Here is a 230686-nt window from a genome sequence, read left to right as displayed (position 1 = left end):
TCATCGCAACCTAAATTATTTTCTACTGAAAGAGTAATAGAATAATCACCTGTTGTTGAATAATTATGTGTGAGCGAAGTGAAAGTTGCAGAAGTAGAAATAGTTCCATCACCAAAATCAATTGTGTAAGAAATGATTGGAGAGAGGGTTGTATCCCAAGCATTGTTTGTGATTTCAATTGGTTCCCCAAAACAAATTGTAGAATCAGTAATAGTGAAATCAGCGATTGGAGTTATTCCAACATTTATATCATCCGAAACAATTACATCGAAAGCACAACCATTTGCATTTAGTAAAGAAACGGTTGGAGAGAATATTCCGGCATCAACATAAGTATAAGTTATATCATCTGAAACTGTATCAATATTTCCATCACCGAAAGAAATTATTATTTCATCGGCGGCAATTGCATCAAAATCAAAAGTGATGTTGAGAGGTAAACAACCTTCAAGTGGATCGAGAGCAAGAGTTGCAAAAGGCATTTCACCAACAGTAATATTTTTAGAAATAATATCACCACAACCATAATTATTTTCTACTCCATTGTAATTATAAAATCTCCAGTCGAAGAATAATTATGTGTAAGAGAAGTGAAAGTTGCAGAAGTAGAAACGGAACCATCGCCAAAATCAATTGTGTAAGAAATGATTGGTGAGAGGGTTGTATCCCAAGCATTATTTGTTATTTCAATTGGTTCTCCAAAACAAATTGTAGAATCAGTGATTGTGAAATCGGCGATTGGAGTTATTCCGACATTAATTGCGTCAGAAACATTTACATCGAATGCGCAACCATTTGCATTTAATAAAGAAACAGTTGGAGAGAATGTTCCGGCGTCAACATAAGTATAAGTTACATCACCGGTAACAGTATCCATATTTCCATCACCGAAAGAAATAATAATTTCATCAGCGGCAATTGCATCAAAATCGAAAGTAATATCGAGAGGCAAACAACCTTCAAGTGGATCGAGAGCAAGAGTTGCAAAAGGCATTTCACCAACAGTAATATTTTTAGAAATAATATCACCACAACCATAATTATTTTCTACTTCCATTGTAATTATAAAATCTCCAGTCGAAGAATAATTATGTGTAAGAGAAGTGAAAGTTGCAGAAGTAGAAACAGTGCCATCACCAAAATCAATTGTGTAAGAAGTGATAGGAGATAATGTTGTGTCCCATGCGTTGTTTGTTATTTCAATATCATCACCAAAACAAATTGTAGAATCAGTAATAGTGAAATCTGCGATTGGAGTTATTCCAACATTAATTGCGTCAGAAACATTTACATCGAATGCGCAACCATTTGCATTTAATAAAGAAACAGTTGGAGAGAATGTTCCGGCGTCAACATAAGTATAAGTTACATCACCAGAAACAGTATCCATATTTCCATCACCGAAAGAAATAATAATTTCATCAGCGGCAATTGCATCAAAATCGAAAGTAATATCGAGAGGCAAACAACCTTCAAGTGGATCGAGAGCAAGAGTTGCAAAAGGCATTTCACCAACAGTAATATTTTTAGAAATTATATCACCACAACCAAGATTATTTTCTACTGCCATTGTAATTATAAAATCTCCAGTTGAAGAATAATTATGTGTAAGAGAAGTGAAAGTTGCAGAAGTAGAAACGGAACCATCGCCAAAATCAATTGTGTAAGAAATGATTGGTGAGAGGGTTGTATCCCAAGCATTATTTGTTATTTCAATTGGTTCTCCAAAACAAATTGTAGAATCGGTGATTGTGAAATCAGCGATTGGAGTTATTCCTGCTTCGACCACATCAAATGCAATTGAATCAAAACAACCCGCATTATTTGAAATTAAAAGATAAGGTTCAAAACTTCCTGCGGTGGAATAAATATGCGAAGTGTCGCCGGTAATTGTATCCATCAATCCATCACCGTAATACAATAGCATTTCATCTGCTGTTACAATATCTAAATCAAAATCTACATCGAAAGGAATACATCCTGTAATTGGTAAAAGACTAAATGTTGCAAGCGGAATATCAAACACTTCTACAGCATGAATTATAGTATCACGACAACCTGCAGAGTTTTGTGCAATCACGGTTATGTTATAAGTGCCCGGACTTGCATAAGTATACTCAAGCGTATCAAAATCTGCAATTACATCCACAGTGCCATCGCCATATTTTATAGCATAAGATGTTATTGGAGAAACGATAGTATCAAAAGAAGTATTGATAATTGAAACCGGTGTGGAGATACAAATTGTGGTATCTGAAATTATAAAACCTGCTGTTGGTATTAATTCAACATCAATAGTTTCATAGGTTAAAACAGTGGTACAACCATTTGCATTATTCAGATAAAATATTGGTGTAAAATCGCCGGGATTTAAATATGTATAAACAATACTTGAAGTAATAGTATCAGAATTTCCATCACCAAAATCTATGATTGCTTCATCCGCTATTAAATCATCAACATCAAAATTTACTTCAAGCGGAACACAACCTTCTAAAGGAGAAATATTCAATGCACCTACAGGTAATTGATCTGCATAAGTATTAAAAATTAAAGTGTCTGAACAACCCGCAGAATTCTCAACAATAAAAGTGGAGACATAAGAACCATCGGTAGTAAATGCATGATATACAGTATCCATTACGTCAGAAGAATATGGAGTGGAACCATCACCAAAATCTAAAGTGTAATTTGTAATAAGACTGAAAGAAGTATCACTACTATTATTTATAAAAATTAATTGTTCACCTGAGCAAGCAATTGTATCGGGAATAATTAATCCGGCAGTAGGAGGAAAATACACATGAACCGCATCAGCAAATTCTATTTCAACAGCACATGCACTTCCGTTAATTAAAGTAAGCGTAGGATGAAAAATTCCAAAGGTTGTGTAAGTGTGAGAAATATCACCCGCAATAGTATCTATGATTCCATCACCATAATCAAGTATTGCAACATCAGCAATTAAATCAGTAATTGTAAAGTTTACATCCAATGGATAGCAACCACTAATGGGTGAAATATCAGCACCGGCTTCCGGTTCAGAGAACACATTTATTTCATATTGAATAGTATCACTACAAGCCACATCACTCATCGTAAATACATTCAATACATAAGTGCCTGAAGTGGAGTATGTATAAGTTAAAGAATCAAAACTCGCTAACGGAATTACAGGAGAGCCATCACCATAATCCACTAAATAACCTTCAATCGGATTTAATGGAGAACCAATACTTGCATTGTAAATAGTTAGAATTTCACCAAGACATAAACCGGTATCAGAAACAGTGATATCAATATCATGAGTTTGATAAATTGTAATTGAAGAATCACATGCAATTTGGAAAGAACATCCGGAGGCATCAATCAAAATTAAAGTAGGGCAATACACACCTTCTTCGGCGTAATTGTATGTTGCATCACCAGTAACTAGAATTGTATCACCATCACCAAAATCTACATACGTTAAGTCTGCGGTTAAATCACTAAAATCAAAAGTGATTTCTGCCGGAGTACAATCCATCATAGGTGTATATTCCATTGTGCCTGTAGGTCCGGGAATGTATAATGCGTTTTCAATTGTTAATGTATCAATACAACCTGTTGCGCCAGTAACATAAATGGAAACATCATAGTCACCCGGTAAAGTATAAGTGAGAATAATGGTATCAAGTGTATAAGTATAAATTCCGGTTTCTCTTTCTACATCCCACCAGAAATCAATATAATCACCTGTTGAAGTATTGGCGAGTTGTATTGGAATTGGCGGACATGCAGAAGCTGTTAAATAAGTAACATCAAAGCCAGCATAAATACTGTCGAGTACTACATTTATATTTTGCACTTGGACATCGCTACAACCAAACGCATCACTAACAGTTAAGCTCACTGTATAAGCGCCAGCAATAGCATAAGGATGCAATGCAGAAAAGTCTGTTGAAGTAAATCCATCACCAAAATCCCAAGTAACATCAGTGATATCCCCAGTAGAAGTATTTGAAAAGTATAAGGGCTCAGTTGAATTACATGCAAGTTCATCAGCAATAAAACTTGCAATCACATCACTCACCACATCTATTTCTTCGGTATAAGAAAATTCGCAACCACCATTGTCGGTAATTGTAAGAGTTACACTATGAGTACCTGTAGCAAATGTGCAAGGCGGTGGACTAATTCCAAAATAAGTTGGGCAAGTTCCACCGCTGAAATTCCATTCGTAACTTTCTATAGAAATATCACCACCAGCATCATCAATTAATGTAGAGGCATCACTTACATAAACAGTAAACGGACTACAACCAACAATCGAATCAATATTAAATAATGCAACTGCACCACTAATAATTATAGTATCCATTGAAGAATACACACAACCATTCACATCATTAATTGTCATTTCAATTGGATAGGCATCTTCTTCCGGAAAAGTATAATTGAAAAAACTTGTATCAGTAATTACATCAGTAAAACCGGAAATAGAAGAAGGACCAATATTCCAAGTATAAGTTAATTCAGAAGGGAAGTCGGGAGCAACATTTGAAGCAATACTATATTCAAAACTTCCACAACCACCGACAGTATTTATATCGAAAGAAAAATCATTATCAGGTACAAGAGAGCTAAAGGTTTGGACTAATTCACAGCCTTCATATTCAATTGGGTCAAGAGTTGTGATTTCACCACTGTATGTTCCTGGCCTGGGATAGGTATAACTCACCGCAACTTGATTGCAAAACACATCACCCGAACCGAAGTCCCAGCAAAAATCTCCGGTTACCACACTGGTGTCAACCACATAATAAAATTCGAGAGGGTTGTCGCAATTCCATGTTGTAGTGACGATAGTTATAACAGGCAGAATTGTAATTGTATCCACCCAAGTAGATATACAACCACGGTCTTCAGCAATTAAAGTAATAATATATGTAGCTGTATCCGCTGCCGGATACACATGTGAAGTATCTAATGTACCGGGTATAAAAAACTTGTAGTGCCATCTCCCCAATCAATAGTTGTTTCATCTGCACCAAAAGATAAATTATCAATTTCTACCGGATTACATGTAGGGTCATCATCATTGATAATTTCAAAATATGCAACCTCATTTCCTAAAGTAATATAGAGATTACTTGTTTTCGGACAACCATCAACCGTATATAAAGTCATAGTTACATTATAGGTTCCTGCAACCATAAACCAATGATTGTGGGAGCCTAAAGAATAAGTGGTATCTATTGTTCCATCGCCGTAATTCCAAACATAATAGGATAACGGAACATAGGTGGAAGAACTAGTATTCGTAAATGTTACTTTTAAAGGCGCACATCCTTCAATAGGTGTTGCAGAAAATGCATTAGTCGGTTTCTTGATTTTTATAAAACCGATAAAGGTGTAAAAAACAGAACATCCATTTGCATCTGTAATGGTGAGCGAAACTGTATAATTTATATAATCATTATAGGTAAATGTAGCAGCAGAATCTGTAGAAGTCATGCCACCGGATTCCCATAAAAAAGTATAAGGGCCAGTACCCGTAAGGCCAAGCGGAGTAAGTGTAGTGACAAATGGAATTTCGCAACCTGTTGAATCGCTCGCTGCTATTCCTGTTATGGCAGGTCTCGGAACTACTTGAATGGTATCTTGATGATATGCAGTACATCCACCGGGATAAGTTACGGTAAGTCTGATTATGCGCATACCCGCAGCAACAAATTCAGCAACCGGATTTTCTTCTGTGCTTGTTGCCAGCGCTGTTGGATAATTAAATTGCCAGTAATAAGAAACTGCACCGGGATCTGAAAGATTAATAAAGCTTGCAGTAGATGCCAGACAAACTGTATCGTCAGACATGCTGAAATCTACTTCCGGACAAGAAATTTCTATATAGTCATCATAGGAATTTGTAAGTGAACAACCATTAGCATCTGTAACTGTGTAGGTGATATCATATGTGCCGCAATCAGAATAATTTACTACAGAAGAAGGAAGAATAGAGCTAGTGCCGTTGCCATAATCCCAACTGTAAGTGTAAGGAGCTGTGCCTTCAGAAGTAATAGCTAAAATTGTTGGAGCTATTGCAAGGCCACACGAAAAAATAGAACCTGTGCTGGAAATAGCACTTTCAACAGGTGCAAGTGTAGTTACAGGTACGGTAACATTATCACTACATCCATTTGCATCCGTAACAAATAGAATTACATTGAATGTATTTTCCGAAGTAAAAGTCTTTATCGGATTGGACAATGCACTAAAAGTGGCATCATCAAAATCCCACAATTTCGATGTAATAGGAGCACTGCCAGCCACAGAGGTATTCGTGAAATTTACCACCATTTGATTACATAAATCAGGGATAGTGTAAGTGAAGTTTGCATCCGGCGGAGTTACCACAGTGATATATGCAGTTTTTGTTTCTACATCACTTCCTGTTCCGGCAACACTTGTTGTTAGTGTTACACTGTAAGTTCCCGGAGTATAATAATAAACTGTTGGGTTTGCTTCAGTTAAGGAAGAAGCGAAGCCACTGGGGAAACTCCACAGATAAGTAGGACTGGAACCTGCGGGATATGTACTGAGATTGGTAAATATCACCGGAACTCCGGGCAGACCACTAAGTCATCCGCCACAAAGTCCGCTGTAACCTGCGCCTGTATTGTGCCTATTGATGCTGACAATAGAAAAAATAGGCCTGTCCATAGATTCTTAAACTTGTTCATCGTACTCCAGTATTCGATATTTGGGACAACGAAAATGAGCTATAAATACAGCTAATTTGTAATCTTGATTCTTTTATCTGTGACTGTAAAAATTATTACGTAGAATTAGTAAGCTAGAGTGATATGCTGATATAGATTATTTATTATAATATTTTACTTAGAGTAATCTGAATAATTGTATTGTTTATCTACTTTTTAATCGTTCCTTTAAAATTAGGATTTGTAGCAATTCTTGTTCTGATATTTAATTGAGTGCCGTGACTTCATAAATGGAAATTTTATTTTATTTTAATTCTGAATCTAATGTCCTTGCAAATTTTCCTTTTGGTAAGTTTGCTTTAATCTTTTCAATATGTTAGTTAAAACCTTTGGAAGCACTGTTCAGGGTGTGAATGCAGTTACGGTTACCATCGAAGTAAATACCGGTGGTGGTGGTGAGTTGAAAGGATATATTGTGGGATTGCCTGATAATGCAGTTAAAGAAAGCTGGCAAAGAATTCAAACTGCTATTCGTCACAATGGTTTTTATATGCCTCGCACTAACGTGGTAATTAATCTTGCACCTGCCGATATCAGAAAGGAAGGTACCTCATTCGATTTGCCTATGGCTATCGGAATTTTAGGTGCAACAGGCCAGATAAATGAAGAGTCGCTGGAAAAAGTAATGTTTCTCGGCGAGCTTTCTTTGGATGGAACCATACTTCCGGCGAAAGGTGCTTTGCCAATTGCTATTCAGGCTAGAGAAGAAGGATTTACAAAATTAATATTACCGGAATCTAATGCCCGGGAAGCCGCCATTGTAAATAATATAGAAGTGTATGGCGCCACTCAATTAAAAGATGTGGTTGGATTTTTAGGTACTGGAACAGGATTGGAACAAGTGATTGTAAATACTCGGGAAGAGTTTGCTTACAGTATCGGTAATTCTGATTTAGATTTCTCTGATGTGAAAGGTCAGGAAAATATTAAACGAGCTTTGGAGATTGCTGCTTCCGGAGGGCATAATGCAATTTTAATAGGACCACCGGGTGCCGGTAAAACAATGCTGGCAAAAAGGCTTCCCACCATTTTGCCACCACTCACTTTACATGAAGCTCTTGAGACCACAAAAATTCATTCAGTTGCTGGTAAGTTGCCGGGTAATTCTTCCTTATTATATATCCGGCCTTTTCGTTCGCCGCATCATACGGTGAGTGATGTCGCTTTAGTAGGTGGAGGTAATAATCCGCAGCCTGGTGAAATTTCTTTAGCACATAATGGAGTATTGTTTTTAGATGAACTTCCCGAGTTTAAAAGAAACGTGTTAGAGGTATTGCGGCAACCAATGGAGGATAGGAAAGTTACTATCAGTCGTGCGAGATTTTCGGTAGAATATCCCGCCAGTTTTATGCTTGTTGCTAGTATGAATCCTTGCCCTTGCGGATATTATAATCATCCAGAAAAAGATTGTGTTTGTGCACCGGGTGTAGTTCAAAAATATTTGAACCGCATATCAGGACCTTTATTAGACAGAATAGATTTACATGTGGAAGTAACACCTGTTCCGGTTCGGGAATTATCTTCTGTGATTTTATCTGAGCCAAGTGCAAATATTCGTGAACGTGTGATTAAAGCAAGAGAAATTCAAGAATTGCGATTTAAAGATTTTCCCGATGTGCATTGCAATGCGCAGATGAGTACTAAAATGGCAAAGGAAGTTTGTATCATAAATAATGTTGGACAAAACTTGCTTACAAAAGCAATGGATAAACTTGGACTTTCTGCAAGAGCCTATGATAGAATTTTAAAGGTGTCAAGAACAATTGCTGACCTTGCAGGCAGTGATGAAATTTTACCTGAACATATCGCCGAAGCAATTCAATACAGAAGTTTGGATAGAGATAGCTGGGCGAATTAATTATAGAATAATTTATCAATGAAAAGAAAAAGTGTTGTAAAGCAATTTTTATTCAAACACTTAAAGTTTGAAACCTATTTATTAATTCTCAGCAAATTATATTTTATTTCTTACCGACTCGGAATATTAAAATTCTCCAAGGCTTACACTTATCACTATGCATTAAAACAATTTATTAAATCAGGTGATACCGTAATTGATATTGGTGCCAATTTAGGATACTACTCCGTATTGTTTTCAAGATGGGTAAAATCATCAGGGAAAGTTTTTGCTGTTGAACCTGTGATTCCTGTTTTTAATACTTTGAAAAAAAATACTTCAGGACTTGGAAATATTACTCTACTAAATTTTGCTTTAGGCGATGAAAATAAATCTATTAGAATGGCAAATGAAAGCAAAGAGAAGTATGGATATATTACAACAGGAACACACTTCGTTTATTCTGATTCACACACACAAGCAACAAACATTGATTCCTTAGTATTTTTTAATGCAGAAATGAGAAAGGGGAGTGAGGTGTTTAATGAATTAGAAAATATTGATTTTATTAAATGTGATGTAGAAGGTTTTGAATTGGTGATATTGGATGATATTAAATTACTTATTCAAAAATTTAAACCGTCGATGCTCATCGAAACTTCTGAGGAATCCCGACAAAACGTTTTGGAATTTATGCATGCATTAGGGTATCAATCTTATGTAATTTTAAAAAACAAATTGGTTAATTACTCTGAAGGTAATTTACCCACTCCCGATATTTTATTTCTGCCTATCGGCAATAAAAAATAATTTCGCTTGTTTATGCTAAAAAGAAACAATTTATAAGCCTACACATTTACCCGCTTAATCATCGAATTAAAATAGAAACACATGCGGGTAAAATCTATTCTGTTGTTGGCAGTTTTCTTAATCTTTACTGAAGTACTTTTTGCTGCTACTCTCTCACGCACCTACAAATGGAATTATAAAGGGAAATTATATACCACTACTTTACAATTTGAAAGTGGCACATACGATTACTACAAACACCGGAAAAGAGACTACTACGATTTTACTGTTTACACGCATGAAAATGCATCTTATCCCATAATAAATAAAGTGGCAGTTGCACTAAAAGGAATTGCACAAAAAAATAATTTCAGCGAGTGGCAAACGGTAGAATTTATTTCTGCTTTTGTGCAGCATTTGCGATACGTGGGTGATGGAAAATATGAATATCCCCGATACCCTGCAGAAACGTTGGTGGAGATGGCAGGGGATTGTGAAGACACTTCTATTTTGCTCGCAAGTTTATTGATGAGTCTTGGTTATAAAAGTATTTTAATTTCACCTAAAGGACACATGGGTGTCGGCATTGCAGTGAAGGGAAAATACCCGGGCGTTTCTGTTACTATGGATGGACAGAATTATTATTATATAGAAACAACAGAACCCGGTTGGTATATCGGTGAATATCCGGAAGGATTAACAGCCGAAGCAAATTTATTGGATCCCGGTGCTTCGCTTTATTCAAAGTTATTAGCATACAGTGGAAGTAATTATACATCACCATCAAATAAGCCTGCACAATCTGTTGCAGTAAAAAATGAAACTACAAGCACGGAAAATAAATCCGCTTATCAGTTTAAAGACAATTATATGTTGTCAACAGAAGTTGTAATTGTGGATGGCAAACAAGAAATGATTGTTACCAAAGTGGAACATTGAATTTATGAGAATTAGGAATTAGGAATTAAGAATTAGGAATTGAGAATTAGGAATTGAGAATTTGGATTATGCAGTATTACAAATGAATCCTTTATCCGATTCAATATTTTTAATCCACAACATTCTCGAAGTGGTGAACACAAAATTTTCAACATTCAATTTCAACCCCGAAGGGGTGGCATTATTGTAACTAAAACACAAACAAAAAATCCAAACCCCGAAGGGGTGACATTATTTTGGAGACATTATTATTATTCAATCCAATCAAATAAATATTTTTCGTTGTATTCAATTTGAAATTTTTTTAAGAGACCTATATATTCCTCTTTAAAACTTCTTTTTTTATGATGTGCCTCCTGATTTAAAATATAATTATATACCCGGCTGACATGGGAGTGAGAATAGGAGAAATCACCATAACCTTCCTGCCAGGAAAAATCGCTCTTTAACCAATTATTATCATTTATAAAATTGGTTGAATTGTTTTTAATATCTCTCACTAAATCTGAAATAGGCATAGATGGTTTTAATCCAACAAATACATGAATATGATCGGACATACCATTTACGATAATGGATTTTTGTTCTTTACCTGTTATTATTCCGGAAATGTATTTATTCAATTCCTCTTTCCATGTATTTGAGATGAGGTTCTTCCTGCCTTTTACTGCAAAGACAATCTGAATATGTAATTGTGTGTAGGTACCTGCCATAACATAAAATTATTTTTATCAAAATTAATTATTCCATAAAAAATTATGTCACCCTAGAATTATGTCACCACTTCGGGGCTCGGTGGGTGGGGTTGGGATTTTTGTTCTTTAATAATGACACCCCTTCGGGGTTGGGTTGGGTGGTTGGGGGTTGAATTTGTTTATTCTATAAAAATTTCACCCCTTCGGGGTTGGGTTTATAACTACCAATATAAAAAATAACCGAACCCCGAAGGGGTGAAATTATTGTCGGGCATTATTCGCAATTTTATTTCACCACAATAATATTTCCTGTATAAACCACGGTTTGTTTTTGTCGGATTTGTAAAATATAATTTCCGTTTTGCAATGCAGAAACATCAATGGTATTTTCTTTTTCTGTAATGCTGTATTCACCATGCAATTTTCCGTTGATATCATACACAAATACTTCTGAATTATTTTGAGGAAGATTATTAAAAACAATTTTTCCCGATGTTGGATTTGGATGTGCTAAAATATTACTTACCAAATTTTCATTTGCAATTGCATCGGGTATATATATTTTTAATGTAGTAAAAGCTGGTGGTGTAACCACAGCCGGATTGTAATCAAAATAGATTTCTGCTGTGTTTGAAAATTGTGTTCCTTCTGCTAATCCTTCCACCAAATCCACTTCAAATTTTAGGTAGCCATGACTCTCCGGTTCGTTAGCGGCAGCATGTACTAAATTGATATTTGGGAAAGTCCATTTAACAACATTGGGATAAATAAAATCAATGTTATAATTATGACTGGAAGACAACATGTGCAACGAAGAATAATCAATTTCATTTGTAAGTGTATCCACCACCACAATTGTAATTGCAGTATCAGAACCCAGATTTTGAAAATCAATTTTATATTCAATATGATTGGTAGAAGGATCTACAAAACCCAATTCAGTTTCACCTGCGGGATTTGCAGTTTTCATATTCGGATCATAAGAAGCTGTAATAACTATTTGTAGTGTATCATAATTATTATCTAAAGTAATTTCATCTGAAATAGATTGCACCATTGCATAAAAAGTAAGTGTATCACCAATTAATGCTGTATCTGCCGGAACGGAAAATTGAATAGGATTTAATTCATAAGAAAGCCCATTCATAACTCCTGTAGAAATAGTAAGTGTATCACCACTTACAGTCATGTTTGGATAAACAATAGATTCAAGCGTTAATATCGGATCAAAAATTAATTGTATATCTATATCATCTGCCGGAAGCACTTCATCATTAAATATATTTATCCAATAGGTATTTGTAAAACCGGGTTTCGCTTGATAACCTTCTGTTTCTATATGCAGATCAGTAGTATCTACATCCGCAAATTTTGCAAAATATAAAGTATCAAAAACTTGAGATATCGAATCAACAACAATTGTATAGGATTCTGTAAGCGGAGATGTTTGATAAAATCCTGTTGGATTGCTTACTTGAATATTATAAGTGCCGGGTTCATAAATCCAACGGGTAAATTCTCCATCTTCATTAGTTCCCGCATAAATATCTTCATCTAATATTTCTGCAAATAAACCGGGCAATACAATATCGGTATCATCATAAGTTGCATTATCATTTGCATCATAAAATACTTTTCCGGTTAAGGTAACACGATCCATATTTCCGAGTGAATCTGTTTTTAATAATACGGCTATCGGAATTGATGTTAGGGTATCTCTCATATCTCCGCAAAAAATAAAACCATTATCCGATGTTTTTTTTACGGGAAATACTTCATAGCGATTTCCATCTTCCACAATTTTTTGTTGTTCAAAATTCCCTTCCTCATCAAAAAACAAAAGATTGATATTGCCATTGGTAAAAATTGTGCTGTCGTAAATTGGTCCATTCACAGTAACTGCAAATCCGCCATCGTCCATAGGTAATAATTTGCCCAGATAATATTCATAAAACTCAGGAAAATCTTTTTCCCAAAGTATATCGCCTGCGCTGTTTCTTTTTTGTAAATAGAAATTTGTCATATCAGGCCATACCGATTCATAATCTGTCTCAGGTTCTTTTAATAAAAACACATTATCACCGCCGGGCAAAGCAATGATATCATTCACACTGCGATCATCCATTAATACATCATATACTAATTCACCGTCAAGATCCACTTTTATTATATGTGTTTTAAAAACATAAATATCCAAATCATACACCCATAGGTAAATGTGTTGTTGCATATTGGCAAAATAGAAATAACCGTCTTCGGTGGGGTCAACAGTATTGAAACCATAGTTATAAATGGAATCGGAAGGAAGTGTATAACTCCATTCCATTAAACCTGCGCTTGAATATTTTTGCATTTGAACTTCATGAGTAGGACTTGGAGTCATTCCATCTTCTACATGAAATACAACGAATCCATTATCGGGAGTGGAACGCAAAGATTTGTAATCATAATAATCACCGTCGGTTGGATCCAACATTATTTCATCCAGCAAAGTACCTGATGGTGAATACACATCTCTATACACAGAATCATAAAATATTTCAATTTTGGATATTGCATAATTTCCATCGGGACGCTGATATGCATTTGCAAACGAGTAATCTTTCGAAAGTGTGTCCATCCAGATTATATCGCCATTTGCATCTGCTTTTGCAACAAACCCAAAATACGCACCGGGATAATTAGTTCTTCCTGCAAAAAAATATCCATCATCATCAGTTTGAATAATGGTAGTAATCCAGGATGCTTCATCGTCCATAGCCGGAAGCACATCATACGTTTTAATCCAGTTTTGCGCTTGTAAATTGTAAGTAAAAAATGACATCATCAACATGGTGATAATTGTGAGAGAAGTAAATAATTTTTTCATAGTATGTATTTAATAATTATAAATGTAAAAAAAATTGGGAAGGGTTTTCATATTGCAAATAAAAAAACAAACCCTATTTATTTTATTGACAGTTATATGATGTAGGCAGTTATATTAATTGCAGATATAAAAGCAGATTTAAATTTGCTATTTCATTTACTATTCCATTCCTTCTTTGCGCTTCACCAAAAAATAATAATCATTATCCAAAGGCAGATATCCATATTCATAACAGAAATAATAGGTAACTCCTTTTTTGGTGGTGTAGGTGGAAGTGAGATAATGAAAATTAAAACCTCTGTCCATTAATTTTTGTCGTGATGCTTTTGCTGTTTCATCCGGTATCAACTCTGCAATAATTCTTCTGTTCTTTCGCAGTATATTATTGATGTTGCGCATCATCGAATTATCGGTTTTTAATCGGTTGTTAAATGCATTGCGACACATATCCGAACAAAATTTTTTATCAATTCTGCCTCGAATCGGTTCATCGCATTCAGGACATTTTTTTAGGGGAGAATCCATATGCAGTAAAGTTTTAGGGAATAAATGTACAACTTATTTATCCGTGTACAAACGGGTTCAAACACTTATATCCGAAAGTAAATGGGTAAATACCGAATAACATTTGGAGGCCGCTACAACTTTGCATAGTCAATTATTTCGAAACTAACGACACGACAAAAAATCAAATGGTTAAACAATTTAAAATTTAAAAACATGAACGCTCTACGTAACAAAGTAACACTAATAGGAAACCTCGGAATGGATCCTGAAATCAAAACATTTGATGGCGAAAAAAAATATGCAAAATTCAGCCTTGCAACAAATGAATTTTATAAAAATGCAAAAGGTGAACAGGTTACTGAAACCCAATGGCACAATCTTATCGCCTGGGGTAAACTTGCAGGCACTGCCGAAAAACTTTTGAAAAAAGGAATGGAAGTAGCCATTGAAGGCAAACTGATTAATCGCAATTACACAGATAAAGAAGGTGTGAAACGCTATATCACCGAAGTACAGATAAACGACCTGTTGCTCCTTGGCAAAAAAGCCTGATACATTTTCCTCCTGTTAATCCAAGGCTCTGCATTTGAAAAGATGCAGGGCTTTTTTTATGTGTGTAATTAACAAAGTACACCTACATTTATTTCTACATTTGCAGGCATCCAAAACGATTGCATTGCTGAAAAAAATAATCAAATCATCTTTTATTTTCACCATCGGCAATATGATGCCACTGCTCACCAGCGTGGTTTTATTATTTCCTTACACCACCTATTTGCAACCGGGTTTATATGGTGAACTCGCTTTATATATCGCATTCACTTTATTGGTACAGTACCTCGCCAATTACGGTTTGGATAATTATGTGGGCATTCATCATTATGAATACAAAAAAGATCAGGAGCAACTGAAGAAATTTATAGGAAGTGTTGTAGGTGCATTAATGGTGATTGGTGCCGGACTTACAATTGTTTTTTTGGTGTCGGGTGCATTTATTTTCGATAGTATTTTTAAAGGTGAATTACCATTTTTCCCTTTTGGTTTTATGGCTGTATTAACCGGTGTTTTCAATTCCTTATTTCGCACTTATATCAATTTTTTATTTTACAGAGATAAACCCAAACGACATTTATATTTCAACATTTTCAATTTTGTTGTAACACTGGTATTATGCATTGGCGGATTATTATTATTTCCGGATTCTATTATTGGTCCGATGTGGGGAAGACTGCTTTCTGGCGCACTTATCTTTTTACTTGCAGGTATATTTTTTATTCGTGAATATGGTTTGCATTTCGATACTTCAATGCTGAAAGGATTACATCGCTTTTGTATTCCTGTTGCAGGTTTTTATGTGCTCACCTGGGTGTTGGCATATATCAATAATTATATACTGAATGATTTAGCAACGCTGACGGATGTAGGTATTTATGATTTTGCTTTGAAGTGTGTGTTGCTGATAGAAATAACACAAACAAGTTTAGCGCAAACATTTAATCCAAAGATTTATGATATGTGGTCTGCAACCGGTATGCGCAAAAGTTCGCTGGAAGAAAACAGATATCATAATGTATTTACAATGCTGAGTGTAGTGATGATTGCACTCAGTATTTTATTGTTACCACTTGTAGTTCAGTTGTTGGTGAAGAATGAAAGTTACTACGCCATATTTCAATATCTGCCGGTGCTGTGCATCAGTTTTGTTTTCCGGCCTTTGTATAATGCATTTTATAACTCTGCTATATTTTATAAAAAAACAATTGCGCTTCCACGAGTATTACTCTTTTCGTCCATTCTGCAAATTGTACTTGCAATTATTCTTATAAAACAATTCGACATCTGGGGAGCAGTGTGGAGCTATGCATTAATAAAACCAATTCAAGTCTTATTATTCTGGATGGAATGCCGAAGTATTTTTCAATTTAAATTCAATCCGTATAAGATGATTGTTTTGCCTTTAGGTTATACATTATTGATTGTGCTTTTATTTTTTCTAAACAATAATGCTTCTTATTATTTTAATGGCGCAATTCAATTGCTGGCAGTAGGCATTGTTACATTAGTGATCTTTAGAAAAGAATTACCGAGAGTGAAAACTTTGTTTTTGGGGAAATAGGGAAATGAATTACTTTTGAATTCTAAACCTATAATTATGAAATTCTTTTTTACTGCAATTTTATTTTTGATTTTACCATTTACTCAACTCCTTTCACAATCCAATTATGTAGGCAGTGGCATCGCATTATCGTTTGATGGATCCACTGGAAATTATGCGGATTTGGATGATGTATATAATGATTTAGCTTTTCCACTAACATTTGAAGCTTGGGTGAATCCTGCAGATTATGAATCACCATATTCAGCGGTATTTGCATCCGATAATAATAGCTCAGGAAGTTACTATGGATTTTATATAAGATTTGATAATGCGGGGAAATTGATATTTGAAATTGGAACAGGTTCAGGTGCAGGAGAAACTTCCAGAAATGGCAGAATGACAACAACTGTAGTGTTAACTAATGAGTGGACCCACATTGCTGTAGTTGCAAATTCAGCATCTGATGTTGGTTTTTACTTCAATGGTGTTGAACAACCAACAACATATTCTGATGGTGACGGTTCTGCGAGCTCATTAATACATAATAGTAATCATGCTGCAATTGGCAGACAAACAACACCATTTGATACGCATAATTTTATTGGAGAAATAGATGAAGTTCGGTTATGGGATATAAGTAGAACAGAATCCGAAATTCAAACCAATATGTGTAAGAAATTAAGCGGAGTTGAATCCGGATTAATTGGTTATTGGATTGTAGATGAATCCTATTCTGATTTGAGTTTAATTGATCAATCAAGTACTGGAAATGATGGAACATTATATGGCGATATGGATAGAATAACATCAGGTGCACCTATAGGAAATGAAAGTATTTATGTTTATACAGATTCCTGGACTGGTTTGAGTCTTACATTAAATTCACTGGGTGGTGATAAGCTTAGCATATTGAAGATTGCGAATAATCCACATGGAGTTCATGTATATCGTGTTGATGATTATCCTTACAATACTGATGGCCTTGATGAAGCTTATACACCCTATTATTATGGGGTATTTAGTGCTGATGATTTAACAGATGTTAAGTATGGTTTGATTTATAAATATTCTTTTAGCAATGGTGTAGTTAATGAGTATAATGAAAGCGATGCATTTTTATACGAACGTTTTGATGGGGCAGAAGAGTCATGGTCCAATTTATTTGCTTTGCAAAATTTTTCGGCAAATAAGTTAGTGAAAAAGACAAATGTGAACAGAAAAGAAATAATTTTTGGAATTGATTATCAGCATGGAACTAAGGGATTGGAAGAGCCAGGTACACTGGATTTTTTGAATGTGTATCCAAACCCAACGAGTGATAACATTTACTTAGAATTAAATGATGAAAATGCATTGCCTTATTCATATATACTCTATGATGTAACAGGGAGAATTGTTTATTCAAAAAATGAAGTTTCTAATTTAAAAGAAGGAATTAATGTTCAAAATTTGGCAGATGGTATTTATCTGTTATCTATTCAACATGAAGATCAGTTTTACAATAAAAAAATAATTGTACAAAAATAAATTTGAATCAATTATTTAATTGATCCGGAAACTATTTGTATTAACTCCTTTGCTCTTCTATCAGAAGGCCAATTCTGTTTTATTCTTTCCATTGAACATTGTGAGAGGTTTTGCTTATTACATATTGAAGCTTCTCTTAAAAGTTGAGTGAACATTGCACTGTTTTTTTTCTTTAAAATGAATCCACAATCACCAATTATTTCAGGAATAGAGGCTGCATCTGAGCCGATTGGAATGCATCCACATAACATAGCTTCACCAAGTGTATTTGGAAATCCTTCAATCATTGAAATCTGTAAATAAAATTCATGTGCACTGTAATAATTTTTTAATTCTTCATTTGGTATCCATGGATGAATAGTGATGTTGGAAGATTTTTCAATAGCATTTAATTTCTCACCTCTACCAATAATGGTAAAAGAAAATTCGGGTAATTGTTTTGCTGCTTCAATAATTAAATCCAATCCTTTTCTGTAAAAAGTAGAACCTTCTGAATTGCTTACAACTGTTAAAAATGAATTGGGATTACGATTAATTCCAGTATAGTAAAATCGTTCGGCATTAAATCCGTAATTCAATTCTGTGAATGGTTGATTGGCAAATGGGCAAAAATATCTGTAGCCTTGTTTTGGAAAATCTTTATCGTCATAAGTGTAATTACTCAACACCATACTTTTATGCACAGGTGCTAAATGTGTTGCCATTTTATATGACCAACTCGTGAAAAGTCCTAAGAGTTTTTTATTAAAATTTCCATAGTGAATACTTGGAAATGAATAGCATTCTGTACCGCATAAAATCATCAAGGTCGGTACACTAAATATTTTTCCGAAGAGTGTAGGAAGAAAGGACACATATCCCGCAAAATCGCAAACAATCACTTTGGTATTTCGAATTTGCCAGACTAAAAAGAAAAATTGTTTGATAAAAGAAATAGGTGTAAATATTTTTGAAGAGGGACCAAATTCAAATGATTTAACATCGAACTGTTTTTCTAAAATCTCTTTATCAATTTGTATGAAAGTGAAAAGCTTGGGATAAAAAAACAATACTTTTTTTTGTTTATTATCCATCATTTACATCCTCCCCATTTCTTTTTCATCAATCAATTTATACAACACCGGTTTAGAAGGTGCGGCATCCAGTTCGAAGGATGCTATTTGCAGATTTAATAAATATAATCCATCGGGAATTTTGTTGGGTACATAAATTAATTCTGTAATAGTGCTGTGTAGTCTGGGTGCTTCGGGATATTGAAAAAATGCACGATGTGCAAGTAATTTACCGCCATCATCTTCACGATCTATGGAAGGAAGATCAGTTAGAAAATGTTGAATATTATTTTCTGCTGCCCATTGAAATAATGCCGGTTCAAAGTAAGTTGGATTTGTTCCTGAATATTGTTTTTGCAATTTATCTTTTTTGTTTGGCAATGTTCTAACTATTAATGCTTCGGGGATAATTTTTATTTTATCTATTACACTTGTTGCCGAAATAATACTATCACCGTTTTTAGCAATTTCAGGATGCACACTAATTAATAATGCAAGAAAATGAAATTGAATTAATGCTTTATTAATAGTGATATTTAAATTTGAAATATGTGCTACACACTCGGTATGTGTTCCATTGCCATGCGGATTTAATTCTACATTTTTATAATTCACCGAACCACCTTGATTAATATCGCCGATAAAATTTCCCATTACAACCGGTGTCGCATTAAATGGTGGCGCATAGTAGCAATTAATCTGATTTTTATCAGTGTGTAACGGCGTAGAAATATCTAATGGATGTTCCATGTCGAAACGATAACCTTTAAACAGAAATTCCATGTGGCAAATATAGCGAAGTGTTGCGGCCTGTTTGCTCTTTGTAATTTGGTAACTTTGCCGTTCACATGTCGAAATCAGTAGCATTTTATACATTAGGTTGTAAACTCAATTACTCTGAATCTTCTGCCATAAACAGACAGATGCAGGAGTCGGGTTTTGATACTGTGCCGTTTCAAAATGGTGCGGATGTGTATGTAATTAATACATGTTCGGTTACCGAGAATGCGGATAATAAATGTCGGAAAATTGTGAAGCAGGCATTAAAGTTTTCACCCAATGCATTTATAGTTGTTATCGGTTGCTATGCGCAATTGAAACCGGAAGAAATAGCAAATATTCCCGGAGTAGATATCGTGTTGGGAGCGGCAGAAAAATTTAATCTGGTAGCACATCTTCAGGATATTACAAAGCGTGAAAAAGGAAAAGCAATTGCAACAGATATTGATGCGGTTACCGCATTCAAATCTGCATATTCTATTGGCGATCGCACCCGCACATTTTTAAAAGTACAGGATGGTTGCGATTACACTTGTGCCTTCTGTACTATTCCACTTGCAAGAGGTAAAAGCAGAAGTGATACCATTGCACACATAATAAATGCTGCAAATGAAATTGCTGTTTCGGGTGTGAAAGAAGTGGTGTTAACAGGAGTAAATATCGGCGACTTCGGAAAGGTTGATGGTGTTGAAAAAAACGATAGAGAAAATTTTTATCAGTTAGTACAAGCTCTTGAAAAAGTGGAGGGCATCGAGCGATTTAGAATATCTTCCATTGAACCTAATCTGTTGCAAAAAGAAATTATTACTTGCGTTGCAAATTCAAAAAAGTTTGTTCCGCATTTTCATATTCCATTGCAATCGGGAAGCGATACAATTTTAAAAAGAATGCGTCGCCGTTACCTCAGCAATTTATATGAAGAGCGGTTAGATACAATTAAATCTCTGATGCCGGATTGCTGTATTGGTGTGGATGTAATAACCGGTTTTCCGGGGGAAACAGATGCGGAGTTTTTAGAAACATATAATTTTTTAAACAAGCTCGATATATCCTATTTACATGTGTTTACTTATTCGGAAAGACCAAATACTGCTGCAATTACTATGGATGGAATTGTGCCCAAAAAAGTAAGAGATGAGCGCACGCAACAATTAATAAATCTGAGTATAAAAAAGCGCAGATATTTTTATGAGCAATTTGTTGGAACCACAAGATCAGTATTGTTTGAAGCCGAATCAAATGGCGATATCATGTTTGGTTTTACAGATAATTATATTCGGGTGAAAACACAATACGATCCGATGTTGGTGAATGAAGTTTGCCAAGCAGAATTATTACAAATAGATTCCGATGGCGATATGTGGTGTAATCCACTTCCCGAAAATTTAAATCACACTACAACAATTCAGAAAAATAAATTATATACTGCATGATTCTTCTCAGAGCGTTTGCCACCATTTCAGAATTAATAAATTATTTATTCGGCACACATTTAAAGTTGCCGATTTTTTCTTTTGGATTTTTTGTAGCAATGGCATTTTTAGTTGCTGCTTATGTATTAACCCGTGAATTGCAACGCAAAGAAAAATTGGGATTATTAAAACCTCAAAAAGTAAAAATTACTGTTGGCGAGCCACCCAAAACAATGGATATTGCGTGGAATGTAATTCTGGGTTTTATATTGGGATATAAATTGGGTGCGGTTGTTTTAGATTACAATACTTTCGTAGATAATCCCCAAGCATTTATGTTTTCCGGTTCGGGAAATATTATCGGTGGAATTATAGGCGCAGGGCTGTTGGGATATTTAAAATATTACGAACAGAAAAAACAACAACTGCCAAAACCCGAACAAAAAATAGTGGATGTATATCCGCATCAGCGAGTTGGCGACATCACTATAATTGCAGCAGTAAGTGGAATACTTGGAGCTAAAATATTTTCAAACTTTGAAGAACCCGGTGGTTGGGAACAATTTATTAAAGACCCGATGGGAAATTTTTTCAGCGGACTTACAATTTATGGAGGATTAATACTTGGTGCAGCTTCTGTAATTTATTATGCAGTACGAAAAAAAATAAATGTATTACATCTTGGTGATGCAATTGCACCCGCAATAATTCTTGCTTATGGTATCGGCAGAATTGGTTGTCAAACTGCCGGCGATGGTGATTGGGGAATTTATAATAGCGCTTATATTTCAAATCCGGATGGTTCAATAAAAGTTGCGGCGGCAGGTGAATTTGATTCTGTATTAGACTCCCACAAAAATTATTTCTTATATGAATTTGAAAACATAGGTCAGGTTCCTTCAAAATCATTTAAAGCTCCCGGATTTTTACCCCGATGGACTGTAGCTCAAAATTATGCGCACAATGTAAATGAGGATGGAATTCCTATCGAAGGTTGTGAAGGTGAATGGTGTGCGATGTTGCCGATTGCCGTTTTTCCAACACCGATGTATGAAACCATAATGGCGGTTGCTATTTTCTTATTGCTGATGTTTTTGCGCAGCCGATGGACAACACCGGGTTTGATATTGGCATTTTATGTTGTGATGACCGGCGTAGAAAGATTTTTTATTGAAAAAATTCGGGTAAATAATGTGATGGAGTTTATGGGTATTAGAGCAACTCAAGCAGAATTTATTTCTGTAGCATTTATTTTTTTCGGATTAGCATTTATGTGGGTTTTATACTATAGAAATAAAAAAGCAACTGTTTAATAGGCTGCTATTTACAGCAGCAGTAATATTTAAGTCATAAAGGCTTTAGCAAAGCATTGCAATACAGTCCTTTCTTCTTAAATTTTTGTAAGTTTGAAATTCAATTAAAAAATATTAAATAGAGAAGTTTCATGTACTTATTTAAGTCTGAGAGTATTTTAAGGGTTATCGCTATAATCATAATTTTTGGTTTTAGCTTAAAACTTCAAGCACAGATTGAAGCAGACGATTCACCCACTGCAGAAGAACTTGCCGCAATATTAGTAGGCGCAGGAGTTACAATTAGTGGAGCCGAGCTTACATGTTTTACCGGAGGTTCCGGCTCTTTTGCATGTATTGATTGCAGTTTAGGAATTGATTCAGGAATTGTTCTCACATCTGGAGGAGCAACAATAATAGAAGGACCAAATAATACTGGAAGTGCTACCGGACCAGGAACAGGACCCGGCGATGATGATCTTGAAGATTTAGTACCAGGATTTACTTCCAATGATGCTTGTGTTTTAGAGTTTGATATGGTTGTAACTTCTGACTCTATAAAATTTGAATATGTGTTTGGCTCAGAAGAATATCTTGAATTTGTGGGTTCCAGTTATAATGATGTATTCGGATTTTTTATAAGTGGCCCCGGTATTACAGGCTTAGAAAATATTGCATTAATTCCCGGAACTACCACAGCCGTTTCTATCAATAATGTTAATTCCACCAGTTATTCTGAATACTATGTAGATAATGGTGATGGTTATACTTCACCGTATGATTCCGATGATTATTATGTTCAATATGATGGTTTAACCACTGTATTAACAGCAGTTGCCGGTGTAATTCCTTGCGAAACATATCATCTGAAACTAGCGATAAGTGATATGGGAGATGGCGCACTTGATTCCGGCGTTTTTATTAAGGCTGGTAGTTTATCAAGCCCCGGAATAGTTGTAGATGTGGAGCCTGAAATTGAAGGTTATCCCTACTTAATTGAAGGATGTGTAAACGGTTCTTTCAATGTAAATCTTTCATTTGCACCAATAGATACTTTCGTTACTTATTTTGTGGTTAGCGGAACTGCAACACCCGGTGTTGACTATACTGCTCTTCCGGATAGTATTGTTTTTTTACCCGGAGAAACTATGGCTTCTTTTCCAATAATAGTTTCTGATGATGGAATTACTGAAGGTGGTGAAACTATAATTGTGGCTCTTGAATTTGGTTGCTCTGCAGATCTTTCAGATTCTATTGTAGTATTTATTTATGATGATATTCCTTTAGAAGCCTCACCTGCTGATACTACTATTTGTAATGGAACAAGTGTAACACTCACAGCCTCTGGCGGTCTGGGATATGAATGGTCACCTCCGGCAACGCTTAGTGATCCGGATAGTGCTTCCACTATTGCAACTCCTGTTGGTTCTACAGTATATACAGTTTATACGCAGGTGGGAACTTGCGAAAAAGAAATTGAAGTGCCGGTAGATGTTTCTCCCGGACCAACAATTACAACCAGTGGAGATGATGAGATTTGTATTGGTGATGAAATAACAATTACTGCCGCAGGTGGTGTTGCTTATGTATGGACACCAACAACTACTTTAAGCAATCCGAATATTGCAAACCCAACTGCAGATCCAATCACTACGACTATTTATACTGTAATTGTTACTGATCCTTTTGGATGTACGAATGATGCTGATCTTACAATCACTGTAAATCCATTGCCAACAGTTTTGGCAGGGCCTGATACTTTGGTTTGTTATGGAGAACCTGTGCAGTTATTTGCAAACGGCGGAGTGAGTTATGTGTGGAATCCTTCAGATAATATTAATAATCCAAATATTGCTAATGCCGTGATTACGGTGTTTGAAACAAGTGAGTTAACAGTTACTGCTACGGATGCAAACGGATGTATTAATACGGCAGAGGTATTAGTTGAATTAGATCCGGTGCCTGTGGCATTTGCAGGTTATGATACAATTATTTATTTGGGTGAGACAGCATTCTTAAATGGAATTGGCGGAGGTGATTTTTCATGGTCGCCGGAAGATCCACTATCAAATCCTAATTCTTTGAATACACTTGCCACACCAAATGAAACTACAGCATTTGTACTTTCTGTACTTTCTGAAGCAGGATGTTTTTCAAGTGATACTGTTATTGTATATGTTACCGATAAACCACTAGTTGTTTTCCCGAATGCATTCTCACCAAATGGTGATGGCTTCAATGATTTTTATTCTGCTTTCAGCAGAGGTGATGTAGCACAATTTGAATTTAGTATTTACAATCGCTGGGGAGAAATACTTTATACTACAAGTGACCCCGACGCTTTGGGAGCAACTCAAGGTCGTGGTTGGGATGGTAAATTAAATGGTGATGAACAGCCTTTGGGCTCTTATGTATATTTAATGACTTTAACAGATTTGGTAGGTAAAGGCTATACATATAGCGGAGCTTTTACTTTAGTGAGATAAGATAACTGTATTTAAAACGGATATTATGAAAGCAATTTTGCAATTACAGATGAAACATATTTCTTTACTGAAAATAATTTTTGTTTTTAGTATTGGGTTTGTTCTTTGCTTTCATAGCTCTATTCTTCAAGCTCAAATTGAAATAGATGATACGCCAACACCTGAAGAGCTTGCTGCCTTATTAGTTGGTGCTGGTGTAACAATCAGTGGAGTTGAATTCACTTGTGTTAGTGATGGCGCAGGTTCGTTTGAATGTGTGGATTGTAGTTTAGGAATGGATGCTGGAATTCTTCTTACTTCAGGTAGTGCTTCAATGGTGGAAGGGCCAAATAATTCAGGAAGCATGACAGGTCCAGGAACAGGTCCCGGAGATTCAGATTTGGAAGACTTAGTTCCGGGATATACTTCCAATGATGCATGTGTTTTAGAATTTGATGTAACAGTAACTTCCGATTCAATAAAATTTGAATATGTGTTTGGCTCTGAAGAATATCTTGAATATGTAGGATCCTCTTTCAATGATGCATTTGGATTCTTTATAAGTGGACCTGGTATTGTGGGTACTCAAAATATTGCATTAATTCCCGGGACAACTATTCCGGTTTCAATAAATAATGTGAACTCTACCAGCTATGAAGAATTTTATGTAGAAAATGGTACTGGTTTTACTTCGCCATACTCTACTGATGATTTTTATATTCAATATGATGGATTTACAACAGTGCTAACTGCCGCAGCGCATGTTACTCCATGTGAAACCTATCATCTTAAACTTGCTGTAAGTGATATGGGTGATGGCGCACTGGATTCCGGGGTGTTTATTCGTGCAGGTAGTTTAAGTAGCACCGGTGTTACTATTGGATATGATTATGATATTGATGGTTATCCTGAATTAATTGAAGGATGTAATCATGGGCAACTTACATTTAGTCTTGCGTCTCCAACACTGGATACTTTAATTGTAAATCTTGAAATTACAGGTACAGCAACAAATGGTGTTGATTATTCTACAATGCCGGAAATAGTAATTTTCTATCCTGGGGATTCAATAATTATTGTTCCTATCGAAGTGTATTTAGATGGAATAACCGAAGGCCTTGAATTTATTTCTATAACTGGTGAATTAGCTTGCGCAATTAGCTCCGGCGATTCTATTCTCATTTATATGAATGACTATTTCCCATTAGATGCTTGGCCGGAAGAAACAACCGTGTGTCCCGGCGTCCCTGTCGAATTATATGCAACAGGTGCAAATGTTACTTTCTGGTCGCCTGCCGAAGCCTTTGATTACTTTGAAGGAGATACAGTAATAGCCACTGTATTTGACACTACTTATATAGTTGCAACAGGTGTATTTTTTGGTTGTGTGGCAACAGATACTGTGGTAATTTATACACCGATACCTGTGGCAAATGCGGGATTAGATCAGATAATTTATTATGGCTCATCCACCACTTTAAATGCCAGCGGCGGAGTAACATATACTTGGGAACCTACTATTGGATTAAGCGATGCTAATATTTCAAATCCAAAAGCGAATCCTGAAGAAACAACTACATATACTGTAACTGTGATAAATGAATTTGGATGTATAGATTCAGATTCAATGACAGTTGTAGTATTATTTGAAGAACTCGTAAATATTCCAAATGCATTTTCACCAAACGGAGATGGAATGAATGAGACCGTAAAGGCTATTCCAATACGGGATATGGATATGATTTCTTTTGAAATTTATGATAGGTGGGGTACTTTAGTATTCACCGGAACAAACTTTTCTGATGCCTGGGATGGTACTTATTTAGGCAAAGAACAGGAAGTTGGTTCTTACATTTATATATTTGTGGGGATTGACGAAAAGAACAATCAATTTAAATTAACAGGAACAATTACTTTACTTAGATAAAAATCGATTACATGGCAAACTTCAACAAATTTTTAGTAGCAATTTTTGTGATGGGGTCGCTTGCAGCATCTGCACAGGACATCCATTTTTCGCAGTTTAATGCTGCACCGTTACAATTGAATCCGGCACTTACCGGAAACTATGCATGCGACTGGCGAGCAGGCGCAAACTATCGCAACCAATGGGGTAGCATACCGGCCAAATACGAAACCTTTTCCGTATTTGCAGATGCCCCTGTTATAAAAGGCATCAGAGGTACTGATAACTTAGCGGTCGGAATTTATATTTATAACGATGTGTCCGGTGATGGAAATCTTTCCAACTTATCGGTTTTAGCTTCCACTGCTTACCATATGCAATTGGGGACTAACCAATATTTATCCGGCGGATTGCAAGTTGGTTTTTCTCAGAAGAAATTAGACTGGGCGAATCTTCAATTTGGTAATCAATTCGATGGTACTTCTTTTAATACAGCCATTCCAAACTTCGAACCTTATCAAGGTGATAACATCAATAATATTGATTTGAATTTTGGTTTAGTTTATAAAGGAAGATTCTCTGAATCGTTTGCAATGGAAGTTGGCGCTGCAGCAAATCACCTGACTTCTCCAACAGAAACTTTTTTAGATGATCAGGGAAATAGTTTAGGAACCAGAATGATTCTTCATGGTAAATTCACTGTGAACTTAGATAAGAATTTAGCATTGATTCCAGGCGTGATGTATCAAGGTCAAAGTGGTGCAACAGAAATGTTGTTTGGTGCTGAGATCGGATACTTTATGCGCAATCCTAATTTCCCTGCCACTATTTATGCAGGAGCTTATTTGAGAAATGGTGATGCACTGATTCCGATGGTAGCAATAGATTATAAAAACTTTAAATTCGGATTTAGTTATGATGTAAATACTTCCGGTTTAGATGTAGCTACAAATGGTAGTGGTGGATTTGAAGTATCACTTGTTTACACCGGTTGTATTCTTCCTGTGTTACCTGAAAATTATATTTTACCTTGCCCAAGATATTAATAGGATAATTTGAAAATAGAGAAATAAAATTTATGAAAAAGATATTAATGATTTGTATTTCAATGGTGATGATGATGCAATTAGTTTCTGCACAATCCAGTGGAGATGATAAGCCAAAGAAATCTAAAATAAAAGTGAATCGTGAAGTAATGCTTGCCGATGAATTATTGAAATCGGGCAGTTACTACAATGCAATAGATATTTATTTGCAGGAATATAATAAGAATGCAGATAATTATGTAGGCTATCAACTTGCAACTACTTATTACAAAGCCAGAGATTACGAAAACTCTGAAACATGGTTTAAGAAAATGTGGGATAAAGCTCCCACAGATTATCCGCAAACACAATATTATTATGCATTGAGTTTGAAGATGAATGGCAAATATGATGCTGCCTCTGCTGAATTCAAAGCATTTAATAAAACAAGAATGCGTGGTCAGGAAGCTGCGTATTACAAACGTCTTGCAAAAAATGAACAAAAAGGTTGTGACCTTGCTCTATTATTACAAGCCGATCCGGTGGATGTAGAAATTACACACTTGAATAAAAATGTAAATAATAACTACACCGATTTCTCACCTAAATATGATCCTACAAATACAAATCTTATTTATGGATCTTTAGTAAGTGAAGAAATAATTGATTTAGGGAGCAGTAAAAAAGTAGAATTAAAATCAAGAATTTTTGAAGCGAAACCACAAGGCGAAGGTTGGGCTAAAGCACAACAATTAGCGGGTGCTATAAATGAAACCACCGCTCATACTGGAAATGGAGCTTACTCACCCGATGGTAAAAGATTTTATTACACAGAATGTAATCCGAATGATTCTTTACAAATGGTTTGTAAAATCTATATGAGTGAATTCCGTAATAATGAATGGACAAAAGGAAAAGAGCTTACTGATATAAATGCATCAGGTACAAAATATACAACCACACATCCAGCAGTTGGATTATATAAAGGCAAAGAGCTGTTATATTTTTCATCCAATCGTGAAGGTGCAGTTGGCGGAATGGATATTTGGTATTCCGAAATAAGAAATAACGGAGCAGACTATACCGTACCTCAAAACTGTGGTAGAAAAATAAATACAGCAGGTGATGAAATCACACCTTTTTATAGTGTGAAGGAAGATAAATTTTATTTCAGTTCTAACGGACAAATAAATGTGGGAGGTCAGGATATTTATAAAGCAGATGGTGGATTAAAGAGCTTTAAAAATGTTGCCAACCTCGGCTTTCCAATCAATTCATCAGTAGATGATTTTTATTATTCATTAGATACAAAAAGAGCTCGTACTGGTTTCTTAGTTTCAAATCGTAAAGGCGGTTATTCTGTGAAGAGCGAAACTTGTTGCGATGATATTTATCAGTTTGAATATATCATTCCACCGTTGTTTACAATTATGGGTCGTGTACTTTCTGCAAAAGATAGTTCTGTTATTGATGGTGCTGCGGTTACCTTACTTGCTAATTCTGCTAAGGTAGATTCAGCTTCCAGTCAAACAACAAAAATGTTTGAATTCTATCGTGGTACTGAATATGCAAAATATCGTGTTACTGCAATTAAAGATGGTTACTATAAAGGTGAAGCTACAACAACTACTGTTGGGATGATAGATGATGATACATTATATGTAGACATTATGATTGAACCAATTCCAATAAAAAAGGAAATTGAAGTAAAAAATATTTATTACGAATTGGATAAGGCAGAATTGCGTCCGGAGTCATTTGCTTCATTAGATTCTTTGTTAACTGTAATGGTAGAAAATCCTGCGATTATTGCAGAGATTGGTTCACATACAGATAGCCGTGGTAGTGATAGTTATAACCTTGACTTATCACAACGCCGTGCGCAATCCGTTGTTGATTATTTAATTAATAAAGGAGTTGAACCAACAAGATTAGTTGCTAAAGGTTATGGTGAAACTAAGTTGAAAAACAAATGTTCGAATGGTGCAAAATGTTCTGAGGAAGAACATGCGATTAACAGACGTACTGAGTTTACAATTATCGGTGAGATTCCAAATACAAACATCACTTATAATCAAGCTGAGATAGATGCAATGAAAGCATTAGAAAGAGAGAAGCAACAACAAGAAGATCAGAACAGACAAAATCAATTGGATCAATTACAACAGCTGGATGATGAGGGTGGATCTGATGATGGCGGTGGTGATACCGGAGATTTGGGAAATGAAGAAAAGAAAACTACTACGACTACAACAACAACAACTACAACTGCGGGAGTAGCTGCTGCTGCTTTGGATAATACAATTTCTAAGAAAGGAAATATGTATGAAGGAAATGCAATGGTGAATGGCGTAGAACAAACTAAATATATTTTGAATCCTAATCCAACACTTAAAGTAGCAATGGTGAGCGATGAATTCTTTTTATTGCTGAAAGCTGCAGGTACTGTTTCAGATGCAGATTTTATAAATGATAAACCTACCACATTAAGTGATGGATCAACCGTGAAGGGAGATGTATTTAAAATGAAAAATCTTCAGTTAGGTGAAGTGATGTTGAAAGATGTAGAAACAAAAATCAACACTACTACACCTCAATCATTAATTGTTGGATTGAAAATAGTGGAAGCAGGTGGTTGCTCCTTCGATGCAAAAAACATGAAATACAAGTGTAAATAATTACAATTAAAATTTAAGAAAGTAGCTACAGGAAACTGTGGCTATTTTTATTTTACAAAGGATTTTTCTTTTAAAGTAGAGTAAGGGATTTAAATTAAACTTCATTTGACTCATCTCGTATCTTCCATTAAGAGGGAAGACATTTTTGCAGTTGTTCTATCAGATGCAGATGTAATAATAAATGCTTTCTTTCTTTTTAAAATAAGATCAAATAAATATCAATGTAGCACTAACTTCAAAAGAAAGAAGATTTATCACTCTCCTTTTTAAGTTTACCTACCGCAGGCAGGGGAGAGTAAGGAGAGGGTCAAAATCATTCAAAGTATATTTTACTTATTTGACTTCATAATTGCAACTCCAAGAAATAGCCATCCAGTAATTAATAATGCTCCACCGATAGGAGTTATCGCTCCCAGCCAACGCATATAATTTCCTGCCCATAGTTCAGAAGTAGAAAGTGCATACAGTGAGCCACTAAAAATTATAACGCCAGTGAAAAAACATAATGCAGCATATCTAAATTGTTTTGCAAAATTTTTAGCTGCAAGTAATCCTGTTATGCATAATGCAAGTGCATGATACATTTGATATCGCACTGCTGTTTCAAAAACATTCAGATGTTCTGCTGCAATACGATCTCCAAGTGAATGTGTTCCGAAGGCGCCTGCAATTACGCCTGTTCCACCAAGAACAACTCCTGCAATTAATATTGATTTTATCTGCTTCATATTATGTACATGCACTTTTTAGTTTGTGAATTAACCCACCTCCGTAAAGGATACCTTTGCAAAGATATTCTAACATGCATAACAAACGTTTGATTTTTTGGATTGTAATTGTGCTGGCTGCTTTAGCTGCCAGTTGGTATTTTTTTATGCGGCCGGGTGGAATTAAATCCGAACCCATTGATGCCATTTCTTCAAATGCTTTGATTGTAATTGATGCAAAGAATTTGGCAGCAATTGAAAACAATTTTTTTTCTGCTCCGCAATGGAATGATTTGCGTTCGATTAAATTATTAAATGATCTGGAAGTAGGAACACAATTATTAAATAATTTTTCTGATACAGATCCTGATTTAAAAAATGCATTGGCAACAGGAAAAATTGTTGCATCTGCAGTAACCGTGAATGCAGGAAATGCAGAATATATTTTTGCTTGTAAAACTTCTGGCTACCGTTTAAAAAAACTTACTTGGACACTTGATGATAACACTGCAGAGGTGCAATCTTACAGCAGTAATAAAGAATTGGTGTATTCCTATAAAATTCCGGGAATAAAAGTTAGTTGTGCAATGGTGGGGAATATATTTTTATTCAGTACATCAGCAGTATTAGTGGAAAGTGCGATATCACAAATAAAGTCATCCACTGGATTAAATACAGATATTGCTTTTAAAAATATTTATAATCAAAGTATAAAAGATACAATTCCGAATGTATTTATAAACTTAGAACAATTGAGTTTTTATGCAGGTAGTTTTTTGAAAAAAGATTATTATAAAGCATCACAACAATTGGCAGGGTTTACTTCGTGGATTTCTTTGGATTTAAAATTTTCAGAATCTGGAATTGGAATAAGTGGCTATGCAAGTTCATCAAAAATAAATGCTGTTTTGTCAGGATATACAAATGCTGAATTTAATTTTGATGATGTCGATAATTTTTTAATTAGAAATACCGCATTTGCTTTTCAGGGAAATTCTGCTTTGGGAATTTTCGAAAATAGGAAGAATACAAGTAGCAATATAAAAAGTGATTGGGGTACTTGGTTAGGTACAAGTTTTACCTATGCGATTTCGCAACCGTATGATGCATCACTCAATAATAAATCCTATATTATTATGCAGGTGATTGATGAAGACCTTGCGTTGAAAAGTCTTTCTATTTTATCAGAAAATTCTTCGAGCAATTATAATCAATATGTTATTTATACAATACCTAAGACTGAAATTATGCACGCTATTTCGGGTTTTGGTAAAGGGCCTGAAACTGTATATGCATCGGTAGTTCAAGGATATATTTTAGTTTCTACATCCATAAATCAATTGATGAATGTGATAGATGCGTATGTGAATCAACAAACATTAAAACAGGATAAGGATTATGAGAATTTGAAATCGCAGGTAGCAAGTAATTGTAATTACAGTGTGTATTTAAATCCTGCCTTAATGAGTGCTTTAGTACAAAATACTTTTGCGAGTGATTCGGCGAATGCATTTCCATTTCAAAAATACAATGGCTTATTGATGCGCTTCTCTGCAACAAAAAATATGCATATCGTAAGTGGCGATATTCTGTATGCATCCAAAGCAAAACAGCAAAGTGGTATCGCATGGAAAACACAAATTGACAACCCGATATTGAATGGACCTTATACTGTATTCAATCATATTTCTGGTAAAGAAAATATCTTTTTACAAGACACGGCTTTGCAAGTGTATCTTATTTCTCCGGATGGAAGTATTGAATGGAAACGCAAATTGAATGCGCCACTTACAGATAAACTATACACGATTGATTTTTATAAAAATGGTAAAAAACAAATTCTGTTTGCGGCGGCTGATGGCATACACATGTTGGATATGTTAGGAAGAGATGTGGAAGGATTTCCGATAAGTGTAACCACAGAAGTTACTTCGCCATTATCTCTAATTGATTACGATGGCAAAGGTGATTACCGTATGTTTATTGGATGCCAAAATGGAAATATTTACGGCTATTATAAGGATGGAAAACCATTGCCGGGATGGAGTCCTTTAAAAAAATCAGGAGTAATTACTAATGAATTTTCGTATGTATTTAGCAATCAAAAAGATTATATTTTGTATTCAAATGCGGAAGGAATAATTAATTTGAAAAATAGAAAGGGTGAGAACAGAATTAAAAGTGTGAAAAACGATTTTGCATTAATCACTGCATTAATTCCGGATGATACAAAAAATACAAATCAACTTATAGCAATAGATAAACAATACAAACTTTTGCAAATAACATTAGATGGAAAAATTACATCAAATAGTATCAGTAATGAAACAAAGGATGCTACTTTATTGGATATAAATAGGGATAATAAAACAGATTTGATTTATTTAACTTCAACAGCATTAGTTGCAGAATCAATTGATAAAAAACCATTATGGAGTTTTCCTATTGATAACACTGATGAATATAAAATTTATACCTACTCCAATAGTAAAAATGCATACATCGGAATTATAAATCCGCAGTTACAAAAATTCTTCTTAATACAATCCGATGGCACATTAACAAATAGTTTTCCTGTTGAAGCATCAGGTGATTTTATTGTAATTGAAAAAGGTAACCTGTTTGTTTCTTCCAATGGAAATTTTGTGGTGGCTTATAATATTCAATAAGCAACACTATTTTTGTTGCAAATAAAAATTTGCATGTCGGCAGAAATAATCAACAATAAGTTTAAAGGACAAACTGCATTTTATAAAGGGAAAGTGCGGGATGTATATACTATTCAGGATACATATTTGGTAATGATAGCCAGCGATAGAATTTCTGCATTTGATGTGGTGTTGCCAAAACCAATTCCTTATAAAGGGCAAGTATTAAATCAGATAGCCGCTTATTTTTTAAATGCGACAAAAAATGAAATACCTAATTGGTTACTCAGCACTCCAGACCCACGAGTTTCAATCGGAATAAAATGTGAACCCTATAAAGTAGAGATGGTGATTAGAGGTTATTTAAGTGGCCATGCATGGCGTGAATATAAAAGTGGGAAGCGGATTATTTGTGGCGTTGCAATGCCGGAAAATATGCAGGAGAATGATGCATTTCCTGAGCTAATAATTACACCTACCACTAAAGCATCAGAAGGGCATGATGAGGATATTTCAAGAGAAGAAATAATTGCAACGCTATTAGTAAGTGAGGAAGAATACAAAGTGTTAGAAGAATACACCAGAAAATTATTTGCAATAGGTTCACACATGGCAAATGAGCGTGGACTTATTTTAGTGGATACAAAATATGAGTTTGGAAAATCCGATGATCGCATTTTATTGATGGATGAAATTCATACACCAGACTCTTCCAGATATTTTTATAAAGAAGGTTATGCTGAACGACAAAAAAATGGAGAACCACAAAAACAATTATCAAAAGAGTTTGTAAGAGAATGGCTGATAGAAAATAATTTTATGGGAAAAGAAGGTCAAACAGTTCCGGAAATGACTGAAAGTATTGTTCAGAATATCAGCGAACGATATATTGAATTATTTGAATTGGTAACAGGAAATACATTTGTGCCTTCTGAAAATACAAATGAAGATGTGGAGGAAAATATTAATGCAGCGATTGAAAAGTTGAAGGGGGGGGCCCCCCCCCCTTTTTTTTTTTTTTTTTTTTTTTTTCCCGCCCCCCCCCCCCCCCCCCCCGGGTTGGGCCCCCCCCCTTTTCTCCCTTTTAATTTTTTGGAAAATTTTTTTTTTTTTAAAGTGGAAAAGGCCCCCCGCCCCCCCGGGGCGCCCCGCACAAAGTCCTATCAATCTCCTAAATCACTGAAATCAAAATTATTTAGAAAAGAAGTATCAAATTTTCCTGCTCTGAATCTTTCATCACGCATTAATTTTTTATGGAAAGGAATTGTTGTTTTAATTCCTTCTACAATAAATTCATCTAAAGCCCGCTGCATTTTTAAAATTACTTCATCACGAGTTCTCGCTTTGCAAATCAATTTCGCAATCATGCTATCATAATACGGCGGAATTGTATAACCGGCATACACGGCAGTATCCACTCGCACACCATGACCTTTAGGAGAATGAAAATTTATAATTTTTCCCGGACAAGGCATAAAACCTTTTGAAGGATCTTCAGCATTTATTCTGCACTCCATTGCATGCAATAATGGATAATAATTTTTACCAGATATTTTTTCACCGGCGGCAATTTTTATTTGCTCTTTAATAAGATCGTAATCCACTACTTCTTCCGTAACCGGATGTTCCACTTGAATACGAGTATTCATTTCCATGAAGTAGAAATTGCGGTGCTTATCCACTAAAAATTCAATAGTACCTACGCCTTCATACTGAATACTTTCTGCTGCTCTCACTGCAATATCTCCCATTTGTTCTCGCATTGCTTCATCCACAAATGGTGAAGGGCTTTCCTCTACTAATTTTTGATGTCTGCGTTGTATAGAACAATCTCTTTCACTGAGATGGCAAGCATTTCCAAATTGATCACCGGCCACTTGTATTTCAATATGTCGGGGTTCTTCCACAAATTTCTCCATGTACAACGCATCATTGCTGAAAGAAGCTTTTGATTCAGCACTTGCAGATGCGTATGCATTTTCTATTTCACTCTCTTTCCAAACAATGCGCATTCCTTTTCCACCACCACCAGCAGTTGCTTTTAATATTACAGGATACCCGATTTTTTTTGCTTGTTTTTTTGCATCACTTACACTGTCCAACAAACCTGCACTTCCGGGAACTACAGGAACACCTGCTTTGCGCATGGTTTCCTTAGCAGTAATCTTATCGCCCATCACTTGAATATGTTCCGGTTGTGGACCAATAAATTTTATACCGTATTGCTTACATATTTCAGCAAATCCCTGATTCTCACTTAAAAACCCATAGCCGGGATGAATGGCATCAGCGTTTGTAATTTCAGCAGCAGCCATAATGTTTGGAATGCTTAAATAACTATCCTTACTGGGAGGTGGTCCGATACACACCGCTTCATCAGCAAATCGCACGGGTAAACTTTCTTTATCGGCAGTTGAATACACAGCAACCGTTTTTACACCCATTTCTTTTGCAGTACGAATAATGCGCAAGGCAATTTCTCCACGGTTTGCTATCAGAATTTTTTTAAACATTTATATGCGTTTAATTATTCGGGTAAAAATGAGAATAATTAATTCCGGGTTCTCGGAAAATTATTTGGTATCAATTAGAAAAAGTGGTTGATCATATTCAACCGGAGTGGCATCATCCACTAATATTTTTACGATAGTGCCGCTATACTCTGATTCGATTTCATTAAACAATTTCATCGCTTCAATAATACAAAGTACGCTTCCCACATTTACATTATCACCCACATTGATAAACACTTCTTTATCCGGACCAGATGAGCGATAGAATGTGCCCACAATCGGTGATTTTATAATAATTAATTTTTCATTTACAGATTCTGTTTGTTCTGCTGAGGATAACTTTGTGGTAGTGTCCTTTGATGATTCAACAACAGGTGATGCAATTTGAACTGGAGCTTGAACTGGAGGTGCCTGCATATAAGTAGGAGATTCCATCAAAACAGGAGAATTACCTACTGTTTTAATTTTTATTTTAAAATTTTCTTCTTCAATACTCAGTTCAGAAATATTATTTTTTCCAACTAATCTAATGAGTTCTTGTATTTGTTTAAAATCCATAATCAGTTATTTTACACGTTCCATATAAGCGAATGTACGGGTATCTATTTTTATTTTATCACCTTCTTCTACAAACAATGGCACTTGAATGTTAGCACCCGTTTCTACAGTAGCGTTTTTATATGCATTTGTTGCAGTATTTCCTTTCACACCCGGCTCTGCAAATGTAATTGCTAAAACGATATGTGCAGGAAGTTCGCAAAGCAAAGGTTTTTCATTTTCAGCATGGAATAAAATATCTACCTCTTGACCTTCTTTTATAAATTGACGTCCATCCACCATTTCATTATTTAAAGTTACCTGCTCAAAAGTTTCGACATTCATGAAGGTCATACCATATTCATCTGAATATAGATATTGGCAAGTACGGCGTTCAACTCTTACAATATCAAGATTCGTCCCTGAAGAAAAAGTATTTTCTAACACTTTACCTGTTGTTAAGCTTTTTAATTTGCTTCTAACAAATGCATTTCCTTTACCCGGCTTTACGTGTAGAAATTCTACTACTTGCCAAATATCATTATTCATTTCGATGCATAAGCCATTTCTAAAATCTGCAGTTGTTCCCATAAAAAATTATTTCTTTGAATTGTATGCCCACTTAATATAAGTGGCGCCCCATGTAAATCCGCCACCAAAAGCGGCAAGAATTATATTATCACCTTTATTTAATTTATTCTCCCATTCCCACAAACATATAGGCAAAGTACCTGCTGTAGTATTGCCATATTTTTCGATATTAATCATTACTTTTTCCTGCGGAATACCCATGCGCTCAGCGGTTGCATCAATAATACGTTTATTTGCCTGATGGGGAACAAGAAAAGCAATATCCTCACTGGTTAAGTTGTTGCGCCGCATTATTTCCTCCGCCACATCAGCCATATTTTTCACGGCAAATTTGAAAACAGTTTTGCCTTCCTGATATACTTTATGTTCGTTGTTGTCAACCGTTTCATAAGTAGCCGGTTTCAATGAACCACCTGCTTTTTGGTGTAGGAAAAATCTTCCAGAGCCATCAGATTTTAAAACTGAATCAACAACTCCGAATTCATCATAATTAGGTTCCAATAACACTGCCCCGGCACCATCACCAAATATTACACATGTAGCACGATCGGAATAATCAATGATAGAGCTCATTTTATCTGCGCCAACAACAACTACTTTTTTGTAGGTTCCGGTCTCAATAAATTTTGAACCCGTAGTCAATGCAAATAAAAATCCGCTACATGCAGCGCTAATATCAAAGCTTAAAATATGATTTGTTCCCAGTTTGTCGCAGGCAATATTCGCAGTAGCAGGAAAGGTCATGTCGGGAGTGGTGGTAGCCACAATCAGCATATCAATATCCTTGACAGTATTGCCAGTTTTTTCAAGCAAACCTTTAACGGCTTCCACCACCATATCCGATGTGGCTAAGCCTTCACCTTTAAGAATGCGTCTTTCTTTAATTCCCGTACGGGTCATGATCCACTCATCCGTAGTATCCACCAGTTTTTCTAATTCCTGGTTGGTGAGCCGGTATTCAGGAACCCAGCCATGCACGCCGGTAATGGCTGCGTTTGGTTTATTCATTGCTTATTAGGCTGCTTAGGATTGGTTGCTTTTATCAATGGCTACTTTGCCACGGTAATTACCACACTCTCCGCAAACACGGTGACGCAATACAGGTGATCCACAATTAGGGCAAGCCATCACATGAGGCATTTCCAACTTATGATGTGTTCTGCGTTCTCTGGTCCTTGTCTTTGAATGGCGACGTTTAGGATTAGGCATAATTCTATTTTTTAGTCTTTTTGAATATGTTTTAAAGCAGCCCAACGAGGATCTGTGTGATCCGCTTCCGCTTTACTGTTTTGTAATAATTTTAATATCTCAGGATCACATCCCGGATTGCCATCTGGTTTATCAGGATGAATCTTTTGCATCGGCAAACTTAAATGAATGAACTCATATAAAAGTTCTGAGACATCTAAAATACTTTCACCTTCAGAAATCCAAACTACATCCTCATTACCAATTGTTATTTCAACCGGTTCTTCTCCCATCTTAATATATTGTGTATGTGTGCCGTGAATAGGAAGAATAAAATCCTGTCCACATAAATCACAAACACTTTTTACAGAGCCTGAAATATCAAAGTTGAGAATGAACAATCTATCTTTTTTATCAAATCTAAGATCCACAAATATCTTCGCTTCACTTATCTGGCTCGCAGGGAAATGAGAAAAAAAAGAATCATCTACCTCATAATTAAAGTGATGCAGTCCATTTTTCAACCCTATAAAAGGTATGCGATATTCCCTCAGATCCTTCACCTCTATTGATAAAAGCCCACAAAGGTAATACAAATGATTAATCTTAAAAAAGTTAGCGCTCTATTATTCTGCTTCTAATAAATTTCTTTTGAGGGGATTACTTCTGTTTTCTTTAAAATTGGAGCGTTGCTGCCAGATATCTATTGCTGTAAATATTGCTGCGAGTAATGAGGAATGATCTGCTAAATCTTTACCTGCTATATCAAAGGCGGTTCCGTGGTCTGGGGATGTTCTTATCACAGGCAATCCCGCAGTAAAGTTTACTCCTTCTTCAAAGGCGAGGGTTTTAAATGGAATAAGACCCTGATCGTGATACATGGCAAGGATTGCATCGAATTTTCGATATGCATTATTGCCAAAGAATCCGTCAGCAGAAAATGGCCCAACCGCAAGTATTCCTTGTTTTTGAATTGCTTCAATTGCTGGAATTATTATCTCTGTTTCTTCCATTCCAATTAATCCATTATCTCCGGAGTGAGGGTTTAACCCTAATACCGCAATTGTAGGTTTATCTATTCCAAAGTCTTGTCGCAATGTATTATTTAATAATTGCAATTTGCTAACGATACGCTCTTTTGTAATAATGGAAGCAACCTCCTTTATTGGCAAATGTTCAGTTACCAGGGCAATACGAATTTCATTTGCGGTAAGTATCATTAAACTTTCGGTGGCATTGCAACGATGTGTTAAATAGCCGGTATGCCCATTAAACTGAAATCCTTCTTGTTGCATATTTTGCTTATGAATGGGAGCAGTTACCAATGCCTGAATCTCGCCAGCTATAAGATCATTTACAGCAGCATCCAAAGAAATATATGCTGCACGTGCTCCGGATTTATTTATTTCACCCGTTTGGATCTGGATATCATCTACAATACAATTGATAATATTTATTGTTTTTGGATTTGCTTCAGCGGCACTATTGCACGAGGAATAATTAAATCCCTCTGCATTCATATTTTTTTTGAAATAGGATATCAATCTATTTGAAGCATATATAACTGGAGTACATAATTTTAATATACGGTGATCTTCCAATGCCCGCACAATTATTTCCGGCCCGATACCATTTATATCACCAATTGAAAAACCTACTTTTATCTTTTCTGCAGACATAATTTATTATTCATTTTAATGTATCAGCAAAAATAAGCACTTTCGTTGCAACACATCCTTTTAACTTGAATCGCTTTAAAACGAAAAAATCACTCGGTCAACATTTTTTAAATGATGATCAAATTGCTTTGCAAATCGTAGAAGCTTTGCAACCTGTTTTGACAGATGGAAAAGTTATTGAAATTGGCCCAGGCTTAGGTGTGCTAACAAAGTTTCTTATAAAAAAATATCCCGATCAATTTTATATTTCTGAAATTGATGACCGTATTTTAAAGCTTGCTTCTACACAATGGCAATTGGAACAAAATAAAATATTAGCAGGAGATTTTTTAAGGCTTGATTTATATACATTGAGATCAAAAAATATTTATTTAATAGGAAATTTCCCTTACAATATTTCATCTCAAATTGTTTTTCATCTTCTCAAATATAAGGATGTTGTTGTATTGGCTGTGGGCATGTTTCAAAGGGAAATGGCAAAGCGCATTACTGCAAAACATGGCAATAAAGATTATGGGGTGATATGTGTTTTAACCCAGGCGTATTATACCACCGAATATCTTTTTGAAGTAACTCCCGATAAATTTTCTCCCCCACCCAAAGTGCATTCTGCTGTTATAAGATTGCAACGAAAAAATCAAACTGAGATGTGGAATGAATCTCTTTTACGAACGATTGTAAAAACAGCATTTAATCAGCGCCGAAAAAAATTGAGTAATGCATTAGCAAGCGTAGAAGGTGCTCTTGAAATATTGAAAAAACATGATTGGGAACATTTACGGGCAGAGCAACTGAGTGTGGAAGATTATATTCAGTTCACTTTAGAATTACAGCATGAGTAAAGTTTTAATTACGGATGATGTGCATCCTATAATGATTGAAGAGTTTCAATCAATAAATTTTGAAGTAGATTATTTTCCAAGCATTACTTATGATCAAACTGAAAAAATAATTGCAGATTATTCAGGTATAATCGTAAATACAAAAATCAGGGTAGATAAAAATCTGATAGATTGCGGACAACAATTAAAATTTATTGGTCGTGTTGGTTCAGGCATGGAGCATATTGATATTACATATGCTAAAGAAAGAAATATAGGAGTATTCAGTTCGCCTGAAGGGAATGCAAATGCAGTGGCTGAACATGCTTTGGGGATGTTGCTTTGTTTATTGAATAATATTAGTAGAGCGGATGCAGAAATAAGAAATGGTATTTGGAAAAGAGAAGAAAACAGAGGTGTAGAAATATCTGGGAAAACTATAGGTATCATAGGTTTTGGCTATACAGGAAGTGCATTTGCAAAAAAACTAAGTGGATTCGAATGTAATATTCTTGCTTTTGATAAATATAAATCTGGTTTTGGGAATACTTATGTAAAGGAAGTGGATTATAATATGATAATTGAGCAATCAGATATTTTAAGTTTTCACTTGCCGCTGAATGTTGAAACTAAATTTATGATGAATAGGGAAATGATTGATTTAGCTGCAAAACCATTTTATCTGATTAATACTTCAAGAGGGGGAGTAATAAAAACTAGTGAAATGATACATGGACTCAACTCAGGAAAGATTTTGGGAGCGGCACTGGATGTGTTTGAAAATGAGAGATATTATGTGTTAAATACTGAAGAAAAAAAAGTATTTGATACGTTATCAAGCATGAGCAACGTGTTGATGACTCCGCATATTGCAGGCTGGACTTTTGAGTCAAAAGTTAAATTAACTAAAATTTTAATGGAGAAAATTCGATTTTTTTTAAAATAATTTTCTGACAAAGTCCTTATTTTATTATGACTGCGGGCTGACTGGAGTTTTTTTTCAAGTTGGTATTTTTGTTTATAAATATTTATATATTTTTACGGCATCTTAACAATTTTTAAAACTTCGGTGTATGAATAAATTCTTATACGTATTTACTCTACTAATATTTGTTGCAACTACGGCCTTTGCTCAAAACGGTGAAATACAAGGAAAGGTACTTGATCCAAAGGGTGAAGGAATTCCATTTGCGAATGTGGCTGTTTTTAAGAATGGCGTATTGGAAACAGGTGCTGTTACTGATTTTGACGGGAATTATTCTATTCCGGGCTTAAGTCCGGGTACTTATGATGTGGAAGCTTCCTATCAAGGTAATAAATATCGAGTAACCAATATCGTGGTTTCTTCAGGTATTGTTTTTCTTAAAGATATAATCCTAAATGAGGGAACAACACTTGATGAAATAGTGATCCAATATGAAGCACCTTTAGTAGATAAAGGAAATACTTCTACAGGAGGCGTTGTAACAAAGGAGGATATACAACAAATTGCTACCAGGAATGTAACTTCTATTGCTGCCACAAAAGAAGGTGTTTATCAAAGTGATGAAGGTGGTGGCTTAAGCATTAAGGGTTCCAGAGGTGATGCAACTGAATATGTTATTGACGGTGTAAGGGTATCAGGCTCTTTAAAATTACCACAGGATGCTATTGAACAATTACAAGTAATTACCGGTGGTGTAGATCCAAAGTACGGAGACGCCACTGGTGGATTTATTGCAATTACAACTAGAGGACCTTCCAAAGTTTATAATGGTAGTGCTGAAGTAGCTACATCTACATTTTTAGACCCTTATAATTATAATCTTGCTTCTGTATTTCTTACTGGTCCTATCATTACCCAAAACAAGGGAAAGGATAATGAAGTAGCCAAGTTCGGATTTTTTATAGCTGCAGAAGGCGAATGGGAAAAAGACTCAGACCCTTCAGCAATTGGCAATTATAAAATCCAAGACGATATAATGAATGATCTTATTGCAAATCCACTTAAGCCGGCAGTTTCTGGAGCAGGATTTAATAAAAGCTCTGAATTCATAACATTTGATGATATGGAGGATGTTGCATATAAGCAGAATGTGAATTCAGGAGGTATCTCACTCTCCACACGTTTTGATTATAAACTAAGTCAAACAACTAATCTTCAGCTCGGATTGACCTGGAGAGGATTTGATGCAAATAATTATGTAAGAAGTTTTGCGCTTTTTAATTCAGAGAATAATCCTATTTCAGACCAAAATACTTATCGTGGATTTTTGAGATTTACCCAACGTTTTCCTGAAAAGAAAGGAGCAGATGGTGAAAAAGAAAGTATAGTTGGAAATGCATTCTATAATATTCAAGTAGACTATACCAAGTATTATGGAACCACACAAGACGAAACTCATGGTATGAATCCATTTAATTATGGATATGTAGGTGAATTTAATACTTTGAGAGCTCCAGTTTACGGATATGGAGCTGATCCAACAACTGGTCTGAACGGTTGGCTCCTTGCAGGTTATGCCGATACACTTGTTGAATATACTCCGGGAACTCTTAACCCAGAATTAAGCACCTATACTACTCAGTATTACAATGAAAGTTTATTTGATCCACGCAGTTTGTTTGATATTCAATTAGGTGGTGGGTTACTAAATGGAGATGCATATGTACAAGGAACCAATGTGTATGGAATGTGGTGGAATGCAGGGGTGCCTTATAGTAATTATTTCAAGCAAAATAATGATCAATATGGTTTAACCTTTAATGCAGCAATAGATTTGAAGAGCAGGAAGAAATCATCTAACGTTTCTAAGCACTCCATTGAATTTGGATTTGAATTCCAACAACAAGTACAACGTTTATATCAAGTTACTCCAATTGGTTTATGGACCTTATCTCGCCAATTAGCAAATCGCCATATTACAAATTTGGATACCGATAATCCTATTTTAGTAATTGACGGACAAGAATATTCCTATCAGGAATATTTGGATTCAGGTTTGGACTTTGGTGAATTTGATACAATTCGTTACGATAGATTATTTGTGGCGGAAGATCAAACCTATTTTGATCAACAATTAAGAGAGAAATTGAATGAACTGGGATATAATGTGAGTGATCAGGATTATCTTAATATTGATAATCTTCCAGTTGATGTGTTTTCTTTAGACTTGTTTAGTGCAGATGAATTATTAAATAATGGTAATGCATTTGTTTTTTACAATGGTTATGATATTCTTGGAAACAGATTAACAACTCAACCTTCTTTTAATGATTTCTGGACTGCCGAAAACGAAGATGGAATTAAGACTAGACCAATTGGTGCTTTCCGTCCGGTTTATACAGCAGGTTATATTCAAGATCGCTTCAATTTTAACGATATCATTTTCCGTGTGGGAGTTCGTGTTGACAGATATGATGCAAACCGCAGTGTGTTAAAAGATAAATATTCATTATATGAAATTTATTCTGTAAATGAAGTGGATCCCGCTTTAAATCCAAATGGTGCGCATCCTGGAAATATTGGAAGTGATTATGCAGTCTATGTAGATGATTATAATAATCCTACTCAAATTTTAGGATATCGGGATGAGGATACTTGGTATAATTCAAGTGGAGAGGAAATTACAGATCCAAGAACTATTGCTTTGAGTTCATCTACTGGTACAATTACTCCTTATCTGGTGGATCCATCTACAGATATAAAGAGTGAGAATTTTGATCCAAGTACCTCTTTTGAAGATTATAAACCTCAAGTTTCAGTTATGCCGAGAATTGCATTCTCTTTCCCTATATCAAAAGAAACGAATAGAGAAGCCTTGTTCTTCGCCCATTATGATATATTAACACAAAGACCACCTACCGGAACCTCTGCTACCGCTTATGATTATTATTACTTTCAGGAAAATGTAAATAATGTATTCGATAATCCGGATTTAAAACCAGAGAAAACTATTGATTATCAAATTGGCTTCCAACAGCAATTAAATGAATCATCCGTTCTGAAAATCTCAGCTTTTTATAGAGAACTCAGAGATATGGTTCAAATTATCAGCGTACCTTATGCCGTACCAGTTCAATATACTACCTATGGTAATATAGATTTTGGAACAGTTAAAGGTATTTCCATTGCATATGATATTGCACGCAGGACGAGAAATTTAAAAATATCTACCAGCTATACCTTACAATTTGCAGATGGAACAGGTTCAAGTGCAACATCACAACTTAATCTTGTGGGTTCCGGTCAACCAAACCTTAGAGCAATAATTCCTTTAAACTATGATTCACGTCATAATATTAAAGTGGTAATGGATTATCGTTTTGATAATCCAATGGGAGGTCAGCCAACTTGGATGAATAATATTGGATTAAACATGACATTCAATGCTCGTTCTGGTGAACCATACACTCGTCAAAGCAATCCAACAGCTACTCAATTTGGTGATGATCGAAATACAAACCTTGATGGAACAGTAAATGGATCTAGATTGCCATGGCATTTTCGTGCAGATATGAAATTAGATAAATCTTGGGGTTTTTCAGTGGGTAAAGAATCAAAAGAACGCATGGTTAACATGAATGTGTATTTATGGATTCAGAATTTGTTTAACACAGAAAATATCTTAGCGGTTTATGGATATACCGGAAATCCATTAGATGATGGATATTTGAGTTCTGCTTATGGTGCTGAAACCATTGAAGGTCAGGTGAATGCTGCGTCATTTACTGATTTATATACAGCAAGAATGCAAAATCCTGATAATTATAGCATTCCTAGAAGAATTAGGATTGGGTTATCATTTGATTTTTAAAAAAATAGTTTAAAGCAATTATATATGTTGAACAAAAAAATAATTTTCACTTCTATTTTACTGGCAACTGTAGTTTTTACATCGCAAGCAAAAGAGAACATAGGTATTTCAGGAAGAAATGCTCAAAACTATGGCAGGCTATCCGCAGCATGTAATGATGCCACCGCTCAAATTGAGTTAGACATTAATAATGTACGGGCTCGTTTATTGGGTGCAGGTGACTTTTGGTGGAATTTAACTGATGGTAAATATGTGGTACCTAAGGTATACCCTCCTGATATTGAAGTGAGTTCCACCTTTGCCGGCGCACTTTGGATTGGTGGTATTGACGCCGGAGGGCAATTGAAAATTGCTGCTCAAACCTATCGGCAGAACGGTAATGATTTTTGGCCTGGGCCTTTGAATAACTTAGGTACTGTAGATGATGTGGTGTGTAATGCCTACGACAGACATTGGAAAGTAAATGCCAGTTTGATTGATAGCTTTATAAATCTTGGAGGTTCTGATGCGACACCTCTTACATTTTCACCTACATTTAGAGTAATTTGGGAATGGCCAGCCCTTGGCAATGCTAATGCCAAAGGTAAATCTGCTACCGATGTTTTGGTGATTAATAAACCACTTGCTCCATTTGTTGATTTAAATTTTAATGGGCAGTATGAACCAAACTTTGGTGAATATCCCGATGTAGATGGAGATCAGGCAATCTTCTGGGTTTATAATGATAAGGGAAATATCCATACAGAATCCGGTGGAGATGCTATTGGTGTTGAAATTCAAGCAACTGCATTTGCATTCAGTACTAATGATGAGATTAACGACATGACCTTTTACAGATATAATGTAATTAATTATGCTACTTCGGCTCTTGATTCAGTGTTCATGGGTTATTGGGTTGATTCTGATTTAGGATATGCTTGGGATGACTGGGTAGGTTGTGATACAGCTCTTTCTTTAGGTCTTACATATAATGGCGATGCCGTTGATGGACCTGACTTAGCAGCATACGGTGCCAACCCTCCTTTATTTGGTACAGACTTTTTTCAGGGACCCATAAAATATACCTATGATGGCGGATCTATTTCGGATAGTGTTCGTTTGGGTATGGCAGGTTTCCTTTATTATAATAATGACTGGTCAACAATAGGAAACCCTGAAGTGGCAGCCCATTATTATGGATATCTTTCAGGAAGCTGGAAAGATGGTTCTCCATTTACCTATGGTGGTAATGGCTACGGTGGCACAGAGTCAAATGCATTTATGTTCCCTAGTGATCCAGGCGATCCTTTAGGATGGAGCGAGTGTACTGAGGGTAATCCACCGGCTGACAGAAGATTTATTATTTCCTCTGGTCCATTTAGATTGGAACCGGGCGCTACAAATGAAATTGTGATTGGTGCACTATGGGTGAGACCTCCAATTTCCGGAGGATGTCAAACTACATTCGATGCAATATCCCTTGCTGATCAAAAAGCTCAAGCATTATTTGATAATGATTTTGAATTAATCAGTGGTCCTGATGCACCGGATATGTCGATAAGAGAATTGGACAAGGAATTAATTCTTTCAATTACCAACGGACAAAATTCAAATAATAAGGGAGAATCTTATGAAGAAACTGATCCAATTATTAAAAGTATAATTGATGAAGATCCTACAATTTCAGACTCTACTTATAATTTTCAGGGGTATAAGATATATCAACTTGTCAATGGTCAAGTTTCTAGTTCAGAATATAATGATCCTGCAAAAGCACGATTGATTTTCCAGTGTGATCTTGAAGATGATGTAGTTAAGCTGGTGAACTTTACATATGATCCTATATTAGGAGCAGATGTCCCCGTATTGCAAGTAGATGGTAATAATGATGGCATCTTTCACACTTTTAGAATAACAGATGATGCATTTGCATCAGGCAATACTAAAATTGTAAATTATAAAAAGTATTATTTTTCAGTAGTGGCTTATGCTTATAACGAATTTAAAGAATATGATCCTGTTGATCCAAATTCTCAGAAGAGACCATATTTGGAAGGAAGAAATAATATAAAATTGTACGTTGGAATTCCACATAAAACCGATCCACAAGCAGGAGGTACAATACTTAATGCACAATATGGTGACGGACCGGACATTACAATGGTAGAAGGTTTAGGTAATGGAGGTAATTTTCTGGAGCTAACAACCACCACCGTAGATGAAATTTTAGCAAATGGCTCTATTGCTATGCCGGTTTACGAAGGTAGACATGCACCAATTGATGTTGCAGTTTATGACCCTGTTAGAGTACCTGCGGCTGATTTTCAGGTAATGTTATATGATTCTTCATTAGCTGCTTCAGGAGCGCCTTCAGGATATGCAATGAATTATGATTCTACCTGGTGGGTAATTACAAATTTAACTTCAGGTGAATCGGTAAAATCTGATTTCCCTATTGGATTTAAAAACGAACAAATTATTCCTGACTGGGGACTTGCTGTAACTATTAAGGGTGTTTATCCACCAGGACCAAACCCAGCAGTTGCAGGAGTTGAATGGGAAGCTAATAATGGTTTAATTGGTTGGAATATCGAATACGAAAATGTAAATATGCCTTGGTTATCAGGTGTTCCAAATGTAAATGGTTCTCCTTTGTTAAATTGGTTAAGATCTGGTGTAGATGAAACAGATATACCAGGAGTAGATGATAATGAAGTTTATGAATCAATTTTCGGTGGTACAATCGGACCTATGGGTCTAACCCGATATAATAATGAATCCACTGGAATATTATACATGCCACTTCGTCAAATTATTGGCTTAACAATCTCCTTACCTCAGCAGAAGTTGAGCAGCTTAAATGGTATTGACATTGTGTTTACAAGTGATAGATCTAAATGGTCTCAATGTATAGTGGTAAATACAGGTGAAGGAACGTTTACAAATTTATATGGAGAAAATAAAATGGATCTCCGTCAGAAACCTTCAATTGATCAATTTGGTAATGAAGTGGCGGGTGAAATTGGTAGGAGTTGGTTCCCTGGATATGCAATAAATGTAGAAACTGGCCAAAGGGTTAATATTTTCTTTGGAGAGGATCCATTTGTGAACGTTGATGGCAACTCAGATGATATGTTATTTAATCCAACTGATAAATATTTTGGAGAAAGTGGATTGGATGTTATATTAGGAGGTAAGCACAATATATATGTTACACGTATTCCTTACGACGGAGGTAAAACCTGGAGGGATTCATTATCCTTTGTAGGAGGAACACCACCTTCAACTACAACTGTGCGTGAAGTCTGGAAAAATGTGGTTTGGATTGGAAGACCAATGGCGGCTCCCGGAGTTTCAATGTTATCTCTTCAAGATGGATTGATTCCAACAGAATCTAAATTGAAAATAAGAGTAACACGCAGATATGTAAATAATGAGGTGAATGGTGAAAACGCTGGGTTCCCTTTATATAATTTCAGTACTAAGAATTTGGCTGCTACTGTTGGGAATACAGCTAAAGCCGAAAGCGCTTTGGATTTAATTAACGTTGTTCCTAATCCATATTATGCTTATTCCAGTTATGAAACCAGTCCTGTTGACTACAGAATAAAAATTACTAATTTACCAAGTAATTGCACCATAAGTATCTTCTCTATGGATGGCACTCTTGTACGGAAATTTTCACGAGCCGTTTCGGGTGAAGTTTCTTCGGGAGGAGTCCTAACGACTAAGTCAGATAATCTGGATACTTCACTTGAATGGGATTTAAAAAATGCAAAAGGTGTGATGGTAGCTAGTGGAGTTTATCTAATTCATATAGATGCCGGAGAACTTGGTGAACGTACTGTTAAATGGTTTGGCGCTATGCGTCCTATTGATCTTGATACCTTCTAAAACTTATATAAATGAGAGGATTTTTAAAAGTAAAAGTTTTTGTTGTGTTACTTGCATTGGCAGGTAAGGTTATAGCCGGTAACCCAGATAGAGCTGGACAATCAGGGGCTTCAGAGATATTGATAAACCCTTGGGCCCAAAGTTCAGGTTGGTATGGCTTAAATGTGGCATCAATTCAAGGATTAGAGTCTATGAATGTGAATGTTGCTGGTCTAACTTTTATCAATAGAACAGATATGACTTTTTCTAGAACAGAATGGTTAGTAGGTTCTGATATTAGCATTAATTCCTTTGGTATTGCACAAAAGGTTGGAGAAGGTGCAATCGGATTATCACTTGTCAATTTTAATCTTGGTGATATCCCGGTTACTACTACAGCCTCACCTGAAGGAACTGGTGCTACGTTTAGACCCAGGTTATCGAATTTTGCGTTATCCTATTCCAGGAAATTTGCAGATTATTTGAGCGGCGGACTTACAATTAGGGGTATTTCTGAAAATATTTCTGATTTAAAGGCATTTGGTGTAGCATTGGATGTTGGTATTCAATATATCACAGGACCTGAAGAACATCCAGAGCAAATGAAAATGGGGGTTACTCTTAAAAATATCGGCAGCCCTATGCGTTATGGTGGCGATGGTATAACTTTTAGAGGTAATGTTCCCGAAGGAACTTATACAGCTACAGTTGGATTCCCTACAGAATATTTTGAATTACCTTCTTCACTCTCTATTGGTTTATCTTATGACTTTTATTTTGGAACAACTAATAGGTTAACTGCTGTTGGTACTTTCATTTCTAATTCATTCAGTAAGGATCAGTTTGGATTAGGATTAGAATATGGATTAAAAGTAAAAAATACCGAAATGTTTTTACTTCGTGCAGGATACAGATATGAAGATGGAATGCTTTCATCAAATGCTGATGAAAGAACAACAGCACATACTGGCTTAGCTGCAGGTGTGACATTCCAAACCGCATTTGCAAACTCTTCTTCTAATATGCTTTCTATAAGCTATTCTTACAGATCTTCTAACCCTTATGATGGTACACATTCATTTGGAATTAGATTAAGTATCTAGTATTTATTTTATTTAATTTTGTTGAAACGTTTCCGCAAGGAGGCGTTTCTTTTTTTTACTAAAAAAGCGAAATACCATGGCTGATATAACATACTTAACTCAAGAAGGATACGACAATTTAGTTGCTGAAATTCAGCAATTAAAGTCCAAAGGCAGAAAAGAGATAACAAAACAAATTAAAGAAGCAAGAGAAAAAGGAGACCTCTCTGAAAATGCCGAATACGACGCTGCAAAAGAAGCTCAAGGATTGATGGAATTAAAGATTGCAAAATTGGATGAACTGCTTGGCAATGCCCGAATTATGGATGAATCAAAAATTGATACTTCTAAAGTTGCCGTGCTTACCAAAGTTAAAGTACTCCATACTAAAATGAATAAAGAAATCCAATATAAGCTTGTAGCTGAAAAAGAAGCTGATTTTAAAGCGAATAAAATCTCTGTAACATCTCCAATTGGAAAGGGATTATTAGGACACGTAATAGGAGATGTTGTTACAATTACAATTCCGGCAGGTGAACTTGAATTAAAAATTCTGGATATAACTATTTAAACATGTCAAGTATTTTCAGTAAAATTATTGCAGGCGAAATTCCGGGATTTAAAATATTGGAAGATGAGAATTTTTATGCCTTCCTTGATATTATGCCATTGGCTTCGGGGCATACACTAGTGGTTCCCAAAATAGAAATGGATTATATATTTGATTTAGATAATCAATTACTCAGTGCAGCATTACCATTTGCTAAAAAGGTAGCCTCAGCCATGGAAAGAGCAATTCCTTGTCAGCGTATTGGTATTGCAGTAATAGGTTTAGAAGTGCCACATGCGCACATTCATCTTATTCCTTTACAAACCATGGATGATATAAATTTCAGTAAACCAAAATTGAAAATGACTCAACAAGAACTCACCAATATTGCAGAAAAAATAAAATCCTTTTTGTAAAAATTAGCCTTGGATTTTATCAGGATTTGATTTAATAAATTCTGTCCAGGAATTTCCTTTTTTGTGTTTTGTAATCTTCGTTGTTTGAATAACCCTATTACTGTAATGGTGGCAAGCAGCGGCAGCTAGTGCATCTGATTCATCCATATATTTTGGAATAGATTCTAATGCAAAAATACTTTTTAGCATTAATGCTACTTGTTCTTTAGATGCATTTCCTTTTCCGGTAATTGCTTGTTTTATGCGTCTTGGACTATATTCAATTATTTCCATGTCAAAATGTGCTGCAACAAGTATTGCTGCACCTTGAGCCCGACCAAGTTTTAGCATGGATTGTACATTCTTACCAAAAAATGGTGATTCAATTGCAAGTACTGTAGGATTGTAAGCTTCAATAATAGAATGTAGTCTATCATAAATAAGACGCAACTTTTGAAAATGATCTTCTGTCTTCTTCAAATCAAGAACTCCGTTTATGAGAATATTCATAGTATTTTTATCACTGTGAATTACACTATAACCTAACAAGTTGGTCCCGGGATCCACGCCCATTATCACTTGTTTTGTATTAATTGTCGTCATTTTAATTCAATCATATTTTGAAATTATTTAAAGGAAAAAATCAAGTTTATTCTATTCTAATAAAGGTAGCCATTCTTGGGCTGTTGATTTTTGCGCTTTATAAACAATTGATAGGAAATAGTGATGTAAAATCTGCACTGCAACTTATGTTGGAAAGTATTAATTCAAACGATTTCTTACTATTATTTTCTGTAACAATTTTAATGCTTTTAAATTGGGGAGTGGAATCTTATAAATGGAAAAATATTATTTCAAAAATTTATAACATACCATTTATACAGGCTTTTAAAGCTGTGTGGACTGGTGTTACCTTAGGATTATTCACACCAAATAGAATAGGGGAATATGGAGGTCGTATATTGTATTTGCCTATGCGCCATCGTATCAGCAGTATTATTGCAACTTTAATTGGCAGCTTCGGACAGATTGTAGTAACATCAACGATAGGTATAATCACGCTAATTATTTTTTTGTTGACACAAACAATTTTTGATACATACATAACCTGGATGCTAATTGGTATTTGTATAGTACTTGACATTGTTTTCTTCGCAGCCTACTTTAATTTGCACATCTTTATTGAGGTCTTTAAACGTAAAAAATTTTTCAGTAGGATATTACCATATATCACTATAATTGGTAGTTATCACAATCAAGATTTATGGAGATATCTCGGCTTATCCGCAATTCGTTACTCAGTCTTTACGGCACAGTATTTGGCTTTCCTCAAATTATTCGGAGTTCATTTAAATGTAGGAGAAGGTGTGTTAGTTATAGGTCTGATATTTTTAGCACAAACAATTATACCGAGCTTTGCTATTGCGGAATTATTTACGAGAGGGAATATTGCGGTATATTTTTGTGGCTTTTATTCAGAAAATACAGTTGGTGTTTTTGCAGCCTCTACCTGTTTATGGTTATTGAATTTGATAATACCGGCAATACTGGGATATACTTTTATAATCAAAAAAAATTTTTTAAAACAAACTGGAAATGAATAGAAAAAAAATACTTGCTTTCATCACAATTGTTGCTTTTGCTACAGTAGGTATTTCTGCATTAGATACATCTATTGTTCAGCAAGATGATTCAAATAATTGTTCTATCGAAACTACTTCATTTCAATCCGGTGAATCATTAACTTACAAAGTGTTTTATAATGCAGGCCCAATGTGGATTGGAGCTGGTGAAGTTTATTTTAAATTACAAGATGCGAATTTGAATAATAAGAAAATGTATCATGCTATAATGGAAGCGGTTTCTTATGGTTCGTTCGATTGGTTTTTTAAAGTGCGGGATAAAATGGAAACTTGGATGCAGCCAGAATCTTTAAAAAGTGAAAAATTTTTGAGAGATATAAATGAAGGAGGTTATTCTTTTTTTAGATCTTATGAATGGAACCGTCAAACAAATACTATTATATCTTTTGAAGACAGGAAAAATGGTAAGACAAATACAAAAACAATTAAAAATGTGGAGCCTTGTGCTGTTGACTTACTGTCTTCTTTTTATTGGGCACGCACTTTAAATTTTGACCTTTATAAACCCGGAGATAAAATTCCGGTAACGATGGCTGTGGATGATACAGTATATAATTTATATATACGATATGAAGGCAAGGAGCAATATAAAACCAAACTAGGAACTTTTAATTGCATGAAAGTAAAACCACTATTAGTAGAAGGAGATATTTTTAAGAAAGGAGAGGGTATGACAATTTGGTTTACCGATGATGCCAATCGTATTCCGGTGCGTATCGAATCTGAATTATCAGTTGGTAGAATAACCTGCGATTTAAAATCGTATGCAGGTACAAAATATCCTTTCACAAGCAAAGTTTCAAAATAGAATTTAGTTATTAAATGTTTCAATTATCAATTGCAGAATTCGAAAAATGGAAAACAGAAAATAGGAAATTTTTTTTAGTGGATGTTCGGGAAGAAGAAGAGCATGAAAAAAAAAATATTGGTGGGGTTTTAATTCCACTTGGTGAAATAGTTTTAGAAAAAAATAAAATCCCAAAAGATATTCCCGTGATATTTTATTGCAGGAAGGGGATTCGAAGTCAACTTGCAATCCAACGGTTAAAGCAAATGGAACAATACACAAATCTCTATAATCTTACAGGTGGAATTGGCGATTAAATATATTGCATCGTTGAGCCAGACTTATCAGAAATTAATTTAATTTTTTTACCCAAAATCATTGCCCTATTTATTTTGGAATGTCCTGCAGGAAAATTAAATACCACCGGATATTTATATTCTTTTACGTGTTCTAAAATAATTTCATTTACCGACAACCCAAAGGATACTTTGTTGTCTTTCATTTGTGTAAAACCACCTACAACTAATCCTTTTAAATGTTGAAGTTTACCCGCAAGTTTTAAACTTATCAGCATTCTGTCCACATGATACAGATATTCATCCACTTCTTCAATAAATAGTATTTTACCTGCTGAGTTAAAGCCAAATCGTGTTCCAAGCAAGCTATAGAGTATAGATAAATTTCCACCAATTATTTCCCCCTCTGCAATTCCATGTATGTTAAATTCTGAGGTATCACAGAAATAATTGGGAAGAATACCACTTAAAATATCAAAGAGTGAATCAATAGAAATTTTATCAGTAGTTGGGAAATTAAAAGGCATGGCACTATGCACCGTTGGCACAGCAAGTTTATCATTTATATGAGAGTGTAGTAGAGTGATATCGCTAAAGCCGCATAACCATTTGGGATGTAATAAAAATTTGCTGAAATCAATTTTATCCAAAATTCTTATTGTTCCATATCCACCACGGGCAAATAGAATCGCTTTAATATCGGGATTATCTAAAAATTTTTGAAATTCCTGAGCACGCATTAAATCATCTCCCGCAAATACTAAATAGTTTGCATCAATCGTATTGCCTATAATTGGTATATAATTATGTTCTTTTATTTTTTTTACAGCAACTTCAATCTCAGAAAAAGAAATTAATCTCGCTGTACTAATTATTGCAACTTTATCTCCTGCTTGTAACGGAGGAATATGCATAAGTGAATCGTTTTTGCTTTTGTAAATTTGCCACTCATTTTATGACACAACCACAAAGATACCTTATCACTTCCGCCCTTCCTTATGCAAATGGTCCTTTACATGTTGGGCATATTGCAGGCGCATATTTACCTGCAGATATTTATGTGAGATATTTGCGCCGAAGAAAGCAAGATGTGGTTTTTGTTTGTGGCAGCGATGAACATGGGGTTGCAATTACTATTCAGGCAAAAAAAGAAGGGATCACTCCAAAAGAAATTATTGATAAATATCATACAATAAATAAAAAAGCATTCGAAGATTTAGGAATCAGTTTCGATATCTATCATCGTACTTCTTCTGAATTGCATCATCAAACATCTTCTGATTTTTTTCTTGAATTATATAACAAAGGTGTATTCGAAGAAAAAGAAAGTGAACAGTATTACGACGAAAAATTTCACCAGTTTTTAGCCGACAGATATATTCAGGGAACCTGTCCGAATTGTGCTAACCCAAATGCGTATGGTGATCAATGCGAGAAATGCGGTACCTCTTTAAATGCAGATGATCTAATTAATCCTGTCTCTACTTTAAGTGGTGAGAAACCATCGAAAAAGAAAACCAAACATTGGTATTTGCCTTTAAATAATTATCAGCAGTGGTTAACAGACTGGATTGTACAGGGTGAAGGCAGAAAAGAAGAATGGAAGCGCAATGTGTTAGGCCAATGTAAATCCTGGCTGGATGATGGATTACATCCTCGTCCTATTACAAGAGATTTGGATTGGGGTGTGAAAGTACCGTTGCCCGGAGCAGATGGAAAAGTATTATATGTTTGGTTAGATGCGCCTATCGGTTATATAAGTGCCACCAAGCAATGGGCAAAAGATCATAATAAAAATTGGGAGCCATACTGGAAAGATGAAACCACTAAGCTGGTACATTTTATCGGTAAGGATAACATCGTTTTTCATTGTTTAATATTTCCGGTAATACTAAAATCACATGGGGGATTTATATTACCTACTAATGTGCCGGCAAATGAATTTATGAATTTGGAAGGTGATAAGATGAGTACTTCCCGAAACTGGTCAGTACAAGTGCATACTTTTTTAAATGATAATCCCGGTAAAGAAGATGTATTGCGATATGTTTTAAGTAGTAATCTTCCGGAAACAAAAGACAGTGAATTTTCATGGAAAGATTATCAAGCCAAGAATAATAATGAATTGGTTGCAATACTTGGCAATTTCATTAACCGAGTGTTAGTACTTACGCATAAATTTTTTGATGGGAAAGTGCCGGAGATTAATAAAGAATTTTTGCAAGAAGAATATATTCAGAATTACTATTCTACAATAAATAGATTAATCGAAAAGAATTATAAACCCGCTATAGAATCCTATAGATTTCGTGATGCAATGGCGGCAATGATGGATGTGGTGCGTACAGGAAATAAATTGCTTACGGATTATGAACCGTGGAAAATATTTAAACAGGATCCTGATACCTGCGCTGGTGTGTTGCGAATATGTCTTGAATCTTTAATTGATATTGCGGTGTTATGCGAGCCATTTCTTCCGTTTACCGCTACAAAAATTTATAACACTTTATCCGTAAACGAAGAGTCACTTTCTTTTCAGTTTAATAATATTCAATTAGTAACCGGAAATAGAGTTAGTGAACCTGTTCATTTTTTTAATAAAATTGATGAGGCAGAAATTATTGCTAAAATTGAGGCATTACAAAAGGGGAAAACAACAAGCATAATTTCTGAAGTGATAAAAGAAGAAACGAATTTAAAACCAACAATAGCGTTTGATGATTTTGCAAAACTTGATTTGCGTACCGGTACAATTATTCATGCTGAGGCAATTCCCAAAGCTGATAAACTTTTAAATCTTACCGTTGATCTCGGTTTTGAGAAGTGTACAATCGCTTCTGGCATTGCCAAACATTTTACGCCGGAATCAATAATAGGAGCCAAAGTAGTTGTTCTGGTAAATCTCGCACCTCGCTCAATGCGGGGAGTGGAAAGTAATGGAATGATATTGATGGCTAAAGATAAAGAAGGCAAGCTTTATTTTGTACAAGCTACCGACCTAGACCAAGATGGCGCTATTGTGAGCTGATAACTGATTTACAATTCTTGATAAACGATTTTTTTAATAGTTGTCTCCTCTAATTTTAGGTTATATAATGTTATCTTCTGTTTCATTTTATAAATAAGTTAATTTGTGCAACTAAGCACTTTTTATGAGCGTCTTGAATGGGATTTGAAAAATAAATTAACAAGTTTTTAGTACTAAATTTTATTTTCCATAATAATATGTCATTCCTTTTATCTTTGCACGAAATTTTACGACTACTATGAAGAAATTCTCTTCGATTTCCCTCTTACTTTTAATCCTTGCATTTTCAAACAACATTTTCGGACAAGCGAATACCGGTTTGATTAATACCGATCCTTATAGCACCCAGGGTGCTAGCGGGTTATCACCATCAGCCATAAATCCATCAATGGTTTCAGAAAGTTCATTAAAAGCGATGGGATTTAATGATTCTGAAATCACAGCCATTCTTGCTGCTATGGGTGAATCGAGTACAGCAACAACCGCTACAACTTTTGATCAGATAGGTGATACCCAAGCACAAAATATTGCAGCTGCTACTGAACAACTATCAGATACCACAACTCCTGCTGTGAATGCAACGCAAGCGACGACTATAGACGAAACACCCAATGTTGCCGCTGTAATATATGGACAAGGGATTTTTAGAAATTCCACTATTTCATTATATGAAAGAGTTCCTAACTCAAAACCGAATAATAATTATATAATGGGCCCCGGCGACCAGATTGCAGTTTCTGTTTGGGGTGGCGTTTCTAGTTATAATGAAAACTTTACAGTTAGCGATGATGGATATATTAATCCGTTTGGAGTAGGTAGAATTTATTTACAAGGTTTAACCTATGCAGCTACTAAACAATTATTAAAACAAAAATTCGGTACTTATATAAATCTTAATGGCGCAAATTTCGATGTGTCACTAACGTATTCAAAAACAATTAAAGTGAATATTGTGGGTGAAGTTGTTTCACCGGGTTCTTATAATATCGCTTCTATTAATACGCCATTTAACGCATTAGTTGCAGCAGGTGGACCCAATGATATTGGGTCTATAAGAAATATTTATGTAAAGAGAAATAATCAGGTTGTAAAAACATTGGATGTATATCAGTTTCTTACTAATCCAGGTTACTCAGATGATACTTACTTGCAGGATAACGATTATATAGTAGTGCCGCCTATCGGTCGTGTTGTAGAAGTTGCCGGTGAAGTAAACAGAGCCTTTAAGTATGAATTAATAGAAGGTGAAAATCTTGAACAATTACTCAAATATGCCGGCGGTTTAAAATCAACAGCCTATACCAATATTGTAACTGTTAGCAGATATATAAACAATGAAAATGTAATAGTAGATATTAATTATGATAGCATTAAAGCTTCAGGAGGTGATTTTGTTTTATTTAATGGCGATAAAATAACATTTGTAAAAATTCCCGAAACAGTAGAAAATGTTGTAACAATTATTGGGGCAGTTAAATTTCCGGGTACTTATGAATTAAGTGAAGGGTTGCGTATATCCAACTTAATTGAAAAGGCACAGGGAGTGAAATATGAAGCATATATGAATAAGGCTTATCTAATCAGAAAGGATGAGCAAATGAATTCTGTTTATATCCCTTTCAATTTGCAGGATGTAATGAATAATCCTTCATCAGCGTTCAATTTTGAATTAACAAAATTTGATCAGGTAGAGATTTTTACAAAAGATAAATTCCGTCAAACATTTACAGTTAAAGTTGAAGGTGCTGTAAAAACTCCGGGCGAATTTCCTTACTATGAATCTATGAAATTAAAAGATCTGCTCTACTATGCAGGTGGTTTAAATGTAGATGCTGCGAACAGTAAAATTGAAATTGCCCGCATTCTTAATTTTAATGAAGCTAAAAATGTAAACGAACCAACACGAGTAGTAATTGAAACTATTGATGTGGACAAATCTCTGGAGATGATAGATGGCTCTGAAAATTTTGAACTCCAACCTTATGATATCGTTTTTGTAAGAACAATTCCGGATTTTGAATTTCAGAAAAATGTAACTCTTGAAGGTGAAGTAGTATATCCCGGCGTTTATACCATGCTTTCCAAAACAGAAACTGTGGCAGAAATTATTGCAAGAGCAGGAGGATTTACCAGCTATGCATATCCGGAAGGCGCTACTATAAAAAGAGGTAATGGGAATTTAACGATGTTATTTCTTGATAAAGCAGTTAAAAGTCCAAATTCGAAATTTAATTATATCCTTAAAGAAAATGATATTATTTCAGTACCACGCTTAGGCGAATTAGTTTCCTTGAGTGGCGCTATAGATTTTCCTTTTGAAGATACTATTAAAACTGAAGTTTACGTACCTTTTGATGGCTCAAAATCTGCAAAATTTTATATCAAAAAATACGGACGTAGTTTTCATGATGATGCACGTCGTAGCCGCACTTATGTAGTACAACCTAATGGTTTGGTAAAACGCACGGTGAATATACTTTGGGTTATTCATTTCTATCCAAAAGTAAAAGTGAAAGGATCGGAAGTAGTGGTACCATATAAGCCGAAGAAGATTGAGAAGGTAGAGGATGTTGAAAAGGAACCATTCGACTGGAATGTGTTTGCTACCACTATGAGTGCATCCGTGTTGACATTTGCAACCATTTTTATTCTGGTTGAAAACACCAACCGATAATCATCAGATCATAAACACAGATATGCAATACGACCGTCCATATAATGATGAAATAAATATTGGTGACCTGTTTAAACGGGTGGGCGAATATAGAAAGTACCTGCTGAAAAAATGGTGGGTAATCCTAATATTTGCTATAGTGTTCGGATATCTTTTACGATTTTATGTTGTGTGGCGACCGGAACATTATATTGCACATTCTGATTTTTCTGTGAAAGGTGTTGAAGGTTCCTCAACATCTTCACTTGCATCACTTGCCAGTTCTTTTGGAATTGGAATATCCACTGGGTCTGAATTTACCAATGATTATTTCCTTGGATTAATTCAATCTCGCAGAGTAATAAAAAATGCATTGTTACTAAAGGATACTGTGCAGTTAAAGGGCGAAGCACCACGAGTGGATTATATGGTGAATTTTTATCTGGAAATGTATCCACGTTGGTCCAGCCGAAAAAAAATTAACGACTTTAAAATTATACATGGAGATATTAATGCATTATCCATTTATGAAGATAGTGTATTAAGTGTAATTTATGACGAAATAATAGATGCGGATCTTACTGTTACTTTTAACGAGGAAATAGGATTAAATCAATTAGAATTTTCTTCCTTGAACAGAGATTTTTCCCGAATTATGGCTAATAATCTTGCAAGTGATGCATCTGAATTTTATATCTATTCACAAATAGATAATGAGATTAGTACCGTTTCCTTGATTCAAGATCGTGCAGATTCTGTACGTTTGATGATGCAGGTGAAAGAAGATGCATTAGCCAGATCTCAGGATCAATCTGCATTTACTGTTAAGGCTGCCGGATTATTAAATCAAGGTCGTTTATTAAGAGATATCGAAATTCTTACTCTTGAATATAGCACCATATATACTCAATTAGAATTGGCAAAATTTGATATGCGAAATAAAACGCCGTTGATATCCGTAGTCGATTCTCCTAATATTGCTACCATTAAAGAAAAAGAACAAAAAATTACTTTCTTAATTATAGGAATTATTCTAGGAACGTTTCTAAGTGTCGTATTCCTTTCTATTAGAAAGTATTATAAAGATACTTTAGCGGAAGCCGAAGAAAAACAATTGTTAATTGCAGATTTTGAAAATAAATCTAAAGTAATTTCTAAACCGGATGGCAATGATTTAATTCCGTGAGATAAAATTAAAGTGAGATTAGGCGGGTATGATATTTAATTCATTTCATTTTTTACTTTTTCTTCCCATTGTCGTAGGGTTATACTTTGCCACACCATTTAAATGGAGATGGTTATTCACTCTGCTTGCCAGCTATTATTTCTATATGTGTTGGAAGCCGGAATATGCTTTCCTAATCGTTGTTTCTACATCTATAGATTATTTTACGGGGCTTAAAATGAGCCAGTGCGCTGATAAGAAACAGCGACGGCCATATATGCTCATAAGTCTTTTATCTAATCTTGGGCTTCTTCTTCTCTTTAAATATTTCAACTTCTTTAATGATTCGGCGAGAGGTATTTTCGATCAACTGAATATCTTTTACAATGTTCCGGAGTTTCGGTTATTCTTACCTGTAGGTATTTCATTTTATACTTTTCAAACTTTAAGTTATTCCATTGATATATATCGGGGGACTGCTAAACCGGAAAAACACTTTGGCTATTTTGCACTCTTCGTTTCCTTCTGGCCACAATTAGTTGCAGGTCCTATTGAACGTAGCAACGATTTGATGCCTCAATTAAAAACCAAATTCGATTTTAGTTATTTCAGGGCGAGAGAGGGTTTAATAAGAATTCTTTGGGGCTTCTTTAAAAAAGTAGTAGTTGCCGACAGGTTATCCATATTTGTTCAAGAAGTATATCAGAACCCAGGTGAACATGGCGGCTTTGCAGTGGTAATTGCCACATGGATGTTTGCTTTTCAAGTGTATTGTGATTTTTCTGGTTATTGTGATATTGCAATTGGCTCAGCAAGAATTATGGGCTATAACCTCACTGACAACTTTAAAACTCCATACTTCTCTAAAACAATACGTGAATTTTGGCAACGATGGCATATCACGTTATCATTCTGGATTCGGGATTATTTGTATTTCCCTCTTGGTGGTAGTCGTGTAAACTATAGAAGATTAATGTTTAATACCATGCTTACTTTCACTATTATGGGTTTATGGCATGGTGCAAATTGGACCTTTGTTATGTTCGGTGTCGTCCATGGTGTGCTATTAAGTTTGCGGCGAACGACAGATAAATTTTTTCCTAATTTTAAATTAGATCTCGGGCCTAATCTGAAATGGCTTACTTCATTTTTAGTAATGTTCTGGGTATTTAATCTGACCTGTATTCCCGATATATTCTTTTGCTCAAGAAATGTTTCTGAAGCATTCGTTATTATCGGTAGTATTTTTAATTCTCCTAATACTACGGCATCGCTAATTCACAATAGTGTAGTAGGAAGTGATAGCGTGGTTCAGTTTGCATTAAGTTGGATATTTATTGCCTTATTGCTGGTTGTTGATTTTAAAATGTATATTAAGGGAGATCAAACTATTGAAGATAGAATAACTTCAAAACCTGTAGTAATTCGTTGGAGCTTTTATTTAGGAATGTTATTGTTAATCGGATGGTTTGCTATGGTGAATAATGCAGCATTCATTTATTTTCAGTTTTAAATGGTATGAAAAAATTATTTTCACATATCGCATTGTTAATTCTACTCTACTTTGTAGTTAGTCAGATTGCTGTTTATACATTGCCTTTTTCCTGGGGAAATACAAGACTGAACACAAAATATAAAGCTTATCAGGAAGAAGAATCCGAATACAACACCTTATTCATTGGTGCCAGTACTACCTATAGACATGTTGATCCAAAAGAATTTGATGATTATGTAAATAGTATAAATCCATCTTTGAATATTCGTTCTTTTAATTTTGGAATTCCTGCGAACCGCACACCACAATCTATTTATACACTCGATAATTTATTGAAGGATAAAAAAGATCATATTAAATACGTTGTGTTGGATTTAAGTGAGCTTACTAAAATGGGTGTCGACAACTTGCATAAAAAAGAAATGCTTTATTGGTACACATGGAGTAATATCGGAATGATAATGAAAGCGAGTTGGGAATCGGAAAATAAAATTGTAAATAAAGTTGGTGTACCTGTATTACATGCATTTTCATTTGGAGAAAAATCTTTAATGGTTGGAATGGGCGCTGCATTTCTTGAACAGCATCTGGGTTATAATTTAGAAACACTTGCATTAGGTCCGGATAAAAATGGTTTCTATAGCCTCGACCAGGAATTACAGGATTATCCGGAAGGCGACCTCTCTATTCGCTATGATGTATTGCGTACTGAGGATACAATTAATTTCCGTACTCAATTATGCCAGATGTTATATGATAAATATGGCGATGCAACTCAAAATCCAAATAAAACAATGGCGAAGGAATTAAATAAAGTGATCAAGGATTGTGAAAGCAAAAACATCCAAATCATTTTTATGCTGTCGCAACGATTGGGCGACCGGTACGAATATCTTTTACCGTTATACAATCAACTACCTGAAAGAAATAAAATTTCATTTGCCAATCCAAGCGAATATCCACAATTTAATGATCGCAATAATCTGTTTGATTTAACGCACTTAAATGCGCCTGGGGCAGAAATATTTACCAAATTATTAGCTGATAAATTTCTTCAGAAAATAGGAGTTCAAGAGAATTCTTCACCGAATTAAAATTCTTATTAGCAATAATGTTTAACAAGATCAAAAAAAAAATTAATAGGAAATTTAAAGACAAGGACTTTTCTGAAATTTTTAAAAAAGGTGCATCCGGGTTTTTTATAAGTATTGTAGGTCGCAATTTTGGTTTCGCTCAACAACTTGTTATTACAAATTTCTATGGTGCTGCAGCATTTGGTGTATTTCGTGTTTGCTTTTCTTTATTAAGTCTTATTGGAATTTTCGGCAGGTTTGGTGTGGACATGGCAATTTCTCGCTTTGTTGCTCAATATAGAAAACAAGGTCGTTACGATTTAGTGAATGAAATTTTTCAGATTGGAATTAAGATGGTTATCCCACTCGCTCTTCTACTGTCTGTTGGCTTGTTTTTTACTGCCCCACTAATTTCTGAACATGTTTATCACAAGCCCTATACACTCTATATTCAAGTTTTTGCAATTGGTATTTTCTTTTTCATATTGAGTGGTATTATTGAGGAAGGTATAAGAGGATTAAAAAAAATAACCGCATACTCCTGGATTAATAATGTTTCTACTCAGGCCTTTTCAATTGCTATTTTATTAATTGGATTATTGTTTACTTCTTCAGATATCATTGTAAATATTTCTTATGTAATCGGTCTAATTCTAACATTTATATTAGGCGCATATTATTGGTTTAAATATATTCCTTATGAGAAAATAAAAGTCAAAACAATTAGCCGGAAAGAACTTTTAGCTGTTTCATTACCGATGCTATCTGCTAAATATTTAACTACATTATATACTTGGTTGGGCACATTAATTTTAGCGGCCTATGTTGCCGATGATAGTGTGGGAATATTTAATGGCGCTGCCCGCATGTCTGCATTTGCAACTATGCCTTTAATTGCAATTAATAATATTTCCGGACCAAAATTCGCCGAGGCATTTGGTGAAAATGATCAGAAAGCAATTAATAAAACTGTACGACTTTCTACCAGACTTATCTTCTGGACTTGTATGCCGATTATGGCTGCATTCTTTTTATTTCCAAAATTGATAATGGGTGTGTATGGTTCTGAATTTATTTCACAAGAAGCAATATTCACTTTTGCAGTTATTAATTTAGGTCAGGTAGTTAATTTCATGACAGGCCCTGTAACGCAGTTGTTAAATATGACCGGGCGACAGTTAGTTACACAGCGATATGCAATTCTAACTACCATTACAAGTATTGTATTAAGTGTGTTGTTAATTCCGAGTATGGGTATGTTAGGTGCAGCTATTGCCACAGCAATTGCCCGAACAGTTTTAAATCTTGGATGCTCTTTGCATATATATTTTACAATGGGCATTAATACAATTTATAATCCGCTGAGCGATGTTGTTTTATTGTTTAATAAAGCATTTGGTAATAATAATAAATCAGATAAATAATTAATATAGATGGAGAACCGTTGGCCAAATTTTTTGATAGTGGGTGCTGCACGAAGTGGTACAACTGCACTGCATGAACATTTGGCAACGCATCCTGAAATTTTTATGCCTCTACAAAAAGAACCGAGCTTCTTTTCTTTTTATGGTAAACATCCGGACTTTAAAGATTCGAGAAATAAATACATCCAATCACCGGAGGAATATTTAAATCTTTTTGCAGGGCAGAATGAAAAAATATTGGGAGAATCTTCTACTCCTTATTTATATTTTTTTGATGACAGCATTCGTAATATTCAAACCCTAGTACCTGATTCAAAAAAAATAAAAATATTAATCATACTGCGCAATCCTGCTGACCGTGCATTTTCTCAGTATATGCATAATCGTCGTGATTTGCGTGAGCCACTTTCTTTTGAAAAAGCAATAGCTGCTGAAAAACAACGCATGCAAGAAAACTGGCATTTTGATTTTTATTATGCAGACAAAGGATTTTATTATAAGCAGGTAAATGCATACTTAAACAATTTTGATCATGTGAAGATTATGTTCTTCGATGATTTGGAACAACAGCCGAATAGGTTTATTAAGCAAGTGTTGGAGTTTCTGGAAATAGAAAGTGAAAGTTTGCAAAAAGAAATTCAACAACGCAATCAAAGCGGTGAAATGAAAGTGAAATGGTTCAAACGCTTATTATCAAATCGCAGTAATCCGGTATTGAATGGAATCAGAAAGATGATGTCGAAAGATGCGAAGAAGAAATTGAGAATGCAGGCAAAAAATTTATTGCTTAAACATAATTTGAAGAAAGTGGATATGGAAGCAGAAACACGGAAGCAATTGGTGGAATTATACAGGCAGGATATTATGCTATTGGAAAAATTAATTCAAACAGATTTATCACAATGGTTGAATTAAAAAAGAATATTCCAGTTCAAAACTTCTTTTGTATCGGTGCTCAAAAAGCCGGTACTACTACCTTGGCTGAAATTCTGAATCAACATAGTCAGATATTTCTGCCAGCAGTAAAAGAAACAAAATTTTTTTTGTTTGAAGATGATTTTAATAAAGGTATAGACTTTTATAATGCTACTTATTTTAGTAATTATAAAGGCGAAAAAATTTTCCGGTGAATTTGATCCGGATTATATAATGGAAGGCAAAGTGGCTGAACGATTATTTAATACGTATGGTGCCAATCTTAAATTTCTTGTAATATTTCGTCATCCGGTGGATCGGGCATATTCACATTACCTGATGACAAAACGTAAAGGTCTGGAAGATTTAAGTTTTGAAGATGCTTTGAAAAAAGAAGTCGGTCGTAAATCAAATTTTAAAGAACAAAAAGTTTTTGCCTATAAAACGAGAAGTTTATATGCTGAACACTTGCGTAATTATTTTAAATTTTTCCCAAGAGAAAATTTTTTGTTTCTTGTATTTGAGGAGGATATTAAAAAGCAATTGCCGGAAACAATTCGGCGTATTGAAGATTTTTTACAAATAGAACATCAGGAATTGCCAACGGATGTTCACAGCAATCAAGCATTTGAAGCGAAAAATGAAATGGTTCGTGATCTTGTGAGAAGGCCTAACTTTGTGAAGCAGATTTTTAAAACTTTGATACCAGGAAAAAGCACAAGAAAAAAATTGCGTGATTTTTTTATAAAGCAAAATGCAAAAACGGTGAAGTCACCAAAACTGGATTTAGAAATTCGCCATAAATTATTTACAGAATATTTTAGTAATGATATTTTGGCGACAGAAGATTTAATACAAAAGAAATTAAATTATTAATAATGGGAATCACCACACCGGAACCAGGAATTTATAAAGAACCGAATTCGGTATGGGGAAAACTATGGATTCTTATATTCATAATTTTATTTACAACACGCTTACTTACCAAGACAACACTAACGGATTATTACACTTATGCCGAAGTGTTTTGGTATTTTTTTATCACAATCTTTTCATTCATTTATTTATTTTATGTAATCCTGATACGCAAGACTTTGGATGAAATGAATTATCTGTATGTGATGATGCTAACTTTGCCGGTGTTATCGGCAGTGGCAGCAAATATTGCTGAAGGGCAAAGTATTCCCGGTGGATTAATTGCGCAAAGACATTGGTTTGGTTTGGGAGGTATTTTTTTAATTATCTTTTTATTGCGGACTCATTTTTTTACCATCAAGGATTTGTTTCGTGCCATGGAATGGTTAGGCTGGTTATGCCTGTTCTTTTATTTGTATTGCTATGTTTTTCTTGACGCAGAAAAATATGCAGAATATTCTTTCGTGGGTTATAGTGATTTAAAAGGAGGATATCGTTTTCGTTTTGGTGTTGATTTTATCTCCTTTCTTGCTTTGTACTACATGATAAAATTTATAGTGGAAAAAAAGCAGATGTACGTTTGGTTGGCAATTATTCAACTTGCTTATTTATTTTTCTTGCATCAAGGAAGAATTGTAATGCTTTCTGTTGTTGCCGGTATATTTCTATATTATTTAATTGAAGTGAACTGGAAACGTACATTGATTTATTCATTTGTAGGAGGCACTCTATTTCTTGTCTTCATGACTATTCTAACCTTTGCGTTTCCTGAATTTGCCGGCAGATATTTAGAACAATATACAAACGTCGTTTTGGTCTTTTTAGGTGAGGATACTGGTGAAGGTTCTGTTGAAGCAAGGGTGGAGGAAACTGCAATTGTACTTATATATCTGGCCTCATACCCTATAGGATGGGTAATTGGCGTGGGAAAATATGGTGCCGATTATAATGATCCGGATAAACCAATTACCACAATAGCACCGGGTGATATTGGAATACTTGGTTCGATAATAACCTATGGAATTTTAGGTACTTTAATTATGTATATTCAATTTTTTATTGCCTTCCGCTCTATGAAATTTGTAAAGACCTATAGAAAAAATGTGTATTATATTACGGCGGTATATTTTTTATTTTATTGTTTTGCCACTTCCTTAGCCAAAGGAAATTTATTCACCCAACCCGGCTCAACCGCTATTTTTATTCTAGTAATTTATGCATTTAAATTGTGGGAAGTTCAAGAAAGTAAAAAGGAGATTGTTACAAAGAAAATTGCTGCCACTTAAAATTAAAAAAATTAATTATTAGCTATGTTTTTAAAAGAGTCAAATAGATTATTAGTTATCGGTTCATTAAATGCAAACCCTGCCGACAGAGTTTTGAATCGTGATACAATACGAAGTGTTCAGCTTATTAATAATAAGGAAGAAATTATTCCTGTTCCTTTTTTTAATACATGGGGCGAGTTGGGCATGAGCTCTATGGCACCACATCCGCATGATCCATTTATATTATTTTTTGCATCGAGTGTTGCAGTATTTAAATTTGATTTGAAGCATGCAACTTATGTGGATCTGCAAATTCCTAATCTTACAGATATACACGAAATAAGTTTCATCGGTAATGGTCTTTGGATTTCCAATACCAAGCACGATGAAATTGTGTGCTATGATATTACTACAAATAAAGTTTTATCACGTATAAATCTAAGTGATTTTAAATCTACAGCACCGGAAGAAGGTGAAGATGCAGATGATGTAGAAGTGGTTGACAAATTTCATTGCAATCTGATTTTTCCAGGCTATGATAATGATACCTATATATTAGTGCATCATACTTCAGGAAGACAATTAATGAAGCGTATTGCACAAAAATTTATTAAGAGTCAAGGCAATGGTGGCGTTGTAAATATTTCGAATCGCAAACGATATCCATTGAATTTAAAAGCACCGCATAGTGTGCGACAAGTAAATGGAAATTATTGGGTTTTTGACAGTGGGCATTTTGAGCTAAAAGTGTTTGATAAAGATTGGAAATTTTTAAAGAGCATAGACACAAAAGGATTTGGCAGAGGTGGTGATTTGGATAATGAACTGGGTTATTATTATGCCGGAGTTTCTGAAACTAGAAAGCGCTATTTAGGTTTATTCCCCGGTGGTGAGGCAGTACCTAATATGGTTCAAATAGTTTCAATAAAGGATTATAAAATAATTAAGTCAATTAAAATTCCGTATGTGGAGCAATTGAATAATGTATATTGTATATCGAAGGATGTTGCCGATGCGCTGCTTGCTCTGAAATAACTCATGAGTATAAATAACACACTCCCAAATTTTATAGTTGTTGGCGCAAATAAAGGCGGCACTACTTCGCTGTATCATTATTTGAAACAACATCCGGAAGTTTATCTCAGCCCAATAAAAGAACCGCATTATTTCTCAAAAGATATTGATACGAGTTTATTTTTAAAATCGTTTGCAAATAATAAATTGCAAGATATAGAAGGGTATGTTAATGGTGAAATGGATGTGGAATATCATGCAGCATTTGTGAGAAGTTGGGAGCAATATCAATTGTTATTTAAAAACATTCAAGCGCAAAAAGCAATTGGTGAATTAAGCACTTCGTATTTGTATTCTACAGTTGCGGCACAAGAAATAAAGCAAGCATTGGGCGATATAAAAATCATTATCGCTTTGCGCAATCCTATACAAAGAGCCTTCTCGCATTACCGCATGAATTTATATACAGGCAACAGTAATATTTTCAATTTTATGCAGGCAATACAAGAAGATGAAAAGCATATCCCTAAAGTGTGGGGTAATGCAAATCTGTATTTAGAATTGGGATTATATTATGAGCAAGTGAAACGTTATCTCGAAATATTTTCACCCGAAAATGTAAAGATTATTTTCACAGAAGATATGCGTCGCAATAGCAAACAATTGATTAGTGAACTATATGCATTCATTGGTGTCGATCCGAATTTTATTGCCGATACTTCTGTGCAATACAATGAAGTATATACACCGAAATATAAAAATCTTACTTGGTTATTGAATACACTTGGGATTCGTCCATTATTAAAACGTATTTCGGGATCCGGAATTAAAAAATTTGCAGTAAAATATTTATACAGAGATAAATCGGATAAGGGAGAAATTACTCCGGAAGAAAAAGCATTTCTTATTAATTATTATAAAGTGGATATACAAAAATTATCTGCTTTATTGAATAAAGACCTAAGCAATTGGATGCAATAAATACACATGCACCTTCGGTATGTATTATCCTGGTAAATTATAATACCTGGGAAGATACTATTGAATGTATGGAGAGCATTTTAAAAAGCAACTACAGTAATTTTCAAATTGTAGTTGTAGAAAATTACTCAACAAATAATTCATGGGAGCAACTAATTAAATGGTGTAGAGGTGAAGCATTTCCAAAAGTAGAAGCCTCAAATCCATTATTTAAATATTCAAATCCACCTGCTATAAAACCAGTGATGTATTTAAGAGCAAATGTGGAAGAATCTGATCATTTGCGATTAATTAATACCGGTGGAATCAAACCAATTCTATTTATTAAAAGTGATGAAAATCTTGGTTTTGCCGGTGGTAATAATGTGGGTTTGCGTTATGCAATTTTTAATAGCTTCGACTATATGTGGTTGTTGAATAATGATACCGTAATTGAAAGTGATACATTGAAACAACTTGTAGATTATGGGGAATTGCATGCAAAGAAAAAGATTGGCATTATTGGGTCTAAATTATTATTGTATCACAAGCCGGATACCTTGCAGGGAATGGGAGCAGTGTTTAATAAATACTCGGGTAAATCAAAAATAATTGGAGCGCAACAAAAAGATATTGGGCAGTTTGATAATGCTGATGTACAATGCAATTATGTAATTGGTGCTGCTATGTTTGTACCTCGAAGTTTTGTGTTGGATGTAGGTGTTATGAGCGAAGATTATTTTTTATATAATGAAGAAAATGATTGGGCTTCTCGTGCAAAACGCAAGGGTTGGTCCGTAGGTGTTGCGGCAAAAAGTAAAGTGTATCACAAGCAGGGAGCAAGCACTGGCAATAGTCCGAAAAAAAGTAAATGGCAGATTAAAGCCTTGCATTATAAATATCGTGGGAAGATAAAATTGTATAAAAAATATTATCGCCCGCAACTGCCATTTCTGTATTTACATCTCCTCAGCAGAAGTGCAACTTATTTAGCAAAAGGAAATTTTAGTGAGGCCGCCGTTATTTATAAAGCCATTTTCAATACAAAGTTTTAATTATGATTATCAGTGATAAATTCAAGTATGTTTTTATAGAACTTCCACAAACTGCAAGCAGTGCAATTGCAAAAGAGTTAATTGCAAACTATGATGGGAGAGAACTTTTATTTAAACATGCCTTATACAGTACCGATTTTTTAAAGCAAGCAACTCCTGAACAAAAAACATATAAAGCAATTAGTGGCTTGCGCAATCCAATGGATATTTGTGTAAGCAATTATTTTAAATTTAAAACAGATCACGAGAATCGCTATTCCAATCCACGCTATTTGAAACATGGCTTTTTAAGAAAATATATTATGCGTTGGTGGAATATAAGGCAATATAAATCTATTGTAAAAGGTGGTGAATCTTTCGAGAACTTTTTTATGCGGGCGTATTCAATCCCTTATGCATCATGGAGTATAATGGAACATAAAAATTTTGATTATATCATCCGCTTCGAAAATTTGCAACATGATTTTTCTGAGATGCTAAAATTGGTTGGTGCTGAAAAAGTAAGAGACATTCCACAAGCAAATAAAACTGCTGAAAAAACAAAAACGTTTTGGGAATACTATGAAACCGATAAAGCTAAGCGCAGAGCTAAATTTATTTTCGGTCCTTATATGCAACATTGGGGTTATGATTTTCCTGCTTCATGGGATAAATTTAAAATTCCGGCACAAGCATTTTGGTTATACAATTTTTTTAATGTGCTGCGCAAATTTTTCTGGAAATATCTGCGGTGAGTAATTTAAAACTTCCAACATTTCTGGTGGTAGGTGCGGTAAAGGCCGGTACCACTTCCTTGCATGAATATTTAAATCAGCATCCTGAAATTTTTATGTCGCCTGTGAAGGAAACAAATTTCTTCAGCGACGCAGATATGTTGTTTGATAAATTCAATGTGGATTATAAACAGGATATAGATCATAATCTCGATAAATATCTGGATGGTCCGATGGATAAAAAAATTCATATTGCACATGTCCGTACCTGGCAGCAATATCAAAAATTATTCAGAGATGTAAAAGAGCAAAAAGCAATTGGTGAGATAAGTAATTCTTATTTGTATTGCCCCAATACGGCAAATGCCATTCATGCGCAATTGCCAGAAGCAAAAATTGTAATGATATTGCGCAATCCGATTGATCGTTTGTTTTCTCAATATCTGATGAATCTTAAACTCGGAAAAATTATTACCAAAGATTTGTTGCTTGAAATTCAGAATGATCAAGATAAAAAAGATAAGGGCTGGGGTGTAAGTCATTTGTATTTGGAAGTAGGAAAATATTATCCGCAGGTAAAAAATTATTTTGATATTTTTTCAAAGAATCAAGTGCATGTAATTCTGTATGATGATTATAAAAAAGATCCTGCTGTGGTAATGAAAAAGTTATTTGCATTCATTGGTGTGGATGCAGATTTTTCTTTGGATATGAGTATGAAATATAATGAAGCAGGTTTACCTCGTTTTGGAAAATTAAATTATTGGTTGACACAAACAGGAATTTACGGATTATCAAAAAAATTATTTCCCGACTCATTAAAATCACGTATTAAATCTTTGATCTATACAAAAGATAATATCCCTTTAATTTCCCCAGAGGAAAAAAGTTGGTTGATTAATTACTATAAAGAGGATGTGGAGCAATTAGAAAAATTATTGGGAGTATCGCTTCAGCATTGGTTGCAATAGTCAAATTCTACAGACTATTAAAAATTTTAGGTATTAATTATTAACTTCGCACCTCAATTCCCGATCGTCGTTTTATACGATTATTCCGGGATATTTTTTAACAATATTAATTATTGAAACATGTCAGTTAGATTAAGATTACAGCGACACGGTCGCACAAAAGCGCCTTTCTATCATATCGTAGCAGCGCACAACACTTCACCCAGAGACGGTAGATTTATTGAGAGATTAGGTTCTTATAATCCTACTAAAGTTCCTGCACAAATTACATTGGACGTAGATAAAGCACTAATGTGGTTATTACAAGGTGCAGAACCTTCCACTACTGTAAATGCAATTCTGAAATACAAAGGGGTGCTTTACAAAAAACATTTATTACGTGGATTGAAAAAAGGTGCATTAACGCAAGAGCAGGTGGATGAAAAATTTATGGATTGGGAACGTGGCCATCATGGTGCTGTTAGTGATCATGTGAAAATGATTGAAGACAGAGCAGCAAAAGCGAAATCAGATGAGAAGGATCGCATTGATGCTAAGCGTAGAGATAAAGAAGAAGCAGATGCAAAAGTTATAGCCGATGCCAAGGCTGCGGAAGATGCAGCAGCAGCAGAAGCTAAAGCAGCGGAGGAAGCTGCAACAGCAGAAGTGGAAACACCTGCTACAGAAGCTTCAAATGAAGAGCCTGCAAGTGATGTTCAAGAAGAAAAATCAGCGGAAGAAAATACTGCTGAAGAGCCTGTAAAAGAATAAGTGTTGATTTCCGGTTCGTTAATCGAGGTCGGTTATTCTTTGCGCACCCATGGGGTAAAAGGTTTTTTGCGTATTCAATTCAATGAAAATATTAGAGTGCTTTCGAAATCGGAAGCACTCTTTTTTTTATTTTCTGAAAATCATATTCCCTATTTTATTGAGGAGATAGATTATTTTGAAAATGGTGATACATTAATAAAACTGGAAGACATCAATACTAAAGAAGATGCCGCTGTTCTCACCAAAAAACCAGTGTTTGGAAATTTAGAATATGTATTGCCTGAAGAAGAAGAAGAATTGGATTCTGAATTTGTAGGATTTTTAATTGTAGATAGTAATCTGGGTGAACTTGGAGTTATTTTAAATGTAACTTCAATGGGGGATTATGATTTGGTAACTCTTAATTTTAATGAAAAGGAATTGTTACTTGCATTGCATCCCAACCTGATTTTAAAAACGGACTTAAAAAAAGCAAATTCTTTTCATTCAGGCGCCGGAAGGTATCTTGGATATTTAAATTCTATTGTAATGCGAATCGATATTATTACCGTTCTACCTGAATTATTACAGAGCCCACTGAATCATAGTATTATGAAACGGGCAAAAGAGAAAGGTTTATTAGAAGTAAATCTTATTAATCTCAGAGATTATAGCACATTTAATCATAAGCAAGTAGATGATTATCAGTTTGGTGGTGGCGCAGGAATGGTGATGATGATAGAGCCGATTTTTAATTGTGTGAATGCGCTTCAATTGGAAAGAAAATATGATGACGTCATTTATTTATCTCCCGACGGTGAATTATTGGATCAACCGTTGGCAAATAATCTTTCTTTAAAAAATAATTTGCTGCTGCTTTGTGGTCATTATAAAGGTGTGGATGAGAGAGTGCGGGAACATTTAATAACAAGAGAAATATCCATTGGCAATTATGTACTTAGTGGTGGTGAATTGGCAGCCGCAGTGTTGGTGGATTCTATCGGGAGATTATTGCCCGGAGTATTAAATGATGAAACATCTGCTCTCAGCGATTCTTTTCAGGATAATTTATTATCACCACCGGTTTATACCCGACCTGCTGAATTTAATGGTTGGAAAGTGCCGGATATATTGCTGAGCGGCCATACAGCAAACATTGAAAATTGGCGATATGAGCAGGCAATGGAACGAACAAAACAACGCAGACCAGGATTATTAGAAGAATAATTATAGTTGCTTGTAATTAGAAACTGCAATTTGTACCTTTGCCTTCCACTTTTAAAAGCTATAATATGGAACTGCTTAAAAATCTTGAAACAGAATTAATACCATCGAGAGATATGCCCCAATTTAAAGGAGGCGATAATGTAACTGTACACTATAAAATTGTGGAAGGTGATAAGAGCCGTATCCAGTTATTTCGTGGTGATGTGCTACAGAAAAAAGGAAGAGGTCGTACTCAAACATTTACTGTTCGGAAAATTTCTAACGGAATTGGTGTAGAAAGAATTTTCCCTTTATTCTCACCTAATATTGAGAAGATAGAATTGAACAAGGTAGGTAAAGTGCGTCGTAGCAGAATTTTCTATCTGAGAGGATTGAAAGGTAAGAGCGCACGTATTAAAGAAAACAGAACAATTACTACAGCAGCGGAATAAATTATTCGAAATAAACGGAAACCCTACCTTTCATGGTGGGGTTTTTTTATTTGATAAAACTTGAATGAAGATTATTTATTAATCAAGACTTGAATCAATACAAAGCATCAATATTTTTCAAGCCAATAGTTTTTTTACAAGTATATCCTTCGGCATATTGAAATCCGCAAGGTCTTCCAAATTCCATAGCTCTGGAATTAATATTTTCCATAAAAGCTTTTGAAGCAATATATGTTTTAGGTTCATCGGATGCAGGATTATACACCTGACTCTTATGTGCTAAAATTGCATCCATTCTTTTTTCCCAAACATCAGTTACATCTACTACAAAAGCAGGAGTTATAAATCTATCTTGAATATAATGTAAAACTAAGTTTGGTCGCCAGGGTTTCTGCTTTATATTTTCAAGTGTAGTTTCAATTTTAAATAATCCGGATAAGAAACATGCATCTTCCACTAATTGATTACTGCGACCGTGATCAGGATGACGATCCCATAGTGCATTGCAAATAACTACATCGGGTTGATACTTTCTTATCATTTCAATTACACGCAATTTCGATTTACGGTTATTTTCAAAAAAAGCATCTTCCAGGTTTAAATTTTCACGCACTGATGCACCCAGAATTTTTGCTGCATCTTTTGCTTCCTGCAATCTGATTTCAACTGTTCCTCGTGTTCCCATTTCACCTTGTGTAATATCAATGATGCCGGTAGTTTTTCCATTCTTATTTTCATTTAATAATAAACCACCACAACCTAATTCTACATCATCGGGATGCACGCCAAAAGCAAGTATATTAATTTTCATTTCATAAAGTTAATGCGCAAATGTAGGTTTTGCATTTGCCGGTGATGTGTGCAATGCTTTTTTAATTGCCTTAATAATTCTCTTGTTATCCGGTTGGGTATAAGTAAAAAAATAATCAATCACATTACCATTGCGATCAATTAAAAATTTGTAGTAATTCCATAACGGATGCACTGCAATCTTTCCATTTTGTTTTTTATCACCAAAAAATTTAAAGAGTGGATGTGCATCTTTACCACGCACATTTATTTTATCAAATAGTTGAAAACTTACACCATAATTTTTTGTACAAAATTCACCAATTGCTTTCCCCTCTAATGGTTCTTGATTTGCAAATTGATTACTGGGAAAACCCAATATTTCAAATCCCTGTTCTTTATATTGCTGATACACATTTTCTAATGTTTGCAATTGACCAACATGTCCGCAATGTGTTGCAGTATTCACTATCAATAATACTCTTCCTGCATATTCCGAAAGTGCTATTTCTTTTCCTTCCAATGATGTTGCTGTGAATTTGTAAATAGTGTTTTTCGGTAAATTTTCCATATAAGTATTGAATGAAAAGAATAACAGAACACAAGGTGCATTGTTTATTCAATTCCCAATTCTGATAGATATCTTTCTGCATCCAATGCAGCCATACATCCTGAACCTGCAGCAGTAACTGCTTGTCTGTAAGTTTTATCTTGTACATCGCCTGCGGCAAACACACCTGCAATATTTGTTTTTGTACTTCCTGGTTTTGTAATAAGATATTCCTGTTGATCCATATCCAAAATGCCTTTGAAGATTGCAGTGTTTGGTTGATGACCAATAGCAACAAAAAATCCGGTGATTGCAATTTCTTTTTCTTCGTTGGTGATATTATTTTTTATGCGCATACCTTCTACAGTTGTATCACCTAAAACTTCTAATACTTCAGTGTTCCAATGAATTTCGATATTGGCGGTTTCTTCCACACGCTCCTGCATAATTTTAGAAGCTCTGAAATGATCCTTGCGTACAAGCATGTGAACTTTGGTGCAAAGTTTTGCAAGATATAATGCTTCCTCACATGCAGTATCGCCACCACCAACTAAAGCAACAATTTGATTGCGAAAAAAGAAACCATCGCAAACAGCACATGCAGAAACACCATTGCCATTTAATCTTTTTTCAGATTCTAATCCTAACCATTTTGCTGTAGCACCGGTTGCAATTATTACACTATGTGCCTGAATTTCTTCGCCGTTATCTAACCACATTTTTTTTACCGAGCCACTGAAATCTACTTTATTCACTATTCCAAAATGAATATCAGTTCCAAATCTTTCTGCTTGTTTTTTAAAATCCTCCATCATTTCAGGTCCTAATATTCCTGATGGATATCCCGGGTAATTTTCTACATCAGTGGTTTGCATTAACTGACCGCCGGGTTCTAAGCCTGTGTACATCACCGGTTTTAAATTTGCTCTTGCGGCATAAATTGCGGCGGTATATCCGGCAGGTCCGGAACCGATTATTACACATGATTTAATCTCGCTCATTTCTTTTTTTAATGTAGTTGAATAGTTTGCAAAGATAGGGAAGGTTCTTTTTAAAGTGTTGTAGAGTTAACTGATGGATTAAATCACGAAATAAAAAAATAGTTACGATTTATTTTTTTTCATCCGCATTTATTCATAACCAAAATGCTTCAGCATGCGATCATCATTTTTCCAATCGCCTTTTATTTTTACATGCAGTTCTAAGAATACTTTTTTCTGTATAAACTCTTCTATTGCTTTACGTGATTCTGTTCCTAATTTTTTAATTGCACTACCGCCTTTGCCAATTATTATTATTTTTTGCGTTTCACGAATTACATATATTTCGGCAGAGATAACAGTGATATCCGGTTTCTCTTTAAATGCGGTAACTATTACTTCTACGGAGTATGGAATTTCTTTTTCATATTGCTCCAATATCTTTTCACGAATAATTTCCGCAACAAAAAATCTTTCTGAAAGATCTGTCAATGCATCGGTATCATAATAAGCGGGATGTTCCGGAATGTTTTCAAGAATACATGTTTGCAATGATTCCAGATTTTTATTTTTCAATGCAGAAATACCTAACACTTTTGCATTTGGAAATGTGTGTTGCCACATTTTTATTTTTTCTTCAATAACTTTTTCTTCTATCTTATCTATTTTATTCAATGCGATAATAAATGGGATAGTGATATTTTTAAACGACAATAAAAATGTATTCTCAGTTTCTATTTCTTCATCGGGTGTAGTAAGATAAATCAGCACATCTGCATCTTCCAATGCGGTATAAATTTGTGCGTTCATCCGTTCATGTAATTTGTATTGGGGATCATGCACAATGCCCGGCGTATCGGAATAAATAATTTGCATTTCTTCTGTATTCACAATGCCGATTATTCTTCTTCTTGTTGTTTGTGCTTTAGCAGTAATTATGGATAGCCTTTCGCCAACAAGAAAATTCATCAATGTGGATTTTCCTGCATTTGGTTTTCCAATGATATTTACGAATCCGGATTTAAAGGCCATTGCCAAAAATACATAAGGCTTTGTTATGGGGTTAAAATTTCATATCTTTGCTGTCGCTAAAAAACCGCGGGGTGGAGCAGTTGGTAGCTCGTCGGGCTCATAACCCGAAGGTCGCAGGTTCGAGTCCTGCCTCCGCTACATTTAAAGGGCTGAAGTTTTTTCAGCCCTTTTTTATTATAACAACATGAGTTTTACAATCGCAATTATCGGAAGGCCTAACGTTGGCAAATCCACTTTATTTAACAGATTGGTGGGTGAGAGACAAGCAATCGTGGACGACATAAGTGGCGTTACACGAGATCGTCAATATGGAAGTTCCGAATGGAATGGAAAACAATTTGATGTGATTGACACCGGTGGTTTTGTGGAGCACTCGGAAGATGTGTTTGAAAAAGCAATTCGCAATCAGGTGAATATGGCCATTGAAGAAGCTTCACTATTAATTTTTATGGTGGACGTTACTACAGGCATGACGGATTTGGATGAAGACATGTTGAATAAATTGCGCAGGGTACAGAAGCGGGTTTATCTTGCAGTGAATAAAGTAGATAATGCTACCCGGCTTTTATTAGCACAAGAGTTTTACAGTACAGGTTTCGAACATATTTATTTTGTTTCTTCAATAACAGGAAGTGGAACGGGTGAATTGTTGGACGCAATTGCTAAAGAGATTCCGGATAATGTTTCGGATATAGACGGTGAATTAGCAGAGTTGCCAAAGTTTGCAATTGTTGGTCAACCGAACGTAGGTAAATCGACTTTGATAAATGCATTAACAGGTGAGGAGCGGAATATTGTAACAGATATTGCAGGCACTACTCGTGATGCAATTCATACTCGCTATCGCATGTTCAACAAAGATTTTTTATTGATTGATACTGCAGGTATTCGCAAGAAAAGTGCAGTAAAGGAAAACATAGAATTCTATACAGTTATTCGTGCGATAAAAGCAATTGATGAAGCAGATGTTTGTCTGCTGATATTAGATGCAAGTTTGGGGATAGAAGGTCAGGATCTTACCATTTTTAGTACAATAGTGAGAAAGCGCAAAGGAGTAGTTGTGCTTGTAAATAAATGGGATATAGTGGAGAAGGATACCAATAGCATGAAATATTTTGAAGAACATATTAAATACAGATTAGCACCATTTAAAGATGTGCCGATTATATTTATCTCGGCCTTGGATAAAACCAGGATTTACAAAGCAATGGAAACTGCATTGCAGGTGTTTGAAAACAAAAAAATAAAAATCAGTACTTCCCAATTGAATGATAAATTATTGCCATTGATAGAAGCGTATCCGCCACCTGCCATTAGAGGAAAACATATCAAAGTAAAATACATCACACAATTGCCGGCACGTACACCTTCTTTTGCTTTCTTCACAAATAATCCGAAAGATATACGGGAGCCATATCGAAATTTCTTAGAAAATAAACTGAGGGAACATTTCAACTTATCCGGAGTGCCTGTTAATATATTTTTCCGACAGAAATAAGTATTGGTTATTTATTATCTAATTTTGCCTATTATAAATCTAAAATAAAAGCCAATGAGAAAATTATCAATGTTTGCTGTAGCAATTGCACTAACTGCATTTGTTGCTTGCAGCGAGAAAACAGACAAAACAGATAACATGGATGGAGAAGACATGACTGAACAAGTTCAGGAAGGTGCTTCAGAAACCATGACAGCAGCAGAAGAAACAACTACTGATGCTGCAGAAACTGTTACTGAAACAGCCACTGAAACTACAGAAGCTGCTCATTAATTTATCTGAATTATTTTTTTTAAACCCTGCCTCCTCGGCGGGGTTTTCTGTTTTTATTACGCATTAATAAATCGGCAATTGGGATTTCCGCTTTATCGGAATCCATGGTTTTATCCTTTGTAGATTTTAGATAATACATAAAAGCTATTAAGCAAATCAACAGAAAACTGAAAAGCAGCAAGGACATTAAAACAGGATTTAATAAGTAGGGAAGTAATTTTATCATTTCGAATTGATGGTAGTTGATTTCAGGAATTAAAATTAATACAAACGGAATTTAATTTGGTTTCCCGGTCGCCGACCGATTACTTATAGGTAGGTTTCTGTTGGTAAAGAAACCAACCGATAGGATAATGTCTTATTGCTCGCAGAGTTCCCTTCGTTTAACTATGCGGCGATATGAATATGAATTGCGTTAAGAATATCTTTATGAATCGAGAGGTTCGAGTAAGGTTCTATGAGAGGTTTATAGATGTGATTCCCCTCTACCTACTCGACTTTTGAATTCTTCAATATCTAATAATCTCGATGAATGAAAAACAGTAAGAATATCAACCCGATCTTTTTCGACAACAAGATAAATCAGTCTATAATTTCCAATAATAACTTCTCTTATTTCAACCACATTTATCTCTGAAACTATTTTACCAAGCAAAGGATAATTCCGAATATTTTTGGCTGAATCTCTAATTTTCCCTATTGTGATTTTTGCAAAACGACGAGAATCTTTAGCAATAAAATCAAAAATGTTTATTAAATCAAGAACAGATTGATCGGTCCAATTTAAGCGAGCCATTTAGGAAGTTTATCTTCTAATTCTTCATCAGGAGTAATTTTTCCTTGGGTACTTTGCTCCAAACCTCTTTCTATTTTTTCAAGTAATAAAATTCGTTCAAAAAGTTCTTCTATTTGAAAATTATCAGGCAATTGTTTTATTGTTTCTATTACTTTATCCTTGTTTAGCATGGTAGGAATATTTTGATTTTAAAAATACTAAATTTTTTTGAGGTACGGAGCTCCTTACTTTTCTGGTAACGGTTGTCACTACCAGAAAGGCGAAAACTTGAAGTGAATATCTGGAAATAGCTCCTAAAAATTTTTCTTATTTATATTTTAATCGGTCGGTGAGCCACCAACCGATAGGGGAATAAAATAGTAATGGTGTATATGGCTCGCAGAGTTCCCTTCGGGTAACTCTGCGGCGACGGAAAGTGATGAATGAGGATATTAATATTGTTGCTGCCTGTCATAAACGAAATATTTTATTTGTTGGTAACAATTTTATCAAGGTTTAAGTCAGAAATAATATCAACCATTGACTTAGCAAGATTTTTGATTATCTCATCTCTTACTTCGCCTTCGACCAATTCAAAATCTTTGAATAATTCCTTTGCTTTTGTTAGTAGTTCTGTTTTCGTTTTTATATTTAATATTTTGGGAGGAATGATCCCGACCCAAGCAGTTGGTTTTTTATAGCTAATCACAACGTCTTCAGATTTAAAAATATGAATCTCTTCTATTTCCATAAGAGTTACTGGATCAATTTTTTTTGTAGTAAAAGTTACGCTTTCTCCTTCCAATTTAAAACGTTCGAAATCAGCCATAAGTTGTCCAGTAGTTTCACCTCTTTTTTGAACAAGCTCTTTATAATTACTTTTTGATTTTGATTCAAAGACAGCCAAAACATATAGTTTACCTTTTCTTATTACTACAAGGGCACCATCAGTCAGCTGTCCCAATGCTCCGGCAGTTTTTAGTTTTGGAGCCATTCCTCTTATATCTTTTATGAGTAGTATTTCTGACGGATCAAACTTCATTTTGATAGCTCTTTCTACTGTTTCGGCTAAAATTCTTTTATAAGCAGCCGAATAAAAGAATAATTCTTCAGTAATAAAGCCTTTTATTGTATCTATATTCTTAGCATAAACAATAGCATGTTTTATCAAACGATCAATCGAAGTAATAAACGTATTATTTATAAGGGTAATTTCGGCTGGCAGTATTCCTTTTATTTTTTTAATATTAAATAACTCAAGTACTTTTTCTCCAAGCGATTTTTTAATATAAGGCAAATCAACTTTACAAGGTGATTTACATCCAAACAACAACCGCACCAATTCATCGCTCATTCCTTTGATAAAGTTCAATGCCCAATCAGGCAAAGTTTTTAGCAATGCGATTTGATTATCAGCCAGGTCTCTTAGTGTAACAGAGCTAAGATCCATTACATCTTTTGCATAAGCTTTAAAATCTTTTATACCTTCCGTGATCTTGTATAATCGTTCAGTAGCTTTTCCTAATACTGTTGCAGACTTTAAAGTTTTACTTTCCGCTTTTATCAATTCCTCTACTTCAAGAAAAGCATTTTTAAAGGCTGTTGATCCCATTGCTTTTAACCCTTTCCACGCCTGCCTGATAATCATCGTTCCGCCAAAAATCAATAGACCAAACTTAAAAGTGTTCCATGTTTTTCGCTCATCATCTGTATAGTTTACTTTATCCGAATTGATTCTGGCATCAAAATCCATTATTTTTTGGGCAATTCCCTCTGAAACAGCAAACCAGAATAAATTAGTGATTAGTTTTCGTGTTAAAGAGATGGTTATTCCCGATGCCAGTTGAATTGTTCCTGTTGCGGCACTAGCTTTTAAAGGAGAGTACAAAGTAAAAATTGCAGTAACAGTTGTAATGACCAAATCAAGACCCTGCATTCCTTGTGCAGTTCTGACACTATCTTTTACTTCTTTTGCGACTTCGTCCAGAACGGCACCAAGGCACCATATTGACTGTACCGACCAGTTCCTAGATGTAAAAGTATCTCTCACAAATTGAGTTGCAGTACTTGCATCAGGGTCGAGTAAGCCAATCTGGACTTTTACCGGATCAAAAGTGTCACAACTAAGCAGAGGGTATTTTAAAGGATAATCACTTCTTGGATAACTTATTTCCATAGAGCCGTCACTTCTTTTCTTAACAGCAAATTCCTGGGTATCGATTCTTTGAATATTATCCGGAGGCTTAAATGATCCCATTCTAAGCGGTAGTTTATCATTTACAAAAGCAATTGCCCTGCTTTCATTTATCTGGCGATTAGTCAAAACAAAAGCTTCCCCTTTATCAAATTTTACGATAAGAAAAAAAGTGTCTTCAGATTTTTTGTAAAGAGTAAGCAGTTTTACAGAGTTTGTAGTCTGTGGACCTAACGGCCAGGTAAGCATATCAATTAACACTTCAGGGTTGTCAATATCCGCAGGTTCTTTTAATCTTCTTTTACTCTCACTCTGTATTTGGGCAAAAAGCTGCATTGCAGCCTGTGATTTAGCTTCCTGTTCAATAACAATATCAGAAATATATTTTTTTGCCGCTGTGAATTCTTTTGCTCCAAATACAGGTAGATAGTAGAACAGACCCAATGCAGTATTTTTAAATGACTGTATCCTTGTTTTTTTCTTTGCACCCAGAACTGCTCTTGTTTTAGGAAAAACTATTTTCAAAACTGGTTCTATTTTATCAACATAATCAGGGTTTTTTAATAGGAACCTTAACGAAAGTTCTTTGTAGTTTTTTTTCGGATTGATTCCATCAAGATCAATGGGATGAAAATATGGCCGCTCTACCTCATAAAATATTCCATACGTTTTAATAGGCTTATTGGCATACAATATTCTTAAGACCTGAACTTTCTCATTAAAACTGAGATTCTTTTGCATGTTCACAGCATCGTCTTCGTGCTTTGCGAACACTGCAAAAATACCATTGATGCTTTTTGAAATAGCAATAGCTGTATTCAATTCATCGCTTTCGTCACTTTCTTTAAGACTGGTTTCATCTAAAAATCCCCATTCATTATTGGGGTCTGTAATTGCAATCCGGTGATTTTGGATCAAAAATGCAGCTATCGCTTCTATATCAGAATCGAAATACCACTTAACTAATGCTTCTGGTTTGTAAAGCGATGCAAACACATATTTTTCTAGATCAATCAATAATTTTTCATCATCAGTTTTAGTCACTTTTATTCTTTTATCCAGTTCTTTTATACAGGATAATATCTTATATCTAGCTTGGGCTTTTTTCAGAGTTTCAATAATGTAATCATGTTTGTTATGATATAATTGCCAAATCACAAAGAGACAGGCCATTGAACTAATTCCAAAAATACCATCTTCCTCGATTTTTTGGGTTTCAAGAAAAAGATTTTCTGAAACTCCACTTTCATTGAAATATCGTTGTGTAAGCATTACCCTGTTTGCATAAGAATTTGGTAACACAACTGGATCCAGTGGTTCAAATGGATTGAATTTATCAAGGCGAAGCATATTCCACCATTCCTTATTTTTCTTGTATATTTTGTCACTTTCTTTTCGGAGCGTTGAGTGTAACTTCTCATCCTGGGGCGGTGGCGGTGGAACAAATAGTGGAACAGGTGTTACTCCTGTCGAAGAATAACCAAAATGAGGTGTTGAAGTAAGCCTTGAACTTGCTGAAGTTCCCCGCAATATAAACAAATCCAATGGTGACGCCGGCCCCGTCATATCATCACCGGTTTGCTGTGAGTACAAAGAATCTTCCTTTTTTACACAGCGGCTTTCTTCTGTTACCCCATTATTGCCGCGGTTGTAATCAGGGTTACTATCTTCCATGTGATCCCGTTTTAATTTTATTCTGTGGTAACGTTCATGCCTGTAGTTAATCCGTTAATAACAACACTCTTATCAATCTTAGGGTCTTCCAGTTTTTTATCTAAAATGCGTTGCGCCATACGTAGGTTCTCCAAAGCTGCCATTTGTACTTCCTGCTGTACTTTGTACACATCCCATTCACGGTGTTTTAGTTTAAAGTCTTCTAGCAAGCTATTAGCTGATACCAGCATTTCTATATAAAGCGAGCTGGTAGGCACAATAATTTCATCGCCATTACGCAGTGGGTCGGCTAAAAGCATTTCAAGCCATTCTTTTAAGGTATCTTTTAAAGCGTTAAATTCATCTTCGGTTAATTCTTGCCTAAGGGCACACACATAACGTGAATAATCTTCGAGGCTAATATTGCTTAACTGGTCGGGATCCATTGCGCCAAAGGTTGCATCAACATAAGGCATAGCCATAATCTCTGTTAAAGCATTGTGCTTCTTCATTGGGAAGGCAATGTAGTTTCCTTTAAAACCAATGATAGAATCTAAGTCTGCTACTTCCACTAGTGTTTTAGAATTAGCCGATTGTTTTATTACAGGTTTTATCCAAGCTTTATGTAGCGTTTCGCCATCCGCTCTAAATTGTTGAAAAAGGTCTTTTTCCGGTTTTTGCAGTATTTCACAATCCATTGATTCCATTTCGAACTGAGGTATTTCTACATTAAGCAGTCGCATATAACGTTGATCTGGCGGCTCCATAGCCCAAATGGACTGCATGTAGTGAATGATATTGTTTTTAATGTGCAACAGTAAACGTTCTACCATTGTTTTTTTGTCGAGATGGTCACGTAAGGCTTTATTATAATCGGCCGTCATGCTTTGCAATGCGTTTATTTCACTTTGCAAATTGAGTCCGGTTTTTTGCGCTTTATCTGCCGCATAGGCTTGAGCATCACGGGCTGCCATTTCTCTTGCTTTCGCAGCTTCCGGATTTTCTGCTGCATCTCCTGAAAAAGTTTCTTTAAAGTTATCCCACCAGCTATCGGTCTCTTCGTTTTCCTGTGCCCTTATTCTTGTTGCAATGGCTCTTTCTAAGGATCGATAGCGGCCATCAGCATCATGGTTTAATGAGGCTAATTCTCTTTTTAGTGTTTCAACCAACTGGCGCTGTGTACGCAGGTTTCTCCGATATTCTCTAATCGAAAAATCATCCCCTACATTTTTTTGCGCTATATATTGCAATGCAGGCCGGAAACTGTCATCTAATAAAACCCGGTTTAAAATCCAGTCGTTTGCAATTATCCATGCTTCTGTTATCTCGTCAGGTGCCGGCACATCCTGTGCAACTAAAACAACCGGCATTACACGGTATAATTGTTCCGAAACTTTAAACCGTTTTTGTAATTCATAAAAAAGATAAGTTACTGCCAATTCATCATTAGGATTTAAAATAGTTCCCGATTCTGTGTATTCAGAGCCGTAGGATTCTTCGGTATTAATCTCCACACTTCTTTCTTCTTTAAAATCCTGTGTAGCTTTCAAAACTGATTCTCTAAAGTCTTTTTTGTTTTGAGATGATTCTTTTGCAGCTTCAAGGCCTAATGAAGAAGTGACTTTAACACTACCATAACTGCCTTCTGCTCCTAATTTAAAGTCTGATTTGTTATTTGCCTTAGCAACAATTTCCTCCTCAGCTCTTGAAGTAGTATTTTGTTCCTGCGTAAGTGAAGTGTTATTTTTTTTAGCTTCTTTTTCAGTTCTTTTTCTGTTGAAAGTGGTTTTTAGAGAATATTTTTTTTCTTCTTTTGGGGCTAAGGGAATAGATTTTATCAAATTGCCTACTTGATATGCAACAGGTTCCCATTTTTGCCTGTAGGTATTCAATAAGCCAAAGTTGATAGCCTTTGCACTGTCGTCAGCGCCAAAAATATTAAATGCGTAGTTTGATTTTAGCGATTTATCCAGGTCAGTTAAAATTTTATGAAATGCCCTACTGCTGCTATTACGCATGTAGTCAATTAGCAAATCGCCTTGTGCTTTTAGTTCTTGGATATATTGCTGGGCTACTTGGGTTGATACTCTTTTGTATCCATCAGCAGTAGTAGTGGACAAAATATTACTCCAGCCGAAGTTACCGATGTGAGTTTCTTCTGGGAGAAATATTAATCCTGCATTTGCTTTGTTAATCGCTATGCATATATTTTTTAATTTATTCTGAGCCTCTAATTCCATTGCATTCCACTCTTCATAAGTAATATCAAAATTACTTATAACCTCCTGTGGAGGATTACTAAACGCTTTTTTCATAAAGTTAAAAGCACTCAGTACTGCTGTTACAGATTTAATACCATCAGGTAAATCATTTCCACGTTTGGTCGCAATTTCTTTTAGCTCTGCTGCCAGTTGTGCAGGAGTATCATCTATTATTTGTTGCCAGATGTGACCGAATGCTATGTTCAACACATGAAAATCGAAAAATGAAGCCTGTTCAGCAGGGCCTTTTTTAAGGTTGAAATTATTTACATTTTCATTTATAGCATTTTGGTCTGCCTTGCCTTTTGAATCGGTTAATTCTTTTAAGGAACGAACATCACTTATTGTCTTTTTTACGTATCCTGCAATTTCTGCTGTGGTTAACGGGGTGTTGCTAATTACATTTGCATTATCGCCATAAGCATCAAAGCGCAGCAAGGTATTATCGAGCAATTTGGTTTCAAAACGAATTATATTTTCTGTTGAAATATATTTAAAAACTATAAAAACATTTAATTCCCCTCCGTGATTGCCTATTATATATGTTTTAGCAGCTTCTGGCAGGCTAGAGAAGGGAATTTGTTCTTTAGTATCTAATGGATTATTTTCATTACCAATATCTAACTTTTTTGCTGCACAAACGGTGTCATCACTTTTTATGAGAGACTTTTTTATAATAGGATTAGTGCTGGTTAAAATTAAATTGTTAGAACCCGCTGCGTTCATTTTGTGCAATAAGCTTTTTAAAGGTTCTGTGGTTTGTATATCATTAAACAACTTATTTGTTTCACTCGATGTTTCCAATCCCAAAGCTATAATGTTAGCAGGGTTCAATACGAAACTTACCTCAATTCCCTTGTTTTCATTAATATGATTTTGGATAGCATTGTTTTTTTTGATCATTTGGTTGCCCATATGTCCATTCAATTTATCTGCAACTCTTTCTTCTTCTTCCACAAAGGTTACAAAGCTGCCATCATTAGGCACAGGCTTAGGTGCAAAAATCTGCCTGAACACTTTTTTTGATTTAACTAGCTTGGCTTTTTTTTGTGTCACTTTTTCTTTCTCATGTACCAGTAATTCAGCATTAAACGCATTATTAAATGATTCAAGAGCTTTAAAATTCTCAATTACATTTGTCGGGTCTGGTTTTGAATTGGTTTTGGGTATTTCAATGTTTTTCTCGATAAATGTTTTGTCAGTTAACTGAATAAAGTAATTTTCATTTCTTCCTGCATTTTGTCGTATCTCAGACGAATAATATAATATCGTATTCGCAAAAGACCGACCCGCTTCTTCAGGCGCTAATACCATTAAAAATAAATCAGGACGTTTTTCGGTTTCGGTTAACACCTGAAACTCCTTGTTTTCATAGTTAAGCTCAAATGTGCCATCTGCGGTGGTAAGTACTGAACCTAACCTGTCACCCAAAAAGCCTAAAGTATTCTTGGGCATTTCACCTTCTTTTATTATGGCTTTAGCCTTTGGAAAATCGACAGAAAGGCTGTTAATAAATTCTTCGGGCTTAGCACCCGGGTCTAAATCATAAATAATTACTAGCAGATTTGGTATACCTGCTCCTGTGTCTTTTAGACTGATTTTGCCGGAGATGTGGTTTGGAAATTCTTGTTTTGTTGTATTTGTGGTTGCCATAAATTTGTATTTACATTTGTAATGTTAATTAAATATTTTTCATTTGAAATACCACATGGGATATTTGCTTTTTGAATGAAGGTTGTGTTATGAGGTGGTGAATTTGCAAAGCGGAAAAATATCCGATGTAATGTTTCGCATCATTAACTAAATGTTCCTCTATCAAATGCCAGTCGGGTATTAACGTTTCTGCATTTTGCTTCATAAGGTATGATGTAATAAATTCCGTCTTTCATTCTCATCAGTAATCCACGCTTTGTCCATGTCGCTGAGTAGTTCCCGAAGTGTACTTTCCTTAGAATCAGAGAATGATTTGAAAGCTTCGTTAAAGTTAAAGCAACGCTTATTGTGTCCGTTAAAATAGGATAGAAGTTGGTTTGATTGGGTTGATATGTATTTAATTTTCATAGTAGCAATGTCAGGATAACTCTGACTATAATGATACGAAAGATAAATTAATGTTATATCATTGAGATTGATGAATTATATTTTATAGTTAAATTGTCAGGAACAACCTGATATTTCAAAAAGAAAACTTGCATAAGGAGTGGAAATGGCGGGAAGGAACTATTTTTTGGTTATGCCGGGATTATTTATTGGCGGCAAAGTCTATTTCGGAAGACTGTGCGGATACCCTAAAAAGGAGAGGGAAGATTGTGGATAGTTTTTTTTACAAGTCGAATGCCTTGTGATGTATGGATTAGGCATATTATGTTAATAATTTGTTGTGAAATTTAATTGATTTTTATTTTAGTTTTGGTTTCTTCTTTGAAAGAAAAAGAAAACTGAGATAGGATTTGCACCTATTACTCCTGCATATCAGGCAGGCGTTTTAACTTAATAATACTACTCAGCTTATCTTGTTTAGAACAATTTATTGAGCCCCGGTCTGTCGGGGTTTTTCAATTCTCTAAGATACCATAATGATTGTCAATAAGCTACGGATCTTTTTTACACAACACTGTTCATAATGAGAAATATTCATAGTAGGCTTTATTTTGATTTGTATACATATAAATTATTAGTATTTGTAATAATAAACACCACCTTATTTTTTGTGGAAATAAACTTTATAAGTGGGGAAAACAAGGTGGGTTTAATTATGGTATATTGGTATTTTTTGTATATTAGATTGCTTTAATGAATTGCCATCTTGTTCTTGATATACAAAGTAATGAGTTATATCTGAAGTAGTTGATTCGTAACTCGGATTGATTAAAAGTTTCCTAACAACAATAGATTCTGTTTTAATTTCCAAACAAAAATTTATTTTACTTTTTATTTGAAGCTATAACCCTGCTAATACGAAATATTTTTCTAGCTCCGATAGTAACGGAAAGCCCGCAGTCCCGAAGGGCGAGGACTTGCAGTGGATAGCGGGAAATAGCTCCTAATTATTTTTCTTATTTACTCCCCTCAGTAGTTAAAAACTTTAATGCTTCCTGAAAGTCCATATCAATTTCGTTCATGATGGGGAAGAAGCCATCGTTGCCCCATTTTTGCCGGGCGAGAAATGCTTTTATGGCGATGTCAATTTTATTGCGAACGGGTAATGCTTTTTCTTCGGTTACTCGAAATGTGGAATCACGACTGTCGGCGAAGGCAATAAATAGTTTAAACATTTCATCGTCCACCTGAAAGTTCTGATTAAATTCAGTTACATTTTTATAAGCAGAAAATTTTGCGGTGTGGTCGCTGTAATAGGAATATGCAAACTGATTTATAAAACCACGATTGTATAAACGATTAAAATAAACGGCTTCGGCAGAGGTATCCACCGGCACTTGAATGTCGGGATGTATGCCCCAGTCCATATCGGGATTATTTTTTAAACTATCGGGCAGTTCGCCGCCATTCATTAATATACTTACATACTGATCGTAATATGCATCTACACCACCGGCATAGGAACGCTGAATGCTTTTGCCGTTGGGTGTATAATATCTGGCAATGGTTAAGCGAATGGCAGAATTATCGGGGAGGGTATATACTTCCTGCACCAGGCCCTTGCCGAAAGAACGATGACCGATAATAGTTGCTCTTTTATTATCCTGTAATGCGCCGGAAAGAATTTCGCTGGCGGAGGCTGAACCTTCGTTAATTAATACGGCAAGATCGCCGGTTTCAAAGGCGCCGATTTTACTGGAAAAATAATCGCTGCGACCAACAGAACGACCGTCGGTATATACAATAAGTTTTTTGCCTGGCAATAATTGATCGGCTAAATCAACTGCACCTGTAAGATATCCGCCGGGATTTCCACGCAAGTCCATAATTAATTTTTTCATTCCGGCCTTCTTTAATTTTTCGATGCCTTCGGCAAATTCATAAGGTGTTTCTTTTCCAAATTTATTGATGCGGATATAACCGATTTCCGGAGTTACCATATAGGAAACGTCCACACTATTCACAGGAATTTTATCACGGGTAATTTCAAATGCGAGTAAATCGGGTTCGCCTTTGCGATAAATTTTTACGTTTACTTGTGTGCCTTTTTTTCCACGTAACATACGCACAACACTTTCATTGGTAATACCATTTCCTGCAACTATGGAATCGTTGATGGCAACAATTTTATCGCCGGATAATATTCCTAATTTTTCACTGGGTCCGCCGGCTAATGCAGCCACTACATAAATAGTATCGTTAATGATATTAAACTCGATTCCGATGCCATCGAAATTTCCTTGAAGGTCTTCATTAAAAGATTGTAATTCTTTTGCAGGAATATAATTGGAATGTGGATCCAACATTTTAAACAATGAATCAATTGTTTCCTGTTTATTTAAAAAATTATTGATAAGAACATGCACTAATGAATCGGCATTTATAGAATCTACATAGCGCTTATCAATAAACTGCAGAATGCTGTCGATCTTGGTGTATGTATTTCTACTTTCAATTTGAGTAGGCTTGCCGGAAGAAGCCGGCGCAATGCGTGTTCCCAGAAATACACCAAATGCAAGCACTAATGCAAAGGCGAGGGATATAAATACTTACTGTTTTGTTCGCTCAACGGATAAATAATTTATGTGCAAAGTAACGATATGCAATTGAGAAAATGTATTGCAGTATTGAATACCTATTACATGGTATTTGATGCGTAAACGACATAGATACATGCTGTAAATGGTTGATTTTATTGCCGGTGGCCTAAGTTTGCACAATCATAATTTTGAAAAATGAAAAGCAATGAATGAATTTATTATTACACTGCGTGAATGTTTGGAAGCTTCACTTATAGTTGGGATTATTTATACGGTGTTAGATAAAAAAAATTTAACGGAGCAGAAAAAGATGTTATGGCTTAGCGTTTTTCTTTCTTTAATTGCGTCCGCCATTTTGGGTGTTGGTCTGCATAGAGCAATGCAAAGTGTTGGCGATACAGGCCTGCAAGCATTATTAGAGGGTGTGTTTATGTACATCACTGCCGCACTTTTATTTTATGTGATATTCTGGATGAGTAAAAACCTGATGAGCAAAAAGCAAATTTCTGATCAGGCAAATGCTGCAATGGAAACGGGAAAATGGGGTGTATTCTTTTTGGTGTTTTTTGCAATTCTGAGAGAAGGATTTGAAACTGCTTTATTTCTTGTTGCGAGTACAAGTATTGATCAGGAATTTTCATATAGCGGATTTTTTGGCGGTATTATTCTCGCCGTATTAATAGGTTATATTATTGTAATACAAGGAAAGAAATTAGATCTCCGCAAATTTTTTAGTATTACTTCATTACTGCTCGTATTTTTTGCAGCAGGAATGATTGCTTATGGCACACATGAAATGCATGAGTATGTTGAAGCAAGAGAAGCCATACAAAATCCGGGCGCTGAAGAAAAAGAAAATAAGGTGTATGATATTTTCAAATCGAAAACTGCAGAAGATAATCCAAACACTTTTTGGTATAAGCAGGATGGAGAAAAGTATATTCATCTACTGCATGATAAAGGACGTGTTGGTGTATTTTTTAAAGGACTGTTTGGATATAATTCCGATCCGATTTGGATAGAAGTAATTCTTTGGTTTTTGAGTTTATGTGCAGGGATATTTTTCTGGTATAGGATGTATAAAGTGAAACCGGTGGTGGCAGTTCGGTAAAATATTTTGTAGAACGTTTTATTTGAGGTCTGCTTATTTATGTTTTGACCCACCTCTTATCCTCCCTCAAACAGGGAGGACGTTTGTGCAGTGATTCTATCAAATGATTGGTTTAATGAAAAACAAATGTTCTACTTTAGATAAGAAGAAATAAATATCAATTTGATATAAAAACTTCAAAAGAAAGATGAATTATCGCTCTCCCTGCCTTCGGTAGGTAATCTTTTTAAGGGAGAGTAAGGAGAGGGTCAAGTATTCAGTGAAGTAAAATATTTCCAGCAGTATTGCAAACGGCTACCATACCATGAAAACATTTCGCCATCTACTATAATGATTTTTGTATTGGGAACAATTGCTTGAATTTCTTCTAAATGTTTTTCTTTAAATGGATAGGGCTCTGATGAAAGCATGATTATTTCCGGTTGCAATGTTTGTATTTCTTCAACAGTTAATTTCGGATAGCGATTTAAATCACCAACTGCATTTTTATATCCTGCTTGTTGCAACATATCATGAATAAAAGTATCGTTGCCAACTGACATAAAAGGATCTTTCCAAATCAGGTATAATGCACTTTTATTTTTTAAATTTATTTCTGATGTAAACAGTAGTTTTTCTTTTTCTATATTTTCAATAATGGATTTTGCTTTTCTTTTTGTATTGGTTATTTCTCCAATTGCAGTTATCATTTGCAATGCATCTTCAAAATTATTTACATCACTAATCCAAACAGGAATTTTTTTTGCAAGTGTTTCTATTTGCTCTTTTACATTTTCTTCCTTGTTGGCAATAATTAAATCGGGTTGCAGATTTTCAATTACTGACATCCGCAGATTTTTTGTTCCGCCAACAATTGTTTTTTTTTTGTTAGTCCGATGGGATGAACACAAAATTTTGTGATACCAACAAGATTTTCCTTTAATCCTAAATCACAAAGTAATTCAGTTTGCGATGGAACTAATGAAATGATTCTCTCCGGAAAATTTTCTATAACAATTGTTCTTCCCAGTTGATCAGTGAACTGCATCTTATCCTTTGCTCAATGCATTTAAAATATCGTGGCGGGTGATGATATATGTTTTATCCAATTTAAAATCTTTCACCAACACTGCTTCATTATCTGCATTTATCATTTTTGATAATGACTCCAAGGGTGTTGAAATATCAACAAATGGAAAAGCAGAACGCATTGCACTGCGCAAATCAGCTTTGCATATATCCGGATTTTGTACTACTTGTTCAAACAAATGTTTTTCATTTACTGAGCCTACAATTCTTCCATTGTCCGAAACCGGAATTTGCGAGTAATCAAATTGTTGCATCAATACAATTGCTTCCTGTACTGTTTGATTTACCGATAAAGTTTTTAATTCAGAATTCAACACAGTAGAAGCAAGTTCTTTTGCAGTTAATCCATGGCGATCGAAATAACCCATTTTCAGCATCCAATCGTTGTTAAACATTTTACCGAGATAACGAGTACCATGATCTACAAACACCACAACTACGATATCACCTTTTTTAAATCTGTCTGCCATTTGTATTATGCCTTGCAATGCAGCCCCGGAAGAATTCCCAGCAAAAATTCCTTCTTCTTTTGTGATGCGTTGCGTCATAACCGCTGCATCTTTATCAGTAACTTTTTCGAAATAATCAATTAAACTAAAATCTACATTCGCAGGTAAAAAATCTTCACCAATACCTTCAGTTACGTAAGGATAAATTTCATTTTTATCCAACACACCTGTCTCTTTCATTTTTTTATAAATACTACCGTACGTATCAATTCCTAAAACTTGTATTGCAGAATTTTTTTCTTTCAAAAATTTTCCAACACCGCATATTGTTCCACCGGTTCCGACACCCGCAACAAAATGTGTAATTTTTCTATCAGTCTGTTTCCAGATTTCAGGAGCTGTTGATTCATAATGTGCTTTTGAGTTTGATAAATTATCATATTGATTTGGCTTCCATGAGTTGGGCACTTCATTAATTAATCTGGAAGAAACAGAATAATAAGAACGTGAATCTTCTGGATCCACATCCGTGGGACACACAATAACTTCAGCACCAAATGCCCGCAATGCATCTGCTTTTTCTTTGCTCTGTTTATCTGTTGTTGTGAAAATACATTTGTATCCTTTAATGATTGCAGCAATTGCCAAACCCATTCCTGTATTGCCGCTTGTGCCTTCTATAATTGTTCCGCCCGGTTTTAATGCGCCTGATTTTTCTGCATCCTCAATCATGCGTAAAGCCATGCGATCTTTAATGCTATTGCCCGGATTAAATGTTTCCACCTTCGCTAAAACAGTTGCAGGAATATCTTTTACAATGCGATTTAATTTTACTAATGGTGTATCACCAATCGTTTCTAATATGTTATTCTTCCACATGATGCAAAGTTAGGAAAATGAGGGAGGAGGGAAGTGGAGTAATGTAGAATTGTTGAAATGAGTAATCGTGTAACTGTGTAATTGAAAAGGTTAGCGGTGGTAATTTGATATTTAAATATACTAATTGATTTTATTATTAGTATTTTATTTTTTATTTGGAAAAAGTAACACCACTAAAAGCTAAAGAAAATGTTATCGTATTAAATTTCAATGTTTGCAATTCAGGATTCCGATTTATATTGGTTAGACCATAAGAATATTTTAATTCGGGAGAAAGAATAAAATGTTTTGTCTTATTTTGAAATCCTATTCCAAAGTCAATAGCGATGTCGGAATTATTTCCATATTGAGTGCTTATAGGAGGCGATTTTGATAATGGTAATTTAATGTTTGGTCCTGCAAAAACATAAGGTTCAATATTTCCACTTCCTATTTTATAATCAAAATGCGTCATGATGTTTAAGCTTATTGGAAAAATTTCATAACTATAAATTGAATTATCCAGATTTATAAAATCAACACTACTATTGTAAAATGCCAATTCTAATTTCGGTGAAAATATGAAATCCGGAGATATAGAATAATCCATTAATACACCAAAATTAAATCCACCGCCATTGCTAATGGATGCATCCGTTGGAAGTAGTTCTATTGATTTTAAATCAGAATAATTTGCACCCAGATTAAAACCAAATTTGAATCTACTCTCACACATTCCTTCATAAGTTTGAGAGAAGGTGAGGATAGAACATAAAAGAAATAAAGTTAAAAGGGCTATATTTTTCATTTGTGTAGATTGATTTGTAAATAAAAAAGTATTGGTTATATCATTCAACAATTATTTTTTTCCAAAACGGAAATGCAAAAATTATATTTTGGATTTAGCCTGTCATTGAATCAATTAATTCAAAAATAAAAAAGCCCCGTTTTACAACGAGGCTTTAAATGCGTTTCGCAAAAAATATTATTTCACTTTATTCACTATCTCATCAAAGGCAGCCGGACTGTTCATTGCTAAATCAGCCAATGCTTTTCTGTTCAAGTCAATATTATTTTCTTTCAACTTATGAATGAATGTGCTGTAACTTAATCCATGTGGACGCACTGCTGCATTGATACGGGCAATCCATATCTGACGGTAAATTGCTTTCTTGTCCTTACGGCCAACGTAGGCATATTGCAGTCCTTTTTCAATAGCATTTTTTGCTACCGTCCACACATTTTTTCTCCTGCCCCAATATCCTTTGGCAAGTTTCATCATTTTTTTGCGCTTCGCTCTTGAAGCTACATGGTTTACTGATCTAGGCATTTTATTTTAATTTACGCTAATCCTAAAATTCTTTTAATTCTTGGTTCATCCGCCTCGTGTACTAAATGAGTTCCTCCAAGACGGTTTTTACGCTTTTTACTTTTTTTCGTGAGAATATGGCTCATATAAGCTCCCCCTCTCTTTATTTTACCAGTGCCTGTAAGCTTAAAACGCTTCTTTGCACTACGGTTTGGTTTCATCTTCGGCATAACAGATACTTTTATTTTCTCTTAAAATGGGATGCAAAGATATAGAAAATCTCCTGAGAAAAGCGGTGATGATTTATTTTTTCTTTGTCTTGGGGTTAAATGTAATGTGCATGCGCTTTCCTTCTAATTTCGGCATCGCTTCCGGCACACCAGATTCTTCAAGTCTTTGCGCAAATCTCAATAACAATAATTGACCTCTTTCTGCAAACACAATTGCTCTCCCTCTGAATTGTACCCAGGCTTTTACTTTGGATCCTTCCAGCAAAAACTTCTCAGCATGCTTGGCCTTAAATTCAAAGTCATGCTCATCGGTATTGGGTCCGAAGCGAATTTCTTTTAATTCCTGCTTCTTTGCCTTTGCTTTTATTTCTTTGTCTTTTTTCTTTTTCTCGTAAAGGAATTTTTGATATTCCACAATACGACATACAGGGGGATCAGCATTAGGTGAAATTTCAACTAAGTCCAGTTCTGCATCTTGAGCTAACTTGAGTGCTTCTTGAATGGAGTAAACTCCTGGTTCGATGTTTTCGCCTACCACCCTTACTTGTTGGTGACGGATTTCCTGGTTGATTTTATTAGGGTACTGTTCAGTTTTGGGTCTGAAAAACCTTGGTTCTCTTCTTTGCAAGTGTTTATTGTTTTATGAAAAAATTGTTTCTACTTCTTTATTAATCATCTGCACAAATTCATCTATTGTCATACTTCCTTTATCTCCTTCACCATGTTTTCTAATGGATACTGTTTCGGAATTCATTTCATTTTCACCGATAATCAGCATGTAAGGTACTTTCTTTACTTCAGCATCTCTGATTTTTCTTCCAATCTTCTCGCCTCTCTGGTCAAATAGGGTGCGAATTTCGTGATTTTTAAATACATCTAATATTTTTTGGCAATAGACATTGTATTTATCACTGATTGGCAACACTGCAACCTGAGCCGGAGCAAGCCAAACAGGAAAGTTTCCTGCGTAATGTTCTATTAAGAATCCGATAAAGCGCTCATGAGTTCCCAATGGTGCCCGATGAATAATGATTGGCGTTTCTTCTTCATTGTTGGAATTCATGAATTTTAAATTGAAACGTAAGGGTTGTGCAAAATCCACCTGATTTGTTGCAAGTGTAAATTCACGGCCAATAGCGCTCCAAATCTGCACATCTATTTTTGGTCCATAGAAAGCAGCTTCATCTGACACTTCTATATAAGGTATTCCGGAACGGATTAAAACCTGACGTACCATATCCTCTGTTTTCAACCACAATGCAGATTCGTCCACATATTTCTGACCGAGTTTTGCAGGGTCGTGAGTGCTGAAACGCATTACATATTTATCAATACCAAAAATGTCGAAATATTTTAAATACATATCATTTACAGCTTTGAACTCTTGTTCAAACTGTTCTTCGGCACAATAGATATGTGCATCATTCATCTGCAAACTACGCACACGCATCAAACCAAATAATTCGCCACTCTGCTCGTAACGATAGCAGGTTCCATATTCTGCTAATCGCAATGGTAAGTCTCTATAGCTGCGAGGCAATGCATCAAAGATTTTATGATGATGAGGACAATTCATTGCTTTTAAATAATATTTCTGTCCGTCAATATCCATGGGGGAAACATGCTTTCCGCATAATAAGGAAGATGTCCACTTTTTAAATACATACTTTCTTTAGCAATATGCGGAGACTTTACTCGTGAGTATCCAGCTTTAAATTCTGTGCGCTTTGCTAATCTTTCCAACTGTTCAATCATCACTCCGCCGTTAGGTAACCACAATGGCATACCTGGCCCCACATCATCATCGAAAGTAAAAATCTCTAACTCCTTTCCAATTTTTCTATGATCACGTTTCTTCGCTTCTTCCAGCATTGTGATATAGGCATCCAATTCCGATTGTTTTGGGAAAGTGATACCATACAAGCGAGTAAGCATTTTATTTTTTTCACTTCCTCTCCAATATGCACCTGCGATATTTGTGAGTTTCACTGCTTTAATAAAACTCGTATTTGGAATATGAGGCCCACGACATAGATCAACAAAATTCCCTTGCGAATAAAAAAGTGATTTTGCCATCTTCCAATTCACTTATTAATTCAAGTTTATATTGATCGTCTTTTTCAGTGAAATATTCCAGTGCTTCTTTTTTGCTCACTGCTTTGCGTACATACGAATTACCTTGTTTTGCAAGTTCCTGCATTTTCTTTTCTATCAATGGTAAATCTTCCGGGGTTAATTGTTTGTCCCCAAGATCTACATCATAATAAAATCCATTATCAATTGGTGGACCTATACCGAATTTCACTCCGGGGTATAATGCTTCTAAAGCCTCAGCAAGAAGATGTGCTGATGAATGCCAAAACGATGATTTACCTTTTGCATCATCCCATGTCAAAAACTTTACTGTTGCATCATTTTGCAAAGGACGAGTAGCATCCCATATTTCACCATTAATATCTGCACTCAATACTTTGCGTGCTAAACCTTCGCTAATGGATTTAGCGATATCTAAAGCAGTAACACCAGCTTCATATTGTTTTACTGCGCCGTCGGGAAATGTTATATTAATCATTGTTTAATCTGCATTTAATGCTTTCAGTCGCTCAGTAGCTTCTGTTAATTCAGGGTCTAAATTTACGGCCTGTTTATAATTGGAAATAGCTTCATCCATTTTTTCAATTGTTCCGCACATAATCCTTTGCCGTAATATGCAATTGCTCTTGCGGGAGATTGTTTTATTGTAAGGTCAAAATAGCGATAAGCTTTTTCTATAGAATCTATACCGAAATATATTGTGGCGAGATTATATAATGCATCGGCATCCTGCGGGTCATCAACAATTATATTGCGATAGTAAGAGATAGCATTTTCTAAATCACCGGCATCTTGAAAATATTTTGCAATACCATATTCAGCTTCTTTGCTTGTATCATTTACAGAAATTGCATTGTTATAATATTTAATTGCTATCGGATCTTTTTTAGCGGAATATAACATTCCCAATTGCATATAAGCATCATAATAATCGGGATCCACTTCGGTACATGTTTGAAAACTAGAAATTGCTTTTGCTGTATCACCGGTTTCTTTAAAAATTAAACCTTTATAGAAATAAGCATCAGCATTTTGAATATCCAATTTCAATACTTTATTGTAGGTGTCAATTGCCAAATTATATCTTGGTTTGGGCAACAGAAAATATTCTAATGCCAATGCATTTAATACATCAATGTTCTCCGGACTGTGTGCAATAAACCGTTCTAATATTAAAATGGAACCCTCGGGATTACTCATCTCAAATAAACAATCAGATAAACCAAGTGCAAAGGGTGCATTCAGACTATCCATGTGATACGCTTTTTCATAATCCTGTAATGCAAATTTCAAATTACCATAATTAAAATAGGCATTTGCACGATTAAAAACTAAACCTGCATTGTTAGGGTCTTTTTTTATTTGTTCCGTTAATGTTTCAATTTCCGGTGTGAGTTTTTCAATCATCACCAGCGAATCCGTTGAGGAATTTTTGGTTTTAAAAAACACAGAATCCTGCATCAGCAAAGCGGTAATTCCCAATACTAATATGAGACCGGCAACACCATATACCCAAACCGGTTGATTTTTAAACATACTGCAAAGGTAGCAAATGCGCCTGTTGTAGAGAATAGAATTATAATAATACTTTGTTTATAGGTGAGTGACTTACTACCTTTGCGGCTCAATTAATAAAATAGATTATGATAGGCAGATTATTGATATTTCTTATAGTGATTATATTGATGCTTTCTTTAACACAATATATTGCAAAACATCAGAAAGTTGAAGTTGCAGAAGTTGTAAAAACTGAAGCACCGGCAAATACCAATACACTGATAATGCCCGGCGAAAAGCATTTTAAAAATATATATCAAATATCTTTTGGTGGCGATAATGCAGAGGCTTACTGGAGTTTTAATAATAAAATGATTTCTTACCAACATCGCAACAAATCGGAGGGTGAAGATTGTGATCAGATTTATTATGGTGTTGTTCCCAATGAAAATGGAGATATAAATCGCACGATGGTGAGCAATGGAAAAGGAAGAACAACCTGTGCGTATTTTATGCCGGGTGATACAACTATTTTATATGCATCTACTTTTTTAACTGTGGATTCTTGTATTGAAGATCCTGATCGCAGCAAAGGATATTTATGGGGTGTATATCATTCCTATGAAATATTTGTAGCGGATTTAAAAGGCAATGTTGTAAAACAACTTACCAATAATAAATTTTATGATGCAGAAGCAACTGTTTCACCGAAAGGAGATAAAATTGTTTTTACAAGTGATCGCAGTGGCGATTTGGAATTATATACAATGAATATTGATGGCAGCAATGTAAAACAGATTACAAATACTTTGGGTTATGATGGTGGTGCTTTCTTCTCGCCTGATGGAAGTAAAATTGTATTTCGTGCTTCACGTCCGCAAACTAATTCTGCACAAATGCAATACAAGGAATTGTTGAAACAAGAATTTGTAAAGCCAAATGAAATGGAATTATTTGTGTGCAATGTAGATGGTAGTGATTTAAAACAAATCACTAGTTTAGGTGGTGCTAACTGGGCTCCATTCTTTCATCCTTCCGGCAATAAAATTATTTTCTCTTCCAATCATGTAACTCAGCGCATGCCTTTTAATTTATTTATGATTAATCTCGATGGCAGTGGCATGGAACAAATATCTTTTGATACTGTATTCGATAGCTTCCCAATGTTTTCTTCCGATGGAAAACGCATTATCTTTTCAAGCAACAGAAATAATCACGGAACAAGAGATACGAATTTGTTTGTAGCAGAATGGGAAGAGTGATGTGCAAATGTGAGAATGTGCTAATGTGCAAATTAGCTGATTAGCCAATTAGTTGATTAGCCGATTAGCTGATTATTAAAACGCTTTAGACTTTTGAAAAAATAATTTTATAATTGATAAATGCATTTAGGAATATATTACGAATTTATAAGCCCATCGGCTAATTGGCTAATCGGCTAATCATTTTCAAATGGGCTAATCAGCTAATCAATCATTCGCACATTAATTAATTTGCACATTAACCTACAGCATCTTCGCTAACATCTTTTCTAACTCATCGCCTTTCAGATTATGCGCAATAATTTTCCCTGAGGTATCCAACAACACACTATGTGGAATTGAATTAATACCATATAATGCACCGGCTGCATTATTCCATCCTTGCAAATCGCTCACTTGTGTCCATGTAAGTTTATCATCACGCACTGCAGTTAACCATGCGTCTTTATTTGTATCGAAGGATACGCCGAACACAGTAAAATTTTTATTCTTATAGGTATTATAAATGCGTACAATATTCGGATTTTCTTTGCGACATGGTCCACACCAACTTGCCCAAAAATCTACAAGAACAAACTTGCCACGAAAATCTTTTAATGAAACAGGTTTGCCATCCGGATCCATCATTGTGAAATCAGGAGCTATTTCTCCAACTGCACTTTTTGCAAGTATGTCTCTGCGTTCAACCAATAGTTGAGTGTATTTATTTTCGGGAATTGCAGCTTGAAATCCATCGGCCCATTTTGAAAGTTCTTCAAACGAACAATCATAAATTAATTGTCGATTTACTAAATATGCTGCAACAGGAGAAGAAGGATTTGCATTAATATATTCTTTCACAATTTCAACTCCTTCTTCATATATCATTTCTAACTGTGCATTTAAACTATCATTGCGTTCTTCACTCATAAATTTACCTTCACCTTTTATCTCCTGAAAAATATAATCCATGCGTTCATCATTTGCTTTTATTTTTGAATTAATTGCTGCATAACTATCGTGAATTTTTGATCCGATTACTTTAGCATCTTCCATACTATCAATATTTAATGTTATCTGCATTTTAGAATTCTCCATAAAAATTCTTGCATATGTATCATTATTATTTATCCGCACAAAATACATTTCAGGTTGATTAATAGTATCGCTGAAATTGAATGCACCATTTTTTATTTCTGATGAATCCACCTTCACCAATTCTCTGTCTTCCTCTTTTAATAAATAAGCAGTGCCCTCATTCACACCACTTACCATACCTTCAATTGTAAATCCGGTTTGCTTACTTTCGTTGTTAGAATTGCAAGCACTTAATATTATCAAAGCAGCAATAAATAGATTCTTCATTTTTGTATTTGGATTATGTGTAATATTATATTTTGTAAAATGACCGTACAAAATTAATTTTATTTTAAGACTACCTGCTTATGATAAAGGCTACACTCTTTTTAATGTTCTCCATCTTACTGTTTTATAACAATTGCATTGCACAAACAGGTACCTTGCAAGGTATACTTTACGATAATGCTACCAACGAAACTTTGGTAGGTGTAAATATTTCCACACAAGATAATCATGGAGTTTCCAGCGATGAAAATGGTAACTATTCAATTACATTGGATACAGGCAAATACACTATCACATTTTCTTTTGTCGGTTATCAAACCAAAGAAGAAATAATAGAAATTTTCTCGGGTGATGTAATCGATAAAAAAATTTATTTAAAACCGGATGCACGAGAACTCGACATAGTGGTAGTCAGCGGTAGCTTATATGAAAAACCACTTACGGAAGAAACTGTGAGTATGGAAGTTTTAAAAAGTACTCTGATAGAAAATACAAATGCAGTTTCATTGATTGATGCAATTACAAAAGCTCCCGGAATTTTTATGTTGGATAATCAGGTAAATATTCGTGGCGGAACAGGGTTTACTTATGGCGCAGGAAGTCGTGTAATGTTGGTGGTGGATGATCAAATATTATTAGCAGCAGATCGTGGTGATGCAAAATGGAATTTTGTACCAATGGAAAATGTGGAGCAAATTGAAGTGATAAAAGGTGCATCATCTGTACTGTATGGAAGCAGTGCTATGAACGGGGTAATTGCCGTGCGCACTGCATGGCCGGGCTCCAAACCTTATACAGCTATTTCTGCTTATCAAGGAATTACATCGCCACCAAAAGAGGCATATAAACAATGGTGGGATGAACCGATTTTGCAAACAGGCATAAACTTCGCCCATAGGCAGAAATTTGAAAAAATTGATTTGGTTTTAGGTGGCCATGTGAGTAAAAATGGATCTGCATTAGAAGGTGAATTTAGTGATCGTGCAAGATTTAATTGGAAGACAAGATTTCGTACAAAAAATCCCGAGCGATTAACGTTTGGGATTAATGGAAATGTGATGTATGACAATGAAGGTATTTTCTTTTTATTTATGAATGGCGACACAGGAATTTATCGGCCATTTGGCGGCGGATATGATCAACCAACAACAACTACTTTATTAAACTGGAAATTTATTTGGACAACGATAGATCCATGGTTGAATTTTAATGATAATAATGGTAACGAGCATAAGTTTAAGATGCGGTATTATAATAATAACGTAACCTATACCGATAGCACCGGCGGCGATTCCTATTTAGTAAATCTCGACTATCAATATCACCGGGAATTTCAAAATGATTTCTTTGTTACTGCGGGATTTTCGGGCTATCGGTTTCATGTGAGAGATGATGGTCTTGGTGATCACGATGGATTCTCCGGTGGGTTTTATGCGCAGATAGAAAAGAAAATATTCGACCGCCTCACCTTTAATTTTGGCTTTCGGGAAGAATGGTATTTATTGGATACTACCGAAGCATTATCTGCACCAATTATTAAAGCGGGAATTAATTATCGTGCAGGACCATCCACTTTTTTAAGAGCTTCTTTTGGTCAAGGATATCGTGCCCCGAGTTTGGTAGAAAAATATGCGCAAACCAATTTAGGAATTCTATTAATATTTTCCAATCCTGATATTCTTCCTGAGTATGGTTGGAACGGTGAAGTGGGTATAAAAAAATCGTTATTTCTAAACAATTGGAGTGGATATGCCGATGCCGCTTTTTATGTAACCGACTATTATGAAATGACCGAATTTACATTTGGATTGTATGATGATTTAGGTCCACCACTAATTGGGTTTAAATCTTTAAACATCGGTCGTTCAAGAATGGCTGGCTTTGAATTAACACTTGTGGGTGATGGAAAAATTTTCGGCAATAATCTTTCTGTTATATGCGGATATAATTATGTGTATCCTGCAAATTTAAATGCAGACTCATCGCTGTATCAATGGGGGAATTTCTTTAATAATTTTGTGTATGGTTTTAATCATAAAGATTCTGCTTTTGTAAGTACTGTTTTAAATTATCGCTTTCGTTATATGTTCCGTACAGATTTAGAATACACCATTAAAAAAGTAGCTATTGGTGTAACAATAAATTACTATTCATTCATGGAAAATATTGATTATGTATTTGCTGATTTTGGTATTCCTCCGGGCTTGCAGGATTTCCGTTACGAGCATGTAAATGGCGATTGGATTTTTGATGCACGAGTGGGTTATGATATCAATACGCATATTCGTGTGCAAGCTATGGTTAAGAATATTTTTAATCGAGAATATGCATTGCGGCCTGCAAAAACAGATCAACCTGCGAATTATACGTTATTATTTAAATATACTTTCTAATGGAAAAAAGAGTAACAGGTATCGGCGGTATTTTCTTTAAAGCAAAATCTGATAACAAGAAATTACAAGAATGGTATTCTAAACATTTGGGGTTAAAAAATGATCCGGTGAATGGAATATTATTTCAATGGAGTTCTCCAAATGATCCCACTAAAAAAGGGGAAACTGTTTTTAGTATTTTCGATAAAGAAACCACTTACATCAATCCGGGTAAGAATGAGTTTATGATAAATTTTCGTGTAAAGGATTTGGAAAAATTATTAATCGTTTTAAAAGAAGAAGGTGTAGAACTAGCTGGTGAAATGGAAGTGTATGATTACGGAAAATTTGCATGGATAATGGATCCTGATGGCAATAAAATTGAATTATGGGAAGCACCAGAAAGTTCAGGTTTTAGTGGGGCTATGGATATGGAATAGAAACCTATTTAAAAATATATTCTGATATAAGGTGTGAAAAGCTTGTTGTAATGAAGTTGTTGAAAAATTATATAAAACATGAATTGGATTATTCTCATCATCGCCGGATTTTTTGAAACTGGATTTGCATTTTGTTTGGGTAAAATGAAAACTGCGGAAGGTGTTGCAAATACTTATTGGTTTACAGGATTTATTATATGCCTAGTAATCAGTATGCTATTATTATATAAGGCTACACAAACACTACCAATCGGAACTGCTTATGCGGTTTGGACGGGCATTGGCGCTGCGGGTACTGCAATTGTAGGCATACTATTTTTTAAAGAACCTGCCGAATTCTGGCGATTATTTTTTATCACTACACTTGTCATCTCTATCATAGGATTAAAGTATGTAACTGCTGCACAATAAAGGTTTTTTAATTTAGCAACAAATAACATTATCAATATGCTGATCAGTGGTTTTACAATGGCAAAAAATGTATCGAAGCTATACTATCCTATCAAAGCTTCCATCATGTCTGTGTTGCCGATTGTAGATGAATTTATTGTTGCTCTCGGTGATTGCGATGCAGATGATACCACACGAAAAGAAATTGAAAGTATAGGCTCGGAAAAAATAAAAATTATTGACACAGTTTGGGATATAGAAAAATATCCGAATGGAATGGAGAATGCACATCAAACTGATATTGCAAAAAATCATTGTAAGGGAACTTGGTGTTTATATGTGCAGGCAGATGAGGTTATTCACGAACAATATTTAGAAACAATAAAAAGTAATTGCGAAAAATTTAAAAGCGATTTAGAAGTAGAAGGATTTCTATTTAACTACATTCATTTTTGGGGAGATTATAATCATCATCAACTTGCACATGGTTGGTATAAAAATGAAATCCGTTTAGTGCGCAATCATCCGGATATTCATTCCTGGCAATCGGCACAATCATTTCGACGTATCCCAAATTTTGATGGCTTGCATTATCGTCAACATGCAGACACGTATAAATTAAAAGTGATTAAAATTCCTGCATACATTTATCATTATGGTTGGGTACGACCACCACATTATATGCAGAAGAAAAAGAAGGCATTGGATACCATTCATAAAGGCGATACAAAAGCAGGTGAAATGTATAATACCCGTGCATTAGAATTTGATTATGGTGCACTGGGAAATGTACCGAAATTTAAAGGCACACATCCAAAAGTGATGCAGGAAAAAATTGCGCAATTCGATTGGGCAGAAGAATTAAATTATTCTAAAAAACAAACCAACCCGAATGCAGAGAAGATGAAACATGATAAATTAAAAACAAAGTTCATCACTTTTGTAGAACAACACATTTTAGGCGGCAAAGAAATTTTTGCTTCTAAGAATTATGTGTTGCTGAAGAGGTAGAAGGATGTTATCACAAAGATTCTGTGGTAACACAAATCTTTTGGTGAACAGATGATTGTGGTGGAATGAAGGGAGTAGTGGGTATCGGGTATTGAGTATGAGTAAAAAAAATGAAAATTAGTTATGCATATATTTTTGTGAATTGTGATTAGCTGAAAGTTCCGATTAATATCAGAATGAATTGTCAAAATAAATTAGCCACGAATGCACGAAAAAAAGGACGAATGCACGAATAGATTATTTTTTATTCGTGCATTCGTGTTTCAAATATATTCGTGCATTCGTGGCTCTTTTTCTTTTATTCGAGGCTTATGAAGGATTCACAACTTCGATGTTAACACATAATCTCTGTGATAACACTTCTATGTGAATTAAAATCACTTCCTCCCAATCATCTCCAAAAAACCATCTTCATCAATTATCTGTATTGAAGTAATTTTTTTTGCTTTATCTAATTTACTTCCTGCTTTTTCTCCTGCAATTAAATAGTTGAGATTAGCACTCACACTACTCAATATTTTTCCGCCATTTTCTTCCACCATTTCCTTCGCTGCATCTCTGCCAAACTGTGTGAGTGTTCCGGTAAATAAAAATGTTTTACCTTCTAATACACCGCCAGTTGATTTTTTTTCCTGATGCATATTCACTCCATACTTTTCTAATTCATGCAGCATGTGAATGTTTCCCGGATTCTGAAAAAATTGCACAATACTCTTTGCTACTTTTTCACCCACACCATTAATCTCCATCAATTTTTCTTCATTCCATTCTATCATTTCATGTAAATCAGAAATTTCTTTCACCAAATCTTTTGCTGTTTGTGTACCTACATGTCGAATACCAAAACCATTTACCAATCTCCATAACGGTTGTTTTTTTGATGCTTCAATTCCTTCTTTTAATTTATTAATACTTTTTTCTTTCCATCCTTCCAGCGTTGCAATTTTTTCAAAATCCAAAGTATATATATCCGGAATTGTTTCCAGCCAACCTTCACTATAAAATGTACTCACAGTTTCTCTTCCAAAGCCATCAATATCCATTGCATCTTTCGAAACAAAATGAATCAATCTTTCTTCTGCCTGCGCCGGACATTCAATATTCACACAGCGAAATACAGCTTCTCCTTCTGGTTTATAAATCGTTTGGTTGCAAGAAGGACAATGATTAATAAATACAAATGGTGTTGAATCTGATTTTCTTTTTTCAGGAATTATACCGGCAATATATGGAATCACATCACCAGCTCTTTGCAAAATAACAGTATCACCAATGCGAATATCCTTTTCCAAAATCATATCCTCATTATGCAGTGAAACTGATGATACAGTTACACCTCCAATATATACAGGTTTCACTTTTGCAACCGGCGTAATTGCACCCGTGCGACCCACTTGATATTCTACACTTTCTAAAATTGTTTCCGCCTCTCTTGCTTTAAATTTAAATGCAAGTGCCCAACGTGGATGATGCGCAGTGGAGCCACATAATTTTTGTTGTGCAATGCTATTTACTTTTATCACCATGCCATCTATCTCATAAACATAGTCATCACGTTTTTTCTCCCAACTATCAATAAACGATAATACTTCAGCAATGGAATTACATAATTTTTTTTCCTGTTGCGGAATTTTAAAACCTATAGCTCCTAGAAAATTTATATTCTCGAAATGTGTTTTAAATTGTTCCGCAAGAATATCTTTTTCGTTTTCATCAACGGCGTATGCAAGCTGATAAATAAATGCTTCCAAACCACGACGTACCACTTCATCCGAATCTTTAACACGCAATGCACCTGCTGCAGAGTTTCGGGGATTTTGTAAAATGGAAAGTCCATCTTCTTCACGCCTTTCATTAATGCCCGCAAATGTTTTTTTATTTATTACCACTTCACCTCTTAGCTCTACACGATATGCATTGCGTTGAGAAAAATTTGCAGAAAGCGGAATACTGCGCATGCGTTTCGCATTGTTAGTTATTTCATCACCCGTACTTCCATCACCTCTTGTCGCCGCACGAACTAACATATCATTTTCATAAATTAATGCGATGCTGCTGCCATCAAATTTCGGTTCGACACTGTATTGAAATGTTGCATCACCCAAAAATTCTTTTACTCTGCGGTCCCATTCCAACAAATCATTTTCATCATACGAATTATCTAATGACAACATAGGAATGGAATGCGCCACTTTCGGAAAATCTTCTGTCAATCCTTTTGCAACTCGTTGCGTTGGTGAGCCAGGAGTTTGCAGTTCAGGAAAATCTTGTTCTAACTGTTTCAGTTGTTTGAATAAACGATCATAATCAAAATCACTGATTACATTTTTTGATTCAGTGTAGTACAACCAATCATGGAAATTAATTACTTGCTTTAAATCATCTACTTTATTTTTTGCAGAATTTAAATCTTCCACTGTATTTTCTAATGTATGTAATAGACTTTGCGAAAGTGCAATAAGTTCTTTTTGAATTTCTATATTATATTTCATTTTTCTAATGGCATTAACACCAACAAAAATAAAGATAGAACCGCTATTCACTAAAAAAGAAGAGAAGTTTAAACCATCATAACTTCAATGCATAAGTGGGAAAGTGTTGAATACGTTTTTTTCTTTTTCAGAAAAAGCGTAATTTGGTAAACCACTATGAAACGATTTCTAATAATTACAATCATTTTACTGAGCTGTGAAATCGGCTTTGCGCAGGATCATTCAATAAAAATTGCACCATTTCATTTTCTTTATACGCCAATACCAAAAGTGGATTATGAATTTGCTTTTAAAACAAATAGAAGTATCGGAATAACTATTGATTATTACAATTTTAGTGCATCAGACAATGGGGTTACTTTTAAACCATACTATCGCTATTACTTCGAAGGAAAAAACACAATGCCTTCACGAGGGTTTTATATTATGCCCTCAATGTATTTAGGCCAAACAAATCAGCAATATTATTATGGATCATGTAGCTGGTCAGGTTCATGTTTTGATACTATTATTTCTTAATTTGTTTATGGAGCAGGAGTTGAGCTTGGATGGCAGGATAATGTAGGGCCAAATAAAAGAATACTTCTTGATTTCTCCATTGGTTTGAAGTTTATTCCTTTTCCTTCAAATGTACCTGAAAGTTATACTTCAGAATATGGAAAAGTTTGGGAGCGCACGGATGGTAGTAGCTTTAATTTAGATTTAGGATTACCAAATCTATCTGATTGGAATGAAAGTTATGTCGGCTTCCCTATTGCTTGTTCGTTTTTTGTTGGCTATAAAATTTTTAAATCGGATTGATTAGCCACTAATTTTATCAATCGCATCCGCCAATTTTCTGTCTTTATCAGTAACAATATCTCCTGCATCATGCGTGCTTAAAAATATTTCAACTGTATTATATTCATTTGTCCAGAAAGGATGATGATTTTGTTTTTCTGCAAGCAAAGCCACACGACTCATAAATGCAAATGCCTCAGAGAAATCTTTGAATTCAAATTTCTTATTCAGTTTATTGTTTTCTTCTTTCCACATAGTTTTTTATTTAGATTACAGTAAAGATAAAGAGTATTGAGTATTGGGTATCGGGTATCGGGTATTGAGTAATCAGTGATTCAGACAAAAAAAATTTTCAACTCGAAACCTTCAACTCGAAACCCGAAACTATTTAGTCAATGTCAATGGTCAATAGTCTAAGTTTTTCATTGTCCACTGTCAATTGTCAACTGTTAATTTATTAAGTTCCTCCCAATACTCAGCTCCTCTGCGGGTATGCGGAATCACAATTGTGCCGCCGACAATATTTGCCACAGCAAAAATTTCATATACTTCATCGGTGGTAACGCCGGTTTCAAAACATTTTCCCAAATGATATTTAATACAATCATCACAGCGCAATACCATACTCGCTACAAGTCCGAGCATCTCTTTTGTTTTTACATCTAATGCACCCTCGGCATAAGTATTCGTATCTAAATTAAAAAGTCGGTTAATTACTTTATTATTCTTGCTCAGAATTACATCATTCATTTTTGAACGGTAAGCATCAAAATCTTCTACAAGTGTTGCCATATTTTTTTATTTGTGAAGTTAATCACAAAATATTTTGGGCATTCATTCGACGTCTATCAGATATCGGCAAAGTAGAATTGATTAATTTTGAAAAAAACATTTAAATAACAATGGCTAATACCACCCCTTCTGCTCCACGTCGCATGGCATTTCCACGCTGGGCAATTACTGTAGGAATTATAGTAATCATCGCAATTATTCTGTATAACTTTTTTGCCGGCGCTCAACGCAGCATGGTGGAATTAGATGAAGCCGCCAATGGCAAATGGGCAAATGTGCAAAGCAGTTATCAGCGTCGTGCTGACCTGATTCCTAATCTTGTAAATACTGTGAAAGGCTATGCAGATTTTGAACAAGAAACTTTAGTGAAAGTAATTGAAGCAAGAGCTAAAGCAACAAGTATTACTATTGATCCTTCTAATGCAACTCCTGAACAGTTTGCGCAATTTCAACAAGCGCAAGATGAATTAGGTGGCGCTTTATCCCGCTTGCTTGTAACTATTGAACGTTATCCGGATTTAAAAGCAAATCAAAATTTTCTGGAATTGCAAGCGGAACTTGCAGGTACTGAAAATAGAATTAATGTAGCCAGAAATGATTATAATACATCTATTCAAGCCTACAATACTTATGTGCGCCGTTTCCCGCAAAACTTGTTAGCAGGTATGTTTGGTTTCGAACGCAGAAGTATGTTTGAAGCAACTGCAGGAAGTGATGTTGCACCAAAAGTAGAATTTTAAAAGGCTGACAGATGCCGGCTGCAAGATCATTTTTTACTGAAGCTCAACAAGCGGAAATTACAAAATCAATTCGGAGTGCAGAAATGCAAACATCGGGAGAGTTGCGTGTACATCTTGAAGATAAATGCAAAGGAGATTCCTATAAACGTGCGTTGCAGATTTTTAAAAATCTGAAAATGCATACTACTGCAGAACGCAATGGCGTGTTATTCTATCTTGCGACATCAGATAAAAAATTTTCCATCATTGCCGATCAGGGAATTCATAAAAAAGTAGCAGATGATTTTTGGGATGATATCCGGAAAGGTATGGAAACAGAGTTTTCTAAAGGGCGGTTTATGGAAGGATTGATTCAGGGAATTGAGCAATCGGCAGAACAATTGAAAAGACATTTTCCATTTATAAAAAATGATCAAAACGAATTACCCAACGAAATTTCATTTAATAATGAATAAAATTTTTGCGGTAATACTTACTGTAATTTTCAGCGCACAATTATTTGCGCAGGTAAATGAAAAAGATTTTCCGCCTCGCCCTTCACCACCCAGATTAGTAAATGATCTTGCAGATGTTTTATCTCCTGAACAAGAGCAAACACTTGAAAATAAATTGGTGGCTTTTGATGATTCCACTTCTACACAAATAGCTATCGTTACATTAAAAAGTACAGGCAATTATGCGATAGAAGATTATGCATTATATCTCGGTAGATTTTGGGGGATAGGTCAGAAGGATATGAATAATGGTGTTATCATTCTTGCTGCTATAAATGATAAAAGAGTTACGGTTCAAGTGGGATATGGTATTGAACCGTTTATCACGGATGGTCGTGCAAAAAGAATTATTGAACAACATATTTTACCTGAATTTAAAACCGGAAATTATTACAATGGATTAGATGCCGGAGTGAATCAGGTGATGGCTTATGTGAGTGGAGAGTTTGATCCTTTAGATGATCAGTTGACTGATGAAATGAGCTGGCAGAAAATTGTCCTCATCATTCTCGTTGTGTTATTCATTATGTTTTTTATGGGTAAAAGAGGCGGCGGCGGTGGGGTAACTTATTCCGGTCGTGGACCAACCTACTGGGGCGGTGGATGGATGGGAAGAGGCGGTGGAGGCGGCTTTGGCGGAGGAGGAGGTGGCTTCGGCGGATTTGGAGGAGGAAGCTTCGGTGGCGGCGGCGCAAGCGGAGGATGGTAGAGGTGATGTGCAAATGAGATAATGTGCAAATGTGCAAATGAGATAATGTGCAAATGTGGTTAATGTGCAAATGTGAGAATGTGAGAATGTGAGAATGAAAAAATTAGCCGATGTGATGATTAGCCGATTAGCCGATGGAATAATGTGCAAATGTGAGAATGTGCAAATTATATTGATTAGCAGATTAGCAGATTAGCCGATGAGGAAATGGCAATGTGCAAATGAGGAAATGCCAATGTGCAAATGTGAAAATGTGAGAATGTGCAAATGAAAAAACCCGGAACTTGAAACCCGAAACACGAAACTCAAAATTTTAAACCTTTTTGACAATGGTCTAAGTCAATAGTCAATGTTAATTTGCCAACAACCTATACCCAATTAATCAGTAATGATTTTTTTTCATTGTCAACTGTCCATTGTCAATTGTCAATTCAAAAAGTCAATACCCAATACTAAAAAAACCAATCGTGAATTATCTAACAGTTGAATCATTATCAAAAACATTTGATACCAAAATACTTTTTCAGGATATTACTTTAAGTATTAATAAAGGTCAGAAAGTAGCTCTCGTTGCCCGCAATGGTGCCGGTAAAAGTACATTGCTTAACATACTTGCGGGCAAAGAATATGCGGACTCAGGCACGGTGCAATTCAGCAAGGAAATTACTACTGCTTTCTTAGAACAAGATCCTGATTTAGATTATAGTTTATCGATTGCGGATAATGTGTTTACGGGAGATTCGCCGGTGATACAAGCAATAAAAAATTATGAAACAATTACTTCTCATCATGATGAAGAAAATTCTGTAGCACACCTTAATAAATTGGATGATGCTATTCATCAAATGAATGTGACGGACGCATGGGATTACGAACAAAAAATCAAGCAAGTATTAAATCGTCTGGATATCACTGATCTGGAACAAAGTGCTTCTTCATTAAGTGGTGGTCAGCGCAAACGAGTGGCGCTTTCGAAGTTATTAATACTGGAACCGGATTTTTTAATCATGGATGAGCCAACGAATCATTTGGATATTGAAATGATTGAATGGTTAGAAGAATATTTATCTACAAAAAATACAACGCTATTAATTGTAACACACGACAGATATTTTCTTGATCGTATTTGCAACTACATCTATGAATTGGAAGATGGAAAATTATTTTTACACAAAGGGAATTTCTCTAAATACTTAGAAAATAAATCTATTCGTATCGCTACAGAAAATGCAGAAATTGATAAAGCAAAAAATCTGTATCGCCGTGAATTGGAATGGGTGCGCCGTATGCCGAAAGCACGTACTACAAAAAGTAAATCCAGAGTAGATAATTTTGATAAGATAGAGGAAAAAGCATTTTCAGGAACACATGAAGATGCATTGAAATTAGATGTGAAAATGACTCGCATCGGTGGGAATATTTTAGATGTAAAACATGTATCAAAATCTTTTGGTGAATTAAAAATATTAGACAACTTCAGCTATTCATTTAAGAAGGGAGAAAAGATTGGAATAGTAGGAAAAAATGGTGTCGGCAAAAGTACATTCCTGAATATGATAATGGAATTGCAAAAACCGGATAAGGGAAAAATTTCTTCCGGTGAAACAATTGTGTATGGCTATTATGCGCAACAAGGTTTGCAATTTAAAGAAGATAAACGTGTGCTCGATATTGTAAAAGATATTGCAGAATTTATTCCGATGGCGGATGGTTCTAAATTGTCCGCAACACAATTGCTGTTGCGATTTCAGTTTAAAGCGGAAACACAATATAGTTTTGTTTCCAAGCTGAGTGGTGGCGAAAGACGTCGTTTGCATTTAATGACCATCCTGATTAAAAATCCAAACTTTTTAATTCTGGATGAGCCAACAAACGATTTGGATATTGTAACACTGAATATACTTGAAGATTTTCTACAAACATTTCCCGGTTGTTTAATTGTGGTAAGTCACGATCGTTATTTTATGGATAAACTCACACATCAAATTTTTTCTTTTGACGGTGATGGAATTGTAAATATTTATCCCGGCAATTATTCTGATTATCGCAGAAAAATTGAACAACAAAAAGATACAGAACAAAAATTACCGGCAGATAAAATTGTAAAAACAGAATCTACTACAGTATCAAAAAAAACAGTTGTAGCAAAACGTTCTTACAAAGAGCAACGTGAATTTGAAATGCTGGAAAAAGAAATCCAACAATTAGAAGAAAAGAAAACAACGATTGAAAATGATTTGTCTAATGTTGATTTATCCCACGAAAAATTAGTATCTCTTTCCAAACAACTTCCTGACATTATAAAATTGATTGATGAAAAAACAATGCGCTGGATGGAGTTGAGTGAAATTTGATAGAGAGAATGTGCAAACGAAAGCCACGGAACCCGGAACTTGAAACCCGAAACCCGAAACTTTTCTTGCCAATAGCCAATTAATAATATCTGTTTTTTTCATTGTCAACTGTCCACTGTAAATTGTCCATTGTAAAAGGATCCCAGAATAATTTTTTGAAATCAACAACTTTATCATTTTCAACTTTTATTCCTTCTTTTTCCAAAGCATGTTGCATTGCATCAGGAGTAGCGAAATGAAATTTTCCACTGAGCATACCATTGCGATTTACAACCCGGTGTGCCGGCACTTTTGGTTTTACTCCGTGAGATGCATTCAATGCCCATCCGACAGTGCGGGCACTCATTCCTGTTCCCAGATATTTTGCGATGGCGCCATAGCTCGACACTCTTCCTTTCGGAATTAATCTGACTACCTGCCAAACGAGATCAAAAAAATTTTCTTTGGGCATCTGTTATTTTTGCGACAACTGTAAAAATATGGCATTAAAAATTCCGGTAAAAGCAGGTGCAATTTCTAATTTAACTGATGCAAGATTTTTTGCTTCGTATGAAGTGGATATGCTGGGCTTTTGTTTAGATCCGCAAAATGAAAATTATATTTCTCCACAAGAAGCACAAGCAATTAAAGCATGGATTAGCGGACCAAAAATAGTTGCCGAGTTTGCAAATCAGGATGAAGAAAATGTGTTGAACATAATTGACTTTTTACAAGTGAATGTCATACAGTTGAGTGCTGATTATTCAGAACAATTTATAAAACAATTGCAAGAAAAGGGATTGCAAATCATCTTAGATTTTTCAACTGCAACACCAGATACAATTTTAGATGTATTGCAAATTGAAAACATTTCCTATTACATCATTACCGAAACACAATTTGAAGAAATAAAAATTTTACAAAACAAAAATGTAATTGTATTAATCCAATCTGAGAATCATCTTAATCATTATCCCGCTATTCAATTAAATGGCTTCAAGGAAAAATCAATCGGAATAAAATTATTTGAGTTTGAAGGAAATGTATTGGATGGGATTTTGGAATAGATTTTTTATGCGAAGTATCTAGTTAATAAACGCAATACTTATTTTTGATTACTCATTTTTGCATTCCTAATTATTAATTCTAAGATAATGTCACCCCTTCGGGGTTTAGTTTTTTTTGTTCGTGTAGTTAGTTACAATAATGACAACCCTTCGGGTTTATCGGTGAATCATTTCATTTGCACATTCTCACATTCTCACATTACACAAATCGGCTAATCAGCTAATCAACTAATCTGCTAATAAATTTCATCTGCACATTAATCCCATCTGCTAATCGGCTAATCACTAAATCTGCTAATTAATTTCATCTGCACATATTTAATTTTCTTCCCTTCTGCAAGATGCATTTTTTCGTAATAGGTTTTTATGGTGAGGAAAGGATGATGTAATGGTTTGCTGTAAATATCATCATCATTAAAAAGTAGAATTGCGTTTGTGTCTGCTATAGTTTCCAAAGTGAAATTATAGAGTGTAGGATCATCAGTTTTTAAATGAATTAATCCACCGGGTTTCAGAAAATGTTTGTAGATGTTTAAAAATCTTTCACTCGTTAACCGTTGCTGATCCTTACATGGTTTTAAATGCGGGTCGGGAAATGTTATCCAGATTTCACTCACTTCATTTGCAGCAAAAAAAAGTGGAAGTTGAGTAATCTCCATTCTTATAAATGCAGCATTTCTTATTTGCTGTTCCATTCCAAGTTTTGCACCTGTATGAATGCGGTTGCCTTTTATATCAATACCAATAAAATTTTTATCGGGCATTGCCTTCGCCATATCAATTGTATATTCTCCCTTACCGCATGCTAATTCTAAAATCAATGGATTGTCATTTCTAAAAAAATCTGCACTCCACCGTTCTTTATAATTTACCTCTTCACCCACAGAATTATGCAATGCAGGATTTTTATAATGTGTGTGTTGCAATACATTAGTAAAGGTGTGAAGAGCAGCAAATTTTTGTAGTTTCCGTTTTGGCATGTTGCAAAAATATGTACTGTAATCAGATGGCAGCTGATATGGTTGGTTTTTGCACTATAAATTAAAATCTTATTTTAGGCACCGATTTAGAAAGCAACCGCTGAAATGGAATCCTCCTCATCTCGGCAAAAGCAATAGGAATATTAGAAAAAAGTATTTTTAAAAAAGAATTGACAACTTTTCAAAAAACCAATCACAGCGTATGATTCAACCAAACACTCTGGAAGAAATTCAGGACTTTAAGGGAAAATATCCAAAGCAGATATGGTACCTGTTCTTTAGCGAAATGTGGGAACGATTTAGTTTCTATGGTATGCGTGGCATGCTTACATTCTTCATGATAGATCAATTATTCATGGATGAAAAATCTGCTAACCTGCAATATGGTGCAACACAAGCATTCGTTTATGCTTTCACATTTATCGGTGGTTTATTTGCTGATAGAATTTTAGGATTTCGTAAATCATTATTCTGGGGTGGATTATTAATGATAACCGGCAGTTTAATTCTAATGGCTGATCCACATAAATTTTTCTTCCTCGGTATCAGCTTCAACATTATTGGAACAGGTTTTTTTAAACCTAATATTTCTACAATGGTGGGCGCACTTTACAAAGACGGAGACTATCGTCGTGATGCAGGATTTTCTTTATTCTATTCAGGAATAAATATCGGTGCATTGTTAGGTGGATATTTGTGTATTGCAATTGGAAAAGGAACGATGTTAAGTAGTGTTGTTCCTGCAAATCTCACATGGAATGTTGCATTCGGTTTAGTAGCAATAGTAATGACTATTAGTTTGCTCACATTTGTTTACACCCGAAATTCAATGGCAACAATTGGATTAACTCCATTTCGTGATACTACAAAACCCGGTAATGTTACTTTAAAATCAAAGCGTTGGTATGAGTATGCAGTATATATCGGAGGACTTGCAGCTATTCCATTTATTATGATGATGGTGAAGACACCAAAGTATGTTGATTATTTTATGTATATCGTCGGTCCTGCGAGTTTGATATATCTATTTTATGAAATGACAAAACATTCTGCAGCCGAAGTGAAGCGATTATTTGCTGCATTATTATTTATAGTATTCTCTGTTGTGTTCTGGGCAATATTTGAACAAGCAGGTGGATCACTTTCTATTTTTGCTGCACACAACTTGGATAATAAATTATTGGGTGCCGTAGAATTAGATCCCAATGGAGTGAATAATGCTGCCAACTCCTTATTCGTAATCATTTTTGCACCTATCCTTGGTATCTTATGGATTGCAATGGCTAAGAAGAAAATTGAACCAAACACAATTGTAAAATTTGGATTGGGTTTCTTATTCCTCGGACTTGCCTTTTATGTATTTTATGCAACACGTTTTTTTGCAGATGCAAATGGGATGGCATCACTCGATGTATTTACGGTTGCTTATTTTGTAGTTACACTCGGCGAATTATGTTTATCGCCTATCGGATTATCGGCAATGACAAAATTATCTCCCACTCGCTTACAAGGGCTGATGATGGGCATGTGGTTTTTAGCATCTGCTTATGGTCAGTATGTGGCCGGTTTGTTTGGGGCAAGTATTGCAGGCGATGTTGGTGCAGCAAGTAATGCAGAAAAATTATTGATATATACAGAAGGGTATAAAGACATGGCTGTGTATGCGGTTATTGCAGGTGTGATATTAATTGTAATTGCACCTTTTGTTAGAAAACGATTGATGGGTCATGTGCATTAAGAAATTGTGCGCAACATCACATAAATAAAATTAAAAAGTGCAGAGCTTTACACCTGCACTTTTTTTTATGGAAATACTTGGATACATAGGGGCATTATTAGTTGGCGTAACACTCGGACTGTTAGGTGCAGGTGGCAGCATTCTTACTGTGCCTGTATTATATTATCTGTTCGGTGTGGATGCAGAATTAAGTACTGCCTACTCTTTATTTATTGTCGGCATAACTGCACTTACCGGAGCTATTCCAAACATGCGCAAAGGATTGGTGAGTTATAAAACAGCTATTGTATTTGCAATTCCATCTATGCTGGCAGTTTATATTACCCGTGCATATATACTTCCCGGAATTCCTGATTATTTATTTACCGCAGGTGATACTGTTATTACAAAAGATATTGGTATTGTATTATTCTTTTCAATCATTATGATTGCAGCAGCATTATCAATGATTATTCATGGTAAAAGAAATCCGGATACTATTGAAGCTCGTTTGCGATTTAATTATCCGGTTATTATTATTGAAGGAATTGTAGTAGGTGTCCTTACAGGAATGGTTGGTGCCGGCGGTGGATTTTTAATTATTCCTGCATTGGTATTATTTGCACGCTTGCCGATGAAACTTGCTATAGGAACTTCATTATTAATTATCGCTTTTAAATCTCTGTTTGGTTTTTTGGGAGATATACAAAGTGGTCAACCGATTGACTGGATGTTTATGTTATTATTTTCTGCTATTACTGTTGCCGGAATTTTACTCGGCACTTATCTCACCAACTTTGTGGATGGCAGAAAACTAAAAGGTGCATTCGGATATTTTGTGTTGTTGATGGGTGCTTATATTATTATTCGTGAACTATTCCTGAAAGTATAAGTTTTAAAAACTAAATGCGCCTACCTATGACTATTAAAATCATCGCACTGTTAATTGTATTTTTTGTAATTGGATTTATCGCCATTAAAAATGTGAGAGCACAGGTGCATGTAAATAATAAAGCATATGATGTTACACTTTCTACTTTATTAAGTCATTCGGTAAATGAAGTTGATGTAAATGAAGTAGCAAATTCTAAAGACATTGTTTTATTAGATGCCCGTGAAAAAAATGAATATGATGTTAGTCATATTGAAGGTGCAATTTGGGTGGGTTATGATAATTTTAATTTGAATCGTATTAATACTATTCCCAAAGACAAAAATATTATTGTGTATTGCAGTGTTGGCTATCGCAGTGAAAAAATTGCGGAGAAAATAATTGCAGATGGTTATACAAATGTTTCTAATTTATACGGCGGCATTTTCGAATGGGTAAATACAAATCATACTGTTGTAAATGATTCAAATATTCCCACCGATTCAATACATGCCTATGATAAAGCCTGGGGAGTTTGGCTGCAAAGAGGAGTGAAAGTTTATTAATGAAATTGACAATGGACAGTTGACAATTGACAATGAAAAAACTTAGACTGTTGACATTGACAAAAAATGTTTCGGGTTTCGAGTTTCGGGTTTATAAATTATCGTTCGTCTTTTTTTAAAATACTATTAGCCTTTAGCAGTTGGCGGTTGGCAAGCCACATTGACTTTTGACTATTGACATTGACTAAAAAAGTTTCGGGTTTTAATCTTACTCATCACAAACCATTGATTTTTTCGATTACACGATTACACAATTCGACAGTTACACTATTCTCACATTTGCACATTCTCAAATTCGCACATTATCACATTCGCACATTCTCACATTCGCACATTTGCACATTCTCACATTAGCTCCTTCTGCTACAATCTCGAAATTTTCTCCTTTCTTTTCTACTTATAAATAGGTTAATTTGAGCTATCATTTCAAACCTAAGAGAAAAAATATGAGATTTATTTACACTGTAATACTGTTGGGATGTATAATCCCAAAAATTGTCAACTCTCAATCTGCACCACAACTATTAAAAGATATTTACCCGGGAGATGACCATAGTTATCCTCAGGGGTTTGCTACTATTAATGGATCGCTAATATTTTCCGCCTATGATGGAACAAATGGTATTGAATTCTGGAAATCAGATGGAACAGAAGCGGGTACTTCAATGGTGAAGAATATAGGACCTGATGCTGCTTCATATTGTGAATCTGTTTATGGCTGTGGTCCGGAGTTTATAGTTATGAATGATATAATTTATTTCCGTGCTAGTGATAATATACACGGTGCAGAAATATGGAGAAGCGATGGCACAGATGCAGGCACCTACATGGTAAAAGATATTAATCCTGGTCTAGGTGATTGCAGCAATTCTATATTTATGACGAACCAATATTTTACTGTGTTAGATAACGTAATATATTTTGCTGCTGACGGGGGTGGAAATAATATAGAGCTTTGGAGAAGTGATGGAACTGAAGCAGGAACATATTTGGTAAAAGATTTTGCTGTGGGACAAAGTAGTGTTCCGAAGTATATTTCAGCAATAGATGGCAACCTATATTTTCAATGTAAAAATGCCGATGATGAACCTGAGCTTTGGAAGAGTGATGGCACAGATGCGGGTTCTATTTTGCTAAAGAAAATGTGGGCGATTGGTTATGATAATGATAGAGGGTTTATAAAATTTGGCGACTATATTTATTTCGCAGGTGATGATGCAGAAATTCCATACAATTTAGAATTATGGAGAACTGATGGTACACCATCCGGCACTCAACTTTTTTTGGAATTGAATCCGGAAGATGATGATGGCGGCGATCCAAGAGAGTTTCATATTTTAAATGATAAACTTATTTTTTGTGCAAAACCGGAGAGTGAAGTTGCTTTAATGGTAAGTGATGGAACACCCGAAGGAACTGTTCGATTACAGGATAAAGACGCACAGAATTTTACTGCCGGTTTTTATCAATTACCTACAGAAGATAAATTATATTTTCAGGGAAATAATGATGATAATGAAAGTGGTTTATGGATAACCGATGGAACTGATAATGGTACATCTTTTCTCCTTGCAATTGAATCAGGATCATTTGAAAATTCCTTTGCTACAGTGGTGAATGGAAACAACATCGTTTTCAGTGGATATGATGATGATAATGGATGTACTGCAATTTTTCAAAGCGATGGAACTCCGGAAGGAAGTGTAATGACTTATCCCTGCGATGTGCTCACTTATCCCTATCAAATGTATAATTATAATGGACAAATAATAGTGGAAGCAGAATCAGAAACTACAGGTAATGAACCATGGATTATTTCGCCGGAATTTACTACTTCAGTTTATGATGTAGAAATACAAACTACAATTCATTTATTTCCGAATCCTGCAATAAATACAATTACAATTTCTGTTGATGATTTATTACAAAATGATATTACTGTATTAAATGCGTTTGGTGAAATAGTATATCATTCTACTTTGCTATCCACAACACAAACACTTGATATTTCTTTTTTATCCGCAGGAATTTATTTTCTTAAAGCAGGTAATCAAATTACTAAATTCATAAAAATCAATGCATAAATAATCCCTAAATTTTTTATTATGAAAAGTATTATTATTATATCAATCATTCTTATTTCGAACACATACATTTTTTCTCAAATCCCAACTTACCAATGGGCATATAGTATTGGTGATGTAGGTCAGGAAAACTTAGATGATATTGCCACTGATAGTGAAAACAATATTATTATTTCCGGACAGATGTATTCAACTACGGATATGGATCCTACAGAATTTTCTGAAATACTTTATCAAATAGGACAGCAGGATGCATTTATTGAAAAGTTTAATGCAGATGGATATGTGGAGTGGGGATTAAATTTTGGTGGCGCATATTATGATGGTGTTTACCAAATCGCAGTGGATAAAGATGATAATATTTTTGCTGTTGGATATTATAGAGGAACAATTGATTGCGATCCCGATATGGTGGATGTTGCAAATATTCCCGGCTATGGTGGTTACGATATGTTTCTGGTAAAATTTGATAAGAATGGGGAATTTATTTGGGCACATGGTTTTGGCGATGTAAGTGCGCTTGATTATGATGATTTTGTAAATAGTGTGGCTGTAGATGATGATGGCAGTGTTTATATAACCGGGCAATTCAGAGGTAGTATTGATTTTGATCCGGGTCCTGATGTTCATGCAATTAATGCGACTATAACTTCTATAGATTGTTTTGCTGCAAAGTATAATGCAGATGGTGAGTATCAATGGGCATTTCGAATTTCCGGCTTTGATGGTGAATACGGAACTGCAATTACAATTGATAATAATAATGATGTAATTATTGCCGGACAATTTGAAGGTACTGCAGAATTTTCCGGTCATTTAATTACTGCTGCGGGAGGAGAAATATTAGGTTATCCTAAAGAAGGAGATGTATTTATTGCAAAGCATAACAGCGATGATGGAAGTTACATTTGGGCAAAAACAATTTTTGGAGATACAGAACAAAACGCCGGATATAGCAATAATGCTTTTGCTTTAAAAACAGATGCGGATAATAATATTTACATTACTGGATTACTTTATGGCGAAGGAGATTTTGATATGAATGATGATGAATTTATTGTTACTTCTTACGCTGACTATGATAATTATTTTGCAAAATATTCTCCCGATGGAGACTTAATTTGGGTACATACTACTGCACCAAAATTGCCGGGTTATAATCTTGATATGGCAATAGATGGTAATAACGATATTTATCTCACTGGCTTTTTTGGTTATAGTACAGGCGTTCCTTATGAAGCAGATTTTGATTTTAATCCGGATAGTATTTATGCATTGCAAAGTTTAGGTGAAAATGATATTTATATTGCAAAATATGATAGCAGTGCTGAGCTGTTGTGGGCATTTAGTCTTGGTGGTTCTGAATATGATTATGCCACAGCAATTGCATTAGACAATGATTATAATATTTGTGTTGGAGGATGGTTTTTTAATACCGATGATTTTGATGCAAATCCTGATTCCAATTTTATTTGGCTTCCATATACTGCTCCCGATTGGGGCGATAATATCTGGATGGGAAAATATAAACAAGATGGTATTACAATTCCACAAGACACTACTGATAATCCAAGTGGGATAGATGAGATTACACAAAACAATAGTTTTATAATTTATCCGAATCCTGCTGAAAATAATATTCAACTAAAAAATGTAAACAGTGAATTATTCAATGCGCAAATTGAAATCTTAAATATTCATGGAGAAGTTATTAATTCATTTGTATATAAAAATTCAAGTATTGATATTTCTGCTCTTCCGGTTGGTTTATATTTTATACGAATAGAAAATGAAATCCAAAAATTTGTGAAAAGCGATTAATTAATTTATAACATTGACCATTGACTTTGACTATTGACAAAAAAGTTTCGGGTTTCGAGTTTCGGGTTTATAAATTATCGTTCGTCTGTTTATTAAAAAGCTATTAGCCTTTAGCAGTTGGCAAGCCACATTGACTATTGACTTTGGCAAAAAAAGTTTCGGGTTTTAATCTTACTCATCACAAACCATTGATTTTTTCGATTACACGATTACACAATTCTCACATTTGCACATCACACACATTCTCACATTTGCACATTCTCACATTTGCACATTTGCATTTCATCGGCTAATCGGCTAATCAACAAATCTGCTAATTAGCCTACATTCTCACATTTGCACATTAACCACATTTGCACATTATTCAAATCAGCTAATCGGCTAATCAACCAATCTGCTAATTCCTCATTCCTAATTCTACATTCCTAATTCTCCTCTATTATCTTTACACGACATGGCAATAAAATACAAACGCATACTGCTGAAGTTAAGCGGTGAAGCCCTGATGGGCAATCAAAATTTTGGTATTGATCCGGAACGTCTGCATCAATATGCGGAAGATATCAAAGAAATTTCTGCTCTTGGTGTGCAGGTAGCTGTTGTAATTGGAGGTGGAAATATTTTCCGTGGAATGTCGGGTAAAGACAGTGGAATTGATCGTGCTCAAGGTGATTATATGGGAATGCTGGCAACGGTTATCAATGGTATGGCTTTGCAAAGTGCATTGGAAAATGTAGGCGTATATACCCGATTGATGAGTGCAATAAAAATGGAACAGATCTGTGAGCCTTATATTCGACGCAGAGCTGTTCGACATTTGGAAAAAAGCAGAATAGTAATTTTTGGAGCAGGTACAGGTAATCCATATTTCACTACAGATACTGCGGCATCACTTCGAGCTGTGGAAGTAGAAGCGGATGTGTTATTAAAAGGAACACGTGTGGATGGTGTTTATACTGCCGATCCGGAAAAAGATAACACAGCAACCAAGTTTGATGAAATCACTTTTAAGGAAGTATATGCAAAAGGTTTGAATGTGATGGATATGACGGCAATTACGCTTTGCGAAGAAAATCATTTGCCTATCATCGTTTTTGATATGAATAAAAAAGGTAACCTTCGTCAAATAATGGAAGGAGCACAAATAGGAACATTAGTAAAAAATAAAGTATAAGTTATGCAAGAGCAATTAACAGAAGAAATGGAAATGCAGATTTTGGATGCAGAAGATCAAATGAAAAAAGCGATTCAACATTTGGAAGTTGAAATTTCGCATGTGCGTGCAGGTCGTGCAAACCCATCTGTGTTGGATGGATTGAAAGTAGATTATTATGGCACATTGACACCGCTGAATCAAGTGGCAAATATTTCTACTCCCGATGCGAGAACTATTAATATTCAACCTTGGGAAAAGAAAATGTTGGGTGAAATTGAGAAAGCAATTTTTCAGGCAAATCTCGGTATTACACCAATGAATAATGGTGAAGTAATTCGCTTATCAGTTCCGGTATTGACAGAAGAACGCAGAAAGGATTTAGTGAAGCAAGTAAAACAAATTGGTGAAGGATCTAAAGTGACTATTCGCAATTCTCGTAAAACCGGAAATGAAGAAATAAAAAAATTACAGAAAAATGGATTGCCGGAAGATGTTGCAAAAGATGCAGAAGATCGCATTCAAAAATTAACAGATAAATATTCCGCAGAAGTAGAAAAACATTTAGGAGTGAAAGAGCAGGAGATAATGACGGTGTAGGGGTGAATAGTGAGTGGTGAGTAGTGAGTGGTGAATAGTGAATGGTGAGTGGTGAGTGGTGAGTGGTGAGTGGTGAGTGATAAGTAATCAGTTATGAGTGATGAGCTGTTAGTTATGAGTTCTTTTTGTCAATGTTCAAAGTCATTAGTCAAAGTTTTTTAGCCAATAGCCATTTATCGAGTGATGAGTTCTTTTTGTCAAAGTCAATAGTCCAAGTCAATGTTCAAATTCATTAGTCAAAGTTATTTAGTGTTGTGTTTTTTCATTGTCAATTGTCAACTGTCCATTGTCAATTTATAAAGCCATCAGCCAACAGCCAATAGCTTAAAAAAAAATATAAATAATGAAATTACTCGAAGGAAAAACAGCATTAATAACCGGCGCATCAAGAGGTATTGGTGAAGCAATTGCAATTCGGTTTGCGGAAGCGGGTGCATCTGTTGCATTTACATTTTTATCGTCGGAAGAAAAAGCAAAAGTGTTAGAAGAAAAACTGATTGCCTCCGGTGTAAAAGCAAAAGGTTATAAAAGCAATGCAGGGAATTATTCGGAAGCAGAAAAATTAATTGCGGATGTATTGCAGGATTTTGGTGCATTGGATATTGTAGTAAATAATGCAGGGATCACTCGTGATAATTTGTTGTTGCGCATGAGTGAATTAGAATGGGATGATATTATGAATACGAATTTGAAATCTGTGTTTAATATTACCAAACATGCAATTAAACCGATGATGCGTGCAAAGAAAGGAAGCATTATAAATATGTCTTCGATAGTTGGAGATATTGGTCAGGCAGGACAAGCAAATTATGCAGCATCCAAGGCAGGTATTGTTGGCTTCACAAAATCAATTGCAAAAGAATTAGGCTCACGTAATATTCGTTGTAATGCGATTGCTCCCGGATTTATTCAAACAGATATGACGGATGCGCTGAATGATCAAACCAAAGAAACTTATTTTAAACAAATACCACTCGGCAGATTTGGAAGCACAACTGAAGTTGCAGATGTTGCATTATTTCTTGCAAGTGATATGTCGGGTTATGTTACAGGTCAGGTGATAAGTGTTTGTGGTGCGTTGAATACATAATTCAGTAATTATTATTTATATGGAATTAAAACCGATTATAACGGAAAAAAATTATACAGTTGCAATGCTGCGGATAGAAGAACTTTGGGGATCAAAATTTGGAACTCCGGAAGGTGATGAGTTGAATGAACTTGTTACTCTTATTGAGAAATATGAAGAGTTAAATTTTCCTATCCGAATAATGTGAGATTTTTTTAATGCAATAACACCTTTTAAATTCGTTATCACTTCATAAAAATAATAAAATTTATCCTTGCAGGTTTTTACTGATTATCCTTTCTGGTTTTGGTTGTTGTGTATAGCAGCAGGTTTGTTGTTTTCTGCCGGCATGTATTATCGTGAACGCAAAGCATGGCAGGCAACAGGAAATTCTACCATCATTTTATTATTATCATTCTTAAGATTTGCAGCAGTAAGTATTATTTGTTTTTTATTATTAAATCCTTATTTGCGATCTTCCAATACTGTTTCCGAAAAACCTATTGTGGTAATTGCACAAGATAATTCTGCTTCTATTGCTTCAGGATTAAAAGATTCTGTTGCATATAAAAATGCATTATCAGAATTAGAAAAAAATCTGGCTAAAGATTTTGAAGTGCGCACTTATATTTTTGATGATGACTTTACGGAATCTGATGCAATGCATTTTCAAGGCAAGAGCACAAACATCTCAAATGCATTTACTGAACTGCAAAGTATTTATCGCAATTTAAATGTAGCGGCAATTGTGTTGGGCAGCGATGGAATTTATAATGTAGGCAGCAATCCATTGTATGTAAAAAATAATCTTGTTGCTCCCATTTATACAATTGCCATCGGTGATACTGTTCCAAAAAAAGATGTGCGTATTACCCGTGTGCAACATAATAATCTGGTGTATTTAAAAGATAAGTTTACAGTTATCAGCGATGTGTTTGCAATGTTTTGTAATAACACAAATGTGAATGTGATAATGCGTGAAATAGTGGGTGATAGTTTTCGCAATCTCGGTGAAAAAACAATTGCAATTAACAACGATAGATTTACTGAATCTCTGGATTGGGAATTAACTGCCGATGCGGTGGGAGTGAGACATTATCAGGTATTGGTGCGCAGTGTAAATGGAGAGGTTACCGAAGAAAATAATTACGCTGATTTCTTTGTGGAAGTGTTAGATGCACGACAAAAAATATTATTGCTTGCCGATGCACCACATCCTGATATTGCTGCTTTGCGTGCCTCCATTGAAAACAATAAGAATTATGATTTGAATGTGGAGTTGGCAGAAAAATTTACAGGCAATGTGGGGGATTATACATTAGTTATTTTACATAATTTACCTTCTGCAAAATATCCAATTAAACAAATACTTGCAGATGCAGATCGTTTACAAATTCCATTGTGGTTTATTACAGGTTCTTCAACAAATATTCCTGAATTAAATGATGCACAAAATCTTGTACGTATTGAAATAAATCGCAGTAGTATGAATGAAGTAACAGCTTCTGTAAATCAGGGATTTAATTTATTTACTGTGGAAGATGCATTTACGAATGTGTTGCCTAAGTTGCCACCGATGTCTGCAATTTATGGTAAGTATGCAGTATCACCTGCTGCACAAATTTTGTTATTTCAAAAAGTAGGAACAGTATCCACACAATATCCATTGTTGCTTTACAGTGCGCCGGGTTCTAAGAAAACTGCATTGTTATTAGGCGAGCATATTTGGAAGTGGCGCATGTATGATTATCTGATAAATAAAAATCAGGATGTAATAAATGATCTGGTAAATAAAACAGTGCAGTATCTCGCAGCAAAAGATGATAAGAAACAATTTCGTATTACAGTAGCCGGACAAGTAATGCATGAAAATGAGGAAGTGATTTTGGATGCAGAATTATATAATGAAACCTACGAATTAATTAATACGCCTGATGTATCTCTCACCATTACAAATGCAGATGGAAAATCATTTGATTTTTTAATGGATCGCAGTGGAAATCGCTATCAATTAAATGCAGGATTTTTACCACCGGGAAACTATAGCTTCGAAGGAAAAACTATTTACAACAATAAAACTTATACGGATAAAGGCGCATTCGTAATTACTCCTGTGCGATTAGAAGTGATGAATACAACAGCAGATCATAATGTATTATATCAACTTTCTGCAAATACAAATGGTGAAATGATTTACCCCGATCAGGTAGCAGAACTTGCAGAAAAAATTCGTGCAAGCGAAACTTCAAAACCCGTATTGCGGGAAGTAATAAAAACACAAAGCATCATAAACCTCCGCTGGATATTCTTTTTAATTTTTGCATTTATAGCAGTTGAATGGTTTATCAGAAAATATCTGGGAACATATTAATTTTTAATGTGCCCACGATAGTTATCGGGGTGCTGATGTGAAAATTATTTGATTAGCATATTAGCAGATTAGTTGATTAGCCGATTAGCCGATTTGTTTAATGTGCAAATTTGAGAATGTGAGAATGTGCGAATTAAATAATTAGCGGATAAACCCGAAGGGTTGGCATTATTGTAACATTCAACTCTAACAAAAAAAAAATCAAACCCCGAAGGGGTGACATTATCTTAGAATTAGGAATGTAGAATGAATGAATAATCAATAATCAGTGATAAGTTTTTTTAACTCGAGATCCGAAATTTTTAGTCAATAGTCAAAAGACAATAGTCAATATGTCTTTCCAACGGACAATAGCAAACTGTCATTTTTTATAATTCCCCTCAACCTTAATAAATTTCTCCGCATATTTAATTACCTCATTATTTTTTAATTGCACTACATAGATGCCCGATGGTATACCGGAGATATCTATTGATTGATTTGCAATAATTTTTTCTTGTAACAGCAACTGACCGGTAGCATTATACATAACAACTTCATCACCAAAACTGACATTTCCTGAAATAATAAAAGAAGTAGAAGCAGGGTTAGGATAAATACTTATAGCATCTTTTTTATTTATTGTATGAAGTGCAGTGCTTAAAGTATCGCACTCGCTGCCGGCTAAAGCCCCGAGGTTGTAGTTGGGGAAATTAGGGAGGCCAAATATTGATCGTTTGCCACCCAGCCATATAGTTGCCGTATCAAAATCACAGGCCATGCCTTCTGCATTGGGGTTATTAATGACACTTAAATTTTCATTGGGGAAATCAAAAACCTCATTGGGCAAAATATCATAAGACATACAAATGTAAATTTTACCATCAGGCGCTAACTGATGTTGCCCCATCCAAAAATCATCTAAAGGATTGTCAAAAATTAAAGTTTTAGATGCTTTAATATCGCCCTGGCAAATATCATATTGAAATAGTTTACCGGGAGGGTATTCTGAAATATATAATTTACATCCATCGGGTGAAAATGATGCCCCATATAATGGTGTGGGTGCATCATTTCTCAAATCAATCCAGTTGCTGAGTTCGCCGGTGCAGCGGTCAAAATCAAAAAGATCGATAATCTCGACATTATATACGCTGATCAGTTTATCGCCTTGCTCGGTAAAAATCATTTCTCCAAAACGGCCTGTCGTGGTTAAATTTTCTGCACCAATAGTTTGTAAAAATGGGCCTTCAACCCCGTCGGGAGTGACTAAATACTTATAATATGTATTTCCAAGTGAACTATGAGTAATTACCCACCAATCCCTGCCATTTGCATGTTTTACGGCGTTTAATTTTTCCGTCATTTCATCTTCACTCAGTTGTATGTTTTTTTCTGCTGTAACATCACCTAAGCCACTATTTAAATTCATATCAATAGCTGAATAGTATAAATAGTAAAAATCTAGAGTAAATAGGTAAAATAAATTATCCTGTTCAGGTGTTGGAATTATCAAACAGCCCTGAGTAATGCTTGAACCATACACATTTATATTAGCCGCAAGATCATTACCATTCGGCATTATATTATTATTTTTATCCCAGACCTTTATACTATTGGAATAAAATAGGAGATTCCCAGATGAGTCGGAAATTGAAGCCGACGGCTCATGGGATTGTAATGATGAGTTCAAAATATATTCCGGAGAGCCCGATGTAAAGTGCAGTCCTGCACTGTCGCCAAAATGCCAATAATTATTGAACTCTTGTGAGTAAATTATATTACTTAAAATTATTAGCAAGGTTAATATTAATATTCTCATAAATACAAGGTAAAAAAGAGAATGCCCTCTCAGGCCTTCTCTCCTGTGAAGTTTATTATTTTATAATAGAAAAATTCTCTGATGAAATTAATGAAGATTTTTGCATTAACCTTATAGTGTAAAAACCAGAAGATAATTCATCAATATTAAATGAAATAATTTCGGATATGTTATTCAAATGAATTTCCTTCACCAATTGGCCGATATTATTATAAATCGTAATATTTAAATCTCCTTGAGATTCTGATAAATATTTGGCCGGCATCAGAATATTGATTGTATTTGACGCAGGATTGGGATATATATTTATTTCATCCGGCACCTTATCAATATGATTTATACCTGCAATTATGGTATCGCACTCACTGCCTGCTAAGGCGCCGAGGTTGTAGTTAGGGAAATTAGGGAGGCCTAATAAAGATTTATGCCCACCTAGCGAAATGTTAGCAGTATCGAAAAGACAATCTAAGCCATTTGCATCAGGGTTATTAATCACATTTAGATTCATATTTTGCAATTCATAAATATCACTCGGTGCCATTTTATAAGAGAATGGTATATAAATTTTATTGTCCGGACCCAATTGATGTTGGCCTATAAAATAATCAGGAAATGGATTTTCAAATATTAAAATACGTGATTCAATTATATCACTTCGACATAAATTAAATTGATAAATTTGAGATGGCTCATTGTATTTAGATAAGTAAATATAACAACCGTCGCTTGAAAATGAGGCACCGTATGCTTCATTTATATCAATGTTCCTGAGATCAATCCAATTGCTTAATTCTCCACTGCAACGATCAAAATCAAACAAATCTATTATACCACTTGCAGTTACTGAAATTAATTTATCACCTTGTTGGGAAAATAGCATTTCCCCAATTGGATTTAATAATAAATTATAATCCTTTCCAATAGATTGAATATACGGACCTTCTATCATATAAGGTGTAATTAAAAATTTAATAAAATTAGAACTTATTGTTTCATGAATAAAAATCCACCAATCTCTACCGTTCGCATGTTTCGCTGCCGCAATCTTTTCTCCCGCCAATGTATCAATTAGCAATTGATTTTTACTTATAACTTCACCATCCCCTCCATTTAAAGTCATATCTATAATAGAATAAATTAATTTCTGCCCATCACTTATAAAAATATAATATAAATTTTTGCTTAGTGGTTTCTGCAAAACAACACAACCGTTAGTAATGGTTGAAGGATAATTTCCTAATTCGCTGCCCCCTAAATGCTCCCCATTTACCATTATTTCATTGTTTATATTCCAAACTGTATAACTACTTGAGTAAAACATCAGATTGCCTGACGAATCCGATATAGAGCAACATGCTTCTCTGGAAACCAATTGAGAACCTTCAATAGGCTCGGGAATGCCGGAAGAAAAGTTTAATGCAGCACTATCCCCAAAATACCAGTTGTTGGTGAAATTTTGAGCGTATAAATTAGCATTCAATAACATAATTAATATGCCAGTATATTTCATGTAGTATATTTAAATAAAGAGCGCCCGTTTGCTGGCGCTCTTTTAAGTTAAAAAATTATTTGCTAATAATAATTTTGCGGTTGTAAATAACTGTGCAAAAACAGAATTGCTGATTATAATAAAACTTAGAATTAAAAATAAACCTGGAAAAAAATCTGTAGAAGAATATATGCCTAATCTTTTAGAACATGTGGTGTAATAATTTTTCATAGCATGAAGATTTAAAGATGAATGAATAATAAGAAACACATAATTAACCTATTCATTAATTAAAGCCTAATTTTTTTCTACATGATTAAAAATTTCTCCAAGGTTGGCGTCCCCGCCAAACCTTCTAGATATTTATTTCATTAAACATTTTATAAAACATTTTTCAATTTGTAATCAGACTAAACCCGAAGGGTTGATATTATTATAAAAAACAACTCGAAAAAAAAAACCAAACCCCGAAGGGGTGACATTATTTTTGAATTAGGAATTAAGAATGAATGAATAATCAGTAATCAGTGAAGAGTTTTTGTCAATGGTCTAAGTCAATAGTCAAAATTGTTTTTGCTAATAGCCATTTAATAAGGGATGAATTTTTTCATTGTCAATTGTCAACTGTCCATTGTCAATTTAAAAAGTCAATGTTCTAAGCCAACAGTCTAAGTCATCTAACAATCTGCTTCAACGCATCTTCCACATTCGTAACCGGCAACTGACATACTTTATTCTGACATACATAAATAGTAGTTTGTCCGGGCACTAATTTATTTTCTAATAACTGTAAATCACCTTCTTGTTTTCCACCCATTAAAAATATGTTGGGGAGATAATGTGTATCTAATTCGCTGCGCATTTTTTCATAATCATTTCCCAATATTGCCACTTCATAAGGTTCGTGAGTAAGCCATGCAAAAAGTATATCCCAATTTGCATAATACGGTCCGCTTTTCAATGCATCTTTTTTCACAGCCATTGCCATTGCAATAGATTTTTCAATCAAATCATTTCTATCAAAATAATTACCAAGGATAAACATGTTTTTTGCAAACTCAGAACTTGCTGCGGGAATTACATTATCAGTTATCTCCATTTTTCTTGCTATTAATTCCGGATCAATATCCGAAGTATAAAATAACATTCCGCTTTTTGTATCATAAAAATGTTGCAATGCATAATCAGTAATTTGCAATGCTTCATTCAACCATTGTGCATCAAACGTTGCCTGATACAATGCAATAAATGCAGAAGCAGAAAATGCGTAATCATCTAAAAATCCATTGATGCTCGATTTGCCATTTTTGTAATTGCGCTTAAGTCTGTTATCCGGCATTTTCATTTTTGTATTAATGAATGTTGCACTTTTTAATGCCATATCCAGATATTCTTTTTCGCCAAACGCACGATACGCATCCACATAAGCTTTCAACATCAGTCCATTCCATGCAGTTAATATTTTATCATCTAATCCCGGACGAATTCTTTTTTCTCTTGCTGATAATAATTTCTTTTTAGCATCATCCACTTGATGCAATAATTCTTTTCAGAAATATTATATTTTTTTGCAACTGCTGCATCGCTTTGTGTTTTATATAAAATATTAATGCCGTTTTCCCAATTACCACTTTCCATTACATTATAATATTCTAAAATCAATGCGGCATTTTTACCGAGCACATTTTTTATTTCCTCTTGTGTCCATACATAATATTTTCCTTCTTCGCCTTCGCTGTCTGCGTCTAATGCAGAATAAAAACCACCCTCGGGAGAAGTCATTTCTCTTTTTATGAATTCCAATGATTCTTCTGCAATGCGTTTATAATAAGCATCGCCTGTTTGCAAATATGCTGCTGCGTATAAACTGATAAGTTGCGCATTGTCGTACAACATTTTTTCGAAGTGCGGCACTTTCCAATAAGCATCCACTGAGTATCTAGCGAAGCCACCACCAATCTGATCATAGATACCACCATCAGCCATTTTATTCAGTGTAATTGTTACTGCTTTTAATGCATCTGCATCTTGTGATAAATAATAGTAATGCAACAAATATTGATAACCGATTGGCAATGGAAATTTTGGTGCACCTGCTGAACCACCTTCTATATAATCAATATTGTTTTTCCATTTTTTAAAAATCTGATCTAAATCTTTTTCTGAAAAATCTGCTTGTTCTTTGCTCGCATATATTGTTTCACCACTGCGAATTCCTTCGGTTAATAATGTTGCTTGTTCTTCTGTTTCCTTCGGATTTTTTATAGTGTATTCTTTCACTTGTGCTAACATATCCAACCATTGTGCTTTGGGATAATAAGTGCCACCATAAATAGGTCTGCCATCGGGTAATGCAATACAATTTAATGGCCAGCCACCTCTGCCTGTAAGCAATTGCACTGCATTCATATATACCTGATCAATATCAGGACGCTCTTCTCTATCTACTTTTATACAAACAAAATTTTCATTCATATACTTCGCAACTGCAGTGTCTTCAAAACTTTCATGTTCCATCACATGACACCAATGACAAGCAGAATATCCAATGCTTATTATTATCAGTTTATTTTCTTTTTTAGCTTTTTCCAAAGCCTCTTCACCCCACGGATACCAGTCAACCGGATTATGTGCATGTTGCAATAAATACGGACTGGATTCATGTATTAAATGATTTGTGTAAGTATGATTTGAAGTATCCATTTTCTCGGAATTGTTTTGCGCCTGTGTGCATGCTGATAACATAATTATGCTGCAACAGACAATGATGATATGAAATTGTTTGCTATTCAAAATGTCTATAATGATTACTGTAACAATACAAAATAAATATCATTCGGTTTAATGGTGAATGGTGAATGGTGAAAGGTGAATGGTGAGTAGTGAGTGGTGAATGGTGAGTGGTGAGTGGTGAGTGGTGAGTGGTGAATTGTGAATTGTGAGTGGTGAGTAGTGAGTGGTGAGTGGTGAATGGTGAAAAGTGAGTAGTGAATAGTGAAAAGTGAATAGTGAATAGTGAATAGTGAAAAGTGAATAGTGAATAGTGAATAGTGAATGGTGAATGGTGAGTGGTGAGTGGTGTATAGTGAATAGTGATTTTTTTAACCCGAACCCAAAACCCGTAACTTTTTTTGTCAATGTTCAAAGTCAACAGTCAATGTTTTTTTCATTGTCAATTGTCAACTGTAAACTGTCAATTTAAAAAGTTAATAGTCTAAGTTTTTTAGCCAACTGCCAATTGCTAACGGCCAATAGCCATTTAATGAGTGATGATTTTTAACCTGGAACTTTTAGCCTGAAACATTTTTTGTGAATGTTCAAAGTCAATGTTCAAAGTCAACAGTAATGTTTTTTTCATTGTCAATTGTCAACTGTAAACTGTCAATTTAAAAGTCAATAGTCGAAATTTTTTAGCCAACTGCTAAAAGCCAACGGCCAATAGCCATTTTAAGAGTGATGATTTTTTTAACCCGAAACATGTAACCCGAAACCCGAAACTTTTTTGTCAATGTTCAAAGTCAACAGTCAATGTTTTTTTTCATTGTCAATTGTCAACTGTCAATTGTCAATTTAAAAAGTCAATTATCTTTTCCGCATCTTGTTTCCCTTGCAATGCTAATTTTCTGTTCGGCCCTTTTTTAAGTGCGAGTTCATATTGCAATATAGCGTCCTCTCCACGATTTTGTGTGAGCAACCAATCACCATATAATTCATATGTTGGTTTTTGAATTTCCGGTGGACCATAACTATAGCTTATACTTTCTTCTAACGTTATTGATTTTTTAAACCATTCTTCAGTTAGTGCAATATCATTTTCTAACCATGCACTTAATCCAAGCAATTGCGCTTCTATAATTTTACATTGCAGAATATTTGTTGAAGTAACCGCATTGCCATCCAGACTTGCACAATGCGCATCCATTACATCTTGTACTTGCAAAGATTCTTTTTCATAATCTGCATGTAAATCTGCAATCACTTTATCCAATGCAATGTTATCTTTTTTGGAAAATGCTTTCATGCCTTCAATAAAACTATTTTGTGCCCGCACTGCAACATTTAAATCCGATACATCAATCGGAATATCGGCAACAGCACTACTCCAATTATTTGTTTCAACAAGATAAGTTCCTTTTAAATACACTAAATGTGTTTTTGATCTTTGTGATGTTGTAGCATTTGTATAAGTCTGCATATCCCACACTAATTTTTCTGCATCCGCCTCTCTACCTTTTTGCAGATAACCATATTCTAACCAATGATAGGAATGATAACCACGGGCATCATTGTCTGATTGTTTACGTTCCATTCTATCAACACTTGCTTGGTAGGAATGCTCATTAGAACTTATTACTTCATCCCACATTCCCATTGCGACATAAATATGTGAAGGCATGTGTAACGCATGTGCCGCATCAGGTGCCACTTTCGCATATTTGTTTGCAGCATCTAAAGCAAGATGTGCATGTTCAGGATCATCATAAGAGTGAATGAGATAATGCAATGCACCCGGATGATTTGGATTTACATCTAATATTTTTTGTGCAATTACAGCGCCTTTCTCATATACAATTGCATCACGACCTTCTTGCTCTGTTCCTAAAATTGATAATGCATAAAATGCGGCTACCTCCTGATTTTTAGGATATGAATTATACATCTCAGCTAAGTAATTTGAATATGCATTATCTCTTTCCGCTTTTGTTTTTTCGGTTTGATATAACAATGTGATGGAATGAATAAAATCCTGTTCTAATGATGAGAGAGTTTCCAATGTATTCGCATCAGTTATTTTTTTTATTGCTGTTGTTGCTTTTTCAAAATCTTGTTCTGCCCAAAGTGTATGATTGTATGTCATAGCTTCTCCCCAATACGCCATCAGCATATTTGGATCTGCTTCCTGCGCTTTTATAAATTCATCTCTTGCATCTGTATATTCAAAACTGTAGAGCAACAATAATCCTTTTTCAAAATAAGGTTGAGCAGATGTATTTCCACTCACTTCCAAGTGCGCAATTCCAAGTGTATTTATTTCTTGCGTTTTTTCTTTGCAGCCAAAAAGCAAGGATATTATTACAGCAAGTATTGCGAAATATTTTCTTTGAGTTTGCATACTTATAAAGTTCGGTGTTTATGGTGAATAGTGAGTTGTAAATAGTGAATGGTGAGTTGTGAATAGTGAAAAAAATAATGCGCAATAAGCAATTTGCAATAGGCAATTGTGATGAGTAATCAGTGATGAATTTTTTTGTCAACGATTAAAGTCAATGGTGAAAAGTGAATAGTGTTTTTTTAACCCGAAACATGAAACTCGAAACTCAATTTTTTTTCGCCAACAGCTAACGGCCAATAGCCAACAGCCATTTCATCATTTCACAATAACAAACACATCTTCATTCGGTTTCTTCATGTAGTATTTTTCTCTGGCGAATTTTTCTAAGGTCTGTTCGTTAGTCAGCAATTCTTTTAATTGTTGTTTGGCAACTTCTGTTTCTTCAAGATAGTAATCGGCTTTTCCTTTTGCTTCATTCAATGCTTGCAGACGATCTATTTGAACAAGCAAATTATTCTGATCGAAGAACGACATCCAGATAATAAATACAAATCCGGTGAACACAAATTTATTGCGAAACATGGCAGGTACTTTCCATGCCCGAATGCGTTTGCGTATTGTTTGCCATTCAAATTTCATAACATCAAAATTATTAATTGCCATGCAAGTGAAACGACAGCAATCATCTTTACATTGTGCAGATTACCCGAAATAGGACAGTAGAATTATTTTATGAAAATATTTCCCGGCCATACTGCTGCACTTCCTAATTCTTCTTCTATGCGCAACAACTGATTATATTTTGCAATCCGATCGCTGCGGCTGGCAGAACCTGTTTTTATTTGTCCGCAGTTTAATGCAACTGCTAAATCTGCTATTGTAGTATCTTCTGTTTCACCACTGCGATGACTCATTATACTTGTGTATGCATAACGATGCGCCATGTTCACCGCATTAATAGTTTCTGTGAGCGTACCTATCTGATTTACTTTTATTAAAATACTGTTAGCAATATTTTCTTTAATGCCTTTACTAAGACGCACCACATTGGTAACAAATAAATCATCACCCACTAATTGTACTTTTTTTCCAAGTGCATCAGTTAATTTTTTCCATCCACTCCAATCATCTTCTCCCAATCCATCTTCAATGGAAACGATAGGATATTTCTTACACCAGTCTGCCCAAAAATTTACCATCTGTTCACTATTGAATTTTTCTCCTGATGATTTTTTAAAAGTATAAATTCCTGTGCCTGCATCATAAAATTCAGAAGTGGCGGCATCCATTGCAATAAAAATATCTTCACCCGGACGATAGCCTGCAGATTCAATTGACATCAATACAATTTCAATTGCTTCCTGATTGCTTTGAATATCGGGAGCATAACCACCTTCATCACCTACGTTAGTGCTGAAACCTTTTTCTTTAATATTTTTTCAGGTGATGAAATACTTCCACACCCATACGCAAAGCATGCGAAAAATTTTCAGCTCCGGCGGGAACAATCATGAATTCCTGAAAATCAATTTTATTATCTGCATGTGCACCGCCATTTAAAATATTCATCAGCGGAATAGGTAATGTATTTGCATTTGTTCCACCAACATATCTGTACAATGGCAATCCTAATTCATTGGCAGCAGCTTTAGCACAAGCCATAGAAACAGCGAGAATTGCATTAGCTCCCAACTTCGATTTATTTTCGGTGCCATCTAATTCAATCAATAATTGATCAATATAATTTTGCTCTTGCACATTCACACCACCAAGATCGTAAGCGATAATATCATTTACATTATTCACTGCCTGCATCACACTTTTTCCGAGATAAATGTCTGCATCATTATCACGTAACTCCACTGCTTCATGTGTACCTGTTGATGCACCTGAGGGAACCGCAGCTCTGCCCATTGCACCGTATTCGGTATATACATCTACTTCCACTGTTGGGTTGCCACGAGAGTCTAAAATCTGACGGGCTATTATTTCTGTAATGTTGCTCATGTATTAAGTTTAAAAGTTTAAGGTTTCAGGTTTCAAGTTGTGTTATAAATTAAGTCCGATTCTTTTGTAAGTTATCATTCAGTTACCATAAATAAAATTTGATTACAAAAGTATCATCGAAGTTTTTTGTATTTTAAAATGCAAAGATAAAAATTTAGTGTTCACAGATAATTGGGTGGTTATCTATGTTGATATTTCAAAATGCTTTGAAGTAGAATGTTTTGGAGAAATAAGATTATTCTTCTAAAGTAGTAGTAAGCGTTAATATAATCACAGATTCTTTTATTGCTTTCACACTATGGTGCAAACCTTTATGTAATGCAAGCATTTCTCCTTGAAGTAATGTTAATGATTTAGCGTCAGTAGTAAATTTAATTTCACCTTCTATCACTTGCACACTTATAATTCCATCCGCATTATGTTTAGGCATTTCCGCTTCAGCCCGCAAGGCAATTAATACAATGCGTAAACCATTTGTTTTAAAAACAGTAATAGCATTGCGATCGCTGCTTTTCCAGGTATCTTCCGATTTTAATTGTTTTATAAATTCAGGAATATTTATGTTTACTAATGGGGCATCAATTACCCGATCACCTTCAGGTCTTAATTCGGTAGATTCATTTCTTTTTGTTTCCATAATAATACACTTTAAAGTGCATGAGTTTTTTAAAAATAGTAATTGAAAATCTATTTTGTTTTATATATCATCCGGAGAATCATATAACTGTTTTTCTTTGGTTAATGCTTTAATCATTTCTTCCGTAAGCATAATACTAGAAACTCCATATCCATTTACAAGTACTCCTTTTAAATTATATTTTTCAGAAGTAATTGCACATACAATTGCTTCATCGCCGGGATCAGACATTCCTTCAAAGCGATAATTTTTATCTACCACAAAATCACCGGGTAATAATTCAATTTTAGGATCGCTGCACTCTATACGATCTTCTTTTAAATTTAAGTCAGCAGTATATCCTCTTTCCTTAAGTATATTAATTACTTCTGAAACTGTTTTCATTCTAGACATATAAATTATTTGTTGTTTTTTAAATACCATTCAAGAAACATTTCTCGCTTCGATAAGCATTCTTCTTTAGCTAACAAAAATTTCTTTAGCTTGTTTAGGAGTGAATGGTGAATAGTGAATGGTGAATGGTGAATGGTGAGTGGTGAATGGTGAAAAGTGAATGGTGAGTGGTGAATTGTGAGTAGTGAGTGGTGCGTGGTGAGTGGTGAGTGGTGAATGATGAGTGGTGAGTAGTGAGTGGTGAATGGTGAGTGGTGAGTAGTGAGTGATGAATTTTTTCAATTTTGAATTTTATTTTGCCAAAAGCCAAAAGCTAATCGCCAATAGCCATTCAATAAGTGATGAGTTTTTTAACTTGAAACCCGAAACCCGAAACTTTTTAAGTCAATGTTCTAGGTAAATAGTCTATGTTTCTTTCATTGTCAACTGTCAACTGTCCATTGTCAATTTTTTTACATCAGCTAATCATTTTATTTTCACATTCTCACATTTGCACATTCTCACATCAATTTAATAAATTCATCAAACAAATATCTTGCATCATGTGGACCGGGAGTGGCTTCGGGATGGTATTGCACACTGAATGCTTTTTTATCTGTTAGGCGAAATCCTTCTATCGTATCATCATTTAAATTCACATGTGTGATTTGAATATTCTTCGACTTTAAAATATCATCGGGTGAAACACCAAAGCCATGATTTTGAGTTGTGATTTCTGCTTTACCTGTTAGCTTATTTAAAACAGGATGATTTGCACCACGATGTCCGTTATGCATTTTATAAGTAGAAACTCCATTTGCCAATCCCAATAATTGATGTCCGAGACAAATTCCAAACATGGGTTTTTCTGATTGTAAAATTTGTTTTACTGTTTCCACTCCGTAATCCATTGTTGCAGGATCGCCGGGGCCATTGGAAATAAAATATGCATCGGGATTCCATTTATTTGCTTCAGCAAAAGTTGTTTTCGCAGGAACAATTTGCAGATAACAATCTCTGTCTGCAATATTTTTTAAAATACTTTTCTTAACTCCGTAATCATACACAATTACTTTTTTTGCCGCATCCGGATTGCCGATAAAATAGGGTTTTGTTGTACTCACTTTTGATGCGAGTTCCAATCCATCCATTGACGGTACATCTGCCAATTGTTTTTTCAGTTGCTCCACATCGGTTGTTTCGCTGCTGATAATTGCATTCATCGCACCTTTATCTCGTATGTGTCTTACAATTGCTCTTGTATCCACCGCAGAAATACCTACAAGACTTTCATCCAATAAATAATCCTGAATACTTTGCTCGGTCATGCGGCGACTGTATTGCACAGTATAATTGCGCACCACCAATCCTGAAATTTTTATATAATCGCTTTCTGTTTCGGGTTGATAGGCACCATAATTTCCAATATGTGCATTGGTCATCAGCAGTATTTGTCCGAAGTAAGAAGGGTCAGTAAAAATTTCCTGATAGCCGGTCATCCCGGTGTTGAAGCAGATTTCGCCGGTGGTGGTTCCAATTTTTCCGGCGCTGTAGCCTTTGTAAACAGTTCCGTCTTCGAGTAGTAAAACCGCAGGAACTTTTTCGATGTTTTCCATTAAAGCGTAAAGATACACAGACGAGGTCGGGTAGGCAAAAGGAATTTTTAGGTTTCCACATTGAATGCCCAAAATGTATTTATGTAATGAAGTTTCTCGATGAAATATGTTTTAAGTGTGGAGATTTTTTTTAGCTTTAATACATTCAATTCTATTTGTTATGCAATATTTATTACAAGACTTTAGGTATTTTAAATTCAGCACTTTCTTACTTGCTTTTATGATTGGAAATATTTGTGTTGGCCAGACATTGAATAGTTCTCAAAAAATTTACAAGCTTCCTGAATCAGAACATGTATTTAAAGGTGGAAAGCCCTGTGTCATTATGGATGATAATACATTTTTAATTGCAGATCATACGTCAGAATCAATTTTAAAGTATAACAATGATATTTTTTTAGCCGAATTTTCATTTGATTCAATTCCGCCTGAATTTGTTTACCAGATACTTGAAAAATATTATCCTGAAGCAAACTGGATTAATCCTGATATTGTGCGTAAATGGCAAGGGGATTCATTTCAATTCTTTGACTTGTTTGATGTTATTTATGCAGAAAATTCTGTATTTACTTTATTTTATTTCGAGGGATTTTTTTTGGAGAGTGCGGGTTTTGTAAAAAATCATGGGTATAAAATGGTGGCTGAATTTGATAAGAATTTAGTGTTGCAAAATATTGCTCTTATTCAATACCCTGATTTGCAAGCAGCAGTTTATGAAAGGTCATTTCCTTATCCGGATATTCAAGGCGGATATTTTATTGATGGTAAGAATCTGATTATTAAAAATGGTGCAAGTGAAAAGGATTTTTCTGTAACGACAACACCTGCTCTTTTTAAGTATAAAAAAATGAATAGTGATTTATTTGTGTATGAGAATAGCTTACCTATATTTCCCGATACTACTTTCGGCATTCCGGATTTCGATGAGTATGATATGACCAGGTATAATATTATAAATTGTAATGGCAATATGTTTTTTTCAGATGGCAAAAATATAATTGATGCGAATGGCGAAAAGATTTTTTCTGTACAGAATGGTAATGCTATAATTCTTGATTTTGATTGTGCAAGCTATCCGCTTTTCACAATTCTGTATTCTATTCCGGATAGTACATTTAGTTCATGGTCATTTAATATAGGATTATTGAATTTAGAAACGAATCATTTTGAAATGCAACAAATCAATCCTAACGCAACACATCGCTTTCATTCTTTTTCGGTAAAAAATAAAACTATATTGTTACTGGCTAATGCAGAAGATGGAATTTATGTGTACGAGTATTTTGTGGAATAATAAACTCTTAATATTTTATAAAACTGTAATGATTATGATAGTTTTAAGTTTATATTAACTGAGGAAGCATTTAGGATACGATTTATTTAGCTTCTTTGTAAAACTTTTAATCTCTATTCTTCTCATCAAAAAATTCCAAATCCGGATAAGAAAAACTTTGCGATACTTCCGGCACATTCGTAAAATCTTTTTTGCGGTTAACGAGTTTAGAAACTGTATGTGCTTTCAAATCATTTTCAGAATACGGTTGCATTAATTTTTCTACGTCTTCTTTGCTTAATGTAGTATCCAACCACCGCATTTTATCTTCAGGTTTTATAATGAGAGGCATGCGAAGTTTGTTGTTATGAATTTTACTCATTAATGCATTTGCATCTGTGGTAATTATGGAAAATGTTTCCAATACTTCCCCCGTTTCTGTATCTGTCCAGCGGTTCCAAATTCCACCGAGTAACAATGGTTCTTCATCAGCACGATAAATAAAGTAAGGATATTTTTTTCCTGCTACATCTCTGTTTTCATAAAATCCATTTATGGGAATTATGCAACGGCGTTTTAATATAAGCTGACGAAAAGATGGTTTGGTAAATACACTATCATTGCGAGCATTTAAAGTTTGATTACTGATTTTTATTGCATCCTCATGCGACTTAATCCAAGGTGGAATTAAACCCCATTGCATAGGAACTAATGTATCTGGTTTCTCTGAAGAAATTACCATTACCTGCGGATGCGCAAATCCCGATACATGAAAAAATTTAAACTCTAATTGTTTTAATTCAAAATGTTCGATACCTAATTGCCTTTCTGCCTGCCGGATTATTTTATCACCCATTTGTTGAATGTCGTAACACATTAGTTACTCTTCTTTCTTCTTATTAAACATCTCATTCATTTTCTTTTTGATGTTTTGAATTGCTTCTTCAGTTACGCCGCCCACATCTTTTAATACATCTTCCATTTTTTCTTTAACGTCCACAGCAGAATCCATTAATCCTTCTTTGATACTGTCACCAAGTTTTTCGCCTTTTAATAAATTATCTATCTGCGATCTGAAACCTGATGGCACTCTTTCTTTTAAAAAGAAGCTTACTGTTTCAGCAGATTTTCTAGCCTGCTCCTCTGTTAAGCCGGCTTTGTTTACTAATTCGTTTATGAGTTTTTCCATAATGATGATTTTAGGTAAAAATTACAAAAGAAATATTTAATAATTATACAAATTTTTTTTCTATTATAGAATTACCTGAAGGGAGCTGTAATGAAGAAAATGTTTTTCATTCAATATTAGCCTTTGTATTTTTAAGAATTGAACCTGTAATTCGAAGCAATTCATCCACATCATTTAGCATTGATTCGGAAATATCATTATCTAAAATTTTGCTTTCATGTAATAGGCGCAACCAATATTTTGTTTCTTGTGATTCTTTATATGCGGTAGTAATTTTTGTAAAGAAATCATTGCCGGGATGCCCTCCAATAGCTTCCTCCGCATTGGCTCCTATAGATGTCCCTGAGCGCAATATTTGTTTTGCCAAATCAATTTCATTGAGCTCATCTCTTAAAAGTTGATACACTTCAATTATTCGCAATGCAAATGCAAATGATTTAACAAGCAATGCATTATCTGTTTCGTTTTTCATTTCATTTTATTTATTGGTTATTGGCCGTTAGCTATTGGCTGTTGGCTTTTGGCGAAAGAACTTTGACTATTGACTTAGAACATTGACAAAAAAAAGTTTCAAGTTTCGAGTTTCAAGTTCCGGGTTCCGGGTTATTTCATTCGCACATTCGCACATTTTCACATTCGCACATTTTCCCCATCAGCTAATCGGCTAATCATCACATCCGCTCATCATTTAATTCTCACATTTGCACATTTGCACATTAAACATTTCATCTCCCCACCATCTCTTCCGGCTTCACCCATGCATCAAATTCTTCTGCTGTTAGGTAGCCAAGTGCTATTGCCGTTTCTTTCAAGGTCTTATTTTCTTTATGTGCTTTTTGTGCAATTTCTGCTGCTTTGTAATAACCGATTTTTGGATTGAGTGCAGTAACTAACATCAGTGAATTATCTACATGCTTTTTAATATTTTCTGTGATGGGTTCTATTCCAACTGCACATCTTTCATTAAAAGAATTACATGCATCACCAATTAATCTTGCTGAATGCAGAAAATTATAAATCATCATTGGTTTAAAAACATTCAATTCAAAATGTCCTGTTGCGCCACCGATATTTATTGCCACATCATTACCCAATACTTGCGCAGCTACCATCGTCAACGCTTCACATTGTGTGGGATTTACTTTGCCGGGCATAATGGATGAACCGGGTTCATTATCCGGAATTTGAATTTCGCCAATACCACTTCTCGGACCGGAGGAAAGCATGCGAATATCATTAGCAATTTTCATCAAACTCACCGCAACAGTTTTTAATGCGCCATGTGATTCTACAATTGCATCATGTGCTGCCAACGCTTCGAATTTATTTTTTGCAGTAATAAATGGCAAGCCGGTTAATTGCGCAATATGTTTTGCAACGAGTACATCATAGCCTTTGGGAGTATTTATTCCTGTACCTACAGCAGTGCCACCTAGTGCGAGTTCACTGAGATGTGCAAGTGTGTTATTAATTGCTTTTATTCCATGATCCAATTGCGCAACATAACCTGAAAATTCCTGACCAAGTGTAATTGGTGTTGCATCCATAAAATGCGTGCGACCAATTTTAACCACATCCATAAATGCTTTTGATTTTGCATCTAATGTGTTGCGCAGATTTGTAATTCCGGGGATGGTATTTTCTATTAAAATTTTATATGCCGCAATATGCATTGCCGTTGGAAACGTATCGTTGCTGCTCTGCGATTTATTGACATCATCATTCGGATGCATACTTTTTTTCTCATCCATTAAATTGCCACCATTGATTACATGTGCACGGTTGGCAATTACTTCATTGGCATTCATATTACTTTGCGTACCACTACCTGTTTGCCAAACAACCAAAGGAAATTCAGCGTCTAATTTTCCTTCCAGAATTTCATCGCATACCTGAGAAATTAATTTACATTTATCCGCATCCAACACACCCAATTCATTATTGGTAATTGCCGCTGCTTTTTTTAAGTAGGCAAATGCACGAATAATTTCTTTCGGCATTTTATTAATGTCAGCAGCAATTGGAAAATTTTGAATACTGCGTTGTGTCTGTGCACCCCAATATTTATCAGCCTGTACTTCAACAGTGCCGAGGGTGTCTTTTTCGATGCGAAAGGTCATTTGGTGAATAGTGAAAGGTGAAAAGTGAATTGTGTATTGAGTAAATGATAATGCAAAATTTATAATTTAAGAGGATGAATTTATAAGTCCTTTAAGATATTTAAAACAGTTAATTATTGATTCTTTAAAATCACCAAAGTTGTCTGGATTAAAATAGCCAAGATCCATTGCAAGATCAAGGCCTGCATCAATCTCAATAATGGATGATCTGGAAATTTCAAAAAATCTTTTTCTTTCTGCAAGTGATTTTCTGGAACTGCCTTCCGAAAGATTTAGATGAACTGAAATAGCTGCTCTTCTAATTTGTGATGTTAAACGATATCTTTCTTCCGGAGGAAAATGACTTGTTAATTTATAACAGTCAGAAACAAACTTTCTGGTGAACTTATATGCATCAAGATTTCTGTGATTTAATTCTAAAAACATTTATTCTCTAAATATGATATAATTCAAAAAAATATTTTATTTTTTTATTCACCATTCACCATTCACCATTCACCATTCACCATTCACCATTCACCACTCACCATTCACCATTCACCATTCACCATTCACCATTCACCACTCACCACTCACCACTCACCACTCATCTCCTCACTTAATCGCCTTAAACATCATCTCGCCAATTATTGCTGGCGAATCTGCAACATGAATTCCACACTCACGCATGATGGCCATTTTTGCTGCGGCTGTATCATCTTTGCCGCCAACTATTGCACCTGCATGGCCCATTGTTCTGCCTTTCGGAGCTGTTTGTCCGGCGATGAATCCAACAACAGGTTTTGTTCCGTGTTCTTTTATCCAATAAGAAGCTTGTGCTTCCATAGTACCACCAATTTCACCGATAAGAATTATTCCCTCTGTTCCATCATCAGCCATTAATAATTGAATTGCATCTAATGTGGTTGTTCCAATAACAGGATCGCCACCAATACCGATGCAAGTGCTTTGACCTAATCCGGTTTTTGTTACCTGATCCACTGCTTCATACGTCAGTGTTCCCGAGCGACTCACAATTCCAATTGTTCCCGGCTTATGAATAAATCCCGGCATGATTCCCACTTTCGCTTCACCGGGTGTAATTATACCCGGACAGTTGGGTCCTATCAATCTGCAATCTTTTCCATTCAAATAATTTTTTACTTTAATCATATCCTGCACAGGAATTCCTTCTGTGATTGCAACAATAAGTTTGATACCTGCTTCGGCTGCTTCCAGAATTGCATCTGCGGCAAATGCCGGCGGTACGAAGATGATAGAAGTGTTTGCGCCTTCTTTCTGAACAGATTCAGAAACTGTATTGAAAACAGGTTTATCCAAATGCTTGGTTCCACCTTTTCCGGGTGTAATTCCACCCACTACTTTGGTGCCGTATTCAATCATTTGTTCTGCATGAAAAGTACCTTCCTTACCTGTGAAGCCTTGTACAATTACTCTGGAATAGTTGCCTACTAATACACTCATATAAGTTGTTGATTTTGGGGCAAAGATAAAACTTAAAAGATGGTTGAACTGAAATTGATATTGAGAAAGAATTTGATTACTCCATTAATAACATAGAATATTACTTAAAATATTGTATCAATAAAAAAATAAGAAGATGATTTTATTGTAAGGCATCATGGTACTATATGAAGGTAAGATTTTGAGAATTTTATTTATCCCTGTTGATCATATAGTCTCTTGCTTCCTTTAAAAAATCGCTGGCGAAAATAAAGTTGACAAGATTTTCATTTTGTGCATGCAAAATTTCTTTGTTAGTGCCTTCCCATTCTTTTTTGCCTTCATGCAGAAATAATATTTTTTCTCCGATACCCATCACACTATTCATATCATGTGTGTTGATGATGGTGGTGATATTATATTCTTTAGTGATCTCGCCAATTAATTCATCAATTACGATGGATGTTTTTGGATCGAGTCCGGAGTTAGGTTCATCGCAAAATAAATAACGTGGATTTAAAACAATTGCTCTTGCAATACCTACACGTTTTTTCATACCACCACTTAATTCTCCGGGATGTTTTTTATTTACACCTGTGAGTTCAACACGTTCCAAACAAAAATTTACTCTATTTAATTTTTCTTTTTTTGTATCGGAGCTGAACATATTTAATGGTAGCATCACATTTTCTTCCACACTCATTGAATCGAATAATGCAGATCCCTGAAATAACATACCGATTTGCCTTCGCAGATTTTTATTGCCTCTTTGATTAACTGTATTCATTTTTATTCCGTCGAATAGAATAATTCCTGAATTAACAGGTAATAATCCAACAATGCATTTTATTAAAACTGTTTTCCCAGAACCGGAAGCACCGATAATTAAATTGGTATGACCCGGATTAAAAACAGTAGAAATGTCTTTTAAGACAGTTTGCTTTCCAAAGGATTTATTTATGCCTTGAATTTCAATCATAATAATAATTCTGCAAGAATATAGTCAGCTAATAAAACAAAAATGCAACTCAATACCACCGCTTGTGTGCTGGCTTTTCCAATCTCGATAGAACCACCTTGAATATAAAATCCTTTGAAACAGGAAATAGTAGAAATAAGAAAACCAAAGGTTACAGCTTTAATCATCATCATAGTGATATCATAAGGATCGAAAAAAGCAAGCAGACCATATGTGAATTCAGTACTGCTGGCGTAACCTGTAAGAGAACCTGCTAACATACCACCTCCAATTCCAACAAAGGCAGAAACAACCACAAGCGCAGGAATCATAATAACAGAAGCAATTACTCTTGGAAGTATTAAATAAGTTTCTGTAGGAACGCCCATAATTTCTAAAGCATCTATTTGTTCGGAGATGCGCATTGTACCTAATTCAGATGCGATATTAGAACCTACTTTACCGGCGAGAATCAGACAGGTAAATGTTGGAGCTAATTCGAGTATGGTTGTGTTTCTTACAATTAATCCGAGGTAATAAGGTGGAACCAAAACAGTTCCTGCCAATTGATAAGCAGTTTGTACGGCAGTAACAGCACCGATAAAAAAAGAAGATAATAGCACAATTATTAATGAGCCAAATCCAATGTCGGTCATTTGCCGCAGCACTTCCAACCAATACATATTAATGCGATCCGGTTTTATTACCATTCTGCGCAGCATTAAAAAATATGTTCCGGTGTCTTGTAAAAATCGCATGATTGGTTGTAAAAATAGAAATAGTATTGGGTATTGGCTGTTGGCAGTTGGCTGTTGGCTATTGGCGGTTGGCGTTTGGCAAAAAACTTTGATTATTGACTTAGACCATTTACAAAAAAAAATTAAGTTTCGAGTTCCGGGTTCCGGGTTTCGTGTTTCGAGATTCAAGTTCCGAGTTTCATGTTTCGATAGAGCGTCATTGCGAGGAGTGACCCCGATAAGAGATCGGGGTAGCGACGTGGCAATCTCATCAATTTCTATTGCGAAGCTTACCAAAATTTAATTCAACACCCAGATTAATAAATGACTTTCTGGAATTGATATTTCCGGAAAGAACCGCAGCCAGACCAAACCACCGCAATAGGGGGAAATCTACTGCACTATATAAGTGCAATCCTATTGAAGTATAGTCTTCATAAACTTGAGAATAAGAACCATTAAATAGAAAAGAATTCGAGTGATATTCATAATCTACAGTTTCTTTGTAATAGTATAAAGAAGGACCTGCCGCAAATTTAAATCGGACTAAATGAGTTGGTGTTGTGATAATTCTGCCGTAGGAAATAAAGTATTCAATTAAATTATCTGTTGCTTCAGCGTTAGTAGCTAAAGAAAAAATCGGCAAACTTTTATAGGGTGTAAATGATTCAAGATTAATTCCACCCATAAAAAAATTCTTTTTATTAATATACTGAAGATTAAATCCACCTGACAGCATTTCAAAATTGTAACAAATGAATTCTGAAATAAAAAAGTTTTCGTTTTTTTTTTGAAAGACTGTCTTTCTCTTGCCCATAACTACTGAGGGAAAATAATAAAAAACAAATCAGTGTCAATGTAAATATTAGGGAATAGATTTTTATCATAACATATTTCCATTCTAATTTGTAGGCTAATTAAAAATCGCAAATAATTTTATAAAAACTTCCATGCGAGAAAAATATATTTTAAAAATGGAATTGAAATTCAGTTTATCTACTTTTTAAATGAGATGAGCCATTAATAGAATAAAAAATTATTTAGGGTGATGTGAAGCTTTCTACTTCACAAGAGTAAGTCCCTCGTGCGCTAATTCCAATTGCTCCATAGCTACTTCATTTCCTGTTGCTCTAAGTATTGGTCCTGAATATTTAACCGGATATGCGCCTTCTGCTTTCCATGTTACTACCGGGTTATGTTGTTCATCTAAAAGTTTTATGATGATATCTCTTTTATCAATTAAATTATTTAATTTGGTTTCAAGCCATTCAAAAAATTCATTATCGTCAGTAGTTATTCCACGTTTTAAAATAATATTACTGAATTTTTTTAGCCCGGGAACAGAAGTAGTAATTTCTTCCTTTGAAGCACCATCCCGGTATTTAATTGGAGTAAACTCTATATCTAAACCAGAAACTTCGGTGAACCCAATTCTAGTTCCGCCCCACTCTACTGTAAAGTGATAACTGGATAAAGGAAAATTTGACATAGCCTGTTGTTGTTTATAAATGAGATAAATAAGATATATTAAAATACCGCAGAGAATAAGGAACATTAAAATAGCTAAATAAATAAGTGGATTCATTATTCCGGAATTTGAAATGCAATATAGGAACTTTTAGCGATTAATGTTTCATTTATGTTTACCTAAAGTTATCTGCGAGTAATTCTATCGAGTTGAATAATGAATGATGTTTTTATATTTGAAAGTATTGTTCTGAAAAACATTGAACTAAAATAGTAATTCGGTGAGAGTATTAAGTTTTCAAAACCATTCACTCAAAACCACTATTTGAAGAGATTACCCAACCTTTGGAAGAAGTTGATGGGATGAAATACCTATTTGAATATTAAAGAAAAGTTGAACTTTGTAAAATTGCCTGTGTTCATTGGATTGGTATTACATCTCAATCAAATCTAGTTTTGTGGGGTTAAGGCATTATATAGAGATTCGTATTTTGATTTAAATTGTTATTGAATGAATTTTCGTAGTTATAAGTATATTGATTTTAAAAAGATAATCGGATTATTTATAGTCATTTCCATTTCATCCTGCTTTCTAATTGCGCAAGAAAATAATGTAAAGGATTTGCAAGAACCACTCACCATAGAAGAGTGTATCCAATTTGCACTTCAAAATAATCCTCAAATACAAAATGCAACACTGAATGAAGCCTATGTGGAGACAACCATAAAAAGTAAATTATCAGAATGGTATCCGCAAGTTGGATTAAACTATAATCTTCAACATAATTTTTTGCTTTCCTCTACAGATTTTAATGGAAATGTGGTGCAAATAGGTAGTGAAAATACTTCCGGTTTATTATTGAATGCAACACAAACTATTTTTAATCAGGATGTTTTGTTTGCTTCTCAAAGTGCAGATGATATTAGAATTGCATCCCAGCAGCAAACCTCAGCTCAGAAAATTGATTTGGCAGTTGAAGTAAGTAAAGCATTTTATAATATTATTCTTATCGAACAACAAAATAAAGTTTTGGCTGAAGATATTATTCGCAATACGCAAAGTGTAAACGATGCTTATTATCAATATCAAAGTGGAATTGTAGATAAAACAGATTATAAAAGAGCAACCATCGCTTTGAATAATTCGAAATCACAGAAAGTGTTTATTGAAGAAAGATTAAAATCAAAGAAAGTATATCTGAAAGAATTGATGGGTTATTCCGGTTCAGATAATATCACCTTAGCATTTGATACTGTGGCAATGCGGAATGAAATCTATATTGATACAACACATAGTGTAGAATATGCACAACGTATAGAAATTCAACAATTGGAAACGCAAAGAAGATTACAACAATATAATCTGAGTTATTTTAAATGGAGCTTTTTGCCGGATGTTTATGCCTTTGGAAATTATAATTTGAATTATCTGAATAATCAATTTTCCGAAGTGTATTCTACAGCTTATCCAAGTGCTTATATTGGTATTGGACTTTCCTATCCAATTTTTCAGGGAGGAAAAAGAACACAGCAAATTAAAGGAGCGGAGTTTTTAATTGATCAGGTGGACAATGATATTTTAAGTTATCAATATTTCATCAATACAGAATATCAAACTGCAATATCAAATTATAAAGCAAGCTTAAATCATTATTTAAGTTTAGAAGAAAATTTAGCATTAGCGCAAGAGGTATATGATATTATTCAATTACAATATCGCTCGGGTGTGAAAGCTTTCTTAGATGTAATTACTGCGGAATCCGATTTGAAAACTGCACAAATTAATTATTACAATGCACTTTACGAGGTGTTGTCCAGCAAATTAGATGTGGAACAAGCCTTAGGAATTATAAAATATTAAACAATTATCAATGCGTTTTAAAATCATTTTTTTAGCTACTGTTGCAATCGCTTTTATTTTTTATTCTTGTGGCTCTTCCAAAGAACATCAGGTACAAAAATCCAATGCTATTCCTGTAACTGTTGCAGAAGTTATTTCTACAACAGCGGTTTATTATGAAGAATATCCAGGAATGATTACGGCATTAAAAGAAATAAATCTTACAGCACAGGTGAGTGGATATATCACCAAAGTAAATTTTCAGGATGGAGCAAATGTAAAAGAAGGTCAACTGTTATATAGTATTGATGCGCAGGTTTACGAAGCAAATTATCAGCAAGCGAAAGCAGATCTTCAAGTGCAGGAAGCGAATCTGATAAAAGCGCAAAAGGATGCAGACAGATATCGTGAGTTGGAACAAAATGATGCAATTGCAAAACAACAGGTAGATTATGCAAATGCAAGTTTAGAAGCGACTAAAATGCAAGTGGATGCGGCAAAAGCAAGAGTGGCCAGTGTGTATGCACAAGTTAAATTTTCAAATATCTATGCACCTTTCACCGGCACAATTGGAATATCGCAAGTGAAAGTGGGTACTGCGGTAGTGGCCGGACAAACTACTTTAAATACTATTTCTACAGACCATCCGATCGCAGTTGATTTTACAATTGATCAAAAAGAGATATTTCGTTTTACGCAATTACAGCGTGATAAAAATATTCTTCAAGATTCAATATTCACCATTGCTTTTGGTGATGAAATATATCCTGAATCGGGTACCATAAGTTTTATTGACAGAGCAGTGGATCCGCAAACAGGTACAATTAAAATCCGATTAATTTTTGCAAATGATAAAGAATTATTAAAACCCGGAATGAATACTTCAGTGCGTGTAAAAAATAATACAGCAACACAATTTGAATTAATTCCTTACAAATCAGTTTCGGAATCATTGGGAGAATTTATAGTGTATGTAGTTGGAGATAGTTCAGTAGTGCATGAACGACAATTGAAATTAGGAAGACAAATAGAGGATAAAGTAATTGTGTTGGACGGATTAAAAACCGGAGAAACAATTGTGGTGGAAGGTGTTCAAAAATTGCATGAAGGTTCTGTTATAAAAATTGAAGAAAAGTAAATTCAACAAATTAGAGATTTAAAAAAATGATTGCAGAAACTTTTATAAATAGACCGGTAACAGCAATAGTAATATCCATTGTAATTATGTTGGTGGGTATTCTTTCTTTATTGAATTTACCTGTATCAAAATATCCAAATATTTCTCCACCAACAGTTTCTGTTTCGGGAAATTTTATTGGTGCAGATGCGATAACGGTGGAGCAAACAACTACTACGCCGATGGAGACTCAAATAAATGGAACTCCGGGTATGAGTTATATTACAAGTGCAAGTTCATCCAGTGGAAGAAGTAATGTGAGTGTGGTGTTTGATATGGGAACGGATATAGATATCGCAACTGTGGATGTTCAAAACAGAGTGAATGTTGCGTTACCTACTTTACCTGAAGAAGTAAAAAGATTAGGCATTACTGTGCGCAAAAGAAATCCAAGTGCATTGGCAATTTTTGCTTTTTATTCTCCGAATGGAACACACAGTTCAAGTTTCATCGGTAACTATGTAAACATCTATGTGCAGGATGCATTAAAGCGTGTGAAAGGTGTAGGTGATATTGATTCGCATGGTGATGATTTTAGTATGCGTCTTTGGTTGAGTCCTGAAAAACTTGCTGCATTAAGTTTAACTCCGGATGATATTACACAAGCAATTAATGAACAGAATATTCAAATTGCTCCCGGCACGGTTGGAGGTGTTCCACAAAAAGGATTTCAAAGTTTTGAATATAATGTAATCACCAATAGTAGAATTAATACCGTAGAGCAATTTGAAAATATAATAGTTAGAAGTAATCCCGGAACCGGCAATGTAATTTATTTAAAAGATGTTGCAACAGTAGAATTAGGAAAATTTAATTACGGACATAATTCCACCGTGAATGGTCAGCCTGCAACTTATGTAATTGTATATCAAACACCGGAATCAAATACATTAGAAACTTACAAAGGCATTATTGATAAGTTAGATGAATTGAAAAAAACCTTCCCCAGCGATTTTGATTATCTGATACCGAATGAATCTGTTTCTGTTATTGAAGCTTCTATTAATGAAGTAATGATTACGTTATTGGAAGCCTTATTATTAGTAATAATAGTAGTGTATTTATTTCTTCAGGATTGGCGAGCAACGTTGATTCCAGTATTGGCAATTCCTGTTTCTATCATCGGCACATTTGCATTATTTTCAATACTTGGATTTACTATCAACACACTTACATTATTTGCTTTTATTCTGGCGATTGGTATTGTGGTGGATGATGCTATTATAGTTGTTGAAGCAGCTCAGCATAATATTGATCATTATAATTTAAGTGCAAAGGAAGCGACCCGCAGAGCAATGAAAGATATATCGGGGCCGGTAATTGCAATCGCTTTAATCTTAGCAGCGGTATTTGTTCCTGTTGGTTTTATTCCGGGTATTGTGGGAAGATTATATCAGCAGTTTGCAATTACGATTGCAGTTTCTGTTCTTATTTCTGCTTTTGTAGCCTTATCACTTACGCCTGCATTATGTTCTCTAATGTTACGTCCATCAAAAAGCAAAAAGGAAAAGAAAAATGTATTAGAAAAATTCTTCATTTCTTTTAATAATCGCTTTGGAAAAATTACTGCTTCTTATACTCGGGGAGTTGCCTTATGGATTCGAAATACTCGTTATGTTTTTGGTTTGTTGGTAGTGTTAATTGTTGCACTTGTATTTTTATTTGCAAAAAAACCAACCGGTTTTATTCCTCAAGAAGATGAAGGTACTTTAATGGCAACTTATGAAATGGCGGAAGCAACTTCTACAGAAAGAAGTTATGCGATGCTCTTAGAATTGGTGAAAAGAATTAAAGCAATTCCTGAAGTTTCCGTAGTGGGGGGACTTGCAGGTTTTAATGCATTTCAAGGCTCAAATAAATCGAATGTAGGTACAATGTGGATCATGCTAAAACCGTGGGATGAAAGAAAAGGAAAAGGTCAGGATGCGATGAGTATTTTGAAAAAAATTCAAGATACAACGGCTGATATTCGGGAAGCCAGAGTATTGGTGGTGGCGCCTCCTCCAGTGCCGGGTTTGGGAAGGTCTGCGGGATTTAATTTTCAATTAGAACAGACTACGAGCACGGATGATATTAAAACTTTCAGCAAGGTTGCCAATGATTTTATTGCGGAGGTAAATAAGCGCCCTGAAATTGATTTTGCATATACTTTCTTTACTGCAAATACTCCTAGTTATCAAGTGGAAGTGGATCGAGCAAAAGCAAAGCAATTAGGTGTACAGATTTCTGATATTTATAATACACTTTCATCATTGCTTGGCAGCAGATATATTAATGACTTTAATTTATATGGCAGAAATTTTAGAGTAGTAAGTCAGGCGGATAGTTCTTTCCGTGCATCCATAGAAGAAATTGGAAAATATTATGTGAGAAATACAGAAGGGAATATGGTTCCATTAAGCTCATTGATTAGTTCTAAATTAATTGAAAGCCCTTCATTAATATCTCACTATAATGTGAATCGCTCAATAGAAATAAATGGTACTTCAAAACAAGGTTATAGCAGTGGACAAGCTATTCAGGCATTAAGAGAAACTGCAGAAGAAACTTTGCCAGTAGGTTATAGTTATGAATTTTCAGGAATGTCAAAAGAAGAAATTGCAGCGGGTGATAAAACATTAATGATTTTCGGTCTTTCATTAGTTTTTGTATTTCTGTTTTTAGCGGCGCTTTATGAAAGTTGGTCTGTACCATTTTCTGTGTTATTAGCAGTGCCGATTGGTGCTTTAGGTTCTATAATTACATTGAGTTTATTGCCGAATATTAGTAATAATATTTATGCGCAAATTGGTTTGATAACTTTAATTGGATTGGCGGCAAAGAATGCAATTTTAATTGTTGAATTTGCAAAGGAAAGAGTGGATAGCGGCATGGATTTAATTCAGGCAACTATCTCTTCAGTGCGTTTAAGATTACGTCCTATTATAATGACATCCTTGGCATTTATATTTGGTGTATTGCCATTAGTGTTTGCATCGGGCGCAGCAGCAGAATCCAGAAAAACAATTGGATGGACTGTGTTTGGAGGAATGCTGGCCGCAACATCCTTAGCAATTTTTATTGTGCCTGTGTTATATGTAGCCATTACGAAATTTGCCTATGGCAAAAAGAAATTAGAAGAATTAAAACAGATGGGAAATGCGAAACAAGAATGATGTTTTCTAATTGATTTATTATTATACTGAAGTTATGCGTTATCAATTAAATTATAGTTTAATTTTTTCAGTGTAATTAAATTGCGCATTATTTTTCTACAATATTCAATCGCACTAATTTCCCTTTTCTCTTCACAATATTTTTATAGTCCCACTGAATTTCTCTGGATTTTTTTAACCAACGTTTTAAATGTATTTCATTTATTTCCGAAACATCATTATAAAAAATTGATACATCCTTAAATTTTTTGCCCTTTATATTCAATGCATCTTCACCAAAGTCAGCACCACTCCAAAACATAAGTCGGATACCTGCTTTTTGTTTGCTATACCCCACTATAGGATTGCCATCTAAAAACCACACAGGATGCGCATGCCAGATTTTATTTTCAGCTTCTGTAAGCACATTGTTAATGATTGTAGCCAGACGATTGCAAATTTCTTTATCGCCCGCATCATGAGCTTCATTATATTCTTGTATTTCTTTTTGCATTGTTAATTGATTTTAAATTTATATTTTAATAAATAGGCATTCACTTTTTAATATTTCCAAATCACTCTTAAAAGACATTGCTAATTCCGCTCTTTCAAATGCAGCACGAGAATGCTTAGCTGCAATTTCTTTTGCTTCTGAATTACCTGCATGTGATAAGGAAATAAAAGCTTTTTGAAGACGAAGCATCACTTCAATATTATTTGCACCATCACGTGCAATTGGTCGAAAGGCATCTTCAAACATATCATCAAGCGCAATTATAGGAACATGAATTTTATCATATTTTATTTCTGCTTTTTTATTTTCTTTTAATGCTTTAAGCCAGAAAGTAAACAGACGCACGTGACTTCCAATAATTGCAATTGCAGTACCCGGATCATTAATAGCAGGAGATAAAGCACGACTTGAAATTTCACTTAATGCAATCAATCCAAACCTCGGATCATAAACGAAAGACCTGCTATTATCTATTGAAAATGCTTTTATGATTTTATCCTTATCCACTACATCCAAATTATTTTCATTGTGAATATATGCTATTGGTTTATCATCAGAAACAAATACACCGGGAATGCATTTAATGGTAATAGTTACATTATAATGTTTGGCTAATGATTGCAATTTACTCATATAAATATATTGCACATAACCTACTTTATCTGCAAAAACAGGAATACCATTTTCTGCATTTTCAAATTGAGGTACTCCACCTAAATAAGGTTCATCAATTCTATTTTCTAATGCTTTAAAAGTTACTTCTTCAATTTTTTTAATGGTGTGTCCTAAGCGGCCTAATTTTGAAATACGTTCTACCCATCTTAAAAATGTGAGTATCACTACAGCAAAAACAAAGAGAGTGAGAATGAAAAGCGTGAATGTTCCTGCCTGTCCATAATATTCATTCCGTAATGCAACAGATGCTACTATGCTAAAAATGAATGATCCAATATAAACGGATAATGCATTTTGGGAAACATCATCTGCTACAATCAATTTAAATGATCGGGGAGTGGCTGTTCCGGTTGCTGCAGAGTAAGCCGAGATCATAGAACCCACAGCGAAAATTGCAATTACAAGCATACTCGCAGAAATATTGGTGAGCAAATTTTCTAATGATTTTTTTTCAATCACGGGTACGATGTCCACCAAAAAACTATTATCGGCTAGGTGGCCTAAAAGTGCAATGCCAATAGAAATTAAACAAAAAATTAGCGGACGAAACCAAAGTTTTGATGTGAGTTTTTGAAAAAAGTATTTTAAGTTTTCTTCCATCGAAATTTTTAAATTATTTAATTTTCAAAGTGTATTTGGTTCAGTGAAATTAAATACATTTATTCTTAAAGACATTTAATTTCAATTATTTTGAGGAGGATGAATTTATTATTACCTCAAGGAAAGTATTTACTAATTAGGATTCTTCTTAATTTTTATTTCCAAAAGTCAACAAATTATTATCCGGATCAAGAAGAGAAAATTCTTTTTGTCCCCAGGGTTTTATTTCTAATTTACCATTAGGGTGAATGGAGATGTTTTTTTCCTGGAAGGATTTATATAATTTCTCAATATCATTTGTGCGAATATAAACTTGTCCATAATTTTCTGTAGGATCAAGATTTTTAAATTCAAAAAAGTGTATTTGAATATTATCCTTCTGCATAATCAAATATCCTTCAAAGTCGGCAGTTCCAATATCTTTAAATCCTAATGTATTTATATAATAGTGTTTCGTAATTGTTTTGTTGCGCATTGGCAATTTAGGATGTATTTCTGTCAGCATATTTTCTGTTTTAAGATTGAATATTATTTTCAGGAAATTGTTGATCCATAAAATTTAAAACGATTTAGAATTTTCCAATCAAGTTGAGATTTAATGATTATATTTTTCAGGTGTAAAACTATAGGTATTAAAATATTATTCGTCATTTAAAGAATGAACACCTTGTTCTTTAAGTTTACCTAATCCGTCTTTCATGGCGTCCACTTGTTCTCTGTGATGACCTTGCCAAACGGTAATTTCTCCAACTACTTTAAAGGGATGTATTGAACGATATGACATGGTAGGATTACCCGGAAATTTTTTATCAGTTAAATCTGGATCATCTTCAATACTTCCTGTCGGCTCTACTAAATATATTCTTTCAATACCATCTCCAATAGATAATTCTGCACCCCAAATTGCAGCATCTAAAGTTGCTGTTAAGAATATATATTTTGCATTTTTTCTTTGACCAAAATTTGAATTAAAACCCACTTCAATATGATCACCAATCTTTAAAACTGCTTTTGTTCCATGAAAATAGGTTTGGGCAAAAGGAGTGGGGGAGGCATTGTTTGAATCGTTGTTTTGTTGCATTGGAATTAAGCTGTTTATTTTATTAAAAGTCAATCCACTTAATTATTTCCATTCTAATGTGAGGTTAGAATTATGAATATCGAAGTAGCCTGAAGTATTTTGAAATGTAATTTCCTCCATTGATTTCGGTTTAAATTCATTGAAGGTGGCATAGGGTTCAATTGGATTTCCATTACTATCAAAATCGAGTTGTGAGTTTCTATTTAAATCTATCAAAGCTATCATTGAATAATTTCCATTTTTAAGCCCGTATATATGGCAGTTATAAACACCAATTACGGTAGTTCCCAAAAGATAGCCACCAGTTACTGCACTGCGATTTTTAAAATTTTCTTCATTGTCCATCACAGCAAATATCAAACGATTGCCGGCTTCTTCTAAAGGGATACGAATATCAAAATGGAAATAGTTTTGTGAAAAGTAAGATACCGAAAGCAATGTTTGATTCATTTGATGCGCACTTAATTCTTTACTTAAATTAATATCAAAATCTAAATGAGTTAATGAAGCAGACATAGCCTCAAAGTTTGCTTGGTAATTAATTGGTTGTAGTTTACCATCTAAAATAATTTCTGTATTCTGGTTGATGTCGAAATAACTAATTGTATGTTCAAAATCTAAATTATTTAAATTAATGTGTTTAAGTTTTTTATCTGAATGAGAAAAGAATGAAATGCTTTTATTTTCAATATTATAAACAATAGACCAAACAGTTTTAAAATTTCCTTTTGTTATACTTACATTCTTCAAAATTTCAAACGCACTTTTTTCTGAAAAATCCTCTGATTCTTGCAACTGTTTTATATCCTTTTCTATTTGATGATAGCGATACATTTCTGATGTATTCCGTTTTGGAATATCTTCCATATTATCCTTATTCTTTTCTGAATAATTTACTGTTCTATTTGTAATAGCCTGACATGTATTGCCTTCTTTTTCATAAATATTTGGTATGCCATCTAAATATTCAATAATTACTGAGTTGCCGCTTGCATCTGCTAATATGTAATGAATTTTACCTTTTACAGGATATATTTTATGGATATCAATTTGGGCTATAACTTCTTTGATGTTTTCAAAATTATCCAACTGATATTGTATCCATTCTAATTCATTTAGGTAAGGCTTGTTTTCAGAAATATTAAAACGAATATCATCTAACCAAAGCATTTCAACCACAAGTCCTTTTTCATTCATCCCGCCATAAGGCATTTCTTTTCCATTCTGATTAAAAGTGATGCTACCATATTTACTTGTCCAGCTTGCTGGTTGACCGTTATGTGAAAAGTAAGCAACCTTAGTGGTGTTTCTAATATTTTTGATGAGATAGCCTTGATCAAAAGTCCAGTCAAAATTTTTACCAAGTAAAATTGTTTTTTCATTCTTTAACACAAATGAAGAACATGGATGAGCAGTATGTGTTACGCCTATAAAAAGTAAAAGTGTGAAATGGTATTTTATTAAATGCATATTATAAAATTGGGTTGTTGTTATTATTGCTTTCAAAGTTAGTTTCCACTTTGTTGACTTGCTATGTTTAAATTAAATTTTAGTTTTTATTTTGTCCAGGGTTCAACTGCTTTAGGATCAGAAATTTTACTGCCATTAAAAATACAAATCCCTGCCCAAGTGCCAAACAAAATTCAACCTTTTTTATCTGTATAAATACTTTGCACTCCAATATTTGTAAGGCCATTATCTGTAGTGTATTTTGTAATTGATTTGCCGTCCTATTTTTAAATGCCAACATGTTCAGCAGAAAACCAAATATTACCCGCTTCATCCTCTAAAATTTCACGAACTGAAATGCCAAATCCTTTGGCGCTTACAAATTTCTCCAATGATTTTCCATCATAACGTATTATACCATCGCCATTTGTACCAAACCAGAAATTACCTTTGTTATCTTCATACATTACTCGTACAAATTGAGAAAGCATACCATTTAAATTTGTATAAATTTGCGGGAAAATAGTAGTTACTTCTGCTGTTCTAAAGTCTCTACTTAGGTAACCTGCAATTATTTCATTTGAATCTATTATATCTGGCTCTTGTGTTATATTATTTGTTGTTTGTGCTACACAAGAATTAAAAATTGTGGAAATTAAAAAGCAAAAAAGAAAGCGAATTAGAATAGTGTGTTTCATTGTTTTTAGTTATATCATACATTTGGAATGTTTATAAGAATAAAGGTATTGGAAAATTAAATTTTGTTTTGGTGCTTGTGTCAAGAGTTTGAATCTAAATTTCTTTTAAATAGTGGAATCTAGTTAAGTCGTTTATGATCATTCCGAATGCCTTCAACTTGTTTGAGAGCAATGCGGATTATGATGAAATACAAAAGGGGGCAAAGGATATGAAAGTCAGATATAAAAAAAATTACCGGCCTGAATTTAATCAGATGACGGTAATTAGTTGAAAGGGGTAGTGTGTATGTTCTTGGGTATCGCACCCATATTATATATAATAGCTGATATTATATGCTATCGTAATTAAATAGCTTATTTGTCGTGCACATTTTTTAAATCCTTAGCTGCAATAGACGATTGATTTTTTTCTTTTTCAAACATAGTTTCAATTTCAGTTTTTGTATTCTGAAATGATTCCTTCACACTGCATAGCAAATCATCTAATTCGCTTTTAAAATCATCTGCAATGTCCTTTCCTTTCTTAGAAATGCGTTTTCGTGTTTTCGTACCTTTTTATGGTGCAAACAAAATACCTAACGCTGCACCTGCAGCTAAACCTGCAAGTAAACCCAATACTGTTTTTCCTGAACTCATAATGTTATTTTTTTTAATGTAAGATATTAATTTATTTTTTTTCTTAAGGATTTAAAGCACTAAAATTAATACAAGAGCTATTATTACTAGCGCTCCTAATGAAAAGTAAACCCCTCCACTAATGTCTGCCAGATTTTCTTTTATTGATCGAACTTCCGTTCTCAATTCTTTTTTTTCTGCTGGATTGAGATTGCTTTTATCCATCGACTTAATTTCATCCAATCTCTGGATTAATGCAGTAGCTTGATTTTGGCTCTCCGTATTTTTATCGGGAATAGTATTGGTAATATCATCTCTATTTCCTGCAAACACTTGTGATGTTGCGGTAAAAGAAATAATGCATATTAGAATAATGGCGAAATTTAATTTTTTCATATTGTATTGATTTAAGTGTTACTTGGATTTTATATTACTTATTAGCCCTAACAATTATATAACTAACCATTAATAATCCAATAGCAAGAGCTATATGAATTAGTGAGCCTCCATCAAGAACAAAGTAACCGATTACCCATAATATAAATAAAATGATGGCTAAGGTATTAAGGATATATATCAACAATGCTCTTAATTTAAAACTGTAATGCTACTCCTATATATAAGCCATTTCTAGCTTTAGGAAGTTTCACATTTATAGCAGTACCATTGCCATTATCAATAGTAGTAGTCTGTTCTTTAAAAGCAACATACCCACGGTATCCTAAGTCAAAGAATAAATTATGATTTTTGGTAATAGCGAATTGTAATCCACCACCATAAGCGAAACCTACATTGCCTTTGGAAACTACCAATGTGGTATTTAAGGTATCACTATTTTGAGAACCACTTGACTTTGTTTTAGCACCTATATTAAAAGAAAATTCCGGTCCTGCTACAGCCTTTAAATTAAATTGTTTGGATTTGCTTGTACTTACTGAAAATAATACAGGAACATTGATATACTGTAAATTAACCTGGCGATCTAAATCATTGTCGGAATATTGTTGTGAAATAGCTAAGTAATTTAATTCACCTTGAAGTCCAAAATTCGATGATAAACTGAATCCTAACATAAGGCCAAAACCTTGCTGCATGTGCACTACTCCAGTTACATCATTTCCTTGTGAATCGGTAATATCCACCGATGTAAATGTCGGCATGTAGCGAAGTCCTAATTCCCCTCTTTTAAGTGGTGTCGATTCGTCCTGAGCAATAGCAGAGAAGTTACTCGATAATATTATTATCGCAGTTGTAATTACTAATAATGTTGATTTCATTTTTTTTGAATTTATTTATCCTATAAAGGTGGTCGTATTAATTGGAGAAAGCATTACACAACTATAGATAAGAGTTACATGATTCACACATAAGGATTGAATATATTTTTTTTAAAAGCAGTACTTATTCTGCTTAAACTAAATAGTATGCAAATTTTCAATTTAAGGAAAAGAAAGAAAAGTTGTTTATACTTTAAAAAATCGGATATCTTTTGAATAATTGCCTTTAGCTAAGCAACTACTACCATCAAGTTATTAATATCTGGAATTGGAATTACTTTACCATCAAATATTGACGTATTTGATGTATCATGAAGTAATTGATTACTAACAACGGGTTTTATTAAAGGGTCATTAATTTTTAATTTAATATCGGGAATGTTCTTTATTTCTGCATACACAGATATTGTAGATACTGACATAATGGGGATTTTGGATTTTAACTGGAGTATTTTGGTAAAATTGAAATAGTCTTATTAATATTTATACACTTTAAAAAGATTCATATCCGCTTTTTATAATGGTGGATATCATTTTAAATCTACCATTCGCTCTTACAAGATTTGGTTTATGAGCCGGGATGATGATGGATTGGCCGGTTTCTAATAGAAAAGAATTTCCATCAATAATTATCTCTGCTTTGCCTTCAATTATTTGAGCAAATGTGTCGAATGGAGAAATTTTTTCTGTAAGTCCTTCACCAATGTCAAACGACATTACGCTGATGTTGCCTGTTGATTTTTTTAAAATCGTTTTATTCACCACTGCATTGGGGACGTATTCAATAATTTCCACAGTAATGTATGCTTTTGATTTATCGAGTTCACTAGTTATCATAAGTAATATATTAGAATTTGAACTTGATTTATTCAAATGTGAAGGTGATACACTTTATAGCTTTTATCATTACACTTAATAGGTAATGTATTACATATTTCACATGTTTTCCAAATTTGCTTTCCTCTTTTGCTTCAATTGCTTATAGAAGGAAGGAGTTAAACCTGTGATTTTCTTGAATTGATTTGAAAGATGTGCTACACTGCTATAATCCAGCTTATAGGAAATCTCTGTAAGATTAAGTTCGTCGTACAGCAACAGTTCTTTTACTTTTTCAATTTTATGGATAATAATAAATTGTTGTATTGTAATGCCCTTTACTTCTGAAAAAGTATTTGCGAGGTAAGTGTAATCGTAACCTAATTTTTTACTGATATAATCAGAGTAATTTTCTTTTGGTAATTCATCGGAATAATGAATCATTTCTGTAATCACATTTTTTATTTTTTCAATCAGGATGGCTTTTTTATCATCCATTAATTCCAAACCTGATTTCAACAAATTTATTTTCAATTGCTCACGTTGCATTTCAGTGATATCTTCCAATACTTCAACTGAACCAAGATCCACGACAACATATTTTAGCCCCAGCTTCTTCAATTCTTCCTGCACCATCATCTTGCACCGCAGGCTTACCATGTATTTTATATAAAGCATCATTGTATATTAAAATTATATTATAAGAATTGGTGATTTTATATCGCAAGTATTGAAATCAATTATTAAAAAGAGTTTCAAATTATGAGTAGGATTAAAAACAGCTTATTTTTTTTTATCAGTAATACTAATTGTAGCGCCGGCGCAACACGCTCTAAAAATAGTAAGAGCGTTAACTGTTTTAGAGCTTTTATCATGGGCTATATCTATCAACGACATTAGTGGACTGCGCAAAGGAAATGTGGTGTTATTTTTATAAGCATATACAAATACTTTCTCAAGAATTTTTTCTGCTATTTGATCCTCACGAACAATGCTGAGAATTTTGCCATACACCGGAGGTACATATAGATTATACATCTCACGAGTAAGTTTGTGATTAATTTGTATGTCCGCTTTTTTGTTTCCCTGCTGCATAATATTTATAATTTAGTTTGTGAAGTTATACCTTATTATACTATCAAAATGCGTTTATCCTATTTTAAAAATTCACGAATGGCATCTGCAGTTTCAATTGGATGACTCATGTGCGGACAATGGCCATTTGCTTCTAAAATTATTAAAGTATTATCAGGTGTATTTGCATTGATATAATGACCGACAGATATCGGTGCTATCATATCGTTAGAGCATTGTATAGTCAAACTTTTCACAGGAATTAGAGGAAGGTCGTTTCTATTATCCGACAAAAACGTAACTCTTGCAAATTGTTTTGCAATTATTGGATCAATGGAACAAAAGCTATCCGACAATTCATTCGTAAGTGATTCGCCGTTTTCAGTATTCATAATTGCAGGAGCTAAAGATTTGGACCAGCTAATGTAATCTTCATCCATCACCTCAAATAAAGAATCAATAGTTTCCTGCTCAAATCCACCGATATAATCATGTGCATTTATATAGCGTGGTGACGGACCAATGAGAATAAGTTTTTCAAACATATCCGGTCTATTTATTGAAGCCAATGCTCCTATCATACAGCCTACGGAATGACCAATGAAAATTGCATTTTTTATTTCTAATGCATCACAGATTTCAATGATGTCCTTTGCATAGCCATCTAAGGAACTATATTTTTTTGAATCATAAGATGATAAATCTGATTTCCCTGCACCTACAAAATCAAACAAAACAAGCTTATAATTATCGGTAAGATGATTTTTAATATGGTTCCACGCATTCTGATCGCATCCAAATCCATGGGCAAACAACAGCACTTTATTTCCTTCACCTAACACAGTTACATTATTTCTTTTCAATACACCGTTCATTTATTATAAAGGTTTAAGTTGATTGATTATATAAAACCCAAAAATACATTTTATTAAGAGGGTTTATTTATTATTTCAAACTGTAGATTTCAGCAACGATGCAATTTCGAAACAGTAGTCATTTCTATGAATACAGTTTTTTTGTACTCGTATTATTGCTACAGTTATTTTAATTAAGGTTTTATTTTCTCATTTTGAATTGGTGAATAATCCGTCTTCAATTGCCCATTTACAACTAGTTTATCAAAGTAACATTTTATTCCTGTTGCTGAATTCATATCAATTCCGTTCTGAATATTGAAGTGTAAATGTGGTTCAGATGAATGTCCAGTATTTCCGCATTCCCCCAATAGATCACCTTGTTTAATTTTTTGTCCTTGTTTAACACTAATAGTTTGATTTTTGAAATGACAGAAAACTAAAAATTCATTATTTGCAGTTTTTATAATTACAGTGTTACCTGCTACATCAATTTTGTTCATTTCTCCAACTATATTTTCTTTCACTCCGTCAATTACTAAAACAATTTCCCCATCGCAAGGTGCAAATAGATTCTTTCCAAATGCGTAGTAGTCTTCGTTTGTTTTACCATTGGTCATGAAGGAATTTCCTTTTGCGTCTGTAATTACAAAATCAAAAGCATTTTTTTGCGCATTATTTACAACGTGATAATTTAATTCTTTTGTGTCTCCGCCCCATACAACAGTCCATTCGTCCTTAAATGGTAATAGTAATGTAGTGATGTTCCTTTCTATTTTTGGTAGGCTTTCATCTTTAAAAGCATTAATTAATAGGCCGTTAATTTTATCATTATTATCCAAAGAAATATGTATTGCCAATATTGCCCTGTCGAAATTTGTTTTGTAAATAGCGTCTGTTCCTTCATACTTTATAAATTCTCTTTTTTGAATTTTACCTACTTGCGAATTTAGGCCTTTCAAGAAGTCAAGTGTTTTATCTAGTGGCAATGCACTTTGCATTTCAGTTGAAAACATTGAGAAAATACTATCATACTTTTCCGCATTGTAGTAGGTTTCAAATTTGTTAGAAATTGCAATGTAATTGACACTTTCTGGTTGACCTAACATTGAATTCATAGTGAATGTCAGTGTGAATACGAGTAGTAAAGTTTTCATTTTGTTTTATTAGATTTTTGTTTTTGTTTAATTATTTTTCATTGCGCAGTTTGTTTAATTACACTTCGCAAACTGACATTTAATATCAGTCCGTCTAAACACTTCCATTGCTTATTAAAGGTAATAATTCTTGGTATTCATAAATTATTAAAGCGGTTAAATAGGTTTGCAGTGATAATTTTGATACAGATGATTTTTAGGGAAATATGATTAATTTACGGTAATGAAATCAATGGTTTTAAATTGATTTTTTAAATTGTACGATATTATTTTTGAATCCTTTTCAAAATTTTAAACTTAAGATTTTTCAAATTTTCGCAGTTTGTAAATATCAAGACCGGCAGGTTGCATAAGCCCTTGTTCTATCAATGTTTCTACTTTCTTAATATTTATTTTACTCCAATTGCTATTTAATCTTCTTGGAGTAAAGCGATTACAGTAACTATCATTATCAATTGACTTTCGTATTCCATCTATCCATCCAAAACATAGTGCTTCATCAACTGATTGAGAATAGGTAATACCAGATTTTTTACTGCTTGTTTTATAATAGCCTACCCATAGTTCGGTCGCAGATTGATGATGTTTTATTAACCATTTTCTAAATTCAATTGGTGTATTAAAAAAGATTGGAGTCATAGTTAATATGTATTTATTAATTCTATTTTTCGCTACTGACATATTCTAAAATGTCGCCGGGTTGACAATCTAATGCTTTACAAATGGATTCTAATGTGCTAAAGCGAATTGCTTTTGCCTTGCCTGTTTTTAAAATAGAAAGGTTTGAAAGTGTTAATTCAACTTTTTCTGATAGCTCGTTAAGCGATATTTTACGCTTTGCCATCATTACGTCTAAGTTTACAATGATTGGCATAGCTTATACAGTTAAATCGTTTTCGTTTTGAATATCAATTCCTTTTTTAAAAATTGCTGCAATTATATAGACTATAGCTGCCATTAAAATAAAGGCTTGACTGTCTTCCCAAAACTGATTTAAATTATCGGTGACATATCCACGATGCATTAAATTTTTAGCAAATTGTTGAGCTATGTAACTTATCAGTCCGATAGAAAAAGTGTAATAGCTGATTTGTGTTATATGGTTTGAAACATAGGTGTTAAATGGTTTGGATAAATTGAAATTACTTACAAGGTTGATAACCAAATAAAATAGATATGCTTTTAAAAAGGATATAACCAATATAAAACTATACACACCATAAAATGCAGATTTACTTTGATTATACATTTCACCTAAGTCTAACTTTTGATATAAGTTTTGGACAAATTCAGGTTTGTAAAGACTGAAAAAGAAATTTACTATTAAGCCTCCGGCTTCAATAGATAAGCCAACGAAAATTAACCAAGCTATGATTTTTAGGCCCAGAAATATGTAATTATTTGTTTTTGACATAAGAATTAAAGTTTTAATTATTGGCGCAAAAGTAATAAATAAATATTGATAAACAATAAAAATAGGTCTTTAATCAAAAAATATATTTTTTAGCCTTAAGTCTATTTGTTAGAAATTTGTCCGGCATTACTTTGACTAATATCTGTCGTTGTCCGATTAGAAGGAGTATTTATTCTTTCAGTCTGATCTAAACAATTTGTAGGAAAAGACTTGACGAAAGCGAGTAGAATTGAAATTAATAGTTATCAATTTATTTTAAGAACTAATGCAAATAGAGATTGCTATAAGCTTCTATTTTTTGAATCGAGAATTACGTATCTGATTTATACGCTTGCTTTATCATACTTTTTATAATTGGTAAATGAAGGGGTTTTATAATAGCCATATAAATTTTTCCAAAGCGATTATTGTATTGAACCAAGGTGGTGACTTTAATATTAAATTGTTTTTCATCAGAATCATAAATGCTCACTCTGAAATTTAAATGCTTATCATCTGCGCCAAGTATTATTTCATTTTCTTGAATACTAAAAATCTGAAAAAAACCTACATACCCACCTACTATACATGTTGTATTGAAATCCTCTGGCTTTTCCGTTTTTAAACCAAATATTTTAACAATAGTATTTCTAAGTTTAATTAAAATTTCTACCCAGTTTGGCATTGTACCAAAAATTAAATTTGATATGCAATACAAATCGTCTTGATGATTTGTGGTTGAAAACGTATCAATAAAATCTATTTCCGGAAGTGCATATTTAATTCCTTCTGTTATAGGTGTTTTCTCTGCTTTTACTTGCATAGTTATTTACTTCGGCTCCCATTATACCAATCCGTAGTTATGGTTAGTAGTTTTTTATCCTGCTTTGTCGTAAGCAGTTTTTATCCACTTTAATACTTCCGAATCAATTTCGTTAATGTCTTCTATTTTGATTTTATGTGAACACATTGAATTTGGTTTTTCGGCTTCTAATTTTCCTTTGGGCTCTTGTCCTTTCAGATTAATTCCAATTTCAAATCGTGTTTTTGTTGCAGGATTAAAAATTGCAAACTGTTTTTTACGTCTCAAACTCACATAAGTATTTTTGGGAGCAATCTCAATGTCTTTTCCATAGCTCTGAATTTCTGAAATCAGTTTTTCATAAATCGGTATGAAATGTTCCTTGCCTTGATATTGCTGTGTTATCAAGTCATCTAGATTATCTGCTGAACCTGCATCAGAACCTCTAGCCTTATGTGCAATCAAGTTTGCAAAACCATGCGTTAACCCGTGAGTGTCTTTAAGAAAATTGATAATTTCTCCATGCTTTGCAAAGTTTTTTGATTTAACAATGGCTGTCCACTGTTCTAATGTTTTACCTGTGTTGTTATGCAGGTTATCAATCATTGTTTGTGTTGCTTTATCCATATTTTTATATTTTTTAAGGATTTAATTTCCAAATTTTATCTGAAAAAATTAAATATTCTGACAACGCTGCTGACCCATACCAATTGTAAAGTTCAAAGTCCAACAAGGCTTCTTTAATTGCCGGGTCGTTTTGCAATAATCTTTCAGCTTCTTCAAAAGTCGTAACATTCAGAATGAAAATTCCACGGTATGTTTTATCGTTTTTGCTTATTGGTCCTGCAACTATCATTTTTCCTTCGGTTACCAAAAGATTAATATTTTCCATGTGTCCACGAAAGCTATTATTTATAAAGATTTTGTCTGTACTTTGATTAGTTCCTGTTTTAAGAATAACCAATATATAGCTTTTCATACCATAATCATCGCCACCTAATTTTTGAGCTAATTCATGGTTATAATTCGGGTTTAATATTGTTGTGTCTTTTAGAATAAATTTCTGAAACTGCTTTTGCAACTTATATGAAAATTCTTTTTGCTCACCGTCTGAAACATGCACGAAAATTTCTGTGTCGTTAAGTTTTTGGTAAACAATTTTTTTAGGGAAGTCGTGATTAGGATTTTCAAAAGTAAATGTGCTGTCAGCTTTCGTTAGTTTAAAATTAATTCCTTTACCCTGATTTTGGTTGAGAACTGTAGCTGTATAGATAATTTCTTTTTTGATAACTGAAATATCGAGGTATTCGGAAATGATCATTTGTCCGTCCTTTAAATTATAAGAAAATCCTTTTATGGTGTTTTCATTGAGTTTATCCCAATGCTCATAAATTTCTTGGTTCTCAATTTTCCAAGTCCCTTGCAAAAAGTCAGGTAAATTGGTTTGAGCGAAAGTTAATTCTACAAAAAACAGAATTGATAGAATGAAAGTGTATTTCATTGTTGTTTTTTAAGGAGTTTTTATTGGCTCATAAAAAAGTATCACTGCGCCGCAATTAAAAATTTTTGTCTTTACAAGTTTAAGAATAGTTCTATCATTTATCTGTTCAAATAAACATAAACCACTGCCTGCTATTACCGGGTGCACCATGAGTTGTAATTCATCAATTAAATTTAGATTTATTAACTGTATTATTAAACTCCGACTTCCAACTAAAATGTCTCTTCCGGATTGTTGTTTAAGTTCTATCAGTTCTTCTTGAATTGTTTGGGTAGCCAACTTTGCACTTTTCCAATCTACATTTTTAAGTGTGTGAGAAAAAACAATTTTTTGAATTTTGTCCATTACAATTGCAAAGTCGTCCATTGACTTTTCACCTGATGGATTTTCTGCAAATGTTCGCCAAAATTCCATAAGTTGATAAGTTATCCTACCGTATAGAACTATGTCAGCGTTACTTAATAAGTCAGCATAATGTGAATGTATTTCTTCGTCCGGATTTATTGCTGTATGGTCGCAAAATCCGTCAAGCGTCATATTGATTCCTGCAATTACTTTTTTCATATTGTTTTTTTATGTTATGCAGTTCTTAAAATCTTTTCCATCTTTCGCCCTTTCGCCAATTCGTCCACCAACTTATCTAAATACCTTGTTTGTTTTGTTAAAGGATTTTCAATTTCTTCTATCCGATATCCGCAAATCACTCCTGTTATGAGATGAGCGTTCGGATGCAATTTTGCTCTTTTGAAAAATGTTTCAAAAGTTACCTTTTCATCAATTAATTCGTGGAGTTTTTTATCATCAAATCCGGTCAACCACTCAATTACTTTATGTAGTTCTTCTTTAGTCCTGCCCTTACCTACCACTTTAGTAATATAGTGTGGATATACCGATGCAAATGTCATGTTCGCAATTCGTTTATCGTGTTCAGGTGTTGTTTTCATATATCAAGTTTTTTAAACCATTTTTTTGCTGTGGGTCTGCGATGCGGACAACCAGGCCAGCAGCAGGGCTTACGTTTTCCTTCTTTAAGATCTTCAATCATCCTGAGGATATGCTCGTTTCGTGTTTCTTGTTTTTTTACGATGGTGATCCAGCAAATCCATTCGTTACGTTGAATAGGCGTAAGACTTTCCCATTTTATACGAATGGCTTCATTGGATGTCAATGCTTTTTCAATATCACTTGGCACTTCGTGCAATATGCCTTTGGAAATTTTACTAGTCATTTGTTTTTGTTTGTTTATAAAAACAGATTTGTGGTTTGTCGTTTTAAAATGATTGCAATTGTCAGTTTGTCTAGAAACTCCTATTCTTTTTTAAAGATAATAATTCTTGGTTTTAATAATTTATTGAAAGCAATTTAAGCGGTATTGAAAAAAAAATTACCATATAGAAGTTAATTATTTTTACTAATGCTCTCTACAAATAAATCTGTGAACTGCACTTCATTATCAGTGCTTATTATTTCATCCAAGTTTTGTGCAAGAAGTACTGATTGATTACTATTAGCTCTTTGTATAAATTTTTATACTGTCCTAAAATAATTTTTATCTATTGCGGTTGCGTTTGTATTTTTTCTGAATCTTCGAATTTTGTAAAACAATTTATTTGATGTGTTGCTTTAGTAATGCGCTTGTAAATGTGTTGAATTTATTTTGTTCCTATTGCTCTTAAAAAGGATTCCCGATAGGTTGAACTAATTGGAAATTTATGCTCAGCAATATAAACAAGATTGTCTTCAACTTTGCTAACCCATTTTAGTGAAACAATTGTGCTTCTATGAATTTGAATAAATGTGTTTGAAGGAAGTTCGCTTTGGGCTGCAGTTATTGAAGTCCGCACAATTATCTTGTCTGATTTTGTTTGATAGGTAACGTAATTGCCATCGCCTTTGATAAAAAGAATATCATCATAAACTATTTTTATTTTTTGATTTCCAGAACTAACAAAAAAGAATGCAGGTGTGACCATTGGAGATTTTAATAGCCGCTCTTTCGCTTTGTTGGTTGCAACTAAAAATCTTGAAAAGTCAAACGGTTTTAATAGGAAGTCAATAGCTTCAACTTCGTAGCTTTCTATTGCATATTCACTATGAGCGGTGGTGAAAATTACCATTGGTTTTTTACTCAGGTGTTTCACAAAATTTAATCCGTCTATATCCGGCATATTAATGTCGAGAAAGAGGAGTTCTATTTCATTTTCCTGCAAATATTTTATAGCTTTTAAAGCATCTGTAAACACATGTTCTAATTGCAAATATTCAATTTTGGAAACATGATTTTTAATTATTTCAATAGCCTTAGGCTCATCATCAATGGCAACACACTTTATCATTTTTGAAATTTAATTACTAATTGAGTAAAATATTTTTCCCCTGATTGTTTGGATACTAATGTATGCAGTTTCGGATATAATAAATTAAGACGCTTTTTTACATTCTGTAATCCGATACCTTTTAAATTACGCTCATCAGTATTAATAATAACTGTGTTCGATACTTCCAATTCAATCAAGTGAATGGCTACATGAATTCTAATTGTAATGGCTGTTTCCTTAGAAGGGCTTACTCCATATTTAAATGCATTTTCAATAAACGTGATTAATAATAGTGGTGCAATTTTAATATCAGGAGTAACGTCTGCGTCCACTTTTATATCTACATCAAGATGATTATTTTTATTTAACCTTAATGTTTGCAATGCAATATATTTTTCAATGTAATCAATTTCTTTTTCTATACTAATAAATTCTGCATTGGAATCATGAAGGTTGTATCGCATCAATGTGCTTAATTTTATAATACTGTCTGCGGTTTTTGGGCTTTCTTCTTCTAAAGCTAAGGCATACACTGCATTAAGTGTATTGAACATGAAGTGTGGATCAACTTGTGCTTTAAGAAAAGCGATTTCCGTTATTAAATTTTCTGCCTTTAATTTTTCAATTAGTCTTAAATTAAGAAACCAATCTCTTGTAGTTATAAAAAGCCAGGACATAGCAAATGTCAAAACAAATGCAATGGTAATGTTTTGCTTTCCTAAAAACTGTTCGGCTGAATTTGCTAAAATTCTTGCCCACTCAATACATAAGAATAAAACAATTACTAAAACGAAATACAAAATCCATCTATTATTTTTTGCAAATATTGGAATGAACAAATAAGAGTTGATAACAAAAACAATTGGGAAACAAAGAATGATAGCAATGAGATTTGTTGGCTCAAATGAATTCCAATAATTGCCTCGACCGAAAATTGCCATGGCAAAATAAATTAATCCAAAAAGGAGAAATAGAAGTAACTCAGCTTTCTTAAGTACAAATAATTGAATTTTCTCTGTTAATTTTTTCAAAGCACTTTAAATTAAATTCGATGGATCAGAAGCTTGGTGGTTTATTGCGTAATTTGAGTTAGAAATGTGCATTGTTATCATCTCTTTTGATGTCTATTAGTAAATAATTAGGGTCAATTGTAATTCTTTCCGGTAAGTAATCAAGTTGCAATTTAAACTGATTATTTGATTTAGTTACCAAAACCATTTTTACTTCCTGCGGCAAAAGCGAACCCATTTTATAAATGCCAATTTCAATATAGTCATTCAGTGGCAATAGCGTTTCGGTATTGGGCTTCTTTTGATACTTTTTGATTGAATAGCCTATGCTAACTTCATATTTAGAATCGGATATTTTTGTTGTTTCAATCTTTTCAATTTGGTTATCATAGTAAGTAACTGTTTCAAATAGATCATGAATTAAATACTGCATCGAATCAGTTGTTTCTTTTTTGATGAAATCTATTATCTCTAATGAAGTGGTGTAAGGTGCTTTTTGTAGTCTTACTTTTTGCATATAATTTCCTAACGCTCTATTCATGGCTTCCTCACCAATGTAATGGCTCAGCGCATTAAATGCCAACATGCCTTTTTGATAAGCAACATGTGATTGACTATTTCCTGCGTTTAGAATTAAAGGCAATTCTGTTTCTTGAGTATCCTTTTGTTTATTCAAATAAGTGTTTAGTGATTTGTTTAATAATTGCAATGCTTTGATTTTACCATATTGCTTTTCATACACTTTTAAAGACACATATTCCGCCATGCTTTCTGTTATCATTTTTGCACCTGCAACATCGGCTGGTATTGCCTGCATTCCCCACCATTGATGTGCAAATTCGTGACTTGATCCAATGAATGGCAGATTTAAAGTTGCTTCATTTTCATCATCAATGTCCATTATAAATCCTAATTCGGAATAGGGAATTGTGTTAGCAAATGATTGGGCAAAATCTCCCCTTGTTCTTGCAAATTCAATAATTCTAACTTGCTCATGTTGGTATGGACTAAAGTTTTTTTCACAATATTCAAGCGTTGCTTTTATGCCGTTTATCATTTCTTGAATATTGTATTCATGATTTTTGTAGTAATAGATTTCTATGGGGAGATTTTTGTAAACATATTTCTTTAACTCATATATTCCTGAAACAAAAGCAAAGTCAATTGTAACCGGAGTAGTAGATTTATAATTAAAATAATTTCTTCCGTTTGTCTCCCACTTCTTTTGTAAATATCCAGGTGCAATAGCTATTTGATTCGAAGTAGTGCTTATTGTTGCTTCAAAATCAATATAGTCTGCATCAGCAGAACGGTAATGATTATTCAAGGACAAAGAATCAGTAGGAAGTTTCTCTGAATTATTGAAACGATAACCAATAGTGGGATAAATCATTGAAGTAATATAAGTGCCATTTTGCTCTACCAATGAATTTTTGTGAAAAATGTTATTAGGAATATTTTTTACATCAAAATACAGAATCAGGCTATCCATTGGTTGCAATGCAGTTTCCAATTTATAAACGTAAATATTTACTATCGTATCATTAGTTATAAGTGTTGCTTTTTGATTGATAAAAATTTGAGTAACAACATCAAAAGCAGATTGAATAATTAGTGTATCTATGTTTTTATTTGATTTATTGACCAACGTGTAACTACCTTTTGAAACAAAAGATAAACTCTCCGGATAAATATCCATTGAAACATTTACGCAAACAATTCTTGGCTGAATCATTTTCTCAAATGCTTTATATTTCTTGTGTGCACTGAAAGTAATATTATTTAATTCGGTTTCTGTTTGAAGTCTTGGCAGACTTTCCTCTTTTACATTAATTAAATATCCAGTACAAATAAATGTGCTCACTATTACTGTTGATGTTATTGCTATTTTGCGGCTTAGTCTTTTATATGCAACAACAATTCTTTCTTTAAATGAAAACACTATTCCTCTCTGCCAAAATAATAAACATCCTGTAAAAATTATTAGTACAAATAATAACCAGTAGAATTTATAAATAAAGTAAGCATAAATGGAATGGCTGTAACCACTTAAATCAGAATAGGCTAAATAAAATCCAGCATCAGGATTTTGATTGAAACGATAAATATATTTTTCAATACCTAACAAAGGCAGTTCTGACAAGCCAAAATAAATTAGTATCAATACAAATAATCCTAACCAGGAATTTGTAAATAAAGAGTGAATGAATAATGCAATAAATGCCCAGATTACAAAACCAATTAAATGAATACCATATAAGTCAAAAATATAGTGCAAGATTTCGAAGCGATAGTAGCCCTCAGATATTTGAACTACAACTCCTGTAATCAAGATAATGGATAACAATAGTATTTGAATTTTTATTAGTGCAATGATTTTTGAAAATGCCAATACCCAATTTGGGATTGCTGTTGAATCAACCAATGAAAACATTTTTGTGGCATTGCTTCGGTGTATTAAAAAGCCGGAATATAAAAATGTAATAAAATTTATAAGTAATGAAAAAAATAAAACAGGAAAAGCCAACATCACCCAAGTTACGGGCAATACTTTTACGCCATAAGGGGAATTCATCTGAGATAAAAGCACATATACGAAAACGGCACCCGTCAAAACAATACTTGCAAAAGCGCCTGTGTGAGTTACTGATTTAAATTCTATGGCTGATAACTTCCATGATTTATATAGGTTAGATAAAAATGAAAATCTAATTCTTGCCAAAGGCAATTCTACTTTTAATATTTGCCCAGCCTTCTGCACAACATTTTTTGATGGTGCTTTCTTATATAATATTAGCTTGTATGGTTCTGCACTAAAGGAAAATATTTTGTAAGTAAGATAGGTTAAAGCAACGGCTATTGTAATCCAAAAGAATCTATTAAGAATAAAAAATTTTGAAATTGGAAGTATAGAATTGTTTTGGTCGGTTAAACTCCAATTTTGAGTGTAATAGTAAGTAGCCGTTTCTCCAAATGGCTCAATCATCATTGCAATAAAACTGATTTCGGCGCTTGCAGTTAATCTTGTAGCTATTTCTCGAAAGATGAGCACTACAATTATTGTGATATATCCGGTATATAAATTTTGTGTTGCAGAAATAGTAAAAAATACGATGATGCTGAACAACAATAGATTTGGTAAAAAATAGAACAGAAATAATTGTACGTATGTAGAGATGTGAAACGGCAGGACAAGTGATTTATTAATACCCGGTAGTTGAGTTCCTACAAAGCATCCGAATAAAAACAACATTGCAAGCAGAAGAAGCGGGATTAATGAGCTAAAAAATTTTGCAGATAAATAATTTTGTTTTGTAATAGGGTAAGAATAAAGTAAGCTATGTGAATTGGATTTAAAATCTCTGTATAAGGAATTACCAATAACCGCAGGAATAATAAAAAGCATTAGTTTGGTTGCCAACAACATTAAACTATATAAAGCAAATGGCGAATTAGCAATACTCTTTTCACCACTTTGTGTTTGGTTGAACAACCCTGCATTGCCAGCTACCGAAAGCATGGCAAACAAGAATAAAATGATACCATAGAAATACAATGATGGATTTTTTGCCCAGTATTTTAACTCGAAGGTTAAGATTGACTTAAACATTACTTACTTGTTTTATTCTCCAAGCCATGTTTGTGTATCCATCACTTCAAAGTATGGATTGCTTTCAAACAGATGTCTGATTATAGGTATATGATCATTACCTATAATCAGAAAAATTGATTTTTCTTTATAGTCTAATTGGTTAATCATTTTTGAATAGATATAAATATTTCTTCTGTACCAATCTGCAGTCAGTTCTGTTCCTAAAAGATAATTTTCCTGGTAACTATAAACATCCACATGTCCTACTTGTGGATACATATTTACATAATGTGCCTGTGAGGACGATTGTACTTTTTTGCTGTTTAGCCATCGCATATAATCTAACAAGGACATAGAATTCATTATGGAATCTATGTCAACAATACTGGTAATAGGCGTTGTAACACCATTTGAGTTGAACTCAAGTATGTTGACCTGATTATGATTCTCGGCATATTCCCGAATACCGGCATACAGACTGCCATACATGCCGGGATGATCACATTGGTAAAGTTTTTTATGTCCCAGCCTTTTAGCTGTTTTAAAAGCAACTTGCCATATTTCATTTGGATTATTTGTCTCTTTTGTTCTGCTCAAATAAGCGGTATACAGGCTATCTATTTTGTTTTCATTTTCAAAATCAGGCATTCTCTCAATGAATATTTTATCAGGATTAACACCAACGATTATGTCATTTAGTTGATTGATACTTTTCTGATGTTTGTCGTCTAAAACATTGTAAGTTGAGTCTGTTTGTGCAAAATGAAAAGTTCCTAATAAATACACTTTTATTTGTGTGTTGTGTTCTTGAGCATAGGCATAAGAAACTAAAAATGTGGCAAAAAATAAAAAATAGATTCTCGAATTATTCATTGTATTTAGTTTTAATTGTTGTTCAATGAAATGAAATATACATCTTCTAATTGTGGTTCAATACTTTTCCACTCATCATCAGGTTCATTTTCTGCAAAAACTTTTATGGTTATGCTATTATCTGCATTGTATTTAGATGAAAGTATTTGGCGTTTCAATTCCTCATTTTGTAATTGTTCTCTTGCTATTTTCTTAACCCAAATGCTACCATTTATTTCTTGAATAGCTTTTGCAGGAGTTGTAAAATTCAAAACTTTTCCCTTCTTCATTATGCAAATATTTTGACACAAGTCTTTAATATCTTCTACAATATGCGTAGAGAAAATTACAGTGTTGTCTGTTCCAACTTCTCTCAGCACATTTAGAAATCGGTTTCTTTCAGCAGGGTCCAAACCTGCTGTTGGTTCATCCACAATTATAAGTCTGGGATTATTCAATAAGAGTTGTGCTATGCCAAATCGTTGTTTCATTCCGCCAGAAAAATTTGCTACATGTTTCATTCTTACTTCAGTGAGGTTAGTAATTTCTAAAACATATTGTATGATTTTATTTCTTTCACTCTTTGAAGTAATGCCTTTTAAAATTGCGAAATAATCTAGTAATTCTTCTGCGGTAACTTTGGGATACACTCCGAATTCCTGAGGCAAATAACCCAACACTTTTCGCAATTCCATTGGGGTTTTTAGAATATCAATTTCATCAAACAAAATATTTCCACTATCCGGTGTTTGAAGGGTAGCGATAGTTCTCATCAATGAGGATTTACCTGCACCATTTGGTCCCAGTAACCCAATCATGCCTCTGTTGAATGTCAGGTTAATATTGTCTAATGCCTTAACACCATTCTTATAAGTCTTACTGAGGTTAGAAATTTTTATTGGCATATAACACGTATTCAAAATTTGAGTAAAGCAAAAATTCAAATTGTTTTTCCTGTTACAAAATAAAAGTGATGGGATAGTAATTACTTGACGTAGAATAGAGGCTAATTGGTGCGAAAATATTTTCACACATGATTAAAGAGAGTTACAGAGATGCTATATTTTAAATTTTCCATGCTGAAAAAATTAATTTCTCCTATAGAAGTTAATTGCTTTATTTCAATGTTCTATGCTAATAAATCTATCAGCCGCACTTCATAATTTGTGCTGATTATTTTTATTAATTGCATATATAAAATTGCAAATCAAAATCAATAAAATTCAATTGTTATTCAATGGAAATGTGTGGTGAGTTTTTAGAGAGTTTGATCTTTTGAAGCTACAAGAAGTTGGCGACTTCGGAGCACAAAACTGTCTGCCAGCAATGAACTTGATACGGAGTATATCCCGATTGTTATCGGGATCATTTAACCACTGAACCGCCATTTTTTTGTAGGTGCTGTTGCACGCTGGCGTTCTTGTATGTCGTGGGTTACAACTATTTTTATGCCGGCGGTTTGTGTCATTTGTCGAGTGCTTTTTTGTCTGGCTTGTGTGTCAATTGTTTTATTTTTTTTGAAGCGTTGGTCTCGAATACTATCGGTATTAAAAACAATTTTTCTTTTGGGTCGGCTTTGCAAGATCTATTAAAAACATTCTTCGTGTGTTGGCATGTACTATTTAAATTGTGCTCACAAAATGTGTAGGACTAACTAAGTGCATTCAATGTTATGGAAAACTTACTTCCCGCTCCAAATTCAGTTTCTACATTAATCCTTCCGCCTTGAGCTTCAATAAATTCTTTACTTATTGCAAGTCCCAGTCCAGTACCTTCTTTCTTTGTCCCAGGTACTCGGAAATATCGGTCAAATATTTTGTCTTTGTATTGTGGAGCAATTCCTTGTCCTGTGTCTCGTACTGAAATTTGAACTTGATTTTTGGTCTCAATTATTGACAAGTAAATTGTAGAGTTGTCGTAAGAGTATCGAATAGCATTAGAAATTAAATTTGTCAATACCCAAGCTGTTTTTTCATTGTCAGCCTGCACTTTTGAGATATTTTCTGGATACTCCACTTTAAACTCTATTTGCTTTTGATCTGCTTGTGTTTGGTTTGCATTTATTGCATATAGCAAGATTTCTTTAGGGTCGGCTGGCATTATGGAAAGTTGAATGTTTCCACTTTCCACTTGTGTCATGTTTAATAATTCGCCAGTAATTTTTAAAAGTCGGGTTGCATCATCTTTTATACTTTCAACTAAATTTTTCTGTTCATCATTAAGATTTCCAATTTCTTCGTTTTCGAGTAGTTGCAAACTCATTTTGATGGAGGAGATAGGTGTTTTAAGTTCGTGTGAAACGGTAGCGATAAAATTTGTTTTGGCAACATCTAATTCTTTGTAACTCGTTACATTTCGCAAAAATATCACATGCCCAACCAATCTTGAATTTGTTTCACCAGTTGGAATTATTGAAATATGCAGTGTTTCTTTTTCAAAGTAGCTTTCTTTATTCTCAGCGAATATTTTTACCGTTGCTTGTTTTATATCATTTATCGACTCCTCCAACACAAAGCCTTGAATCAGGTTGCGAATAAGGTCATTTTTTACAGCTAATTCTAGTGTATCATGTCCAATAATTTCACGTTCATTCATTCCAATAATTTTAATTGCTTCTTCATTTGCAAAAATTACCTTCAAGTTTTCATCTAATCCAATAACAGGGTCCTGCATATTATTGATGATTGCTTCAATTCGCTTTTTCTCCATCATCAACTTTGCCAAAGTACTATTGTTGTATTCTTCCAGTTTTTCCGCCATGGTATTAAATGATTTGGCTAGCTGACCAAACTCGCTATGGCTTTCAAAATGTACTCGTTCAAAATAATTCTTTTCTGCAATTTGCTTTATACTTTTTGTCAATTCTTTGATCGGGTTGGCAATGTTGGAAGGTAGATTAACTAATAGAATAAAGGCAATTATAAAACACATTGTACCAGAAATGGCGATCCAAAAAACAGCTTTGTCGGCTGTAGCTTTAGCCAGTTCACTTTTGCGTTGTATAGCTTGCAAATTCATATCCATTATTTGATATAGGTTTTCTTGAATTGCAAGATGCAAACTACTGTCAGCAGTGTTGTTTTTATACGCTTCGATTTTATGTCTTAGCTCCACATTCGCTTCGAGTTCTCCTATTTCGGTAGCATTACTTTCCTGTTGTTTAAGATTGTTTTCAATTTGTTTGAATGTTTTTTCAGAGGGGTTACTCAAAACAGAAAGTATATTTCTTGAATATAGCAGCGAGTTGTAATTGGCTTTTAGAATATTTTCAGTATCAGATTTTAGAGCATTAATATTAAATGTCCCCACTACACTTAATAGAATAATGAGTATGAATAAAAGCCCAACACCTAGCGTTAGTTTAGTTTTAATTTTCATTATGATAGAATGATAAGGTCAATATCGTTTGAGGATAATTTTTTTAATAGCTGGTTGAAAATGTTAGTAGACAGAATTACTCTAAATAAATTCAAATGAGGTTTCCCAATACAGATTGTTGTGATTTTTCGTTCGCTTGCTTGTTCAATAATTACATTTGATATGGATGAGCCCTCAACTTTTATTATTTCTGCACCTAACTCAGTGGCTAATTTAAAATTGTTAATCAAATGTCGTTGCTTGGCTAATTCAATTTTATCAGCACTTTCATTTGGTGTTTGGACATACAGCACATACCATTTGCTATGGTAGTAATTTGCTAATCGAGCTGTTTTTCTGATTACGGTTTTTGCTGTTTTTTCATTGCTGCTAATACATGCTAAGAATCGTTCATGCTTTAAAATATTAGGCTTACTAATTTCTGTTTCCACTTTTCTTTCCACCTGCGATGCTACCTCCTTTAAAGCCAATTCACGAAGTTGCAATATGTGGTCACTTTGAAAGAAATTTTTCAAAGCAGTTGTAATTTTCTCAGCTTGATAGATTTTTCCTTCTTTCAATCGGGCAATGAGTTCATCCGCAGTAAGGTCAATATTTACTACTTCATCGGCCTGTGCCAATACGCTGTCAGGAATTCTTTCTTTTACTTCTATTCCTGTTATGCTTTTGATTTCTTCGTTTAAACTTTCAATGTGCTGAATGTTTACAGCAGAAATCACATTGATGCCTGCATCTAAAATTTCAATTACATCTTGCCAACGCTTTTCATTTTTGCTGCCTTCTATATTGGTATGTGCTAATTCATCTACAATAACTACTTCAGGCCGTAAATTAATTACAGCCTGAACGTCCATTTCTTCTAATTCTTTTCCTTTATAAAAAAGCGTTCTTCTCGGAATAAGTGGTAACCCTTCCAGTAATTCTTGTGTTTCTTTTCTATTGTGTGTTTCTATAAAACCTATTTTGACATCAATCCCGTTTTTCAATAAGGAACGAGCTTCTTGCAACATACGATATGATTTACCTACACCAGCACTCATGCCGATGTAAATTTTGAATTTCCCCCTCCTTGATTTTTTTATCAAGTCAAGAAAATGTTGAACGGTTTTATCTTTATCACTCATTTTAAAAAGAGATAGCTAATGATGTTGTTACACAATAATTTTGAACACTTGGCTGCTTGTCTAAGGTAAATATTTCATCCTTGCTGGTAAATCCTCTTCCTTCTATTCTCCACACTACATTTTCAGTAATGTTATAATCGAGATTTAAAGAATAACCATAGGTTTGAAATCCATTAATTGTACCGGTTGAAATTATTACTCCATTTGCATCGCTATAATATTCACCTCTTACTGCAATATTGATTTTATCAGTTGGCGAGTATTGGGCAATAACCACAGGCGAATACCAAATGTTATAGGCACTGCTTCCTTTTGATTTTTGTTGAGCACCGATATCAAATCCGATAATTAATCCAAACTTTTCATGTAGTTGAATTTGAGTGTAAAAATCATGGAAATACCGCATCTGACGTATACTGTCAGGCATATCATTACCAATAAAAGAACTGCTGTTTAAAGTTATTTTTGAACTTGGTTTGTATGTTAGCTGATGCCCGAAACCAGGTGTATTGTTTCCATTCACCCGTTGTATGCGTTGCCATCCATTCAATACCAATCCACTTAGAAACCATTTTTCATTATCACTTGTATAGGAAACTTTTACTCCACTTTCATAATAGGGTGAGTTTTCGGCTAATATACTTCGTGTAAGTGTCCAACAATCTTTACCTATTGCACTTTCAAAACCAATGTGCGAAGCAAAAATACCTGCATCAATCCATAGGTTCTTATGTTTTGAAATTTTTACTCCAACGTTGGCGTCATAAATATTTTTTAAAACACCGGGTTCTGCCGCAAGGTTGGCATTGGCATAGGTACCCGCCATCAAAGCTAAATTGGCTCTTACTTTATCTGTTTGATAAGCAGCTTTAATAAAACCTATATTCAAATTTACCTCATTGCTGCGATTAAAAGAATATATAAAGGAAGGACGATTATGATCTGATGGATTGCCAAAATCATAGCTGTAATAGATTTCCAAATAGCCTGATAGTTGGAAGTTGTCAAGTGTTTTTAATGTTGGCTTATTGGCAGTATTGTTCAAACTATCCTTTTGCTCGTTCATAATTTGTGCAATGATAGATTGACGTTCTTCATCTGACAATACGGTTTGAGCACTTAACTTACTATATGCACCGATTATGAATAGGCTTATGCCTAAAATCAATCTTACATTTACGAACTTCATAGTTTTAGTTTTTAAGATTGTCTAAAGCCATGTTCAGTTTCAACACATTTATTTTCTCCGGGCCAAATAATCCAAGCAATGGTTTTTCAGTTTGTTGTTCTATGATTTGGTTTATTGTTGTGGTGCTGATGTTGCGAATTTTAGCAATGCGTTTCACCTGCACTTTAGTAGCCTGAACCGAAATATTTGGGTCTAAACCACTACCACTTGCAGTTATCAAATCAACAGGAATTTCAGATTTTTTAAGATCAGGATTATGCACTAAAAAAGTATCTATTCTTGCTTGCACTTCGGCTAAATACTCTTGATTGGAAGCTCCCTTATTACTTCCACCAGAACCTGCTGCGTTGTAACTAACTGCTGATGGCCGTGAATTGAAATACTTATCTTCTGTAAATGCTTGCCCTATGTTAGTATAATAGGTTTTACCATTTTGAGTGATGGTTTCGCCTTTGCCATTGTTAGGTGAAAATTTCGCAATTCCCCAAATTGCTATTGGATAAATAATGATGAGAAGAACAATGCTAAGAATTGTCAGCTTTATAGCTGGTAATATATTTGTTTTCATTTTTTCATTTTTAAATAAATATGGATACTAAAATGTCAATTAATTTTATGCCTGCGAAAGGAACTATTATACCACCCAAACCATAAATAAATAGGTTTCTTCTTAGCAAAGCACTTGCTCCAATAGGTTTGTATGCAACACCTTTTAATGCAAGTGGAATTAGAAGAGGGATGATAATGGCGTTAAAGATTACTGCAGAAAGTATAGCACTTTCAGGTGAATGTAAATTCATAATATTTAACCCTTTTAGAGCAGGAATAGCTACAATAAACAGTGCAGGAATTATGGCGAAATATTTTGCCACGTCATTTGCAATACTGAATGTGGTAAGTGTTCCTCTGGTCATCAATAGCTGTTTTCCAATTTCCACAATTTCAATCAGTTTGGTTGGGTCGTTATCTAAGTCCACCATATTGCCCGCTTCTTTTGCTGCTTGCGTTCCGCTATTCATTGCAACGCCTACATCTGCTTGAGCCAATGCAGGAGCATCATTTGTACCGTCACCCATCATTGCCACCAAACGACCTTCTGCTTGTTCTTTTTTGATGTAATTCATTTTGTCCTCAGGCTTTGCTTCGGCAATAAAATCATCAACTCCTGCTTTCTCGGCAATGAATTTTGCGGTTAAAGGATTGTCGCCTGTAACCATTACTGTTTTGATACCCATTTTACGCAAACGTTCAAATCGTTCGCTGATACCCGTTTTTATAATGTCTTGCAATTCGATTACTCCAATTACTTTTTCATTTTCGGAAACTACCAATGGAGTACCTCCATTGCTTGCTATCATTTTAACTTTTTCCGCTGTTTCTGTTGGAAAAATATTTCCAGCTTTTTCACACAAGCTTTTAATTGCATCAGATGCTCCTTTCCTAATTCTTGTATTCTCAAAGTCAACTCCGCTGCTTCGTGTTTCGGCAGTGAATTTTATGAATGTAGGATTTGACATTTGATAACTCAACGGATTTATTCCTGCCAATTCAATAATGGATTTCCCTTCGGGTGTTTCATCACTCATTGAACTTAATACCACACACTTTATAAAATGCTTTTCATCTACTCCTTCTGCTGGATAGAAGTGGGTCGCCTTTCTGTTACCAATGGTAATTGTTCCTGTTTTATCTAAAAGCAACACATCGATATCACCAGCAGTTTCTACAGCTTTACCGCTTTTGGTAATTACGTTTGCTCGCAAAGCTCTGTCCATGCCTGCAATACCGATGGCAGAAAGCAAACCACCAATTGTTGTTGGTATTAAGCAAACGAATAAGGCAATAAATGCAGAAATAGTAATGGGTGCATTGGCATAATCTGCAAAGGGTTTAAGGGTTACTGTTACAATGATGAATACCAATGTAAATCCTGCTAATAAAATGGTTAAGGCAATTTCATTTGGAGTTTTTTGTCTTGAAGCACCTTCTACCAAAGCAATCATTTTATCTAAAAAACTTTCCCCTTGTTCTGTATTTACCTTCACTGTTATTCTATCTGACAACACTTTTGTTCCGCCAGTTACTGAACTTTTGTCGCCACCAGCTTCACGAATTACGGGAGCACTCTCGCCTGTGATTGCACTTTCGTCAATGGTTGCCAAACCTTCTACAATTTCACCATCCATTGGTATTATGTCGCCAGCTTCGCAGAAAAATAAATCACCTTTTTTTAATTGCGATGAAGGGACAATTTGTATTTCGTCAGAATGAAATTTACCAAGAGATGTCATTTTTTTGGCAGGAGTCTCTTCTCTTGTTTTTCGCAAACTATCTGCCTGTGCTTTGCCTCTTGCTTCTGCTATTGCTTCCGCAAAATTTGCAAAAAGCAAGGTGAGCAGTAAAACAAGAAATACCACAAAGTTGTATGCAAAACTGCCTTGCGATTGCTCGCCTACTAAGATCCACAAGCAAACGAATAGCATCACAGCGGTTCCAATCTCCACAGTAAACATTACTGGATTGCGGAACATTATTTTTGGATTGAGTTTCACAAAGGATTGCTTGAATGCTTCATTTAGCATGTCCTTTTGAAACAATGATGTATTTTTAGATGAGTTCATTTTCTTAATTTTTTAAATTATTTCAACATTGAAAAATATTCTGCAATAGGGCCTAGAGTTAAGGCAGGAAAAAAGGCTAGTGCAGCAATGATGGCGATAACTGTAAACACCATTAATCCAAAGGTGGACGTATCGGTTTTAAGTGTACCGTTGCTTTCGGGAATAAATTTCTTTTCTGCGAGTAATCCAGCGATGGCCAAAGGGCCTATGATAGGAAGGAAGCGACCTAAAATCAACACAAATCCTGTTGAAATATTCCACCAAATTGTGTTGTCGCCAAGCCCTTCAAAACCGCTACCGTTGTTGGCAGCCGATGAGGTGTATTCATAAAGCATTTCGCTAAAACCGTGAAACCCAGGATTAGCCAATGTGGCTGCTGTAAGTTGAGGTGAAGCTGCTGCTAATGCGGTTCCAACCAAAATTAAAAATGGATGTAATAATGCAATAATCATCGCAATTTTCATTTCCCTCGCTTCAACCTTTTTACCCATAAATTCAGGAGTTCTACCGACCATCAGACCACTTATAAATACTGCAAGAATGATGAATATGAAGAAGTTTAGAATTCCTACACCCACACCTCCATAAAATGAGTTGATCATCATGGCCAGTAATTCATTCATACCCGAAAGTGGCATAGAACTATCGTGCATGGAGTTTACTGAACCTGTTGAAATAACAGTGGTAACAATACTCCAAAATCCAGATGCTGCAGCTCCTAATCTTATTTCTTTTCCTTCCATTGCTCCAAGGGTATTGTCTATGCCCATATTAGAAATTGCTGGATTGCCATTCATTTCCATGATGATATTGGGAATGGCAAGCATTAAGAAACCTACTGTCATAACACCAAAAATCATCCAGGCAAATTTTTTCCTTCTGATAAAATAACCGAAAGCAAAAATCAAAGCAAAAGGAATAATAAGTTGAGCAATCATCTCTGTGATATTGGTCAAGTATGATGGGTTTTCAAAAGGGTGAGCACTGTTAACACCAAAAAAACCTCCTCCATTTGTACCTACGTGTTTGATAGCTACAAAAGCGGCTACTGGCCCGGTACTCACTTGCACAGTGTCTCCTTGTAGGCTAACCATGGTATCTTTACCTTCAAATGTCATAGGAGCTCCTTCAAAAGCCAATATTGAAGCGATAATTATTGATAGAGGTAAAAGAATACGTGTACAAGATTTTAAGAAGTAATTATAAAAATTACCCAATTGAGTAGTTGTTTTTTCTCTGAATGCTTTAAAAACTACAACCACTGCTGCCATGCCGGTAGCTGCCGATACAAACTGAAGGAACATTAGCCAGAATTGACCTAAATAACTCAATCCTGTTTCACCTGAATAATGTTGTAAGTTACAGTTCACTAAAAATGAGATGGCTGTATTAAACGCCAAATCACCGCTCATGTCTGGATTGCCATCAGGGTTCATAGGCAACCAACTCATATTGGTAAGCACCAACATAGAAATGATAAACCAAACGGCATTGATCGTAAGTAGAGCTACCAAATGCTGTTTCCAGTTCATTTCGTCCCTAACATTTATACCTGAAACCTTATAGAACAAACGTTCTAAAGGGTTTAAAATCGGGTCGAGCCAGGTTTTTTCTCCTGCATATACCTTTGCGATATATTTCCCAAAGGGTATTGCCAATAATAGCGTAAGCCCGAACATAACTATGATGCCTATAATTTCTGTGTTCATTTTTTTAATTTATTAAAAGGTTAACCAACCAAGCCAAGAGTCTGAAACAACCATAGACGATCAGTAAAATCTCAAGTTTGTGCAACTGATTTAATGTCAATTTTTAGTTTCGCGATCTTCATTTGTATTGTATTTAAAATTTTTCAGGTTTTAAGAGTACATAGCATATATAGCCAAATACTGCGATTGCGATGATGAATAATGCCGTCATAGTTTTAGATTTTTTCGAACCAGTTAATGGCCTTATAGAAAAGGGTAAAGGCCAGTAGCCCTGAGAGAATTAAAATTGTAGTTGTCATATTGCTGATATAATTAATTGTTCGTATCAGCCTTAAGTCAATTTGCTGTCCATATTTGATACGGCCACGCTAAATCATTAATATTGTTAGGTTTAATAGATAAATGTGAATATGCCAAAACAAAAAACCCTTTCGTTTTGAAAGGGTTAATTATAGCGTTATGAAAGGGTGGCTTATTCTAAACCGTATTCGGCAAGCTTTCGATAAAGCGTAGTTAAGGCGATGTTGAGCAATTCAGCAGTTTTGGTTTTGTTTCCGTTGGTGTAGTTCAACACTTTTTGAATGTGGATTTTTTCGGCACTGGCTAAGTCGAAGGCAGAAAGTATTTTACCATTTTTAGCACCCTTTAAATTACTTTGTAATTCAATCGGTAAGCTTTCAATTGCTAATTCATCATTTGAGAGAATTACACTTCTTTCAATAACATTTTTTAGTTCACGAATATTTCCTTTCCAATGATGTAGCTTTAATACTTCAATATATTCCTTTGAAACCGAAAATAATTTCTTGTTGGTTTTAATGGAAAAGTTCTGTAAAAAATTCATCATCAAAGGTTCAATGTCAATTACTCTTTCTCTAAGTGGCGGCAACTCAATTTGAAAAACAGAAATACGGTAAAACAAATCTCTCCTGAAATGTCCTTGTTCAATTTCGCTTTGTAAATCTCTATTGGTTGCTGCAATGATGCGAACATTTACTTTGGTTGGCTTATTTTCACCTACACGGATAAACTCTCCTGTTTCCAAAACCCTTAAAAGTTTTGCTTGCAGCTCCAAAGACATTTCTCCTATCTCATCTAAAAAAATCGTTCCGTTGTTGGCTTCTTCAAAAAGTCCTTTTTGGTCTTTGTTTGCTCCCGTAAATGCTCCAGCTTTGTGTCCGAACATTTCACTCTCCAAAAGTTCTTTGCTGAATGCAGAGCAGTTGATGGCAACAAAGTTGTTTTTATTTCTATTACTTTCCTGATGGATAGCTTGCGCAAATACTTCTTTTCCTGTTCCTGTTTCACCTGTTAGCAAAACAGTCGTATCAGTTGCAGTAACTTTACGAGCTAATTCAATTGCCTTTTGAATAGGTTTTGATTTGCCTATAATTTTATCGAAAGAATGTTTATCGCCAAGTTGCTTTTCAAGTTGCTTTACTCGTTTGGCTAAATCTACTTTTTCGATTGCCCGATAGAGCAAAGGAATAATTTTGTTGTTGTCATCGCCTTTTGTGATGTAGTCGAATGCGCCATTTTTAATAGCTTGTACACCATCAGGAATTTTGCCATATGCAGTTAATAGAATAATCTCAGGTATTGCGAATTTATCTTTAATCTTTTTAGCAAGTTCAACACCGTTTCCGTCAGGCAGTTTTACATCACAAAGAATTACATCAATATCAGTTTGCTCCAGCTTTTTCCAAGCTGCTTTGCAGTCTCCTGCTTGCATCACTTCAAAGCCCTCTAAACTAATAATCCTTGCCAGCAAATTTCTTAGCTTTTCTTCGTCATCTATGATTAAAACCTTTGTCAAAATATTATTCATTAATTAAAGTACAGATTTAGTATTATAAACTGATGCGTTGGTTAAAAAGTGACTCTTTTGGTTTTGCGAAGGGTTGGTCTCGAAAGTTATAGGGATGTCGGGGCAAAACCAAATGTGCTCCCAAAAGCTTTCGGGATGCTGCTGGCTAAAATTGTTTTTAAAATATGTGGGTCGGCAAAAAAAAATAAAACACGAACCGTTGGGCTGTGGTGTTGGATAAAAGTCCATTGTTAAGTTTATATGTTGTGCCAAAGTTTCGATAATTGTCTGTCTGTTTAATGGTTGTTGTGTGGTCTGTTACGCTTGCCTATACCGTCCGTGTGTCTAAAAAAACCTCAGTTATATTTTAAAGGTAATAATTCTGACTTTTTAATAATTTATTGAAAGCGATTTAATCGGTTTATAAAGATGCTTTTTTTTAAGAATAATTTCTGTGCAAAAAAAAATAATTTTCCTTTTTAAAATTATTGATTTTGCAAATACTCTCTGCAAATAAATCTACGAGCCGCACTTCATTATCTGCGCTGATAATTTCATCTAAGTTTTGTGCAAAACTGCCTGCCGACCAAGCAGGTAAAACCGCCTGACTTCTAATGGTTCCTTGTATGTTTTGCATATATAAAATTGCAAATCAAAATCAATAAAATGAAGTTACTATTCAACAGAAATGTGAGGGTTGTTTTAAGGGAGTTTGACGGTTCGCAGTTACAAGAAGTTGGAGATTTTCAACGCAATTGTTCGTACGAAAAACAAGTGATTGATTAACCACAAATGTGCATGTGGAACAATGAACCGCCACATTTACCTAAGCGTTTTTATCGGTTCGTTGTTTTTCTTTTTTCAAGTCTTTTAAATCCATAAAAAATAAGTGAGACACATAATACCAGTCCAATGAGTGCTGGGATAATAATTGATTTTCCGGCATCTCCTGCATTTTCCATACTCCACAGTATTTTTCCTATCGCCATTAAAACAACTACCCCAAGTCCTATAAACAAACTACGTTTCCAAAAGGCAAGTCCTAAAGCAATGAATGAAACAGGAACTGTAATGATTAACATAATTTTTTTTGAGTTCCACTCACCATATAGCCAGTCTTTTTCAAACTGAAGAAATGCCTTTACATTATCAGTTACTGCTTCTGGACTATTAAACCAAAACATACTTGTAAAAAGACAAAATATTGTTATCGATATACCAGTCCAGCTATGCTTATAAGCAAAAAAACAAAAGGGGATTAAAAAGATAGGTCTGATATACCAACTCCATTGGTTGCTATGTCTGTCAAAAACCCAGTCAAAAAAAATTTTATTTGTCATTGATAGAATAAAAAATAATATTGTCAATGTAAAAAATACTAAAGCAATTGTATTATCTCGATTAATTCGTTTCATATTCTGTAATTCATTAATACTGTGACAGTGTGTTGCTGTCACCTGTTATAATAACATCTTACAGCAGTCCGTCTAAAAAGCTCCATTACTTTTTAAAGATAATAATTATCACTTGTAAAAACTTATTGCAATTGATTTAAGCGGTTTATAGAGATGCTTTTTTATAAGAATAATTACTATGCTGAAAAAATAATTTTCCTTTTTACAATTATTGCTTTTGCAAATACTCTCTACAAATAAATCTACGAGCCGCACTTCATTAACTGTGCTGAAATTTCCATCTAAGTTTCTTGCAAGAATTACGCAATGAATTCTATCAGTTCCTAGTATGTATTGCCAATATAAAATTGCAAATCAAAATCAATAAAATGGAATTTTTATTCCATGGAAATGTGTGGTGAGTTTTTAGAGAGTTTGACAGTTTGCAGCTACAAAAAGTTTAGGATTTCGGAGTACAAAACTGTCTGCCAGCAAAAAACTTGTTACGAAGAACAGAACTTCAATAAACCACTGAACCGCCAATTTCTTGTAGCTGCTGTTAGCGGTTCGTTGTTCTTTTTCGCTCTTGTCAGTAAGTAAGTTACTAATATTTTTTCAAATAAGGTCTTCACAAGTATAATCCAAATTAGTCACTAAATTGATGATTGCAATATTGTCTATTACTTCGCCTTCAATGCGTAAAATCTTATCACAATCATCTAAATCAAAGTTGGTTTTTAAATTAGGAGACAGCCGTTTTATCAAAGCAATTATTTTTTTCGCTTCTTTTTGTGTCGTTATATTAGTTTTAAAGACTTCAACTTGCATAGCTACAAATCGTGTAGTTTTTAAGTATGCTCTGTTATAGCTTTCAATCGTCTGTGGTGGAAATAATATGAACCAAAAACAATAAAAAGTAAAACTGTTGGGAAAATTGTCTCTGCGATTTGTTTATTTGATGCTACGATAGAATAAATTGCACCAACAATATCAAAAACAATACCTGCATAAGCCCATTCTTTAAGTCGTGGAAACTTGGGTATAAATATTACTATTAGTGCTAATATTCTTGTAATTCCTAAGAAGGTCGACAGGTATGCTGGATAACCAAGAGAGGTTATTATTTCTACAGATTTTGGATTTCCAATTAACTCCATAAAAGAACCGATGCCTAATGTTGTAATTAACATACCTGTTAGAATCCAATAGAAAATATTAAGTCGTTTCATCATTTATTTTAAAAGAAAGTTTATCATCCAATTAATTCCATATTTGTCGGTAAAGCTGCCAAAGTATGAGCCCCAAGGCATTTCTTGAATGGGCATTTCTATTTTGCCCCCCTCAGAAAGTTTTGTAAAAAGATAGTCTGCATTTTCTCTTGTGTCTGGCTCAATTTGAATGTACATATTGTTTCCTTGTGCAACACTCATTCCCATTTCTTTGGGAGCATCTGTCCCCATTAAAATATGTCCTCCAAGCGTTGGGAGTTCAATGTGTAGAACCATTTTCTTTACGTTTTCAGAAATTGGTGGTTGATTTGGGTCGGATGGAATATCTCCAAATCTTTGGATACCGTTGATAAATTCTGTTTTAAAAACTGATTTGTAAAATTTGAAAGCTTCTTCCGTGTTTCCTGGAAAGTTTAAGTAAGTCGATACTCTTGCCATATTATTAATTTTATTTTGTTTTCTTAAAAGGAATTGCGCTGATATATATTGGTCGAGATTTTCCAATGACATTTTAAAGCCTTCGGTAAAGCCCATCTCAATCATTTTTTCTAAGCGTTCAAGCGATTCATTATAAATGGAAATACTCACTTGTGTGATTTCGTTTTGTTCGCTAAAAGTGTAATCCCAATCAGAACCTGGCAGTTGAGGATTTTCGTCTTCGTCTGCAAAAGCATTAAACATTTTGAAATTGGTTTTTGGCGAAATAGAGGTGTATTGCTGAATAGACCATTTTTCCTGCCCTTCTGGACTTACCATTGCATAAAATCTTCGTCCACCAACTTTGAAATCCATAAATTTTGTTTTGGCAACAAAAGGTTTAGGAGCTGTCCATTGGTCAAGAATCTCTGCTTTGGTAAATGCGTCCCAGACTAAATCAAGGTCTGCTGCAAATTCTCTTGTAACAAATACGGTTTTTGCCGCTTTGTCTACCGTGAAGTCAAATAATAAATTACTCATTTTTTTTGATTTTTAATTGTTGCTAATACTTTATCTAACTGGTTGAACTGATTTTCCAAATTATTTTTGAATTGTTCTAACCATTTTTCTACTTCTATTATTTTTTTTGCATTTAGATGATAATGTATTTCTCTACCTTGTTGCTCTTGCTTTACTATTTCGCATTCTGTAAGAATTTGTAGATGTTTTGAAACTGCTTGTCTGCTGGAATTAAAATGTTCTGCAATGGCATTTGGTGTCAATGCTCCAACCGTCAAAAGCAAAATTATTGCTCGTCTTGTCGGGTCGGCTATGGCTTGAAAAACATCTCGTCTTGATTCCATTGGTTTGATAATTAGCAATTATATGGTTGCAAATATAAATGCAATTATTTGATTGCGCAATTTTTTTTTAGATTTTTAAAATGTCGAGGAAGTTTTATGTGTGTTGAGGGGACGCCCTACAATGACCGTTAACGTTTTGGTGCTTGGCGAAGGTGTAGATTTTCACCGCAAATGTTGATGCCGGGATCTAATCTTTAATTAACCACAAAACTGTCTGCGGAGCACTGAACAGCCATTATTGCCAAACGCCTGTAACCGGTTCGTTGTTTCTACTTCTTTGTCAGTTTGTATCTTAAATGAGTTGTCAATTCTGACGGTATAACTTCTACGATTTGCAAATCATATTTGTCTTTATTTATTCCGTCAAATAGTCGAATTCCACTGCCTAAAAAAACAGGTGCGATATGAATGAAAAATTCGTCCACAAGTCCTGCATTAAGAAATTGTTGAATTGTATTTGCACCACCTTGTATTCTTATGTCCTTTTCTTTTGCTGATTGTTTTGCTTTTTCTAATGCACTTTCTAATCCATCATTTATAAAATGAAAAGTTGTTGTTCCTTCTTGAACCCAAGGTTCTCTTTTTTCGTGAGTTAATACATAAACGTCTGCTTTATAAAGGTCGTTGGGCCAACTTGCTTCGCCTTCATCAAACATCCGTTTTCCCATAATAAATGCACCTGTCCGTTCAATTGTTTCTCTTATATATTTTCCGTCAAATCCATCTTCTTTACCTCCTTCGATTCCTAAGTATTCCCAGAAAGCTTTTTGATTAAGCATCCACGAATGAATTTTTCCTGAAACACCACCCATTGGATTTTTAGGACTTCTGTTATCTCCTGCGAAAAAACCATCAAGAGATATTCCACTGTCAAAAATTATTCTGCTCATATTTTATTTTTTTATTTTGTTTTATTAACCCAATTCTTCACGATTTCCATCAATTCTGTTTTAGCATTTTCAATCTCGGTCATATTTTTAAATGTCGCAATTGCCCTGTCGTTTTCTTTCCAAATCAAAAGTTTAGAATTTTCTTTAATCAATTTATCTTTAGGTTGTTCTTGTTTCTTTGCTCCACGATGAAAGATAATTTGAATTTGTTTTGTTGTTGGTGGTTGTATTCGCATTGTAATTCTGTCTTCATTTTCAAAAGAATAATTTGGTCCGTTCCATTTTATATTTTCAGTCAAATTGCCGTCTGCTGATAATATTATAATCCGTAATTGATCAATCTCTTTTCTGAATGAGTGTTTTTGCTCATCTAAAAAGTTAGTTACTTCGCTATTTAAGTTTGATGTCAGCTTAGCCATTCAATACAGGTTTTTATTTTGATTGAAAGTTCGATTTGAAAGAAAGATTTTTGTCCGTCAATAATTTTTGAAGTTTCGGTAGTGTGCTTTTTCCAATTCCGTGGAAGTTTAATATTTCTTTTTCACCGTATTTTGAAAGTTTTTCCAAAGTGCTTATTCCATTATTTTCTAATGCTCTTCTTGCGGGTGCTCCAAGTAATGAAAGAAAATTGTCTTTCGGTTTTCGCTCTTCTTCACAAATTGGACAAGTCGGACAGTCAGAACTCTTATAAAACTGATGTCCCTTTTTGCAAGTTTTTAAAATCTTTTTTGTTTCCATTTCTTATGTTCAATTTACTTGTCTGAGTCGTCCGTTACAATAACCGCTAACGTCAGTCCCTCTAAAAACCTCCATTACATTTTAAAGATAATAATTCTCGCTTTTAAAAACTTATTGAAAGTGGTTTAAGCGGTTTGCAGAGATGCTTTTTAATAAGAATAATTACTATATAGAAAAAATAATTTTCCTTTTTAAAATTATTGATTTTGCAAATACTCTCTGCAAATAAATCTATATGCGGCACTTCATTAACTGTGCTGAAATTTGTATCTAAGTTTCTTGCAAGAATTACGCAATGAATTCTATCAGTTCCTAGTATGTATTGCCAATATAAAATTGCAAATCAAAATCAATAAAATTCAGTTGTTATTCAATGGAAATGTGTGGTGAGTTTTTAGAGAGTTTGACGGTTTGGTGCTTTGCGATGGCGAGGAACTTTAACACTAAAGTTCATACGAAGCACAATTGTTTGTTTAACCGCAAATGTTTCTACGAAGCAAATCAGCCCGCCTTTTGCCAAACGGCTGTTAGCGGTAGTGAATTATTTTAGTCGTGTACTTTTAATATTATTTTTCCTTCAATTTCAGCATTTTCAACTAATTTGTGAGCTTCAACTGCTTGGTCTAATGTCATAATTTTTCCAATTTCGGGTTTAATTTTCTTGTCAGATAAAAGTTTAAATAATGTACTTAAATCTTCTTGAAACCACTTAGGGTGTTTCTTACGCATTGAAGTTATCAAATAGAAATTTGCAGAAGGTTTGGTAGGAAGTAAATTCCATAATTGAATTTTTAGAAAGTCTAAAATCATATTTCCACCGTTTCCACTTGCCGAGTTTTGAAAACCAAAGCCAACTAATGTTCCTTTCTTTTTAAGTACACCCAACGAGCGAGGAAAATAATCTCCGCCCATTGGATCAAAAACGGCATCAATTCCGTTGGGTTCTTTTTTATTAATAACTTTTGCAAAATCTTGGTTTTTGTAGTCGATTGGAATAGCTCCCATTTTCTCAATAAAATCGTGCTTACTTTTTGAAGCCGTTCCGTACATTTTCAAATTCATAAGTTTGCCCAATTGAATGAGTGCAGTTCCGACTGCTCCCGCAGCAGCATGAATTAAAACGGTTTGTCCATTTTTAATTTTGGCAGAGCGATGAAGCATTTGATAAGCGGTAAGATAAGACAGTATCAAACTAACCGTTTCCCCATTATCTAAATTTTCGGGTACTGGAACGACCGAATTTGCATCAAGACAAATGTATTCGGTATAAGCACCAATAACGGTTAAGTCAGCTACTTTTTGTCCGACTGCCAAATTATTAACTCCTTCACCAAGTTCGTCAACAATTCCAACCAAATCGTATCCAGGGGAAAATGGCGGTTTTTCTTTTACGTTTGGGTAAATCCCACGTCTGATAAGTGTGTCTGTAAACGAAGCACTTGTCGTTAAAACTTTAATTCTTACTTGATTTTTTTGAGGTTTCGGCAATTCATTTTCTGTTACTTTTTGAAGCACTTCGGGGCCTCCAAATTTTGATATTATAATTCTATTATATTTCATTCTATTTCGTGTATTGTCGTTTTTCATTGCTGGTAACGGCAATCCATCTAGAAACCTCCGTTACTTTTTAAAGATAATAATTCTCGCTTTTAAAAACTTATTGAAAGTGATTGAAGCGGTTTACCTATATTCTTTTTTATAAGATTAATTTCTGTGTTGAAAAAAATAATTTTCCTTTTTAAAATTATTGATTTTGCAAATACTCTCTGCAAATAAATCTATATGCCGCACTTCATTAACTGTGCTGAAATTTGCATCTAAGTTTCTTGCAAGAATTACGCAATGAATTCTATCAGTTCCTTTTATGTATTGCAGATATAAAATTGCAAATCCTAACCTATAAAATGCAATTGTTATTCGACAGAAATGTGTGGGTGGGTTTTCAAGTTATTTGTTCTTCAAGTAAATCTTTCCAAATAATAAATCCTTTTTTCTCGTCTGAATAGTCATGCAAGATACGGGTAAAATTTGCTGGTTGGCTTTCAAGGAAAACTTGTCTGCCTTTGTTTTTAATTATACCAAGTTGCTCGTCAATTTCTTTCAACTTTATTTTAAGTGTCGGCTTGTCTATAGGGAAATGCCACATGTAAGTTGCTTCTTCGGTGTCAAGTGTTTCCATTACTAAGTGAAAGTGTTCTTTGCCTGTCAATAGAAAAACAAATGAGAATGGATTTAATACAAACCGAATTTTCAAAGTGCTTCTGTCGTGTCGTTGTGATAGGAACTGTAAATGCTTGTGATGTTTGAAGTTTTCTTTCTTCAAAATATCTTCTAATAATTCTGCACCTGAATTGTAAAGAGAATTGCTTTTCTCTCCCTGAATTTGATTGATGTCTAAGAGGTTTTTATTTTGAAGCAATGGTCTTCCAATAATGTTCTTTGAAACAAAGGTGAACTTTACACCTTCAATCACTTCACGATTTATTTTCTTAACATCATTTGATGTTGCCAACTGTGAAATCAGTTTGTCGTTTTCAAACTCTGCATGAATATCAATCTTTACATTCTTTGATTTAATTGCTTTTGAAAAGTATGGTTTCAGAACTTCAAATTCAGGTCTTACTTCAAGATTTTCAATTTCAAATTCAAGCTCGGTTTTCAATTCAGGAATGGAGTGTTTGAATGAAATACTTCCGTAACGAAATTCAAGTTGTTCAATCGGAATTTTTATTTGCCGTTCAATTGTAATGGTGTTTCTGTCTGCAATTTCATTGGTTGGTTCATCAAACAAAGTGGCTTGCTTGTCAATCTTTCTGTAAAAAGTATTTCGTTTCAGAAACAGTTTATTCAGATACTCAATTTTTATATCACGGTAATCGTAAATAGTTGGATTAACTTGTGAACGCTGAACTCTACCGATGTATTGAATCAACTTTCCCTCAAACGAAAAGGGATAAATAAGAAACAAGCAATTCGCATTTTGTAAGTCAGTTCCTTCTCCAAAGAATTGCCCTGTTGTAATCAGCACTTGATAATTTCCTTCTTGCAAAATTTTCCATTTGGAAGTACGGTTACTTTCAGAATCGTCTCCGCTCAAAGTAATTGTTTCAAAGGATTGTTTCAGAAACTGGTGTAATGAATCAATGTGTTCCTTCCTTTCAGTAATTATTACAACTTTTTTCCCCTCCTTCAATTCACTGGTTACATCTTGAAGAACTAATTTGTTTCTCGCTGAATCGTGAATCAGAATTTTAGATAGCGTTTCAAATTGGTCTGTCTTTGAATTGAAAGGGACATCAAGAGCCGTATTTCTGATAATAATTTTTGCTTGAGGTGCCGTACTAATCTTACTTGATTTTATCTCTGAAATTACTTCTCCTATATGAATGAAAATGAGTTTACCATCATTGTATTTTCTGAAAGGAGTTGCTGTTATGCCATAGAGATAAAATGTTTGAAGTTTTGCAATCGTATTTCTAAATGTCTCGGCTGGTATGTGATGACATTCATCAACGATAACAGTTCCGAAAGCTGTTAGAATATTTTCTGCTTCCTCTTTCACAACTTCTTTTGATAAACTCTGAATAGTTGCAATTGTGATTTTCTTTCCAACCTTACTTTTCCCTTGTCCGATTTTTCCAATTTCATTTTTGGGAATTCCAAGAAAAGTTTCAACTCTTTCTGTCCATTGTTCAACCAATTGTTTTCTGTGAACAATGATTAAAGCAGGTTGCTGTTTATCAGAAATAATTTTCAATGCAACAATTGTTTTACCGGAACCGGGAGGAGCTACAATCACTCCCAAATCTTTTTTAGAAATGGATTCAATTACAGTTTGTTGATACTCTCTGAGTTGAGCATTAAATAAAAAGGGAATTATTTTTGGCTTCTTTCTTTCATCAATGAAATCATGTTCAATTTTATTTTCTCTACAAAATCGAATTAACATTCCAATAAAACCTCTTGGAACAATGACTTCGTTTTCAGTTTCTTCAACAAACTTGAAATAGCGTTCTGTGCCGAAAGTGTTTTTACCTATTTTCTTCTTGATGATAAATTCAGAATTTGTGAAATTCAATTCTTCTTTCAGAAAGTTTATCAAAGGAGTTGTCATCCCCTCCCTGTTAATTCTTACATCGTTGTTTAAAACAATCGTCAATTTCCCATCAACAAACTTTTGAAAAGCTGAATTGGAAATTGTAGAAAGGGATTGATAAAACTTGTCTAATTCAGAAACAGAAATTCTCTTTATGATTCTTAGTAATTGAAATTGCTCTGCGAAAGGTTGCTGTGTTTTGGCATCAATAAAACAACTGTTCCCTTGCTCTAAGGTTTTCTTAAACAATGGAAGTGCAATTAGATTTCCTAAACCTTTTCCTGAAAGAAAATCTTGGTTCGGAAACAAGCGGTCAAAACTTGAACTCTTATCAAACACAGAAAATGCACCTGACTGTTCAAGTATAGAAATGAAAAGCTTTCTGCTTCTGATTGCAGGGTAGGGTTGTTCAAAGAATATCCAAACATGTCCGCCATTTCCTGAACGGGAACGCTCCAAGTATGCAGGAATATATTTTTCGTTACATGCTTTCAGAAATTTTCTTGCATCCTCTATCCAATTGGCTTCGTCAAAATCAGCTACAATAAAATTTGAGGTGTTGTCTTGCAACAATGGATAAACCCCAATGAGTTGTTCGCCATTCAGATGTTTGGCAATTTCTGCGTCAGTAAGTTCTAGATAAGTTTTGTCGTTGTAATTTTGAAAAGTTCCCCCTTTCATTTTATGTGCCCGATACATGTATGGGTCATAAGAATATGCAGGCATGTATCCGTTCTTGCTTCCTTTCTCCCAATGAATCGCAAAAACATCTTCTCTGCCTTTGAAAACAGATTTGAAAAGTTGGAATTGATTTGAGAGAGGTTCATTCATTTACATTCGTTCAATCAAAGTGTCAATTACAATTTTGAATGCATCCTCATGATTATACTTTTCATCCGGTCTTAACAAAGCAGTAGTATCACCTAAAAAATCAGTATCAATTTTCTTGGCTTCAATATTCATCAGGAATTCCTTTTTAGAAGGGATTGGTTTTTCCAAAGAGAAGTTCATGTATTCCTTATAGCATTTTATCAAAAGGTCAGGATTGAGATTTGAAGTAGTGAGAGCTTTCCATAAATCGTATAAGTCCCTGCCTTTTCTTCGCTGATACAATGCTCTTAATTTAGTCCCTAATAGCTCTTCCAACTTGTAAGTAATCAAATTACACTCACCATTGAACCATGATGATTTAACTTCAAATGGTTTTTTCTCCCAACCCAAAACCGTAAAGTGTTCTCGGCAATTTGTTTCAATCTTTAAGCGTAAAGAAACTATCGGTGGAAATTCAGAATCAAATCTGAACTTCATTGTTGCCATCGTTTCACCTGCTTCTACTTTCGCTTTTCCTAAAAAGGATAATGCCTCCCGGATATGGTCTATGACTTTACCAATTGAACCTGCTTTGATTTGAACCAAATCAATGTCCTCTGAATATCTATCATTAGTCAATTTATTTCGGCAATGATTGTTTTTTAATTGTCTCAATGAACCGGTTTGCCAGAAATTGGTCCTTCGTATTGATTTCATTAGCAATTTAGGGTTTTTTTTTTGCCCCGGGGCCGGGGGGAACGGTTTCATTTCTGTAATCATCAGCTTCCATTTCTCATTGAGAACTTCTTTGTTTTTCTTGCCCGATGCTTTCAATGGAATTAAGTAAAATTTTATTCCTGCTTTTTTACAGAGTGAAAATATTTTGTCAGCAATTTCTTTCTTGTTTAAAATTTCATCTAACACAAAACCGAATCTTTGCAGAGATGAAACGCTCGCATAGTTTATCAATTCCTCATTCACATCATTTCGTTTTACTGTTTCAAGCAACTCGTTAATTACAGTTGATACTCTGTTAAGTCCACCTACTTTTTTCTCGTAACTAATTAAATCAATTGCGGTCAATAGCGGATTTGAAACATTGATGTAACCTGTTTCGGTTTTCTTTTTTTCAGTGAGTGTGTCGGGCGGAAGTTGTCTTGTGCTGATGTAATTTATTTTGATTTCTTTCTTGACAGTGGCTCTTAATACAGGATAACTTGTTACAATAAAATATTCTTGTGGTTGCTGGTGCGATGAACCATGTAATGCTGCTGCATTCAAAAGTGCTACATAGTATTTTCGTTCAAGAAATTTCATCAACCCGTCAATAAACATTGCTGGTGGTAAAATTCCTTTTGAAGAATATTGTGGTGGAATAATTACATAGTAACCCTTGAAAATGGAAACAACTTTTTCTTTTTGCACTAATCTGTTCAATCCAAATTTCATGGTAATTGAAGTGTCATTCGGAAAGGCATCTTTAATTTCATTTAAGCTAAAGGAAAATTTTCCTCTTGAAAGGCATTGATTTACCCAGTTTTCAAGTCTGTTATAGTTATTGGTTGAAATCATTATTAGATAAATTTTGCGAAAGGTAGTGAATTGTGCTGCTTATCGCAAAACAATTCTTTAAGTGTATTTTAAAAGAGTTACGAAACCATGTTAGATAATTTTTGCGATGGATACCACTTTTCAATGCTTTTCGCAAAATAAATCTAAATCAATTTTTGGACTCATTGTAAAAAATACCCTATGTATTTGATTTCAAAGCTGTAGGTTGACTATTTCAGTTGCTTTGTTATTTCTACCCATCTTTTTTATCAAACTTTTTGATTTCACCATTGCACCATTTAGTGTAACCAATTTTGTGTCTTTCGCTTTACTTACAAGTATTTCAGTTGAACAACTGTCAAGCATTAGTTTGGCTTTATCAGGTGCCAATTCAGCAATCTCACTTAGTCCTGTTGCAAGTTCGTGAAACTTTAGTTCAGGGAGTTGGTCTCTCAACTTAATATAAAACCTGTCAAGAATTATGTTGCAAAGGTCTTTTGAATTCTTACGGACCTTTCCAAGTCCTTGTGAAAGATTTTAAAATGAAATATTCTGACTATTCAAGTCGTGCTTGTGCTGACTGGTGTATGTCGTAAAAGTTTCTTTCGCAATCTCTGGACTGATTTTATAAATGGAAACAATTGTATGCAGCAAAAAGTCAAAAGGAAGGTTGCAAATTTTCGCTTGATATTTTGGTTCTTTTGAAACAAGATTAAAAACCCCAATTGCTTGGGACATCAGTCCGTCTAAAAACCTCCATTACTTTTTAAAGGTAATAATTCTCGCTTTTTAAGAACTTATTGCAAGCGGTTTAAGCTGTTTACAGAGATGCTTTTTTAAAAGGATAATTACTGTGCTGAAAAAAATAATTTGGCATATTGAAGCTAAATGTGTTTGCAGAAATGCAAATAATAAAATGAATTTCTTCATTAGTTAACTGAACAATTCTTTCTTATCAATTATATTAAATAACCAACCATTAAATTGCAAGAGGCTAAAGAAAAAGAGGGTATCAATACAAGCTGCAATATTACATCAGTGTCTACCCACAATTTAATGAACCGGTAGTTACGAGAGCTTTATAATTAGTGGTGTATTCACGTCTTTTTTATTTCTTCAATGGTGTTCATGAGATCGCTTCGCTAAGTTGAGAGGGAAACTCTTTGAGTGATAGCTGACAGAGTCTTTTACTCGATTGTGCATTACTGGATATATTTATCGTTGGATTCATTTTTAAACAGTTCATGTAGTTTTTGTTTTAAAAGTTTCTTGTCAGGTAATTGTGTTTTATATTCTGAAACCATAGTTGTGGAGAGGCTTCTACTTAATGCGTACTCCACAACTGCACTGTCTTTGTCTTTGCATAGCAGAACTCCAATACTCGGATTTTCATTTGGTTTTTTAATGTCTCTGTCTAAAGATTCTAAGTAAAAATTAAGTTGTCCCAAGTGGTCTGGTTTAAACTTATCTGCTTTAAGTTCAAATGCTACTAAGCATTGTAGTCCACGGTGATAAAAAAGTAAATCAATAAAAAAATCGCTGTTGCCAACTTGTAACTTATACTCTTCACCAATGAACAAAAAATCTTTTCCTATTTCGAGAATGAAATTTTTCATTTGTCTTACAAGCCCACGTTGCAGGTCGCTTTCACTATAGGGTTCAGGTAAGTTTAAAAATTCAAAGACATAACTGTCTTTGAAAGTGTTTGATATGTCGTGATTACTTTCTCTCAGCGATGTTGAGAGTTTTGAGTTTCCAATAATTGTTCTCTCGAAAAGGCTTGCAGAAATTTGTCGCTCAAGTTCTCTAAAACTATAACCATCGTGTTTCGTTATTTTTAAATAAAACTCCCTTTCTTCATAAGATTTACATCTTGAAAATATAGCCAAATTATGCGACCAGCTAATTTCTCTCAACAGTGTTGAGAGTTTTGGGTAGTCCTTATACGTCTCATAAAACTGTTTCATTCTCCAAATATTCTTGTCGGAGAATCCCTTTATTTCAGGTTCGTGTGTTTGGATAAAAATGGCTAATTCTGTTACAACAGAGTCGCCCCATTCTGATTGGTTAATTTTCTTGCTGATATATTCTCCAATATTCCAATAAAGATTTATTAGCTCATCGTTTACAGCTCTGATAGCATTAGTACGAGATTGTTTTATTAACTGAATTATGTCCGCAAAACGATTTCCCATTATTTTTCGATATGCAACAAATTTATATTTTTTCAGTCGTGTTTCTCCTTTGGAACCGATTTTCTGCCATGACCGCTAACGGCATACCCTCTAAAAACCTCCCTTGTATTTTAAAAATACTAATTCCGGTTTTCTATAACTTATTAAAGTGATTTATGCTTTTTAAATAAATACTTTTTTATAAAAATAATTTCTGTGCTGAAAAAAATAATTCGGCATATCGAAGCTAAATGTGTTTGCAGAAATGCAAATAACAAAATGAGTTTCTTCATCAGGTAACTGAACAATTCTTTCTTTTCAATTATATTAAATAACAATCATTACTTTGGAAAGACTAAAGAAAAAGAGGTATCAATACAAGCTGCAATATTACATCAGTGTATAGTTACGAGAGCTTTATAATTAGTGGTGTATTCACGTCTTTTTTATTTCTTCAATGGTGTTCATGAGATCGCTTCGCTAAGTTGAGAGGCGAAACTCTTTGAGTGATAGCTGACGGAGCCTTTTACTCGATTAGCGGTAGTTATTCTGTCTTTCGTCACAGTTTAAATTTTTCAAAAGTGGTTCCATTAAATTTAAAAGCCCCGTTCTCGTGAGTTCCAAGCCAAAGGTCGCCATTGTTGTCTTTATAAATACTGAATAGCGTAATGTCTTTTGAATTATCTTGAACTACAAAATGAGTAATTTTCGTCCCATCATATTTCCAAACGCCATCACGATAGGTTACAAACCACAAATTATTATTGTTGTCTCGTACTATTGATAAATACTCATCCAAATTGCTGTCTTTTTTACCATCTAAACCGCCTATGCTTTCGTGTCTTGTGTAAAATTTATTGCTTTTTAATGTTGCGCTGTCATAAACACTATATCGATATTCGGTATTGAACCAGAAGTCGCCATTTTCGTCTTCCGTAATAGAACGCACTCCATTTGCACCTTCGTTGCGAAATTCAGTCACATCTTCTTCTGTAATCCATTCAAACGATTTTCCATCGTATCTGCAAACTCCAACCGGGTTTGTTCCAAACCAAATGTTTCCATTCTTGTCTTTATAAATACTGTAGATTTCAAAAGGATTTGGAAGATTCGGTGGTTTAGGCAATGGCAATTCAAATAAAGTGATACCGTCATATCGATATACCTTCTCATTTCCGTAAGAATGTTTAAACCACATATCTGTGGATTTAAGTTTCCAATCATTACTTGTGACTGGCGATAATGTCGTGAATGTATTTCCGTCAAACTTAACTATAGTTGGTTTTGGGTGGCAACTGGTGAAGTATATGTTGCCAGATTCATCTTCTTTTATTTCATCAATTCTGTTATTTGCCAAACCGTCTTTTGTTGTGTAATTAGTCAATGTCTTTCCATCGTATTTATACACTCCTGCTTCCCAACTGCCAAACCAATAATTATTTTTCTTGTCTTGATGAATAACCATTATACTTTTACCAAGTTCTGTTACAGTATCGCCTTTTACAATGTTGTCTGTTTTAACCTGTTGTTTTGTGGTTTGTCCATTACAAGAGGTTAACAGAGTTAAAATGCTCAGAAATATAAGTATGCTTAATTTCATTGTTGTCAATTTGATGATTGTTGTGTTGAAGTAGAGTTACTGCTAAGATCAGCCTGTCTAAAAACCTCCATTACTTTTTAAAGATAATTATTCTCGATTTTAATAATTTATTGAAAGTGATTGGAGCTCTTAATAGATACCTCTTTTATCAAAGAAATTCTTGCGTTGAAAAAATTAAATTGTCCTTTAAAAATAATTGCATTTGCAAATGCTCTTTGCAAAAAAAACTATAAGTCGCACTTCATTATCAAAGCATTGTTGGGAGCAGATTTAGTGTTGTCCCATTGCAAATTCCTCCCAAGTATCCTCCATAATATTTGCTAATCGGAGATCTCTTTTTGATGGCTGATGACCAATATTAAAAGTGCAAAGCCAAACCTCAACACGGTTATATGTGTTTTGCCAACGTGGGTGATGATTATGGGGCTTTATTCCTTTGGCATCAATTAATGACATAAATTTCCAAGCATCGTCATAGCTTTTAAATTCAAATACTCTATATAATTCCCTCATGGTTTCTCCAATGCTCCCAGTCTTTTCATGTTCCTTTATTTTCCATAATCTATTTTTATCTAAAAATTCCTCTTCTTGTTCTTGAGTTAACGAGTCTGGAGGAATTTCACCAACAGGAGTTACTACGGGAAGTGGGATAGTTGAATAAACTTTTGCTTTTACAAGCCTATTTTTTATTTGAACAAAGTCAACTGAACTCATTGTGTTAGGTAAATTAATTGCCTGAAAATCACACAGAGCATTTATTTCTGAATCTAAAAATTCTTTGTTAGGAATTTTGGCTCCATTTATTAATACTGGAATAACTAATAACTCCTTGTTTTCTTTATAGCGATTCAAAAAAGTAATAATTTCTTTTCTTACCCAATCAGAAGTCATGTCAATCTTTCTTTTTCCTGATTCATCATCTTGCATGAAAAGCCAATTTTTTCCAATAATAACTATCAATACTCTGGCTTCTTCTACAGCCTTTCTAATTGTATCTGGCCATTCATCGCCTCCACTAATAGATTCATAGTCCAGGAAAATATTACTCTCTCCGTATTCGGTTTTGAGAGAAGTTGAAAGTCGATTAGTTTCATAGGAATCGATTCTTCTGTAAGATATAAATATGCTTTTCATATAATAATGTTGCTTAAAGTTTACGCCCAACGTTAGTTCGTCTAAAAACCTTCATTCTTTTTTAAAGATAATAATTCTCGCTTTTAATAACTTATTGAAACCGATTTAGCGGTTTACAGAAATGTTTTTTTATAAAATAATTTGTGCTGAAAAATTAATTACCATTTAGAAGTTGATTGTTTTTGCAAATGCTTTTAGCAAAAAAATCTATCAGCCGCACTTCATTATCAATGCTGATAATTTGATCTAAGTTTTGTGCAACCCTGCCTAACGGTAGGCAAGAAGTACTGATTGATTTCTATTAGTTCCTTTTATATATTGCATATATCAAATTGCAAATCAAAACCTATAAAGGCTAATTGTTATTCAACAATAATGTGTGAAAAGTTTTAGACAGTTTGATGTTCTGCATAGCCGCAGGTGGGGATTTTGACAATCGTCTGCTCGGTGAGAATGTTGAAGAAGAAATGTTATAATAATAATTAACGAAAAGGAATTTAGAAAGAGTCAAGCACCAAACCAAAGCTGATAGCGATTTGTAGCCGAAGTTACAACGACAAGCGATCATAATTATTCAAAATTTTTTTTGTTAAAAATGGGGATTTAATTTCGCTAATTTTGGAATGCACTTTTATAGTACCATGGATATTAACCGGCATAACATGCAGCATAACACAATCGATTTATTGAATACATTAACTCGCTAAATTTAATTTACATGTATTTTTTATTGACTTCAACAGCGTTCAATTGGAAAGAGTTAATGTTAGGAGGAGAAAATTGGAATTTTCTCCCCGAGACTGTTTTGCGCACTTTTATAATGTTTATTATAATATTAGTAGGCCTCCGGTTATTGGGTAAACGTGGGGTTAAGCAACTATCAATATTTGAACTCGTAGCTATTATCAGTTTAGGCTCGGCAGCAGGTGATCCAATGTTTTATAAAGATGTAGGAATTTTACCTGCTCTAATTGTTTTTATAATGATAGTTGGCCTCTACAGCTTTATTACTTATCTAATTGGGAAGAATCAAAAATTCGAAAGGCTGATGGAAGGAAAGCCTATCTTTCTAATTAGGGATGGTATATTTTTAATTAAAAATTTTACAAAAGAAACGTTAGGGGAAGATGAGTTTTTTGCTGAGCTTCGGATGCAAGGTGTTTCACAGCTAGGTCAAATTGAGCAAGCGATTATTGAAAGTTCCGGTAGCATCAGCATTTTTTATTTTCCTAACCTGGAAGTAAAATATGGATTGCCAATCATGCCTGATTCTTTGGAATTCTCCAGCCAAATAATTATTGAAACTGCACACTATGCATGTACCTTTTGCGGTTATACGGTAAAATTGGAAGCTACTACAAAATATACTTGTCCAGAATGCAATAAATCCAAGTGGGTCAAGGCTAGTAATAAGAAACGTATACAGTAAAATTCATTTAAGTGAGTTGAAAGTAAATACTGCTTTGTATCATTTTGTTTCTTATTCTGTTGCCGTCATTTTAAAATTTACAAAATAAAATATGGTTACAACAAATGGTGCCCAACGTCAGTCCGTCTAAAAACCTCCATTCTTTTTTAAAGATAATAATTCTTGCTTTTAAAAACTTATTGAAAGCGGTATAAGTGGTTTGCAGTAATGCTTTTTTAAAAGAATAATTTCTGTGCTGAAAAAAATAATTTGTTCTAAGTTATTACTAATTAATTCGGCCTGATTCCTATTTGTTTCTTGTATGTATTCCATACATAAATTGCAATTCATAACCTATAAATTGAAGTTACTATTCAACAAAAATGTGTGGGTAGTTTTTAGACAGTTTGAACGTTTTGCAGCTACCCGAAGGGCGGGAGTTTTACCACAAAACCTGATTTGAAAAACTAAACTTCCATTAACCACTAAACTGTCTTTGGAACACGAAACCCCGCCTTTTGGGTAGGTGCTGTTATAGCCAGTGCTTCCTTGTCTCGTGAGTAATGTCGTCCGTATTTTCATTTTTAATTTAGAGTCGTAATTGTATTTCTCCAGTCGGTTAATAGAAGTTCAAATGTGTCATATTTGTCGATGCTTAAGCCGTCTTTAGTAAATGAATTTTTTCTTAGCGTTTTGTCTATGCCAATAAAGCCATAGTCATTGTCCCATTCCTCATTGTCAAATAGAAATGGGAGATTAAGATATTTCTTTGATTCACTTGAAATGCGTATTGGAATTTCCTTGTGATTTTTTTCTATCCATTGATTAAGTGTTGACCACTCATTGTCGGTAAGCACATATTTTCCTTTATGCCACATTGGTAAAAGAAGAAGTTCAAATGCACCGTATTCAAGAAATAATGACTTTAAGTCGTCAAGATGATTTACTGTAAGTTTATTAATTACAGCATTAATACCAAATGGAATTTGTCCGTTTAGAAGTTTCAATTTCGGCAACAAGTTGTCGAGGGGCTTTTTCTTAATTGGCTGTAAATTGGTTCAATGCCATCTATTGAAACTCGAATAAATGAAATGTAGTCTTTGAGTTTTGAAATAAAGTCTTCACTAAGGTTGTGTCCGTGAGTAGTTATGCTTATACCCAATTGAGTTTCTTTCCAAATTGTTTTGCAGATTTCAATTAAGTCTGGATGTAAAGTCGGTTCGCCACCTCCAAAGGCAATGTCGAAAGTCCCCAGTTTATCAAAATGTTTGCAATAGGAAATTATATCTTCTTTTTTTAGATAACGGTCTTTAAGATTAACATAGCAATATGAACAAGTGAAATCACACTCGTCTGTAATGGCTACGCTGACTGTCCTAGGTGCAATACTATAAGCTGACGGTTTTGTTTTAACCTCATCTAAAAGTATGTGTGTTCCACTTTTTCGACAGTAGTAATGAAGTCCCTGTGGTTCAACTCTTGCTTTCATTCTACAACAATTTTGTCAGCACCGGCAAATCTCATTAGCTTTATGATGCCACCAATGTTGTTTGAGCGGAAATGAGAAATTGTGATGGTTCCATCATTTCTGTTAATGTCAGGTGCGTTGTCAATACCACTTTCAATTTCTTCTGCAAAAATTCCGATATAAGGAATGTCTGCGTGAAAATGAGCGGCCCAATGTTCATTAAATTCTTTTAAAGATGGGTGTCGCTCTTCCCAAGAAGAAAGTGCAAAATCCTCAATCATTGCATATGCTTTTTCTGCATCGTCAATGTTTGTGAATGTCCCGATGATTGAAATGTTGCTCGAATGGGAGCTGTTGAATTCTTTCCAAATTTTCATTGTGTTGTTGTTTTAATTGTTAAAATTTATATTCTGTTGTCGTCTGTTAGCATTGGCTATAACGGTTTGCGGCTTGGCGAAGGTGGCGATTTTACCACAAATGTTGATACGAAGCACGAACTTCAAATTTATGAAAAAGTTTCATACGAAGCACTGAACCGCCACTTTTGCCAAACCGCTGTTATCTGTCGTTCTTTTTCGTCCGTTCTTTTGGTTCAATTTTCTCTAAATTTGTAACCATTGTATAAGGTTAAACTACTTGGTTATGAGTGAATATTTATCATTGTCAGAAGCTTAGAAAGGGAGGGTTGTGGCGGTGAAAGTCAAAGTGGTTTTCGTAGAGGGTAAAAACGGCTTGGCTGGTTTTTATTTGCAAGAGTTTAAAAAGAATCCACAATTTGTATTGGCGAAAACGTTCGTGTTGTTAAGCCGAAAATGGAAAAGTTGCAAGGAATGGTCATTTTGATGAAAGGGCGGGTGAAAGTTAATTTAATGTTCCACAAAAGGGAATTAGAAGTTGACAACAAAAAAGGTAACCACGGAGGTTCAAACACAGTAAAATGAAGTATTGGATTTAGTGCCACCGGATGCGTTTTGCCTTTGGAAATTCAGAAATCTTTAAGGAAGTTTTCATCTTGGCGGCGGAAAATGAACTTGCAAGAAGTTGGTGGGACTTTTTTGCTTTAACTTGGCCTGCCCAAACCATAGTTCGTGGCCAACAAACTTTCCCATGTTGGAAATTGGTCTGTTGCCAACAGTATAAACAGATTGGAAACTGTTCCTGTAATTTTAGGAGAGGACGAATTAACCAATTTAACGAGGTAAGGAAATTTTCTATTGACTTAAATAATCTTTAATGCTTTTGGTAAGCCTTGTACAACTGCAATAGGGCATCTTGTTGTCCTGAAAGCAAAGCAAAATTGGTCCCGAAATTTTATAAACTCGGCTGTGACTATATTCTTTCCCGTTGATTTCGCCTTTCAAAGTTCATAAAACTATTTTCGCTAAATCTGAACCCAATAACTTTTTTTTTGTAGTCGTCTGCATATCGAGCCAATTTCTGAAACAGACTTTCTGCCGAGCTACTGTTCATTGTGTTGTGCTTATTTTTGATGTCGGCAAACAAAGTTCGTCCGTTGCTAATGTCAAAACCGCTTAAATTGCCAACTTCAAACTTTTATTCGCCAAATCGTGAGTCCAAGTGATTGATTGTCAATTTGTCTCAAAATTTCAGATTGGATAAGACTTCTTTCGCAATATCGTTGAACTTTGCATAAAAGTTAACTTGATAGTATCAACCTATTTGAGTAAATTGTGTGAAAACACAGTTTTCTTAATTCTTGGCGTTACAATTCGGTCGCTAAGTTAAGGTTTTTTGTCTAATGTTTTTCGGTCGTTGAAGTCAGCACGATGGTCGGGTAGAATGACAGATAACGTTTTGCGGCTTGGCGAAGGTGGCGATTTTCACCACAAATGTTGATACGAAGCACTACTGTTTGTTGACCCACAAAACTGTCATACGAAGCACTGAACCGCCACTTTTGCCAAACCGCTGTTATCAGCTACCCTTCTGTCCGTCCGAAGTGCTGTCGTGTCAAGTTTGCACGGAACTGTTGCACTGTCCCTGTGCGTTTGCTTGCACTCTCTTTTGCTTTTTTTTGTTGGTCGGTGCTATGGCAAAAAAGCAAATGTGAGTGCAAAAGCGTTGGCATTAGTAGCGGTGTCCTTTGTCGTTCCAATCTATTCCTCCTCTTGGTTTTTCATTTTCATTAGCAAAGTATAAGCTCCTTGGGTAACGAAAGTTTTGTTTGAAATGTCTGTGCTGTCGGCAAAGGTTATTTGAGTAAAACCCAACTCTGTGTTTTGTGTAGTTACGGGTTGCATTTCAAATTTGTTTTGTCTGTTTGAGTAAAAACATATTGCTTGCCTTCAAAGCGAACTATGCCGTCATTGGAAATTACAAAAGCGTTGTTAGTAGCAACTTCAACTTCTGCATTCATATACATTCCGGGGAATTAAAGTTTTGTCGTATTGTTCAAAATGGCTTTGCACCTGAATGGTTCTTTCGGGTGTTACATCTTTGCCGATGAGAATAATTTCGCAAGTATATTTTTTGCTTGGGTTGGTGTTGTTGTAAGCAAATATTTTTTGTCCGATTGAAATTTTATACAAATCCTTTTCAAAGATGGTAAGCGTTAAATGAATGTCGGAAGGGTTTACCAATTCAAATAACACATCGGTCGGTGTTACATACTTTCCGATATTTTGTTTTACCTGTGAAACAAATCCGTCAATGGGTGAAACAATGCTGATGGATTTTGAAATTGTGTTTTCGTTCAGCGTTGTCGGGTTGATGCCGATGAGTTTTAATTTTTCTTCTAAGGACTTAATCAGAATTTTTTGTGAGAGATATTCGGTTTGTGCTGCCTGAAAAACTTTGTCGCTGCTGGCTTTACTTGCATTCAAATCTTTCTGACGATTGTATTCTGCTTCAATAGAAGTGAAGTGTGCTTTAGCCGTTAAGTAATCCTGTTGCAGTTGAATGTATTGCTGGTCTTCCATTGTGGCAATTACTTCGCCTTTGCTGATGTGCATTCCTGCCAACAATTTTGTTGAACGCAAATAACCGCCCATTGGAACGCTGACTGAAACCATATTTTGTGGCGGCACTTCAATTTTCCCATTCACTTTTAGCAATGAAGAAATATTGCGTTGCTCAATTTTTCCTGTTTTGATTTCGGAGTTTTTGAGTTGTGCATCTGTAAGTTCAACGGTTGTTTCGTTTGAGGTTTCTTCCGTTCCTGTTGTTTCTGTTTTCTTGTCTCCGCAAGAAGTGAGAATTGAAAACGCTATTGCTATGATGGTATATTTTGTCATGATTGAAATTTATTTAGAAGTTAAGAAATTGAGTTGAATGATTGTTTGATTCAGTGAGTTTACTGCATCGGTGTAATTGCTTTGAATTGAAACTGCATTATTAATTAGCATAGTCCATTCCAAATAATTGATGTCGCCATTTGCAAATTGCTCATTCGCGGTTTTGGTAATGATATTTGCATTTTGCAAAGCGGTTTCCTCAAAATATTTTACAGTTTGCAGTTGTGTTTGATAGTTCTTGTAAGCGGTTTGTAATTCGGTTTTCATAGCTTGCAAACCCAACTGATAATTGTTTTCAGAAATCAACTGCAAAGTTTTTGACGAATTGATTTTTGCTTTTTGCGAACCGAAAAACAAAGGAACTCCAATACCAAACTGCACCGAATTAAACCTTTCGGACTTAGGATATAAAACATTATCTGCTCCTGTGCCTTGAATACTTTGGTTGCTGTAACCTAAATTTAATTCTGGCAACAATTTTTGTTTTTGCAGTTGAGTGTTTACCAACGAAATTGTTTTTTGATGTTGCAAAACTTTTAGTTGAGGATGGTTGCTGATGGCTGATGTGTCCAACATTGCAGTAAAAGCAAGTTTTGGATTGTCTGCCGTTGGAGTAAAAATAGTTTGCGTATTCAGCAATACTTGAAATTGCAGTTGCAAAATTTCAATATCGCTGTTCAACTGGTTTAGTTGAATGGTAATTTGTCCTCGTTGTGTTTCGGCTGTTGTTTTTTCTAAGATGTTGCTTTCGCCTTTGGCGAAACGCAAATTTGCTTTATCCAAAAACGAAGCGTACACACTGTCGTTTTGCAAAAGAATTTTTCTTTTCTCACCTAGATAAATCAGTAGTAAAAAACTTCGCTGACTTGCTTTTTCAACTCTGCTTCCTTTACTGCAATATTCAGCACACTGCTTTTGTAAGTTTCGTTTTGCAAAGATTTTTGTTTTGCATAAACAGTAGGGAAACTGATGGACTGTGAAATGCCAAATTTGGTGTCTTTGTAAAAGCTGTTGAACTGTCCGTATTCGCCTGTGAGCGAAGTTTTCGGAATATCAACGGCTGCGGCTTTTAGTTTCTTTTGATACTCGGCATTGAGCATTTCATTCTTCACCGATAAATTATTTTTCAAAGCGGTGTCAATTGCAGTTTGCAAATTGATTGGCGTTTGTGCGTTTGCATTTTGCAAAGAAAAAAGTGTGAGTAATAAAATGGTTGCCGCAACTATTGTGTTTCCGTTTGCAGATTTTTTCTTTCCGATTTTCTCAAACAAAATGTAGAGAACAGGTAAAACGAAAAGCGTCAAGAAAGTTGCAATCAAAAGTCCACCGATTACAACGGTTGCTAATGGTCGTTGCACTTCTGCACCTGCACCGTTGCTTAATGCCATTGGTAAAAAACCAAGTGATGCAACAAATGCTGTCATTAGCACGGGTCGCAAACGGTGTTTTGTTCCCTGCAAAACAATTTGTTTGGTGTCTGTTTCTCCTTCGGCTTTTATGCGGTTAAATTCTGCAATCAAAACAATTCCATTCAGCACCGCTACACCAAACAAAGCAATGAAACCAATTCCTGCACTGATGCTGAAAGGCATTCCTCTGAAAAACAGAAATAAAATTCCACCAATAGCAGAAAGCGGAATTGCGGAATAAATAAGCAGTCCTTGCTTGATAGAGCCAAAAGCAAAATAGAGAAACAGAAATATGAGAAGTAAAGAAAGTGGCACTGCAATAGACAAACGTTTTTTTGCAGCTTCTAAATTTTCAAATGCCCCACCGTAAGTAATATAATAGCCCGATGGAAGTTTTAAGTCTTTTTCAATTTGCTCTTGCAAATCTTTTACAATACTCTGCACATCTCTGCCGTTTACATTGAAGCCAACAATAATTCTTCGCTTGGCATCATCACGCTGAATTTGATTTACACTTTCCTGAATGGAAACATCGGCAACTTGGTAGAGGGGAATTTGTGTTCCCTGTGAAGTTGGGATTAAGAGGTTTTGCACATCCTCTAAATTCTGTCGGTTTTCACCTGCAAGGCGAACTACCAAATCAAAACGCTTTTCATCTTCAAAAACCTGTCCGCTACTTTGCCCTGCAAACGCAGTGTTCACCACTCGATTGATGTCAGCAATATTTAAACCGTATTGAGCAATGATGTTGCGTTTGTAACTTATTATTACTTGCGGTAAACCGTCAATAGGTTCTACATAAATATTTTCTGCACCGTCAATTTTACTTGCAACATCACCCAACAACTTTGAATATTTTGAAAGTGTGTCTAAGTTTTCACCAAATATTTTGCAAACCACATCTTGCTTTGCACCAGTCATTAATTCATTAAAACGCATGGCAACAGGATATTGAAAACTGTAAGTAACGCCTGGCACATCTTGCAATGCTTTGGTCATTTTCTCAGCCAACTCTTCCCATGTTTCGGCTGAAGTCCATTCCGATTTGTCTTTTAATATAATCATCATGTCACTTGCTTCCATTGGCATAGGGTCGGTTGGAATTTCACCGCTTCCAACTTTACCAATTACTTTTTCTACTTCGGGAAATTCCTTTTTGAGAATATGTGCCGCTTTCAAACAAGCATCAGTTGTGGTGTTGATGTTGCTTCCTGTAAGCACCCGTGTTTCTACTGCAAAATCTCCTTCGGGTAATTCTGGAATAAACTCACCGCCCATTTTTGAGAAAACAAAAAGCGAAATCAGCAAAAGGGAAACCGAGACCCCAATCACCGTTTTAGGAAAATTCAAAACTCTCTGCAAATACTTTTGATGAATGCGTTCCAAAACGCCCATCATTCTGTCAGAGATATTTTTCTTGTGAGAAATATTTTTGGAAAGAAATAATGCACTCATCATAGGAATGTAAGTGAGTGAAAGAATAAATGCACCCAACAAAGCAAAGGCAACGGTCTGTGCCATTGGCTTAAACATTTTTCCTTCAATACCTTCTAAAGTAAAAATGGGTAAATACACCGCAAGGATTATCAACTCGCCAAAAACGGCTGCATTTCGCATACGAGTTGAAGTGTTGTAAACAATGTCGTCCATTTGTAGTTGTGAAACTTTCTTTTGACTTGATATGTGCAATTGAAACATACACGCCTCAACTATAATTACTGCTCCGTCCACAATTAAACCGAAGTCCAAAGCACCTAAACTCATTAGGTTTCCACTTACTCCAAACATATTCATCAGTATAACTGCAAATAGCATAGATAAAGGAATTACAGAGGCAACGATGATACCTGCTCTTAGATTGCCAAGAAACAAAACAAGAATGAGGATTACAATCAATGCTCCTTCCAACAAATTTTTTGAAACTGTGCCGATAGCACTGTTCACCATTTTTGTTCTGTCTAAGAATGGTTCTATTACAACTCCTTCGGGTAAAGTTTTTTCAATTTGTTTGATGCGTTCTTTTACATTTTCAATAACTGCACTGCTGTTTTCTCCTTTCAGCATCATCACTACTGCACCTGCTGCTTCGCCTTCATCATTGTAAGTCATGCCACCGTAACGAATAGCGGTGCCAATGCGAACTTCTGCCACATCGTTTATTAAAAGCGGAGTGCCGTTGGAAGTGTTTTTTACCACAATATTTTTTATATCATCAATGTTTCCGATTAAACCCTCGCTTCGGATATACAACACGGTTGATTTTTTTTCAATGTATGCACCGCCTGTATTTCCGTTGTTGTTTTCCAAAGCGGTGAATACATCGTTAATGGTAATGTTGAACGATTTTAATTTGTTGGCATCAACAGCAATTTCATATTGTTTCAACTTGCCACCAAAGCTGCTCACATCGGCAACACCTTTCACACCTAACAATTGTCTGCGAACAATCCAGTCCTGAATTGTCCGTAATTCGGTTGCATCGTATTTTGTTTCGTAACCGTGTTTGGCACGAATTACATACTGATAGATTTCTCCCAAGCCCGTTGTAACTGGTGCCAATTCGGGTGAGCCAAGTCCTTTTGGGATTTGCTCTTGTGCAATTTTTAATCGTTCCGTTACTTGTTGCCTTGCCCAATAAACATCTACATCATCATCAAAAACAATGGTGATGAGTGAAAGTCCGAACCGTGAAAAACTGCGGATTTCTTTTAGTCCGGGAATGTTGCTGTTGGCTTGTTCAATTGGGAAAGTTATGAGTCGTTCAATGTCGGGTGCTCCCAATGAAGGTGCGGAAGTGATTACCTGCACTTGGTTGTCGGTGATGTCGGGCACGGCATCAATAGGCAGTTTTGTAAATTGGTAACTGCCGTAACCAATGAGGGCTAAAATGAAAAGCCCGATGATGAGTTTGTTCTTTATAGAGAACGCAATTATTTTATTGAGCATGATTTTGATGTTAATGAAATGAATGAAAACTGGCGGTGCGTTAGCACCGTCAGCAATTTTTTTGTTCCGCATTAACAGAACTCACAAATCATTAACTGATTTTTGGCGGTTGCCAAATGTTGCTGATGGCAACAGTAGAATAAAAACCTCCGTTGTAGATAGGAGAAACTTTGCCCTGAAAAGTAATTGGTCGTGAAATAGTAAAGGGAGTAAGGTTCACAAAAGCAATAGACACATGAGCAGTAGCACAGTCATTTGTCTTGAAAGGTAAGTTGTCGTGTTCGTGGTGGTCGTTGTCCGAATGCTCTGGGGTGCTGCTGTAATGGTCGCTAAGAAAATGGAGAAACGATTTGTCTTGTTCGTCTTGATGATGCGATAAGTAATGATGAATGAGAACTGGCAACTTCAATAGCTGATGCAATTCTGTGTTTGCTGTCAGAAATACAAAGAGAAATGATATTGCGATTAGCTTTTTCAACGGAGCAAATATACGTTAAAATATTGTCGGTTTTGCAGAATGTTGTCGGTGGAGCGGTGGGGTTGGGCTAAATTAAATGTGCTGCAAAAGCGTTGGCTTGTGTGTAGCCTTGCAGCTCTTTTAATTTTGCGAAGGGTTAGCCAAACGGCTTTGCCGAAAATTGCATTGTCGGTCGGTTTATGTCGGTCGGTTAATGGTCGCATTGTCGGGTCTTAGGGTTGCTGATAACGTTTTGCAGCTACCCGAAGGCGGTTAAAGATACTACTAAAATTAAATACGAAGCAATAATTATAGAGTATCACAATTTTTCTTACGAAGCAATAACCCCTTTGGGTAGGTTATGTTTGCCGTTCTTATTTCTTCCATTCAATATGACCATTTATATTGTTCTTTTCAAACACTTCTAATATTTCAGCACAGAATTTTTGAAGAGTATTGTCTTCTTGCACTTTTGCTAATTCATAAAGTCGGATAAACATTTTCTTTCCCGTTTCAGTTTGTTTGAAGTTCTTTTTTAGAAAGTTGTGTTGAGCACACAAAGTTTGTCCGTTTTCAATGGTTGCTTCTCCACCAAAATCTTTTGCTTTTATGTGGTCAACGTGCAATTCAACTCCGTCTTGTTTTCCTCTTCCACAAATTACACATTTGTAGTTATCTCTTTCTAAAATTTCTTTTTTCTGTGCAGTTGTAAAATCCTCTAACTCTCTATTATGAACATATTCAGGGTCATAACGATAAACACCTTTTGCAACTTTTATTAAAAATCCTTTTTGTGATAAAGAACGAATACCTCTGTCTGGATCTCAAAAACTTCTCCCGTTCTGCTTCTTAAATTCAGCTACAAGCCAATCTACTATTTCTTTGATGCGGAATGTCTCTTAATGGGTTGTTTATGAAAAATTCCTTGATTAAATCAAGTTGTGATATTTTCTCTGCCATTTAATTCAAAATTTAATGTTCCTGTTTCTTTTAAAATCCTATTTTTTGCTAACTCGCAATATTCGCTATCTAATTCAGTTCCTATTGCTTTTCTATTTAGATTTTGAGCAACTAAAAATGTTGTACCACTTCCTACAAATGGGTCAAAACTAGATCGTTTTCATAACTAAACAAGTTTAATGCAACTGTAAGGTAAATCTTTCGGAAATGGCGCTGGGTGTCCAATTCGTTTTTTTGCTCGCCATTAAATACCCAAACCCCTTGTGTCCAATCTTTAAATTCATCTCCTGTTACATCTGAAATTTTGCTACCATTTGTTTTTTCCATTCATCTTTATAAAGAACAACAATAAGTTCTACAGGTGCAATTACAACGGGCGCAGAAGCTGACTTCCAAGAACCCCAGGCTGTTCGTCTAGAAATATTGCCCTCATTCCAAATAATTGTTGTTTTATATTTCCAACCAACTTTTTGAGCAATTTTAGTCAAGTCAGCACCAACTGCTCTATGTCCACCTTTTGTTTTTTGTCAATGGAATATTTAAGCAAACCTTGCTTGCGTTTTGCTCCAATTAAAACAATTTTGCATCCATTTTTCTGAAAATTCAAGATACTGTTCGTAATTTAACTCATCATCATTTGAATTATATTCAATACCCACATTGTAGGGTGGCGAGGTAACAATTAAGTCAATAAATTGCTTGTTAAAGAGTTCTGTATTAAGTATATCACCGTGAAAAGCAAAGTATTTTTATGACGAAAATACTCTTTTCTAACTCCAAAGTTAGGCTCTTCTACCATATTTAAAACGTCTTCCGCTATTTCGTACATTATATTTATAATTTGTCTGTAAAGATACAATTTTTATTCTGGTTTCTCACTACGAACGTGTCGGTAGAATGGCACATAACGGTTTGCGGCTTTGCGAAGAAGCGGATTTCGGAGCTCAAAACTGTCAACATAGCACAAAAGTTGATGCGAGGTAGAATGTTCAATTAACCACTGAACCCGCTTTTTGCCAAACCGCTGTTACCTGCTGGCCTTCTGTCCACCGTGTCGCTGTATGCCTTGTCAATATTGAGTTTCTGTGTCATTGTCTGCTGTGTTTGTCGGGCTGTGTGTCGGTGTATTTTTATTTTTTTTGAAGCGTTGGGAAATTTTTTAAAAACAATTTTGTCTGCGTTGGCAAAGCAAGCTCTTTTGCAATTTTTGGTCTGTGCGTTGGCTTGTGTGAATTGCAAATGTGCTTGCTTTTAGGGCTGGCTTTCCTTTGGTTTCATAAATATTGATACTAAAAGTCCTATTCCTACAACTACGTCAACTATGTTCCACATCTGTCTGCCAAGTGCAATTTTAAAAAACGGTTGAAATAACAAAGCAAGTCCACCGTAAATTATCATTTCTGTTTGTCTGCCTTGCTGGTTTGCCTGATAAGCTAAGATTGCAAAGCCAATCAGTCCTGCGAACCTTACGAACTGATAAAAACCGTAAGGCATATCCAGTAAACAAGAGAAGAATAAAATAGCAAGTATTACCTTGATAAGTTTATTCATTTTTATTTGAGTCATTCTCATTCTTGATTAAATCAAATTGAGGTAATTCAGTTGTCTGAAAATACTGACTCGTGATTTTATCCAGAAAACCAACTGATATAATATCTTCTTCTATATATTGTTCAATAGCTGGAAATTGCATCAGTATTCTCTCATCGCTTACTTTCAAACCGTGCCTAATATTTTTAAAGAATTTAATTTCTGAATATTCAACCTGCTCGTCAGCGTTGATTGTTTTTAAAGCAAAGTCGATCAATGTCAATTCTTCTTCTTCCGTTAAAGTCGATGTTTTTAATAAGTCAAAATAGTATTGAATAAAAGCTTTACCACTGGTATTGATTTTATTTACAAGCAAATTGACTTCTTCGTGAAAATTAAAATTGCTGAATAATGGTGATTTTTCACACATCGAATTGATAAGGGCAACTTCTCTTTTATCTATGTGGCCATCTGATGCCATACAGCAAAAAGCTGTTTTAAGCAAAAGTTTGTCGAATGAAATTGTTTCCATTTTATTTTGTATTAAGGTTTAAAACCAATTCGTGGTCGTTCGTTTTTTTGTTCAATATTTTCGCCATCCATTTTTGCCTTAATGGTTTGGTATTTTCTTAATTCTTCTTTCGGAAAAAGGGTTAAATGATTTTATCACTTTCTCTAACAAACCTATGGTTATCCTTGAATCATCTGCCATTGCCATTGATGTAGCTTCATTAACTATTGATTCGATGTCTGAACTAACATAGTTTTCAGTCAGATTAGACAGTCTGTCGTAATCAATTCCAAAATCTAAGACCTTTTTTCTTTGATTTAAACTCATTTCAAAAAGTGCTTTTCTTAATTTAAAGTCAGGCGGTGGCAAATAAAATTTCTTTTCTAAACGACCAGACCTTAACATAGCTGGATCAATCATATCAGGTAATTGGTTGCGCCAATTATAAAAATACCTTTTCTCCTGTTCTGTCCATTTGAGCTAGCATTTCATTTACAGCACTTTTCGCCATTTCGTGGGAATCACTATCACGATTTGGTAGTAATTCATTTATTTCATCGATGAAAATAATTGTTGGAGCATTTTTCTCCGCATCTTCAAACATCTTAGCAATGTTTTCCTGAGTAGCATTTATATATCGACTTTTTAAAGTAGATGGTGTTGCTAACATAAAATTGAAACCAACTTCTTCGGCAAAATGCTTGGCAAAAAAGGTTTTTCCACAGCCAGGAGGTCCATACAAGACCATTCCATTTGGTATTTTAGCTCCATATCTTTCGGCTTTTTCAGGATTTTGTAAAACATCAATAACAGACCTTTTCATTTCCTTCTTCAAATCATCTAACCCTGCAATTGCATCAAATCCTTTTCCTTTGGCCTTTTGAGTTTTTATCTTTCTTTCGTCCTTGTTGTCTGACTTTACTTTTTGAATAGTGTCAACATCTTCAATTTCTATTTCACCATTTAAGCATTGAATGAATTCATTTGCAGATTGAAAACGGTTTTCAGGGTCTTGTTGCAGTGATTTTTTCAAAATTTTTAAAATGGAATCATCAAAGTCAACAATCTCTTCCGAAACTGAAGGAAACAAAATTGGCTTTTTGCGTTCTTCAATAAGAATATCTTCAGCTTTTGTTCTATCGGATTTAAATTTTGAAATGTCTTTAAACCAAGGTGGCATACCGAATAGTAAATGATACATTACAGTGCCTACTGAAAACAAATCAGATTGAGGGGAATAGAAACTGTTGAAACACTCTGAAGCTACATAATTCAAATTTAGGCCTTCTTTATTATATGCTTTTGAGGATTGGTGAAATGAACGGGCAAAACCAAAATCAATAATTTTTGCTTGTGGAATGTCTTCCGATAAATCAAGCATTATGTTTTGCGGTGTAATTTCATTATGAATAATTGGGTTAGGCAGACTATGTAAATAGTTTAATCCACTCAAAACAGCGGCAATAATTTGTTTTAAATCATAAACAGATTCAATTTTTTCACGACTAATTTTTTCAGCTAAAGTTTCACCAGCAATGAAATTAAGAATCAAATAACCAAATTTCTTACCCTCGTAAATTAACTCACCACTGTCTTTATATGAAACAATGTTTGGATGTTTGATTGATTTCAGAAACTCAATTTCAAGCAAATTGTTTTCGCTGTCAAATGCCGAACGGTTAAGTTTGGCATAATTAAAAGTTTGAGAAAATACAATTTACCGTCAGAACCTTTTGCTCGATATGTCTCAGCATTACTGCCCTGTTTAATGAATAGTAATACATTGTACTTTTCATCGAGTGAAAATCCTTTTGGTAATATGCCTTTAGTGATACTCATTAGCCTAAAGTTTCTTTTGGTTTTTCATTGTCAGGCATTAAGCCGATTATCTGTATAAGTACGTTTCGGATGCCAGATGTATTTCCATTTGTTGCCATTTGCAACCCTTGATTAAGTAGTTGTCTAGCCTTATTGGCATCTTTCCAATGGTAGGTGCTAAATTCTTCATTTATATGGCGTAAATATTGAACATCCATTGCATTACCAGTTACAGCATTTCTCAATTCAAAGTCCAATTGTCCTATTTCTCTAATAAGGTCTTTAGCTTCCTTAATGTTTTTATCCTTAATTGTGTGTTCAACTCTTTTTCTAAATTCTGTTAAGTGCGTTTCGAGCTGTTTCATATTTAAATTTTCGTCAGCACCATTGTTCTTGATTTTTTCAATTAAATCTTCTAGTTCAAAAAATGCTTCTTTTAATTCTTCTTCTACTTGAGGATATTGAGCTGATTTTTCTGCCCCATCCAATTTAAGTAGTTCCTTTCGCAAACCATCAAGTATTTTCATTTTGCCATCAGCACTCCCTTTTTCATTTTCTAATTGTTCTTCCAATGCTTCTAACTTTTCAGAAACATCATCAGCATTTACTGTCTGTGCCGTCCTTTTAGCTTTTAAAATTTCTTTATTTAGTAACTCTTCAGATGGCGGTTCCGTTTGTTTAATTTCAATCTTTAGTTCTTCTGTATGTTCTATGGTCGGAAATTCTGCTGTAAACTGCATTATTTGTGACCTGTCTACTTTAATCGTAATATTAACATCGCTACCTTCAGGAAGAAGTTTTGGCAAATTTTCACCGCTAATACTGACTTCATAAATGAAATTATTAAGGACTGGATTTGTACCTTCTGCATTGTAATCACCTTGATAAATTGGAATCCTTATTGTATTTTTTTCGTCACTTTTGCCAGGGACAATTGTTTGTCTTGTTTTCAAACCATTGACTACACCAGTTGCAGGAACTTTTTTGTTTTTTTCCAATCCCTTTACAGGTAAAAATAAATCTTTTTCTTCTGTGTGGAAGTGTTTTGCTATTCCTATATGATAGGGTAAAACTTGCATTCCATCTAATCCACCGATGCCTTGTATGATTGTAAATTGATTAGGTTGACATTCAATATTATTGCCATTTTCATCAGTTAATATAATTGCAAAAGTATTTGCTTCATCTTTTCCAGTTGAATTTCCTGAATTAGATTTACCTTATCTAGAGAGGGTTCTTTTTGTGTGCTCGACCAAGCTACACCTTTGCTGGTTCTGTCAAGTACTATAAATAATTTTTCAGGTATTTTACCTGTAGTTTTATCTTTTAATACCTTAAGATTTAGCATTTCATCAATATCAGCAGATGTTGCTTCATATTTCAAGTCTAATTGTAGTTTAGTTTTATCTCTTGTCTCTTCTTTTACTTCATCAGAAACTGAAATGGTAGATGCGAACAAAGCCGCACCTTTGGCAACAACTGTCATGGGATCAACAGAAGTATCTACGCTTTCTGTAATTTGTTCCTTTAGCATTCTTCTCAAAATAGGTGAAAACGTTGGACCACCAACCAATATTAAAGCACCTAAATCTGAACCTTTCAAATTATTACGTTTCAATAACCCTTTTGTAATATCAATAGCTTTTTGAAATATTGGCCCTAAAACTCTTTCAAGTTCAGACTCAGACAAATCAACTTCAATTTCAGGTTCTTCTCCATTTTCATCTTCAAATGGTAATGAACCGAGAGGTGAAATATAATTTATCTTGTCTTTGAATGACATTTCAATCTTAATTTCTTCAGCGAATGGTTTAATAGCTTCTCTTAAGATTTGCCTTTTATATGTATCTGCTATGATGGAATCAATTGAATAACTCTTTTGTAAGTTTGGTATTATTATTTCATCAACAATTGCTTCATCTAAATTCTTACCGCCTAACCAATTATCACCGTCCGTATCTTTTACTGAAAGTATACCTTCTTCTGATTTAACCAAAGCTGCATCAAATGTTCCCCCGCCAAAATCAAACACACACCAATAACTATCTTTATTTTTAGCTGTTAAACCATATGCGGTTGCCGCAGCAACCGGTTCTTGCAATAACTGAACGTGTTTAAAACCTGCTAATTTCGCAGCTTTCATTGTCGCTTCATTTTGTGGGTTTAGAAATTTTGCAGGAACAGTTATTACGATTGAATAAAGATTCTCATCTTGAATAAATGATTTTAGCTTTTTTAATACTTCTGCTGATAATTCTTCAGGAGTGAGATTTTTACTCATATTGGAACATTCGTAGTTATGCGTTGTTCCCATCGTCCGTTTGAACTCAATGAAGGTGTTTGTTTTTCCCGATTCAAATGTTTTTAATGCTCTGGTGTTGTCATTTTTCATTACATTAAAAGCTGTGTCACCAACCAATATATCTTGCCGTTTATTAAAGTGAACGCAAGAAGGAATCGTATCCTTTAAGGTTTCTGATTTCTTAATAGTTGGAACACCGTTTTCCATTCTTGCAATTGCTGAATTTGTTGTTCCGAGGTCAATGCCGTAATCAATCTTATTTCTCATTACTTTGTTTTTGTTAAGGTTAAATGCCAACAGATACTTCAATCTGGGCAGTTTGAATCATTTTTTCATTATAATTTACTTGTGGAATAAGCACCTTAGTGATTATTTCATTGTCTTTTTCAAGGTTTTCGTCAGGAATTGAACTTGTTACAATGACTTTCATTCCCTGATGATATTGTTTGCCTAAGAGTTCTGGCATTTCATATCCATTTGCAGAAAGATTATCTTTTAATTTCCCAACCGAGCGTTCTAACTGTTTTAAACCTTTTGTCCCTTTGTCCATTAGGATAATGTTTCTTTCAATTAAGTTGATTTCGCTCGCTACCTTTAATGCCAATGAGTGGTCAGGTTCTAAATTTGAATTCATTGAACTATCAGTTTTTTGTTTTGCCAATAGCTGCAACTGATTTTCAATTAGATCTGTTTGCTTTCCAAACTCCTTAATCAAGCTTTCTTCGATTGAGGCCTTGGTTTGACTTAGCTGTTCAACAACTTCAGATTTATCAATTTTTGGCGTTTACTCAAAAGCCAGTACAAAGACTTGAAAGTAAAATAGCTGAAAGCACTCCAATAATACCATAAAGTGAATTTTGGCTCAAAGATTCATCGACTTCCGTAATTTTTTGATTAGTGTTTGATTCAGTTGCCGAAATTTTTATTCCTAATTCATTTGCTGTTAACAAAATCGCATTGTTATTAGCCTGTGCTTGTGCTTTCAAGCTGTCAATGGTTCCAGATGTAACAAAAATTTGATTTTTCAAAAATGCTACTTCATCTTTTAGATTACTGTTTTGAATTTGAAGTGTTTGAATGCTGGATTTTAAAGGTTGTATTTCCTTGTATAAATCTTCCTTGGTTAAAGTTTCCGTTTGAGCCATTACGCTCTGGCTTGCCAAAAAAAGGAATGATATAAATATTTGTTTCATTGTCTTGTTATTTTAGTTACACTTTGATTAAAATAAAGAACAGAATAATACCCCGCCACCCATTTAATCCAATCTGGTATTTTTGAATATCGCCTGTAGTCGGCATTGCAACACTACCTTGTGCTTCCCAATAACTGATATATCTGACTTTGTTTTTTTGAGAGTAGTTTAATTTGCTCATTACGAATACTACCAAACTTTTATATTGGTTCAGGGTTGTCTGATTATTTACATTTTTGATTTTATCAATATTTTGGATTGGAATAACATTCTGAATTAATTCTACAACTTTATCCCAGTTGAGAGAATTTTCAATCATCTTCTCCACTTTGCTCCAATTTACAGTTTGATTGTATCCCAAAGGCATTGAAATAACCTTTGCATTTATCTCCGCTTTATTCGTTTCATAAGCATCTTTCACGGACTGTAATGCTTGAATCGCCTGTGAAATTTCTCTGTCCTTCATTTCAACCAGCGTATTGATACTGTCCTTAATCCTATCCTTTGCAAGATTACCAGCAGCAATAGTTTGGGCCTGTTTCGCTAATTTCAAAGCTAATTCAGCGTAATCATCATTACTGTCTTTTTCTTGATTTTCATTGAAATAATCAATACTGCATTGTAGAATTTCATTTGCAAGTTTGTCTGCTATTGAGGTGTATTTAATATCACTTATGCCAGTAATACTTTTAAGTTGTGTAAGGTCATTTGCTGTTGATGTAAACAGTTCTTGACCTGCCTTTGCGGCATTTGCTTTGCTTGATTTTCGTTTGTTTTTTGCTGTTTCAATTTTTTGTTCTATTTGTTCAATTGGTTTCTGAACAAATCTTTTTGAAAATCAGCTTTAGCAGCAAAGTCATAGTCGTTCAAATATTTTACGAGGTCTGCAAGTTTTTTATTATCTATATTTTCAAAAACGGTTTTTAGAAAGTTCAATTGGATTTCCTTTTTTGAAACTTTATATGTTTCATCAACGGCATCCTTTAAAAACTTCTCAAAATAATCACTCTCTATAAATTTTATATTGGCTACAATGGCACTTACAAATGCACCTTTACCACTTACTAAAGACAATACAGAGCTATTATGAAAAGCTGAATAATTTTTATCAGAAATAGATTTCCAAACTTTTTTTCCATCATCTTTGGTTTCAGTAGTTAGTTGTTCCCAAATTTGGTATGCACCTTCTATATCTCCGTCTTTAAGTGCTTCAATAGCTGCTTCATCAGAAATAGGCTTTCCATTCCAAAACCAAAACAATGCAGCATCCATTTTGTCATGGTCAAGGTTCAGTCTTGAAACAGCATCTTCTACACTATCAATATTCCGATTTAAACTACCAAGTATTGGAAAACTAAAATCGTCTTGTGATTCTTGTTCTGCTTCAATAAATTTCTTAAGCCTATTAATTTGCTTAGTCTGCTCCTTTGCTGTTGTGCCTACAAGCAAACCAACTGTCCTGAAAGGATTGTTTAATATAGTTTTCATTTATCTTCTTTCGGTTACGATGTAAAATTGCCAAGTATAGCCCATATTACTTTCCATATATTCAGTCCCAATGTTTGGAATAACACCTGGTGCAGAAGCACGATAATTATATGTTCCTGGACTTAGTGTAATTGTCCTTTTTTGTTTTGGTGAGAACG

Annotated in this window: 193 protein-coding genes, 2 tRNA genes and 11 pseudogenes (1 of these 206 cut by a window edge); 74 read left to right on the top strand and 132 right to left on the bottom strand. The window is 34.5% G+C overall.

Going from position 1 to position 230686, the window contains the following annotated elements:
• The 3 genes in view from IPN31_02865 to IPN31_02855 are tightly spaced (at most 53 nt apart) and all read right to left on the bottom strand, a layout consistent with a single transcriptional unit that may run on beyond the window.
• A protein-coding gene (locus IPN31_02865) for a PKD domain-containing protein (protein MBK8680847.1) crosses the window boundary here: on the bottom strand, positions 1–482 show its 5' end (the start). It extends 3613 nt beyond the left edge of the window; the window shows 482 of its 4095 coding nt (coding positions 1–482); the start codon lies at positions 480–482; its stop codon lies off the left edge, out of view.
• Between the two features lie 53 nt (positions 483–535).
• Positions 536–5008 carry a PKD domain-containing protein gene (locus tag IPN31_02860; GenBank protein MBK8680846.1) on the bottom strand — a complete coding sequence of 1491 codons (4473 nt, stop codon included), beginning with the start codon at positions 5006–5008 and terminating at the stop codon, positions 536–538.
• Positions 4966–6594, bottom strand: a complete 1629-nt coding sequence (locus tag IPN31_02855; protein ID MBK8680845.1) for a PKD domain-containing protein — start codon at positions 6592–6594, stop codon at positions 4966–4968. Before IPN31_02855 ends, IPN31_02860 begins: the two co-directional genes overlap by 43 nt.
• 477 nt (positions 6595–7071) lie before the next feature.
• Between IPN31_02855 and IPN31_02850 the strand changes: the two genes are divergently transcribed.
• The 3 genes from IPN31_02850 (at position 7072) to IPN31_02840 (ending at position 10323) form a co-directional block, all read left to right on the top strand.
• Positions 7072–8616 carry a YifB family Mg chelatase-like AAA ATPase gene (locus IPN31_02850; GenBank protein ID MBK8680844.1) on the top strand — a complete coding sequence of 515 codons (1545 nt, stop codon included), beginning with the start codon at positions 7072–7074 and terminating at the stop codon, positions 8614–8616.
• Positions 8617–8634: 18 nt separating this feature from the next.
• Complete coding sequence (locus IPN31_02845) at positions 8635–9405, top strand: FkbM family methyltransferase (protein MBK8680843.1); 771 nt, start codon at positions 8635–8637, stop codon at positions 9403–9405.
• 81 nt (positions 9406–9486) lie between these two features.
• Positions 9487–10323 carry a hypothetical protein gene (locus tag IPN31_02840; protein MBK8680842.1) on the top strand — a complete coding sequence of 279 codons (837 nt, stop codon included), beginning with the start codon at positions 9487–9489 and terminating at the stop codon, positions 10321–10323.
• A 251-nt stretch (positions 10324–10574) separates the two neighbouring features.
• Here IPN31_02840 and tnpA read toward each other — a convergent pair whose 3' ends face one another.
• The 3 genes from tnpA to IPN31_02825 all read right to left on the bottom strand — a co-directional run bounded on the left by tnpA (position 10575) and on the right by IPN31_02825 (position 14412).
• A complete protein-coding gene (gene tnpA / locus IPN31_02835; protein MBK8680841.1) occupies positions 10575–11036 on the bottom strand; it encodes an IS200/IS605 family transposase in 462 nt (153 codons plus the stop codon).
• A 268-nt stretch (positions 11037–11304) separates the two neighbouring features.
• Entirely contained in the window at positions 11305–13887 is a 2583-nt protein-coding gene (locus IPN31_02830) for a T9SS type A sorting domain-containing protein (GenBank protein ID MBK8680840.1), read from the bottom strand.
• A gap of 159 nt (positions 13888–14046) precedes the next feature.
• Positions 14047–14412: a hypothetical protein gene (locus tag IPN31_02825; GenBank protein MBK8680839.1), complete on the bottom strand. Its 366-nt coding sequence runs from the start codon at positions 14410–14412 to the stop codon at positions 14047–14049.
• A gap of 195 nt (positions 14413–14607) precedes the next feature.
• On the opposite strand from IPN31_02825, the gene IPN31_02820 reads away from it, so the two are divergent.
• The 3 genes from IPN31_02820 to IPN31_02810 all read left to right on the top strand — a co-directional run bounded on the left by IPN31_02820 (position 14608) and on the right by IPN31_02810 (position 18019).
• Complete coding sequence (locus tag IPN31_02820) at positions 14608–14946, top strand: single-stranded DNA-binding protein (protein MBK8680838.1); 339 nt, start codon at positions 14608–14610, stop codon at positions 14944–14946.
• Between the two features lie 124 nt (positions 14947–15070).
• The gene (locus IPN31_02815; GenBank protein MBK8680837.1) at positions 15071–16510 is read left to right on the top strand and encodes an oligosaccharide flippase family protein; all 1440 of its coding nucleotides are present in this window, start codon (positions 15071–15073) and stop codon (positions 16508–16510) included.
• 36 nt (positions 16511–16546) lie between these two features.
• Entirely contained in the window at positions 16547–18019 is a 1473-nt protein-coding gene (locus tag IPN31_02810; protein MBK8680836.1) for a T9SS type A sorting domain-containing protein, read from the top strand.
• An 11-nt stretch (positions 18020–18030) separates the two neighbouring features.
• On the opposite strand, the gene IPN31_02805 is transcribed toward IPN31_02810, so the two are convergent.
• Positions 18031–19092: a glycosyltransferase gene (locus IPN31_02805; GenBank protein ID MBK8680835.1), complete on the bottom strand. Its 1062-nt coding sequence runs from the start codon at positions 19090–19092 to the stop codon at positions 18031–18033.
• Between the two features lie 3 nt (positions 19093–19095).
• On the bottom strand, positions 19096–19854 hold the full coding sequence (locus IPN31_02800; protein ID MBK8680834.1) for a cyclase family protein: 759 nt from the start codon (positions 19852–19854) through the stop codon (positions 19096–19098).
• Positions 19855–19919: 65 nt separating this feature from the next.
• Between IPN31_02800 and mtaB the strand changes: the two genes are divergently transcribed.
• The 6 genes from mtaB (at position 19920) to IPN31_02770 (ending at position 30629) form a co-directional block, all read left to right on the top strand.
• Positions 19920–21284 (top strand): tRNA (N(6)-L-threonylcarbamoyladenosine(37)-C(2))-methylthiotransferase MtaB, encoded by a 1365-nt coding sequence (gene mtaB, locus IPN31_02795; GenBank protein MBK8680833.1) that lies wholly within the window; start codon positions 19920–19922, stop codon positions 21282–21284.
• Positions 21281–22576, top strand: a complete 1296-nt coding sequence (locus IPN31_02790; GenBank protein MBK8680832.1) for a prolipoprotein diacylglyceryl transferase — start codon at positions 21281–21283, stop codon at positions 22574–22576. Before mtaB ends, IPN31_02790 begins: the two co-directional genes overlap by 4 nt.
• A gap of 131 nt (positions 22577–22707) precedes the next feature.
• Positions 22708–25041: a choice-of-anchor L domain-containing protein gene (locus IPN31_02785; protein MBK8680831.1), complete on the top strand. Its 2334-nt coding sequence runs from the start codon at positions 22708–22710 to the stop codon at positions 25039–25041.
• A gap of 25 nt (positions 25042–25066) precedes the next feature.
• Positions 25067–26947, top strand: coding sequence for a choice-of-anchor L domain-containing protein (locus IPN31_02780; protein ID MBK8680830.1), 1881 nt, complete (start codon positions 25067–25069; stop codon positions 26945–26947).
• Positions 26948–26958: 11 nt separating this feature from the next.
• Positions 26959–27972 (top strand): PorP/SprF family type IX secretion system membrane protein, encoded by a 1014-nt coding sequence (locus IPN31_02775; protein MBK8680829.1) that lies wholly within the window; start codon positions 26959–26961, stop codon positions 27970–27972.
• A 32-nt stretch (positions 27973–28004) separates the two neighbouring features.
• Entirely contained in the window at positions 28005–30629 is a 2625-nt protein-coding gene (locus tag IPN31_02770; protein ID MBK8680828.1) for an OmpA family protein, read from the top strand.
• Between the two features lie 329 nt (positions 30630–30958).
• Here IPN31_02770 and IPN31_02765 read toward each other — a convergent pair whose 3' ends face one another.
• Complete coding sequence (locus tag IPN31_02765) at positions 30959–31357, bottom strand: DUF423 domain-containing protein (protein ID MBK8680827.1); 399 nt, start codon at positions 31355–31357, stop codon at positions 30959–30961.
• 74 nt (positions 31358–31431) lie between these two features.
• Here IPN31_02765 and IPN31_02760 point away from each other — a divergent pair, with 74 nt between their 5' ends.
• Together IPN31_02760 and IPN31_02755 are read left to right on the top strand one after the other, a co-directional pair.
• Positions 31432–34005, top strand: a complete 2574-nt coding sequence (locus IPN31_02760; GenBank protein ID MBK8680826.1) for a hypothetical protein — start codon at positions 31432–31434, stop codon at positions 34003–34005.
• Between the two features lie 33 nt (positions 34006–34038).
• Positions 34039–34971 (top strand): annotated as a pseudogene (locus IPN31_02755) (phosphoribosylaminoimidazolesuccinocarboxamide synthase).
• Positions 34972–35147: 176 nt separating this feature from the next.
• On the opposite strand, the gene accC reads toward IPN31_02755, so the two are convergent.
• The 7 genes from accC to pdxA all read right to left on the bottom strand — a co-directional run bounded on the left by accC (position 35148) and on the right by pdxA (position 40492).
• Positions 35148–36497: an acetyl-CoA carboxylase biotin carboxylase subunit gene (gene accC / locus IPN31_02750; protein MBK8680825.1), complete on the bottom strand. Its 1350-nt coding sequence runs from the start codon at positions 36495–36497 to the stop codon at positions 35148–35150.
• Between the two features lie 60 nt (positions 36498–36557).
• On the bottom strand, positions 36558–37055 hold the full coding sequence (gene accB / locus IPN31_02745) for an acetyl-CoA carboxylase biotin carboxyl carrier protein (protein MBK8680824.1): 498 nt from the start codon (positions 37053–37055) through the stop codon (positions 36558–36560).
• 6 nt (positions 37056–37061) lie between these two features.
• The gene (efp, locus tag IPN31_02740) at positions 37062–37625 is read right to left on the bottom strand and encodes an elongation factor P (GenBank protein ID MBK8680823.1); all 564 of its coding nucleotides are present in this window, start codon (positions 37623–37625) and stop codon (positions 37062–37064) included.
• A gap of 6 nt (positions 37626–37631) precedes the next feature.
• Entirely contained in the window at positions 37632–38633 is a 1002-nt protein-coding gene (locus IPN31_02735; protein MBK8680822.1) for a ketoacyl-ACP synthase III, read from the bottom strand.
• A 15-nt stretch (positions 38634–38648) separates the two neighbouring features.
• Positions 38649–38834 (bottom strand): 50S ribosomal protein L32, encoded by a 186-nt coding sequence (gene rpmF, locus IPN31_02730; protein ID MBK8680821.1) that lies wholly within the window; start codon positions 38832–38834, stop codon positions 38649–38651.
• Between the two features lie 11 nt (positions 38835–38845).
• Positions 38846–39376 carry a DUF177 domain-containing protein gene (locus IPN31_02725; GenBank protein MBK8680820.1) on the bottom strand — a complete coding sequence of 177 codons (531 nt, stop codon included), beginning with the start codon at positions 39374–39376 and terminating at the stop codon, positions 38846–38848.
• A gap of 63 nt (positions 39377–39439) precedes the next feature.
• Positions 39440–40492 carry a 4-hydroxythreonine-4-phosphate dehydrogenase PdxA gene (pdxA, locus tag IPN31_02720; GenBank protein ID MBK8680819.1) on the bottom strand — a complete coding sequence of 351 codons (1053 nt, stop codon included), beginning with the start codon at positions 40490–40492 and terminating at the stop codon, positions 39440–39442.
• Positions 40493–40557: 65 nt separating this feature from the next.
• Here pdxA and rsmA point away from each other — a divergent pair, with 65 nt between their 5' ends.
• The 7 genes from rsmA to IPN31_02685 all read left to right on the top strand — a co-directional run bounded on the left by rsmA (position 40558) and on the right by IPN31_02685 (position 52009).
• Positions 40558–41334 (top strand): ribosomal RNA small subunit methyltransferase A, encoded by a 777-nt coding sequence (rsmA, locus tag IPN31_02715; protein ID MBK8680818.1) that lies wholly within the window; start codon positions 40558–40560, stop codon positions 41332–41334.
• On the top strand, positions 41327–42259 hold the full coding sequence (locus tag IPN31_02710; protein ID MBK8680817.1) for a phosphoglycerate dehydrogenase: 933 nt from the start codon (positions 41327–41329) through the stop codon (positions 42257–42259). The genes rsmA and IPN31_02710 overlap by 8 nt, the downstream gene beginning before the upstream one ends.
• A gap of 127 nt (positions 42260–42386) precedes the next feature.
• The gene (locus IPN31_02705; protein ID MBK8680816.1) at positions 42387–46109 is read left to right on the top strand and encodes a carboxypeptidase regulatory-like domain-containing protein; all 3723 of its coding nucleotides are present in this window, start codon (positions 42387–42389) and stop codon (positions 46107–46109) included.
• A 24-nt stretch (positions 46110–46133) separates the two neighbouring features.
• On the top strand, positions 46134–49982 hold the full coding sequence (locus IPN31_02700) for a hypothetical protein (protein MBK8680815.1): 3849 nt from the start codon (positions 46134–46136) through the stop codon (positions 49980–49982).
• A gap of 11 nt (positions 49983–49993) precedes the next feature.
• The gene (locus IPN31_02695) at positions 49994–51064 is read left to right on the top strand and encodes a PorV/PorQ family protein (GenBank protein ID MBK8680814.1); all 1071 of its coding nucleotides are present in this window, start codon (positions 49994–49996) and stop codon (positions 51062–51064) included.
• Positions 51065–51140: 76 nt separating this feature from the next.
• Positions 51141–51614 carry a transcription elongation factor GreA gene (greA, locus tag IPN31_02690; protein ID MBK8680813.1) on the top strand — a complete coding sequence of 158 codons (474 nt, stop codon included), beginning with the start codon at positions 51141–51143 and terminating at the stop codon, positions 51612–51614.
• Between the two features lie 2 nt (positions 51615–51616).
• Positions 51617–52009: an HIT family protein gene (locus IPN31_02685; GenBank protein ID MBK8680812.1), complete on the top strand. Its 393-nt coding sequence runs from the start codon at positions 51617–51619 to the stop codon at positions 52007–52009.
• A 3-nt stretch (positions 52010–52012) separates the two neighbouring features.
• Here IPN31_02685 and ruvC read toward each other — a convergent pair whose 3' ends face one another.
• A complete protein-coding gene (gene ruvC, locus IPN31_02680) occupies positions 52013–52591 on the bottom strand; it encodes a crossover junction endodeoxyribonuclease RuvC (GenBank protein ID MBK8680811.1) in 579 nt (192 codons plus the stop codon).
• Positions 52592–52608: 17 nt separating this feature from the next.
• Between ruvC and IPN31_02675 the strand changes: the two genes are divergently transcribed.
• The 3 genes from IPN31_02675 to IPN31_02665 are packed head-to-tail and all read left to right on the top strand — an operon-like array spanning position 52609 to position 54735.
• Positions 52609–53592: a flippase-like domain-containing protein gene (locus tag IPN31_02675; GenBank protein MBK8680810.1), complete on the top strand. Its 984-nt coding sequence runs from the start codon at positions 52609–52611 to the stop codon at positions 53590–53592.
• Complete coding sequence (locus tag IPN31_02670) at positions 53585–54439, top strand: DUF3108 domain-containing protein (GenBank protein ID MBK8680809.1); 855 nt, start codon at positions 53585–53587, stop codon at positions 54437–54439. The genes IPN31_02675 and IPN31_02670 overlap by 8 nt, the downstream gene beginning before the upstream one ends.
• 14 nt (positions 54440–54453) lie before the next feature.
• The gene (locus IPN31_02665) at positions 54454–54735 is read left to right on the top strand and encodes a rhodanese-like domain-containing protein (protein ID MBK8680808.1); all 282 of its coding nucleotides are present in this window, start codon (positions 54454–54456) and stop codon (positions 54733–54735) included.
• On the opposite strand, the gene IPN31_02660 is transcribed toward IPN31_02665, so the two are convergent.
• A complete protein-coding gene (locus IPN31_02660) occupies positions 54732–55628 on the bottom strand; it encodes an LD-carboxypeptidase (protein MBK8680807.1) in 897 nt (298 codons plus the stop codon). The two genes, IPN31_02665 and IPN31_02660, sit on opposite strands and share 4 nt — an antisense overlap.
• Positions 55629–55669: 41 nt before the next feature.
• Between IPN31_02660 and metG the strand changes: the two genes are divergently transcribed.
• The 18 genes from metG to rplS all read left to right on the top strand — a co-directional run bounded on the left by metG (position 55670) and on the right by rplS (position 75750).
• The gene (metG, locus tag IPN31_02655; GenBank protein MBK8680806.1) at positions 55670–57742 is read left to right on the top strand and encodes a methionine--tRNA ligase; all 2073 of its coding nucleotides are present in this window, start codon (positions 55670–55672) and stop codon (positions 57740–57742) included.
• Between the two features lie 238 nt (positions 57743–57980).
• Positions 57981–60416: an SLBB domain-containing protein gene (locus tag IPN31_02650; protein MBK8680805.1), complete on the top strand. Its 2436-nt coding sequence runs from the start codon at positions 57981–57983 to the stop codon at positions 60414–60416.
• Between the two features lie 22 nt (positions 60417–60438).
• Entirely contained in the window at positions 60439–61581 is a 1143-nt protein-coding gene (locus IPN31_02645) for a hypothetical protein (protein ID MBK8680804.1), read from the top strand.
• Positions 61582–61609: 28 nt separating this feature from the next.
• Complete coding sequence (locus IPN31_02640) at positions 61610–63073, top strand: MBOAT family protein (GenBank protein ID MBK8680803.1); 1464 nt, start codon at positions 61610–61612, stop codon at positions 63071–63073.
• Positions 63074–63078: 5 nt separating this feature from the next.
• Complete coding sequence (locus tag IPN31_02635; protein MBK8680802.1) at positions 63079–64149, top strand: hypothetical protein; 1071 nt, start codon at positions 63079–63081, stop codon at positions 64147–64149.
• Positions 64150–64166: 17 nt separating this feature from the next.
• Positions 64167–65552: a flippase gene (locus tag IPN31_02630; GenBank protein ID MBK8680801.1), complete on the top strand. Its 1386-nt coding sequence runs from the start codon at positions 64167–64169 to the stop codon at positions 65550–65552.
• A gap of 9 nt (positions 65553–65561) precedes the next feature.
• On the top strand, positions 65562–66467 hold the full coding sequence (locus IPN31_02625; protein ID MBK8680800.1) for a sulfotransferase domain-containing protein: 906 nt from the start codon (positions 65562–65564) through the stop codon (positions 66465–66467).
• Complete coding sequence (locus IPN31_02620) at positions 66455–66682, top strand: hypothetical protein (protein MBK8680799.1); 228 nt, start codon at positions 66455–66457, stop codon at positions 66680–66682. The genes IPN31_02625 and IPN31_02620 overlap by 13 nt, the downstream gene beginning before the upstream one ends.
• Complete coding sequence (locus tag IPN31_02615; GenBank protein ID MBK8680798.1) at positions 66636–67343, top strand: sulfotransferase domain-containing protein; 708 nt, start codon at positions 66636–66638, stop codon at positions 67341–67343. The genes IPN31_02620 and IPN31_02615 overlap by 47 nt, the downstream gene beginning before the upstream one ends.
• Before the next feature lie 2 nt (positions 67344–67345).
• A complete protein-coding gene (locus IPN31_02610) occupies positions 67346–68668 on the top strand; it encodes a hypothetical protein (GenBank protein MBK8680797.1) in 1323 nt (440 codons plus the stop codon).
• A gap of 24 nt (positions 68669–68692) precedes the next feature.
• Positions 68693–69685 (top strand): DUF4915 domain-containing protein, encoded by a 993-nt coding sequence (locus tag IPN31_02605; GenBank protein MBK8680796.1) that lies wholly within the window; start codon positions 68693–68695, stop codon positions 69683–69685.
• A 3-nt stretch (positions 69686–69688) separates the two neighbouring features.
• Positions 69689–70645 (top strand): sulfotransferase domain-containing protein, encoded by a 957-nt coding sequence (locus IPN31_02600; GenBank protein MBK8680795.1) that lies wholly within the window; start codon positions 69689–69691, stop codon positions 70643–70645.
• On the top strand, positions 70633–71679 hold the full coding sequence (locus IPN31_02595) for a glycosyltransferase family 2 protein (protein MBK8680794.1): 1047 nt from the start codon (positions 70633–70635) through the stop codon (positions 71677–71679). The genes IPN31_02600 and IPN31_02595 overlap by 13 nt, the downstream gene beginning before the upstream one ends.
• A gap of 2 nt (positions 71680–71681) precedes the next feature.
• Positions 71682–72413 (top strand): hypothetical protein, encoded by a 732-nt coding sequence (locus IPN31_02590; GenBank protein ID MBK8680793.1) that lies wholly within the window; start codon positions 71682–71684, stop codon positions 72411–72413.
• A complete protein-coding gene (locus IPN31_02585; GenBank protein MBK8680792.1) occupies positions 72410–73363 on the top strand; it encodes a sulfotransferase in 954 nt (317 codons plus the stop codon). Before IPN31_02590 ends, IPN31_02585 begins: the two co-directional genes overlap by 4 nt.
• 120 nt (positions 73364–73483) lie before the next feature.
• Entirely contained in the window at positions 73484–74113 is a 630-nt protein-coding gene (gene rpsP / locus IPN31_02580) for a 30S ribosomal protein S16 (protein ID MBK8680791.1), read from the top strand.
• A 528-nt stretch (positions 74114–74641) separates the two neighbouring features.
• Positions 74642–75319 (top strand): tRNA (guanosine(37)-N1)-methyltransferase TrmD, encoded by a 678-nt coding sequence (trmD, locus tag IPN31_02575; GenBank protein MBK8680790.1) that lies wholly within the window; start codon positions 74642–74644, stop codon positions 75317–75319.
• 65 nt (positions 75320–75384) lie between these two features.
• Complete coding sequence (gene rplS / locus IPN31_02570; GenBank protein ID MBK8680789.1) at positions 75385–75750, top strand: 50S ribosomal protein L19; 366 nt, start codon at positions 75385–75387, stop codon at positions 75748–75750.
• Positions 75751–75844: 94 nt separating this feature from the next.
• Here rplS and bshB1 read toward each other — a convergent pair whose 3' ends face one another.
• The 4 genes from bshB1 to era all read right to left on the bottom strand — a co-directional run bounded on the left by bshB1 (position 75845) and on the right by era (position 79101).
• The gene (bshB1, locus tag IPN31_02565) at positions 75845–76561 is read right to left on the bottom strand and encodes a bacillithiol biosynthesis deacetylase BshB1 (protein ID MBK8680788.1); all 717 of its coding nucleotides are present in this window, start codon (positions 76559–76561) and stop codon (positions 75845–75847) included.
• Between the two features lie 9 nt (positions 76562–76570).
• Entirely contained in the window at positions 76571–77110 is a 540-nt protein-coding gene (locus IPN31_02560; protein ID MBK8680787.1) for a redoxin domain-containing protein, read from the bottom strand.
• Between the two features lie 44 nt (positions 77111–77154).
• On the bottom strand, positions 77155–78090 hold the full coding sequence (gene trxB, locus IPN31_02555; GenBank protein MBK8680786.1) for a thioredoxin-disulfide reductase: 936 nt from the start codon (positions 78088–78090) through the stop codon (positions 77155–77157).
• 129 nt (positions 78091–78219) lie between these two features.
• Entirely contained in the window at positions 78220–79101 is an 882-nt protein-coding gene (gene era, locus IPN31_02550; protein ID MBK8680785.1) for a GTPase Era, read from the bottom strand.
• A gap of 65 nt (positions 79102–79166) precedes the next feature.
• Between era and IPN31_02545 the strand changes: the two genes are divergently transcribed.
• From IPN31_02545 to IPN31_02535, 3 genes are all read left to right on the top strand, one after another.
• Positions 79167–79239: transfer RNA gene (locus IPN31_02545), tRNA-Met, on the top strand.
• Between the two features lie 46 nt (positions 79240–79285).
• Positions 79286–80599, top strand: a complete 1314-nt coding sequence (gene der / locus IPN31_02540) for a ribosome biogenesis GTPase Der (protein ID MBK8680784.1) — start codon at positions 79286–79288, stop codon at positions 80597–80599.
• A gap of 54 nt (positions 80600–80653) precedes the next feature.
• On the top strand, positions 80654–80872 hold the full coding sequence (locus IPN31_02535; GenBank protein MBK8680783.1) for a hypothetical protein: 219 nt from the start codon (positions 80654–80656) through the stop codon (positions 80870–80872).
• 466 nt (positions 80873–81338) lie between these two features.
• Here IPN31_02535 and IPN31_02530 read toward each other — a convergent pair whose 3' ends face one another.
• The 6 genes from IPN31_02530 to IPN31_02505 all read right to left on the bottom strand — a co-directional run bounded on the left by IPN31_02530 (position 81339) and on the right by IPN31_02505 (position 92377).
• Positions 81339–81668: a type II toxin-antitoxin system RelE/ParE family toxin gene (locus IPN31_02530; GenBank protein ID MBK8680782.1), complete on the bottom strand. Its 330-nt coding sequence runs from the start codon at positions 81666–81668 to the stop codon at positions 81339–81341.
• Complete coding sequence (locus IPN31_02525; protein ID MBK8680781.1) at positions 81656–81838, bottom strand: hypothetical protein; 183 nt, start codon at positions 81836–81838, stop codon at positions 81656–81658. The genes IPN31_02530 and IPN31_02525 overlap by 13 nt, the downstream gene beginning before the upstream one ends.
• A 296-nt stretch (positions 81839–82134) precedes the next feature.
• Positions 82135–85515 (bottom strand): hypothetical protein, encoded by a 3381-nt coding sequence (locus IPN31_02520; GenBank protein ID MBK8680780.1) that lies wholly within the window; start codon positions 85513–85515, stop codon positions 82135–82137.
• A gap of 17 nt (positions 85516–85532) precedes the next feature.
• Positions 85533–89408 carry a hypothetical protein gene (locus IPN31_02515; protein ID MBK8680779.1) on the bottom strand — a complete coding sequence of 1292 codons (3876 nt, stop codon included), beginning with the start codon at positions 89406–89408 and terminating at the stop codon, positions 85533–85535.
• 782 nt (positions 89409–90190) lie between these two features.
• Positions 90191–90264: transfer RNA gene (locus tag IPN31_02510), tRNA-Ile, on the bottom strand.
• 547 nt (positions 90265–90811) lie between these two features.
• Positions 90812–92377, bottom strand: coding sequence for a S41 family peptidase (locus tag IPN31_02505; GenBank protein ID MBK8680778.1), 1566 nt, complete (start codon positions 92375–92377; stop codon positions 90812–90814).
• A gap of 223 nt (positions 92378–92600) precedes the next feature.
• On the opposite strand from IPN31_02505, the gene IPN31_02500 reads away from it, so the two are divergent.
• Complete coding sequence (locus IPN31_02500) at positions 92601–93506, top strand: FTR1 family protein (GenBank protein MBK8680777.1); 906 nt, start codon at positions 92601–92603, stop codon at positions 93504–93506.
• Between the two features lie 248 nt (positions 93507–93754).
• Here the strand turns inward: IPN31_02500 and IPN31_02495 are convergent.
• From IPN31_02495 to IPN31_02460, 8 genes and pseudogenes are all read right to left on the bottom strand, one after another.
• Positions 93755–94533, bottom strand: a pseudogene (locus tag IPN31_02495) (ABC transporter substrate-binding protein).
• 1 nt (position 94534) lies between these two features.
• Complete coding sequence (locus IPN31_02490) at positions 94535–95902, bottom strand: pyridoxal-phosphate dependent enzyme (protein MBK8680776.1); 1368 nt, start codon at positions 95900–95902, stop codon at positions 94535–94537.
• Between the two features lie 151 nt (positions 95903–96053).
• A complete protein-coding gene (locus IPN31_02485; GenBank protein ID MBK8680775.1) occupies positions 96054–96689 on the bottom strand; it encodes a PorT family protein in 636 nt (211 codons plus the stop codon).
• Positions 96690–96866: 177 nt separating this feature from the next.
• The gene (gene rplT, locus IPN31_02480; GenBank protein MBK8680774.1) at positions 96867–97211 is read right to left on the bottom strand and encodes a 50S ribosomal protein L20; all 345 of its coding nucleotides are present in this window, start codon (positions 97209–97211) and stop codon (positions 96867–96869) included.
• Between the two features lie 11 nt (positions 97212–97222).
• The gene (gene rpmI, locus IPN31_02475) at positions 97223–97420 is read right to left on the bottom strand and encodes a 50S ribosomal protein L35 (protein ID MBK8680773.1); all 198 of its coding nucleotides are present in this window, start codon (positions 97418–97420) and stop codon (positions 97223–97225) included.
• A gap of 73 nt (positions 97421–97493) precedes the next feature.
• Positions 97494–98048, bottom strand: coding sequence for a translation initiation factor IF-3 (locus IPN31_02470; GenBank protein ID MBK8680772.1), 555 nt, complete (start codon positions 98046–98048; stop codon positions 97494–97496).
• Positions 98049–98060: 12 nt separating this feature from the next.
• Positions 98061–99992, bottom strand: a pseudogene (thrS, locus tag IPN31_02465) (threonine--tRNA ligase).
• A 62-nt stretch (positions 99993–100054) separates the two neighbouring features.
• The gene (locus IPN31_02460) at positions 100055–101050 is read right to left on the bottom strand and encodes a tetratricopeptide repeat protein (GenBank protein ID MBK8680771.1); all 996 of its coding nucleotides are present in this window, start codon (positions 101048–101050) and stop codon (positions 100055–100057) included.
• Between the two features lie 149 nt (positions 101051–101199).
• Between IPN31_02460 and IPN31_02455 the strand changes: the two genes are divergently transcribed.
• Positions 101200–102273: a PD40 domain-containing protein gene (locus tag IPN31_02455; protein ID MBK8680770.1), complete on the top strand. Its 1074-nt coding sequence runs from the start codon at positions 101200–101202 to the stop codon at positions 102271–102273.
• A gap of 243 nt (positions 102274–102516) precedes the next feature.
• Here IPN31_02455 and IPN31_02450 read toward each other — a convergent pair whose 3' ends face one another.
• The gene (locus IPN31_02450) at positions 102517–103350 is read right to left on the bottom strand and encodes a TlpA family protein disulfide reductase (GenBank protein ID MBK8680769.1); all 834 of its coding nucleotides are present in this window, start codon (positions 103348–103350) and stop codon (positions 102517–102519) included.
• Between the two features lie 371 nt (positions 103351–103721).
• Here IPN31_02450 and IPN31_02445 point away from each other — a divergent pair, with 371 nt between their 5' ends.
• The 4 genes from IPN31_02445 to IPN31_02430 all read left to right on the top strand — a co-directional run bounded on the left by IPN31_02445 (position 103722) and on the right by IPN31_02430 (position 107830).
• Positions 103722–106010 carry a TonB-dependent receptor gene (locus tag IPN31_02445; protein MBK8680768.1) on the top strand — a complete coding sequence of 763 codons (2289 nt, stop codon included), beginning with the start codon at positions 103722–103724 and terminating at the stop codon, positions 106008–106010.
• Positions 106010–106429, top strand: coding sequence for a VOC family protein (locus IPN31_02440; GenBank protein ID MBK8680767.1), 420 nt, complete (start codon positions 106010–106012; stop codon positions 106427–106429). The genes IPN31_02445 and IPN31_02440 overlap by 1 nt, the downstream gene beginning before the upstream one ends.
• Positions 106430–106507: 78 nt before the next feature.
• The gene (locus tag IPN31_02435; protein MBK8680766.1) at positions 106508–106840 is read left to right on the top strand and encodes a multidrug efflux SMR transporter; all 333 of its coding nucleotides are present in this window, start codon (positions 106508–106510) and stop codon (positions 106838–106840) included.
• A gap of 36 nt (positions 106841–106876) precedes the next feature.
• A complete protein-coding gene (locus tag IPN31_02430; protein ID MBK8680765.1) occupies positions 106877–107830 on the top strand; it encodes a hypothetical protein in 954 nt (317 codons plus the stop codon).
• Positions 107831–108207: 377 nt separating this feature from the next.
• Here IPN31_02430 and ligA read toward each other — a convergent pair whose 3' ends face one another.
• A complete protein-coding gene (gene ligA, locus IPN31_02425; protein MBK8680764.1) occupies positions 108208–110322 on the bottom strand; it encodes an NAD-dependent DNA ligase LigA in 2115 nt (704 codons plus the stop codon).
• Between the two features lie 156 nt (positions 110323–110478).
• On the opposite strand from ligA, the gene IPN31_02420 reads away from it, so the two are divergent.
• A complete protein-coding gene (locus tag IPN31_02420; GenBank protein MBK8680763.1) occupies positions 110479–110841 on the top strand; it encodes a hypothetical protein in 363 nt (120 codons plus the stop codon).
• Between the two features lie 84 nt (positions 110842–110925).
• Entirely contained in the window at positions 110926–111123 is a 198-nt protein-coding gene (locus IPN31_02415; protein ID MBK8680762.1) for a hypothetical protein, read from the top strand.
• Here IPN31_02415 and IPN31_02410 read toward each other — a convergent pair whose 3' ends face one another.
• Together IPN31_02410 and IPN31_02405 are read right to left on the bottom strand one after the other, a co-directional pair.
• On the bottom strand, positions 111124–111357 hold the full coding sequence (locus tag IPN31_02410; protein ID MBK8680761.1) for a 4a-hydroxytetrahydrobiopterin dehydratase: 234 nt from the start codon (positions 111355–111357) through the stop codon (positions 111124–111126).
• 180 nt (positions 111358–111537) lie between these two features.
• Positions 111538–111894: a carboxymuconolactone decarboxylase family protein gene (locus IPN31_02405; GenBank protein MBK8680760.1), complete on the bottom strand. Its 357-nt coding sequence runs from the start codon at positions 111892–111894 to the stop codon at positions 111538–111540.
• 143 nt (positions 111895–112037) lie between these two features.
• On the opposite strand from IPN31_02405, the gene IPN31_02400 reads away from it, so the two are divergent.
• From IPN31_02400 to IPN31_02385, 4 genes are all read left to right on the top strand, one after another.
• Entirely contained in the window at positions 112038–112634 is a 597-nt protein-coding gene (locus tag IPN31_02400) for a LemA family protein (GenBank protein MBK8680759.1), read from the top strand.
• 11 nt (positions 112635–112645) lie between these two features.
• Positions 112646–113089 carry a TPM domain-containing protein gene (locus IPN31_02395; protein ID MBK8680758.1) on the top strand — a complete coding sequence of 148 codons (444 nt, stop codon included), beginning with the start codon at positions 112646–112648 and terminating at the stop codon, positions 113087–113089.
• Positions 113082–113837, top strand: coding sequence for a TPM domain-containing protein (locus IPN31_02390; GenBank protein MBK8680757.1), 756 nt, complete (start codon positions 113082–113084; stop codon positions 113835–113837). Before IPN31_02395 ends, IPN31_02390 begins: the two co-directional genes overlap by 8 nt.
• 467 nt (positions 113838–114304) lie before the next feature.
• Positions 114305–116191, top strand: a complete 1887-nt coding sequence (locus IPN31_02385; protein MBK8680756.1) for an ABC-F family ATP-binding cassette domain-containing protein — start codon at positions 114305–114307, stop codon at positions 116189–116191.
• A gap of 79 nt (positions 116192–116270) precedes the next feature.
• Here IPN31_02385 and IPN31_02380 read toward each other — a convergent pair whose 3' ends face one another.
• A complete protein-coding gene (locus IPN31_02380) occupies positions 116271–116642 on the bottom strand; it encodes an MGMT family protein (protein MBK8680755.1) in 372 nt (123 codons plus the stop codon).
• Between the two features lie 28 nt (positions 116643–116670).
• Here IPN31_02380 and IPN31_02375 point away from each other — a divergent pair, with 28 nt between their 5' ends.
• Entirely contained in the window at positions 116671–117237 is a 567-nt protein-coding gene (locus tag IPN31_02375) for a hypothetical protein (GenBank protein ID MBK8680754.1), read from the top strand.
• A gap of 278 nt (positions 117238–117515) precedes the next feature.
• Here IPN31_02375 and trmB read toward each other — a convergent pair whose 3' ends face one another.
• Positions 117516–118217 (bottom strand): tRNA (guanosine(46)-N7)-methyltransferase TrmB, encoded by a 702-nt coding sequence (trmB, locus tag IPN31_02370; GenBank protein MBK8680753.1) that lies wholly within the window; start codon positions 118215–118217, stop codon positions 117516–117518.
• Positions 118218–118419: 202 nt separating this feature from the next.
• Here trmB and IPN31_02365 point away from each other — a divergent pair, with 202 nt between their 5' ends.
• The 10 genes from IPN31_02365 to IPN31_02320 all read left to right on the top strand — a co-directional run bounded on the left by IPN31_02365 (position 118420) and on the right by IPN31_02320 (position 130469).
• Positions 118420–119955: a peptide MFS transporter gene (locus tag IPN31_02365; GenBank protein MBK8680752.1), complete on the top strand. Its 1536-nt coding sequence runs from the start codon at positions 118420–118422 to the stop codon at positions 119953–119955.
• 67 nt (positions 119956–120022) lie between these two features.
• Positions 120023–120826, top strand: coding sequence for a sulfite exporter TauE/SafE family protein (locus IPN31_02360; protein MBK8680751.1), 804 nt, complete (start codon positions 120023–120025; stop codon positions 120824–120826).
• 26 nt (positions 120827–120852) lie between these two features.
• Positions 120853–121371: a rhodanese-like domain-containing protein gene (locus IPN31_02355; GenBank protein ID MBK8680750.1), complete on the top strand. Its 519-nt coding sequence runs from the start codon at positions 120853–120855 to the stop codon at positions 121369–121371.
• Positions 121372–121817: 446 nt separating this feature from the next.
• Positions 121818–123455 (top strand): T9SS type A sorting domain-containing protein, encoded by a 1638-nt coding sequence (locus IPN31_02350; protein ID MBK8680749.1) that lies wholly within the window; start codon positions 121818–121820, stop codon positions 123453–123455.
• A 21-nt stretch (positions 123456–123476) separates the two neighbouring features.
• On the top strand, positions 123477–125276 hold the full coding sequence (locus IPN31_02345; GenBank protein MBK8680748.1) for a T9SS type A sorting domain-containing protein: 1800 nt from the start codon (positions 123477–123479) through the stop codon (positions 125274–125276).
• Between the two features lie 454 nt (positions 125277–125730).
• Positions 125731–126450, top strand: a complete 720-nt coding sequence (locus tag IPN31_02340; protein ID MBK8680747.1) for a UMP kinase — start codon at positions 125731–125733, stop codon at positions 126448–126450.
• 3 nt (positions 126451–126453) lie between these two features.
• The gene (frr, locus tag IPN31_02335) at positions 126454–127029 is read left to right on the top strand and encodes a ribosome recycling factor (GenBank protein MBK8680746.1); all 576 of its coding nucleotides are present in this window, start codon (positions 126454–126456) and stop codon (positions 127027–127029) included.
• A gap of 343 nt (positions 127030–127372) precedes the next feature.
• Positions 127373–128119 carry a 3-oxoacyl-[acyl-carrier-protein] reductase gene (gene fabG, locus IPN31_02330; GenBank protein ID MBK8680745.1) on the top strand — a complete coding sequence of 249 codons (747 nt, stop codon included), beginning with the start codon at positions 127373–127375 and terminating at the stop codon, positions 128117–128119.
• Positions 128120–128138: 19 nt separating this feature from the next.
• Complete coding sequence (locus IPN31_02325; protein MBK8680744.1) at positions 128139–128306, top strand: transcriptional regulator; 168 nt, start codon at positions 128139–128141, stop codon at positions 128304–128306.
• A gap of 66 nt (positions 128307–128372) precedes the next feature.
• Positions 128373–130469: a hypothetical protein gene (locus IPN31_02320; protein ID MBK8680743.1), complete on the top strand. Its 2097-nt coding sequence runs from the start codon at positions 128373–128375 to the stop codon at positions 130467–130469.
• A 361-nt stretch (positions 130470–130830) separates the two neighbouring features.
• On the opposite strand, the gene IPN31_02315 is transcribed toward IPN31_02320, so the two are convergent.
• From IPN31_02315 to carA, 9 genes and pseudogenes are all read right to left on the bottom strand, one after another.
• Complete coding sequence (locus tag IPN31_02315) at positions 130831–132270, bottom strand: T9SS type A sorting domain-containing protein (protein MBK8680742.1); 1440 nt, start codon at positions 132268–132270, stop codon at positions 130831–130833.
• 55 nt (positions 132271–132325) lie between these two features.
• Entirely contained in the window at positions 132326–133780 is a 1455-nt protein-coding gene (locus IPN31_02310) for a T9SS type A sorting domain-containing protein (protein ID MBK8680741.1), read from the bottom strand.
• Between the two features lie 652 nt (positions 133781–134432).
• Positions 134433–136462: pseudogene (locus IPN31_02305) on the bottom strand (thioredoxin domain-containing protein).
• 862 nt (positions 136463–137324) lie between these two features.
• Positions 137325–138872, bottom strand: a complete 1548-nt coding sequence (locus tag IPN31_02300) for a hypothetical protein (GenBank protein ID MBK8680740.1) — start codon at positions 138870–138872, stop codon at positions 137325–137327.
• Between the two features lie 255 nt (positions 138873–139127).
• Entirely contained in the window at positions 139128–139394 is a 267-nt protein-coding gene (locus IPN31_02295; GenBank protein ID MBK8680739.1) for a septum formation initiator family protein, read from the bottom strand.
• A gap of 143 nt (positions 139395–139537) precedes the next feature.
• Positions 139538–140819, bottom strand: a pseudogene (gene eno, locus IPN31_02290) (phosphopyruvate hydratase).
• Between the two features lie 235 nt (positions 140820–141054).
• Positions 141055–141456: a cupin domain-containing protein gene (locus IPN31_02285; protein MBK8680738.1), complete on the bottom strand. Its 402-nt coding sequence runs from the start codon at positions 141454–141456 to the stop codon at positions 141055–141057.
• Positions 141457–141516: 60 nt separating this feature from the next.
• On the bottom strand, positions 141517–141840 hold the full coding sequence (locus IPN31_02280; protein ID MBK8680737.1) for a phosphoribosylpyrophosphate synthetase: 324 nt from the start codon (positions 141838–141840) through the stop codon (positions 141517–141519).
• A 509-nt stretch (positions 141841–142349) separates the two neighbouring features.
• Positions 142350–143444 carry a glutamine-hydrolyzing carbamoyl-phosphate synthase small subunit gene (gene carA / locus IPN31_02275; GenBank protein MBK8680736.1) on the bottom strand — a complete coding sequence of 365 codons (1095 nt, stop codon included), beginning with the start codon at positions 143442–143444 and terminating at the stop codon, positions 142350–142352.
• 160 nt (positions 143445–143604) lie between these two features.
• Here carA and IPN31_02270 point away from each other — a divergent pair, with 160 nt between their 5' ends.
• Positions 143605–144738, top strand: a complete 1134-nt coding sequence (locus IPN31_02270) for a hypothetical protein (protein ID MBK8680735.1) — start codon at positions 143605–143607, stop codon at positions 144736–144738.
• A 106-nt stretch (positions 144739–144844) separates the two neighbouring features.
• On the opposite strand, the gene IPN31_02265 is transcribed toward IPN31_02270, so the two are convergent.
• The 10 genes from IPN31_02265 to IPN31_02220 form a co-directional block, all read right to left on the bottom strand.
• Positions 144845–145594 (bottom strand): SOS response-associated peptidase, encoded by a 750-nt coding sequence (locus IPN31_02265; protein ID MBK8680734.1) that lies wholly within the window; start codon positions 145592–145594, stop codon positions 144845–144847.
• A gap of 3 nt (positions 145595–145597) precedes the next feature.
• Positions 145598–145906 (bottom strand): hypothetical protein, encoded by a 309-nt coding sequence (locus tag IPN31_02260; GenBank protein ID MBK8680733.1) that lies wholly within the window; start codon positions 145904–145906, stop codon positions 145598–145600.
• 106 nt (positions 145907–146012) lie between these two features.
• Positions 146013–146378 (bottom strand): four helix bundle protein, encoded by a 366-nt coding sequence (locus IPN31_02255; GenBank protein MBK8680732.1) that lies wholly within the window; start codon positions 146376–146378, stop codon positions 146013–146015.
• A 253-nt stretch (positions 146379–146631) separates the two neighbouring features.
• The gene (fumC, locus tag IPN31_02250; protein MBK8680731.1) at positions 146632–148026 is read right to left on the bottom strand and encodes a class II fumarate hydratase; all 1395 of its coding nucleotides are present in this window, start codon (positions 148024–148026) and stop codon (positions 146632–146634) included.
• Positions 148027–148092: 66 nt separating this feature from the next.
• A complete protein-coding gene (locus IPN31_02245) occupies positions 148093–148452 on the bottom strand; it encodes a four helix bundle protein (protein ID MBK8680730.1) in 360 nt (119 codons plus the stop codon).
• A 168-nt stretch (positions 148453–148620) separates the two neighbouring features.
• Positions 148621–149490 (bottom strand): succinate--CoA ligase subunit alpha, encoded by an 870-nt coding sequence (gene sucD, locus IPN31_02240; GenBank protein MBK8680729.1) that lies wholly within the window; start codon positions 149488–149490, stop codon positions 148621–148623.
• Between the two features lie 190 nt (positions 149491–149680).
• On the bottom strand, positions 149681–150448 hold the full coding sequence (locus IPN31_02235; protein MBK8680728.1) for an ATP-binding cassette domain-containing protein: 768 nt from the start codon (positions 150446–150448) through the stop codon (positions 149681–149683).
• Positions 150445–151185, bottom strand: a complete 741-nt coding sequence (locus tag IPN31_02230) for an ABC transporter permease (GenBank protein ID MBK8680727.1) — start codon at positions 151183–151185, stop codon at positions 150445–150447. Before IPN31_02230 ends, IPN31_02235 begins: the two co-directional genes overlap by 4 nt.
• A gap of 250 nt (positions 151186–151435) precedes the next feature.
• Positions 151436–151903 (bottom strand): hypothetical protein, encoded by a 468-nt coding sequence (locus IPN31_02225; protein MBK8680726.1) that lies wholly within the window; start codon positions 151901–151903, stop codon positions 151436–151438.
• A gap of 321 nt (positions 151904–152224) precedes the next feature.
• A complete protein-coding gene (locus tag IPN31_02220) occupies positions 152225–152653 on the bottom strand; it encodes a phage tail protein (protein ID MBK8680725.1) in 429 nt (142 codons plus the stop codon).
• 489 nt (positions 152654–153142) lie between these two features.
• On the opposite strand from IPN31_02220, the gene IPN31_02215 reads away from it, so the two are divergent.
• The 3 genes from IPN31_02215 to IPN31_02205 are packed head-to-tail and all read left to right on the top strand — an operon-like array spanning position 153143 to position 158803.
• Entirely contained in the window at positions 153143–154492 is a 1350-nt protein-coding gene (locus tag IPN31_02215) for a TolC family protein (protein MBK8680724.1), read from the top strand.
• 10 nt (positions 154493–154502) lie between these two features.
• Positions 154503–155609, top strand: a complete 1107-nt coding sequence (locus IPN31_02210; GenBank protein ID MBK8680723.1) for an efflux RND transporter periplasmic adaptor subunit — start codon at positions 154503–154505, stop codon at positions 155607–155609.
• A gap of 26 nt (positions 155610–155635) precedes the next feature.
• Positions 155636–158803, top strand: coding sequence for a multidrug efflux RND transporter permease subunit (locus IPN31_02205; GenBank protein MBK8680722.1), 3168 nt, complete (start codon positions 155636–155638; stop codon positions 158801–158803).
• An 88-nt stretch (positions 158804–158891) separates the two neighbouring features.
• Here IPN31_02205 and IPN31_02200 read toward each other — a convergent pair whose 3' ends face one another.
• The 6 genes from IPN31_02200 to IPN31_02175 form a co-directional block, all read right to left on the bottom strand.
• Entirely contained in the window at positions 158892–159296 is a 405-nt protein-coding gene (locus IPN31_02200; GenBank protein MBK8680721.1) for a DUF1801 domain-containing protein, read from the bottom strand.
• Between the two features lie 18 nt (positions 159297–159314).
• Positions 159315–160571: a DUF2254 domain-containing protein gene (locus IPN31_02195; protein ID MBK8680720.1), complete on the bottom strand. Its 1257-nt coding sequence runs from the start codon at positions 160569–160571 to the stop codon at positions 159315–159317.
• A 148-nt stretch (positions 160572–160719) separates the two neighbouring features.
• Positions 160720–161076: a VOC family protein gene (locus IPN31_02190; GenBank protein ID MBK8680719.1), complete on the bottom strand. Its 357-nt coding sequence runs from the start codon at positions 161074–161076 to the stop codon at positions 160720–160722.
• Positions 161077–161211: 135 nt separating this feature from the next.
• The gene (arr, locus tag IPN31_02185) at positions 161212–161652 is read right to left on the bottom strand and encodes an NAD(+)--rifampin ADP-ribosyltransferase (protein ID MBK8680718.1); all 441 of its coding nucleotides are present in this window, start codon (positions 161650–161652) and stop codon (positions 161212–161214) included.
• A 42-nt stretch (positions 161653–161694) separates the two neighbouring features.
• A complete protein-coding gene (locus tag IPN31_02180) occupies positions 161695–163122 on the bottom strand; it encodes a linear amide C-N hydrolase (GenBank protein ID MBK8680717.1) in 1428 nt (475 codons plus the stop codon).
• Between the two features lie 266 nt (positions 163123–163388).
• Positions 163389–163799, bottom strand: a complete 411-nt coding sequence (locus IPN31_02175) for a hypothetical protein (protein ID MBK8680716.1) — start codon at positions 163797–163799, stop codon at positions 163389–163391.
• Between the two features lie 508 nt (positions 163800–164307).
• Between IPN31_02175 and IPN31_02170 the strand changes: the two genes are divergently transcribed.
• Positions 164308–164457 (top strand): hypothetical protein, encoded by a 150-nt coding sequence (locus tag IPN31_02170; protein ID MBK8680715.1) that lies wholly within the window; start codon positions 164308–164310, stop codon positions 164455–164457.
• A gap of 29 nt (positions 164458–164486) precedes the next feature.
• Here the strand turns inward: IPN31_02170 and IPN31_02165 are convergent, their stop codons facing one another.
• The 46 genes from IPN31_02165 to IPN31_01940 form a co-directional block, all read right to left on the bottom strand.
• Complete coding sequence (locus IPN31_02165) at positions 164487–164810, bottom strand: hypothetical protein (protein MBK8680714.1); 324 nt, start codon at positions 164808–164810, stop codon at positions 164487–164489.
• A gap of 34 nt (positions 164811–164844) precedes the next feature.
• The gene (locus tag IPN31_02160) at positions 164845–164997 is read right to left on the bottom strand and encodes a lmo0937 family membrane protein (protein MBK8680713.1); all 153 of its coding nucleotides are present in this window, start codon (positions 164995–164997) and stop codon (positions 164845–164847) included.
• Positions 164998–165007: 10 nt separating this feature from the next.
• Positions 165008–165691, bottom strand: a complete 684-nt coding sequence (locus IPN31_02155; GenBank protein MBK8680712.1) for a PorT family protein — start codon at positions 165689–165691, stop codon at positions 165008–165010.
• 230 nt (positions 165692–165921) lie between these two features.
• Complete coding sequence (locus IPN31_02150; GenBank protein MBK8680711.1) at positions 165922–166113, bottom strand: hypothetical protein; 192 nt, start codon at positions 166111–166113, stop codon at positions 165922–165924.
• 70 nt (positions 166114–166183) lie between these two features.
• A complete protein-coding gene (locus IPN31_02145; GenBank protein MBK8680710.1) occupies positions 166184–166528 on the bottom strand; it encodes a cupin domain-containing protein in 345 nt (114 codons plus the stop codon).
• A 99-nt stretch (positions 166529–166627) separates the two neighbouring features.
• Positions 166628–167146, bottom strand: a complete 519-nt coding sequence (locus tag IPN31_02140) for a helix-turn-helix transcriptional regulator (GenBank protein MBK8680709.1) — start codon at positions 167144–167146, stop codon at positions 166628–166630.
• 144 nt (positions 167147–167290) lie between these two features.
• Positions 167291–167602, bottom strand: coding sequence for a hypothetical protein (locus tag IPN31_02135; protein ID MBK8680708.1), 312 nt, complete (start codon positions 167600–167602; stop codon positions 167291–167293).
• 59 nt (positions 167603–167661) lie between these two features.
• Positions 167662–168456, bottom strand: coding sequence for an alpha/beta hydrolase (locus IPN31_02130; protein MBK8680707.1), 795 nt, complete (start codon positions 168454–168456; stop codon positions 167662–167664).
• 173 nt (positions 168457–168629) lie between these two features.
• Positions 168630–169592 (bottom strand): peptidoglycan DD-metalloendopeptidase family protein, encoded by a 963-nt coding sequence (locus IPN31_02125; protein ID MBK8680706.1) that lies wholly within the window; start codon positions 169590–169592, stop codon positions 168630–168632.
• Between the two features lie 297 nt (positions 169593–169889).
• Positions 169890–170273, bottom strand: a complete 384-nt coding sequence (locus IPN31_02120; protein ID MBK8680705.1) for a hypothetical protein — start codon at positions 170271–170273, stop codon at positions 169890–169892.
• Entirely contained in the window at positions 170254–170466 is a 213-nt protein-coding gene (locus IPN31_02115; GenBank protein ID MBK8680704.1) for a helix-turn-helix transcriptional regulator, read from the bottom strand. Before IPN31_02115 ends, IPN31_02120 begins: the two co-directional genes overlap by 20 nt.
• A 3-nt stretch (positions 170467–170469) precedes the next feature.
• On the bottom strand, positions 170470–171006 hold the full coding sequence (locus IPN31_02110) for a DUF2975 domain-containing protein (GenBank protein MBK8680703.1): 537 nt from the start codon (positions 171004–171006) through the stop codon (positions 170470–170472).
• A gap of 310 nt (positions 171007–171316) precedes the next feature.
• Positions 171317–171808 carry a DUF2867 domain-containing protein gene (locus tag IPN31_02105; protein ID MBK8680702.1) on the bottom strand — a complete coding sequence of 164 codons (492 nt, stop codon included), beginning with the start codon at positions 171806–171808 and terminating at the stop codon, positions 171317–171319.
• 54 nt (positions 171809–171862) lie between these two features.
• Positions 171863–172414 carry a DUF4287 domain-containing protein gene (locus IPN31_02100; protein MBK8680701.1) on the bottom strand — a complete coding sequence of 184 codons (552 nt, stop codon included), beginning with the start codon at positions 172412–172414 and terminating at the stop codon, positions 171863–171865.
• A gap of 13 nt (positions 172415–172427) precedes the next feature.
• Entirely contained in the window at positions 172428–173288 is an 861-nt protein-coding gene (locus IPN31_02095; protein ID MBK8680700.1) for a hypothetical protein, read from the bottom strand.
• A 9-nt stretch (positions 173289–173297) separates the two neighbouring features.
• Positions 173298–173852 carry a dihydrofolate reductase family protein gene (locus IPN31_02090; GenBank protein ID MBK8680699.1) on the bottom strand — a complete coding sequence of 185 codons (555 nt, stop codon included), beginning with the start codon at positions 173850–173852 and terminating at the stop codon, positions 173298–173300.
• Positions 173853–173866: 14 nt separating this feature from the next.
• Positions 173867–174232: a DUF2200 domain-containing protein gene (locus IPN31_02085; GenBank protein ID MBK8680698.1), complete on the bottom strand. Its 366-nt coding sequence runs from the start codon at positions 174230–174232 to the stop codon at positions 173867–173869.
• Positions 174229–174516 carry a YdeI/OmpD-associated family protein gene (locus IPN31_02080; GenBank protein ID MBK8680697.1) on the bottom strand — a complete coding sequence of 96 codons (288 nt, stop codon included), beginning with the start codon at positions 174514–174516 and terminating at the stop codon, positions 174229–174231. The genes IPN31_02085 and IPN31_02080 overlap by 4 nt, the downstream gene beginning before the upstream one ends.
• Before the next feature lie 424 nt (positions 174517–174940).
• Positions 174941–175624, bottom strand: coding sequence for a response regulator transcription factor (locus IPN31_02075; protein MBK8680696.1), 684 nt, complete (start codon positions 175622–175624; stop codon positions 174941–174943).
• Positions 175621–176637, bottom strand: coding sequence for a histidine kinase (locus IPN31_02070; protein MBK8680695.1), 1017 nt, complete (start codon positions 176635–176637; stop codon positions 175621–175623). Before IPN31_02070 ends, IPN31_02075 begins: the two co-directional genes overlap by 4 nt.
• Positions 176638–176695: 58 nt before the next feature.
• Positions 176696–180226, bottom strand: a complete 3531-nt coding sequence (locus IPN31_02065; GenBank protein ID MBK8680694.1) for a hypothetical protein — start codon at positions 180224–180226, stop codon at positions 176696–176698.
• A gap of 12 nt (positions 180227–180238) precedes the next feature.
• Positions 180239–181081: a hypothetical protein gene (locus tag IPN31_02060; GenBank protein ID MBK8680693.1), complete on the bottom strand. Its 843-nt coding sequence runs from the start codon at positions 181079–181081 to the stop codon at positions 180239–180241.
• A gap of 11 nt (positions 181082–181092) precedes the next feature.
• Positions 181093–181965, bottom strand: a complete 873-nt coding sequence (locus IPN31_02055; protein ID MBK8680692.1) for an ABC transporter ATP-binding protein — start codon at positions 181963–181965, stop codon at positions 181093–181095.
• Between the two features lie 745 nt (positions 181966–182710).
• Positions 182711–184438: a HAMP domain-containing protein gene (locus IPN31_02050; protein MBK8680691.1), complete on the bottom strand. Its 1728-nt coding sequence runs from the start codon at positions 184436–184438 to the stop codon at positions 182711–182713.
• Complete coding sequence (locus IPN31_02045) at positions 184438–185562, bottom strand: sensor protein KdpD (protein ID MBK8680690.1); 1125 nt, start codon at positions 185560–185562, stop codon at positions 184438–184440. Before IPN31_02045 ends, IPN31_02050 begins: the two co-directional genes overlap by 1 nt.
• 1 nt (position 185563) lies before the next feature.
• Positions 185564–186628 (bottom strand): porin, encoded by a 1065-nt coding sequence (locus IPN31_02040; GenBank protein ID MBK8680689.1) that lies wholly within the window; start codon positions 186626–186628, stop codon positions 185564–185566.
• A gap of 127 nt (positions 186629–186755) precedes the next feature.
• Positions 186756–187319 (bottom strand): K(+)-transporting ATPase subunit C, encoded by a 564-nt coding sequence (locus IPN31_02035; protein ID MBK8680688.1) that lies wholly within the window; start codon positions 187317–187319, stop codon positions 186756–186758.
• Between the two features lie 10 nt (positions 187320–187329).
• Positions 187330–189372 carry a potassium-transporting ATPase subunit KdpB gene (kdpB, locus tag IPN31_02030; protein ID MBK8680687.1) on the bottom strand — a complete coding sequence of 681 codons (2043 nt, stop codon included), beginning with the start codon at positions 189370–189372 and terminating at the stop codon, positions 187330–187332.
• Between the two features lie 17 nt (positions 189373–189389).
• Positions 189390–191081, bottom strand: a complete 1692-nt coding sequence (gene kdpA / locus IPN31_02025) for a potassium-transporting ATPase subunit KdpA (protein ID MBK8680686.1) — start codon at positions 191079–191081, stop codon at positions 189390–189392.
• Between the two features lie 133 nt (positions 191082–191214).
• Positions 191215–191292: a K(+)-transporting ATPase subunit F gene (gene kdpF / locus IPN31_02020; GenBank protein ID MBK8680685.1), complete on the bottom strand. Its 78-nt coding sequence runs from the start codon at positions 191290–191292 to the stop codon at positions 191215–191217.
• A 261-nt stretch (positions 191293–191553) separates the two neighbouring features.
• Positions 191554–192897 (bottom strand): sigma-54-dependent Fis family transcriptional regulator, encoded by a 1344-nt coding sequence (locus IPN31_02015; protein ID MBK8680684.1) that lies wholly within the window; start codon positions 192895–192897, stop codon positions 191554–191556.
• Positions 192898–193327: 430 nt separating this feature from the next.
• Complete coding sequence (locus IPN31_02010) at positions 193328–193525, bottom strand: hypothetical protein (protein MBK8680683.1); 198 nt, start codon at positions 193523–193525, stop codon at positions 193328–193330.
• Between the two features lie 199 nt (positions 193526–193724).
• Positions 193725–194303: a hypothetical protein gene (locus IPN31_02005; protein MBK8680682.1), complete on the bottom strand. Its 579-nt coding sequence runs from the start codon at positions 194301–194303 to the stop codon at positions 193725–193727.
• Between the two features lie 594 nt (positions 194304–194897).
• Positions 194898–195110 carry a hypothetical protein gene (locus IPN31_02000; GenBank protein ID MBK8680681.1) on the bottom strand — a complete coding sequence of 71 codons (213 nt, stop codon included), beginning with the start codon at positions 195108–195110 and terminating at the stop codon, positions 194898–194900.
• A gap of 20 nt (positions 195111–195130) precedes the next feature.
• A complete protein-coding gene (locus IPN31_01995) occupies positions 195131–195511 on the bottom strand; it encodes a DoxX family protein (protein MBK8680680.1) in 381 nt (126 codons plus the stop codon).
• Positions 195512–195514: 3 nt separating this feature from the next.
• On the bottom strand, positions 195515–196468 hold the full coding sequence (locus tag IPN31_01990) for an SRPBCC domain-containing protein (protein ID MBK8680679.1): 954 nt from the start codon (positions 196466–196468) through the stop codon (positions 195515–195517).
• A complete protein-coding gene (locus IPN31_01985; protein MBK8680678.1) occupies positions 196465–196791 on the bottom strand; it encodes a winged helix-turn-helix transcriptional regulator in 327 nt (108 codons plus the stop codon). The genes IPN31_01990 and IPN31_01985 overlap by 4 nt, the downstream gene beginning before the upstream one ends.
• Positions 196792–197060: 269 nt before the next feature.
• Positions 197061–197681, bottom strand: coding sequence for a dihydrofolate reductase (locus IPN31_01980; protein ID MBK8680677.1), 621 nt, complete (start codon positions 197679–197681; stop codon positions 197061–197063).
• 11 nt (positions 197682–197692) lie between these two features.
• On the bottom strand, positions 197693–198100 hold the full coding sequence (locus tag IPN31_01975; protein MBK8680676.1) for a DUF1801 domain-containing protein: 408 nt from the start codon (positions 198098–198100) through the stop codon (positions 197693–197695).
• A 13-nt stretch (positions 198101–198113) separates the two neighbouring features.
• Positions 198114–198419, bottom strand: coding sequence for a hypothetical protein (locus IPN31_01970; protein ID MBK8680675.1), 306 nt, complete (start codon positions 198417–198419; stop codon positions 198114–198116).
• Between the two features lie 546 nt (positions 198420–198965).
• Positions 198966–199979 carry a zinc-binding dehydrogenase gene (locus IPN31_01965; protein MBK8680674.1) on the bottom strand — a complete coding sequence of 338 codons (1014 nt, stop codon included), beginning with the start codon at positions 199977–199979 and terminating at the stop codon, positions 198966–198968.
• A 382-nt stretch (positions 199980–200361) separates the two neighbouring features.
• Positions 200362–203241, bottom strand: coding sequence for a DEAD/DEAH box helicase family protein (locus IPN31_01960; GenBank protein ID MBK8680673.1), 2880 nt, complete (start codon positions 203239–203241; stop codon positions 200362–200364).
• A gap of 105 nt (positions 203242–203346) precedes the next feature.
• Positions 203347–204897: a nucleotidyl transferase AbiEii/AbiGii toxin family protein gene (locus tag IPN31_01955; protein MBK8680672.1), complete on the bottom strand. Its 1551-nt coding sequence runs from the start codon at positions 204895–204897 to the stop codon at positions 203347–203349.
• Between the two features lie 1181 nt (positions 204898–206078).
• Positions 206079–207071: a DUF1016 family protein gene (locus IPN31_01950; protein ID MBK8680671.1), complete on the bottom strand. Its 993-nt coding sequence runs from the start codon at positions 207069–207071 to the stop codon at positions 206079–206081.
• A gap of 538 nt (positions 207072–207609) precedes the next feature.
• A complete protein-coding gene (locus tag IPN31_01945) occupies positions 207610–208650 on the bottom strand; it encodes a hypothetical protein (GenBank protein ID MBK8680670.1) in 1041 nt (346 codons plus the stop codon).
• 270 nt (positions 208651–208920) lie between these two features.
• Positions 208921–209784 carry a 4a-hydroxytetrahydrobiopterin dehydratase gene (locus IPN31_01940; protein ID MBK8680669.1) on the bottom strand — a complete coding sequence of 288 codons (864 nt, stop codon included), beginning with the start codon at positions 209782–209784 and terminating at the stop codon, positions 208921–208923.
• Between the two features lie 718 nt (positions 209785–210502).
• Here IPN31_01940 and IPN31_01935 point away from each other — a divergent pair.
• Positions 210503–211213: a DUF421 domain-containing protein gene (locus IPN31_01935; GenBank protein MBK8680668.1), complete on the top strand. Its 711-nt coding sequence runs from the start codon at positions 210503–210505 to the stop codon at positions 211211–211213.
• Between the two features lie 563 nt (positions 211214–211776).
• On the opposite strand, the gene IPN31_01930 is transcribed toward IPN31_01935, so the two are convergent.
• The 19 genes and pseudogenes from IPN31_01930 to IPN31_01840 form a co-directional block, all read right to left on the bottom strand.
• Entirely contained in the window at positions 211777–212199 is a 423-nt protein-coding gene (locus tag IPN31_01930) for a hypothetical protein (protein ID MBK8680667.1), read from the bottom strand.
• Positions 212196–212681, bottom strand: coding sequence for a radical SAM protein (locus tag IPN31_01925; GenBank protein ID MBK8680666.1), 486 nt, complete (start codon positions 212679–212681; stop codon positions 212196–212198). Before IPN31_01925 ends, IPN31_01930 begins: the two co-directional genes overlap by 4 nt.
• A complete protein-coding gene (locus IPN31_01920) occupies positions 212678–213037 on the bottom strand; it encodes a hypothetical protein (protein ID MBK8680665.1) in 360 nt (119 codons plus the stop codon). The genes IPN31_01925 and IPN31_01920 overlap by 4 nt, the downstream gene beginning before the upstream one ends.
• 853 nt (positions 213038–213890) lie before the next feature.
• Positions 213891–214278: pseudogene (locus IPN31_01915) on the bottom strand (Eco47II family restriction endonuclease).
• A gap of 499 nt (positions 214279–214777) precedes the next feature.
• Positions 214778–215914: pseudogene (locus tag IPN31_01910) on the bottom strand (efflux RND transporter periplasmic adaptor subunit).
• Between the two features lie 9 nt (positions 215915–215923).
• Positions 215924–220269, bottom strand: a pseudogene (locus IPN31_01905) (CusA/CzcA family heavy metal efflux RND transporter).
• Between the two features lie 91 nt (positions 220270–220360).
• On the bottom strand, positions 220361–220747 hold the full coding sequence (locus IPN31_01900; protein ID MBK8680664.1) for a hypothetical protein: 387 nt from the start codon (positions 220745–220747) through the stop codon (positions 220361–220363).
• 353 nt (positions 220748–221100) lie between these two features.
• A pseudogene (locus IPN31_01895) lies at positions 221101–221686 on the bottom strand (HNH endonuclease).
• Positions 221661–222485, bottom strand: a pseudogene (locus IPN31_01890) (site-specific DNA-methyltransferase). Before IPN31_01890 ends, IPN31_01895 begins: the two co-directional pseudogenes overlap by 26 nt.
• 452 nt (positions 222486–222937) lie before the next feature.
• Positions 222938–223237: a hypothetical protein gene (locus IPN31_01885; GenBank protein ID MBK8680663.1), complete on the bottom strand. Its 300-nt coding sequence runs from the start codon at positions 223235–223237 to the stop codon at positions 222938–222940.
• Positions 223230–223748 carry a TerB family tellurite resistance protein gene (locus tag IPN31_01880; GenBank protein ID MBK8680662.1) on the bottom strand — a complete coding sequence of 173 codons (519 nt, stop codon included), beginning with the start codon at positions 223746–223748 and terminating at the stop codon, positions 223230–223232. Before IPN31_01880 ends, IPN31_01885 begins: the two co-directional genes overlap by 8 nt.
• An 11-nt stretch (positions 223749–223759) precedes the next feature.
• A pseudogene (locus IPN31_01875) lies at positions 223760–225566 on the bottom strand (AAA family ATPase).
• Positions 225566–226624, bottom strand: coding sequence for a hypothetical protein (locus tag IPN31_01870; protein ID MBK8680661.1), 1059 nt, complete (start codon positions 226622–226624; stop codon positions 225566–225568). Before IPN31_01870 ends, IPN31_01875 begins: the two are co-directional and overlap by 1 nt.
• A 77-nt stretch (positions 226625–226701) precedes the next feature.
• Positions 226702–228114, bottom strand: coding sequence for an Hsp70 family protein (locus tag IPN31_01865; GenBank protein ID MBK8680660.1), 1413 nt, complete (start codon positions 228112–228114; stop codon positions 226702–226704).
• 19 nt (positions 228115–228133) lie between these two features.
• Positions 228134–228562 carry a hypothetical protein gene (locus tag IPN31_01860; GenBank protein MBK8680659.1) on the bottom strand — a complete coding sequence of 143 codons (429 nt, stop codon included), beginning with the start codon at positions 228560–228562 and terminating at the stop codon, positions 228134–228136.
• A 73-nt stretch (positions 228563–228635) separates the two neighbouring features.
• Entirely contained in the window at positions 228636–229040 is a 405-nt protein-coding gene (locus IPN31_01855; protein ID MBK8680658.1) for a hypothetical protein, read from the bottom strand.
• Positions 229041–229056: 16 nt separating this feature from the next.
• Complete coding sequence (locus tag IPN31_01850) at positions 229057–229593, bottom strand: hypothetical protein (protein ID MBK8680657.1); 537 nt, start codon at positions 229591–229593, stop codon at positions 229057–229059.
• A gap of 245 nt (positions 229594–229838) precedes the next feature.
• The gene (locus tag IPN31_01845) at positions 229839–230528 is read right to left on the bottom strand and encodes a hypothetical protein (protein MBK8680656.1); all 690 of its coding nucleotides are present in this window, start codon (positions 230526–230528) and stop codon (positions 229839–229841) included.
• The coding region (locus tag IPN31_01840) for a hypothetical protein (GenBank protein MBK8680655.1) at positions 230529–230686 on the bottom strand (158 nt) is incomplete at its 5' end.

It is taken from the genome of Bacteroidota bacterium, from assembly GCA_016715425.1.
Lineage (GTDB): Bacteria > Bacteroidota > Bacteroidia > Chitinophagales > BACL12 > JADKAC01.
Note: the sequence above shows the minus strand (reverse complement) of the source record. Positions and strands in the feature narration are given on the sequence as shown.

Excerpts from the sequence above, each read along its gene's own strand:
- IPN31_02850 (MBK8680844.1), top strand. The coding sequence starts at position 7,072 with ATGTTAGTTAAAACCTTTGGAAGCACTGTTCAGGGTGTGAATGCAGTT.
- IPN31_02845 (MBK8680843.1), top strand. The coding sequence starts at position 8,635 with ATGAAAAGAAAAAGTGTTGTAAAGCAATTTTTATTCAAACACTTAAAG.
- IPN31_02840 (MBK8680842.1), top strand. The coding sequence starts at position 9,487 with ATGCGGGTAAAATCTATTCTGTTGTTGGCAGTTTTCTTAATCTTTACT.
- tnpA (MBK8680841.1), bottom strand. The coding sequence starts at position 11,036 with ATGGCAGGTACCTACACACAATTACATATTCAGATTGTCTTTGCAGTA.
- IPN31_02830 (MBK8680840.1), bottom strand. The coding sequence starts at position 13,887 with ATGAAAAAATTATTTACTTCTCTCACAATTATCACCATGTTGATGATG.
- IPN31_02825 (MBK8680839.1), bottom strand. The coding sequence starts at position 14,412 with ATGGATTCTCCCCTAAAAAAATGTCCTGAATGCGATGAACCGATTCGA.
- IPN31_02820 (MBK8680838.1), top strand. The coding sequence starts at position 14,608 with ATGAACGCTCTACGTAACAAAGTAACACTAATAGGAAACCTCGGAATG.
- IPN31_02810 (MBK8680836.1), top strand. The coding sequence starts at position 16,547 with ATGAAATTCTTTTTTACTGCAATTTTATTTTTGATTTTACCATTTACT.
- IPN31_02805 (MBK8680835.1), bottom strand. The coding sequence starts at position 19,092 with ATGGATAATAAACAAAAAAAAGTATTGTTTTTTTATCCCAAGCTTTTC.
- IPN31_02800 (MBK8680834.1), bottom strand. The coding sequence starts at position 19,854 with ATGGAATTTCTGTTTAAAGGTTATCGTTTCGACATGGAACATCCATTA.
- mtaB (MBK8680833.1), top strand. The coding sequence starts at position 19,920 with ATGTCGAAATCAGTAGCATTTTATACATTAGGTTGTAAACTCAATTAC.
- IPN31_02790 (MBK8680832.1), top strand. The coding sequence starts at position 21,281 with ATGATTCTTCTCAGAGCGTTTGCCACCATTTCAGAATTAATAAATTAT.
- IPN31_02785 (MBK8680831.1), top strand. The coding sequence starts at position 22,708 with ATGTACTTATTTAAGTCTGAGAGTATTTTAAGGGTTATCGCTATAATC.
- IPN31_02780 (MBK8680830.1), top strand. The coding sequence starts at position 25,067 with ATGAAAGCAATTTTGCAATTACAGATGAAACATATTTCTTTACTGAAA.
- IPN31_02775 (MBK8680829.1), top strand. The coding sequence starts at position 26,959 with ATGGCAAACTTCAACAAATTTTTAGTAGCAATTTTTGTGATGGGGTCG.
- IPN31_02770 (MBK8680828.1), top strand. The coding sequence starts at position 28,005 with ATGAAAAAGATATTAATGATTTGTATTTCAATGGTGATGATGATGCAA.
- IPN31_02765 (MBK8680827.1), bottom strand. The coding sequence starts at position 31,357 with ATGAAGCAGATAAAATCAATATTAATTGCAGGAGTTGTTCTTGGTGGA.
- IPN31_02760 (MBK8680826.1), top strand. The coding sequence starts at position 31,432 with ATGCATAACAAACGTTTGATTTTTTGGATTGTAATTGTGCTGGCTGCT.
- accC (MBK8680825.1), bottom strand. The coding sequence starts at position 36,497 with ATGTTTAAAAAAATTCTGATAGCAAACCGTGGAGAAATTGCCTTGCGC.
- accB (MBK8680824.1), bottom strand. The coding sequence starts at position 37,055 with ATGGATTTTAAACAAATACAAGAACTCATTAGATTAGTTGGAAAAAAT.
- efp (MBK8680823.1), bottom strand. The coding sequence starts at position 37,625 with ATGGGAACAACTGCAGATTTTAGAAATGGCTTATGCATCGAAATGAAT.
- IPN31_02735 (MBK8680822.1), bottom strand. The coding sequence starts at position 38,633 with ATGAATAAACCAAACGCAGCCATTACCGGCGTGCATGGCTGGGTTCCT.
- rpmF (MBK8680821.1), bottom strand. The coding sequence starts at position 38,834 with ATGCCTAATCCTAAACGTCGCCATTCAAAGACAAGGACCAGAGAACGC.
- pdxA (MBK8680819.1), bottom strand. The coding sequence starts at position 40,492 with ATGTCTGCAGAAAAGATAAAAGTAGGTTTTTCAATTGGTGATATAAAT.
- IPN31_02710 (MBK8680817.1), top strand. The coding sequence starts at position 41,327 with ATGAGTAAAGTTTTAATTACGGATGATGTGCATCCTATAATGATTGAA.
- IPN31_02705 (MBK8680816.1), top strand. The coding sequence starts at position 42,387 with ATGAATAAATTCTTATACGTATTTACTCTACTAATATTTGTTGCAACT.
- IPN31_02700 (MBK8680815.1), top strand. The coding sequence starts at position 46,134 with ATGTTGAACAAAAAAATAATTTTCACTTCTATTTTACTGGCAACTGTA.
- IPN31_02695 (MBK8680814.1), top strand. The coding sequence starts at position 49,994 with ATGAGAGGATTTTTAAAAGTAAAAGTTTTTGTTGTGTTACTTGCATTG.
- greA (MBK8680813.1), top strand. The coding sequence starts at position 51,141 with ATGGCTGATATAACATACTTAACTCAAGAAGGATACGACAATTTAGTT.
- IPN31_02685 (MBK8680812.1), top strand. The coding sequence starts at position 51,617 with ATGTCAAGTATTTTCAGTAAAATTATTGCAGGCGAAATTCCGGGATTT.
- ruvC (MBK8680811.1), bottom strand. The coding sequence starts at position 52,591 with ATGACGACAATTAATACAAAACAAGTGATAATGGGCGTGGATCCCGGG.
- IPN31_02670 (MBK8680809.1), top strand. The coding sequence starts at position 53,585 with ATGAATAGAAAAAAAATACTTGCTTTCATCACAATTGTTGCTTTTGCT.
- IPN31_02665 (MBK8680808.1), top strand. The coding sequence starts at position 54,454 with ATGTTTCAATTATCAATTGCAGAATTCGAAAAATGGAAAACAGAAAAT.
- IPN31_02660 (MBK8680807.1), bottom strand. The coding sequence starts at position 55,628 with ATGCATATTCCTCCGTTACAAGCAGGAGATAAAGTTGCAATAATTAGT.
- metG (MBK8680806.1), top strand. The coding sequence starts at position 55,670 with ATGACACAACCACAAAGATACCTTATCACTTCCGCCCTTCCTTATGCA.
- IPN31_02650 (MBK8680805.1), top strand. The coding sequence starts at position 57,981 with ATGAAGAAATTCTCTTCGATTTCCCTCTTACTTTTAATCCTTGCATTT.
- IPN31_02645 (MBK8680804.1), top strand. The coding sequence starts at position 60,439 with ATGCAATACGACCGTCCATATAATGATGAAATAAATATTGGTGACCTG.
- IPN31_02640 (MBK8680803.1), top strand. The coding sequence starts at position 61,610 with ATGATATTTAATTCATTTCATTTTTTACTTTTTCTTCCCATTGTCGTA.
- IPN31_02635 (MBK8680802.1), top strand. The coding sequence starts at position 63,079 with ATGAAAAAATTATTTTCACATATCGCATTGTTAATTCTACTCTACTTT.
- IPN31_02630 (MBK8680801.1), top strand. The coding sequence starts at position 64,167 with ATGTTTAACAAGATCAAAAAAAAAATTAATAGGAAATTTAAAGACAAG.
- IPN31_02625 (MBK8680800.1), top strand. The coding sequence starts at position 65,562 with ATGGAGAACCGTTGGCCAAATTTTTTGATAGTGGGTGCTGCACGAAGT.
- IPN31_02620 (MBK8680799.1), top strand. The coding sequence starts at position 66,455 with ATGGTTGAATTAAAAAAGAATATTCCAGTTCAAAACTTCTTTTGTATC.
- IPN31_02615 (MBK8680798.1), top strand. The coding sequence starts at position 66,636 with ATGCTACTTATTTTAGTAATTATAAAGGCGAAAAAATTTTCCGGTGAA.
- IPN31_02610 (MBK8680797.1), top strand. The coding sequence starts at position 67,346 with ATGGGAATCACCACACCGGAACCAGGAATTTATAAAGAACCGAATTCG.
- IPN31_02605 (MBK8680796.1), top strand. The coding sequence starts at position 68,693 with ATGTTTTTAAAAGAGTCAAATAGATTATTAGTTATCGGTTCATTAAAT.
- IPN31_02600 (MBK8680795.1), top strand. The coding sequence starts at position 69,689 with ATGAGTATAAATAACACACTCCCAAATTTTATAGTTGTTGGCGCAAAT.
- IPN31_02590 (MBK8680793.1), top strand. The coding sequence starts at position 71,682 with ATGATTATCAGTGATAAATTCAAGTATGTTTTTATAGAACTTCCACAA.
- rpsP (MBK8680791.1), top strand. The coding sequence starts at position 73,484 with ATGTCAGTTAGATTAAGATTACAGCGACACGGTCGCACAAAAGCGCCT.
- trmD (MBK8680790.1), top strand. The coding sequence starts at position 74,642 with ATGCGAATCGATATTATTACCGTTCTACCTGAATTATTACAGAGCCCA.
- rplS (MBK8680789.1), top strand. The coding sequence starts at position 75,385 with ATGGAACTGCTTAAAAATCTTGAAACAGAATTAATACCATCGAGAGAT.
- bshB1 (MBK8680788.1), bottom strand. The coding sequence starts at position 76,561 with ATGAAAATTAATATACTTGCTTTTGGCGTGCATCCCGATGATGTAGAA.
- IPN31_02560 (MBK8680787.1), bottom strand. The coding sequence starts at position 77,110 with ATGGAAAATTTACCGAAAAACACTATTTACAAATTCACAGCAACATCA.
- trxB (MBK8680786.1), bottom strand. The coding sequence starts at position 78,090 with ATGAGCGAGATTAAATCATGTGTAATAATCGGTTCCGGACCTGCCGGA.
- era (MBK8680785.1), bottom strand. The coding sequence starts at position 79,101 with ATGGCCTTTAAATCCGGATTCGTAAATATCATTGGAAAACCAAATGCA.
- der (MBK8680784.1), top strand. The coding sequence starts at position 79,286 with ATGAGTTTTACAATCGCAATTATCGGAAGGCCTAACGTTGGCAAATCC.
- IPN31_02535 (MBK8680783.1), top strand. The coding sequence starts at position 80,654 with ATGAGAAAATTATCAATGTTTGCTGTAGCAATTGCACTAACTGCATTT.
- IPN31_02530 (MBK8680782.1), bottom strand. The coding sequence starts at position 81,668 with ATGGCTCGCTTAAATTGGACCGATCAATCTGTTCTTGATTTAATAAAC.
- IPN31_02525 (MBK8680781.1), bottom strand. The coding sequence starts at position 81,838 with ATGCTAAACAAGGATAAAGTAATAGAAACAATAAAACAATTGCCTGAT.
- IPN31_02520 (MBK8680780.1), bottom strand. The coding sequence starts at position 85,515 with ATGGAAGATAGTAACCCTGATTACAACCGCGGCAATAATGGGGTAACA.
- IPN31_02515 (MBK8680779.1), bottom strand. The coding sequence starts at position 89,408 with ATGGCAACCACAAATACAACAAAACAAGAATTTCCAAACCACATCTCC.
- IPN31_02500 (MBK8680777.1), top strand. The coding sequence starts at position 92,601 with ATGAATGAATTTATTATTACACTGCGTGAATGTTTGGAAGCTTCACTT.
- IPN31_02490 (MBK8680776.1), bottom strand. The coding sequence starts at position 95,902 with ATGTGGAAGAATAACATATTAGAAACGATTGGTGATACACCATTAGTA.
- IPN31_02485 (MBK8680775.1), bottom strand. The coding sequence starts at position 96,689 with ATGAAAAATATAGCCCTTTTAACTTTATTTCTTTTATGTTCTATCCTC.
- rplT (MBK8680774.1), bottom strand. The coding sequence starts at position 97,211 with ATGCCTAGATCAGTAAACCATGTAGCTTCAAGAGCGAAGCGCAAAAAA.
- rpmI (MBK8680773.1), bottom strand. The coding sequence starts at position 97,420 with ATGCCGAAGATGAAACCAAACCGTAGTGCAAAGAAGCGTTTTAAGCTT.
- IPN31_02460 (MBK8680771.1), bottom strand. The coding sequence starts at position 101,050 with ATGTTTAAAAATCAACCGGTTTGGGTATATGGTGTTGCCGGTCTCATA.
- IPN31_02455 (MBK8680770.1), top strand. The coding sequence starts at position 101,200 with ATGCTTTCTTTAACACAATATATTGCAAAACATCAGAAAGTTGAAGTT.
- IPN31_02450 (MBK8680769.1), bottom strand. The coding sequence starts at position 103,350 with ATGGAGAATTCTAAAATGCAGATAACATTAAATATTGATAGTATGGAA.
- IPN31_02445 (MBK8680768.1), top strand. The coding sequence starts at position 103,722 with ATGTTCTCCATCTTACTGTTTTATAACAATTGCATTGCACAAACAGGT.
- IPN31_02440 (MBK8680767.1), top strand. The coding sequence starts at position 106,010 with ATGGAAAAAAGAGTAACAGGTATCGGCGGTATTTTCTTTAAAGCAAAA.
- IPN31_02435 (MBK8680766.1), top strand. The coding sequence starts at position 106,508 with ATGAATTGGATTATTCTCATCATCGCCGGATTTTTTGAAACTGGATTT.
- IPN31_02430 (MBK8680765.1), top strand. The coding sequence starts at position 106,877 with ATGCTGATCAGTGGTTTTACAATGGCAAAAAATGTATCGAAGCTATAC.
- ligA (MBK8680764.1), bottom strand. The coding sequence starts at position 110,322 with ATGAAATATAATATAGAAATTCAAAAAGAACTTATTGCACTTTCGCAA.
- IPN31_02420 (MBK8680763.1), top strand. The coding sequence starts at position 110,479 with ATGAAACGATTTCTAATAATTACAATCATTTTACTGAGCTGTGAAATC.
- IPN31_02410 (MBK8680761.1), bottom strand. The coding sequence starts at position 111,357 with ATGTGGAAAGAAGAAAACAATAAACTGAATAAGAAATTTGAATTCAAA.
- IPN31_02405 (MBK8680760.1), bottom strand. The coding sequence starts at position 111,894 with ATGGCAACACTTGTAGAAGATTTTGATGCTTACCGTTCAAAAATGAAT.
- IPN31_02400 (MBK8680759.1), top strand. The coding sequence starts at position 112,038 with ATGGCATTTCCACGCTGGGCAATTACTGTAGGAATTATAGTAATCATC.
- IPN31_02395 (MBK8680758.1), top strand. The coding sequence starts at position 112,646 with ATGCCGGCTGCAAGATCATTTTTTACTGAAGCTCAACAAGCGGAAATT.
- IPN31_02390 (MBK8680757.1), top strand. The coding sequence starts at position 113,082 with ATGAATAAAATTTTTGCGGTAATACTTACTGTAATTTTCAGCGCACAA.
- IPN31_02380 (MBK8680755.1), bottom strand. The coding sequence starts at position 116,642 with ATGCCCAAAGAAAATTTTTTTGATCTCGTTTGGCAGGTAGTCAGATTA.
- IPN31_02375 (MBK8680754.1), top strand. The coding sequence starts at position 116,671 with ATGGCATTAAAAATTCCGGTAAAAGCAGGTGCAATTTCTAATTTAACT.
- trmB (MBK8680753.1), bottom strand. The coding sequence starts at position 118,217 with ATGCCAAAACGGAAACTACAAAAATTTGCTGCTCTTCACACCTTTACT.
- IPN31_02365 (MBK8680752.1), top strand. The coding sequence starts at position 118,420 with ATGATTCAACCAAACACTCTGGAAGAAATTCAGGACTTTAAGGGAAAA.
- IPN31_02360 (MBK8680751.1), top strand. The coding sequence starts at position 120,023 with ATGGAAATACTTGGATACATAGGGGCATTATTAGTTGGCGTAACACTC.
- IPN31_02355 (MBK8680750.1), top strand. The coding sequence starts at position 120,853 with ATGACTATTAAAATCATCGCACTGTTAATTGTATTTTTTGTAATTGGA.
- IPN31_02350 (MBK8680749.1), top strand. The coding sequence starts at position 121,818 with ATGAGATTTATTTACACTGTAATACTGTTGGGATGTATAATCCCAAAA.
- IPN31_02345 (MBK8680748.1), top strand. The coding sequence starts at position 123,477 with ATGAAAAGTATTATTATTATATCAATCATTCTTATTTCGAACACATAC.
- IPN31_02340 (MBK8680747.1), top strand. The coding sequence starts at position 125,731 with ATGGCAATAAAATACAAACGCATACTGCTGAAGTTAAGCGGTGAAGCC.
- frr (MBK8680746.1), top strand. The coding sequence starts at position 126,454 with ATGCAAGAGCAATTAACAGAAGAAATGGAAATGCAGATTTTGGATGCA.
- fabG (MBK8680745.1), top strand. The coding sequence starts at position 127,373 with ATGAAATTACTCGAAGGAAAAACAGCATTAATAACCGGCGCATCAAGA.
- IPN31_02325 (MBK8680744.1), top strand. The coding sequence starts at position 128,139 with ATGGAATTAAAACCGATTATAACGGAAAAAAATTATACAGTTGCAATG.
- IPN31_02315 (MBK8680742.1), bottom strand. The coding sequence starts at position 132,270 with ATGAGAATATTAATATTAACCTTGCTAATAATTTTAAGTAATATAATT.
- IPN31_02310 (MBK8680741.1), bottom strand. The coding sequence starts at position 133,780 with ATGAAATATACTGGCATATTAATTATGTTATTGAATGCTAATTTATAC.
- IPN31_02300 (MBK8680740.1), bottom strand. The coding sequence starts at position 138,872 with ATGCAAACTCAAAGAAAATATTTCGCAATACTTGCTGTAATAATATCC.
- IPN31_02295 (MBK8680739.1), bottom strand. The coding sequence starts at position 139,394 with ATGTTTCGCAATAAATTTGTGTTCACCGGATTTGTATTTATTATCTGG.
- IPN31_02285 (MBK8680738.1), bottom strand. The coding sequence starts at position 141,456 with ATGGAAACAAAAAGAAATGAATCTACCGAATTAAGACCTGAAGGTGAT.
- IPN31_02280 (MBK8680737.1), bottom strand. The coding sequence starts at position 141,840 with ATGAAAACAGTTTCAGAAGTAATTAATATACTTAAGGAAAGAGGATAT.
- carA (MBK8680736.1), bottom strand. The coding sequence starts at position 143,444 with ATGGAAAACATCGAAAAAGTTCCTGCGGTTTTACTACTCGAAGACGGA.
- IPN31_02270 (MBK8680735.1), top strand. The coding sequence starts at position 143,605 with ATGCAATATTTATTACAAGACTTTAGGTATTTTAAATTCAGCACTTTC.
- IPN31_02265 (MBK8680734.1), bottom strand. The coding sequence starts at position 145,594 with ATGTGTTACGACATTCAACAAATGGGTGATAAAATAATCCGGCAGGCA.
- IPN31_02260 (MBK8680733.1), bottom strand. The coding sequence starts at position 145,906 with ATGGAAAAACTCATAAACGAATTAGTAAACAAAGCCGGCTTAACAGAG.
- IPN31_02255 (MBK8680732.1), bottom strand. The coding sequence starts at position 146,378 with ATGAAAAACGAAACAGATAATGCATTGCTTGTTAAATCATTTGCATTT.
- fumC (MBK8680731.1), bottom strand. The coding sequence starts at position 148,026 with ATGACCTTTCGCATCGAAAAAGACACCCTCGGCACTGTTGAAGTACAG.
- IPN31_02245 (MBK8680730.1), bottom strand. The coding sequence starts at position 148,452 with ATGTTTTTAGAATTAAATCACAGAAATCTTGATGCATATAAGTTCACC.
- sucD (MBK8680729.1), bottom strand. The coding sequence starts at position 149,490 with ATGAGTGTATTAGTAGGCAACTATTCCAGAGTAATTGTACAAGGCTTC.
- IPN31_02235 (MBK8680728.1), bottom strand. The coding sequence starts at position 150,448 with ATGATTGAAATTCAAGGCATAAATAAATCCTTTGGAAAGCAAACTGTC.
- IPN31_02230 (MBK8680727.1), bottom strand. The coding sequence starts at position 151,185 with ATGCGATTTTTACAAGACACCGGAACATATTTTTTAATGCTGCGCAGA.
- IPN31_02225 (MBK8680726.1), bottom strand. The coding sequence starts at position 151,903 with ATGCTGTCAGGTGGATTTAATCTTCAGTATATTAATAAAAAGAATTTT.
- IPN31_02220 (MBK8680725.1), bottom strand. The coding sequence starts at position 152,653 with ATGTCAAATTTTCCTTTATCCAGTTATCACTTTACAGTAGAGTGGGGC.
- IPN31_02215 (MBK8680724.1), top strand. The coding sequence starts at position 153,143 with ATGAATTTTCGTAGTTATAAGTATATTGATTTTAAAAAGATAATCGGA.
- IPN31_02210 (MBK8680723.1), top strand. The coding sequence starts at position 154,503 with ATGCGTTTTAAAATCATTTTTTTAGCTACTGTTGCAATCGCTTTTATT.
- IPN31_02205 (MBK8680722.1), top strand. The coding sequence starts at position 155,636 with ATGATTGCAGAAACTTTTATAAATAGACCGGTAACAGCAATAGTAATA.
- IPN31_02200 (MBK8680721.1), bottom strand. The coding sequence starts at position 159,296 with ATGCAAAAAGAAATACAAGAATATAATGAAGCTCATGATGCGGGCGAT.
- IPN31_02195 (MBK8680720.1), bottom strand. The coding sequence starts at position 160,571 with ATGGAAGAAAACTTAAAATACTTTTTTCAAAAACTCACATCAAAACTT.
- IPN31_02190 (MBK8680719.1), bottom strand. The coding sequence starts at position 161,076 with ATGCTGACAGAAATACATCCTAAATTGCCAATGCGCAACAAAACAATT.
- arr (MBK8680718.1), bottom strand. The coding sequence starts at position 161,652 with ATGCAACAAAACAACGATTCAAACAATGCCTCCCCCACTCCTTTTGCC.
- IPN31_02180 (MBK8680717.1), bottom strand. The coding sequence starts at position 163,122 with ATGCATTTAATAAAATACCATTTCACACTTTTACTTTTTATAGGCGTA.
- IPN31_02175 (MBK8680716.1), bottom strand. The coding sequence starts at position 163,799 with ATGAAACACACTATTCTAATTCGCTTTCTTTTTTGCTTTTTAATTTCC.
- IPN31_02170 (MBK8680715.1), top strand. The coding sequence starts at position 164,308 with ATGTCCTTTCCTTTCTTAGAAATGCGTTTTCGTGTTTTCGTACCTTTT.
- IPN31_02165 (MBK8680714.1), bottom strand. The coding sequence starts at position 164,810 with ATGAAAAAATTAAATTTCGCCATTATTCTAATATGCATTATTTCTTTT.
- IPN31_02155 (MBK8680712.1), bottom strand. The coding sequence starts at position 165,691 with ATGAAATCAACATTATTAGTAATTACAACTGCGATAATAATATTATCG.
- IPN31_02150 (MBK8680711.1), bottom strand. The coding sequence starts at position 166,113 with ATGTCAGTATCTACAATATCTGTGTATGCAGAAATAAAGAACATTCCC.
- IPN31_02145 (MBK8680710.1), bottom strand. The coding sequence starts at position 166,528 with ATGATAACTAGTGAACTCGATAAATCAAAAGCATACATTACTGTGGAA.
- IPN31_02140 (MBK8680709.1), bottom strand. The coding sequence starts at position 167,146 with ATGATGGTGCAGGAAGAATTGAAGAAGCTGGGGCTAAAATATGTTGTC.
- IPN31_02135 (MBK8680708.1), bottom strand. The coding sequence starts at position 167,602 with ATGCAGCAGGGAAACAAAAAAGCGGACATACAAATTAATCACAAACTT.
- IPN31_02130 (MBK8680707.1), bottom strand. The coding sequence starts at position 168,456 with ATGAACGGTGTATTGAAAAGAAATAATGTAACTGTGTTAGGTGAAGGA.
- IPN31_02125 (MBK8680706.1), bottom strand. The coding sequence starts at position 169,592 with ATGAAAACTTTACTACTCGTATTCACACTGACATTCACTATGAATTCA.
- IPN31_02120 (MBK8680705.1), bottom strand. The coding sequence starts at position 170,273 with ATGTCAGTAGCGAAAAATAGAATTAATAAATACATATTAACTATGACT.
- IPN31_02115 (MBK8680704.1), bottom strand. The coding sequence starts at position 170,466 with ATGCCAATCATTGTAAACTTAGACGTAATGATGGCAAAGCGTAAAATA.
- IPN31_02110 (MBK8680703.1), bottom strand. The coding sequence starts at position 171,006 with ATGTCAAAAACAAATAATTACATATTTCTGGGCCTAAAAATCATAGCT.
- IPN31_02105 (MBK8680702.1), bottom strand. The coding sequence starts at position 171,808 with ATGCAAGTAAAAGCAGAGAAAACACCTATAACAGAAGGAATTAAATAT.
- IPN31_02100 (MBK8680701.1), bottom strand. The coding sequence starts at position 172,414 with ATGGATAAAGCAACACAAACAATGATTGATAACCTGCATAACAACACA.
- IPN31_02095 (MBK8680700.1), bottom strand. The coding sequence starts at position 173,288 with ATGAAATACACTTTCATTCTATCAATTCTGTTTTTTGTAGAATTAACT.
- IPN31_02090 (MBK8680699.1), bottom strand. The coding sequence starts at position 173,852 with ATGAAAAAAGTAATTGCAGGAATCAATATGACGCTTGACGGATTTTGC.
- IPN31_02085 (MBK8680698.1), bottom strand. The coding sequence starts at position 174,232 with ATGAAAACAACACCTGAACACGATAAACGAATTGCGAACATGACATTT.
- IPN31_02080 (MBK8680697.1), bottom strand. The coding sequence starts at position 174,516 with ATGACTAGTAAAATTTCCAAAGGCATATTGCACGAAGTGCCAAGTGAT.
- IPN31_02075 (MBK8680696.1), bottom strand. The coding sequence starts at position 175,624 with ATGATAAAGTGTGTTGCCATTGATGATGAGCCTAAGGCTATTGAAATA.
- IPN31_02065 (MBK8680694.1), bottom strand. The coding sequence starts at position 180,226 with ATGTTTAAGTCAATCTTAACCTTCGAGTTAAAATACTGGGCAAAAAAT.
- IPN31_02060 (MBK8680693.1), bottom strand. The coding sequence starts at position 181,081 with ATGAATAATTCGAGAATCTATTTTTTATTTTTTGCCACATTTTTAGTT.
- IPN31_02055 (MBK8680692.1), bottom strand. The coding sequence starts at position 181,965 with ATGCCAATAAAAATTTCTAACCTCAGTAAGACTTATAAGAATGGTGTT.
- IPN31_02050 (MBK8680691.1), bottom strand. The coding sequence starts at position 184,438 with ATGAAAATTAAAACTAAACTAACGCTAGGTGTTGGGCTTTTATTCATA.
- IPN31_02045 (MBK8680690.1), bottom strand. The coding sequence starts at position 185,562 with ATGAGTGATAAAGATAAAACCGTTCAACATTTTCTTGACTTGATAAAA.
- IPN31_02040 (MBK8680689.1), bottom strand. The coding sequence starts at position 186,628 with ATGAACGAGCAAAAGGATAGTTTGAACAATACTGCCAATAAGCCAACA.
- IPN31_02035 (MBK8680688.1), bottom strand. The coding sequence starts at position 187,319 with ATGAAAACAAATATATTACCAGCTATAAAGCTGACAATTCTTAGCATT.
- kdpB (MBK8680687.1), bottom strand. The coding sequence starts at position 189,372 with ATGAACTCATCTAAAAATACATCATTGTTTCAAAAGGACATGCTAAAT.
- kdpA (MBK8680686.1), bottom strand. The coding sequence starts at position 191,081 with ATGAACACAGAAATTATAGGCATCATAGTTATGTTCGGGCTTACGCTA.
- kdpF (MBK8680685.1), bottom strand. The coding sequence starts at position 191,292 with ATGACGGCATTATTCATCATCGCAATCGCAGTATTTGGCTATATATGC.
- IPN31_02010 (MBK8680683.1), bottom strand. The coding sequence starts at position 193,525 with ATGCAAAACATACAAGGAACCATTAGAAGTCAGGCGGTTTTACCTGCT.
- IPN31_02005 (MBK8680682.1), bottom strand. The coding sequence starts at position 194,303 with ATGAAACGAATTAATCGAGATAATACAATTGCTTTAGTATTTTTTACA.
- IPN31_02000 (MBK8680681.1), bottom strand. The coding sequence starts at position 195,110 with ATGCAAGTTGAAGTCTTTAAAACTAATATAACGACACAAAAAGAAGCG.
- IPN31_01995 (MBK8680680.1), bottom strand. The coding sequence starts at position 195,511 with ATGAAACGACTTAATATTTTCTATTGGATTCTAACAGGTATGTTAATT.
- IPN31_01990 (MBK8680679.1), bottom strand. The coding sequence starts at position 196,468 with ATGAGTAATTTATTATTTGACTTCACGGTAGACAAAGCGGCAAAAACC.
- IPN31_01985 (MBK8680678.1), bottom strand. The coding sequence starts at position 196,791 with ATGGAATCAAGACGAGATGTTTTTCAAGCCATAGCCGACCCGACAAGA.
- IPN31_01980 (MBK8680677.1), bottom strand. The coding sequence starts at position 197,681 with ATGAGCAGAATAATTTTTGACAGTGGAATATCTCTTGATGGTTTTTTC.
- IPN31_01975 (MBK8680676.1), bottom strand. The coding sequence starts at position 198,100 with ATGGCTAAGCTGACATCAAACTTAAATAGCGAAGTAACTAACTTTTTA.
- IPN31_01970 (MBK8680675.1), bottom strand. The coding sequence starts at position 198,419 with ATGGAAACAAAAAAGATTTTAAAAACTTGCAAAAAGGGACATCAGTTT.
- IPN31_01965 (MBK8680674.1), bottom strand. The coding sequence starts at position 199,979 with ATGAAATATAATAGAATTATAATATCAAAATTTGGAGGCCCCGAAGTG.
- IPN31_01960 (MBK8680673.1), bottom strand. The coding sequence starts at position 203,241 with ATGCCTGCATATTCTTATGACCCATACATGTATCGGGCACATAAAATG.
- IPN31_01955 (MBK8680672.1), bottom strand. The coding sequence starts at position 204,897 with ATGATTTCAACCAATAACTATAACAGACTTGAAAACTGGGTAAATCAA.
- IPN31_01950 (MBK8680671.1), bottom strand. The coding sequence starts at position 207,071 with ATGGGAAATCGTTTTGCGGACATAATTCAGTTAATAAAACAATCTCGT.
- IPN31_01945 (MBK8680670.1), bottom strand. The coding sequence starts at position 208,650 with ATGAAATTAAGCATACTTATATTTCTGAGCATTTTAACTCTGTTAACC.
- IPN31_01940 (MBK8680669.1), bottom strand. The coding sequence starts at position 209,784 with ATGAAAAGCATATTTATATCTTACAGAAGAATCGATTCCTATGAAACT.
- IPN31_01935 (MBK8680668.1), top strand. The coding sequence starts at position 210,503 with ATGTATTTTTTATTGACTTCAACAGCGTTCAATTGGAAAGAGTTAATG.
- IPN31_01925 (MBK8680666.1), bottom strand. The coding sequence starts at position 212,681 with ATGAAAGCAAGAGTTGAACCACAGGGACTTCATTACTACTGTCGAAAA.
- IPN31_01920 (MBK8680665.1), bottom strand. The coding sequence starts at position 213,037 with ATGAAAATTTGGAAAGAATTCAACAGCTCCCATTCGAGCAACATTTCA.
- IPN31_01885 (MBK8680663.1), bottom strand. The coding sequence starts at position 223,237 with ATGAATAAACTTATCAAGGTAATACTTGCTATTTTATTCTTCTCTTGT.
- IPN31_01880 (MBK8680662.1), bottom strand. The coding sequence starts at position 223,748 with ATGGAAACAATTTCATTCGACAAACTTTTGCTTAAAACAGCTTTTTGC.
- IPN31_01870 (MBK8680661.1), bottom strand. The coding sequence starts at position 226,624 with ATGCAAGTTTTACCCTATCATATAGGAATAGCAAAACACTTCCACACA.
- IPN31_01865 (MBK8680660.1), bottom strand. The coding sequence starts at position 228,114 with ATGAGAAATAAGATTGATTACGGCATTGACCTCGGAACAACAAATTCA.
- IPN31_01855 (MBK8680658.1), bottom strand. The coding sequence starts at position 229,040 with ATGAAACAAATATTTATATCATTCCTTTTTTTGGCAAGCCAGAGCGTA.
- IPN31_01845 (MBK8680656.1), bottom strand. The coding sequence starts at position 230,528 with ATGAAAACTATATTAAACAATCCTTTCAGGACAGTTGGTTTGCTTGTA.